The sequence below is a fragment of the Companilactobacillus pabuli genome (assembly GCF_014058425.1).
Taxonomy (GTDB): Bacteria; Bacillota; Bacilli; order Lactobacillales; family Lactobacillaceae; genus Companilactobacillus; species Companilactobacillus pabuli.
This window is the reverse complement of the sequence record NZ_CP049366.1, coordinates 1,960,829-2,191,514: the sequence shown is the minus strand read 5'-3', so window position 1 is coordinate 2,191,514 and position 230,686 is coordinate 1,960,829. Positions and strand designations below refer to the sequence as shown.

At 35.3% G+C, this 230,686-nt stretch carries 224 protein-coding genes, 1 tRNA gene and 1 pseudogene (1 of these 226 only partly in view); 149 read left to right on the top strand and 77 right to left on the bottom strand.

Annotated features, from left to right (window positions below; genetic code table 11):
• From G6534_RS10670 to G6534_RS10645, 6 genes are all read left to right on the top strand, one after another.
• Positions 1-170 carry the final stretch of an ABC transporter permease gene (locus G6534_RS10670; RefSeq protein WP_059074780.1) on the top strand. The gene continues 616 nt to the left of window position 1, outside the view, so the window shows 170 of its 786 coding nt (coding positions 617-786); the start codon falls outside the window, past its left edge; the stop codon is at positions 168-170.
• Between the two features lie 10 nt (positions 171-180).
• Positions 181-1,182: an ABC transporter ATP-binding protein gene (locus G6534_RS10665; RefSeq protein ID WP_182082820.1), complete on the top strand. Its 1,002-nt coding sequence runs from the start codon at positions 181-183 to the stop codon at positions 1,180-1,182.
• Between the two features lie 17 nt (positions 1,183-1,199).
• Positions 1,200-2,261 (top strand): ABC transporter substrate-binding protein, encoded by a 1,062-nt coding sequence (locus G6534_RS10660; protein ID WP_182082819.1) that lies wholly within the window; start codon positions 1,200-1,202, stop codon positions 2,259-2,261.
• A gap of 16 nt (positions 2,262-2,277) precedes the next feature.
• A complete protein-coding gene (locus G6534_RS10655) occupies positions 2,278-3,954 on the top strand; it encodes an adenine deaminase C-terminal domain-containing protein (RefSeq protein ID WP_182082818.1) in 1,677 nt (558 codons plus the stop codon).
• A gap of 397 nt (positions 3,955-4,351) precedes the next feature.
• Positions 4,352-5,263, top strand: a complete 912-nt coding sequence (locus G6534_RS10650; RefSeq protein ID WP_182082817.1) for a Gfo/Idh/MocA family protein — start codon at positions 4,352-4,354, stop codon at positions 5,261-5,263.
• A gap of 328 nt (positions 5,264-5,591) precedes the next feature.
• Positions 5,592-6,785 carry a chloride channel protein gene (locus G6534_RS10645; protein ID WP_182082816.1) on the top strand — a complete coding sequence of 398 codons (1,194 nt, stop codon included), beginning with the start codon at positions 5,592-5,594 and terminating at the stop codon, positions 6,783-6,785.
• Positions 6,786-6,842: 57 nt separating this feature from the next.
• Here the strand turns inward: G6534_RS10645 and G6534_RS10640 are convergent, their stop codons facing one another.
• From G6534_RS10640 to lacA, 3 genes are all read right to left on the bottom strand, one after another.
• Entirely contained in the window at positions 6,843-7,433 is a 591-nt protein-coding gene (locus tag G6534_RS10640; protein WP_182082815.1) for a helix-turn-helix domain-containing protein, read from the bottom strand.
• Between the two features lie 145 nt (positions 7,434-7,578).
• A complete protein-coding gene (locus G6534_RS10635; RefSeq protein WP_059074790.1) occupies positions 7,579-8,052 on the bottom strand; it encodes an RpiB/LacA/LacB family sugar-phosphate isomerase in 474 nt (157 codons plus the stop codon).
• A 122-nt stretch (positions 8,053-8,174) separates the two neighbouring features.
• Entirely contained in the window at positions 8,175-8,603 is a 429-nt protein-coding gene (lacA, locus tag G6534_RS10630) for a galactose-6-phosphate isomerase subunit LacA (RefSeq protein WP_057813448.1), read from the bottom strand.
• A 184-nt stretch (positions 8,604-8,787) separates the two neighbouring features.
• Between lacA and G6534_RS10625 the strand changes: the two genes are divergently transcribed.
• Positions 8,788-9,261, top strand: a complete 474-nt coding sequence (locus G6534_RS10625; RefSeq protein ID WP_059074788.1) for an RrF2 family transcriptional regulator — start codon at positions 8,788-8,790, stop codon at positions 9,259-9,261.
• A gap of 884 nt (positions 9,262-10,145) precedes the next feature.
• Here G6534_RS10625 and G6534_RS10620 read toward each other — a convergent pair.
• Positions 10,146-11,519: an amino acid permease gene (locus G6534_RS10620; RefSeq protein ID WP_182082814.1), complete on the bottom strand. Its 1,374-nt coding sequence runs from the start codon at positions 11,517-11,519 to the stop codon at positions 10,146-10,148.
• 153 nt (positions 11,520-11,672) lie between these two features.
• On the opposite strand from G6534_RS10620, the gene G6534_RS10615 reads away from it, so the two are divergent.
• Complete coding sequence (locus G6534_RS10615) at positions 11,673-13,373, top strand: 1-deoxy-D-xylulose-5-phosphate synthase (RefSeq protein WP_182082813.1); 1,701 nt, start codon at positions 11,673-11,675, stop codon at positions 13,371-13,373.
• 131 nt (positions 13,374-13,504) lie between these two features.
• Here the strand turns inward: G6534_RS10615 and nagB are convergent, their stop codons facing one another.
• Entirely contained in the window at positions 13,505-14,209 is a 705-nt protein-coding gene (gene nagB / locus G6534_RS10610) for a glucosamine-6-phosphate deaminase (RefSeq protein ID WP_059074689.1), read from the bottom strand.
• Between the two features lie 179 nt (positions 14,210-14,388).
• Between nagB and G6534_RS10605 the strand changes: the two genes are divergently transcribed.
• Both G6534_RS10605 and G6534_RS10600 read left to right on the top strand, forming a co-directional pair.
• Complete coding sequence (locus G6534_RS10605; RefSeq protein WP_182082812.1) at positions 14,389-15,249, top strand: alpha/beta fold hydrolase; 861 nt, start codon at positions 14,389-14,391, stop codon at positions 15,247-15,249.
• A 99-nt stretch (positions 15,250-15,348) separates the two neighbouring features.
• Complete coding sequence (locus G6534_RS10600; protein ID WP_182082811.1) at positions 15,349-16,164, top strand: hypothetical protein; 816 nt, start codon at positions 15,349-15,351, stop codon at positions 16,162-16,164.
• A 25-nt stretch (positions 16,165-16,189) separates the two neighbouring features.
• Here G6534_RS10600 and G6534_RS10595 read toward each other — a convergent pair whose 3' ends face one another.
• Positions 16,190-16,699 (bottom strand): hypothetical protein, encoded by a 510-nt coding sequence (locus G6534_RS10595; protein WP_182082810.1) that lies wholly within the window; start codon positions 16,697-16,699, stop codon positions 16,190-16,192.
• 149 nt (positions 16,700-16,848) lie between these two features.
• Here G6534_RS10595 and G6534_RS10590 point away from each other — a divergent pair, with 149 nt between their 5' ends.
• Positions 16,849-17,403, top strand: coding sequence for a cysteine hydrolase family protein (locus G6534_RS10590; RefSeq protein ID WP_059074685.1), 555 nt, complete (start codon positions 16,849-16,851; stop codon positions 17,401-17,403).
• Between the two features lie 24 nt (positions 17,404-17,427).
• Here G6534_RS10590 and G6534_RS10585 read toward each other — a convergent pair whose 3' ends face one another.
• Positions 17,428-19,443: a KUP/HAK/KT family potassium transporter gene (locus G6534_RS10585; protein WP_182082809.1), complete on the bottom strand. Its 2,016-nt coding sequence runs from the start codon at positions 19,441-19,443 to the stop codon at positions 17,428-17,430.
• A gap of 184 nt (positions 19,444-19,627) precedes the next feature.
• On the opposite strand from G6534_RS10585, the gene G6534_RS10580 reads away from it, so the two are divergent.
• Complete coding sequence (locus tag G6534_RS10580; RefSeq protein WP_182082808.1) at positions 19,628-20,803, top strand: ammonium transporter; 1,176 nt, start codon at positions 19,628-19,630, stop codon at positions 20,801-20,803.
• 117 nt (positions 20,804-20,920) lie between these two features.
• On the opposite strand, the gene G6534_RS10575 is transcribed toward G6534_RS10580, so the two are convergent.
• The 4 genes from G6534_RS10575 to G6534_RS10560 all read right to left on the bottom strand — a co-directional run bounded on the left by G6534_RS10575 (position 20,921) and on the right by G6534_RS10560 (position 24,738).
• Positions 20,921-21,619: a DUF1003 domain-containing protein gene (locus tag G6534_RS10575; RefSeq protein ID WP_238788896.1), complete on the bottom strand. Its 699-nt coding sequence runs from the start codon at positions 21,617-21,619 to the stop codon at positions 20,921-20,923.
• A 102-nt stretch (positions 21,620-21,721) separates the two neighbouring features.
• Complete coding sequence (locus G6534_RS10570; RefSeq protein WP_059074682.1) at positions 21,722-22,909, bottom strand: NAD(P)/FAD-dependent oxidoreductase; 1,188 nt, start codon at positions 22,907-22,909, stop codon at positions 21,722-21,724.
• A gap of 83 nt (positions 22,910-22,992) precedes the next feature.
• A complete protein-coding gene (locus G6534_RS10565; protein WP_059074681.1) occupies positions 22,993-24,141 on the bottom strand; it encodes a cation:proton antiporter in 1,149 nt (382 codons plus the stop codon).
• 9 nt (positions 24,142-24,150) lie between these two features.
• Positions 24,151-24,738, bottom strand: a complete 588-nt coding sequence (locus G6534_RS10560; protein WP_182082807.1) for a TetR/AcrR family transcriptional regulator — start codon at positions 24,736-24,738, stop codon at positions 24,151-24,153.
• A 238-nt stretch (positions 24,739-24,976) separates the two neighbouring features.
• Here G6534_RS10560 and G6534_RS10555 point away from each other — a divergent pair, with 238 nt between their 5' ends.
• Complete coding sequence (locus G6534_RS10555; protein ID WP_182082569.1) at positions 24,977-26,230, top strand: ISL3 family transposase; 1,254 nt, start codon at positions 24,977-24,979, stop codon at positions 26,228-26,230.
• An 85-nt stretch (positions 26,231-26,315) separates the two neighbouring features.
• On the opposite strand, the gene G6534_RS10550 is transcribed toward G6534_RS10555, so the two are convergent.
• Complete coding sequence (locus G6534_RS10550; RefSeq protein WP_010017958.1) at positions 26,316-27,248, bottom strand: glycosyltransferase family 2 protein; 933 nt, start codon at positions 27,246-27,248, stop codon at positions 26,316-26,318.
• A gap of 62 nt (positions 27,249-27,310) precedes the next feature.
• A complete protein-coding gene (locus tag G6534_RS10545) occupies positions 27,311-29,221 on the bottom strand; it encodes a coiled-coil domain-containing protein (RefSeq protein WP_182082806.1) in 1,911 nt (636 codons plus the stop codon).
• Between the two features lie 125 nt (positions 29,222-29,346).
• On the opposite strand from G6534_RS10545, the gene G6534_RS10540 reads away from it, so the two are divergent.
• The gene (locus G6534_RS10540) at positions 29,347-30,552 is read left to right on the top strand and encodes an acetate/propionate family kinase (protein WP_182082805.1); all 1,206 of its coding nucleotides are present in this window, start codon (positions 29,347-29,349) and stop codon (positions 30,550-30,552) included.
• On the opposite strand, the gene G6534_RS10535 is transcribed toward G6534_RS10540, so the two are convergent.
• Entirely contained in the window at positions 30,542-31,453 is a 912-nt protein-coding gene (locus tag G6534_RS10535) for a 1,4-dihydroxy-2-naphthoate polyprenyltransferase (RefSeq protein ID WP_182082804.1), read from the bottom strand. The genes G6534_RS10540 and G6534_RS10535 overlap by 11 nt on opposite strands.
• A gap of 85 nt (positions 31,454-31,538) precedes the next feature.
• Between G6534_RS10535 and G6534_RS10530 the strand changes: the two genes are divergently transcribed.
• On the top strand, positions 31,539-32,510 hold the full coding sequence (locus G6534_RS10530) for a polyprenyl synthetase family protein (protein WP_182082803.1): 972 nt from the start codon (positions 31,539-31,541) through the stop codon (positions 32,508-32,510).
• A 48-nt stretch (positions 32,511-32,558) separates the two neighbouring features.
• On the opposite strand, the gene cydC is transcribed toward G6534_RS10530, so the two are convergent.
• Genes cydC through G6534_RS10510 form a run of 4 tightly spaced genes read right to left on the bottom strand, consistent with a single transcriptional unit; the run spans position 32,559 to position 38,480 of the window.
• A complete protein-coding gene (gene cydC / locus G6534_RS10525; protein WP_059074676.1) occupies positions 32,559-34,298 on the bottom strand; it encodes a thiol reductant ABC exporter subunit CydC in 1,740 nt (579 codons plus the stop codon).
• Positions 34,295-36,028, bottom strand: coding sequence for a thiol reductant ABC exporter subunit CydD (gene cydD, locus G6534_RS10520; protein ID WP_182082802.1), 1,734 nt, complete (start codon positions 36,026-36,028; stop codon positions 34,295-34,297). Before cydD ends, cydC begins: the two co-directional genes overlap by 4 nt.
• Positions 36,028-37,041, bottom strand: a complete 1,014-nt coding sequence (gene cydB, locus G6534_RS10515; RefSeq protein ID WP_182082801.1) for a cytochrome d ubiquinol oxidase subunit II — start codon at positions 37,039-37,041, stop codon at positions 36,028-36,030. Before cydB ends, cydD begins: the two co-directional genes overlap by 1 nt.
• Positions 37,038-38,480 (bottom strand): cytochrome ubiquinol oxidase subunit I, encoded by a 1,443-nt coding sequence (locus G6534_RS10510; protein WP_059074673.1) that lies wholly within the window; start codon positions 38,478-38,480, stop codon positions 37,038-37,040. Before G6534_RS10510 ends, cydB begins: the two co-directional genes overlap by 4 nt.
• A 417-nt stretch (positions 38,481-38,897) precedes the next feature.
• Between G6534_RS10510 and G6534_RS10505 the strand changes: the two genes are divergently transcribed.
• Entirely contained in the window at positions 38,898-39,419 is a 522-nt protein-coding gene (locus tag G6534_RS10505; protein ID WP_182082800.1) for a helix-turn-helix transcriptional regulator, read from the top strand.
• Between the two features lie 36 nt (positions 39,420-39,455).
• On the opposite strand, the gene G6534_RS10500 is transcribed toward G6534_RS10505, so the two are convergent.
• Both G6534_RS10500 and thiD read right to left on the bottom strand, forming a co-directional pair.
• The gene (locus G6534_RS10500; protein WP_182082799.1) at positions 39,456-40,508 is read right to left on the bottom strand and encodes a hypothetical protein; all 1,053 of its coding nucleotides are present in this window, start codon (positions 40,506-40,508) and stop codon (positions 39,456-39,458) included.
• 28 nt (positions 40,509-40,536) lie between these two features.
• The gene (gene thiD / locus G6534_RS10495; RefSeq protein ID WP_059074691.1) at positions 40,537-41,349 is read right to left on the bottom strand and encodes a bifunctional hydroxymethylpyrimidine kinase/phosphomethylpyrimidine kinase; all 813 of its coding nucleotides are present in this window, start codon (positions 41,347-41,349) and stop codon (positions 40,537-40,539) included.
• 132 nt (positions 41,350-41,481) lie between these two features.
• On the opposite strand from thiD, the gene G6534_RS10490 reads away from it, so the two are divergent.
• Entirely contained in the window at positions 41,482-42,240 is a 759-nt protein-coding gene (locus tag G6534_RS10490) for a MerR family transcriptional regulator (protein ID WP_182082798.1), read from the top strand.
• A 37-nt stretch (positions 42,241-42,277) separates the two neighbouring features.
• Here the strand turns inward: G6534_RS10490 and G6534_RS10485 are convergent, their stop codons facing one another.
• Positions 42,278-42,994, bottom strand: a complete 717-nt coding sequence (locus G6534_RS10485) for a DUF975 family protein (RefSeq protein WP_182082797.1) — start codon at positions 42,992-42,994, stop codon at positions 42,278-42,280.
• Between the two features lie 125 nt (positions 42,995-43,119).
• On the opposite strand from G6534_RS10485, the gene proC reads away from it, so the two are divergent.
• The 3 genes from proC (at position 43,120) to G6534_RS10470 (ending at position 45,847) form a co-directional block, all read left to right on the top strand.
• Positions 43,120-43,890, top strand: a complete 771-nt coding sequence (gene proC, locus G6534_RS10480; RefSeq protein ID WP_182082796.1) for a pyrroline-5-carboxylate reductase — start codon at positions 43,120-43,122, stop codon at positions 43,888-43,890.
• A gap of 101 nt (positions 43,891-43,991) precedes the next feature.
• Positions 43,992-44,588: an ECF transporter S component gene (locus tag G6534_RS10475; protein WP_162897883.1), complete on the top strand. Its 597-nt coding sequence runs from the start codon at positions 43,992-43,994 to the stop codon at positions 44,586-44,588.
• A 77-nt stretch (positions 44,589-44,665) separates the two neighbouring features.
• A complete protein-coding gene (locus G6534_RS10470; RefSeq protein ID WP_182082795.1) occupies positions 44,666-45,847 on the top strand; it encodes an acetate/propionate family kinase in 1,182 nt (393 codons plus the stop codon).
• 30 nt (positions 45,848-45,877) lie between these two features.
• Here G6534_RS10470 and G6534_RS10465 read toward each other — a convergent pair whose 3' ends face one another.
• Positions 45,878-46,552, bottom strand: coding sequence for a type 1 glutamine amidotransferase (locus G6534_RS10465; RefSeq protein WP_182082794.1), 675 nt, complete (start codon positions 46,550-46,552; stop codon positions 45,878-45,880).
• Between the two features lie 54 nt (positions 46,553-46,606).
• Here G6534_RS10465 and G6534_RS10460 point away from each other — a divergent pair, with 54 nt between their 5' ends.
• Positions 46,607-47,929, top strand: a complete 1,323-nt coding sequence (locus G6534_RS10460; protein WP_182082793.1) for a C1 family peptidase — start codon at positions 46,607-46,609, stop codon at positions 47,927-47,929.
• A gap of 43 nt (positions 47,930-47,972) precedes the next feature.
• Here the strand turns inward: G6534_RS10460 and G6534_RS10455 are convergent, their stop codons facing one another.
• Positions 47,973-48,632 (bottom strand): EAL domain-containing protein, encoded by a 660-nt coding sequence (locus G6534_RS10455; protein ID WP_182082792.1) that lies wholly within the window; start codon positions 48,630-48,632, stop codon positions 47,973-47,975.
• Between the two features lie 224 nt (positions 48,633-48,856).
• Here G6534_RS10455 and G6534_RS10450 point away from each other — a divergent pair, with 224 nt between their 5' ends.
• On the top strand, positions 48,857-49,309 hold the full coding sequence (locus tag G6534_RS10450) for a CopY/TcrY family copper transport repressor (protein ID WP_182082791.1): 453 nt from the start codon (positions 48,857-48,859) through the stop codon (positions 49,307-49,309).
• A 151-nt stretch (positions 49,310-49,460) separates the two neighbouring features.
• Here the strand turns inward: G6534_RS10450 and G6534_RS10445 are convergent, their stop codons facing one another.
• Positions 49,461-49,892: a GNAT family N-acetyltransferase gene (locus G6534_RS10445; RefSeq protein WP_182082790.1), complete on the bottom strand. Its 432-nt coding sequence runs from the start codon at positions 49,890-49,892 to the stop codon at positions 49,461-49,463.
• 160 nt (positions 49,893-50,052) lie between these two features.
• Between G6534_RS10445 and rsmG the strand changes: the two genes are divergently transcribed.
• The 10 genes from rsmG to G6534_RS12320 all read left to right on the top strand — a co-directional run bounded on the left by rsmG (position 50,053) and on the right by G6534_RS12320 (position 57,309).
• Positions 50,053-50,778: a 16S rRNA (guanine(527)-N(7))-methyltransferase RsmG gene (rsmG, locus tag G6534_RS10440; RefSeq protein WP_182082789.1), complete on the top strand. Its 726-nt coding sequence runs from the start codon at positions 50,053-50,055 to the stop codon at positions 50,776-50,778.
• Between the two features lie 117 nt (positions 50,779-50,895).
• A complete protein-coding gene (locus G6534_RS10435) occupies positions 50,896-51,672 on the top strand; it encodes a ParA family protein (protein ID WP_059074658.1) in 777 nt (258 codons plus the stop codon).
• The gene (locus tag G6534_RS10430; protein WP_010017990.1) at positions 51,653-52,522 is read left to right on the top strand and encodes a ParB/RepB/Spo0J family partition protein; all 870 of its coding nucleotides are present in this window, start codon (positions 51,653-51,655) and stop codon (positions 52,520-52,522) included. The genes G6534_RS10435 and G6534_RS10430 overlap by 20 nt, the downstream gene beginning before the upstream one ends.
• Before the next feature lie 9 nt (positions 52,523-52,531).
• Positions 52,532-52,795 (top strand): DUF951 domain-containing protein, encoded by a 264-nt coding sequence (locus tag G6534_RS10425; protein ID WP_010017993.1) that lies wholly within the window; start codon positions 52,532-52,534, stop codon positions 52,793-52,795.
• 3 nt (positions 52,796-52,798) lie between these two features.
• Complete coding sequence (gene ychF / locus G6534_RS10420; RefSeq protein ID WP_182082788.1) at positions 52,799-53,902, top strand: redox-regulated ATPase YchF; 1,104 nt, start codon at positions 52,799-52,801, stop codon at positions 53,900-53,902.
• Between the two features lie 14 nt (positions 53,903-53,916).
• Positions 53,917-54,663 carry a DUF1129 family protein gene (locus G6534_RS10415; RefSeq protein ID WP_182082787.1) on the top strand — a complete coding sequence of 249 codons (747 nt, stop codon included), beginning with the start codon at positions 53,917-53,919 and terminating at the stop codon, positions 54,661-54,663.
• Positions 54,664-54,794: 131 nt separating this feature from the next.
• A complete protein-coding gene (locus G6534_RS10410) occupies positions 54,795-55,451 on the top strand; it encodes an ArsR/SmtB family transcription factor (protein WP_182082786.1) in 657 nt (218 codons plus the stop codon).
• A gap of 117 nt (positions 55,452-55,568) precedes the next feature.
• Complete coding sequence (gene trxB, locus G6534_RS10405) at positions 55,569-56,510, top strand: thioredoxin-disulfide reductase (RefSeq protein WP_182082785.1); 942 nt, start codon at positions 55,569-55,571, stop codon at positions 56,508-56,510.
• A gap of 14 nt (positions 56,511-56,524) precedes the next feature.
• A complete protein-coding gene (locus tag G6534_RS10400) occupies positions 56,525-57,175 on the top strand; it encodes a DsbA family oxidoreductase (protein WP_182082784.1) in 651 nt (216 codons plus the stop codon).
• Positions 57,175-57,309 (top strand): hypothetical protein, encoded by a 135-nt coding sequence (locus G6534_RS12320; protein ID WP_275266783.1) that lies wholly within the window; start codon positions 57,175-57,177, stop codon positions 57,307-57,309. Before G6534_RS10400 ends, G6534_RS12320 begins: the two co-directional genes overlap by 1 nt.
• Before the next feature lie 43 nt (positions 57,310-57,352).
• On the opposite strand, the gene G6534_RS10395 is transcribed toward G6534_RS12320, so the two are convergent.
• Positions 57,353-57,550 carry a hypothetical protein gene (locus tag G6534_RS10395; protein ID WP_059075241.1) on the bottom strand — a complete coding sequence of 66 codons (198 nt, stop codon included), beginning with the start codon at positions 57,548-57,550 and terminating at the stop codon, positions 57,353-57,355.
• Positions 57,551-57,654: 104 nt separating this feature from the next.
• On the opposite strand from G6534_RS10395, the gene G6534_RS10390 reads away from it, so the two are divergent.
• From G6534_RS10390 to G6534_RS10345, 10 genes are all read left to right on the top strand, one after another.
• A complete protein-coding gene (locus G6534_RS10390) occupies positions 57,655-58,341 on the top strand; it encodes a response regulator transcription factor (RefSeq protein WP_010018006.1) in 687 nt (228 codons plus the stop codon).
• A 2-nt stretch (positions 58,342-58,343) separates the two neighbouring features.
• Positions 58,344-59,441, top strand: coding sequence for a sensor histidine kinase (locus G6534_RS10385; RefSeq protein ID WP_182082783.1), 1,098 nt, complete (start codon positions 58,344-58,346; stop codon positions 59,439-59,441).
• A 16-nt stretch (positions 59,442-59,457) separates the two neighbouring features.
• Complete coding sequence (locus tag G6534_RS10380; protein WP_182082782.1) at positions 59,458-60,696, top strand: D-alanyl-D-alanine carboxypeptidase family protein; 1,239 nt, start codon at positions 59,458-59,460, stop codon at positions 60,694-60,696.
• 12 nt (positions 60,697-60,708) lie between these two features.
• Complete coding sequence (locus G6534_RS10375; RefSeq protein WP_182082781.1) at positions 60,709-62,238, top strand: UDP-N-acetylmuramoyl-L-alanyl-D-glutamate--2,6-diaminopimelate ligase; 1,530 nt, start codon at positions 60,709-60,711, stop codon at positions 62,236-62,238.
• Positions 62,239-62,241: 3 nt separating this feature from the next.
• Positions 62,242-62,979, top strand: coding sequence for an aspartate/glutamate racemase family protein (locus tag G6534_RS10370; protein WP_182082780.1), 738 nt, complete (start codon positions 62,242-62,244; stop codon positions 62,977-62,979).
• A gap of 71 nt (positions 62,980-63,050) precedes the next feature.
• Entirely contained in the window at positions 63,051-63,608 is a 558-nt protein-coding gene (locus tag G6534_RS10365) for a hypothetical protein (RefSeq protein ID WP_182082779.1), read from the top strand.
• 536 nt (positions 63,609-64,144) lie between these two features.
• Positions 64,145-65,023, top strand: coding sequence for a metal ABC transporter solute-binding protein, Zn/Mn family (locus G6534_RS10360; protein ID WP_182082778.1), 879 nt, complete (start codon positions 64,145-64,147; stop codon positions 65,021-65,023).
• A 2-nt stretch (positions 65,024-65,025) separates the two neighbouring features.
• Positions 65,026-65,691: a metal ABC transporter ATP-binding protein gene (locus G6534_RS10355; RefSeq protein ID WP_182082777.1), complete on the top strand. Its 666-nt coding sequence runs from the start codon at positions 65,026-65,028 to the stop codon at positions 65,689-65,691.
• A gap of 1 nt (position 65,692) precedes the next feature.
• Positions 65,693-66,490, top strand: coding sequence for a metal ABC transporter permease (locus tag G6534_RS10350; RefSeq protein ID WP_059073954.1), 798 nt, complete (start codon positions 65,693-65,695; stop codon positions 66,488-66,490).
• A 12-nt stretch (positions 66,491-66,502) separates the two neighbouring features.
• Positions 66,503-66,913: a GtrA family protein gene (locus G6534_RS10345; RefSeq protein WP_010018018.1), complete on the top strand. Its 411-nt coding sequence runs from the start codon at positions 66,503-66,505 to the stop codon at positions 66,911-66,913.
• A gap of 77 nt (positions 66,914-66,990) precedes the next feature.
• Here the strand turns inward: G6534_RS10345 and scrK are convergent, their stop codons facing one another.
• The 4 genes from scrK to G6534_RS10325 form a co-directional block, all read right to left on the bottom strand.
• On the bottom strand, positions 66,991-67,872 hold the full coding sequence (gene scrK / locus G6534_RS10340) for a fructokinase ScrK (protein ID WP_059073955.1): 882 nt from the start codon (positions 67,870-67,872) through the stop codon (positions 66,991-66,993).
• Between the two features lie 183 nt (positions 67,873-68,055).
• Entirely contained in the window at positions 68,056-69,666 is a 1,611-nt protein-coding gene (locus G6534_RS10335; protein WP_182082776.1) for a putative polysaccharide biosynthesis protein, read from the bottom strand.
• A gap of 24 nt (positions 69,667-69,690) precedes the next feature.
• A complete protein-coding gene (locus tag G6534_RS10330) occupies positions 69,691-70,062 on the bottom strand; it encodes a DUF1304 domain-containing protein (protein WP_182082775.1) in 372 nt (123 codons plus the stop codon).
• A gap of 100 nt (positions 70,063-70,162) precedes the next feature.
• On the bottom strand, positions 70,163-70,474 hold the full coding sequence (locus G6534_RS10325; protein WP_059073958.1) for a nucleoside triphosphate pyrophosphohydrolase: 312 nt from the start codon (positions 70,472-70,474) through the stop codon (positions 70,163-70,165).
• A 505-nt stretch (positions 70,475-70,979) separates the two neighbouring features.
• Between G6534_RS10325 and G6534_RS10320 the strand changes: the two genes are divergently transcribed.
• Entirely contained in the window at positions 70,980-71,333 is a 354-nt protein-coding gene (locus G6534_RS10320) for a hypothetical protein (RefSeq protein ID WP_182082774.1), read from the top strand.
• Positions 71,334-71,464: 131 nt separating this feature from the next.
• Positions 71,465-72,943 (top strand): IMP dehydrogenase, encoded by a 1,479-nt coding sequence (guaB, locus tag G6534_RS10315; RefSeq protein ID WP_182082773.1) that lies wholly within the window; start codon positions 71,465-71,467, stop codon positions 72,941-72,943.
• A gap of 72 nt (positions 72,944-73,015) precedes the next feature.
• Here the strand turns inward: guaB and G6534_RS10310 are convergent, their stop codons facing one another.
• Positions 73,016-74,401, bottom strand: coding sequence for an amino acid permease (locus tag G6534_RS10310; RefSeq protein WP_182082772.1), 1,386 nt, complete (start codon positions 74,399-74,401; stop codon positions 73,016-73,018).
• 170 nt (positions 74,402-74,571) lie between these two features.
• On the opposite strand from G6534_RS10310, the gene G6534_RS10305 reads away from it, so the two are divergent.
• Positions 74,572-75,735, top strand: a complete 1,164-nt coding sequence (locus tag G6534_RS10305) for a MalY/PatB family protein (RefSeq protein WP_182082771.1) — start codon at positions 74,572-74,574, stop codon at positions 75,733-75,735.
• A 57-nt stretch (positions 75,736-75,792) separates the two neighbouring features.
• Here the strand turns inward: G6534_RS10305 and G6534_RS10300 are convergent, their stop codons facing one another.
• Positions 75,793-76,731 (bottom strand): AEC family transporter, encoded by a 939-nt coding sequence (locus tag G6534_RS10300; protein ID WP_059073962.1) that lies wholly within the window; start codon positions 76,729-76,731, stop codon positions 75,793-75,795.
• Between the two features lie 198 nt (positions 76,732-76,929).
• Here G6534_RS10300 and G6534_RS10295 point away from each other — a divergent pair, with 198 nt between their 5' ends.
• Positions 76,930-78,348 (top strand): NAD-dependent succinate-semialdehyde dehydrogenase, encoded by a 1,419-nt coding sequence (locus tag G6534_RS10295; RefSeq protein WP_182082770.1) that lies wholly within the window; start codon positions 76,930-76,932, stop codon positions 78,346-78,348.
• Positions 78,349-78,423: 75 nt separating this feature from the next.
• Entirely contained in the window at positions 78,424-79,071 is a 648-nt protein-coding gene (locus G6534_RS10290) for a nitroreductase family protein (protein ID WP_059073964.1), read from the top strand.
• A gap of 301 nt (positions 79,072-79,372) precedes the next feature.
• Here G6534_RS10290 and G6534_RS10285 read toward each other — a convergent pair whose 3' ends face one another.
• Positions 79,373-80,782 (bottom strand): amino acid permease, encoded by a 1,410-nt coding sequence (locus tag G6534_RS10285; protein ID WP_182082769.1) that lies wholly within the window; start codon positions 80,780-80,782, stop codon positions 79,373-79,375.
• 334 nt (positions 80,783-81,116) lie between these two features.
• Between G6534_RS10285 and G6534_RS10280 the strand changes: the two genes are divergently transcribed.
• The 12 genes from G6534_RS10280 (at position 81,117) to G6534_RS10225 (ending at position 94,387) form a co-directional block, all read left to right on the top strand.
• Positions 81,117-82,016 (top strand): helix-turn-helix domain-containing protein, encoded by a 900-nt coding sequence (locus G6534_RS10280; RefSeq protein ID WP_182082768.1) that lies wholly within the window; start codon positions 81,117-81,119, stop codon positions 82,014-82,016.
• Positions 82,009-82,515 carry a prolyl-tRNA synthetase associated domain-containing protein gene (locus G6534_RS10275; protein WP_182082767.1) on the top strand — a complete coding sequence of 169 codons (507 nt, stop codon included), beginning with the start codon at positions 82,009-82,011 and terminating at the stop codon, positions 82,513-82,515. Before G6534_RS10280 ends, G6534_RS10275 begins: the two co-directional genes overlap by 8 nt.
• An 81-nt stretch (positions 82,516-82,596) precedes the next feature.
• Complete coding sequence (gene sufC, locus G6534_RS10270) at positions 82,597-83,388, top strand: Fe-S cluster assembly ATPase SufC (RefSeq protein WP_182082766.1); 792 nt, start codon at positions 82,597-82,599, stop codon at positions 83,386-83,388.
• A gap of 9 nt (positions 83,389-83,397) precedes the next feature.
• The gene (sufD, locus tag G6534_RS10265; RefSeq protein ID WP_182082765.1) at positions 83,398-84,567 is read left to right on the top strand and encodes a Fe-S cluster assembly protein SufD; all 1,170 of its coding nucleotides are present in this window, start codon (positions 83,398-83,400) and stop codon (positions 84,565-84,567) included.
• Positions 84,539-85,768 carry an aminotransferase class V-fold PLP-dependent enzyme gene (locus tag G6534_RS10260; protein WP_182082764.1) on the top strand — a complete coding sequence of 410 codons (1,230 nt, stop codon included), beginning with the start codon at positions 84,539-84,541 and terminating at the stop codon, positions 85,766-85,768. Before sufD ends, G6534_RS10260 begins: the two co-directional genes overlap by 29 nt.
• Entirely contained in the window at positions 85,765-86,211 is a 447-nt protein-coding gene (sufU, locus tag G6534_RS10255) for a Fe-S cluster assembly sulfur transfer protein SufU (RefSeq protein WP_182082763.1), read from the top strand. Before G6534_RS10260 ends, sufU begins: the two co-directional genes overlap by 4 nt.
• Positions 86,204-87,595 (top strand): Fe-S cluster assembly protein SufB, encoded by a 1,392-nt coding sequence (gene sufB, locus G6534_RS10250; RefSeq protein ID WP_059073972.1) that lies wholly within the window; start codon positions 86,204-86,206, stop codon positions 87,593-87,595. The genes sufU and sufB overlap by 8 nt, the downstream gene beginning before the upstream one ends.
• Positions 87,596-87,600: 5 nt before the next feature.
• Positions 87,601-87,930 (top strand): metal-sulfur cluster assembly factor, encoded by a 330-nt coding sequence (locus G6534_RS10245; RefSeq protein WP_059073973.1) that lies wholly within the window; start codon positions 87,601-87,603, stop codon positions 87,928-87,930.
• Positions 87,931-88,005: 75 nt separating this feature from the next.
• Positions 88,006-89,157, top strand: a complete 1,152-nt coding sequence (locus G6534_RS12225) for an SLAP domain-containing protein (protein WP_238788895.1) — start codon at positions 88,006-88,008, stop codon at positions 89,155-89,157.
• Between the two features lie 173 nt (positions 89,158-89,330).
• A complete protein-coding gene (locus tag G6534_RS10235) occupies positions 89,331-90,005 on the top strand; it encodes an HAD family hydrolase (protein WP_182082762.1) in 675 nt (224 codons plus the stop codon).
• 294 nt (positions 90,006-90,299) lie between these two features.
• The gene (locus tag G6534_RS10230) at positions 90,300-91,997 is read left to right on the top strand and encodes a hypothetical protein (protein WP_182082761.1); all 1,698 of its coding nucleotides are present in this window, start codon (positions 90,300-90,302) and stop codon (positions 91,995-91,997) included.
• 272 nt (positions 91,998-92,269) lie between these two features.
• On the top strand, positions 92,270-94,387 hold the full coding sequence (locus tag G6534_RS10225; protein ID WP_182082760.1) for an SLAP domain-containing protein: 2,118 nt from the start codon (positions 92,270-92,272) through the stop codon (positions 94,385-94,387).
• 76 nt (positions 94,388-94,463) lie between these two features.
• Here G6534_RS10225 and G6534_RS10220 read toward each other — a convergent pair whose 3' ends face one another.
• From G6534_RS10220 to trpX, 3 genes are read right to left on the bottom strand one after another with little or no spacing between them, the layout of a single operon-like run.
• Positions 94,464-95,213, bottom strand: coding sequence for an ABC transporter ATP-binding protein (locus G6534_RS10220; protein WP_119317003.1), 750 nt, complete (start codon positions 95,211-95,213; stop codon positions 94,464-94,466).
• On the bottom strand, positions 95,210-96,100 hold the full coding sequence (locus G6534_RS10215) for an ABC transporter permease (RefSeq protein ID WP_010018050.1): 891 nt from the start codon (positions 96,098-96,100) through the stop codon (positions 95,210-95,212). The genes G6534_RS10220 and G6534_RS10215 overlap by 4 nt, the downstream gene beginning before the upstream one ends.
• Positions 96,097-97,104: a tryptophan ABC transporter substrate-binding protein gene (gene trpX, locus G6534_RS10210; protein ID WP_182082759.1), complete on the bottom strand. Its 1,008-nt coding sequence runs from the start codon at positions 97,102-97,104 to the stop codon at positions 96,097-96,099. The genes G6534_RS10215 and trpX overlap by 4 nt, the downstream gene beginning before the upstream one ends.
• 378 nt (positions 97,105-97,482) lie before the next feature.
• Between trpX and G6534_RS10205 the strand changes: the two genes are divergently transcribed.
• From G6534_RS10205 to G6534_RS10185, 5 genes are all read left to right on the top strand, one after another.
• Entirely contained in the window at positions 97,483-98,553 is a 1,071-nt protein-coding gene (locus tag G6534_RS10205) for a YibE/F family protein (protein WP_182082758.1), read from the top strand.
• Complete coding sequence (locus tag G6534_RS10200) at positions 98,554-99,303, top strand: YibE/F family protein (protein ID WP_182082757.1); 750 nt, start codon at positions 98,554-98,556, stop codon at positions 99,301-99,303.
• A 74-nt stretch (positions 99,304-99,377) separates the two neighbouring features.
• Positions 99,378-101,051 (top strand): glycoside hydrolase family 13 protein, encoded by a 1,674-nt coding sequence (locus G6534_RS10195; RefSeq protein ID WP_182082756.1) that lies wholly within the window; start codon positions 99,378-99,380, stop codon positions 101,049-101,051.
• A gap of 248 nt (positions 101,052-101,299) precedes the next feature.
• Complete coding sequence (locus G6534_RS10190) at positions 101,300-102,952, top strand: ArnT family glycosyltransferase (protein ID WP_182082755.1); 1,653 nt, start codon at positions 101,300-101,302, stop codon at positions 102,950-102,952.
• A gap of 174 nt (positions 102,953-103,126) precedes the next feature.
• Positions 103,127-104,005 carry an ROK family protein gene (locus tag G6534_RS10185; RefSeq protein ID WP_182082754.1) on the top strand — a complete coding sequence of 293 codons (879 nt, stop codon included), beginning with the start codon at positions 103,127-103,129 and terminating at the stop codon, positions 104,003-104,005.
• A 58-nt stretch (positions 104,006-104,063) separates the two neighbouring features.
• Here the strand turns inward: G6534_RS10185 and G6534_RS10180 are convergent, their stop codons facing one another.
• Positions 104,064-104,690 (bottom strand): NAD(P)H-dependent oxidoreductase, encoded by a 627-nt coding sequence (locus G6534_RS10180; protein WP_182082753.1) that lies wholly within the window; start codon positions 104,688-104,690, stop codon positions 104,064-104,066.
• Between the two features lie 112 nt (positions 104,691-104,802).
• Positions 104,803-105,723 carry an aldo/keto reductase gene (locus tag G6534_RS10175; RefSeq protein ID WP_170073922.1) on the bottom strand — a complete coding sequence of 307 codons (921 nt, stop codon included), beginning with the start codon at positions 105,721-105,723 and terminating at the stop codon, positions 104,803-104,805.
• 297 nt (positions 105,724-106,020) lie between these two features.
• Here G6534_RS10175 and G6534_RS10170 point away from each other — a divergent pair, with 297 nt between their 5' ends.
• The 31 genes from G6534_RS10170 (at position 106,021) to G6534_RS10020 (ending at position 134,043) form a co-directional block, all read left to right on the top strand.
• Positions 106,021-106,749 carry a GntR family transcriptional regulator gene (locus G6534_RS10170; RefSeq protein WP_182082752.1) on the top strand — a complete coding sequence of 243 codons (729 nt, stop codon included), beginning with the start codon at positions 106,021-106,023 and terminating at the stop codon, positions 106,747-106,749.
• Positions 106,749-107,438 carry a GntR family transcriptional regulator gene (locus G6534_RS10165; RefSeq protein WP_182082751.1) on the top strand — a complete coding sequence of 230 codons (690 nt, stop codon included), beginning with the start codon at positions 106,749-106,751 and terminating at the stop codon, positions 107,436-107,438. The genes G6534_RS10170 and G6534_RS10165 overlap by 1 nt, the downstream gene beginning before the upstream one ends.
• Before the next feature lie 13 nt (positions 107,439-107,451).
• Positions 107,452-107,916 (top strand): PTS sugar transporter subunit IIB, encoded by a 465-nt coding sequence (locus G6534_RS10160; protein WP_182082750.1) that lies wholly within the window; start codon positions 107,452-107,454, stop codon positions 107,914-107,916.
• 30 nt (positions 107,917-107,946) lie between these two features.
• On the top strand, positions 107,947-108,786 hold the full coding sequence (locus tag G6534_RS10155) for a PTS mannose/fructose/sorbose/N-acetylgalactosamine transporter subunit IIC (RefSeq protein ID WP_182082749.1): 840 nt from the start codon (positions 107,947-107,949) through the stop codon (positions 108,784-108,786).
• Positions 108,767-109,588 (top strand): PTS system mannose/fructose/sorbose family transporter subunit IID, encoded by an 822-nt coding sequence (locus tag G6534_RS10150; protein WP_182082748.1) that lies wholly within the window; start codon positions 108,767-108,769, stop codon positions 109,586-109,588. The genes G6534_RS10155 and G6534_RS10150 overlap by 20 nt, the downstream gene beginning before the upstream one ends.
• A gap of 16 nt (positions 109,589-109,604) precedes the next feature.
• Positions 109,605-110,669, top strand: coding sequence for an SIS domain-containing protein (locus tag G6534_RS10145; RefSeq protein ID WP_182082747.1), 1,065 nt, complete (start codon positions 109,605-109,607; stop codon positions 110,667-110,669).
• Positions 110,670-110,695: 26 nt separating this feature from the next.
• Complete coding sequence (locus G6534_RS10140; protein ID WP_182082746.1) at positions 110,696-111,691, top strand: SIS domain-containing protein; 996 nt, start codon at positions 110,696-110,698, stop codon at positions 111,689-111,691.
• A 16-nt stretch (positions 111,692-111,707) separates the two neighbouring features.
• The gene (locus G6534_RS10135; RefSeq protein ID WP_182082745.1) at positions 111,708-112,130 is read left to right on the top strand and encodes a PTS sugar transporter subunit IIA; all 423 of its coding nucleotides are present in this window, start codon (positions 111,708-111,710) and stop codon (positions 112,128-112,130) included.
• A gap of 180 nt (positions 112,131-112,310) precedes the next feature.
• On the top strand, positions 112,311-113,003 hold the full coding sequence (locus G6534_RS10130; protein ID WP_182082744.1) for a GntR family transcriptional regulator: 693 nt from the start codon (positions 112,311-112,313) through the stop codon (positions 113,001-113,003).
• Positions 113,004-113,047: 44 nt separating this feature from the next.
• The gene (locus G6534_RS10125) at positions 113,048-113,518 is read left to right on the top strand and encodes a PTS sugar transporter subunit IIB (RefSeq protein ID WP_182082743.1); all 471 of its coding nucleotides are present in this window, start codon (positions 113,048-113,050) and stop codon (positions 113,516-113,518) included.
• A 21-nt stretch (positions 113,519-113,539) separates the two neighbouring features.
• Positions 113,540-114,313, top strand: coding sequence for a PTS mannose/fructose/sorbose/N-acetylgalactosamine transporter subunit IIC (locus G6534_RS10120; protein WP_238788894.1), 774 nt, complete (start codon positions 113,540-113,542; stop codon positions 114,311-114,313).
• The gene (locus G6534_RS10115; protein WP_238788893.1) at positions 114,303-115,130 is read left to right on the top strand and encodes a PTS system mannose/fructose/sorbose family transporter subunit IID; all 828 of its coding nucleotides are present in this window, start codon (positions 114,303-114,305) and stop codon (positions 115,128-115,130) included. The genes G6534_RS10120 and G6534_RS10115 overlap by 11 nt, the downstream gene beginning before the upstream one ends.
• Positions 115,131-115,158: 28 nt before the next feature.
• Positions 115,159-116,172, top strand: coding sequence for an SIS domain-containing protein (locus tag G6534_RS10110; RefSeq protein WP_182082741.1), 1,014 nt, complete (start codon positions 115,159-115,161; stop codon positions 116,170-116,172).
• 251 nt (positions 116,173-116,423) lie between these two features.
• Positions 116,424-117,650, top strand: a complete 1,227-nt coding sequence (agaB, locus tag G6534_RS10105) for a PTS galactosamine transporter subunit IIB (protein WP_238788927.1) — start codon at positions 116,424-116,426, stop codon at positions 117,648-117,650.
• Between the two features lie 37 nt (positions 117,651-117,687).
• The gene (gene agaC, locus G6534_RS10100) at positions 117,688-118,494 is read left to right on the top strand and encodes a PTS galactosamine transporter subunit IIC (RefSeq protein WP_182082739.1); all 807 of its coding nucleotides are present in this window, start codon (positions 117,688-117,690) and stop codon (positions 118,492-118,494) included.
• On the top strand, positions 118,484-119,284 hold the full coding sequence (gene agaD / locus G6534_RS10095) for a PTS galactosamine transporter subunit IID (protein WP_182082738.1): 801 nt from the start codon (positions 118,484-118,486) through the stop codon (positions 119,282-119,284). The genes agaC and agaD overlap by 11 nt, the downstream gene beginning before the upstream one ends.
• A gap of 11 nt (positions 119,285-119,295) precedes the next feature.
• Positions 119,296-119,721 (top strand): PTS sugar transporter subunit IIA, encoded by a 426-nt coding sequence (locus G6534_RS10090; protein WP_182082737.1) that lies wholly within the window; start codon positions 119,296-119,298, stop codon positions 119,719-119,721.
• 143 nt (positions 119,722-119,864) lie between these two features.
• On the top strand, positions 119,865-120,356 hold the full coding sequence (locus tag G6534_RS10085; RefSeq protein WP_182082736.1) for a PTS sugar transporter subunit IIB: 492 nt from the start codon (positions 119,865-119,867) through the stop codon (positions 120,354-120,356).
• Positions 120,357-120,376: 20 nt separating this feature from the next.
• Positions 120,377-121,177, top strand: coding sequence for a PTS mannose/fructose/sorbose/N-acetylgalactosamine transporter subunit IIC (locus G6534_RS10080; RefSeq protein ID WP_182082735.1), 801 nt, complete (start codon positions 120,377-120,379; stop codon positions 121,175-121,177).
• Positions 121,167-122,024 (top strand): PTS system mannose/fructose/sorbose family transporter subunit IID, encoded by an 858-nt coding sequence (locus G6534_RS10075; protein WP_182082734.1) that lies wholly within the window; start codon positions 121,167-121,169, stop codon positions 122,022-122,024. Before G6534_RS10080 ends, G6534_RS10075 begins: the two co-directional genes overlap by 11 nt.
• Positions 122,025-122,044: 20 nt before the next feature.
• Positions 122,045-122,461 carry a PTS sugar transporter subunit IIA gene (locus tag G6534_RS10070; protein WP_182082733.1) on the top strand — a complete coding sequence of 139 codons (417 nt, stop codon included), beginning with the start codon at positions 122,045-122,047 and terminating at the stop codon, positions 122,459-122,461.
• Between the two features lies 1 nt (position 122,462).
• Positions 122,463-124,661 carry a glycoside hydrolase family 31 protein gene (locus G6534_RS10065; RefSeq protein WP_182082732.1) on the top strand — a complete coding sequence of 733 codons (2,199 nt, stop codon included), beginning with the start codon at positions 122,463-122,465 and terminating at the stop codon, positions 124,659-124,661.
• Positions 124,662-124,671: 10 nt separating this feature from the next.
• Entirely contained in the window at positions 124,672-125,667 is a 996-nt protein-coding gene (locus G6534_RS10060; protein ID WP_182082731.1) for a LacI family DNA-binding transcriptional regulator, read from the top strand.
• A gap of 189 nt (positions 125,668-125,856) precedes the next feature.
• The gene (locus G6534_RS10055) at positions 125,857-126,861 is read left to right on the top strand and encodes a LacI family DNA-binding transcriptional regulator (protein ID WP_182082730.1); all 1,005 of its coding nucleotides are present in this window, start codon (positions 125,857-125,859) and stop codon (positions 126,859-126,861) included.
• A gap of 54 nt (positions 126,862-126,915) precedes the next feature.
• Positions 126,916-127,383: a PTS sugar transporter subunit IIB gene (locus tag G6534_RS10050; protein ID WP_182082729.1), complete on the top strand. Its 468-nt coding sequence runs from the start codon at positions 126,916-126,918 to the stop codon at positions 127,381-127,383.
• Positions 127,384-127,399: 16 nt separating this feature from the next.
• Positions 127,400-128,200, top strand: coding sequence for a PTS mannose/fructose/sorbose/N-acetylgalactosamine transporter subunit IIC (locus G6534_RS10045; RefSeq protein ID WP_182082728.1), 801 nt, complete (start codon positions 127,400-127,402; stop codon positions 128,198-128,200).
• Complete coding sequence (locus G6534_RS10040; protein WP_182082727.1) at positions 128,193-129,002, top strand: PTS system mannose/fructose/sorbose family transporter subunit IID; 810 nt, start codon at positions 128,193-128,195, stop codon at positions 129,000-129,002. The genes G6534_RS10045 and G6534_RS10040 overlap by 8 nt, the downstream gene beginning before the upstream one ends.
• A 10-nt stretch (positions 129,003-129,012) precedes the next feature.
• Positions 129,013-129,429, top strand: a complete 417-nt coding sequence (locus G6534_RS10035) for a PTS sugar transporter subunit IIA (RefSeq protein ID WP_182082726.1) — start codon at positions 129,013-129,015, stop codon at positions 129,427-129,429.
• Positions 129,419-131,122, top strand: coding sequence for a glycoside hydrolase family 13 protein (locus tag G6534_RS10030; protein ID WP_182082725.1), 1,704 nt, complete (start codon positions 129,419-129,421; stop codon positions 131,120-131,122). Before G6534_RS10035 ends, G6534_RS10030 begins: the two co-directional genes overlap by 11 nt.
• Positions 131,123-131,655: 533 nt before the next feature.
• Positions 131,656-132,564: an ROK family protein gene (locus tag G6534_RS10025; protein WP_182082724.1), complete on the top strand. Its 909-nt coding sequence runs from the start codon at positions 131,656-131,658 to the stop codon at positions 132,562-132,564.
• A 42-nt stretch (positions 132,565-132,606) separates the two neighbouring features.
• Positions 132,607-134,043, top strand: coding sequence for a glycoside hydrolase family 1 protein (locus G6534_RS10020; RefSeq protein WP_182082723.1), 1,437 nt, complete (start codon positions 132,607-132,609; stop codon positions 134,041-134,043).
• A gap of 50 nt (positions 134,044-134,093) precedes the next feature.
• On the opposite strand, the gene G6534_RS10015 is transcribed toward G6534_RS10020, so the two are convergent.
• Both G6534_RS10015 and deoC read right to left on the bottom strand, forming a co-directional pair.
• Entirely contained in the window at positions 134,094-134,813 is a 720-nt protein-coding gene (locus G6534_RS10015; protein WP_182082722.1) for a GntR family transcriptional regulator, read from the bottom strand.
• Between the two features lie 19 nt (positions 134,814-134,832).
• The gene (gene deoC, locus G6534_RS10010) at positions 134,833-135,567 is read right to left on the bottom strand and encodes a deoxyribose-phosphate aldolase (protein ID WP_182083296.1); all 735 of its coding nucleotides are present in this window, start codon (positions 135,565-135,567) and stop codon (positions 134,833-134,835) included.
• 192 nt (positions 135,568-135,759) lie between these two features.
• On the opposite strand from deoC, the gene G6534_RS10005 reads away from it, so the two are divergent.
• From G6534_RS10005 to G6534_RS09975, 7 genes are all read left to right on the top strand, one after another.
• Positions 135,760-136,455 (top strand): GntR family transcriptional regulator, encoded by a 696-nt coding sequence (locus G6534_RS10005; RefSeq protein WP_182082721.1) that lies wholly within the window; start codon positions 135,760-135,762, stop codon positions 136,453-136,455.
• A 73-nt stretch (positions 136,456-136,528) separates the two neighbouring features.
• On the top strand, positions 136,529-137,806 hold the full coding sequence (locus tag G6534_RS10000) for a PTS sugar transporter subunit IIC (protein WP_182082720.1): 1,278 nt from the start codon (positions 136,529-136,531) through the stop codon (positions 137,804-137,806).
• Between the two features lie 272 nt (positions 137,807-138,078).
• Entirely contained in the window at positions 138,079-139,167 is a 1,089-nt protein-coding gene (locus G6534_RS09995; protein WP_182082719.1) for a DUF871 domain-containing protein, read from the top strand.
• A gap of 2 nt (positions 139,168-139,169) precedes the next feature.
• Positions 139,170-140,297 (top strand): amidohydrolase/deacetylase family metallohydrolase, encoded by a 1,128-nt coding sequence (locus tag G6534_RS09990; protein ID WP_182082718.1) that lies wholly within the window; start codon positions 139,170-139,172, stop codon positions 140,295-140,297.
• Positions 140,284-141,381: a DgaE family pyridoxal phosphate-dependent ammonia lyase gene (locus G6534_RS09985; RefSeq protein ID WP_059074008.1), complete on the top strand. Its 1,098-nt coding sequence runs from the start codon at positions 140,284-140,286 to the stop codon at positions 141,379-141,381. Before G6534_RS09990 ends, G6534_RS09985 begins: the two co-directional genes overlap by 14 nt.
• A gap of 1 nt (position 141,382) precedes the next feature.
• On the top strand, positions 141,383-142,114 hold the full coding sequence (dagF, locus tag G6534_RS09980; protein WP_182082717.1) for a 2-dehydro-3-deoxy-phosphogluconate aldolase: 732 nt from the start codon (positions 141,383-141,385) through the stop codon (positions 142,112-142,114).
• Positions 142,115-142,125: 11 nt separating this feature from the next.
• Complete coding sequence (locus G6534_RS09975) at positions 142,126-143,118, top strand: sugar kinase (RefSeq protein ID WP_182082716.1); 993 nt, start codon at positions 142,126-142,128, stop codon at positions 143,116-143,118.
• 46 nt (positions 143,119-143,164) lie between these two features.
• On the opposite strand, the gene G6534_RS09970 is transcribed toward G6534_RS09975, so the two are convergent.
• Together G6534_RS09970 and G6534_RS09965 are read right to left on the bottom strand one after the other, a co-directional pair.
• The gene (locus G6534_RS09970; RefSeq protein WP_182082715.1) at positions 143,165-144,943 is read right to left on the bottom strand and encodes a glycerophosphoryl diester phosphodiesterase membrane domain-containing protein; all 1,779 of its coding nucleotides are present in this window, start codon (positions 144,941-144,943) and stop codon (positions 143,165-143,167) included.
• Positions 144,944-145,018: 75 nt separating this feature from the next.
• Positions 145,019-145,306, bottom strand: a complete 288-nt coding sequence (locus tag G6534_RS09965; RefSeq protein WP_182082714.1) for a hypothetical protein — start codon at positions 145,304-145,306, stop codon at positions 145,019-145,021.
• Between the two features lie 274 nt (positions 145,307-145,580).
• Between G6534_RS09965 and G6534_RS09960 the strand changes: the two genes are divergently transcribed.
• The 12 genes from G6534_RS09960 to G6534_RS09905 all read left to right on the top strand — a co-directional run bounded on the left by G6534_RS09960 (position 145,581) and on the right by G6534_RS09905 (position 155,399).
• Positions 145,581-147,200 carry a PTS transporter subunit EIIC gene (locus G6534_RS09960; protein ID WP_182082713.1) on the top strand — a complete coding sequence of 540 codons (1,620 nt, stop codon included), beginning with the start codon at positions 145,581-145,583 and terminating at the stop codon, positions 147,198-147,200.
• A gap of 3 nt (positions 147,201-147,203) precedes the next feature.
• Positions 147,204-147,689, top strand: coding sequence for a PTS sugar transporter subunit IIA (locus tag G6534_RS09955; protein WP_182082712.1), 486 nt, complete (start codon positions 147,204-147,206; stop codon positions 147,687-147,689).
• Between the two features lie 53 nt (positions 147,690-147,742).
• A complete protein-coding gene (locus tag G6534_RS09950) occupies positions 147,743-148,423 on the top strand; it encodes an IS3 family transposase (protein WP_182082711.1) in 681 nt (226 codons plus the stop codon).
• A gap of 42 nt (positions 148,424-148,465) precedes the next feature.
• Positions 148,466-149,233 (top strand): DeoR/GlpR family DNA-binding transcription regulator, encoded by a 768-nt coding sequence (locus tag G6534_RS09945; protein ID WP_059074017.1) that lies wholly within the window; start codon positions 148,466-148,468, stop codon positions 149,231-149,233.
• Positions 149,234-149,323: 90 nt separating this feature from the next.
• Positions 149,324-149,953: a pentapeptide repeat-containing protein gene (locus G6534_RS09940; protein WP_182082710.1), complete on the top strand. Its 630-nt coding sequence runs from the start codon at positions 149,324-149,326 to the stop codon at positions 149,951-149,953.
• A gap of 98 nt (positions 149,954-150,051) precedes the next feature.
• On the top strand, positions 150,052-150,504 hold the full coding sequence (locus G6534_RS09935) for a LytTR family DNA-binding domain-containing protein (protein WP_182082709.1): 453 nt from the start codon (positions 150,052-150,054) through the stop codon (positions 150,502-150,504).
• Between the two features lie 2 nt (positions 150,505-150,506).
• Entirely contained in the window at positions 150,507-151,244 is a 738-nt protein-coding gene (locus G6534_RS09930) for a LiaF transmembrane domain-containing protein (protein ID WP_182082708.1), read from the top strand.
• Positions 151,245-151,427: 183 nt separating this feature from the next.
• Positions 151,428-151,877, top strand: a complete 450-nt coding sequence (locus tag G6534_RS09925; RefSeq protein ID WP_182082707.1) for a hypothetical protein — start codon at positions 151,428-151,430, stop codon at positions 151,875-151,877.
• 10 nt (positions 151,878-151,887) lie between these two features.
• Positions 151,888-152,673 (top strand): N-formylglutamate amidohydrolase, encoded by a 786-nt coding sequence (locus G6534_RS09920; RefSeq protein ID WP_182082706.1) that lies wholly within the window; start codon positions 151,888-151,890, stop codon positions 152,671-152,673.
• A 136-nt stretch (positions 152,674-152,809) separates the two neighbouring features.
• The gene (locus G6534_RS09915) at positions 152,810-153,181 is read left to right on the top strand and encodes a cupredoxin domain-containing protein (protein WP_182082705.1); all 372 of its coding nucleotides are present in this window, start codon (positions 152,810-152,812) and stop codon (positions 153,179-153,181) included.
• 20 nt (positions 153,182-153,201) lie between these two features.
• The gene (locus tag G6534_RS09910) at positions 153,202-153,474 is read left to right on the top strand and encodes a cupredoxin domain-containing protein (RefSeq protein ID WP_057814960.1); all 273 of its coding nucleotides are present in this window, start codon (positions 153,202-153,204) and stop codon (positions 153,472-153,474) included.
• On the top strand, positions 153,474-155,399 hold the full coding sequence (locus G6534_RS09905) for a copper-translocating P-type ATPase (protein ID WP_182082704.1): 1,926 nt from the start codon (positions 153,474-153,476) through the stop codon (positions 155,397-155,399). The genes G6534_RS09910 and G6534_RS09905 overlap by 1 nt, the downstream gene beginning before the upstream one ends.
• Before the next feature lie 47 nt (positions 155,400-155,446).
• Here G6534_RS09905 and G6534_RS09900 read toward each other — a convergent pair whose 3' ends face one another.
• Both G6534_RS09900 and G6534_RS09895 read right to left on the bottom strand, forming a co-directional pair.
• Complete coding sequence (locus G6534_RS09900) at positions 155,447-155,947, bottom strand: GtrA family protein (protein WP_059074023.1); 501 nt, start codon at positions 155,945-155,947, stop codon at positions 155,447-155,449.
• A gap of 530 nt (positions 155,948-156,477) precedes the next feature.
• Positions 156,478-157,836, bottom strand: a pseudogene (locus G6534_RS09895) (amino acid permease).
• 156 nt (positions 157,837-157,992) lie between these two features.
• Between G6534_RS09895 and mmuM the strand changes: the two are divergent.
• The 3 genes from mmuM to G6534_RS09880 all read left to right on the top strand — a co-directional run bounded on the left by mmuM (position 157,993) and on the right by G6534_RS09880 (position 161,592).
• The gene (mmuM, locus tag G6534_RS09890; RefSeq protein ID WP_182082703.1) at positions 157,993-158,937 is read left to right on the top strand and encodes a homocysteine S-methyltransferase; all 945 of its coding nucleotides are present in this window, start codon (positions 157,993-157,995) and stop codon (positions 158,935-158,937) included.
• Positions 158,938-159,153: 216 nt separating this feature from the next.
• Positions 159,154-160,728: a cation:proton antiporter gene (locus G6534_RS09885; RefSeq protein ID WP_059074470.1), complete on the top strand. Its 1,575-nt coding sequence runs from the start codon at positions 159,154-159,156 to the stop codon at positions 160,726-160,728.
• A gap of 120 nt (positions 160,729-160,848) precedes the next feature.
• Positions 160,849-161,592, top strand: a complete 744-nt coding sequence (locus tag G6534_RS09880; RefSeq protein WP_182082702.1) for an SLAP domain-containing protein — start codon at positions 160,849-160,851, stop codon at positions 161,590-161,592.
• Between the two features lie 40 nt (positions 161,593-161,632).
• On the opposite strand, the gene G6534_RS09875 is transcribed toward G6534_RS09880, so the two are convergent.
• Entirely contained in the window at positions 161,633-161,908 is a 276-nt protein-coding gene (locus G6534_RS09875; RefSeq protein ID WP_182082701.1) for a hypothetical protein, read from the bottom strand.
• A gap of 167 nt (positions 161,909-162,075) precedes the next feature.
• On the opposite strand from G6534_RS09875, the gene G6534_RS09870 reads away from it, so the two are divergent.
• On the top strand, positions 162,076-162,618 hold the full coding sequence (locus tag G6534_RS09870) for a 5-formyltetrahydrofolate cyclo-ligase (protein ID WP_059074467.1): 543 nt from the start codon (positions 162,076-162,078) through the stop codon (positions 162,616-162,618).
• A 97-nt stretch (positions 162,619-162,715) separates the two neighbouring features.
• On the opposite strand, the gene G6534_RS09865 is transcribed toward G6534_RS09870, so the two are convergent.
• Both G6534_RS09865 and G6534_RS09860 read right to left on the bottom strand, forming a co-directional pair.
• Positions 162,716-165,145, bottom strand: coding sequence for a hypothetical protein (locus tag G6534_RS09865; RefSeq protein WP_182082700.1), 2,430 nt, complete (start codon positions 165,143-165,145; stop codon positions 162,716-162,718).
• 371 nt (positions 165,146-165,516) lie between these two features.
• A tRNA-Lys gene (locus G6534_RS09860) sits at positions 165,517-165,589 on the bottom strand.
• 177 nt (positions 165,590-165,766) lie between these two features.
• Between G6534_RS09860 and yycF the strand changes: the two genes are divergently transcribed.
• The 6 genes from yycF to G6534_RS09830 all read left to right on the top strand — a co-directional run bounded on the left by yycF (position 165,767) and on the right by G6534_RS09830 (position 172,851).
• Positions 165,767-166,468 carry a response regulator YycF gene (gene yycF, locus G6534_RS09855; protein WP_010018149.1) on the top strand — a complete coding sequence of 234 codons (702 nt, stop codon included), beginning with the start codon at positions 165,767-165,769 and terminating at the stop codon, positions 166,466-166,468.
• Positions 166,469-166,571: 103 nt separating this feature from the next.
• Positions 166,572-168,467: a cell wall metabolism sensor histidine kinase WalK gene (walK, locus tag G6534_RS09850; RefSeq protein ID WP_059074465.1), complete on the top strand. Its 1,896-nt coding sequence runs from the start codon at positions 166,572-166,574 to the stop codon at positions 168,465-168,467.
• Complete coding sequence (locus G6534_RS09845) at positions 168,457-169,770, top strand: YycH family regulatory protein (protein ID WP_059074464.1); 1,314 nt, start codon at positions 168,457-168,459, stop codon at positions 169,768-169,770. Before walK ends, G6534_RS09845 begins: the two co-directional genes overlap by 11 nt.
• On the top strand, positions 169,771-170,586 hold the full coding sequence (locus G6534_RS09840; protein WP_059074463.1) for a two-component system regulatory protein YycI: 816 nt from the start codon (positions 169,771-169,773) through the stop codon (positions 170,584-170,586).
• Positions 170,558-171,382, top strand: a complete 825-nt coding sequence (locus G6534_RS09835) for an MBL fold metallo-hydrolase (protein WP_162897849.1) — start codon at positions 170,558-170,560, stop codon at positions 171,380-171,382. Before G6534_RS09840 ends, G6534_RS09835 begins: the two co-directional genes overlap by 29 nt.
• Before the next feature lie 89 nt (positions 171,383-171,471).
• Complete coding sequence (locus G6534_RS09830; RefSeq protein ID WP_369833239.1) at positions 171,472-172,851, top strand: S1C family serine protease; 1,380 nt, start codon at positions 171,472-171,474, stop codon at positions 172,849-172,851.
• A gap of 67 nt (positions 172,852-172,918) precedes the next feature.
• On the opposite strand, the gene G6534_RS09825 is transcribed toward G6534_RS09830, so the two are convergent.
• Together G6534_RS09825 and G6534_RS09820 are read right to left on the bottom strand one after the other, a co-directional pair.
• Positions 172,919-173,770, bottom strand: coding sequence for an IS3 family transposase (locus tag G6534_RS09825; protein ID WP_182083254.1), 852 nt, complete (start codon positions 173,768-173,770; stop codon positions 172,919-172,921).
• Positions 173,767-174,297 carry a helix-turn-helix domain-containing protein gene (locus G6534_RS09820; RefSeq protein ID WP_182082699.1) on the bottom strand — a complete coding sequence of 177 codons (531 nt, stop codon included), beginning with the start codon at positions 174,295-174,297 and terminating at the stop codon, positions 173,767-173,769. Before G6534_RS09820 ends, G6534_RS09825 begins: the two co-directional genes overlap by 4 nt.
• A 486-nt stretch (positions 174,298-174,783) precedes the next feature.
• On the opposite strand from G6534_RS09820, the gene rlmH reads away from it, so the two are divergent.
• Entirely contained in the window at positions 174,784-175,263 is a 480-nt protein-coding gene (gene rlmH / locus G6534_RS09815) for a 23S rRNA (pseudouridine(1915)-N(3))-methyltransferase RlmH (RefSeq protein WP_182082698.1), read from the top strand.
• 36 nt (positions 175,264-175,299) lie between these two features.
• On the opposite strand, the gene G6534_RS09810 is transcribed toward rlmH, so the two are convergent.
• Positions 175,300-176,271, bottom strand: coding sequence for a helix-turn-helix transcriptional regulator (locus tag G6534_RS09810; protein WP_182082697.1), 972 nt, complete (start codon positions 176,269-176,271; stop codon positions 175,300-175,302).
• 172 nt (positions 176,272-176,443) lie between these two features.
• On the opposite strand from G6534_RS09810, the gene G6534_RS09805 reads away from it, so the two are divergent.
• The 5 genes from G6534_RS09805 to G6534_RS09785 all read left to right on the top strand — a co-directional run bounded on the left by G6534_RS09805 (position 176,444) and on the right by G6534_RS09785 (position 182,121).
• On the top strand, positions 176,444-177,745 hold the full coding sequence (locus G6534_RS09805) for an SLAP domain-containing protein (RefSeq protein WP_182082696.1): 1,302 nt from the start codon (positions 176,444-176,446) through the stop codon (positions 177,743-177,745).
• Positions 177,746-177,950: 205 nt separating this feature from the next.
• On the top strand, positions 177,951-178,973 hold the full coding sequence (gene argC, locus G6534_RS09800; protein ID WP_182082695.1) for an N-acetyl-gamma-glutamyl-phosphate reductase: 1,023 nt from the start codon (positions 177,951-177,953) through the stop codon (positions 178,971-178,973).
• Between the two features lie 17 nt (positions 178,974-178,990).
• Positions 178,991-180,214 carry a bifunctional glutamate N-acetyltransferase/amino-acid acetyltransferase ArgJ gene (argJ, locus tag G6534_RS09795; protein ID WP_182082694.1) on the top strand — a complete coding sequence of 408 codons (1,224 nt, stop codon included), beginning with the start codon at positions 178,991-178,993 and terminating at the stop codon, positions 180,212-180,214.
• Between the two features lie 16 nt (positions 180,215-180,230).
• Complete coding sequence (argB, locus tag G6534_RS09790; protein ID WP_182082693.1) at positions 180,231-180,974, top strand: acetylglutamate kinase; 744 nt, start codon at positions 180,231-180,233, stop codon at positions 180,972-180,974.
• Between the two features lie 19 nt (positions 180,975-180,993).
• A complete protein-coding gene (locus G6534_RS09785) occupies positions 180,994-182,121 on the top strand; it encodes an acetylornithine transaminase (protein WP_182082692.1) in 1,128 nt (375 codons plus the stop codon).
• Positions 182,122-182,174: 53 nt separating this feature from the next.
• Here G6534_RS09785 and G6534_RS09780 read toward each other — a convergent pair whose 3' ends face one another.
• Complete coding sequence (locus G6534_RS09780; protein ID WP_182082691.1) at positions 182,175-182,684, bottom strand: TetR/AcrR family transcriptional regulator; 510 nt, start codon at positions 182,682-182,684, stop codon at positions 182,175-182,177.
• A 148-nt stretch (positions 182,685-182,832) separates the two neighbouring features.
• On the opposite strand from G6534_RS09780, the gene G6534_RS09775 reads away from it, so the two are divergent.
• Positions 182,833-183,318, top strand: coding sequence for a hypothetical protein (locus tag G6534_RS09775; RefSeq protein WP_059074452.1), 486 nt, complete (start codon positions 182,833-182,835; stop codon positions 183,316-183,318).
• Between the two features lie 36 nt (positions 183,319-183,354).
• Here the strand turns inward: G6534_RS09775 and G6534_RS09770 are convergent, their stop codons facing one another.
• From G6534_RS09770 to G6534_RS09755, 4 genes are all read right to left on the bottom strand, one after another.
• A complete protein-coding gene (locus G6534_RS09770) occupies positions 183,355-184,506 on the bottom strand; it encodes an MFS transporter (protein ID WP_182082690.1) in 1,152 nt (383 codons plus the stop codon).
• 86 nt (positions 184,507-184,592) lie between these two features.
• Positions 184,593-185,504, bottom strand: a complete 912-nt coding sequence (locus G6534_RS09765) for a PLP-dependent cysteine synthase family protein (RefSeq protein ID WP_182082689.1) — start codon at positions 185,502-185,504, stop codon at positions 184,593-184,595.
• A 234-nt stretch (positions 185,505-185,738) separates the two neighbouring features.
• Positions 185,739-186,680, bottom strand: a complete 942-nt coding sequence (locus G6534_RS09760; protein WP_059074449.1) for a nucleoside hydrolase — start codon at positions 186,678-186,680, stop codon at positions 185,739-185,741.
• 12 nt (positions 186,681-186,692) lie between these two features.
• Positions 186,693-187,115, bottom strand: coding sequence for a MarR family winged helix-turn-helix transcriptional regulator (locus G6534_RS09755; RefSeq protein ID WP_182082688.1), 423 nt, complete (start codon positions 187,113-187,115; stop codon positions 186,693-186,695).
• Positions 187,116-187,330: 215 nt separating this feature from the next.
• Between G6534_RS09755 and G6534_RS09750 the strand changes: the two genes are divergently transcribed.
• The 4 genes from G6534_RS09750 to G6534_RS12315 all read left to right on the top strand — a co-directional run bounded on the left by G6534_RS09750 (position 187,331) and on the right by G6534_RS12315 (position 191,257).
• Positions 187,331-187,975 carry an SDR family oxidoreductase gene (locus G6534_RS09750; protein ID WP_182082687.1) on the top strand — a complete coding sequence of 215 codons (645 nt, stop codon included), beginning with the start codon at positions 187,331-187,333 and terminating at the stop codon, positions 187,973-187,975.
• An 86-nt stretch (positions 187,976-188,061) separates the two neighbouring features.
• Positions 188,062-188,991, top strand: coding sequence for a DUF7916 family protein (locus G6534_RS09745; protein WP_182082686.1), 930 nt, complete (start codon positions 188,062-188,064; stop codon positions 188,989-188,991).
• A 483-nt stretch (positions 188,992-189,474) separates the two neighbouring features.
• On the top strand, positions 189,475-190,938 hold the full coding sequence (locus tag G6534_RS09740) for an MFS transporter (protein WP_182082685.1): 1,464 nt from the start codon (positions 189,475-189,477) through the stop codon (positions 190,936-190,938).
• Between the two features lie 184 nt (positions 190,939-191,122).
• A complete protein-coding gene (locus G6534_RS12315) occupies positions 191,123-191,257 on the top strand; it encodes a hypothetical protein (protein WP_255311455.1) in 135 nt (44 codons plus the stop codon).
• 44 nt (positions 191,258-191,301) lie between these two features.
• Here the strand turns inward: G6534_RS12315 and G6534_RS09735 are convergent, their stop codons facing one another.
• The 11 genes from G6534_RS09735 to G6534_RS09685 all read right to left on the bottom strand — a co-directional run bounded on the left by G6534_RS09735 (position 191,302) and on the right by G6534_RS09685 (position 205,645).
• Positions 191,302-192,438 carry a GGDEF domain-containing protein gene (locus G6534_RS09735; RefSeq protein ID WP_182082684.1) on the bottom strand — a complete coding sequence of 379 codons (1,137 nt, stop codon included), beginning with the start codon at positions 192,436-192,438 and terminating at the stop codon, positions 191,302-191,304.
• Between the two features lie 116 nt (positions 192,439-192,554).
• The gene (locus G6534_RS09730) at positions 192,555-193,895 is read right to left on the bottom strand and encodes a DHA2 family efflux MFS transporter permease subunit (protein WP_182083294.1); all 1,341 of its coding nucleotides are present in this window, start codon (positions 193,893-193,895) and stop codon (positions 192,555-192,557) included.
• A 100-nt stretch (positions 193,896-193,995) separates the two neighbouring features.
• Positions 193,996-194,379: a YxeA family protein gene (locus tag G6534_RS09725; protein ID WP_182082683.1), complete on the bottom strand. Its 384-nt coding sequence runs from the start codon at positions 194,377-194,379 to the stop codon at positions 193,996-193,998.
• A 227-nt stretch (positions 194,380-194,606) separates the two neighbouring features.
• A complete protein-coding gene (locus G6534_RS09720; RefSeq protein ID WP_182082682.1) occupies positions 194,607-195,734 on the bottom strand; it encodes a 5-methyltetrahydropteroyltriglutamate--homocysteine S-methyltransferase in 1,128 nt (375 codons plus the stop codon).
• A 508-nt stretch (positions 195,735-196,242) separates the two neighbouring features.
• A complete protein-coding gene (locus G6534_RS09715; protein ID WP_182082681.1) occupies positions 196,243-198,741 on the bottom strand; it encodes a hypothetical protein in 2,499 nt (832 codons plus the stop codon).
• 201 nt (positions 198,742-198,942) lie between these two features.
• Positions 198,943-199,950 (bottom strand): D-2-hydroxyacid dehydrogenase, encoded by a 1,008-nt coding sequence (locus tag G6534_RS09710; protein ID WP_182082680.1) that lies wholly within the window; start codon positions 199,948-199,950, stop codon positions 198,943-198,945.
• 105 nt (positions 199,951-200,055) lie between these two features.
• On the bottom strand, positions 200,056-201,063 hold the full coding sequence (locus tag G6534_RS09705) for a D-2-hydroxyacid dehydrogenase (protein ID WP_182082679.1): 1,008 nt from the start codon (positions 201,061-201,063) through the stop codon (positions 200,056-200,058).
• A gap of 114 nt (positions 201,064-201,177) precedes the next feature.
• Positions 201,178-202,170: a ketopantoate reductase family protein gene (locus tag G6534_RS09700; RefSeq protein ID WP_182082678.1), complete on the bottom strand. Its 993-nt coding sequence runs from the start codon at positions 202,168-202,170 to the stop codon at positions 201,178-201,180.
• A gap of 383 nt (positions 202,171-202,553) precedes the next feature.
• Entirely contained in the window at positions 202,554-203,471 is a 918-nt protein-coding gene (locus G6534_RS09695) for a DMT family transporter (RefSeq protein ID WP_182082677.1), read from the bottom strand.
• 183 nt (positions 203,472-203,654) lie between these two features.
• Positions 203,655-204,125: a transcription elongation factor GreA gene (gene greA, locus G6534_RS09690; RefSeq protein ID WP_182082676.1), complete on the bottom strand. Its 471-nt coding sequence runs from the start codon at positions 204,123-204,125 to the stop codon at positions 203,655-203,657.
• Positions 204,126-204,208: 83 nt separating this feature from the next.
• On the bottom strand, positions 204,209-205,645 hold the full coding sequence (locus G6534_RS09685) for a C69 family dipeptidase (RefSeq protein ID WP_182082675.1): 1,437 nt from the start codon (positions 205,643-205,645) through the stop codon (positions 204,209-204,211).
• 124 nt (positions 205,646-205,769) lie between these two features.
• On the opposite strand from G6534_RS09685, the gene G6534_RS09680 reads away from it, so the two are divergent.
• The 3 genes from G6534_RS09680 to G6534_RS09670 all read left to right on the top strand — a co-directional run bounded on the left by G6534_RS09680 (position 205,770) and on the right by G6534_RS09670 (position 209,166).
• Positions 205,770-207,062 (top strand): nucleobase:cation symporter-2 family protein, encoded by a 1,293-nt coding sequence (locus G6534_RS09680; protein ID WP_182082674.1) that lies wholly within the window; start codon positions 205,770-205,772, stop codon positions 207,060-207,062.
• Between the two features lie 404 nt (positions 207,063-207,466).
• Positions 207,467-208,243 carry a hypothetical protein gene (locus tag G6534_RS09675; RefSeq protein WP_059074432.1) on the top strand — a complete coding sequence of 259 codons (777 nt, stop codon included), beginning with the start codon at positions 207,467-207,469 and terminating at the stop codon, positions 208,241-208,243.
• 134 nt (positions 208,244-208,377) lie between these two features.
• Positions 208,378-209,166 carry a hypothetical protein gene (locus G6534_RS09670; RefSeq protein ID WP_182082673.1) on the top strand — a complete coding sequence of 263 codons (789 nt, stop codon included), beginning with the start codon at positions 208,378-208,380 and terminating at the stop codon, positions 209,164-209,166.
• A gap of 79 nt (positions 209,167-209,245) precedes the next feature.
• Here the strand turns inward: G6534_RS09670 and G6534_RS09665 are convergent, their stop codons facing one another.
• On the bottom strand, positions 209,246-210,130 hold the full coding sequence (locus G6534_RS09665) for an aldo/keto reductase (RefSeq protein ID WP_059074430.1): 885 nt from the start codon (positions 210,128-210,130) through the stop codon (positions 209,246-209,248).
• 140 nt (positions 210,131-210,270) lie between these two features.
• Here G6534_RS09665 and G6534_RS09660 point away from each other — a divergent pair, with 140 nt between their 5' ends.
• Positions 210,271-212,145 carry a fructose-bisphosphatase class III gene (locus tag G6534_RS09660; protein ID WP_182082672.1) on the top strand — a complete coding sequence of 625 codons (1,875 nt, stop codon included), beginning with the start codon at positions 210,271-210,273 and terminating at the stop codon, positions 212,143-212,145.
• Positions 212,146-212,229: 84 nt separating this feature from the next.
• Here the strand turns inward: G6534_RS09660 and G6534_RS09655 are convergent, their stop codons facing one another.
• Positions 212,230-213,399, bottom strand: a complete 1,170-nt coding sequence (locus G6534_RS09655) for an RNA-guided endonuclease TnpB family protein (protein ID WP_182082671.1) — start codon at positions 213,397-213,399, stop codon at positions 212,230-212,232.
• Positions 213,400-213,632: 233 nt separating this feature from the next.
• Between G6534_RS09655 and G6534_RS12310 the strand changes: the two genes are divergently transcribed.
• Positions 213,633-213,764 (top strand): hypothetical protein, encoded by a 132-nt coding sequence (locus tag G6534_RS12310; protein ID WP_275266778.1) that lies wholly within the window; start codon positions 213,633-213,635, stop codon positions 213,762-213,764.
• A 108-nt stretch (positions 213,765-213,872) separates the two neighbouring features.
• On the opposite strand, the gene G6534_RS09650 is transcribed toward G6534_RS12310, so the two are convergent.
• Positions 213,873-215,222, bottom strand: a complete 1,350-nt coding sequence (locus G6534_RS09650) for a uracil-xanthine permease family protein (protein ID WP_182082670.1) — start codon at positions 215,220-215,222, stop codon at positions 213,873-213,875.
• A gap of 204 nt (positions 215,223-215,426) precedes the next feature.
• Here G6534_RS09650 and G6534_RS09645 point away from each other — a divergent pair, with 204 nt between their 5' ends.
• The 3 genes from G6534_RS09645 (at position 215,427) to G6534_RS09635 (ending at position 217,943) form a co-directional block, all read left to right on the top strand.
• Positions 215,427-216,035, top strand: coding sequence for a histidine phosphatase family protein (locus G6534_RS09645; protein WP_182082669.1), 609 nt, complete (start codon positions 215,427-215,429; stop codon positions 216,033-216,035).
• A 10-nt stretch (positions 216,036-216,045) separates the two neighbouring features.
• Complete coding sequence (gene ubiE / locus G6534_RS09640) at positions 216,046-216,750, top strand: bifunctional demethylmenaquinone methyltransferase/2-methoxy-6-polyprenyl-1,4-benzoquinol methylase UbiE (protein WP_182082668.1); 705 nt, start codon at positions 216,046-216,048, stop codon at positions 216,748-216,750.
• A 239-nt stretch (positions 216,751-216,989) separates the two neighbouring features.
• The gene (locus G6534_RS09635) at positions 216,990-217,943 is read left to right on the top strand and encodes a LacI family DNA-binding transcriptional regulator (protein WP_182082667.1); all 954 of its coding nucleotides are present in this window, start codon (positions 216,990-216,992) and stop codon (positions 217,941-217,943) included.
• A gap of 787 nt (positions 217,944-218,730) precedes the next feature.
• On the opposite strand, the gene G6534_RS09630 is transcribed toward G6534_RS09635, so the two are convergent.
• Positions 218,731-219,168, bottom strand: a complete 438-nt coding sequence (locus tag G6534_RS09630; RefSeq protein WP_059074943.1) for an Hsp20/alpha crystallin family protein — start codon at positions 219,166-219,168, stop codon at positions 218,731-218,733.
• A gap of 169 nt (positions 219,169-219,337) precedes the next feature.
• On the opposite strand from G6534_RS09630, the gene G6534_RS09625 reads away from it, so the two are divergent.
• The 4 genes from G6534_RS09625 to G6534_RS09610 all read left to right on the top strand — a co-directional run bounded on the left by G6534_RS09625 (position 219,338) and on the right by G6534_RS09610 (position 223,661).
• Positions 219,338-219,697, top strand: coding sequence for a DUF488 domain-containing protein (locus G6534_RS09625; RefSeq protein ID WP_182082666.1), 360 nt, complete (start codon positions 219,338-219,340; stop codon positions 219,695-219,697).
• Between the two features lie 27 nt (positions 219,698-219,724).
• Positions 219,725-220,567 carry a helix-turn-helix transcriptional regulator gene (locus G6534_RS09620; RefSeq protein ID WP_238788892.1) on the top strand — a complete coding sequence of 281 codons (843 nt, stop codon included), beginning with the start codon at positions 219,725-219,727 and terminating at the stop codon, positions 220,565-220,567.
• Between the two features lie 130 nt (positions 220,568-220,697).
• Positions 220,698-222,104 (top strand): APC family permease, encoded by a 1,407-nt coding sequence (locus tag G6534_RS09615; protein ID WP_182082665.1) that lies wholly within the window; start codon positions 220,698-220,700, stop codon positions 222,102-222,104.
• 153 nt (positions 222,105-222,257) lie between these two features.
• Complete coding sequence (locus G6534_RS09610; RefSeq protein ID WP_182082664.1) at positions 222,258-223,661, top strand: APC family permease; 1,404 nt, start codon at positions 222,258-222,260, stop codon at positions 223,659-223,661.
• Between the two features lie 14 nt (positions 223,662-223,675).
• Here G6534_RS09610 and G6534_RS09605 read toward each other — a convergent pair whose 3' ends face one another.
• The 3 genes from G6534_RS09605 to G6534_RS09595 all read right to left on the bottom strand — a co-directional run bounded on the left by G6534_RS09605 (position 223,676) and on the right by G6534_RS09595 (position 226,558).
• On the bottom strand, positions 223,676-224,446 hold the full coding sequence (locus G6534_RS09605) for a TerC family protein (protein ID WP_119317111.1): 771 nt from the start codon (positions 224,444-224,446) through the stop codon (positions 223,676-223,678).
• A 268-nt stretch (positions 224,447-224,714) separates the two neighbouring features.
• Positions 224,715-224,861: a prevent-host-death family antitoxin gene (locus tag G6534_RS09600; RefSeq protein WP_182082663.1), complete on the bottom strand. Its 147-nt coding sequence runs from the start codon at positions 224,859-224,861 to the stop codon at positions 224,715-224,717.
• A gap of 332 nt (positions 224,862-225,193) precedes the next feature.
• Complete coding sequence (locus G6534_RS09595) at positions 225,194-226,558, bottom strand: Nramp family divalent metal transporter (RefSeq protein ID WP_182082662.1); 1,365 nt, start codon at positions 226,556-226,558, stop codon at positions 225,194-225,196.
• Positions 226,559-226,877: 319 nt separating this feature from the next.
• On the opposite strand from G6534_RS09595, the gene G6534_RS09590 reads away from it, so the two are divergent.
• On the top strand, positions 226,878-227,345 hold the full coding sequence (locus G6534_RS09590; protein ID WP_182082661.1) for a hypothetical protein: 468 nt from the start codon (positions 226,878-226,880) through the stop codon (positions 227,343-227,345).
• A 99-nt stretch (positions 227,346-227,444) separates the two neighbouring features.
• On the opposite strand, the gene G6534_RS09585 is transcribed toward G6534_RS09590, so the two are convergent.
• The 4 genes from G6534_RS09585 to G6534_RS09570 all read right to left on the bottom strand — a co-directional run bounded on the left by G6534_RS09585 (position 227,445) and on the right by G6534_RS09570 (position 228,985).
• On the bottom strand, positions 227,445-227,741 hold the full coding sequence (locus G6534_RS09585) for a bacteriocin immunity protein (protein ID WP_182082660.1): 297 nt from the start codon (positions 227,739-227,741) through the stop codon (positions 227,445-227,447).
• 41 nt (positions 227,742-227,782) lie between these two features.
• On the bottom strand, positions 227,783-228,118 hold the full coding sequence (locus tag G6534_RS09580) for a hypothetical protein (RefSeq protein WP_182082659.1): 336 nt from the start codon (positions 228,116-228,118) through the stop codon (positions 227,783-227,785).
• 20 nt (positions 228,119-228,138) lie between these two features.
• Positions 228,139-228,489, bottom strand: coding sequence for a bacteriocin immunity protein (locus G6534_RS09575; protein ID WP_182082658.1), 351 nt, complete (start codon positions 228,487-228,489; stop codon positions 228,139-228,141).
• A gap of 202 nt (positions 228,490-228,691) precedes the next feature.
• Complete coding sequence (locus G6534_RS09570; protein ID WP_182082657.1) at positions 228,692-228,985, bottom strand: hypothetical protein; 294 nt, start codon at positions 228,983-228,985, stop codon at positions 228,692-228,694.
• Positions 228,986-229,229: 244 nt separating this feature from the next.
• On the opposite strand from G6534_RS09570, the gene G6534_RS09565 reads away from it, so the two are divergent.
• Complete coding sequence (locus G6534_RS09565; protein WP_182082656.1) at positions 229,230-229,550, top strand: bacteriocin immunity family protein; 321 nt, start codon at positions 229,230-229,232, stop codon at positions 229,548-229,550.
• A gap of 23 nt (positions 229,551-229,573) precedes the next feature.
• Here the strand turns inward: G6534_RS09565 and G6534_RS09560 are convergent, their stop codons facing one another.
• On the bottom strand, positions 229,574-230,356 hold the full coding sequence (locus G6534_RS09560) for a response regulator transcription factor (RefSeq protein WP_182082655.1): 783 nt from the start codon (positions 230,354-230,356) through the stop codon (positions 229,574-229,576).
• Positions 230,357-230,686: the final 330 nt, after the last annotated feature.

Below are 230,686 nucleotides of genomic sequence, written 5' to 3'. Positions count from 1 at the left end.
CGTTATTCATGAATGGACCATCGTTGAACATGTTACCAACATCCATTTTGAATTATTTGGAAAACAATTATGATCCAACTGTATCAGCGGTGTCAGTTATTTTGATGCTCATCACAGCTGCTTTGATGATGATTGCTGAGAAGTATTTGGGATTAAACAAACTAACTTAGGAGACATATTTTGGCACAAATAAAAATAGAGAATCTAACTCTTTCATATCAAAAAAATAAACAAATACTAAAAGATTTGTCGCTGGAAATTAATAATGGTGAATTGTTATCGATTTTGGGACCTAGTGGTTGCGGGAAAACAACCATGTTGAGGCTGATATCAGGATTGTTGCCAATTCAAGGTGGTTCTATTAAAGTCGCCGGAAACGATATTTCCAAAGTACCAGTTTACAAGCGAAATTTCGGAATGGTTTTCCAAAGTTATGCCTTGTTTCCTCATATGACAATTTTTCAAAACGTGGCCTTTGGATTAAAGCGTAAGAAACTATCTAAAGAAGTAATTTCAGAAAAAACTTTGAATATTTTGAAAACGACTGGCTTGATAGATTTGAAAGATAGGATGCCGAGTGAATTATCTGGTGGGCAGCAACAAAGAGTTTCGTTAGCTCGTGCTTTAGCCATTAATCCAGATGTTTTATTGTTGGATGAACCTTTGAGTAATCTGGATGCTAAGTTACGAATAGAAATGCGTGAAGAGATTAGTCGTTTACAAAAAAAGATGAAAATGACAACGATTTTTGTAACCCATGATCAAGAAGAATGCTTTGCCATTTCAGATCGTGTAGCAGTAATGAATAAAGGTAAAATCGAACAACTTGATACACCTGAACGAATCTATCAACATCCAAAGACACGTTTTGTGGCTGAATTTATTGGTTATGATAACTTTATTTCTAAAGATTGGGCTACAGAACATGGTTGGAGTTATAACGATACAAATTCGGGTAAGTATCTAACAATCAGACCTGAGAATATCAAAGTAGGTACGGGAAACAATACTTTAACGGGCAAGATTACGGCTCGTAACTTTTTGGGCGATTGTTATCAATATATCGTTGAAACAGAATTAGGTCGGATGAAAGTTGACACTGACAATAAGGATTATCAAATAGGTTCTGAACTAACTTTATATTTTGATAAACAATCATTAATTGAATTAGAGGATAAATAAAATAAATAGGTGGAAATATGAAAAAAATTGCAAAGATTTTAACTATCGTTACAACGCTCTTGATTGCACTGACAGTTGCCGGATGCGGTAAGACTGCCAATAAACAATTAACTGTTTCAACTTTTGGTTTAGCAACTAAACAAATGACTAGAGATGTTTTCAATCCATTTGCTAAAGCCAACGATTTAACAGTTAAGAGTCAGTTTGGGGACAGTTCTTCAAGATTTACACAAATTTCACACAATCCAAATTCTGGCGTTGATGTTATTGAATTAGCTCAAAATAATGCCGTTGCAGGTAGTAACAAGAATTTATTTAAGAAACTTGATTTTAGTAAAATTAAGAACTTTAAATATCTTTCAAAAGATCAACAAAAATTAGCTAAGGAAACTAATAGTGTTCCTTATACAGTTAATAGTATTGGGATTATTTACAATCCTAAAAAGATTGGCAAAATCACTTCCTGGGATCAACTTTGGGATAAGAAATTAGAAGGTAAGATTGCTATTCCTGATATTGCAACAACTTTTGGTCCAGCTATGGTTTATATCGCTAATCAACATGCTCAAAACCTTCAAGCAAGTTCTAGCTTTGTAGACAACGGCAAAGTTGATGAAAAGCAAGCCTTCGCACAATTAAAAGCTTTGAAACCTAATGTAGTAAAGACTTATGCTAAATCTTCTGATCTAGCTAACATGTTCAAATCTGGTGAAATCGACGCTGCAGTTGTGGGTGATTTTGCTGTTGGAATGATCAAAAATGCTGCTCCTGACGTTGAATATATGGTTCCAGAATCAGGTACATACGCTAATTACGATACAGTTTCAATTTTGAAGAATAGTAAAAATGAAGATGCTGCTTATAAATATATTGATTACCGCATTAGCAAGGCTTCACAAAGTAAAGTTGCTGAATCAAATTCATTAAATAATGCTCCAGTTAATTCATCGGTAACATTAAAAGACCCACAATATATGACTTATGGCGACACTGCTAAACGTGCTAAGATGATTGATTTTAATTACGTTAACAAAGAATTACCATCATGGATCAAGCAATGGAATCAAACTATGAACTAAAAAAGGAAGTTGAAAAATGCAAGTAGACACGTTGATTGAAAATGGACTAGTTTTTAATACTTTTTCACAAAAGTTTGAAAGAAAAGACATTGCTATTGAAAACGGGAAAATTTTAATGGTTGGAGTCGATTTACAATTTGAAACCAAAAAAATTGTTGATGCTCATAATCGTTATATTATTCCGGGATTGATCGATTCGCATATGCATATTGAAAGTTCTATGACTGATCCTGCTCATTTTGGAAATGAAGCCGTTAAATTTGGAACAACGACGGTCATCGCCGATGCACATGAGATTTCAAATGTGGCTGGAATCAAAGGTTTAAAAGATTTCATGGCTCAAAAGAGTATTATTGATGTCTTTTATGCACTACCTTCTTCAGTTCCTTCAACTAGAACCGAAATGGAAACTACTGGTGGCGTGATCGGACTAAAAGAGACAGAAGAATTGCTTAAAGATCCTAGAATTGTTTGTCTAGGTGAAGCGATGAATTTCAAAGGCATCGTTTCTCAGCCTGAATCTTTGATTAGACAAATTATTAAGCTGTGTAAGGAACTTAGACCGACAATGCCGCTGGAAGGACACTGTCCTCAATATTCGGGCTTAGACCTAGCTAAATTTGCTGCCAGTGGAATTACATCTGATCATACGTATCAAACACCAGCTAGTATCGTCGAACGGATCAATAATGGGATGTTCATTCAATTTCAGAAGAAATCAATGTCAAAAGAAAATATGCAGACGATCATTGATCATAACTTCTACGAATATGCTGCTTTTGTAACTGACGACGTGATGGCCGATGACTTAGTCAATGGACATTTGAATGTTATTGTTAAGGAAGCTATCGATATGGGAATGCCAGCTGAAAAAGCTATTTACATGGCAACTTATACGCCGGCCAGAAGAATGTCCTTGAATGACCGTGGTGCAATTGCTCCTGGTAGAGTGGCTGATTTAATCTTTTTGGATGACCCTCAGCAATTTAATATTCAAGAAGTTTATAAATCTGGCCAATTAAGTTCTGGCATAACGCCGTTACAACCGGATTTTCCAGCGTCATTGAAGAATTCAGTTAAGGTTAAAAAAATAACGACGGCTGATTTAGAATTATCAAGTGACAAAACTAGTATTTTGGCTAACGTAATTGAAATAAATCAACAAGGAACCTTTACCAAACATGTTCAAGAAAGATTAGCAGTTAAGAACGGTCTAGTAGATTGGCAAAGTGCTGGTTTATCACTATTGATGGTTCAGGAACGTTATGGCAAAAATGGTAATATCAGTTTTGCATTGGTAAAAAATGCTTTGAATAAGTCAGGCGCAATTGGTACTACTTGGGCTCACGATCATCACAATTTGATGGTTATGGGAACTGATTTGGAATCAATGGTCGTGGCACAACACGAATTGGTGGATGAACAAGGTGGCTACGTTGTAGTAAACCAGGGCCAAATAGTTGCGAATGCGCCATTAAATATTGGTGGAATCATTAGTTCAAAACCGGTAGCTGAATTAGCAGAAGAGATTAAACAAGTACGTACAGAAATGCAAAATTTGGGATATCACAATTTCAATGAAATAATGTCTTTCTCGACTATTTCACTGCTAGTTTCTCCAGAACTAAAAATTTCTGATGTAGGGATGTTTGATGTTAAATCACAACGAAAAGTCCCACTCTTTGAAGCTTAAATTAGACAAAAAATAAAACTCTATTGGAATGTGTTTTCCATTCTTTTAGAGTTTTTATTTTTAAATACTGTTTATCAAATGATAAATAAGAAATGACAGGCGTTATAACGCATAAAAAGGGATAACAACGACGTGATTAGTTTCGTGTTTAATAAGTGTTTGACAGATTATATGAAATGATGGAATACAATTATCGGATGATAATTAAAAGTGTAACGACGTTATGATCAATGATGACTTTAAAATAATGCCGATATGGATTCATTTAATTGATTTGAATTCGAAGAAACTGTCATTGGTGGTAAAATTGTTTCAATAGGTATTTCGAAAACGATTACAAATGATCCTTTGGATTTGTTCGGAAGATATCTCAAGAAATATTTTTAGAGGTGATAGTATGGAAAAAATTGGAGTCATTGGTCTAGGGAATATTGCACAAAAAGCTTATTTACCAGTTATGGCTACATTACAAGATAAATTTGAGTGGCATTTAACCACCAGAAATGAGCAAAAGGGTCAAATGCTGGAAACTAAGTATGGTTTCAAGCATTTCCATCAAACGCTTGAAGAATTGATTGCTGAGAAACCATTGGCGGTTTTTGTACATACACCAACTAAGACACATTATGAAATCATTAAACAACTACTAAATAATGATATTAATGTGTATGTTGATAAACCGATTTCTGAAGACTTAGCTCAAGTTGAAGAATTGTATAAATTAGCTGAAACTAAAGGTTTGATGCTAACTTGTGGATTTAATCGTCGTTTTGCACCATTTGATCAAAAATTGAAACAAATTACTGATAAACGAACGATTGTTTCAGAAAAAATACGGGAGGATTCACCCCAACCAGCACCATTTGCTATTTTTGATTTGATGATTCATTCGGTAGATACGGCTCTTTACTTGATGGATGAAAAAATCAAACAAGTGAATAACTTTGTAGTAACTAATGACGAAGGTGATTTGGAACAAGGATATATCACAATTGAAGGGCAAAAGAGCCACGTTCAAGTAATTACGAATATGGTCGGTGGTAGCAACTTAGAATTATCAACTGTTCAGGGAACAAAGATGCGCCAAACGGTAACGAACTTGAATCTTTTAGAAACCTTCCAAACGGGGATGACGACACAAACTTCACGTCCAGATTGGGAAGAGACTTTAGTTACAAGAGGTTTTGATCCAATTATTCGTGCCTTTCTAAAAGCTGTGAGTGAACACTTAGATAATCCAGTAAGCCCAGAGTCGTCTATTTTAAGTCATAAATTATGTTTTGATTTGGTGAAATCCTTACAAAATTAAGTGACTCAATATCTTGGGGTAGAACTGAATTTTACTACAAGATGTTCCATGTGGAACAAATTGCAATAAAAGCTTGCTACAACACAATTTAAGACTTTTGAAACTTGAAAACGGATACGATTCTTTCGGTAAGGGGTAACTAGATGTAGTTTAGAAAACAATTGACTTGTACTAGTAAAACATGTCATACTACTGACGGTGCCAAACCTAGATAAGGGAATTTGGTTGGCGCATTAGCGTTTGGAAAATCGATGCACCTTATCACGAAGACTTCACATTTTATGTGGAGTTTTTTTTATAATTTTATAAATTTTTAAAAGGCGTACAAATGACAAAAAGAATAGCATTAGTTAGTTATGGATTGATTTTGAGTGCTGTGATCGGTGTGATTGCAGCTTTGTTTTTAATTATTGAAAATTTATTATCAGAATTAGTTTGGATGACAAGCAATCAATTACTACAAATATTGTTGGTAGTAATTGGTGGTTTTATTTTGTATTTTCTTTTGAAACGATGGCCGAATCTTCCCAAAACAGCGCATGATTCAATTGCAGAATTAAAGGCCAATCAGACGATTGATTATCAAGATGTTTTCGTCAATTTATTGATTACTTTGGTTATTTTGACCTTTGGAGCAGGTGTTGGACCGGAAGCTGCTTTGTTAAGTGCCATTATTTCGCTATCAATTTGGCAAGCTGACAATTTACGGTATTTATATTTTCATTATGATGAATTAAAACAGCTTCAAATTAGTGAACGCATGAAACGTTTGTTTAATCCTTTTGCATATCGACAAAAATATGACCAAAAAATAGCCCTCAAGGCTACTAAAGTCGTCAGACAGAAGAAATTATTGTATGGAATTTTTGCCCTCAATGGTGTTATTAGTTTCGGATTATTATTGCATCAAACTGATCAACCATCATTTGTGACAAAGCTGGGTCAAACTAATTGGAATCTAAAACAAATTTGGATTGTGCCAGTATTGGTGATTTTCGGAATGATTTTTGCTCGAGTTTGCAAGTGGATATATCGTTTTTTTAATGAACGAATGTCTAAGATTTCTTTGTCCTTATCGATGAATGTGGCGGTAGGAGTTTTGGGAATTATAGTCATTGTATTGTTAGAACCAGAGTTACTGTTTTCAGGCCAACATAGTTTGCATTTATTGGTAGGTGACTGGTCGCAAAAAACGGTTTTATTTTTGATGGGGATGGCAATTTTAAAATTGATTTTCCTTGCTTGGTGTTTAAATTTCAATTGGCGTGGAGGAGATATTTTTCCGTTAACTTTTGCGGCAATGACTTTAGGCTTTGCGGTAGCTCAATTGCTACCAAGTTTTGATAAATTGCTGATTGTAGCGGTAGTAGCTACGACATTTTTGTCAGAAATGGTTTCACCAATCATTGGCGGAATTTTCTTGATATTTTTCTTTCCGATTCAGCTATGGGTAATTATCTTAGTGGTGGCTGGATTACTATATGTAATTGATAAAAAAGTTGCTTCTGTACAACAAAAATAAACAAATAAGAACTGACAGAATTCATTTTAAAATTTTATCTAGGTCTTATTTATTTTGCTAATTTTTGAATTTTTTCACTATCATAATTACTAAAAGACCAGCAAATATTCCGATGAAAAAACCAGAGAATTTGTATTGCCCAACAAAGTAAAATGTTACAGACGCAATCAAAGATAAGACTGTTAAGAAAATTAATAATTTAAAGTGGCTAGATTGGTTGTCAGTTTTTATTTCAATCTTATTTCTAAAGTGCGCAAGAATAATCATGGCGGTAATATTCAAAAGTCCCATTATGAAAATAATTACGCTAACTAATGCTGTTAATTTGATAATATCGAACAGACTCAACATGAGAAAACCTAGGAATATGATATCAATTGCCGTCAAAATCCAAATGATGGGTCTAATGCTTTTCAAAATCTCTTGTTTTTTTAAATATTCGGTCATGCCAATATCCTCCTTGAGAAGTTGATCTAATGAGACTTGGTAATAGTCACTCAAACGAATTAGACTACCAATATCGGGATAGCTGTGTTCAGTTTCCCAACTAGAAATAGTTTGTCTAGAAACGTTCAAGTCTTGTGCTACTTTTTCTTGAGTAAATTTACGTTGTAGTCGTTCTTGTTTTAAATGATTGCCAAATTTCATCGTTATCTCCTCTTTTCAAATTTGATATTAAACTCATAGTTGCCGAAAACCTAGCAAAGATTCTAAGCATAGTAAATAACAAAGAAAATACCCTCAAAGTTAGAGCAACTTTGAGGGTAAAATTCAAATATAATTAATTTTTTAATTAGTCGTGATAAATGCCTTGAGCCCATTTCTTGTTTTCACTGTCAAAGAAATTAGGGTTGTCAGTTTGATCAGGATTTGGTGTAGCAATCTTGTTGATTCTATCAATCAAATCTTTATTGTGATCGTCTGGCTTGTACTTAGCATTTAAGTAATAATCAACGATATCGAAAACAAAATCACGTCCTAAAACAATTCCGGCGAAGGCCAAAACGTTAGCGTTCAATTGTTCCTTAGCGTAAACAGCTTGAGCAATATTACCAACGATTGCAGCACGGATACCGTCATTTTTATCTGCAGCAGTACCAATACCGATACCAGTACCACAAAGAACGATAGCACAGTCAGCACGGCCATCATTTACAGCATCAGCGGCACGTTTACCGTAAATTGGGTAGTGAGTTCTTGTATGATCATAAGTTCCGACATCTAAAACTCGATAGCCTTCAGACTTCAAGTGGTCAGAAATCAACATCTTCAAATCAGTTACAATGTGGTCATTAGCTAAAGCAACAATAGTGTGCTTATCAATTTTTGGATCAACGTACTCAGGTTGAGCTCTATCTTCATCATAGTCATATTTATCAGTAGCCATAATTAAATCATCTCCTCAAGCATATTTAGACGTACTTGGTGTCTACCAGCAGCATAATCAGTCTTTAAGTAACGATTAATAATTGATAAAGCCAATTGTGGTCCGACAATTCCAGAACCAATGGCAATTGCTTTGGCACCGTTATGTAAAGCTGTCATGTGTCCAGTACGCTCTTCTTCAACGTTGGCTGTAACCATACCTTTAACTTTATCGGAAGCCATGGTACTACCAACACCATAAGCGTCAAACATAATTGCTTTTTTAATACCGCTTTCAAGAACCTTATGAGTAACGGCCAATGAAGATTCAATAAAGTCCTTAGCAGGAGTAGGTGTAAGATCGATTACATCGTAACCTTGCTTAGTTAAATTATTCTTAACGAATTCTTTTAGTTCAAATCCGTCTTTATCAGAACCTAAAACTACTTGCATATTTACTTCCTCTTTTCCACGAACTATTATTGGTATGTGAATTAGAAGTGTTCATTTGTCTCCTCAGAAGCACTTTCTAATCAACATGTTAGATGATAAAATTAAGACAAATGTTTAATCAAATCATTTGGGGACATCATGTATCCCTAATGACGATAATAGTTTTATGAAGAAGGTGTGTCAAGTGAAAATATCATCGGGTTGGGAACAGTCCATTTATGTTTTGTTAATCTTATCTCGGCTACCAAAGGGTAAGCATATCAACTCTTTGGCACTAAGCGAACGACTTCATGTATCACACTCGTATTTGAAAAAGACAATTAAATCACTAGTAAAGGAAGGATTAGTAAAATCGTCTCCTGGTAAGTTAGGTGGTTTTTCTTTGGCAATACCACTTGATGAAATTGATTTTTACAAAGTCTTTATGGCTATCGAAGGTCGAGAAAAAGTTTTTGCTAGTCAACACTTGCTGGTTCAATTTTTAAATAAAGACAAGCCTAAGCTGGAGCCTTGTGCAGTTAGTTCAGCAATGGATAATATTGAAAATACTTTAAAAACAACAATGAATAGTATTACTTTAAATACGATGATGAAGCAAATTCAAGAGAATTATGATATTGATGATTTGGATGAATGGATTAAGACCGTTGCTAAATAATGGTTCTTTCTTAAGTTAGGCTACCGTTAGATGTCGTCGTCCGTTCCGCTTTGTGGACGTTGGAACGTATTGGGTACAACTTGAAGCTAATTCCAGATCTCCAAGCTTGGACTTTTACTAAGCGATAAATCGGTTCTTACTAAAAGTTGGTTAGTGTTAATTGCCGTCTTCCACACAAGCCCTGTGATTGGCTGGAACGCTGCCGGCACTATTTTGAGCTTTTGCATGGCCCCAAAGACGCAAAATCTCAAAACTAGGCCTTACTGTAAGTGCTAAAGCACTAACAGTAATTTGGCGGCTGAGCCATCACAGGGCTTGTGCTCCAGACTAGATCCTAGTTCTATTATTCATTTTGTTTAATTCAAAAAATAAACTTACATACAACTAATATATTGAAAATGGAACTTCTCTGCATTTTTATATAACCAAACTATGATAAGAACCTATAAATCGCTAAGTAAAATTTCAGTACTGAGCATCCACAAAGCTGCCACTACCGACTAAATAACGACATTTATTATTTATTTCAAGTAATTCAAATTAAAAAAATAGCATCTATTCAGATATAGTCGATCAACGGCTACCATTATCTGAATAGATGCTTATTTGTTTGGTTCTATAAAAATTGAAAATCACTATTTAGTCCGGAATAGCAAAGAAAATTGGCTCAGTAGTGAAGTTATTCTTAGCAACTTGTTGCTTAGAATAAGGCCGAGCTTGAAGACTTTGCCCGGTTTTGGTCTTAGCAAAGGCTCCAAGTCGTGCCCACTACGTTCCAGCCAAATTTTCTTTGCTATGGAGGACGGAATCCTAAAAGAAAGAATAAAATTAATACAAATTAGTGAAATCTTTTTATAAATTTAATCGTTATAACGATACAATAATTAATTGACCTTTTTGTATCCGTAAGCGAAATAGACAATTATTCCAATCACAAACCAAGCGATAAAGGTAATCCAAGAATTGATGCTGACTTGAGTCATCAATAAAACACAAAGAATAACTGAAATGATTGGTAGCCAAGGATAAAAAGGAACTTTGAATTCACTATCAGGAACGTCTTTACGATGACGTAATTTGATAATGCCTGAAGCTACGAACGTGAAGGAAACTAAAGTTCCAATATTAACTAAACTAGTGAGTTCGTTAAGTGATATGAAACCACCCAATAAAACCGCCAAGATAGTAATCGTATTGAGAGATAAAATGGGCATTTTAGCTTTTTTATCGATTTTACCGAATGCTTCTGGAATCATTTTGTCACGGCCCAAAGCGTAAATTAGACGCGAACCACCGTAAACAGTGTTGAGCATCATAGTAAACATCCCTGCTAAAGCTCCGATAGTGATCAAGAAGGCTAATTTACCTAATTTGACATAATTTAAAGCAAATACCACGGGGTCAGCGTAATTTAGTGATTTGTAATTGACCATTCCTGTCAAAACAAAGGATAAAAGAACGTACAAGAATGCACAGACGGCCAATGAAACCATGATGCTGATAGGGATGTTTTTTTGAGGATTTTTGACTTCCGGTGCTGATGACGGAATGACATCAAATCCCAAATAAGCAAAGAAAACTAAGGCCGCTCCTTTGACAACACCGAAACCTCCCATTGGGAAATAGGGGTGATAATTAGCTGGCTTAATATAAAACAAACCTACACCGATGAAAGTTAAGACAACGGCAATTTTGACGAAAACCATAACGGTATTCATTCTTGTTGAGGCTTGAATACCACGACGTAAAAGGAAATAAATCAAGAGTAGAACGATTATTGCTGGTAAGTTAATAAAACTACCGTGACTAGGATCAAACGGTCCAACAAGGCTTTTGGGAAGGATAATGCCAAAGCTATTGAACAGACTGACAAAGTAAGCTGAAAATCCTGAAGAGACAGCAGATACTCCTAAAATATATTCTAAACATAAAGCCCAACCGATTAGCCAACCAGGGAATTGACCAAAGATAATACTGCCATATGAGTAAGTACTACCAGCTACTGGAAAAGTGGAAGATAATTCCGCAAAACACATTGCTGTCAAAATACAGACGACCGCGGCCAAAATAAAGGAAATCGTAATTCCCGGTCCAGCAGTTCCATAAGCAACGATACCGGGTAGAATGAAGATTCCCGTTCCGATGATAGCTCCAATTCCCATGGAAATCAGATTATTACGCGTTAAAACTTTTTCAAATTGAGCATCGCCAGCTACGAATTGTTTGTAGTCGGCTTTCTTAAATAATTTTTCTTTCATAATTCATAAATACCACCTAAAAAATTAACACAACTGTACTAGGTTACTTGTCGGTAAGATATTTTGTCAATAAACTTCGATTTATTTCTTGACCTAAAGTTAGGTTTAGGTCCTAAAATTAATTTATCGATATTTAGAGAAACGAGGAAACTAATGGAAACACCAATTTTAAATACAATCAATAAACCAACTGATTTAAAAACATTATCACTTGAACAACTAACACAATTGGCTACTGAAATACGTTACGTACTGTTAAATAAAGTTAGTCAAACTGGGGGACACGTCGGACCAAACTTAGGTGTGGTGGAATTGACGATTGCCTTCCATACAATTTTTAATTCACCAATCGATAAAGTTGTCTGGGATGTTTCACACCAGTCCTATACGCATAAGATTTTGACTGGTAGAAAGCAAGCTTGGCTTGATAAGAAACATTTTGATGATGTCAGTGGCTATACTGAACCAGAGGAAAGTCCTCACGACTTTTTCAACATTGGACATACTTCGACATCGATTGCTCTAGCAACTGGAATGGCTAGTGCCAGAGATTTAGAAGGTAAAACTGGTAACGTTATGGCGGTCATTGGTGATGGTTCACTTTCAGGTGGCTTAGCTTTAGAAGGATTGAATATTGCTTCAACTTTGAAATCTAACTTGATAATCTTAGTCAATGATAATGGAATGGCAATTGCTGAAAATCATGGTGGACTTTACGAAGGACTCAAGGAATTGCGCGAAACAAATGGTCAAAGCTCTCACAATATCTTTAAAGCTATGGGGTTTGATTATCGTTACGTTGAAAAGGGTAACGACCTTGAAACGATGTTAAAAGTATTTAGAGAGATTAAAGACATCGATCATCCCATCGTTTTACACGTTCACACGGAAAAGGGACATGGTTATCAACCAGCTGTTGACCATAAAGAAGCTTTTCACTGGCACGTACCATTTGATTTAGCTACTGGAAAAACTTTGCACCCAGTGACTGGTGAAACGTACACCGATGTAATTCACAATCAACTTGAAAAAGAGTTTACGGCAGGTACACCAATCACGGCTATTACAGCTGCTATTCCTGGAATGTATGATTTGAAACGCTTTGGCAGAAAGCATCCTAAGAATTATTTTGATGTTGGTATTGCTGAACAAGAGTCGATTACTTTAGCTGCTGGTCAAGCTAAGATGGGATTACGCCCAATTGCCTTTGAATCGGGGACCTTTTTACAAAGAGCTTATGATCAATTGTCACATGATTTAGGTATCAACAAATTGCCAGTTACGATCATGGTTTCTGGAGGTAGTATCAGTGCTGGAGATCCAACTCATCAAGGAATCTTTGATTTAGCAATGTTGAGTAATATTCCTGGATTAACTTATTTAGCTCCAACGACTAAAGAAGAATTGCAAGCTATGATGCATTACGCTTTGCATCAAAATAATGGTCCAGTTGCTATCAGAGTTCCAAGTAATGACGTTCATTCAGCACCATTAACTGATTTTGATGCTCATAAGATGAATGTCTTACATAAGGGACAGAAGGTTGCAATTTTAGGTGTCGGCAGTTTGTTGCCTTTAGCTGAAGAAGTTCAACAACAGCTTGACTTTGACGGTACGGTAATTGACCCACGAGATGTTTCAGAATTGGACGAAAAGACTTTGACCGACTTGGAAAAAGATCATCAACTAGTAGTTACTCTGGAAGAGGCTAGTTTAAGCGGTGGCTTTGGTGAAAAAGTAAGTCGTTTCTATGGCAATACCAAGATACGGACTTTAAATTTTGGTGCTGCTAAACGATTCAATGATCATGAAACTACGTCTGAATTGTGGCATGAATTTAAATTGACACCATAACAAATCGTTACAGAAATTAAAGCTAACTTATAAAGATAGACAAAAAGTATTGATAACTGTTATCAATACTTTTTTTGTGAAAAAAAATAGCCCTAAATTAATTAGGACTATCGTTGAATTTAATTTATCAATTATTTAAGTTTTGATGCAGCAGCTTCATCAACGATGATTGTTACATCCGGGTGGTTTTGTAGAGCACTTGCTGGGCAGTCTTCAGTAACAGGACCGTCGACAGTAGCAGCAATAGCGTCAGCCTTGTTTTCGCCGTAAGCTAGAAGAACGATCTTCTTAGCTTTCATGATTGAACCGATACCCATTGAGTAAGCAAAACGTGGAACATCTTTTTCGTCATCAAAGAAACGAGTGTTAGCTTCGATTGTTGATTCTGTCAAACCAACTTTTCTAGTCTTACCATCAAATGGTGAACCTGGTTCGTTGAAACCGATGTGACCATTTCTACCGATACCAAGAATTTGAAGGTCAATAGGGTTGTCTTCGATAATCTTGTCGTAAGCCTTTGTAGCAGCTTCTGCGTCAGGATTTGAACCATCAGGAACATATGAATTCTTAAAAGGTTTCTTGCTGAATAGGTGTTCATTCATGAAGTAGTGGTAACTTTGTTCATTATCAGCTTCAAGACCAACATATTCATCCAAGTTAACAGATGTCATATTTGAAAAATCGATGTCACTGTTTGTCATTTCGTTGTAAAGTGTAATTGGGCTACTACCTGTTGCTAATCCCAAAACTTTAGCACCATTTTCGATATCAGCTTTAACTAAGTTAAAAGCTTCTTTTCCACCCATTTGTTGATCTTTTACTTTAATTATGTTCATCTTATTAATCTCCCATCTCTATCTTTCTGGTCTAGTCCAATCTAATTCATTTTTAGTAAATTGTCAATAAAATAGTGTCATTAAATAAAAATAAATTAAAAATTTCTAGAATCAATGCAAAATCTTCACAAGTTAGGTATATTTTTTAATAAGAGAAAAAACTAAAGAGGCAGAAAAATTTGGAAAAAATATTATCTACATCTGAGGGCAGTGTAAACACAAATCTAATTAGAGGCATCAATACTAAGAGTATTATCGTTCTAGTACCCGGTCTTGGTGGTTCCCTTGAGTATTTCAACTCAATTATTCCCTATCTAAAAGACAAATATACCGTTGTAGCGCTTGATCTATTAGGTCAAGGTAAGTCAACTAAGGCTAAAAATGATCACTATACAATCGATGCAGAAGCTTGGAACATGTTAGAATCGATTGCTAGATTAAAGATTACTGATAAATTAGTTATCTTTGGCTATGGTGTTGGTGGTTTAGTTGCCGTAAATATGGCAGAATTGCGCGGATTTACGATTTCTAAGTTAGTCCTATTAAATACACCCGCTAACGACAAGTACGCTGACATGGACGCTCATTCGTCTGTAGCAAGTATTCCCTTATTAGGAAAACTTGCTAAGTCGCCAGTAAAATCTGCTTTGTATTTTGACAAAGATTTTGATCGCAGCAGTTTGGACAATCCTAAGATCGTTGACGAAGCGGCTAATTTGGTTGATCACAAAACAGCTAAATACTTACAAAAAATGCCAATGGATTATTTGGAAGAAAAAGCTTTGAATAAGCGTTTGCGTGCTGTTAAAATTCCGACTCTAGCTATGTTTGGCGAAGGGGACCAAATTTTAACAGAAAACGGTATTAAGGATGCTAAGGCTTCAATCGGTCGTGTACCTGATTTACAAATAGAAGATATCAAGGGTGCCGGTCATTTGGCTATGATGGAGAAACCTCAAGAAATTGCCCAAAAGATTATCACATTTGATGAAACAACAACTAAGAAAAAAGAAGAAGAGAGCGAGAACGACGCTGATTAATTTTTTAATCCTAGATGATGAGTCTGGGATTTTTTTGTATCTTATTTTTTGTCCCAAATTAAGGATTAAGTGATATTGTCTAAGTATGGAGGGTGCATTATGAAACTAAGATACTTACTGGCAATGTTGTTAGCTTTTATCGGCATTTTATATTCGACACAAGATGTACAAGCAGACGGCCTTGGTGGACCTAATACAGGCGACTATGTTTATGAAAACAAAGAATTCATTACTAATGCTCAATATGATCAACTCGATGCGATGAACGATGATATTTACACTGGTGTTCACCCACAAAAGTTATACATTTTAATTTTTGACGATTCGACTGATATCAACGAATTTGTACAAATAACTGGTGCTGAGGTTCATTCCCGTGATGCATCCTCTAATGTTATTGGCAACATTGGCACTAACATAGGATATCTCTTGTATGGTAGAGAAAAATATATCGATATGCGTTTAGATAATGACGATATCGATAATGAAAGTAATTATTTAATTTTAGATTTAACAGATAAAAAGGTCTTTTTCAGTGCGTCTGAACAAGCTGATCGTTATGTGACCGATTTAATGTTTTGGAAACTGAGAAGAGGATTGGCAAATGATTTCAGATCCGATGATGAAGATACTCAAATAAATGCTTTGTTTGAATTGACCAAGCGTTTGGAGCCTAAGTTACAAGACGTAGCTCAGAGTTCTAAAAAATTAAAATCCAAAAGAATTGCAGATTTAAAACGAGTAAGAAATAGAATTTTATCCGTGCTAGGGACAATAGTTATCATCCTTGTTGTTTATCTAATTTGGAAATACATGCACAATCATCCCGGCAGTGGGTCAGATTTAGGTAATAGTGATTACGACGCTGGTTTTGACGAAGGCTACTACATGGGTAGAAATGATCCCTTTATGTAAAAAAAACGACCAATTTGGTCGTTTTTTATTTTGTGCTAACTAGTTTGATTAAATTGCGATTCTTTTGCGAACTGGCTACAGGAACGAAAGATTTACCATCTTTGTAGACGAATTGTATAACGTCGTAATTGTTATCTAATTTCTTATCCTGATTAGCCACGATATTTTGTAAAGCACGGATGTAATCTTTTTGGTCGTCAGTTGCTTGATTGTTTTGGACCGCTTCAAACGAAGCCTTTAAGTACTTTTGAGTTTGTTTGTCAGTTAACCGAACGACGATGACAGTGTGAGGATGCTTACTAGTGTCATCGTTGATGTTATGGTCTTCTTTAATCGTAACGACTTTGCCATTTTGATTGAATTTGTGATCAAGATTTTTTCTGATTGCTTTATATTCGGTCGTTGGTGCTTTAGTAGCAGTTTGTTTAGTAGTTTTAAAGGTGAAAATGGATAAGACAGTTGCGAAAATTAATACGGCAACCAATGAAATAATTAAATATTTTTTATTGATAGGTTCACGATATTTTCTATGCATGATTTAACGCCCCTAGCCTCTAATTAGAGTGATTATAACACACGTTTGAATGTAAATTTTTTTTACAAAGAGTTGGATAAATTGACTTCTGAACACTTCTTTTGAATAATTTTGATATAACTAAATACTTAGAAGAAAGTAGGAAAATTATGTCTACACATCAAGCATTACTGATTATCGACTATACGAATGATTTTGTAGCTGATGATGGGGCTTTGACTTGTAAAGAGCCAGGTCAGGCAATTGAATCCAAGATCTTCGATTTAGCAGAAAGAATGTATCAAAATAATGATTTTGTCTGGTTTCCAACCGACGTTCATAAACCAAATGACCCATATCATCCAGAAACAAAGCTTTTCCCACCTCATAACGTTCGCGGAACTTGGGGTCGAGAATTATACGGTAGTCTAAAAGATTGGTATGACGAGCATAACGATGACGAACAAGTTAAACTGTTTGATAAGACCCGTTATAGCGCCTTTGCCGGAACTGACCTTGACATTAGATTACGTGAAAGAAAGGTAGATACATTGCATTTAGTTGGCGTTTGTACTGATATTTGCGTATTACATACGGCAGTTGACGCGTACAATTTAAACTACAATATTATCGTTCATGAAAATGCTGTAGCATCGTTTAATCAGGCTGGACACGAATGGGCTTTAGGACATTTCAAAAACAGCTTAGGTGCCCAAGTATTGTAAAAAAGAGACCATTTGGTCTCTTTTTTATTTGATGTTATGACGGATCTCTTTTTCGGTTAAGTATTGGTCAGTGTGATTACCTAAGAATAATGGGACCTTTTCTTCAACCACATCACTAAATTCCAAACCATACCAAAGAGCTGGAGGAACCGTGATATTTTGAAGTAAGAGTCGACCACCGATTAGCATTCTGTCAAGCCCACTCATATAAACTTGGGCTCCAAGATCTTGAAATTGTTGATTTTGGATGACGAATTTGAAGGAACCAACACGACGATTGGGCATCATTGAATAGGTTGGCGCTTGTTGGTCGATGATATTTTTATCCAATAAGCTGTTGATTATTTGGCGAATGTAGATATTGACGTGTTGTGATTTCTTGAAACCAAGATTCAACGTAACATTGACAACGTTTCTCGTATTCATCATGTCGACTGAATAGGTGCATTCATAAGGAGCGGCAGTTTGATTGACAGTAATGAACCAATAGACTTTTGCCCGTTTAGGATCTTGGTCTAGGATTGAATAAATAATTGAACGTTTGATGGAATAATCTTTGCCTAATTTTGTCATATAAACGAGATTTGTGGCATAAGTTGGAATGGAAGAGTCTTGACTGAGTTTCTCTAATTGAGGGATGAAATCGAGCAGATTGACGTTCTCACTCTCAGACATATGAGCATCACGACGTTTATTACCGAAGTACCAAATGACCATGATTGCTAGAATTGCCATCGTTATGATGACTGTAACGTATCCGCCGTGAACAAATTTGACCAAACTGGAAATTAAGAATAATCCTTCGATAGCGAAGAAAACGACTAAGAAAATATTGGCACCAAGAGGATGTTTTTTCATAATTAGAAATTGGTGCAAGAGTAAAGTCGTCATTAACATTGTCAAAGTGATTGCCAAACCGTAGGCTGCTTCCATGTGTTCTGAAGTGCCAAAGCCCCAGACAATGCTGATAGTAATAGCACAAAGTAACCAGTTAACTGATTCAATATAGAGTTGGCTTTGAACTTTACCAGGAAATTTAACTTTAAGACGAGGTAATATTTTTAAACCGATAGCTTCTTGAACTAAGGTATAAGAACCAGTTATTAAAGCTTGTGAGGCGATGATAGCAGCTAATGTAGCAATTATAATGGCAAAAATTTTGAAGTCGCTAGGTAACATTTCATAAAAAGGATTGATTCCAGAAATATGATTGTATTGTTTATTCTGAAAATTAGCGATGACCCAAGCTGCTTGTCCTAAGTAGTTCAACATCAACATGGTATAAACGAAAGGCCAAGTAGCGTAAATGTTATGTTTTCCAACTTGACCCATGTCAGAATACAAAGCTTCAGCACCGGTTGTAGCCAAAAATACGCTACCAAGGATGAATATCCCAACTTTATTTACAGGACTGAATAAAACTTTAATAGCATAAATGGGTGAAAGAGCTTTGAGGACACTTGGATCACCTAACAGATTGAATAATCCAGCCAATCCGATAAAACTGAACCAAATAAGCATAATGGGACCAAAAGAACGACCAATTTTTTCAGTACCGAACTTTTGAATAATAAAAATGGTTAACAAAATTATCGTTACAATGATTAAAACGGTCGATTGTTTGTTAGAAAAAATAAAATTGCCAAATTGTTGTCCTTTGACGCCTTCCATAGCTGAGGTAACGGTAACAGCAGGCGTCAAAGTACCATCAGCTAATAAAGCGGAACCTCCAATTAAAGCAGGGATGATCAACCATTTCTTCGTTTTGACTAGAGCATAAAGTGCAAAAATCCCTCCTTCATTGTTGTTATCAGCTTTCATAGCAATTAAAACGTATTTTAATGTAGTAATTAACATCAATGTCCAAAATATCAATGAAACACTACCCAAAATGTATTCTGGTTTAGTATCAGCCATCGTGCCAGCGTCATTGATAATGGCATTCATAACGTAAAGTGGCGAGGTACCAATATCGCCATAAACGATACCCAGAGTAATCAACATACCCAAGGTAGACAGTGATGACATTCTTTTATTCATGATGTGCTCCTTCAAAATTCATCATATATGTTTATACAAGTTATATTATAGTTTTTTTATAACTATTTAAAAATTATTATGATTTTGTCATTTTTTAGTAATTCTTTTTGTTATACATGAAATAAAAAACGTAATACAATACTGAAAATAAATAATTAATTTCAGTGAAAAGAATGTGATGTCTATGAGTGTAGTATTCATGATACTTTCAACTATGTTAGTTTGGATAATGGTGCCTGGTATTGCCATTTTTTACAGTGGCTTTGTACCACATAGAGATGTGACCCGAATTTTATTCGACAGTTTCTTGATGTTTGGATTAGCGGGATTATTGTGGATCATCGTTGGATTTTCGGCTTCTTTTGAAGGAGATAATTTAGGGTTAATAGGTAATTTTAGTCATCTCTTTTTGAGAGGAATAGACTTATCGTCTACTTTTGGTCAGACGGGATTACCGACTGCAATATATTTACTTTTTCAAATGATGTTTGCAATTTTGACACCAGCACTATTTTTAGGAGCGATGGCTAGTCGTGTAAAAATCAGATTCGTCATTCTGTTTGTTTTATTGTGGTCACTTTTGATTTATTATCCATTAGCTCACATCGTTTGGTCGAGCAGTGGTTTTCTAGCCAAGTTAGGTGTATTGGATTTTGCGGGAGGAACAGTCATTCACATTAATGCTGGTATTACAGCGTTAATTTTGGCAATTACTTTACGTGGACCATATCAATATAAGCAGCAAGTTAAAGGTAATCCCGTGTTGATATTGTTAGGCACGGTCCTTTTGTGGATCGGCTGGTATGGGTTCAATGCTGGAAGTGCTCTGAAAGTTAATTTTCAAGCTATCAATGCGTTCTTTACGACTACGGTAGCGGCTTGCAGTGCTCTAATTACTTGGATATTTTTGGAAAGAATGTATAAAGGCAAAGTTACTTTAAGTGGCATTTGTACAGGAAGCATTTGTGGTTTAGTTGGAATTACTCCGGGTACTGGATATGTGACGGTTTTAGGATCGTTTTTAATTGGAATAATTTCGGCCATTAGTAGTTTTTATTTTATGAATTTCTTGAAATATCAATTGCATCTAAATGATTATCTAGATATTTTTGGATGTCATGGCGTCAGTGGGATAATTGGTTCAATTTGTGTTGGCTTATTCGCAACTAAATCGGTCAATGAAAACGTCGTTACGAACGGTCTGTTTTATGGTGGTGGATTTAAATTATTAGGTTTGCAACTATTCGGCGTTATATTCACGATTGCTTTTGTAGCAGTGCTGGGTGTAGTAATTGTAACGGTGTTGAAAAAGGCTTTGAAAGATGATATTGGAATCAGATCAGAAATTAAATTAGCTTAAATTAAAAAAGGCCCTACTAAAATGTATTAAATTTAGTAGGGCTTTTTGTCATGTTTAATTCCGATGAGGATGTCTAGTATTACGTTCTTTTTTAGGTTTATTTTCAGCTCGTAACGATTATATCTCATTTTCAATTTCACTGAGAACTTCAATTTGCATCTTTTGAATGTCCAAAATATGAGGCCATTGAACTTCGTTTAGTTGATCGATTTTTTCATGTAGAATACGGATTTCCATTTCTGATTTAGTGTTAGTTTTGTAGTCATTTTCAGAATCAAAACGATCACGTTCAGCTTGACGATTTTGACTCATCATGATGATTGGTGCTTGAATAGCCGCTACGCAACTGAGAAATAGGTTTAATAAAATAAATGGATAGGGGTCAAAATTCACTCCGAAAAGATGCATAACGTTGATGGTCATCCAAACTATCAAAATGACAGTAAAAGCAATGATAAAGCCCCAACTACCACCGAACTTGGCTACCGCATCGGCTAGCTTTTGACCTCTGGTACGTTTGCCATAGACGGTATCGTTGATATTTTTGATAACATAAGTTTCTTTGGCCAATTCCTTTTTGAGTTTATCGCTCATTTTGTGGTCTATTTCCAAGTCATTATCGATAACATCTTGCATTTTGGAAATACGTAACTTTTGTAGATCCTTTAAACAAATAAACGATGATTCCTTAGCGTAACTGTTGGTATGAATGACTTGTTCTTTTAATAAATCACTGAGATCCCTTAAAAAGAGACCCTCCGTGATGGTGAAACGATTGCCACAAATTGCACAGATTTGATTCTTTTTAATTGCCATAATTAACACCCCTTGGAGTTATTCAGTGTCAGTATATTATTGAGATGTTTGTAAAGCAAAAAAGAGCCCTCTAATGAGAGGACTCTTAAATATTTTTATAGATTAAATAGTACCTTTCTTAATAGCTGTCTTGATACCAGCAATTTCCATGATTCCACGATCAGCAGACAAGTGCTTGAGTAGGGAAGCAAATGGTCCCTTGAACTTCAAATTCTTGTCAGTGATTTCAGCAATACCATGGTTTTGACCAAGAGATGCGACTGTTCCCATTGAGTGGTAGATAAATGGTTTCAAGTCTTTGCCATTCAATGCGGCCGCAATATTAAAGGCAGCGCCGCTACCTTCAGCAGTTGCTAGTTGACCAGTTGTTGGGTAAGGACGTTCTTGACCCTTAGGAATAATAGCTGAATCATCACCGATAAAGTAAGCTTCAGGATGTGCTTCAAGATTTAGAAATTCGGTTGTCATGACACGATTTCTTCTTGCATCGATACCAGAGTCTTTGATGACGTCTGAACCACTGACACCAACGGTCCAAATGATAGTACTTCCTTCAACGCTCTTTTCAGTATCTCCATCCATATAAACAACGGATTTAGGTTCAATTTTCTTAATTTTAGCGCCTGTGAGCAATTTAATTCCATTCTTATCCAAATAGTCGACAGCGTAAGTTGCAAGGTTCTCATCGAACATTGGAAGGATTCTCGTAGCCATCTCCAAGCAAGTTACTTTAATTTCGGGTACTTCATATTTAGCCTTTAGGATTTTAACTGTATCAACTAATTCACCAAGAATTTCAACACCAGTAAATCCAGCACCACAAACGATGATATTCAAGTCGGCTGGATCATTTGATTTCTTATAGTTAGCAATATTTTGATTGATAGTCTTATAGATATTTTGGGCAGTTTCAAGATCTTGAAGAATCAAGGCATTTTCGCTAGCGCCCTCTAGTCCGAAGTCCTCAGAACGGAAACCTAATGAAACAACGATGTAATCATAGGTAATGTCCTCGTGGTCAGAGAATTCGACTGTTTTGTTATCTAAATCAAGTTTTGAAACAGTTGCCTTGATAAAGTTAACGTTTGAAGGTAGAACAGAACGAACATCAAAGCTAACTGCATCAGCACGATTAGTTCCTGCTGCAATAGTATGCAAAGCAGTCTTTTCAACGTGTTTTTCATTTTTATCAATTAAATCAATTTGTGTTCCCGCTGGGGTACTCTTAGCCAAGTCACGAGCGGCTCTCAAGCCACCATATCCAGCGCCTAGTACTAAAATATGTGCCATAATTACCTTTCTCCTTCTATTTTGAAATTAAAACGTTTACCTAATTATTATATATCGTTCCAGGCAATAGGAGAAACCATTTGCTATAAAGGATTTTTACTAATTGAGTGTTTCAAAAAGAATGGAGCTATGATAGTGATCAAAATGACACTGATAATGACAGTAGAATAATATTCCTCGGATAATAAGTGAACGCTGTAACCAACTTGGGCAACGATCAAAGCCATTTCCCCACGAGAAATCATTCCTGAACCGATGACGTAAGAGTCTTTCAAATCAAATCCAGAAATTTTGGCACCGAAACCAGCACCGAATAATTTTCCGATAATACCAGTAACGGTAAAAATAACAATCAACCAAAAATCACGTAAGAAGTTATCAAATTCAAGATTAAGTCCAATACTAATAAAGAAAATTGGAATAAAGACGGCATAACCAATCATTTCAATATTCTGATTGACTTTAGGGTTGTAATCTTTGGCATTGGAAACGGCGATACCAGCAATGAAAGCTCCCAAAACAGAATCTAATTGTACTTTGTCAGCCAAATAAGCCATGACGAAACAAATTACCAAAGCAAAAATAGTCGGAGCATGAGTTGCTTCTAAATATTCAGATAATTTCATTAAATCTGGGATGATCCATTTATAAAAGACGATGACAAGAATAGCAAAGACTAACCAAAGTCCTAATAATGTTAGGATTTTTTTGGCTGAGAAATCGCCAGTTAAAGTTCCTGACATAACACTCAAAATAGAGATAGCCAAAATATCATCAGCGACTGCAGCACCTAAGATAACCGTTCCGGAAGTACTGGAAAGATAGTTCAAACTCTTCAAAACTTCAACCGAAATGGAAACGGAAGTGGCGGCGAAGACAACTGACATGAAGATACTTTCTTTGAGGTTGATGCCAAAAATCAAGGCGGTAGCTAGAGTTAAAGCGACTGGTAAGATGACACCAAAGATAGCAACGTTGATACTAGGTAACAAGTGCTTTCTGAGTAGTTTCAAATCACTCTCAAGACCAGCTAAAAACATCAGCAAAATAACTCCGATGTCAGCGAATAATTCTACTTCGTGCGTCGGTTTGACAATATTAAGGACACCTTTTCCCAAGATAACTCCTAGAATAAGCTGTCCGACGACTGCTGGGATATTGATTTTATTAAAGATATGACTAACAACTAGTGTTAGAAAAAGCATTAAAGCTAAAAGGGTTAAAAATTCCATGGCATACTCCTATTTTTTCGTGATGCCATTGATGAAAATATTGATAACCGTTTTAAGATTAGCAATATTACGCTTCCTTTTAGCATCGTTATATTCAATGTAAGGGAGTAACATTGTTAAAAAAGTTCCAACTTGAACTGGAATAGCTAGGTCAGAACGTAGTTCCTCTTTGTGAGATTGGAAAACGTTGAATAAGACTTTATAATATCCACCGTCCCAGTTCTGCATGATTTCTTTACGCTCTTCAGGGGTAAAGAAGGTTTCGATATCGTTTCGCATAATGAAATAATTTATTTTGAAATTACCAATCATAAATTGTGAGATTTTTAAAAGTAACTCTTCGAAAGGCAAATCTTGATTCTCTTTATATTCTTCTAGCAAACTATCGCTAAAACCACTGACAACATGCTCGAGTGCTTTGATATAAAGAACTTTTTTATTCTTGTAATAGTGATACATATTAGGTTGTGTGATGTTTAATTCCTGAGCAATCTTGCGTGTTGAAGTAGCTTGATAACCTTGTGAAAGAAACATTTCTGCAGCAACTTTTAAAATCGCACTCTTAGTGTTTTCGGCTTGTTGATCCCGTACGTTCATAATATCGTCCGTCCCTTGTTCTATTCCTATACATTATATATTAATATAACTCGTTTATCACAAGATAAGAAAAAAGCAGGATGTTTATCGAATTGCTCCGATAATATCGGTTCTAAACTTTCTGGTATTGATGAACAATCAATACCAGTTTTTTTTATACTCTTTGAAATAAAAAAAGAACATCACTGTTCTCGTGTTAAGATTTAAGCGACCAAACCAAATCAAACAGGAGTGAACAATGGTGTCCCAAGACAATTCTATACTATGTGCGCTAGACATAAAAGACAATAATATAAAAAATGTTTCAGTAAAAGATTCCAAAATAAAAAAACATGGTGTTATAAAACACATCAAAGTGGTGAATGCTGAACTATCTTATTCTTTACATAGGTGCCCTCAATGTGGAATGAATACACTAGTTAAAAATGGTAAAAGAACCACTAATGCAAGATTAGCTAGCTTTAATGGTATCGAGTACCACCTAGTACTAAGAAAGCAACGATTCCTGTGTAGGAACTGTGGAAGCACCTGCGGTGCCCACAGTGATCTATTGATAAAAAATCATACTATGACCAAACAGATTAAGAATAGAATCTTTTCCATGGCTAAAGAATCATTTACTCTGTCATCAATAGCTAAAGTCATCGGTATTTCAGCCAATACTGTAAGTAGGATTTTATATAGTAATACCAAAATTCCTAATAGATGTGCGCATTTGCCAGAAAATCTTTGTTTTGATGAGTTTAGATCCGTAAAAAATATTTTTACATTTATCGCCATCGATGCGGATACGCATCGGTTGGTCGAATTGATACATGACAGACTGTCTAAAACAATAACTGAACACTTTATAAATAATTACAGCTTATCGGAACGACAAGCCGTAAAAACCGTATCAATCGACTTAAATGCCAACTATCAATTAGTCGTTCATCGTATATTCCCCAATGCTCGCATTGTCGTAGATAGATTTCATATAGTTCAACTTTGTAGTAGAGCCTTGGATCAAGTACGTATCAATTCTTTAAAAAAATTGCCTGATAAAAAATCTCGTATATATAAAGCGATGAAATCTGATTGGCGTCTATATCATCTTCCAGAGGAAGATGTAGACGATACTCATATAAAATTTATTGTCGGCATAAATGAATTTACGACTATTCAAAATGTCATCGATATAGCTACTGATGAAATACCAATTTTCAAGGAAGCTTATGGTACTTATCAGAGTATTCAAAGATCAATAAGATATCATGACATAAATCTACTTCAAGAAACTACTTCTGGATATAAAAGAAATGGGACTGCAATGGATACAGCCATTACAACGTTACGAAAAAACATAAATTATGTGAAAAATAGTTGCTTATTGCCATATTCCAATGGTCCTCTAGAGGGCACCATTGGAAAGATAAAGAAACTAAAAAGAAATTCTTATGGCTTTAGAAATCTTGAACACTTTATTAAAAGAATAAGACTGATTTGTGCATAGAAAAAGAGCATCCTCGATGAGGATGCTCAATGAGCTCAAAATCATTCATCAATACGATTTGACAAAGAGCCATAATATCCTGCTGTTATTTTTTATCTTTAACGATATAGATAGGGCGCTTTTTAACTTCCAAGAAAATTTTGCCGATATATTCACCTAAAATACCGATACTGAGAAGTTGAATTCCACCAATGAATAAAATAATTGAGACCATTGAGGCCCAGCCACCAACGCTACTTAGTGGATAGATTAATTTCCGAATAAAGACTGCAATGATGCCGATAACTGAAACGATTGAGAAGAAGGTTCCCATCCAAGTGGCAAACATCAAAGGTCCTTCAGAGAAATCAACGATACCAGTGATAGCGTATTTGAATAATTTCCAGAAGTTCCAAGAAGTTGAACCAGCTGAACGTTCACGATTTTTGTAAGGTAAGTATTTAGTCTTGAAGCCGACCCAACTAAAGATACCCTTGGAGAAACGGTTGTATTCAGTCATTGACTTGATAGCTTCGACCATTTGACGAGTCATCAAACGATAGTCTCTAGCTCCAGGGATGATTTTTGTTTGGGACATTTTATTGATAACCTTGTAAAAGCCATCAGAGAAGAAAGAAATTATCTTATTTTCACCTTCGCGGTCCATTCTAGCTGTTCCGACACAGTCATATTCACCATCTTCTAGTAAATCAAACATTTCGGGCAACATTTCTGGTGGGTCTTGAAGATCGACATCCATAACGGCGATATAATCACCAGTTACTTCGTTTAATCCAGCATATAAAGCTGATTCTTTACCGAAGTTACGTGAGAAGGAAATGAAGTGAACCTCGTCGCTATGGGCTTTTTGTAAATCTTTTAAGATTGAGTAAGTTCGATCCTTTGATCCATCATCGATAAACCAATATTCCAGCTTGAATTTATTAGTTTGTTCCTTGAGCTTGGTCATGGCGTCATAATAAATATTAATGGTTTCTTGTTCGTTAAAACACGGAACGATAACAGATATAGTTTTCATAGTCTTTTTCACTTTCGCAGAAATTATAAAAAAACACCCATTAATGAGCGTTTAAAAATAAATTATATTTTTAATGATTCGGGAAGAGACAACATACCATTGCTTGATGTATTAATAACACTAACACTAATATCACGGTTTGTCTTATTCTCGATTTCGTGGAGATCATCGTCTGTTTGTACGAAGATATCCTTGATATCATTATGTTTATCAAGTAAATCAATCACAGCATCGATATTTTTGACAACATCTTGAAGCAGACGAATTGTATTATCGCTTGAAATGCTATTGACGCTCATAATTAGTTGATAAAGCAAATCAGAATTGTTACCAACAAAAACAGCATTTTCAGTATTTGGAGTAATGTTCTTCAACCACCAAGTGATCAATTCGGATTTTTCGTTAAAGTCGTGTTCCAACAAACCATTCTTATCGAATAATTGGAAACTTACGGCTTGATTCTTTTCAAAGATAACTGTCAAAACGATTGAACCATCGGTACGATAGAAGTTTTGTTCTGAAAGTTCCTTGTTTTTGTTAAAGTTTTGAGTAGATGATAGTTGACCATCACCGTTATAAATATTAGTTTTAACAACTTGATCATTCTTGTAGTAATTAATACGATCAATTAATTTGTCAAAGTATTCAACAGTCATTAGCAGTGTTTGTTTTTGGTCATAAATGAAAGTATCTTGAGATTCAACGTCAGTTCTTGTTACCCAATCAGTATTTTCAGGAATTGCGACTTTTTTGTCAGTCGGATTAGAACTAGTTTGAAGTTGATCGAAGATATTAACGACATTAGGAATAGGTAAGTGACTAGCTTTGGCCTTAGCATCAATAATGTCATGGATATGATTGTTGTAGAAAGTAGAAACAACCGTAACGGGCTTTTGTAATTTAGTTTCTAGATAATCAACCATTCCGAATAAATCATTTTTAGCTGTGTCAGATTCGAAGTCATCAGCAGCTACGTAGTATTCCTTATCTTTATCCAAGTAAACGTCACGTACTAAATAGGCTGAATGGAAGACATCCTTGATGTATTTAGTAATGTAGTCAATATTATTGTTGACTTCAGTTAGTTCACCATCAATTTTTTGATGTTCTTCATCTAGACTTTGAAGATGACGTTCCAAACCACCGATAGTTTCAACACGGTAATTGTGATCACTCTTCATTTTGTCATCAATTTCATTGGCCTTTTGCTTGAGATCATTGATCTTAGTATTAACTTGGCTAATGTTATCGTTTAAATCGTCTGCTTGACCATTTAATTGTGTAATAGTTTCTTGGGCACTATTTATTTGACCCTTAAGGTCTTTTCTTTCATCATAGAGAGTATTGATAGAGTTCTTTTGCTTCTCCATCAAAACCATCATTTTTTGTAAGTCTTTTTCTTCTTTGATGGAATCAGACATGTCAGTTTCAGATTGCTCATTCTTAGCTAAGTCGCTTTGCAATGACTCTAACTTGGCAGTCTTAGTATTGATTTCTGAATTGAGATCATTTAGTTCTGATTGAAGCTTTTGAAGATTTTCTTCTTGTTCTTTACGATCAGCGTTTACGCTAGCAAGATGTTCTTTGGCAGCATCATCGTTTTGAGCCTTCGTATTGGCTAGTTTTTCATTTGATTCTTTTTCATCACGCTTGAGAGTTTTTAGATATTTGTCTAAGGTAGCTTTTTTAGCTTCAAATTCATCTTTTTCGGTGAAAAGATTAGTTTTGAGGTCATTTCTCAACTTAGCATATTGATGTGAGAGATCGTTCATTTGTTCTTCGATATTGATACGTTTATCATGAACTGACACAGGAAGATTTTCTTCTTTCTTCTCAGGCTCAGCTACTGGTGTAGGGGCCTTTGGTTCAGTACTTTGATCAGGATTTTCGTCCTTTTTAGGAGACTCGGGAGCAGGATTTTGAGGTTGCTCTGGTTTCTCATCAATTTTGCGTAACATGTCTAAAAATTTCACGAATGAATTCCCCCATAAAAAGACTTATAATAGTTACTAAAGAGTAGCATTTTTTTATATTAGTGTAAAGTCTGGTATAAAGCTATTTAAAGAGTAAACCTAGACCAAAAAAGGAGAGTTTTTGTATGAAGATTATGGCTATAAATGCAGGTAGTTCAACTTTGAAGTGGAAACTTTTTGAAATGCCTGAAAAAATAACAATTGCTTCAGGTATGATTGACCGTCTGGGCAGTCCTAAAGCTATCTTTAAATTGAAGTATAACGGTAAAAAAGTTGAAGAAGAAAAAGCTATCGAATCTAATGATGTCGCCGTATTAGCAGTTCTTGATGCTTTAAAAGATATGGATATTATCCAAAGATACGAAGATATTGTAGCCTTTGGTCATCGTGTGGTTGCTGGAGGGGAAGAATTTAAAAAGTCAGCCATCGTGACCGATGAAAACTTGCAAAAGATTATAGATTTGTCAGAATATGCTCCATTACACAACAAAATAGAAGCTTATTACATTGATGTTTTTAAGAAATTGGTTCCTAGGGCAATTCAAGTAGCTGTTTTTGATACCTCATTCTTCGTTGATATTCCTGCAATGAATTATCTTTACAGTATCGATATGGATGACTATAAGAAGTATCATGCCCGTCGTTATGGTGCTCATGGAACTAGTCACCGTTATATCGCTCAACGTTTGGATAAAATTGTCGATGGTGGTATTCAGGATAAAAATGCTATCATCCTCCATCTAGGTAGTGGTGCTTCTATTAGTGCTATCAAACATGGTAAAGCTTTTGATATTTCGATGGGCTTTACACCACTGGCTGGTATCATGATGAGTTCTAGAAGTGGTGACATTGATTTCTCAATTTTGCCATACTTGATGAGAAAACTAGGTTTGACTGACATCAATGATATGATCGATATCTTGAATCACAAGTCAGGTTTGCTTGGTATCTCTGGTATTTCACCAGATATGCGTGATATTGAAGCTAATGAAGATACTAATCAACGTGCTAAATTAGCTTTGGAAATGTATCGTAATCGAATTTTGAAGTTTGTCGGTTCTTATATTGCTGAAATGGGTGGAGTAGACGTGATAGCCTTTACCGCTGGAGTCGGTGAAAATTCTAGTGAAGTTCGTGAAGATATTATGAGTGGTTTAGAATTTATGGGCTTGAAGATCGATGATGAGAACAATCATGTTAGAGGTAAAGAAATCAAAATCACCACTGATGATTCCAAGATTGCTGCTTATACGATCCCAACAAATGAAGAATTAATGATTGCACAAGATACATATGACTTTGCTAAATTGTTGGATGGATTTAAAGCTTAAAAATAACGCCTAAAATAAAGGTAACTGTTTGTGTCAAAGTTATCAGCAAGAGATTTTTGATAATCAAAGGGAAAGTCTTCTTTTTGATAGGATTATTGCTGAAAGCTTTGGCATTTTTATATACTATCGGAATAATTAAGAAAGTTAAGAGCATTAATTTTGGTAATAATCCGAGTAAAACAGAACAGAATAATGCTAAGTAACCTAGGACATAGAGCCATTTTAGAATGAAAATTGAATTGTTTTTGCCAAGATAATAGACCAGAGTTTTTCTGCCTAATCCGATATCTTCTTTTTGGTCGGCAATGTTGTTAGCCAATAAAAGATTAGAAATAGCAAAGACGGTCAAAAGTGAAGATAGCAAAGCATCACCGTAGAATTTAAAGTTTAAATCTACGAGTGGATTGTTGACGACGTTAATATAGATAGCAATCAAGTAAATTACATATCCCATCGTAAAACCAGAGAAGAATTCTCCTAAAGGTCCACGATTAATAGGAAAAGGTCCGCCAGCGTAACAGAAGCCGACTGCGAATGAAAATAGTCCTAAGTAAAGTAAGGGCAATCCAGTCCGGTAAACGATGAAGAGGCCAATGATAGCCGCTATAACGGTGAAAGAAAAATCAAGCCAACCGACTAAATGGATGTTTAGATTATGAACACCAATGACATTAGTCTTTTGACGGAAGTCGTCACCAGTGGCATTTTTGTAATCCCAGTAATTGTCATTGATATCGACGGCCATATTGAATAAGAACATAGCAATGAAAAATAAGACCAAATCAAGAGCGTTAATTGAGTGCCAGTGATAATATGAATACAACGTCCCCATCAGAAATGGGAAGACGCTAGCCGTTTTGGCTTTGATTTCAACTAGTTCGAAAAAAACAGATGGTTTCAACAGAATCAGTCCTTTGGATTTGATAGGTTCTATTATAGAATTATTTTAGATTACAACAAAGTAATACAGGGGTATGAGAAATTATATGGCGAACTCAATTTGGAAAAGTTACCCTAAATTAGGGGAAAAATTGGATCTAACGACTGATTTTATTCACCAAGAAGTTAAGATTCAAAATCTAGATATTAGTAAAATGATTGTCGATTTAACCTCAGGCGGGAAGATGTTACGTCCGGCATTTTTCTTGCTGTTCAGTGATTTTGGCACTACTAAGAAAACGACGCAAGAGTTGATTCCTTTAGCGGCATCAATAGAAATCTTGCACGTAGCAACTTTGATTCACGATGATGTGATCGATGATTCGCCGTTGCGCCGTAGTCGTCCTACAATTCACACTAAGTACGGACGGAGAAATGCAATTTACGCTGGAGATTATTTATTTACACTTTATTTTGAATTAATTTCAAAAAACTTGCAGCACAACACAGATATTTTGTTGAATGCCCTGAGTATGAAGAAGATTCTGGTCGGAGAGTTGGATCAAATGTTGATCAACTTTAATGTTGAGGCCACTACCGATATGTATTTTAAAGAAATTTCAGGAAAAACAGCTGAATTATTCAGTCTCAGTGCCAAAATGGGAGCCATTTTTAGTAATAGTAGTCAGGAAATCGTTGAACGTTGTCAAAATATCGGTCATGATATCGGTATGGCTTTTCAAATTATTGATGACATATTGGATTTCAGTTCGACTTCTCAAACTGGAAAACCAGTTCATGAAGATTTGAAAAATGGTGTCTATTCGTTACCTTATATTTTGGGATTAGAAGCTAAGAATCAAAAATTGATTACCATTTTATCGAAGAATCATTTAGACGATGCAGATGACCGAATGGCGATGCAAATAGTATTAGATGATGGTTATTTAGACCAAGCTAAGCAGATTGCTCGTAAGTTTACAGATCGAGCTGTTGTAGAAATTGAAAAATTACCAAAGAATCATAATCAAGTTATTTTAAAAAATGTCGTCAAAAAATTAATTAATCGAATCAAATAAAAAGGATATGCCGCTTGGCATATCCTTTTTATTGTATCGTTATAACGTTTATAATCCTTGATCCATTTGATAGAGCTCCTTGAAATGTTCATTTGATTGATAAAGGTCTTTAGGTGCACCTTGCATTTCAATTTCTTCACTGTTCATGAAAACTACTTTGTCAACGTGATTAACTCCTTGTAAGTGATGAGTTACCCAAATGATAGTTTTGTCTTTCAAGACGGAGAAGAAGGTCTCTAATAAATCATTTTCTGTGATAGGGTCAAGTCCAACCGTAGGTTCATCTAGTAAAACGATGGGAGCATCTTGCAATAGGATTCTAGCTAAAGCAATTCTTTCTTGTTCACCACCAGAGAATCTGGAGCCATTTTCACCAACTAAGGTGTTATATTTGTCAGGCAATGATTCCACTAGATCTTTTAAACCAACACGTTCTAAGGCTTGCTTGACTTCAATGTCAGATTTCCCTTCATTTCCCAATCTAACATTGTTCATCAAAGTAGTATTGAAAAGAAATGGTTTTTGATTCAATACGGAAAAGAGTTTTTGACGATGTTCTTGAATTTGAGCAATATCATAATCGTTGATTTTAATTTCTCCAGCAGTCGGAGTAAGATCTCCTAAAATCAATTGCAAAATAGTTGTTTTACCAATACCACTAGGACCCAATAAAGCTAACTTTTCTCCTTTATGAATAGTTTGCGAGAAATTCTTAATTAAAATTGGTGAGTCAGTATCGTATTCAAAAGATACGTTGTTTAAAGTTAAACTCTCAAAATCGTTTGGCGCTAAATCAACTTGTGTAGGTAAATCGTTTTTTACAGGTTGAATAGTGTTTAAACGTTGAATTGAATCCTTATAAAGTGGCCATTCTTCAAATCCTTGACTAACAGGGATGATGGCATCTGAAAGTGGAAAGATGGCTAAAACTACCGCAGAAACGAAGTTAGCTTGTTCTTGACCATTAGTCATAGTTAAATTAGTAAAAATCAAAAAGCAAATTGCCAAGGCGGCGAAAATTAATTGTAAGCCAAAATCACGATTGCGACGGAAGGCTTTTGATTTTAATTTTGATTGGTCGAGATTATGGATGTTTTCTGAAGTTAAATTATTAAAATCATCTTTACGGCCAGAAATAACCCAATCGTCGACACCTAAAATATTATCGGTCAATTGAATATAGAGATCACTTTTGACCTCTTTTTGATAGGCTCGACGAGCACTTTCAATGGAGACTGAAAATAGTGGTACTAAAAAGACTTCAATGAAGAGCAATAAGAAGACAAAGAATCCAAAGGCTGGATTGAAGATTCCTAAAGCAAGAGAGCCGATGATGGTCAATAAATAGCCAATAACGGCTGGAAAAATAGTTCTTAAGTAAAGGTTTTGTAGGTGAGAGATATCTTCTGATAGCAAGCCCATGATATCCCCAGTTTTGTGATGTTCATTGAAAAATGAGGCGTCGCTTTCTAGTGTTTTGTACAAACGAGTTCTCAAGTCAGATGTAACGCGTAAAACCCAGTTGTGACTCTTTAGTCGTTCAACGTATTTGAAGACTGGACGACCGATACCAAAAGCTCTCGTCAAAAGAATGGGAACGTAAATCAAGAGAATGTTGACTGGATGCGTAGCGGCTTTATCAATTGTATAACCAGAAGTAAACATCAAAGCTCCAGCACAAAATGATGTTAATAAACCTAGTGTCAAGGCAGTGATCAACAAGCCCTTATATTGTTTGATATATGGTTTGACCCAAGTATCATGCTTGAATGTTTTGAAGAAATTCATAGTTGATCACCCCGCATATTCTTGATTAATTTTGTGAAAGCACCGTTATGGTTTTGAAGCTGTTCAGGCGTACCTTGTTCAACAATAGTGCCATTATCCATAACGATGACATAATCCATTTCTTTGATCCAGTGCAATCTATGGGTCGCGAAGATAACTAAATGATTTTGAAATAGTTTTTCCATTGGTTTCTTCAAAGCGTACTCAGTTTCGATATCCAGATGAGCTGTTGGTTCATCAAAAATCAAGACGTGACGGTCATCAGCTAAGAAAGCCCGAGCTAACATGATACGCTGTTGCTGACCACCAGAGATTCCACGACCACCTTCACCGATTTTTGTTTGATATCCGTCAGTTAAAGTATCGATGAAATCTTGTAAGCCAGCTTGTTTGGCAGCAATTTTAATTTCCTCTAATGAGGCTTTAGGACGATAAAAGGCGATGTTTTCAGCAATCGAACCAGCAAATAAATAAGGTGACTGTGGTAAGAAAGTAAGTTTCTTTTGCCAATTTTCCTGTTTAAAGTTAGGGACTTTTTGTTGATTGATTTGAATATCGGCCTTATCAGGAACTAGGAAGCCACCAATTGTTCTAATCAGGGTTGTTTTACCAGAACCAGATTTACCGATAACACCGATTTTTTGATAGCCTTGCAATTTTAAGTCATTGATATCGAGACTGACTGCATCATCACCGACGCCTTGATAAGTAAATTGTAAGTTATTGATCGTAACGGCGGAGTCTTTATCCCAAGTGAAATCCTTTAGTTGATTGGCTTCTTTAGTGTCTGGACGTTCTAAAATTTCAAAAATGGAATTCAAAGCATTCTTACCATTTAAGGTAGCGTGATAGTCGTTAGAGAAATCTCTCAAAGGTAAAAAGTACTCTGGAGCCAAAATTAAAGTAACTAAGGCAGGGAAGAGTGGAAAACTGTTGTTAATGAGCCCTAAACCTAGGAAGACGGCCAAAATTGCGATTCCTAATGTGGTTAGCCAATCGAGTGCAAAAGTCGATAAGATGGCAATTCTGAGCGTATTCATTGTTCTTCTACGATACTCATCACTGACGGTATAGATATTTTTAGCATAGCGCTTACTTAGACCTAACATTTTTAATGTTGGTAGGCCACGTAAGGCATCTAAGAAGTGATTAGAAAGAATCGTATATTGCTTGTATTGGGCATCCGCCTTAGCTTGAGCAGCAAGACCTAAGATGATCATAAATAAAATAACTAGTGGCACAATAATGGTCAAAGTTATTCCAGAAGCGATATTTTGTGTGTAAATGTAAATCAATAACACTGGTGGAATAATCGACATGTTCATCAATTTAGTGAAAATCAATTTGAAATAGTTTTCGACTAAGTCGATGCCGTCTAGAGAAGAAGTGACCAAATTACCGGTTCCTTCTTCAGAAATCATCTCAGGACCAGCATTGTAGACTTTGTCTAATAAACGTCCACGAATATCTTCAGACGTTTTACTGGCAAATTTTTCGACGATTTTAGTATTAATTAGATTGAATAAATGTCGTAAGACAAAAGAAGCTGCAAATAAAAGCATCGGATTGATGATGGCTTGCAGTGGTTTTTGTTCCCACGAATTTACGAGTGCTTCTGCTAAATACTTACCTTGGAATAAAACAACAAATGCTTGCAAGAGAGTTAATCCTGCAAGCATTAGAAGAAGTTTTTTTGTTCCAGGTAAGCGAAATAAACGCTTATCTATCATTAGTATTTCACCGTATTCTCTCTTGGATTTATTCTCTTTGTGAATAGAGAGTATGACCAAATGAAGTAAATGGCTACAATTGGTACCAAGATACATGCGACAATCGTCATAATCGTCAAAGTATATGGTGAATTAGCAGCATCTTTGATCAAAATACTGTGTGCTGGGTTAGTAGCAATCATAACACGTGGAAATAGTCCGTTGAACAATAAAACGATGACCATACTTAGTGCTAAACCACTACCAGCAAAGCTCCATCCCTCTCTGTTCTTTAGGACTCCATAGTAACCTAATAAGGAGAACAAAACAATCAGCAGAGTAATGATGAGAGATGAGAAGAATCTCTTAGTAAAGAAGTCAGTTTGCAAGAATACTAAAACGGCAAAGACTACTTCACCAAGGAACAAAATTGGATAAAGGATTTGATTCAATTTGCGAGCACGATCACGCATTGGTCCTTCAATTCTTAAGCGAATAAAGTTCAAACCATGGACTAGTGAAAGTAAAACTCCGGCAACTCCTCCGACGATTGATAGTAAGTTAACAACATCAAAGAAAGCAGGGAAAGCATTACCTGAAGCATCCATTGGTACGCCTTGAACCATACTCAACAAAATCATACAAAGGAAGAATGGTGGGATGATACTACCGGCAAAAAATGCCCACATCCAAAGATTCTTACCTGTTCTAGTTTCAGCATGTTTGTGGAATTCAAAGGAAACTCCACGAAGAATTAAGCCAACTAAAACTAACAAGAACAAAATGTAATAACCAGAGAACAATGATGCATACCACATTGGTAAGGAAGCAAACATTGCACCACCGGCTGTAACGAGCCATGTTTCATTACCGTCCCAGTGAGGGCCGATTGTTGACATAATGGCAGTTCTTTCTGCATCGTCTTTAGCAAGAAATCTGGTTGCCATTCCGACACCAAAGTCGAAACCTTCAAGAAATAGGAAGATGGCAAAAAGAAGTCCAATTAGAATAAACCACAATGTACTGAGTGTCATTGTCCGAAGGCCTCCTTTGCAAATGGATCGACGTTTTGTTTGGAGTCAGCCTCTTCAAAGTATGGACCGTGATGAAGTGTTTGTCTGCAGTACCAAACCATAACGCCACCCAATAGAGTAAAGAGCAAGAAGTAAATAATATTACTGAATAGTAGACTAGCAACTGTTGAAGTAGGTGAAACAGCTTGAGCAATTGTAAATAGTCCGTAAACGATCCAAGGATAGCGACCAAATTCAGTAATGAACCAACCGGCAGAATTACCAATAAATGGAAGCCAAATACTGATACCTAAAACCACTAACATCCACTTGTGACTTTCGATGGTATCTTTCTTCTTTCTAGAGAAGATTAAGCCAACTAGAGCAATCAACATAACCAAAGCGTCAATTCCAGTCATTACTCTAAAGCTCCAGAATAAAGTCTTAGGTGGAACGTAGTAATTCATATCTTTTCCGAATTTCTTATCATATGTAGCGTGTAATTCCTTGTTAATGGTATTCATACCCTTAACTGAACCGCTAAGTTTGTGATATGCCAAAATACTTAGAACACCAGGAACTTCAATCTTACCGCTGGCCTTGTGATCCTTAGCATCAATTAATTCAACAATCGTCCAAGGAGCAGGGTCTTTAGTATCTTCGTAGATACCTTCGGTTGCAGCAAATTTCATTGGTTGATCTTTGATAATTTGTTGTGTTTGCAAATCTCCGGCACCAGCTGAAGCAATGGCGAAAATCAAACTTGCCCAAAGTCCGAAACGTAGGGAAGTTTTGAAGAAGTGATTCTCGTTTTTCTTTTTACGTAACAATCCCCAAGCACTCATACCAGCAATAACTACGGCGGCAGTCATGAAGGCAGCCAAGATAACGTGTGGGAAGACCTTCCATAATTGAGGATTAGCGACAACGGCGCCAAAGTCAGTCAATTGAATTCTTCCAGTTGTATTGTTGATTTTGAAACCTGTAGGATGTTGCATGAAACTATTGGCAGCTAAAATCCAAATAGCGGAAAGCATTGTACCAATTGAAGTCATCCAAATCATAAAGGCATGGACACCTGGTTTGAAACGATCCCAAGTGAACATCCAAATCCCGATAAAGACGGATTCAATGAAGAATGCTAATAAAGCTTCAATAGCAAGTGGAGCACCGAATACATCACCCATGAAACGTGAGTATTCAGACCAATTCATACCGAATTGGAATTCTTGAATAATACCTGTAACGATACCAACGGCAAAACTCAAAAGGAAAATTTTTCCCCAGAATTTAGCCATATCTAGGTAAACTTTGTCTTTTTTAACGGCATAGATAGTTTCCATGATAGCGACTAAAAATCCCATTCCAATTGAAAAAGGAACGAAGAAGAAATGGAAGACGGTCGTCATTGCAAATTGGAAACGTGCCAAAGAGACAATACTTAAACCAACACCAAGCATGGTCAATAACCTCCTTAAAAACATAAATTTAAACCCAATATATGAATTTATCATATGATTAATTACTTGCTTAATCAATAAATTTGACTTAAAAAAGCGGTCACAAGCTTGATATAACTGAATTGCATAAGATTTCACAAAATAAAAAATATTATGAATAACAATTAATTAATCATCAATACATAAAATGATAATTCTATATTACCTATACCTAAAATATACCGCTTTCAGAATTGTCTGCCTGTCAGATTTGAAAAAGAAAATTTACAAAAGGTAAGTGGTATCTTTAATCTAGGAATAAACTAATTATAACGCCGTTATAGTCATAAAAATAAGCAATTAGAAAGGGATTGGATGGTTAATTTACCCTGGATCTAATATAAATAAACTAAGCGATGTGAAAGTGAGCGATAAAAAATGGAATTGAATCAGGTTTTGAGAAAGAAACGTCAAGAATATCATTTGACGCAAGAACAGTTGGCAGAGAGATTGTACGTTTCATCAAAAACTGTCTCTAATTGGGAGACTGGTAAGACTTTCCCCGATATCAATAGTCTGATTCGTTTATCAAAGCTCTATCACATTTCTTTAGATAATTTATTAGTGGAGGGATCTGATATTGTGAGAGATATTGATAGAAAAACGCGCTTGATGACTTTGAAAAGGTACATGTGGCTGCCTAGTATTTTAAATTTGATTTTGATATTGATTGTTTCGCAGCAGAAATTTTTAGGACGACTATCGACAGTTAGTACAGTTTTGATTTTGATAAGTATTGCCTTGAATTCGGGAATATTGATTTATTTCAATCGAGAAGTTAAACAAGAAGAACAGACGGCCGAGGTTTCAATCCGACCTAATAAACAAGTGCAAGGATTTTTACTATTCGTTGTCCTGTTTGTTGGTTCGATGATAGTAGGATATTTGTTGAAAAAATAAAAGGACAAACGCATTCGCGTTTGTCCTTTTTGAGCTTTAATGTCTACTGCTACGACTTCTAGTACCAAGATTATTGTTTTGTTGTGGCACACCTAAACGAGGATTGCCATTGTTTGGATTGAGTTGTTGATTATTTTGATTACCAAAGTTTGGCTGATTCATATTTTGATTCTGGTTGTTAGGTGCGTAATTTTGGTTTTGACCGTAGTTTTGATTATTGTAATTTGAATTTGGATTATATGACTGATTGTTGAATTGCCCTTGATTGCCGTTGCCAAATTGATTATTTGGTTGTTGGTAATTGCCACGAGGGTTAGGGCGATTCATATTATTATTCATATTCATATTGCCGTTCATGTTGTTATTATTACCATTCATTGGCTGATTGAATTGTTGATTATTATAGCCACCATTTTGGTTATTGAATTGGTTTGAACGGTTATTGTTGTAATTCCCATTATTAGGGAATTGTTGTTGATTCATATTATTTGGAACTTGGTTAGGATTGAACTGTTGATTGTATCCTTGATTATTGTTACCAAATTGATTTTGGTTATTATTTTGATAAGGATTATAACCGTAGTTTGCTTGATTAAAATTGTTAGGTTGATTAAATTGCCCATTTGGTTGATTTTGATTATAAAATTGACCAAAGTTTTGGTTTTGATTGTCGAACTGGTTTTGATTATTGTCCGGTTCGTCTTCAGGTTCCTCATCAGAAATTGGATGAATTATCATGTCAACGATGACGATAATCAAGTCAATTGCACCAATGATGATACCAACCCAAGCCCAAATCTTTAAGAAACCAGCTCCAGGCATGTTGGCGTTAAATAAGCCCATCAAACCACCGAGGATTAGGATGACAAATCCGACAATATCAGGAACGATACTGTATGTTCGGTTGGTCAAAATATAAATTGCGGCTGAAATGATGTAAGTGATTGCCATCAAAATTCCGGCAGCACCACCGATAGCCCCAGTACCGACTAAAGCGGCGATGAAGCCTTCAAATCCAGCTTTGATCATTAATACAATTGATAGTATAAGCAATAAAATCCCGGCAGAAATTTTTGTTATTCTTACCATAGTTAACCTCCAATTTTACTTACCAATACTATTGTATATCATCCTTTACAAAATGGTTAATAGGTCCATATTTATGTCCTACAGCGATTTCATGTTTAATAGCATTATAAGTAAATGTTTTTGCAGTCTTAATGGCATCTTCCATACTTTGACCCTTTGCTAATTCAGCCACGATACATGATGACAAGGTATCACCAGTACCATTGATGTGTTCTGTTTTGACATAAGGTTCAGAGATCCAGAATGATTGGCCATCTTCTAGTAGAACATAATCTTCAACTTCATCAATCGAGTCGTCGCTATGTTCACCCTTTATCATAATATTTTTTGGACCTAATTTGCGTAATTTATGCGCAGCCTTAATAATTTCTTCTTTATTTTCTAATTCAAGACCAGATAACTTCTTAGCTTCGTAGAAATTTGGTGTAATTAAATCAGCTAATGGGAATAATTCGTCAATTAAAGTTTGGTAAGCTTCTGTTTCCAAAAGCATTGCCCCATGCTTAGTGATGATAACTGGATCTAAGACGAAATATCCAAAAGGTTTATCCTTGATAGCTTCAGTAACTGTGTGAATAATTTCTGAATCAGACAACATACCAGTTTTAAAAGCTGAAACTTTGAAATCATCTTTGATATCTTTGATTTGATTTTCAATAAAACTAACTGGCATATTTACACTGTCGTGAATTCCATATGAATTTCCAGCAACAGCAGCAGTGAGAACAGACATTCCGTAAACACCACGAGCCATAAATGTTTTGAGATCTGCTTGAGCGCCGGCACTTCCATCAGAGTCAGAACCTGCGATAGTTAAAACTTGTGTAAATTCATTCAATATAGTCACCCACCTAATTATTGTTAATCCCTATCTTAACAGGAAAGGTGAAAAAAGTGGTCGATTTTTATCATAATTTACTTGACCTTCACGTAACGTCAACCGATAAAATTCAATTTGTTAGGAGAGATATTTATGAAATATACAATTAAAAAGTTAGCTGAAATGACCGGTATTACAACACGTACCTTGCGATATTACGATGATATAAATTTGTTGAAACCGAGTGAAGTTAATGAAAATAATTACCGAATTTATGATGAAAAAAATGTAAATAAATTGCAGCAAATTTTATTTTATCGGTCGCTGAACTTTCCGTTGCAGGAGATTAAGAAGATTATGGATGATCCAAATTTTTCGAGAATAGATGCCTTGAAACAGCAACAACAGTTGTTATTACAAGAACAAGAAAAGATAAAAACTCTGCTAACAAATATTGATTTGACTATCAAAGATTATCAAGGAGAGATTGAAATGACAGATACAGAAAAATTTGCCGCTTTTAAAAAGACAAAAATTTCAGAAAATGAAACTAAATATGGCGCTGAAATTCGTCAAAAATACGGTTCAAAAACGATTGAGCAATCCAATCAAAAATATTCCAAATTGAGCGAGGTAGAGTTCCAACAAATGCAGGCCGTAGAAAAGACCTTGATTGAAGATTTAGTGGCCTTGAAAAAGAAACCAGATTTGGATTCACAGTTAGCTCAAAAAATTTATCAAGAACATAAGCAATGGCTTGAATACACTTGGCCTAGTTATACCAAAGAAGCACATCGAGGTTTGGTTGATATGTATATCAGTGATGCTAGATTTGGAGATTACTACAATCAAAAGGCCCAAACGCCAGTTGTCCAATTATTGCATGATGTAGTTTACGAATATACTAAGTGAAATTAGTCGTTATAACGATATAAAAAAGCGATGCAGTCTATTGTAAGACCGCATCGCTTTTTTCGACTAAATCTTTGTAGAAGTTAGCCATAGTTAGTTTGTAATATGGATAGATCCAGATGAAACCAACGCCTAATGTTAAGAAGCCAAGTAGCCACCAACCGATAAAACTAAGTTGAAGGACGAAGTAACGCCATTTATTACCGACCATTAATTGGCGACTTTTGGTGATGTAGTCAGTTAGTTTGTAGTTATTAGCAAGACCACGGTCATTCAAATCTTTGTAAACGAAGTAAGTTTGTGAATAAGCCATATATTTAATAATCCCGGGAATGACTAATAGGATGGTCCAAAGCGTCAAGAAGATATAGGAAATGATATAAATTAGCATTAGTTTCCACCAATCGGGACTTCTGAAATAAGTAAAGTTACTTTTGATTGGAGCAAAGTCTAGTTTTGGATCTTCCAACCAATCTAATCCTCTAAAACTGGCAGATAAAGTAATCACTAGAAAAATTAAACTAACCACTAAACTGATAATTCCAGAATTGGCAGTCATTCTAACCAGTTGGTCAAAATTCACCGTTGCAGTATCGTAATTAATTTTGATTTTTTCATTGAAATTGCTGTACTCATTAGTAAACCAAAAGACTATGGATGGAATTAAAAATAGTAAGACACCCTTAGACCAGTTTCCCTTGAGTAGTGATTTAACTTCGGATTTTAACTGAAATCTTGTTCGATATGTCTTCATAAAGAACCCCCCCTCTATTTGAAGATATTTGAATTACTCTTTATTATAAATAAAGACCATAATTACGTCTATTTTGCTGTAAGATATAATGAATAAAAGAAGTTCTTTATAAAGGAGTCGATCGCATGATTGGATTTATTGGTGCTGGAAGTATTGGTGGAGCCGTTATAACGGGTTTGATCAAAAATGGTTTTGATGAAGATAAGATTGTCGTAAAGGGTGGACGTTCTAATCGAACAAAGCTTTTATGTGACCAACTTGGTTTTCAAATGGTTAAGAAGGTAAAACAGTTAGCTGATGCGGACGTGATTTTCATTGCCGTCGGTGCAACTGCGTTGGATAATGTTTTGAGTGAACTAAAAGAAATCGTTACTGGCAAATTAGTCGTTGCCTTTACTGGTAGTGCATCAGTGACTCATTTGAAACAAGCTTTAGGTAGTGATGCTAAGGTTGCCCATGCCATTCCTAATACACCAGTTAAAGTTGGCGCTGGTTTTACAGGAATTACTTATTCAAGTGACTTTACTGATGATGATAAGAAGAAAGTTGCTTCAATTATGGGCTACACGGGACAACTTGTTGAAGTGCCCGAAGATCAACTAGGAATTCTAGGAACAGTAGCCGGTTGTTCACCAGCTTTCTTGGATGTCTTTATTGAAGCTTTGAGCGATGCAGGTGTAAAACACGGCTTGAATCGTCAACTTTCTTATGATGCTGCTATTGGTATGGCTATCGGAGCCGCTAAGTTAGCTAAGCAATCAGAATTGAATGTTTCTGCCTTGAAAGACGAAGTAACTTCTCCAGGTGGTTCAACTATTCGTGGAGTGGCTGCCTTAGAAGAACATGGCTTCAGAAACGCCGTTATCAAGGCTGTCGATGCTGCTGAAAATGAATAAATTCTAGAAATAAAATCAGACATTTTGTTTGGTTTTATTTTTTTTGTTCTTTCCCCGATAATCGAGTAAACTTAAGAAAATATAATTATTTGGGGGAGAGTATTTTGCAAAGAAGAAAGGCTTATAAGACAGCAATCTTGGGCATATTGATTGCTATCATCTTAGTTCAGTCGATGGTTCCAATGTTGGGGTACATTCCGACCGGATTCGTCAATATTACGATTATTCATATCACTGTTATCGTAGCAGCGATTGTGTTAGGACCAAAGGATGGTGCGATTGTCGGTTTAGTGTGGGGCATTGGAACGATAATTCGAGCATTCACTAGTCCAACATCAATCATTGATACAACGGTCTTTACTAATCCAGTCGTAGCGGTTTTACCTAGAATCGCCGTTGGATTGTTGGCTGGCTGGATTTATTTATGGTTCAGAAATCATACTCAGAAAAAAGTTCTGGGAATGGCAATAGCTTCAGCAGTCGGATCATTGACTAACACGGTATTAGTATTGGGACTAATGCGTGTTATGTATGCCAGTACTATGGCACAGGCTTATGCGACACAAACAGATTTGTTGAATAAATTGTTATTAGTTATTGTGGGAACAAATGGGGTTCCAGAGATGATTGTGGCGATTATTTTAGCACCAGCCATTTCGACAGCAATTTTGAAGACGAACAAGTTCTTAGACAATTAAGTTAATTTGTTGTAAAAAGTTAAAAATACCAGCATGTTTTCTGAAAATTAGGTATGCTAGTAGCAGGAGTGTGAATTATGCAAAAAACATTAATCATTAATGCCGGTAGTTCATCATTAAAGTGGAAATTATTTGAAATGCCATCCGAAGTGATTTTAGCTAGTGGCTTAGTAGAACGAATTAGTATGCCAGGATCAATTTTTACGATTAAATACGGTGACCATCAAAAATTTGAAAAGACAGTCGATAATTTGAGTCAAGAAGCTGCCGCTAAGATGGTTTTTGACGAAATGCAAAATCTGAAAATTATCAATGAACTTTCAGAAATTACTGCAGTAGCTCATCGTGTCGTAGCGGGTGGACAAGTCTTCAAGTCTGCTGTAGAAGTAACACCTGAAGTATTGAAGAAGATCAAAGAACTTAGCAATTTCGCACCATTGCACAATCCCATGGAAGCTAAAGGGATTGAAACAATGGCTAAGACTTTGCCTAACGTTGTGCAATATGCAGTCTTTGATAGTAAATTCTTTACTGATTTGCCAGAAAAGAATGCGATTTATAGCTTGCCATATGAATTGACACAAAAATACCAAATCCGTCGTTATGGCGAACATGGTATTTCACATACTTATTTAACTAAACGTGCTGCAGAATTGTTGAATAAGCCTAAAAGTGAACTAGATTTAGTAACAATGCACCTAGGTAGTGGAGCATCACTCGCTGCAGTTAAAAACGGTAAGGCTTTTGATACATCAATGGGCTTCACGCCACTAACTGGTGTCACAATGGGAACTCGTGCCGGTGATTTGGATCCAGCCTTAGTACCTTATTTGATGCAAGAATTAAAAGCTGACGATCCAAATGAGATTATGATGATGTTGAATCAAAAATCTGGTTTACTCGGAATTTCAGGAATCTCACCAGATATGCGTGAAATTAAGGCTAAGGAACAAACTGATCCACGTGCTAAATTAGCGGTAGATGTTTTTATTAATCGTATTGTTAAATATGCAGGAAGTTTCTTAACAGAATTAAATGGGGCTGATGCTTTAGTATTTGCTGGTGGAATTGGTGAACATAATGATGATTTGCGTCAAGAAATCATTGATGAGTTAGCTATTTTCAATGTGAAGTTGGATAAGGATTTGAATAAAGCTGGTCATGAAGGCTTGATCAGTAGTCCTGATTCAGCTATTAAAGTTTTGTTGATTCCAACTGATGAAGAACTAGAAATGGTTCGTCAAGTCGCAGAATTGTAAAAAAAAACACAACTCAATGTTGTGTTTTTTTTACTTACTAGTTTCAGCTAAGCGTTTCTTGTGAGCTGCAATAATCTTGTCAGCAATAGCACGAGCAACGTTTTCATTCTTCAAAATAGGACCATGAGAATAACTACCTATAACGTTCTTATAACGCATACCTTCTTGTTTGTCATCAGGGTTGTTACCGTAGCCTTCAACCATTTGACCAAATGGTTTTAACTTACTCTTGTCGTCAAAATAAGTTCGACCACTGTGGTTTTCGAAAGCTTTAACAGTGCCCCATTCAGTCTTGTATTCAGTATCGCCAATCATACGACTATCAGCTTTAAAGACAGTATGGAAAGGCAAAATATCAAGACAAGGGATAGTTTTGCCACTGCTAGTTTCATAATATTTACCTAGGAATTGATAGCCACCACAGATACAGAGCATGGGATTGTCGTCATCGATGTATTCCTTGATAGTTTCACGATGTCTCTTAAGATCAGTTGAAACGACAGATTGTTCAAAATCTTGGCCACCACCGAAGAAGAGAAAATCATAATCAAAGGCGTTAAATTTCATACCGAGGCTGATATTGTCAACTTGAGTGTCGTAGCCTTTTTCTTTGAGAAGAAAGCTAAGAATTTTAACATCACCGCTATCTCCATAGGTGTTCATTAAATCTTCGTATAAATAAGCAATTTTAATAGGTTCAGACATAATTTATCTCCAAATAGTATGAATATTGTAATATTAATAAATGAGGTGATTGAATTGACAAAAGAAATCAATAAAAAGATTTTAGCAGATTTTAATGAGAACTTAAATCAAGATGCAACTAATAATGTGCTTAAAAACGCTGTAGCGCAAGTAGGGATTTATCAAGCTAGTGAAAATCCTAACGCCAAGACGTTATTAAATCCATCATTTAACGTTACAGTTGATACCGGAAAAGTATCTAATCAAAAGCATTCTGGTCGTTGTTGGCTATTCGCAGCCTTGAATACCTTGAGAACAGAATTTGCTCAAAAGAATAATTTAAAAGACTTTGAATTGTCACAGAACTATCTTTCATTTTATGATCGTCTAGAAAAGGCTAATTATTTCTATCAAAACATTTTAGAAACAGCTGATTTACCTGTAGATGATCGAAAAGTTAATACATTGTTCAGTTCCCCTAGTGGCGATGGTGGTTACTGGGTTTATGCTGCTAATTTGATTCAAAAATACGGTGTGGTTCCTAACTACGTAATGCCAGAAACTCAAGCTTCTGATAATACGACTGAATTCAACGCTGTTTTGAATAAAATGTTGCGCAAGAATGGTATCGAATTGCGTCAAATGGTTCAAGATAAGACAGATCAAAGTAAAATTGATCAACGTGTTGAAGAGATGCTTTCTGAAGTTTATAAAGTTTGTGTTTACTCATTTGGGATGCCACCAAAGGAATTTGAGTTGTCACTCCATACGGATAATGACAAGTTGATTGAAGAGACGAGTATCACACCAAAAGATTTCTTAAAGCGTTACTTTACGATGAATTTGGATGACTACGTTATTGTAGAAAATTCACCACAGAAGAGTAAGAAATATCATCAAGCTTACACGATTGCTGAATCTGGTAACATCGTTGGCGGTCGTATTGATAAATTCTTGAATTTGCCAATTGAACGCTTGGAAGAATTAACGATTGAACAATTAAAGGGTAATGATCCCGTTTGGTTTGGAAATGACGTTTCTGAAGAATCCGATCGTAAAAAGGGTTATTTGTTAGGTGATTTATATCAATACGATAAATTGTTCAATATCGACTCCGAAATTGAAAAGGGACTTCGTTTGGATTATAAACAAGCTCAAGTTTCACACGCTATGACCATTACTGGGGTCAACTTAGTTAACGGACAAGCTAATCGCTACAAAGTTGAAAATTCTTGGGGTAGTGACAATGGTGAAAATGGCTACTACATGATGGACAAGAAGTGGTTTGAAGATTATGTCTACGAAGTAATTATCAATAAGAAATATTTAATAGCCACTGAATTATCCGAATACAATCAAGATCCTATTGAATTACCAGCTTGGGATTCTTTAGCCTAAAATAAAAGACCGATTAACTTCTTATAAGCTAATAGGTCTTTTTTTAAGGCATTGAAGGCTTGCCATAAAGGTAACCTTGTTGAATCTCAATGCCGTATTTTTTAGCGAGAATTTGGTCTGTGTGGTCCTCTACGCCTTCTAATACCATATCTAAACAGTACTTTCTAGCTTGACGGACCCAAAAAGATAGGTATTCAGGAATTTTGTCAGCATTACCACTCATGCGAAGATTTTGCATCGCAAACTTAATTCGATCGACGTAGGGCAATGAATGTTTAATATTATCAAAAGTATTAGAGCCCGTTCCGACATCGTCAATGACTAAAGCAATATCATATTGATGCAATATCAAGCTGTATTCTTTTACCTTGACTAATGGCATAGCATCAGTGAATTCAATCGTTAAAGAAACTGGGTCGATTCGCTTTTTTAAAGCAATAATTGCTCCCAGAGTAAGTGGATCATTAGCTTGTTCCTTATTCAAATTAAATGATAAGGATCTGTGCTTATTGTTTTGTTTAGCTAAAATATGTGCAGTCTTCTCAACTAAGCAGACTTGTTTTTCAATTGAAAGTTCTGTGAAATCTTCTGGTAAATGCCAATTGCCATTGTCTTCTTTACGTAAAAGGACTTCATATCCAACAAGGGTATCTGTACTCTTATTAACTTGTGGTTGAACAAAAAAACTATACTTCGTAGGCATTTTCCCTCCCATCCTAAAATTCTCTTGTACTTTGAGTATTTTATTCCATTTTTTAATTTATAGCAATTAAACGGGCTATTAATATAGGAATAATAAATATTCCTATAAGAATAATGTAGCAACGTTACAAAAATAGTTTACTCGTAGAAATCTCTGATGAAAACAAACTATAAAAATCGATAAGTAATGTTATATAATGTTCTCATTAAGAGAGGACGTTTTTAATGGATACTGTTGCAAAAAAAGAACAGAAGAAAGTTGAAATTTCTTCAGCCGAATGGCAAATCATGCGCATTGTCTGGACTTTGAAACATGTGACTAGTTCGGAAATCATCAATTTGATGCAAAAGAAACAGACTTGGTCTGATTCTACAATCAAAACTTTAATTACACGGTTGACTAAAAAGGAATTTCTTAGTCGTAAAAAAGAACAGGGCCGCTATATTTATTCTTCAACAGTGGCTGAACAAGATACGATGAATGAATATGCCAATAGTTTATTCAATGATTTTTGTGCCCATAAGGCAGGATCAGTTTTGAATGAATTGATTGATTCTTTGGAAATCAGTCAGGCAGACATTGCCAAACTGGAAAAAACTTTAAAAGAAAAAGAAAAAACTGCTCCAGAACACGTGCACTGCGATTGTTTGCCAGACGGTTGCGATGATATGTGCTAAAATTAAGTTCCTTGGCAGGGGCGTAGGCTGAACTCAGAAATTGAGTTTGGCCTATTTTTCTTTGCCTTTTTGTTAAATGATTAACAGTGATAATTTAGCAAATGAATATGTATGTAAAATATAAAAAATGTAAATCTTTGGTAAATGTTTTTTAAAAATTAAGAAGCATATCTAAGTGAGGGATGTTGTCTTCTAAATACACATCAGAAATTGCTTTAAAACCGAATTGTTCATAAAATTTTTGTAGATAAGCTTGAGCTTGAATTTGAATTGGTTGTTTAGGGAATCTTTGTTTGATCTCATCAATTGTTGCCGCAACGATTTTTTCTCCCAAGCCATTTTTACGAAATTCTTTGACAACTAGAACACGTCCAAAAGTAATGTGATCGCCTTTATCAATAATTCTCGTATAAGCCTTTAATTGCCCATCTTCAATCAGACAAACGTGTAAGTCGTCATAATCATCATCGTCGACTTCTTGATAAGGACAATTTTGTTCAACAACGAAAACTTTGACACGTTCTTTCAAAATATCAATCAATTCTTTTGGTGTTAATTCATTAGTATGCTTGACGGTAATCATATGGATTCCTCCTGCGGTTTTTACTGATAATAATACAATTATATTGTTTTGTATGTTAAAAATTCTCGGAAAAACTCTTTTTTCTAACATTGAATTAAAGGCCACAATAATATAGGATAAAAGGGTGTGAAACATGTGTTTCACGAGTGGAGGTATGTCAATGAAACCGGAAGAATTTTTTGAATCCTTGGCAAAACAAGGGATTGAGTTAAGTGAAACTCAAAAAGATCAATTTGCAATTTACTTTAGGGAATTGGTTGAAACTAATAAAGTTATGAACTTAACTTCAATTACCGATGAAGATCAAGTTTATTTGAAACATTTTTACGATTCGATTGAATTAGGCTTCGTCGATAAAAAGATTTTGAGTGATGAATTAACACTTTGCGACGTTGGGTCAGGTGCAGGTTTTCCATCTTTGCCTTTGAAGATCGTTAATCCTAAACTTAAAATTACTATCGTTGATTCATTGAATAAGCGAATTAAATTTTTAGATAGTTTGGTTAATAAATTAAGTCTAGAAGATGTAAATTTAGTTCATGGTCGTGCTGAAGAAGTCGGCAAGAATGCTCAATTTAGGGAACAATTTGACGTTGTAACGGCTCGTGCAGTCGCTGCTATGAACGTTCTGACAGAATTTTGTTTACCACTAGTTAAGCTTGGTGGACAATTCGTCGCTATGAAGTCTGAAAAAGCTCCTGAAGAAGTCAAAGCAGCAAAATTTGCAATCGAGACTTTGGGTGGAGAAATCAAACAACAAACTTCAGTTGAATTACCAAATGATGCAGGAATCCGTAATTTTATTTTTGTAGGCAAAGTTAATAAAACACCGAAGAAATATCCAAGAAAACCAGGAACACCTGCTAAAAAACCACTTGTGAAATAATTAGACAGTATAAATGAATACTGTAAAAATGATAAGATTATATAGATATGGCAAAAGTGAACCATAAGTAAATATTTTGGGAGACCGTTATAACGGCTCTAAAGATAGGGGAATAAAATGGCACGAAAAATATCTGTTGCAAATCAAAAAGGTGGTGTTGGGAAAACTACTACCACCATTAATTTGGGAGCATGTTTAACCGATTTGGGTCAAAGAGTATTGATTGTTGATACTGACCCTCAAGGTAATGCTACCAGCGGTTTAGGTATTAAAAAGGCTAACGTTGAAAAAGATGTCTATGATGTTTTAGTAAACGAATATCCGTTGAAAAAGACGATTATTCATACTAAGCATCCAAAGCTAGATATCGTTCCAGCAACGATCCAACTAGCCGGTGCAGAAATGGAATTGACGACAATGATGGCTCGTGAAACACGTTTACGTGCGGGAATCGAAGAAGTCGACAATGATTACGATATTATTTTGATCGATTGTCCACCTTCATTAGGTCAACTATCTACTAATGCCTTTACGGCGAGCGATTCAATTATTATTCCAGTTCAAAGTGAGTATTATGCATTGGAAGGATTGAGTCAATTGCTAAATACCATTCGTTTGGTTCAAAAACATTTCAATACTAACTTAGCCATTGAAGGCGTCTTGATCACAATGTTAGATGCCAGAACTAATTTAGGTGCTCAAGTAGTTGATGAAGTGAAATCATACTTTGGAGATTCAGTTTACAAATCAATCGTTCCTAGAAACACACGGCTAGCGGAAGCACCTAGTTACGGTTTACCAATCGTCGACTTTGACGACAAGTCAAGAGGTGCTAAAGCTTATCGTGAACTTGCCGAGGAGGTGTTAAAGCGTAATGGCATCAAGCAAAAATAAAAAAGGCTTAGGAAGAGGAATTGATGCTATCTTTTCTGAATTCGAAGCTATTGATGAAAATAGTGAAACCGTCGTTGACCTTTCTATCGATGATATTCGTCCTAATCCATATCAACCTAGAAAAACTTTCGACCAAAATGCTTTAAACGAGTTAGCACACTCAATTGAACAAAACGGTGTCTTTCAACCAATTATCGTTCGTGAAAGTGTTAATGGTTTTGAAATCATTGCTGGGGAGAGACGTTTCCGTGCAAGTAAAATTGCTAAGAAGACTACTATTCCAGCTATCGTTCGTCCATTAAGCGAATCAGGGATGATGGAAATTGCTGTTTTGGAAAACCTTCAGCGTGAAGATTTAACGCCACTTGAAGAAGCAGACGCCTATCAAACTTTGATTACGAAATTGAATTTGACCCAAGAGCAAGTTTCTCAAAGATTAGGCAAGTCTCGTCCTTATATTGCCAACTACTTGCGACTATTGAATTTGCCCGAAGCTACTAAGAAATTAGTTCAAAGCGGTAAGTTATCAATGGGCCAAGCTAGAACTTTGTTGAGCTTAAAGGACCAAGACCAAATCGATCGTCTAGCTAAACGTGCTGTAGAAGAAGATTTGACTGTTCGTCAACTTGAACAATTGGCTACTGAATCTAAGCACAACAGCAAAAAGAAGAAGAAAGCTGTTCAAAAATCTCCTTTCATTAGAGCAACTGAAGAAAAATTAGTTGAAAGATTTGATACACCGGTTGCTGTGAAAGAGACTAGAAGCGGCCATGGAAAATTAGAAATTGATTTCTCGAATACGGATGATTTAAATCGTATTTTAGACATATTAGGAATCCATTTAGATTAGAGGAATTGTATGTTTAAACTTGGAGATATTATCACAATGAAAAAACCTCACGCTTGTGGGGAAAATCGCTGGGAAGTTATCCGTTTAGGTGCGGATATTAAAGTTAAATGCTTAGGCTGTGGTCACATCGTGATGATTCCACGGGCTGAATTCAAGAAGAAATTCAAGAAAGTTTTAACACAAGCTGACCAAGTGAAAACAGAAAATGAAGAACATTATTTGAAAAAATCTCAATTAATGCCACCAAACTTTATTAAAAGAAATGAGGAATAAATAATGGCTCTAACTGCCGGAATTGTCGGACTACCAAACGTTGGTAAGTCAACTTTATTTAATGCTATTACAAAAGCTGGTGCGGAGATGGCTAACTATCCTTTCGCCACAATCGACCCTAACGTGGGTATGGTTGAAGTGCCAGATAGCCGTCTAGCAAGAATCGATTCATTGATTCCCGCTAAAAAAGTTATTCATACTACTTTTGAATTTACTGATATCGCTGGTATCGTTAAAGGTGCTAGTAAGGGTGAAGGACTTGGTAACAAGTTCTTGGAAAATATCAGACAAGTTGACGCCATTGTTCATGTCGTTCGTGCGTTCGATGATGACGATATCACAAGTGTTACTGGTAAAGTTGACCCACTAGATGATATTGAAACTATTAATTTGGAATTAAGTATTGCTGATCTTGACAGTATAAACAAGCGTTACACTCGTGTTGAAAAAGCTGCTAAGAGTGCCAAGGATAAAGAAGCTCAAGCTGAGTTGTCAGTTCTTGAAAAGATCAAGCCAGTTCTTGAAGAAGGTGGCGCTGTTAGATCAATCGACTTTGACGAAGATGAACAAAAAATCGTTAAGGGATTATTCTTACTAACTTCAAAACCTGTTTTGTACGTAGCTAACATCGCTGAAGAAGATATGGCTGATCCTGAAAGTTCTAAGTATTACAAAGTCGTTGAAGATTACGCTAAGAAAGACAACGCTCAAGTAATCGGAGTTTCAGCTAGAACTGAAGAAGAAATTGCCGAATTAGATGACGATGAAAGAAAAGAATTCCTTGAAGCTGAAGGTGTTACAGAGTCAGGTCTTGATAAGCTTATCAAAGCTAGTTACAAGCTATTAGGACTTAGAACTTTCTTCACTGCTGGTGGTAAAGAAACTCGTGCTTGGACTTTCCACGAAGGTATGAAAGCACCACAAGTTGCCGGAATTATTCACTCTGATTTTGAACGTGGATTTATCCGTGCTGAAGTTATGTCATTTAGTGATTTGGATGAATTAGGTAGTGAAAAAGCCGTCAAGGAAGCCGGCAAATTACGTGTTGAAGGTAAGGATTACGAAGTTCAAGATGGAGACATCATCGAATTCCGCTTTAACGTCTAACCAGGGGGACAAAAATGTCAGAGGATTTAAGAGAAAAGAATAAGCAAGCTTCTGAAAAGCAAAAAGTTGCTTCAGCTAAGAATGAAAGAAAAGAAGAAATTAAAGCGGAAATCTATAATGCTAGTGCAGATGATTTGCGTAAAAAATTGAGTAATAAAAATGCTGAATATATTTTTAAACTCAATAAATATTTGATGGAAGATGGTTTCAAAGAAGACGAAGCTAAAGAAGCTATCGATAAATTGCTTCCAGAAATCGTTGATAATCAAATCAAAGGGATTCCAGCTAACCAACTTTATGGTCCAGTAACTCAAAGAGCTAAAGATATTGTTCATCCAACTAAGAAGCCTAAAGTGACACCATTCTGGGCTTCATGGATCGACACATCATTATTATTCTTTGCTCTATTTGGCGTTTTGTACGGAATCGTTGCTTTGACAACAAAGAAACCTGATCCAAATAATCAAACAGGTATCATTACTTTGATTGTCTTATCTGCTATGTGGGGTGCATTGTTAACATGGTTCAACAACCAAATGAAACGTCCTAAGTCAGAACGTCCCGGTTGGGGAATTACGATTGGATATTTGGTCGTTGGTTTAGCCTTCATGTTTATTTTCTTGGCAGCCATGACTGCTGTACCTACATCAATTAACCCAGCTCTTAATGCAATTGGATACTTCATTGCTGCAGTAGTAGCTTACGGAGTTCGTTTCTTCTTCCGTCGCACTATGGGTATTCATGATCGTTCATTCGTATAAAAGTTACCTAAAAAAACTTCAGTGTAGACTGAAGTTTTTTTTGTAGTAGTTAATTGACAAAAACAAAATTTCCATTAGAATTAAAGCATTCAATCAATTAGTTAAATAGTATGCTTGAAAGGTGGTATTTTATGAATCAAGCAGCAGATGAATATAAGAACAGTCTTTATTCTGAATTGAGCAAGATAGGTAAAGGCTTGTCGAGTGATAAGCGATTAGAGATTTTAGATTTGTTGTCGCAGAGTCCCAAAACCGTAGAATCATTGGCTAGACAGTCAGGTATGAGCATCGCTAATACATCTAGGCATTTGAAAACGTTGCGTGATGCTAATTTAGTTATCAATATTAAAAAGGGTAACTTTGTAGTTTACCAGTTAGCCTCTAAACAAGTAGAACAACTATTTTATCTATTGCGTGATGTTGGTGAAAGTCAGTTATTAGCTATGAAACAGATTCAACAAAGCTTCGACATTACAGAACAAGTTAAGACTTTAGATTTATCAACAGCTATCAAGTTGTTGAGTCGAGATGACGTGCAGTTATTGGATGTTAGACCAGAAGACGAGTTTCAAGCGGGACATATTAAAGGGGCTATCAACATTCCAATGGATCAATTGTCAGAACAAGTTGAAAAAATAGATCCAAAAAAAGATGTGATCGTCTATTGCCGTGGTCACTTGTGTGCTTTGACGAATCAGGCTACTAGATTATTAAATGAGCAAGGTCGTCACGCTTATAGTTTAAATGAAAGTTATTACGATTGGCGCGAGTTTGTCGCTCAACAATAAACATCACTTATAGAAGTGGTGTTTTTTTGTTGCTTTTGGATTGACAAAAGAAAAAGTCATGTTAATATTTAACTATTCAATTAATTAGTTGAATAGATTTGGGCAGGAGGGAAGAAAATGTCTCAAAATTATGATGTCATCGTAATCGGTGCTGGTCCTAGTGGAATGACTGCTGCTTTATATGCTTCAAGAGCCAATTTAAAAGTAGCAATGCTTGATCGGGGGATTTATGGTGGTCAGATGAACAATACGGCCGAGATTGAAAATTATCCTGGCTTTGAAAATGTTTTAGGACCAGATTTGTCAGAAAAAATGTATAAGAGTTCGCAACAATTTGGAGTTGAATTTTTGTACGGAGATGTAGAAAAACTAGAAGTTGACGGTGAGGGTCTTAAACATCTTTATACAGACAATGGTGAATTAACGGCGATGGCAGTTATTATTGCGACCGGTTCACAACCTAGAAAACTAGGTATTACTGGTGAAGAAGAATTTAGTGGTCGAGGCGTTTCCTACTGTGCAGTCTGTGATGGAGCTTTTTACAAGAATAAAAATGTAACAGTTGTCGGTGGTGGAAATTCTGCTATTGAAGAAGGCTTATATTTGGCTAATGTAACTGATGACGTCAATGTAGTTCATCGTCGTGATCAATTACGAGCTGAGAAGTTATTGCAAAATAGGGCTTTTAAAAATGATAAGATGAACTTTACTTGGAACAGTCAAGTTACTGAAATTGTCGGTGATGATAGAAAAGTTACCGGGGTGAAGGTTCACAATAAAGAAACCAATGAAGACAGAATTGTCCCAACTGAGGGAGTATTCATTTATGTCGGAACAGAACCAATGACGAAAGCCTTTAGAAATTTGGGTATCACTGATGAAAAAGGTTGGATTAAAACTGATGAGGATATGAAAACTAATATCGCTGGAGTTTACGCCGTTGGAGATGTAAGACAAAAACATTTGCGTCAAATTACTACTGCTGTAGGTGATGGTGGAATTGCAGCTCAAGAAGCATTCAACTATTTGGAAAGTTTAAAAGACGTAGCTACAGATTAAAGGAGAAATAAATTATGGAAATTAAATATTGGTCAGATATCGCATGCCCATTTTGTTACATCGGTTCAACGAGAATGAAAAAGGCTTTAAAAGAAATGAATATTTATGATGAAACACCCTTGGAATTCAAATCGTTTCAACTAGATCCAACTCTACCTAAAACTACTAAGGAAAATATGCTTGATCATTTTTCTAAGGGTCATGGGATGACAAAACAACAAGCTAAGGCACAAATTGAACAAATTTCGCAAATGGGTGCAAGTGATGGATTGAAGGTCGATTTGCTAAATGCTATTCCTACTAATACTGAAGATGCTCATCGATTGATCAAATTAGCTGATTCTAAAAATGATGAGGCGCTAACAGAAAGAGTAATCGATGCTTTTTACCAAGTTTACTTTAGTAATGGTGAATCTATTGCTGATCATGACGTGTTAACTAAAGCAGCTACTGAAGCTGGATTAGATGGACAAGAGGTTAGTTCAGTTTTAAGTGACAATAAATATCTAAAAGAAGTTCGTGCTGATGAAATAGAAGCTCAACAATTAGGCATTCATGCAGCACCATTCTTTGTTATTAACAACAAGTATGGCATCTCTGGAGCACAACCTTACGAAGTTATGCTTGATGCTTTAAAGAAAATTGAAACAGGAGCAGTGAAATAATGGATAAAGACGAGAAGAAAACTCCAGTATTTGAAACTTTAGGCAGTGACGAGAGTGCAGTCTGTGGACCAGATGGCTGCAATATTCAAGCACATCGAGATAAAGAGAAAAATCAAGACAAGAAAACGAAATAGTAATAATGGCCTTGCTGGAAAATACCAACAAGGCCATTATTTGTTATTTAACTCTGAAAAACTGTACTAGACCGTACAATCCATATCCCCCAGCAGCAGCTTGCAAAATCGTCATGATCAAACCAACTTTACTCAAATCGATATTTCGGTCAAAGTGGATTTCATATTGAACAAAAGCGATAATTGCAATCGAAAAAATTATGATCAATAAGAACTTCATTCTCTTTTTTAAGTATTCCATGGAAGCTCACTTTCTTAGTGTGATTAGTAATCTAGTTACATCTTATTGTATAATACTAACTAGTTGTAGACTTGTAAATATATGTACGCTTGAGAGGTTTAAAAATGAAAATCTTAGTGGTTGATGATGATAAAGAAATTGTAGAGCTACTCAGCATTTATATTAAAAATGAAGGTTATGAACCTATTGCAGCTAATTCTGGACAAGAAGCTTTGGACCAATTGGCAGCACACAGTGACATTGCCTTGATGGTTCTGGATATTATGATGCCTGGTATTGATGGAATTGAAGTCGTTAAGCGAGTTCGGAAAGATTCGCAAATTCCGATTATTATTGTTTCAGCAAAAACGACCGATATGGATAAGATACAAGGTCTTATTACTGGTGCGGACGATTATGTCACGAAACCATTCAATCCTTTGGAAATTATGGCTAGAATTCGTTCATTATTGCGTCGTAGCAATCAACAAGCAACCAAAAATGTACCTGATAAACTAGAAGTTGGACCAATTACCATTTATAAGGATTCGCATGAAGTCGTTACAGATTCTGGACAAAAAGTTCAATTAACGGCTCTAGAGTTTGGGGTACTTTACTTATTAGCAAGTCACCCTAATCGAGTCTTTTCTGCCGATGAAATTTTTGAACGTGTTTGGAAACAAGAAAGCGTTGTTTCTGCCAAAACAGTTATGGTTCACGTCAGTCACTTGCGGGACAAACTAGAAGAAGCTACAAATGGTGAAAAAGTTATCGAAACCGTTTGGGGCGTCGGCTATAAAGTGGAGGTTTGATTTTGAATAAACGAATCAAACTGAATGCAAAAGAAAAAGGTGTCCTCCTTTTTGAAGGAATAGGCACCTTTCTTTTATTTCAGATAATAAATGCAATCATAATTGGTAGTCTTGGTAAAAATAATTTCGTACTGAATTTACAAAATAATTGGTCATTGTTGACGAATAAACTTTGGGCCATTATCGTAGTTTTAATTATGGAAATAGCTTTGACTGCAGCTATTGTTTTGAGTACTTTCCATAAGATGGAGCTTGAACAAATCAAACAAATTTTGCACAAAGCGGCTATTGATGACCAGACTAAACAAGTCCAAACAAAGGTTAATCCTAGTTTACAAGGTATTATTGAGAGCTTTAATTTATTGATTTTAAATATGGATCAACATGCTGAAGAACAACGTCAATCTGAAAAGAGTAAAGATGAATTGATCAGTAATGTCAGTCACGATATTAGAACGCCATTGACTTCGGTAATTGGTTATTTGGGATTGATTGAAGGTAAGAATTTCAATGATCTGAATCAAATTTTAAAATACACGCATATTGCTTATAAAAAGTCGTTAGAGATGCAAAATCTTGTCAATTCACTCTTTGAATTTGCCAATGTTCAACATGCAACGAGTCGTTTGAAGATGACTAAATTCGATATGGCTCAAATGTTAGATCAGCTGTCAGCTGACTTTGAATTAGAAGCTAACAAACGAGGGATGGAAATTATCGTTAATTCCACGCCTGATAAAATCATGATGCAAGGTGATACCGAAAAATTAGGCCGAGTCTTTAATAATTTGATCATGAATGCTTTAAAGTACGGAAAAGGTGCGACACATATTTGGCTAAATGCTGAACAAAAAGAACAAGAAGTGGTCGTTACAGTTGCTAACAATGGCCAACCAATCCCTAAAGACTCTTTGAAACACGTTTTTGATCGTTTTTATCGAGTGGAAGATTCTCGTTCTAAGAAGACTGGTGGTACTGGACTCGGTTTAGCAATTGCTCAAAGCATGGTTCAACTACACGGTGGTACAATAGCAGTTACTTCCGATAAGGAAAAGACCGCATTCGTTAGTCATTTTCCAATTTCGAAATCGAAAGATTGATTTGAGAGGTTTATTTATGAAAGGTTTCGCAAAGAAATTCATGTTGGTAATGTCAGTTTTTATTTTGACGTTACCAATTTTTACATCAGAGGCTACTGCCGCAACGTTTACTCAACCAGAACTAGAATTGAATGCTAGTGCCGGAATGATTTTTGATGAGAACAGTGGACAAATTGTCTATTCTAAGAATCCAGCAGAGAAATTAGCCATAGGTTCAATTACTAAGATTGTTACGTTGTATTTAGTAACTAAAGCTATCAAAGACGGTAAAATTTCCGAATCAGATTTAGTAACGCCAACACAAGAAGAAGCCGATATGACACAAGATAATGAGTTGACTAATGTCCGGTTGGATGCAGATAAGTCTTATTCAGTTAAAGATCTTTACAATGCAGCCTGGATAGTTTCTTCCAATTCGGCCGCTATGATGTTAGCTGGAAAAGTTGCTGGGACTCAGGCTAAATTTGTCAAAATGATGCGTAAAACGGTAAAAAATTGGGGTATCAAAGATGCCGAATTATACAATGCTTCTGGTTTGAACAATTCCGATTTGAAGACTGACATGTATATTGGACCAACTGATGGCGAAAATAAACTGTCTGCCAATGATATCGGTGTTATCGTTAAGCACGTTTTGGATCAATATCCAGAAATCCTTCAGACAACTTCAAAAACAAAATTATCATTCCCAATTGATAACGAAATTAAAACGTATGATACTTTGAATTTTCTATTAAAAGGTCAGCGCGACTATCAAGAGGGCTATGAATTTGACGGCTTAAAGACTGGTACGACTGAGCAAGCTGGTGAATCCTTCGTGGGAACTTTGCCAATGGATAATACAAGATTAGTAACAATCGTCTTGAATGCCCAAGGTGAAGACAATGATAACGATAAACGTTTCCGCTCTACTCAAAAATTAGTGCACTACGTAAAAGATAATTTTGAACGCAAAGAAGTTATCCAAAAAGATAAAAGTATAAAAATAAATAACAAAAAATATAAAACTTATGAACCTGTTTATGTTTGGTTGCCTAAAAACTCTAATATTGAAAATTTACGTTATACTGTAAGTAGTGACGACTTAGGTTTTACTGCAATCCACAATAAACAAACGGTAAAATTGATTGCCACGAACACTAACAGTGGTTATCTTCCGTTTAAAAAGGCAGATGTTAGAAAAAAGATACATAAGGAGACAAACCAGAAATCTTGGTGGGATCAAATCGTAGAATTTTTTAACCATTTATTTTAGGAGTGTGAAAGAATGAGTTTGAAAATAAGTAAAGCTATAGAGATTTTGAAGAAACATGATTTACTGGTTTCTAGTTCAGTTAGTGACGATAGTCTTGAAGTAACTAATATTAGTTACAATTCTAAAGAAGACCAAACCAATGGAATCTTCTTCTGTAAAGGAAATAAGTTCAAGGCTGAATACTTAGATCAAGCCATTAAGAATGGTGCCAAAATTTATGTTTCAGAAAAAGAGTACAACAAAGATATCGATCGTCTAATTGTTAAGAGTGCTTCAAAGGCTTTGGCTCTATTGAGTTCAGAGTACTTCGGCAATCCTCAAAACGACCTCTTCATTGTTGCATTCACAGGAACTAAGGGTAAGACAACAACATCATACTTTACATATGATATTTTGAAGAATGCTTATCCTAAACAAGTTGGTCTATTTTCAACTGTTGATCGTATTGTGGGACCAGGTCCAAAAGATGAATTTAAGTCAGATTTAACGACTCCAGAATCATTGGATCTTTTCCACGATATGAGAACTTGCGTTGACAACGGTATTAAATATCTTGTCATGGAAGTATCATCACAAGCTTATAAGAAGAATCGAGTTTATGGATTGAAATTCGATATAGGTGGATTTTTGAATATCACTCCCGACCATATCGGACCTAATGAACATCCAACTTATGCTGACTACTTAAATTGCAAGAAACAATTAATGGTCAACTCCAAAGTAAATATCATTAATCGTCAAACTAACGATTACGATACAGTCTATGCGGCTGCCAAAGAGACTAGCCCAGACAAAGATATTTATCGCTTTGCTAAAAATGAAGTTGGTGATACTGATTTCAGTATTCGCAACAAAGAATCTAATTTGAATGATTCAGTCTTTACTTATACTGCTGAAAGTGACAAGGCTGAAGATTTACAAGAACATGGTGAATATACTTATCAACTAGGTTTAGTTGGTGATTTCAACGAATTGAATGCAGGAGCTGCTATTACAGCTGCTAAGATTATGGGCGTTGACAACGAGGTAATCGCCGATAGTCTAAAAAAAGCATTCGTCCCGGGGAGAATGGAACACATTAATACCAAGTCTCACGGGACCATCTTTGTAGATTATGCGCACAACTACGCTAGTATGAATGCTTTATTAAGCTTTTTAAGACGCGAGTATCCAAGTTCAAAGATTAAGGTTGTTGTTGGTGGCACCGGTGATAAAGGAGTTTCCAGAAGAGCTGGATTTGCTCAAGTTTTGACTGAATCAGCTGATGAAGCAATTTTAACGACAGATGACCCTGGATTTGAGGATCCAGCAGACATTTGCAAACAAATTGATGAAAAAATAGATCATACTAAGGTCAAAGTTAAGACAATCCTAGATCGTCCTAGCGCTATCAAAGATATGATTGAACACAGTTCTGGCGATGACATTGTTGTTTTAGCTGCTAAAGGGAATGACCCTTATCAAAAAATTAAAGGGGTCGATGTACCTTATGCAAGCGATCCAGTAGTCGCTAAGAAAATTTTGAATGACATTGAGGGTTAGAACATGAAAAAATTCTTTACAGTAATCGGTGGTATGGGTAGTTTAGCCACTGAAAGTTATGTGCATTTGTTGAATGAAAAAACACCTACTAAAAAAGATCAAGATTACTTAGATTATATTTTAGTCAATCATTCAACCGTTCCTGATCGGACAGCACATATCCTTGATCACAGTAAACCTAGCTTTTTGCCTCCATTAGCTGAGGACATTAAGCAACAAAGTTTGTTGAAGCCGGAATTCATGGTAATTATTTGTAATACTGCTCATTATTACTATAAAGAATTGCAAGCTGTTACTGATATTCCAATTATTCATATGCCACATATGGCTATCAGCATGATTGAAAAAAAATACCCTAAAGCTAAAAAAGTTGGCTTGATTGCTACTAAAGGTACGATTGCCGATCATGTTTACGAAAATGAAATTAAAGATGCTGGTTACGAATACAGTCTTGGTGACCAGTCAGTGCAAGATGAAGTTGAAAGTTTGATTTACGATGATATTAAAGTTAAAGGAGCGGTCAACGCACCTAAATTTCATCATATCTTACAGACTATGCATGATAAATTTGATTGTGATGTAATTGTATTGGGTTGTACTGAATTATCTTTGGCCCAAGAAAAGGCGCCTGATCATCCTTATCAAGTTATTGATAGTCAAGAAGTTATCGTTGATAAATCAATTGAATTCGGCGAAAAAATCCGTCGTGGTGAAAAAATCGATTTTGATAAGATTTATTAATGTTTCACGAGAAACATTGCTTACCTTTTTATACGTTCGCTATAATGGCAAATGTATAAGGAGGTATTTTTATGTTTAAGAGATTATCTATCGTAACATTGGCTTTATCTGGTCTTTTATTAGCCGGCTGTACTAGTCAACAATCAACTGACTTGAAGAGCAATAAAGGCGATAAGACTGAACAAACACCAAGCAATACTCCCCAAAAATCGACTAAATCAAATAAAACTACGAAATCAACAAAAGCAACTGATGAGACAAGTTCACCAGAAAAAGAAGATACTAGTAATGGGTCTGATTCCAATCAAACACAAAGCAACCAAAATCAGCAGGATCAGACGACTAATCAAACAACGACTGACCAGACTCAAAATCAAACTGACAGTCAACAAACCCAAGATCAAACTCAACAATCGGTTAATTTAACAACTGCACAAGAAGCGGTTGAATTTTTGGCTGATAAGTTAAGTTCGACTTACGACAAATCAACGACTCAATACGTTGCTAATGGCAAAGTCACTTGGGATGATGTTACAGGTTATCAAATTAATATTTATAGCAAGAATTCCGATTCACCAGCAGGCAGTTATTTAGTTCCAACTAACGGCCAATACTTCCAAATCTGGTAATCGCACTAACTTGCCTTTAGAATAATAATTAGTTATATTCTTAAGAGGTCGGTTCAAAACTTATGTTTTGTTCGGGCCTCTATTTTAGTGGGATAATTGTTGGATAGAGGGATGCCGTCGTCCGTTCTGCTTTGTGGACGCTGGAACGTACTGGGCACAACTTTAAGCCAATTCCAAAATCGGGAACTGTCTTAAAGCTTGGCCTTTCACTAAGCGATAAATCGTTAAGTGAAATTTCAGTACTGAGCATCCACAAAGCTGCCACTACCGACTAGATAACGTCTTTTATTTGTTACTTCAGTGATAAAAAAATAGAACCACTATCTAGTCCGGAATAGCAAAGAAAATTGGCTCAGTAGTGAAATTATTCTTAGCAACTTGTTGCTTAGAATAAGGCCGAGTTTTGAGATTTTGCGCACTTGGTTTATGCAAAAGCTCAAAATCGTGCCCACTACGTTCCAGCCAAATTTTCTTTGCTATGGAGGACGGAATCTTAACGGTAATTCAACTTAAAAAAGAATTATAGGGGAAAATGAATGCGAAAAAGAAATGTACTATTATTAGTTTTGTTTTCGCTACTAATATTTGTAGGTGGGTGTGGTCATAAAACTACATCTGATAAAAAAATTATTACGACAACTGTCAATACATACACGGAACCATTGAAGAGTGTCGTCGGGGATAAATATCATGTGGAATCGATTATTAAGTCGGTCAACGTTGATCCACATAGTTTTTCGCCATCTAGCAATGATGCTAAGCAAGTCGCTGATTCACGGTTAATCGTTGCCAGTGGATTAGGCTATGATGATTGGGTCGAAAAAATCGTCACGGCTAATAGTCAGGATAAAAACCTGATTGATTTTTCTCGAGATGTTTTGCATAAGCAAGATGGTGACAATGAACACGTCTGGTTCGGAGTTAAAAATGTGCAAAAACTCAGTCAAGCAGTGGCTCAACATATGAGTCAGGTCGATCCGAAAAATAAAGCTTACTATCAAGCTAACTTTAAGAAATATAAATTAAAATTAGATGGCTTAGTCAAAAGAGAGGCCAAGTTAAAACAACAAACCGCTGGTAAGAAGGCCTATGTGACTGAACCATTGCCATATTATTTGTTGAAGGATTTAGGAATAAGTATTGCTAATCCTCACTTTGCTAAAGCAGTCGAAGAAGATACCGACCCATCAATTGAGGATATCAAGAATATGGAAGACGGTTTGAGACATCATAAAGTGAGTTTTTTAGTTGTTAACAAACAAGTTACTAGTGGTATTATCACTAAAATGACTAATTTAGCTAAAAAAAATAAAGTTCCAATTATTTATTTCACCGAAACTTTACCGAGTGATTTAGGATATTATGAGTGGATGAATGGCAATCTATCTCAAATCGAAAGGATAGTGAAGGAATAACTGTGATTGAAGCAAAGAATTTAACTAAACGTTTTGGCAAGCAACTAGTTTTTAAAGATGTTGATTTTACCATTAACGATGGAGATTTCATCAGTTTGATTGGTCCTAACGGTTCGGGTAAAACGACGTTAGTTAGAATCATGATGGGACTTGAGAAGAAGACTAGTGGCGAATTGAAAATTAACCACAAACATATCGGTTATGTGCCTCAATTCAGAAATATCGATTTGGATTATCCTTTAAATATTGAGCAGTTCGTCCGTTTAAATTTGAAATTTACACTCAGTCCCAAACAACGTAAAGCTGATAATGAATTGATCAAAACAATTTTGACCAAGACCAAGTTGACTCATTTAAAAGATCGTCCATTAGGATTAGCTTCTGGTGGTGAAAAACAAAAAGCCTATTTGGCACAAGCTTTATTGAATGATCCAAAAATTTTGATTTTGGATGAATCAACAGCCAGTCTAGACGTTGAAGTGAAGATGCAATTGATGGATTTAGTTGCTGAATTAAATCAAAAATATAACCTAACGGTAATCTTTATCACTCATGATTATGAATTGACGAAGAAATATACAACTAGAGCGTTATTCTTTGAAGACAAGACTCTTAAAGAAGTTAAGGTCAGCGACGTTTCTGAAGATATGTTCGAGATGGGGAGTTAAAATGTTTGAATATGAATTTATGCGTGAAGCCTTTATTGCCAGCACTTTTATCGCTATAACGGCTGGATTAGTTGGGGTCTTCGTCGTATCAAGAAATATGTCATTTCTGTCGCATACCTTGTCAGAAATTGGTTTTGCTGGGGCTTCATTTGGAATCCTCGTTGGCATTTCACCATTAGCCGGAATGATTTTGTTTACTTTGGTCAGTTCGATTGCTGTCGGTAGTTTGAGTAGCGAATCTTCAAGACGTGAAGCATCAATCAGTGCGATTTCGTCATTATTTATTGGTTTAGGAATTTTATTTTTATCGTTATCATCGGAATCGAGTAGTTATGCGACGAATATCTTGTTTGGTAGTATCGTCGGAATCAGTTCCAAAGAGGTTCAGCAATTGATGATTTTGGCATTATTTGTCATTTTTGTCTTTATTATTTTCTATAAACCGCTCGCTTTTGACTCATTTGACCATATTGGGGCTCGTGCGGCCGGTTTAAAGACTCGATTACTTTCGATAGCCTTTTTAGTAACTTTGGCTCTCAGCGTTAGTATCGGCGCCCAAATTGTTGGGTCGTTATTAGTCTTTGTTTTATTGACTCTGCCAGGAGCAACGGCTAAATATGTTGTTCATACGGTACCTAAATTGATTATGGTGTCGGTAGGTTTGTCGTTAGCAGGAGTTTGGTTGGGCTTATATTTAGCATTCGTAACCAATTGGCCAGTAACATTCTTTATTTCTGGCTTTGAAGTGATTGCTTATTTCTTAGGACTAAGCTATAAAAATTGGAAATTAAACCATTAAGGATATGTATAAATGATAAAAGAATTGTGGAGTAAATATAAAGATGCGATTCCCTATTTATTTTTCGGAGTCTTAACAACCGTAGTAAATTATGTAGCCTTTGCTTTATTGTGGCGCGTTTTGAATATGAATTCTCAAATTGCAAATGCAATTGCCTATGTGATTTCAGTTCTATTTGCTTATGTCACGAATAAGTTATGGGTCTTTAATTCTCATACCAAGACTTGGAAAGCCTTCTTCCAAGAAATGGGATCATTCTTCTTGTTCAGAGGTGGATCTTGGGTGTTTGACCAAGGTACGATGTTTATCGGAATGGTTTTACTACACGGCAATGGCTTTATCGTAAAAATTATTGCCAATGTTGTAGTTGTTTTACTGAACTATATTTTTAGTAAGTTTATTATTTTTAGAAAAAGAAATTAAGACGTATTTTTCAAGAAATATATTATAGAAAATAAAAAAATTCTCACTAGAATTAATCTAGTGAGAATTTTTGATTTCTAATCTTGGAAAGCATTTAATTCACGAATAGCCAAGGCGAAATCACCTAGTGTAGCTGAACCATTGTTCTTAACTACTGGCATTGTGATGTATTTGTCTAATTCTGGAACTTCAACATAGTCATTGAGTAATTCCTTAAATTGAACACGAACTTTGTCTAAGAATGTTTCACTGACAACACCGCCACCGAAGACGATCTTGTCGGGACGAAGAATCAAGGTAACTTGAATAGCAGCTTGAGCAACGTAGTAGGCCATGATATCCCAAACATGGTCAGTCAATGGAACGTCCTTACCAGGTTTACCTAAACGAGCATCAAATGTTGGTCCGGCAACCAAACCTTCAAGACAGTCACCGTGGAATGGGCAAATTCCCTTGAAATCTAGGTCATCAGGGTGACGTTTTAAGAAAGTGTGACCCATTTCAGGATGACCGACATTACCGATAAATTTACCATCAGCAATTGCACCAGCTCCCACACCAGTACCGATTGTGTAGTAAACCAATGAATTGATCTTTTCGTTAGATAGAGTTGACATTACGTATTCGCCATAAGCTGAACCGTTAACGTCAGTTGTCCAAAACATTGGTACATTTAATTCTTTCTTCAAGGCACCGACAAAATCAGTATCTTTCCAACCTGGCTTAGGTGTTGAAGTGATGTAACCATATTTTGGTGAATTCTTACGTTGTTCGATTGGTCCAAATGAAGCAATACCGAGAGCTTCGATATCGAATTGTTTGAAATAATCGATTGTTTTTCTTAATGTTTCCTCAGGTGTTGTTGTTGGGAAATGAACACTATCCTTGATACGGTAGTCTTCGTCACCAACAGCACAAACAAATTTTGTTCCGCCTGCTTCAATACTTCCTACTAGCAAAATAAATATCTCCTTGGCAATTAATAGTAATCGTTTGCAATAAGTAATACAATACTATTTTTTATTTTTGACGTCAAATAAGATTGTTTATTGATAAAAAATTATTAATAAATAAAAAAGGTATTGTTAGAACGTTGCAATGTTTGCAGTTGTTCTAACAATATCTTTTGTAATAATTTTAGATTAATAAATCTTAGTATCACGAATATCTTTTAGAATACTCAATGATCCATCTTTATAAGCTAAGAAGCCATAAACGGCTACACCGATCAAACCACAGATAATGATGACAATGATGGCACCAATCTTAGTAGCGTCAGAAATTACTTTGACGATAAAGAAATTAGCTATGGCAACTACAAGTAACATCACAACTCCATCAAGAAGAATTCGGAACAATTTCTTACCCAATTCTTTATTGACGATTTGGAATTGCTTGTTGATTAGTCTGAAAGCAAAGTATGACATCAGAATGAAGGCAATAGCAGTAGCAGTAACCGGTCCATAAACTCCTAAACTAACTGTTAGTGGTACTTGTAAAATCATCTTAATAATGTAAGCAAATGCTAAGTAGACTAATGACTTTCTAACATGATGTGTAACTTGGAGAATGTTTTCCAAAATCATGAACAAACAATAGAAGAAAGCTTCAACACAAGAAACGATCAAGACTTTAGAACCGAGGATGCTTTGGTCATAGAAGACGAAAACAGTCCATAGTTGACGACTGATAGCCATCATTCCAAAAGTAGCAGGCAAAATAATGAAGAACGTGAATTGAACGATATTTTGCATTAATTTTTGAACAGTTTTTAGACCAGTTTTACGAGTGATCATAGCGGATAACGCTGGTATAACGGAGGCTGAAACAGAAATTGCCAAGGAAACTAGCACCATAATCAATTTGTTGGCTTGGAATCCAAACATCGCATACAAGTCATCGATTGTCTTTTGGCTGGCGTGTAAGATCAATTCGTAAATCCAAGTAAAAGTCGTTTGGTCGAACAATTGTAAAACGGTCATAATTGTATCAACTAATAAGAATGGAATAGCTGAACGCAACATTGAACTGAAACTGATTTCTGGACCATTTTCTTTAACGTCATCACTAGGTTTAATGTCAGGAATAGTGACTGTTTTTCTAACCCGAACACGAATCCACAAGAGGAATATGTAAGCTAAGGTTGCCCCAATGAATGAAGCCAAAGTCGATTGGTTAACGGCTGCCATATAGCTACCTTTTTGCAATATCATGATTGTGTAAGTTGCATAAAGCATGTAAGCTACACGAGCAATTTGTTCGATAACTTGTGAAAAGGCTGAATAAGAAATAAAGGCATATCCTTGAATGTAACCACGCAAAATTCCAAGAGCTGGAATAATTAGCATTGCGATACTCAAATATTTAATTGGCGTTACAACACGCATATCGCCGGCAGCCAGAACAATTGCCACATATTTAGCTCCGAAGAACATAATGAATGCTAAAACGATTCCGACTAGGGACATATAAATTGTATATTTTTTGAAGAGCTTCTCACTTTGGTCAAAGCGACCCAAAGCATTGTGAGCGGCAACTTCTTTTGAAATAGCCGAAGGAATTCCAGCTGTAGCAATGATCAAGAAAAGGTTATAAATATTGTAAACTTTCCCATACAAAGCGTTCGCTGCACCAACAGCTACCGGGCCAATCCAAAGATTCCAAGGAATGATATAGACGACCGAAAGTATTCTTGAAAGAATCCCACTGATAGAAATCCAGAGAGAACTCTTGAGTAATGAATCTTTTTTCATTTTGTTTTCCATTCTGTATAAAAATTACTTATAAAAAATAGCTACTAAAACTAAAGCTATTAAAGCTGGTAAACCTTGTAAAAATAATATTTTCTTTGTGGCTGTAAAAGCGCCATAAATAGCGACGCCGATAACGTAGAGCAACATCAAAATAAGAATGGTTCTTAAAACTGCTCCAGTAAAGAATAAGATCATCAATAACATTAAAACGCCAAATAGGCCGTTATAAATACCCTGATTAGCTAAAGCTATTTTAGCATGTGAATCTTTAACGAATTCGACAGGCATATCGAAAGCATTGGCTTGAACTTCAGGCTTGGCAAACATTTCAATGCCGGCAATGCCGATATGCTCCAAAGCCACCAATGCGACTATAAATAAAGTTAAAATTTGCATTTTTTCTTCTTCCTATTAATGGTATAGAACTATATTATACTGTTTTTCAACGTTGTACAAATCGTATTTAAACAATAAAAAAAGAAGAACCATAAGTACTTTACGATTCTTCATTGTTGTTTATCATAACAAATTTTTGCGAAAAATTACCCTTTTGATTGATTTTCGCTTGGCGCAAACTGTCCATTTCTTCATAATTTATTGAAGCATCAGTCAAAATAGCACGAATAACTTCTTCAAGATCCCCTAATTCTTCAACAAGATTGGCGCGCGATTGAGCGTTTTGGACTTCTTTAGCTTCTTCAACGATTTTATGTCGCAAAGATAGACGATAATCTTCATTGGAAAGAACTTCAAATTCGGCATTATCGGCGAGAATGTCCGGTATTTTATCTCTAACTAATTTCTTCATAAATAAAAATCTCCCTATAACATTTGAGTTCTTTCTTAGATTAGATTGGTGTTTCCGTCCTCCATAGCAAAGAAAATTTGGCTGGAACGTAGTGGGCACGACTTGGAGCCTTTGCTAAGCCCAAAACCGGGCAAAGTCTTCAAGCTCGGCCTTATTCTAAGCAACAAGTTGCTAAGAATAATTTCACTACTGAGCCAATTTTCTTTGCTATTCCGGACTAGATAGTGGGTATATTTTTTTAATCACTGGAGTAACAAATACGAGACGTTATCTAGTCGGGAGTGACAGCTTTGTGAATGCCCAGTATATTCCAGCGTCCACAAAGCTTCACTTACGATGGTAATTTATCAATTTAAATTAAAGAAAGAACTATATTTGTTTGTAAAAAATCTTACCATGAAGATACGAAACCGCCAAATCAAAAGTCATAAGCGCATTGATTGATAATAATAATATTGTCATGATATCATTTATTTAAATAAAAATATAAAAAGTGTTGATTATTATGAGTCTATCAAATGTATTAGTAACAGAGATATATGGCGGGGTACTATTATTTGTTATAGCGGGTATTATTATTGTGTTATTCATAAATGATTTTATTCGTAAAAGGATGGTCTTTGCTTGTGAAGCGGCGTTACGTGATCAAGAGAAGATTTCACAAATTTCAGTCGATAATGAAACGGCTGAATATTTGAGACGAAATAATAATCATGAGCTACATCGAATCGATGAAATGATTTCTAAAAAAGACGATATAATTCGATATAAATTGTGTCTCAAAAAAAGAAGTTTTGATTTTTATTTGAGAAAACAGAATTTATGGAATTATAAAGTTATTGCGATAAAAATGTATTAAAAGGCTTGTCGTTATGACGATAAGTCTTTTTTTCTTTCACAAACTTTGATTGACTATAATAAAAAAATCGGCTACCATGTTTATAAATTTTATCTACTAATAGGTAAAAACAAATACTTAGGAGGAAAATCATGTCGGCATGGGATACAAAATTTGATAAAAAGGGATTCACGTTTGATGACGTCTTACTAATTCCAGCGGAGAGTCACGTTTTACCAAACGAAGTAGATTTATCAGTTCAATTGGCTAAGAATATTAAATTAAACACTCCAATTTTGAGTGCAAGTATGGATACAGTTACCGAAGCACCAATGGCCATCGCAATGGCACGTCAAGGTGGATTAGGTGTTATTCACAAGAATATGAGTATTGAACAACAAGCTGACGAGGTTTCAAAAGTTAAGCGCTCAGAAAATGGTGTCATTATTGACCCAATTTACTTAACTGCAGATGACGAGGTTGCTCAAGCAGAAAAGTTAATGAGTACTTATCGTATCAGCGGTGTGCCAATCGTTAACAACACCAATGATCTAAAATTAGTTGGTATTATTACTAACAGAGATTTACGTTTCATTACTGACTATTCTGTAAAAATCGGAACAGTTATGACTAGTGAAGAATTAGTTACTGCACCAGTTGGTACTTCTCTAAAAGAAGCAGAACAAATTCTTCAAAAACATCGTATTGAAAAACTTCCTTTGATCGATAAAAACGGTCGTTTGGGTGGTTTAGTAACAATTAAAGATATTGAAAAAGTTAAAGAATTTCCTAACGCTGCCAAAGATAAGTATGGTCGTTTGTTAGTTGCGGCAGCTGTTGGTGTAACTAGTGATACTTTTGAATGTGCTGAAGCTCTTTTAAATGCTGGTGCTGATGCAATTATTATCGATACAGCTCACGGTCATTCAGCTGGTGTTCTTAGAAAAATCGGTGAAATCAGAGCTAAGTTCCCAGAAGCTACTTTGATTGCTGGTAACGTCGCTACCGCTGAAGGTACTAAAGCTCTTTACGATGCTGGTGTTGATGTTGTTAAAGTTGGTATCGGACCTGGTTCAATTTGTACAACTAGAATCGTTGCCGGTGTTGGTGTTCCTCAATTAACTGCTGTTTATGATGCTGCTAGTGTAGCTCATGAATATGGCAAGACAATTATCGCCGATGGTGGTATCAAGTATTCAGGTGATATCGTTAAAGCTCTAGCTGGTGGTGGTAACGCCGTTATGCTTGGTTCAATGTTAGCTGGTACTGATGAAGCACCTGGTGACTTTGAAATTTATCAAGGTCGTCGTTTCAAGACTTATCGTGGAATGGGTAGTTTAGCTGCCATGTCCCATGGTTCATCTGATCGTTACTTCCAAAGTGGTGTAAATGAAGCTAACAAGTTAGTTCCAGAAGGTATCGAAGGTCGTGTCGCTGCCAAAGGTGCTGTTGGCGATGTAATTTATCAACTACTTGGTGGATTGCGTTCAGGTATGGGCTATGTTGGTGCTCACAACTTGAAGGAATTACAAGATGCACAATTTATTCAAATTTCTAACGCTGGATTGAGAGAATCACATCCACATGACGTTACAATTACTAAAGAAGCTCCTAACTATTCAGTTAAATAATTACTTCAGAAAAATAATAGAGGGTATTACTAGAATTGCAGTATATTGCAATCTAGTAATACCCTCTTTTTTTTATTTTTCATTACTATGTCTAAAACTATAACCAAAGTAAATTACTAAACCAACCGCAGTCCAGATGGCGTACATTTTCCACGTGAAACTTTGCAATTGGGTCATTAAATAGACACAAGCGGCAAAGGAGATCAATGGAAAGACGGGATAGAAGGGTACTCGAAAGGCTGGCTTTAAACCTTTGGTGTTTTTACTGTGACGCAAGAAGATGACACCGACTGATGTAACTGAGAAAGCTAGTAATGTTCCGATGTTGACTAATTCGGTGATTTTATCGATGGGAACAACGGCAGCTACGGTTGCGGCAACTAATCCTACCAAGAAAGTACTACTTACAGGAACACCTTGTTTGCTCAAATGATTGAATTTTTTAGGTAATAAGCCATCACGACTTAATGAAAAAATCAGACGTGTTCCACCATAGATAACTACTAGTAATACGGTTGTCATACCCATGATGGCACCTAGTGAAACGATTCCGGAAATCCAATTTAAGTTTAATAAGTTCAAAGCGTGAGAAACTGGATCGGCGACATTTAACTGTTTGTAATTAACGGCACCAACTAGAACTAATGATACTAAACTATATAGGATAGCGACGATTAATAGTGAAGCGATGATTCCAATTGGCATATTGCGTTTAGGATTTTTAACTTCTTCACTCGCAGAGGACACGACATCAAATCCTAAGAAGGCATAGAAAGCAACTGCGGCCCCACGGCCAATCCCACCAACTCCAAAAGGAAGAAATGGATTGTAATTCTTAGGTTTTACATAAAAGACCGTTACGGCTACGAACAACAGAATAACGAAGATTTTGACGTAAACCATGATCGTGTTGACTTTCATCGATTCATTCAAACCTTGTAGTAAAAGAACAGTCGCGATTAAAACGATGATAAAGGCAATCAGGTCAAATCTTCCACCGGTATTTCCAGCAGTTCCAGGAGCTGACTGTAAGGCTTTGGGAAGATTGATACCAAATCCTGCCAAAAGGTTTCTGAAATAAGCTGACCAACTGACAGCAGTAGAAGAGGCCGCAAATAAGTATTCAGAAATTAGGGACCAACCAACGATCCAAGCGATAATTTCACCGTAAACGGAATAAGAGTAAGTATAGGCACTACCAGCTAGAGGAATTGTAGATGAAAATTCGGAATAACAAAAGGCAGCACCGATACAAACTAAAGCTGCCAATAAATACGTTAAGATGACCCCAGGTCCAGCATAGTTGGCGGCAATAATTCCGGGTGTGATAAAGATACCAGACCCTACAATGACACCAACCCCCATGATAATGAGGTCTTTGGCACCAAGAGTTCGATTTAGAGTTTGCTCATGTAATAAATCATTGACGATATCTTTTTTCCGAAAGAGTGAAGACATAGATTGAGACACTTCCTAAACATTTAGTAGTATCATTATGACATTTTGAAAGTTAAAATTACAGTATTTTATCTAATTTGATTACAAAATATTTAATCAAGCCCGTGAGCTTTCGATATTTTTCGAAATAATGATACTATTTGGTTAACGAATAAGAAGGGGTGGAATTAATGCAATTTAATTTTGATAAAATCAATGATCGTCGCAACGCTAATTCTAGTAAGTGGCAGGTGAAGGAACACGAATTACCAATGTGGGTCGCTGATATGGATATTCAAACAGCGCCAGCTATCATCGAAGCAATGCACAAGGATGCTGATCGTGGGATTTTTGGTTATCAATACGTCCCTGATGAATACTATCAAGCTGTGGCTAGTTGGTACAAAGAAGAACACAATTTTGAACCAGATTTAGATTGGTTGGTCTTTAGTAACGGCGTTATGCCTAGCATTGGATCAATTTTGCGTCATTTGACTGATTTAGGCGACAATGTTTTGTTACAAGAACCTAATTACAATTCGTTTTTTAACGCAATTACTAGCAATGGTCGTCATATCGTCAACAGTGAATTGGATTATCAATATGGCAAGTACAGTATTAATTGGAAAGATTTGGAAAAGAAGCTATCTGATCCACAAACTACAGCTATGATTGTTTGCAATCCTCATAATCCTGCTGGAATTATTTGGGATAGAGAGACTTTGACAAGAATCGGCAAACTGGCTAATAAATATGATGTCTTAATTATTTCTGATGAAATTCACGGTGACGTTACAATGCCAGGTTATGATTATGTACCATTTGCTTCCTTGGATGAAGAAGTTACTCAAAACAGTATTTCGTTAGTATCTCCAAGTAAGACTTTCAATTTGGCAATTTTACACGCTGCTACCTTGTTCATACCTAATGCTAAATTACGTCAAAAAGTTGAGCATGCAATCTCAGTTGACGGAATCAGTAGTCCTGGTATTATGTCGATGGATGCCTCAATTGCAGCTTACACAGAAGGTCATGAATGGTTGACAGAACTTCGCCAATACATTCAAAAGAACCGTGAGTACGTTGAAGATTTTGCTAAGAAAAATATTCCTGATATTAAAGTATTACCAGCTCAAGCAACTTATCTAGCTTGGATCGACTGCTCGAAGTTAACTGACAAGTCAGATGAATTTAATCAATTCTTACGCGATAAGACTGGTTTATATTTGGCCGAAGGAACGAAATATCGTGGCAATGGTAATCAATTCTTGCGGATGAATTTGGCTACTCCAAAGAGTAATGTTGAAGATGCCATGCAACGTTTAGCAAAGGGAATCACTGAATATAAAGCTTAAAATAAAAATCCTCGTTAGATTGTAATTTTTCTTACAACCTAGCGAGGATCATTTTTTTTACTTAATAATTGTCATAATAATTGGCACAACAATCAAACTCAATAGAGTGGTCTCTGTAACCATGATTGCAGCATAATCAGAATCGGCGTGATAAAGATTTGCAACAACTGGGGCATTAGTCATTACAGGCATTGCTGCTTGAACGATAAAGACTTGTTTCATTAATGGAGTTGCTGGAATAAATAGGAATAAACCAGCCATCAACAAGGGAGCACAGAGAAATCTTCCAAAGAGAATAGCCAGATTGTCTTTGTGGAAAGAAACATTTTTGAGTCCAGCGTTATAAATAGAAATACCAATGAAAATCATTGATAGAGGAATTGTTAAACCACCCAAATATTGAAAGTCAGACATTAAGAATTTTGGTAATTGAATGTGGAGCATTACTAGAATCAATCCGATAATAAATCCTAATAGTGGTGGTGAGAAGACTTTTTTCAACGTTGTCTTGAGTTTGAAGTGACCTTTAATCTCGCCATCCATTTGAATCAAATAGGTCCCAAGAGTCCAGAAGAACGTTGTATTGGCCATATAATAAACCAAAACATAAGGTAAACTCTTTTCCCCAAATAAAGCCATATTGACAGGTAAACCTACAAAGACTGTGTTGGAATTGAAAAACATCGAACTGAAAAGTCCTTTATGTTTAGGGTCGATTTTTAATACTTTGATCAAAATAATCGAAATGAAAATCAAGATAGTCATTGATAAAACTGGCACGCCCAAGTCAGGCAAGAGTTTTATCAATTTTTTGGCCGTAAAATCTTTAGTAATAGTTGAAATCATATATGCAGGCAAAGCTACTTGAGTAACGATTTTAGCGATTAGACGAGTTGACTTATCATCAAACCAGCCTAATGCACTTAAGCCATAGCCGACGGCAATCAAACCGATAATTATTAAGATTCCAGATATACTAGAAAAAAAGACACCCATATATAAAACACCCTTCATTAAATATTAAAATCAATCTTACACTTTTTTGACAAAATATGAAAAAACTTGTTTGATTTTCATTAAATTGATAATTGGTACTAACCAAATAGGAAAGTGGTAAGTCCAAATTCTTGAAATCCCTTTCAATTTGATTAAAATAATAACCATAAGAAAATTTGCCGCAGGAGGAATTTATTTATGGCATATAAAACAGTTAATCCATATAACAACGAATTAGTGAAAACTTATCCTGACGCAACCGCTGAAGAAATCGAGGAAGCTTTGGCAAATGGACATGCGTTATACAAGAAGTGGCGCGATGAACCCGTTACAAGTCGTGCTGCTATCTTACATAAAATCGCTGATTTATTGAGAGAACATGAAGATGAACTAGCTAAAATCGCTACGATCGATATGGGAAAACTTTACAATGAATCAAAGGGTGAAGTAGAGTTGTGTGCCATCATTGCCGACTATTTCGCTGACAATGGAGCCGATTTGTTAAAACCTACACCAATTAATAGCCGTAACACCGGTGATGCTCAAGTATATCATCAAGCAACTGGTGTTTTGATGATGGTTGAACCTTGGAATTTTCCTTACTATCAAATTATGCGTGTGTTTGCACCTAACTTTATGGTCGGAAATCCAATGCTTCTAAAACACGCTTCGAATACCCCAGCTTCAGCTGCTGCTTTTGAGAAAATTGTTAATGAGGCTGGTGCACCAAAAGGGACATTCAAGAATCTCTTTGCTAGTTACGATCAAGTAAGTGACATTATCGCTGACCCTCGTGTTCAAGGAGTAGCTTTAACAGGATCGAAACGTGGTGGACAATCGGTTGCTCAAACTGCCGGTAAGTATCTTAAGAAGAACTCGATGGAGTTAGGTGGTTCAGATGCCTTTGTTGTCTTATCTGATGCAGATGTTGATAAGGCTGTTGATTTAGCATGGCGTGTCAGAATTTACAATGCTGGACAAGTATGTACTTCTGACAAGCGTTTCATCGTCGCTGACAACTTATACGATGAATTCTTGGAGAAACTAAAAGCTAACTTCTCTAAATTAGTTCCAGGTGACCCAATGGATCCTAAGACAACTTTGGCTCCAATGAATTCCAAACGTGCTAAGGAAAAGCTTCAAGGACAAATTGATAAAGCCGTTGAAAATGGTGCAAAAGTTTATTATGGTAACCAACCAATTGATCTTCCTGGTCAATTCATTCAACCAACAATTTTGACTAATGTTGAAAAAGATAATCCTGAATTTTACGATGAATTCTTCGGTCCAGTTGCTCAAGTCTTCAAAGTTCACTCTGATCAAGAAGCTATCGATTTAGCTAATGATTCTGAATTAGGACTAGGTGGTATCGTTGTATCAGCTGATCCTCAACACGGTAAGTCAGTTGCTGAAAAGATTGAAACAGGTATGGTCTTCGTCAACTCATTCTTAGTATCATTGCCAGAATTACCATTCGGTGGTGTCAAAGGTTCCGGTTATGGACGTGAATTGAGTAACCTTGGTCTAAACGCCTTTACTAATGAAAAATTAATCGTTACAGCTCAAGAACCAGATTGGAATAATCCAGCTGGTGGTTTGGCTGTCTTTAAAGATTAGAACTTTGTGAATACATTTACATAAACACCTCTCAGCGGTAAAATTATCGTATAAAATGTTGAGGGGTGTTTTTGTATGGATGAAACAAGAAATATGGTAAACAATGATTTTAAAGACATTATGTTAAATCGTCATTCGTATCGTAAATTCAAGACAGACGTTAAAATTTCTCGTGAAGAGATTAACGAAATGTTAGAAGAAGCTCTTTCAGCTCCTTCAGCATGTAACTTGCAATCATGGCATTTTGTTGTTTGTGATGATGAGGAAGGTAAGAAGAAAGCTCGTTCAGTTATGATGCCATTTAATTACCCACAAACCGATACTTGTTCTGCTTTGATTTTTGTTTTAGGAGATACACAATCCCACTACAAGTACCGTGATGTTTGGAATAAAGCTTGTGAAAATGGTCAAATCAGTCCTGAAGAACGTGACAAAGTATTCAAGACTTTCTTACCATTGTATGAACACGCTGATAGAAGTTTCTTGGAAAAGGATGCTACGATCGATGGCTCAATGGCTGCAATGCAATTGATGCTAATTGCTCGTGCTCATGGATATGAAGCTAATCCAATGTCAGGTTACTATTTCGACAAAGTTGCTCCAGCTTTGGGACTAGATGGTGACCGTTACATTCCAATCACCTCAATTGCTATTGGTAAGCCAGATGGTGATTATACTAAGTCAGTTCGTTATAACGTTAATGAAGTTACTGATTTTATTTAAAAAGATCTTTAGTTAAACTAAACATGCCGTCGTCCGCAAAATCCCTGTGATTGGCTGGAACGCTGCCGACACAACTTGGAGCCTTTGCTAAGCCCAAATACGGGCAAAGTCTTCAAGATTGGTCTTATTCTAAGCAACAAGTTGCTAAGAATAATTTGGCGGCTGAGCCATCACAGGGATTTTGCTCCCGACTAGAAATTTATTTTTTATTTGAATAACCAGTTCCTTGTATTATAAAAGCCCTGATAGAAATCAATTAAATGAATTCTATTAGGGCCTTTATTTAGTTTTAGAGTATTTTTTAATCTAATTCTTCATCTTCAACGTCTTCTTTAACACTGACTTTAGCAGGTTTTCTTTCTTTAACGAAGTAGATAATTGTCATAACTACTAAGAAGGCGACACCGACTAGTAGGGAAACTGTAGTTTCGGGATTCAAGAACATGAAGACTAAGATAACTAATAATGAAGCAATAGCTAAATAATTACTGATTGGATAAAGTGGCATCTTGAACGGATGTTTATCCATTTTATCCTTGTTGATGTGTCTAAATCTCAATTCACTAATTAGAATAACGAACCAAGGAACCATACCTGGTAAAACACTAGAACTATAAACAATAACAAAGATGTTACTTGATGTGTGTAGTAATGCAGGTAATGCGTAGTTCAAAATTAAACCAATTAAGATACCAGTTGAGATAGCTAGAACAGGGATGTAAGGTACATTGTGCTTTGATAATTTAACGAATGACTTAGGCAAGTGTTTTTCCAAACCTAACGTATAAAGCATTCGACTGGAACTGAAGATACCAGAGTTACATCCAGACATAGCAGCTGTTAGCATAACAAAGTTGATAATTTCAGCTGCAAATGTGATACCAACTTTAGCAAATGTTTCTACGAAAGGTGAACCGATAGTACCCAATTTGTTCCAAGGATAAATTGAGACGATAACGAAAATAGCACCAATATAGAAAATTAAAATTCTACCAACGATAGAGCGAATAGCTTTAACGATATTTTCTTGAGGATTTTCAGCTTCACCGGCTGTAATACCGATAACTTCGATTCCTTGATATGAAGCGACAACAATTGATAGAGCAAAGATAAATCCTTTCAAACCACCTGTGAAAAAGCCACCGTGAGTCCAAAGGTTACTGATACCAACGGGATGTCCGCCATTACCAACACCGAAGACGATAACGAAGAATCCTAAGATGATCATCATAATAATTGTCAAAACCTTAATCAAAGCAAACCAGAATTCCAATTCACCATAAGCTTTAACAGAAGTTAAATTAGCCACACAGAGCGTTACAACGACAACTATTCCGGCAATCCATTTTGGCATCGTGGGGAACCAAAATTCCAAATAAGTTCCAACGGCGATAACTTCACTAATACCAACGACTAAGTATTGGAAAACATTACTCCAAGCTGTTAAATATCCGACGACGGGATGTATGTATTCGGTAGCGTATTTGGCAAATGAACCTGTTGAAGGATCAACGTAAAGCATCTCACCAAGCGCTCGCATTACCATATAAAGAATCAATCCAGCTAAAGCATAAGCCAACAAGACTGAAGGACCGGTCCATTTAATGGTGGAAGCAGAACCCATGAATAGTCCAACCCCGATGGTCCCACCTAGAGCAATCATTTGCATTTGTCTTGAAGATAAACTTCGGCTTAAATTTTCTTTAGCCATATTAGTTCCCACCCTTTTGTGTTCATCAAATGTGAACAACTGTATTTAAATCATGGAATATATAATAACTCACTCTTACTGAAATGTCATATTTTTTTTCATATTTGTCTGAAAAATCTTTGTAAGCGATTATAGATATTAAAATATTCTATATTTTTTTATATAAATTGAACCAATATAAATGTAGTTATATATGTTTACAAAGCAACCTATAAATTAGATAATTGATTGTAATAGTAGGATATTTTTTGGACGAAAAAATGCGGGATGTTAGTGTTTTGATAATGTCCCGCATCAGTTATCTACCGTGCGAGAAATGAATGAGGAAATAAATATGGATATTAATATTTTTATCGAACGTAGAAAAGAATTAAAAATGTCACAAGTTAAGCTCTGTCAAGGGATTTGTACACAATCAACGCTCAGTAAATTTGAAAATAATGGTCGAGTACCGTCCTTAGCAATTCTCAATAAATTATGCGAACGACTTGGATTATCGGTGGACGATCTTTACAAAAATTCGAGTGCATCAACTACTCACATGCGAACAGTTTTGAATCGTATTGAAAGCGATTTAATGATGGAAGACTATGCCAAAGTTTCTGAGGCTTTAAAGGACTTAAATGTCGATGATGTTAATAATAATGAATTAAAAATGCAATTTTATTACCAAAAAGGATTATTCATAACTTTAACAAACGGTAAATTTGAAGAGCTTTTTTACAATTTTTCACAAATTTTGGACAATTTGGACGAAGAACATCACACGATTTATTCTTACTTATCATATGTAGGTATGGGAATTTTTTATTCACGCATTAATAAAATGGAGCAAGCTGAGTTTTATTTTGATAAAGTTTTGGATTATATTAATGTACACAAAGATCAAACTTTCCAGAAAAATGGGTTAAACGTTTATTTACGAATTCTAACGATTGTTTTCTATACGGCTGATTTTTTGATTGTTAAAAACAAGTTTGAAAATAGCTTGGAATTGGTAAAACGTGGCATCAAGTTATGTTCTGAACAACATATTACTTACTATTTACCAAGATTGAAATTGTTAGAGGCTAAAATTGCGATTAATACAAACCAACCAGCAACAGATGTCAAAGACTTATTAACGGATGCGATGGCTTTTGCTAAAATTAATCATAATGAAGTAGTGGAATTGAGAATCAACGCTTTGCGCAAACAATATCAAGATATGAAGGGTAATGATGATTATGAGTAGGGGTTCAGAACAAGCCTATAAAGATTTGGCAGGAAAACTCAATCAGTTAGATATTAAATATAAAGTAGTTGACCATCCAGCAGCTGAAACGACTGAGCAAGCTGACAATTATATTGCCGGTTTAGAGGGCGTTAGAACTAAGACGATGTTTTTAAAAGATAAGAAGAAACATTTCTATTTAGTGATTATGGATGATAAAAAACGGATGGATTTCAAGAATTTCCAAGGACTTACAGGGACAAAACGTATATCGATGGCACATGACCACGATATTGAGGAGCAATTGGGTCTGGAAGCGGGGATTGTTTCACCGTTTGGCATTATTAATAATACGGCTCATAATATAAAGTTGTATTTTGATAAAGAAATGCTGGATAGTGAAGAGATCCTGACTTTCCATCCAAATGTTAATACGCACACGATTTTCTTAACCGCCAGTGATTTGATGAAATTCATCGATGCTTGTGGGTTTGAGTATGAAATCTTAGATTTGGAATAAAAAACGTTCATTTGTTAATTGAACGTTTTTTTATTTTTTTCATATTATAATATTGTTATCGAAAGTATTTGGAGGGCTACAATGGCAACACTTGAAGTAAAAAATCTTCACGTTGAAGTGGAAGATGAAGAGACTAAGAATAAAAAAGAGATTCTCAAAGGTGTCAACTTGCTGATGAATACAGGTGAGATTCATGCCATCATGGGACCTAATGGTACAGGTAAATCAACATTATCGCAGACTATTATGGGTCAAAAAAACTACCACGTTACTAAAGGCGATATCCTTTTGAACGGTGAAAGTATTTTGGATATGCCAGTCGATCAACGTGCTCGAAAAGGATTATTTTTGGCGATGCAATATCCTGCTGAGATTCAAGGTGTTACTAATGCTGAATTTTTGAGAGCAGCCATCAATTCTAGACGTCCAGCAGATGACAAAATTTCTGTAATGGATTTTTTGAAAGAACTCGACAAGAATTTGGAATTGTTAGACATGAGTCAAGCTATGACAGAACGTTATTTGAATGAAGGCTTTTCTGGTGGCGAAAAGAAACGTAATGAGATTTTACAATTATTGATGATCAAACCTAGTTTTGCTTTATTAGATGAAATCGACTCAGGACTTGATATCGATGCTTTAAAAGTTGTTTCTAAAGGTGTTAATTCAATGCGCGGGGATAACTTTGGTGCTTTGATTATCACTCATTATCAAAGACTTTTGAATTACATCAAACCAGACGTGGTCCACGTAATGATGGACGGAAGAATTGTCAAAACTGGTTCGGCTGATCTTGCGCAAAAACTAGAAGATGAGGGTTATGCTGGCTTGCGAGATGAATTAGGAATCAAGGCTAATCTAGCCGACGACTAAGGGGATATTATGACATTAGAAAATCTGACAATTAATGAACCTGATTGGTTCGTTCAAAAAAGACTGACGGCATTAAATTCAATTGAGAAATTACCGTTGCCAACAATACAACGTTTTGATTTTCATAATTGGCAACTAACACCGCCATCTGAAACGATTATTAAGATAAAAGTAGCATCACAAGACAATTATATTTTGATGGATTTGTTTGAGGCCCTAAATGAATACCCTGACTTAGTTCAGAAGTATTTGTACACCGTAATTAAAGCAGATGAAAACAAGTTGTCGGCTTATAATACAGCCTATGTAAATCATGGTGTTTTCTTGTATGTTCCTAAAGATACGGTCGTAGAAAAACCAATCGAATTAGAATTTCAACAAGATTCTAGTCAGCCATTTGTTTCTCATGTTTTGGTCGTAGCGGGTGAAAACTCAAAATTCTCATTGATTCAAAAGACTACTACCAAAGGTGATCAAGTAAGTGTTGCTAATTGTGTTGTAGAAATCAAAGCTTTAGATAACAGTGAAGTGAAGTACGCAGCAGTTGATGAACTCGGTCAAAATGTAACGTCGTACTTAAGTCGCCGAGCGGATGTTGGTCGGGATGCTTACGTTGACTGGTCGATTGGTTTGATGAATGAGGGAAATACTGTCGCTGATTTTGACACTGATTTAAAGGGTACTGGTGCTCATTCAGAAATTAAAGTTGTCGATATTACTGCTGGAAAACAACTTGAAGGGGTCAATACTCGTGTTACTAATTATGGTAAGAAAACTATTGGTAATATCAATCAACGTGGGGTGATTACTGACCATTCACGATTGATTTTTAACGGTATCGGCCACATTATCAAAGGCGCTTCAGGAGCTAATGCTGAACAACAAAATCGTGTCTTAATGATGTCGAGCCACGCTCATGGAGATGCCAATCCAATTTTATTGATAGATGAAAATGATGTTTTGGCAGGCCATGCCGCTAGTGTAGGTCAAGTCGATCAAAATCAGCTCTATTATTTGATGAGCCGTGGATTGGATAAGAAAACTGCTCAACGGATGGTTATTCGTGGGTTCTTAGGTGACGTGTTAGTTTCTATCCCATCTAAAGCAATCAGAGAACAATTGGTACAAACGATTGAAAGGAAGTTGGCAAATGGACAAGCAGTTTCAGAAAATTCGTGATGATTTTCCAATCTTAAAGCAGCGAATAAATAATGAACCATTAGTTTATCTGGACAGTGCTGCCACTTCTCAAAAACCGCAAACAGTTATCGATACTGTCACAAATTATTACCAAACTATCAATGCTAATGCGCATCGCAGCGTTTATACATTAGGACAACGAGCAACTGATGAATATGAATCAGCTCGTAAGAAAGTTCAGCATTTTATCAATGCTCAATCTAGCAAAGAAATTATTTTTACTAAAGGGACGACCGATAGTTTGAATTTAGTTGCTAGTACTTATGGCGAAGCAAATATTCAAGCAGGTGATGAAATAGTTATCACTTATATGGAACACCATAGTAATTTGATTCCTTGGCAACAACTCGCTATCAGAAAACATGCCGTTTTGAAATATATTGAATTGACTGATGATGGTCAATTGGATATGAACGATGCTCTGAATAAAATCACAGATAAAACTAAAATTGTTGCCGTAGCTCATGCAAGTAACGTCTTGGGTGTGACTAATGATATTAAAAAATTAGCGCAAATCACGCATTCTCATAACGCCGTTATAGTAGTTGACGGTGCTCAAGCAGTTCCACATCAACCAGTCGACGTACAAAAATTAGATGCTGACTTCTATGCCTTTTCAGGACATAAGATGTTGAGCCCAATGGGAATCGGTGTTTTGTATGGCAAAAAAGAATTGTTAGAACAAACTTCACCATACCAATTTGGCGGTGAGATGATCAATTCAGTGGACAAATTCGATAGTACTTGGAGTGAACTACCTTGGAAATTCGAGGCTGGAACGCAAAATGTCAGTGGCGCAATTGGATTAGGCAAAGCTATCGATTATTTGAATAATTTAGGAATGGAAAATATCGCCGAATATGAACAGGAATTAGTTGATTATGCGTTGCCTAAATTATTGAGCATCGAAGGATTAACAGTTTACGGACCACATGATTCCAAAAATCATAACGCCGTTATCTCATTTAATCTTAATGATTTACATCCACATGATGTGGCAACGGCTTTTGATATGGATGGAGTAGCTGTCAGAGCGGGACATCATTGTGCCCAACCGTTGATGAAATATTTGGGAGTCGTGGCAACCGTTCGTGCCAGTCTTTATTTTTACAATACTAAAGCTGATGTTGATAAATTATTACAAGCAATCACTGATACAAAGGAGTTCTTCAGAGTATGAGTTTAATGGGATTGAACAATCTATATCGTGAAGTTATCTTGGATCATTCACAAAATCCACATCATAAGCATGCTTTACCACAAGCAACGTCTAAGACTACTTTGAAAAATCCAACTTGTGGCGATGTAATCAATTTGGAATTAGAAATTAAAGATGACAAGATCATTGATGCAGGATTTAGTGGCGAAGGTTGTACTATCAGTCAAGCATCTGCCAGCATGATGACCGATGCTATAATTGATAAAACCACCACGCAAGGACTAGAAATGGCCCACATCTTTTCTGATATGGTCATGGGTAAAAAGCATTCTGATTCAGATTTAAAGAAGTTGGGTGATGCCGCAATCTTATCAAGTGTCATGCAGTTTCCAGCCCGGATTAAGTGTGCCACATTGAGCTGGTGGGCTTTAAGAAAATCATTAGGAGAAGAAGTCGATGATTGATTTAGAAAATTCAGAATACGAATACGGTTTTCACGATGATGTAAAGCCTAAATTTAGTACTGGACGCGGTTTGACAGAAGAAACAGTCCGCAAAATTTCAGCCGAGAAAAACGAACCACAATGGATGTTGGATTATCGTTTAAAGTCTTACAAAACCTATCAAAAATTGGCGATGCCTAATTTCGGCCCAGATCTGTCAGACTTAGATTTAGAAAATATGTTGTATTATCAAAAAATGACCGATAGAAAATATCGTGACTGGGATGACGTGCCGGATAAGATGAAGGAAACCTTTGACCGTTTAGGTGTTCCTGAAGCTGAACGCAAATACTTAGCCGGATCTTCAGCTCAATATGAATCGGAAGTCGTTTATCATAATATGCGCAATGAATTTGAAAAGTTAGGAATTTTGTTCACCGACACGGATACGGCGTTACAAGAGTATCCAGAACTTTTCAAAAAATGGTTTGGTAAATTAGTTAAACCTACTGATAACAAATTTGCGGCTTTGAATGGAGCAGTTTGGTCTGGTGGATCGTTCATTTATGTTCCTAAAGGCGTGAGATGTGATATTCCAATCCAATCCTATTTCAGATTAAATGCCGAAAACTCGGGGCAATTTGAGCGGACCTTAATTATCGTCGATGAAGGTGCCAAAGTCGATTACGTCGAAGGTTGTACTGCACCGAATTATTCTTCTGATAGTTTGCATGCTGCAGTAGTTGAGGTTAACGTTTTGCGAGATGCATATTGTCGTTATACAACGATTCAAAATTGGTCTGACAACGTTTATAGTTTGGAAACTAAACGGGCTGCCGCTTCGGAAAACGCCACGATGGAATGGGTCGACGGTAACCTTGGTTCCAAAGTTACAATGAAATACCCAAGTGTTTACTTGAATGGTGAAAATGCTCGAGGAACGATGTTGTCAATTGCGGTGGCCAGTAACGGAATTCATCAAGATTCTGGTGCTCGCATGATTCATAATGCCAAAAACACTTCTAGTTCAATCGTTTCTAAATCAATCGCTCAAACTGGTGGATCAGTGGACTATCGAGGTACAGTTAGATTTGGCAAACATTCTGATGGCTCGAAAGCCCACGTTGAATGCGACACGATTATCATGGACGATCAATCTTCATCGGATACGATTCCTTACAATGAAATTGATAATGCCAATGTTTCGATGGAACATGAAGCTCGAGTATCAAAGATTTCTGAAGAACAACTTTATTACTTAATGAGCCGAGGAATTTCCGAAGAAAAAGCTACCGAGATGATTGTTATGGGCTTTGTTGAACCATTTACGAAGAAACTACCTATGGAATACGCGGTTGAATTGAATCGTTTGATTAGTTATGAAATGGAAGGGTCAATTGGTTAAAGAATATGACAGAAGATAAGACCAAAAAAGACCTAGTTATGGATGCCTTAGAGAAGGTGATTGATCCTGAACTAGGAATTGATATTGTTAATTTAGGTTTGATTTATGAAGTAGAAATTGAAAATGAAACTGATGCCGTTATAACGATGACCTTGACCACAATGGGCTGTCCTCTCAGCGACATGTTGCATGATACGATTACCGCAGCTGTCAAGTCGGTCGAAGGTATCAAAAATTGTGAAATCGAGTTAGTATGGTATCCAATCTGGGATATTTCTAAAATGAGTCGCTATGCCCGGGTAGCATTGGGAATTCCAGAAGGTTTTGGCCAGTAAAAAAATCATTAACTTGAAACAAATGTTTAACTAAACTAATATTTACATGAACAAATAGGATACGGAGGGTTTATTGTGAAAAAAGCTACATCATTATTATTGAGTGGATTACTAGTATCAGGTATGGTACTAGGCACAGTTAGTGCTCCTGTTACAACTGTTAACGCTGAAGGAACTGCTTCAACTACAGCAGAGAATGAAGCTACGAATTTGATTAAATTTACTGATGTCAATGGCAATGCTATTAAAGATCTTCCTGCCACATCAGTGAAAGCTAGTGTTGGTGCAAAAATCAACATGCCAGACGGTTATTCACTATATCCGGGACTTGATCAAGAGGCAGTTGTCAAAGCTGACGGAACTACACAAACTTTTAAGGTTGTGAAGACAGATCAAATCACTAATGTCACAATCAACTACGTCGATGAGGCAACCAAAACTCAAGTAGGAGAAACTAGTGTTGATGCCGTGATTGGACAAACTTTGTCGATCCCTAAGCCAGATATCACAGGTTATGTTTTGAGTGATGCTGATGCTAGTGTTGAGATTGCAAAAGATGCTACATACAGCATTAATGTAACTAAAGAAATCAGCAACACAATAATCTTTAAGACTGCTGACAACGAACAAGTAGGAACAGCTACTATTTCTGGCAAAAAAGTTGGTGAAACTGTCGATGTTACTTCACAACTTCCAAAGGGTTACGCTACTAAAGATGCTACAGTAGCTTTGCAAGCCAATGGTAATACCCAAATCGTGACCGTTAATAAAGCTGATAATGGAGTAACACCATTCAAGAGCGTTGTAACGACTAATACCGATTCAGAATACACACCACTATATACAAAGACTGGTGCTTTAGCTAACCGTGCACTTCGCGGAGGAACTGATTGGCAAACTAACAACAAAATGACTTTGGATGGAGTAGATTATTATCAAGTATCAACTACTGAATGGGTCAAAGCTTCTGATGTATCAGTTAAATCGACCGGTAATAATACTAATACAGAAGCAGATGCTGTCGGTGCAGAAAAATCTGATGTAAATAAAGTAACTACAAAGAATGTCAATATCACACCACTTTATACAAGAGATGGTCAAACTATTTCAAATCGTGGTTTAGGTAGGAATTCAGCTTGGGCTACTGATTTGATGAAGACAATCAATGGAGCCAAGATGTATCGTGTAGCTACTAATGAATGGGTTAAAGCTTCTGATATTAAATAATTGAAAATTTCGACCATGGATCAAATCGATTCATGGTTTTTTGTTGGAAAAATTATTCAAAAAATGAAATGTTTATCTTATTTTAAAATAGATTTCTTATTTTGAAGTTAACTTGTTGGAAAAACCTCGACGTGAGACAATTTGTTTAAAAGCGCTTGCATGGGAGGATACTTATGATTGATACAATGATTTTTGATTTCAACGGTACGATGATTTTCGACGGTTTGATTCAAAAGAGAGCTTGGGGAAAATTTTTAGAAGTCGAGTTCAATCGCAAATTGACCAGTCAAGATTATCAATTGCACATTGCTGGAATTAATAATCGTAATACTTTTGAGTATTATTTGGGCAGAAGTATTTCAGGTGCTGAATTAACTCAATTGTCAGATAAAAAAGAGAATATTTATCGAGAAATTTGTTTGAATACTCCCGATGAATTCCAATTAGTATCAGGATTAGCTGATTTTTTGGACTGGTGTGAGAGTAATGATATTAAGCTGAACATCGCAACGGCTTCGGAATATTCTAATGTAGAGTTTTTCTTCGAGCAGTTGCAATTGGGACGTTGGTTTGATTTAAGCAAAGTTGCTTTCAATGACGGTCAAATCAAGGGTAAACCAGCACCTGATATCTTCTTGAAAGCTATCGAAAACGTTGATGGTAAAGTAAGTAATAGTGCTATTTTTGAAGATTCGGTTTCAGGTATTCAAGCAGCTAATACAGCTCAAGCGGGTAAAGTAGTTCTGGTCGAAGATCCAAAATTGGAAAAAGTAAATCTTCCTGAGAATTTGCGAATTGATAAATTAATTCGAAATTATTCAGGTATTAATAAATTCTTCCAAGAATAACCAAAATAAAATTAGTAAAGAAAATTTACAATTATCAAAAAGAAAACACAAATCATAATTGGTTTGTGTTTTTTTTATTAGGGATATATTAGAAATTGTCGGTTACATAATGAAATTCTTATATTAATATAAAATATTTCAGTGCAAAAATAATAAATAGATTGTTGCTAAATTAATATTTATAGTAACTAAATTTAAATATTGCTTTTTTTAATTGCTAGAAAAATCTGGATATATTACATTAGCTTTACCTTATTGGATATTAAGGAAAATTACTTTTCGGAGGGAAAAATTATGAAGTTAGCTAAGACAGTGATCGTATCTGGATTATTATTTTCTAGTGTTTTAGGAAGTGTGAATGTTGGCAGTATTACTGCTATGGCGGCAGAAAATGCTCAAACAAGTGCAAGAGCATTAGGACCAGCAGGTTTACCAAAATCGGGTATTACTGAATTGACACCACCTGAAATTATTACGCCAGATGAACAAGAACAACAAAGTCATGAACCGCAATTGACGGCTCCGGACATTGTTTCAGTTGGAAAACCTGGTGATACTAACGATAATAAGCCAGCCGCATCAACAACGAAGTCGGTACAACTTAAGTTTATTGACAAAGATGCACATAAAACTTTAGAAAATAAGACAAAAACTATTGAGGTGCCAAACGCACAGAAATCAACTACTGTTACTAAAGATATGCTTCCAGATGGTTATCAATTTGAGAATGACGTGAAGCAAATGAGTTTTAGAATTAATAGTAGTAAAGATGGTCAAAATGTAATTTATGTTGCTATAGTGAAAAAAAGCAATAATGTTGCAACTCAGAAGAATGTAACAGTTAAATTTGTCGACAGTAAAACCAATAAAGTAGTTACATCTGGTGTACAAATTTTTCCAATTGATAATGCTGCTAAAACCATCACTATTAATAGTAAAGATGTACCTAGTGACTACAAATTAATTAATGGTAAAGATAAGATTACATTGGAAATTAATAGCGATAATAGTGTTCAAATTAAAGTAGAACCAAAAAAAGCTGTGACTCCAACAAATAAGAATGTACAAATTCAATTTATTGATAAGGCAACGGGTAAAGCTATCGATAAAAGTTCAAAAACGATTCAAGTATCAAATAATACGAAGAATGTAACTATCAAAAAAGATATGTTACCAACAGAATACAAACTGGAAAGTGATTTAGATCAGATTACTTTGAGAATCAATAATGAAGATAGTAAAAATACTGTTTACGTTAGAGTAGTGAAAATTGGTAGTGAAGTAGTAACTAAAAAGAATGTAACGGTTAAGTTCATTAACGCTAAAACAGGAAAATCAATTCCATCTGGTGTACGAACTTTCCAAGTAAACAAAGCAGATAAAACCATCACTATTGGTGATAAAAACTTACCAAATGGTTACAAATTAGCTAACGGAAAAAATGAAATTAAGTTGGATATTAATAAGGATGGTAGTGTTCAAGTAAAAGTTGAGTCAACAAAGGTTGTTTCAACACCAGCGCCTACTCCAAGTAAACCAGGGAAACCAGCTGCTAAGCCATCAAAGCGTCCATCAGGTGCGCGTTACACAATCCAAAGAGTTCGTATCACATTCGTTGATCAAAACTCAAAGGATTTAGTAGGCTACAAGCAAGTAACAGGAAAAGCCTCATTCTCAACTAAGATTGAAGCTCCTAAAGGTTATTCGTTCACAAATGCAAAAGATGCCACAATTAAGTTTGATAAAAAGGGTAACAAGGATATCAAGGTCTTTGTTAAGAAGATGACTAGTGTACCTGTTAAACATGAAGGCATTGTTACAACAACTAACGGTTCATACAAGCGTCTATATACTCTTGAAGGTAAAATGATTACAAATCGTGCTTTGGGCGTTAACTCAAAATGGTACACAGATCAATACGCAACAGTAAATGGTGAAAAAATGTACCGAGTAGCCACAAACGAGTGGGTTAAAGCAAGCGATGTTAAATAATTAAAATAGTTCTGAAATCACAAAAATGAAAGGTCATTCCGTGAGGATTGATCTTTTTGTTTATATATAAATGATAACTTATAGATTAATTTCGAATTACAATAATTATAAATTCATATATTTATTGATATAGCAATGAATTTTAAATATTTTGATTTATTTGTTGTTTTATTTTAGGTAAATATAATATATTAGTTTTATCTTATTATAAGAATGCGTTATACCTGTAAATTCAAAAATATAATAAGAAATTTTTATATCAGGGGATGTTTATGAAAAAGAGTGTTTTAGTAACTAGTATTTTATTCTCAACTATGATGTTCGGTGGGCAATATATATCGGTTAATGCTGCTACTGTATCGAATGAGCAAGAGACTAAAGAGAATTCTAAAGTTTATAACAATATCGTTTTAATAACTCAAAAGGGAGAACATGTTGCTATAAATATCGAAGGAGAAGTCGGCAAGAAATACAATTTATATGACTTAATCCCACACGGATACGAAATTAAAGGTGACAAATATATTAATATTATTTCTGATGTTGAAAAAATTAGATATGTTAATGTTGAGGCGTTGTATGTAGAGAATATCTTAAATTTTGTGGATAGATGGGGAGATGGTCTTTTAGGAACTTGGATTGCTAAAGGATATACTGGTGATGAGGTTATAATACCTGATAATGTGATTCCTAAGGGTTATTCTTTAATTTGGGGTAATAAATATACCTTGAGTGGAGACAATACTAACTATGACATTAGTATCAGTCGAAAAGCGATTCATGAAGAAAGTGTAGCGGTTATTTTTAATTTTTATGACGAAAATAATAATTTTGTAGAAAAACAAACAACGTATAGTGAAGTTGGAAGTAAAGTCTATGTTCCTGAACCAGACAATTACAAATTAGCAAAAAATCAACCACTGTATGTAATAGCAAAGGAATCGGGAAATACTTTCAATATTAAGTTAATCAAAGATATTCATAATGTGAAATTATCTTTTAAAGATGAAAATGGTATTAATATTTTTAATAAAGATATTGAGAGCGATTTTGATCCAAATTATCCAATTATAAATGTAGAAAATCTTTTGGGACAAGAGACAAGTTATAATAACGAATACATTCTCGATGACAATCAACCGAATGAAATTAATGTTACTTCGGGTGGACATTATATAGTAAAAGTAAAACACCAATATAGAAATATAATCGAGTTTGTTGATTTAAAGGGAAATAGTATTGGATATACAGAAGAAGTTCGAGGTTCAAAAAACCAAGAAATAACTGTATCGCCAAAAAAAGGTTTTTCAATTATAGGAAATAATAAAATCACAATTCATGACGTGGATAAATATGTTCATAGAATAGTTTTAAAGGGGGAAAAAACTAACTTTAAAATTCAATTCAAAGTTCATAATGATGGTGGGCCAGTGGAAAGTATTGGAGATCTAATGGATTATGTTGGTATTACTGGTGAAAAAGTAACGGAGGAGATAGTCCCTGAAGGGTATGCATTATCTTATGATCAATACTTAAGTAGTGAAAGTGGAGTACTGTGGATTTGGATAGTAAAAAAAGTTCATACGACTATAAACTTTGTTGATGCATTAGGTAGAGTCGTAAGTAGTCAAAAAGAATATACAGGCAAGGGTGCAGATATTAATTTAAATATCCCTAAGGGCTACAAGTTAGTTAATATTCCTAACAATACTATTACGGCGGCTAAAAACGATTCTGTGCGTAACATCCTAGTAGTCCCGGCCAACGGAGTAGATCTACCAGAAGATCCAACCAAAGTAACAGCACAAATTAACCTTATCAATCAAAACAGCAATAAAACAATTCATAGTTATATTGCTCAAGGTAAACATGGTCAAAAAGTGGATATTCAATTACCTGATGGATATGAACTTGCTAAGGGTTCATCGAAATCAATTGTTTTAGACAAATCAAAAAAATCTTTCAATATTTATGTAATTGAAAAATCTCCAGTAACATCACAAACAGCACACTTATCTACAGTTCAAACAAAACAAACAACAAGTCTATTCGACAAGAACGGAAAGCAACTTCGCAATCGTGCGCTTGCCTTCAATACTGGTTGGAAGACTGATCAAAAACTAGTTTTAAACGGTGTAACTTACTATCGAGTGGGTAATAACGAATATGTAAAAGCAAGTGACATCGTAGAATATGAAGCAATTAACAAGGTCGTAAATACTACTTCAGGTTCCGCAAAATATTTATATGATATTAACGGTAAGAAGAGTAGCTTGAGAGCTCTAGCATCTGGCAGTGCTTGGTTCTCTGATAAAGTAGCTACAATCAATGGTGAAAAAATGTACCGAGTAGCTACAAACGAATGGGTTAAAGCAAGCGACGTTCTTTAATCACAATTCAGCAATTTTTGGCAAAATAAGCATTAAAAAAGGCGATACTATGGCAGGTATCGTCTTTTTGCTGTGGCTAAAAGTATTGCAACAAGTCGCTTTCAGTCAATTTATCTTTTTCGGTCTTATCCAAATCGAGGATGATTTCACCTTTTTTCAAGACAATCAAGCGATTACCGTATTTCATGGCATCAGATAAGTCATGGGTGATCATCATACAAGTCAATTCTTTTTCCAAAATAATCTTGTTAGTTAATTCCATTAAATCCTTGCTAGTTTGAGGATCAAGTGCGGCGGTATGCTCATCCAATAATAATAATTCTGGGCGTTGAATGATTGCCATCAAGAAACTCAATGTCTGTCTTTGACCACCGGATAATTTTTCAGTGAAAGTATTCAAACGATTGTCCAAAGTAGGCAAGTTAGAAATTAATTTTTGAAATTCAGGCATATTTTCTTTTAATTTACGTAATCTTAAACGTCTAGGTAAACCACGGCGTTTGGCGAGCAACAAGTTTTCAGCAACTGTCATTCGAGGGGCTGTTCCGGATTTTGGATCCTGATAAACACGGCTGATGTGACGGCTCCTTTTGGCTAGATTTTCACCAGTAATGTCGTCACCGTTGAGAAGAATTTGGCCGGAAGTTAATTTGTTTGTTCCAGTGATAGCATCTAGTAAGGTTGATTTACCGGCACCGTTAGTTCCTAAAACGACTAAGAAATCTTTGGGATTGATAGTTAAATTGATGTCGTTGAGAATATTGAGATTATCGTCGTCATTATAAATAGTTTTGACGGCATGTTTAATTTCTAGTAATGGTTTCATTTAGTTTTAACCCCATTTCTCATAGTTTTTAAGAATTGTGCGCGAATCGTTGGTAGTGCTAGACATAGTGCCAAGATGATAGCTGAGATCAATTTCAAATCGTTGGTATTGAAGCCTAGTTGTAGAACAATCATTAAAATCAAACGATAGACGATACTACCAATAACAATAGTAATTAGACGAATACTTAGTGGAACATCGGGATAAATTACTTCACCGATAATAATGGCAGATAGGCCGATAACGATGACACCGATACCCATGTTGACGTCCGCAAAACCGTTTTGTTGAGCAATCAAGCCACCCGTTATAGCGACGATTCCGTTAGAAACCATCAAACCGATGAACTTCATAACAGTGGTATTGATACCAAGGGATGCGGCCATTGTTTCGTTATCACCAGTAGCGATGACAGCTTGACCTTTTTCTGTGTTTAAGAAAATGATCAACAAGAAGATGATAATAGCAATGATGATGATACCTAAGATGATGCCGTTGAAATTAGTAGGTAATTTATCTAAACCAAATTGATTGAAGATATTAGTAGATTTAGTTAATGACATGTTAGCTTTACCCAAAATTCTCAAATTGATGGAATAAAGTGCAGTCATTGTTAAGATACCAGCTAATAGGATAGGAACGTTTAACTTGGCGTAGAGAAAAGCTGTCGCAAAACCAGCTAAACATCCGAAGATAAAAGCAATTAAAAGTGAGTACAAAGTTGAGTGACCACTTTGAATTAGACTAACGGCTGTCACGGCACCTAATGGGAAACTTCCTTCAACAGTCATATCGGGAAAGTCGAGGATTCTAAAGGTGATGAATAATCCGATAGCCATGATGGACCAGATGAAACCTTGACTGATAGTAGAGACGATTAGATTCATTTGATTATTTGTCCTTTCTTTTGAGCTTGTTTGATGAGTGAATCAGAGAATTGAATATTGAGTTTCTTAGCCATCTTTTCGTTGAGCATTAAGTGACCTTTTTTCATGAAAGTAACAGGAGTTGTAGCGGGATCTTCTTTGTGTTCAAGGATTCTAACAACGTATTTACCAGTTTCTTCACCAAGTTCGTATTGACTCAAACCAACTGTTGCTAGTCCGCCATCTTTGACCATGGTTGTAGCAGCTGGAAAAACGGCGATATTTTGTTTAGTAGCGATAGAAGATAGTAGTTTCATACCAGAAGCGACGGTATTGTCAGTTGGAATGTAGATTGTTTGAACACTTTCGGCCAAAGCAGTTCCGACTTGTTGAATGTCGTTGACGGAATTGATACTAGAAACCTTGACGTTAAAGCCTTTTTTCTTAGCGAGCTTTTGCATCTTCTTCATCTGACTAGTTGCAGATGCATCGCTAGATGTATAAATAATACCTATAGTTTTGAGATTAGGAATAACTTGTTTCATCAATTCTAGTTGAGCTTCAAGTGGTGCTTGATCAGAAACACCGGTGATATTTTTGCCCGGTTTATTGTTGTTAGTGATGATACCGGCGCCTTCAGGATCAGTGACAGCTCCCATGACGATGGGAATCTTTGAAGTGGCATTCTTGAGCGATTGAACTGATGGAGTGGCGATACCAACCGCTACATCGACGTTATCTTGGACGAATTGTTTACTGATAGTCCGTAAATTACTTTGATCGTTTTGGGCGTTTTGGAATTCAATTTTGATATTCTTGCCATTGACGTAACCATTTTTCTTCAAAGTATCATTGATTCCCTTATTGATTTGATCCAAAGCCGGATGCGACATCAACTGTAAGATACCAACTTTAGGGATGGCATTTTGTTTCTGTGTATCAGCTCTCCCCGTGTAAAAATATGCAAAAATCAAGAACATTGCTAGTGCTATAAGTGTTACGTAAAGTCTTCTCGTATGTTTCATCGTAAATTCCCCCGAATGAAAAAGACAACCCCAGAATTTTGTGGGATTGTCTTTAAAAATAAAATACCCACATGGCTAAATTGTTAAAACTTATCCATGCGGGCTTAAAATTTCATAGTTTAATAGGCCGACACGGATTCAATCCACTTCAGACTGAATCCATCTCGGACCAATCTGAATTATCGGCTTTGCCAACGAACGTTTACGATGTTTAGAGAGTTAAATGATTTCATAATATATTCTCCTAACAAATTTGATGTCTCAAATATATTTCAATAATCACGGATTGTCAACCACAAATTATTAATACGAAAATTATTAACTTTTTTCTGAAAAAACATATAATGTAGACATCGGCAGAAATGCGAGGAATTTTTTATGAAAAAAAATATTCGGATGCTCTTATTAGTTGGACTATTAGTCATCTTGGCAACGGTCTTTACTCATTTCGACAGTTTTTTGTACAAAAATCCAGTTATGAAAGTACAAGAAGTTCAGATTTTACATAAGAGTACGTCAACCGATCAATATAAAAACACCGATACGCAAATTACTCAACGTGTCAGTGGAACTTTATTGAATCGTAAACATGAAAAAGTAACTTTTAGAAATACGTATTACAAATCACAGTTGATCGATACGAAATATACAAAGGGTCAACAAGTGATATTAACTAGATCAGGAAAAAATTATACGCCGCAAAATATTAAACGTGATACTAGTATTGTCTTTACTGTTGGGCTAGTAGTTTTCTTGTTATTCTGTATGAAATTCGACCGTAAACGATTGTTCATCAGTGTTTTGATCAATGCCGTAATTTACTATGGCTTTATTCAAATTATTATTAAAACTCACGATAGTATCTTATTGCCATTAACCGTTATAACGGCTTTGCTGATATCTGCAACGGCGTTATTAGTGATTTTAGGACCGAGCTATCAAGCATTAATGGCTTACTCAAGTACTGTTTTATCAACGACAGTGGCAATCTTGTTGAGTGTCTTTGTTTTGGGATTATCCAATTATAGTGGAATCCATCTGGAATTGACTGATTTTGAATTACAGCCATATTTAGGTGTCTTTTTATCACAAGTTATCTTCAGTGTCTTAGGTGTCATTTTGGATGAGACGATGGATATTTCTTCTTCGTTGATTGAAATGAAAAAAGAAGTTACAGACATTGCTGAAAATAAGCTGTTTAAATCTGGCATCAATATTGGTAAGGAATTGATTGGACCGTTAATCAATATTTTGTTATTTATCGTGATTGCTGAAGATTTAAATGTGGTCTTACTGTATTTGAGCAATGGAAACTCGGTTGGTTATACGTTGAACATGACTTTGAGTTTAGGAATTACTCAATTGTTGATCAGTGCAATTGGGATTGTTTTGACTGTACCAATGACAAGTTTTATTGCTAGTCGAATAATTACAAGGAAGGTGAAATAAATGTTGTATCTATTTTTGACCTTCGTTGTTTTATTATTAATCGTCATGGGAACACGAGGTTTGACCTTATTATTTGGATTAGGAATCAATGTCGTATCAGTCTTAGCTTTGTTGATATTGATTGCTGATGGATTCAATATTTTAATTACTACCGGCATTATCGCCATGGTTATTTTGGTTGTAGCGATTTATATGAACGTTGATAATGGGAAAACTGCCAGCACGGCTTTTAAAACGTCATTATTGATAATGGTAGTAATTTTGTTAATTACAGTACCTTTGGAATTTTGGGCTAATGCGCAAGGTTTAGCAGCAGAAAATCAGGATGAATTGGAATCCTTCTCGCTAGCAGCGGGGATATCGTATCCACAATTAGCCATTTCTATTATTGTGATCAACAGTTTGGGAGTTATCTCAGAAACTAGTGTTGCTATAACGAGTGGGTTGAACGAAATTGTCGAAAATAAACCGACTTTAACACCAACAGAAATCTTTAATGATGGTTTTTCCGTTGGTAATAGGATTTTGAATACGCAGACTAATACCTTGCTGTTCAATTTCTTCTCATCCACGTTCCCACTATTTTTTGTAATTCACTCATTAGGCTATGGTGTGGGTGAAATCGTAAATGATAAGTTGGTAGTGGCAGAGGTGTTGACTACTTTAATTTGTACGATTGGTGTTATTTTGACGGTGCCAATTACTTCTTATTTAGTTTATCGGGGATCGAAAAAAGTTACCGCTAACTAAAATTTTGTAACCGTTGTCAATTATTGAATTTACTTTTAGAATGAAGTTAATGCACTAAGAGGGGGAATTCAAAAATGGTAAAAAGTGATTGGTGGAAGAAATCAGTCGTTTATCAAGTTTATCCAAGAAGTTACCAAGATAGTAATAATGATGGTATTGGTGATTTACCTGGTTTGACTAGTCGTTTAGCTTATATTAAGAATTTGGGTGCTGATGTTATTTGGCTGAATCCAATTTATAAGTCACCGGATAAAGATAACGGTTATGATATTAGCGATTATCGCAGCATTCAACCTGAATATGGAACTATGGATGATTTCAACCAAATGCTTCAAAGAGCACACAGTCTAGGTTTGAAAATCATGATGGATCTAGTTGTAAATCATACATCCGACCAAAATAAGTGGTTCCAAGAGAGTAAAAAGTCAAAAGATAATCCATATCGTGATTATTATGTTTGGCGTGATCCAGTAGATGGACATGAACCTAATAACTGGGGTTCATATTTCAATGGTTCTACTTGGAAATTCGATGAAACTACTGGACAATATTACTTACATTTGTTTGCTGAAGGACAACCTGATTTGAATTGGGAAAATCCTAAAGTCCGTGATGAAGTTTGGAATGTCATGCGTTTTTGGCTCGATAAGGGTGTTGATGGTTTTAGAATGGATGTCATTAATTTGATTTCTAAACCACAAGGACTACCTGATGGACAAAAAGCTCCTGATGAAAAATACGCTGATGTTGGAAAAGTAGTTGCTGACGGACCACGTTTGAATGAATTCTTACAGGAAATGAATCAAAAAGTCTTATCAAAATATGACGTTATGACGGTTGGTGAAATGCCTGATTCAACGCCAGAAGATGCTATTAAATATACTGGTTTGGATTCACATGAACTGAATATGGTCTTTCAATTTGATCACGTAACATTGTCTGGAAATCCTGATAAACGTTTGGGTAAATGGTATGACGAACCAATTAAATTAGTTGATTTGAAGAAGTCATTGAGTACTTGGGAAACAAAACTTAATGGCAAAGGTTGGAACAGCTTGTATTGGAACAATCACGATCAACCAAGAGCAGTTTCCAGATTCGCTACCGATGATCCTAAGTATCGTGTTAAAGCTGCTAAAATGTTAGGAACAACTTTACACATGATGCAAGGAACTCCTTATGTATATGAGGGTGAAGAGTTGGGAATGACAAATGTTCATTATTCAAAGCTTTCTCAATTTGAAGATGTAGAATCTTTGAATGCTTATCATGAATTTGTAGATGATGAAAAGATTGTTGATAAGGATTCAATGCTAAAATATTTGTCTTATAAGTCGAGAGACAATGCCAGAACGCCAATGCAATGGGATAAAACTAAGAATGCTGGTTTCACCAGTGGAAATCCTTGGTTTGATTTGAATCCTAATTATCAAACAATCAATGCTAGGGACCAAATTGAAGATCCAGATTCTGTCTTTAGTTATTACAAGAAGTTAATTGAATTACGTCATAAGAGTGATTTGATTATTTATGGTGATTATGAATTGTTAGATCCAGATGACGAAGAAATGTTTGCTTATAAGCGTCGTTATAACGATGAGACATTATTAGTTATGAGTAACTTTACCGATAAAGAGATTACCCGTGATTATGATCAAAAAGATGGTCAGTTATTGATTGGTAATTACGATGATGACGAAAATATGAATTTGAGACCTTATGAATCAAAGGTATATTTATTTAGATAATAAGATTTGAGATGTGATAGATTGATGTCACATCTTTTTTTTATATTGGGAAATAGTATTCAGTACATCAGAAGTTTGCTTGTAAAATATTTATAACAGTCCTAGAATTTTAATGTGTGAATTATTGAATATGATATATATTTTCGTTACGGGGAACAAAACATATCAAAATAAAGCATGGCAATCCAATAAATTACCATGCTTTGTTAGTGTGTCATATGAAATAAATAATTGTATGGGGATTACTTATGAAGTATTTGAAAAAAATGGGGGAGAATCGCTATCTTTTAATAATTTTAGCGATATCAATAGTATTTTTAGGTTTTTTCTTGTATAAAATCGGCAGTATTCCAGGTCTTTTTATAGATGAAACCAATTATATGAATGAGGTCATCAGTGAAACCAAGTTTTCAACTGATATAAATGGATTACATGATCCAGTTTATTTTGGTAGTGTCTGGGGTCAAGGCCAGTCAGTTTTATATTCTTGGATTGTACTACCAGTGGTTAAGCTGTTTGGTTTTACAACAACAATATTTAGATTACCAATGGCTATTTTGACTTTTGTGACTATTCTAAGTTTTTCAATCGTTTTATACACTAGTCAAAAAGATAAATTGTTGGCTGTTTGCGTTTTAATCACTATGTTGACTTCACCCTGGATATTTATTTCTGGTAGATGGGTCTTAGATGCTAATATTGCTCCTGTGTTTGTTGCCTTGAGTTTGATTACTTTATTTTTGGCAATTAATGACAACCAAAAAAATATTTCTCTATTAGTTTGGATAGTAGTTTCAGGAATATTATTAGGATTATCGGCATATGGGTATATTGCCGCGTGGATTTATTTACCGATCTTAGTGATGTTACTGACGGGAATGATTTTGATTAAAAGATGGTTGCCTATAAAGCTTTTAGTAACATGGTTGATTATTATTTTAATAATGGCCATACCATTAATTGTTTTTGCTTATCGAGTAAATGTTCAACATATTAATCATATTTCTAAATTTTTATTCTTTGAATATCCCTATTTAAGAGCCAATCGAACGAGTTCGTTAGTTGATATGAGCAATGGAGTCATAACTGGGATAAAGCAGAATATGTTAATTGGTGCTCAGCAATTCTTTTTAGGAACAGATAATTTAACACAAAATAGTGTGGCTCCTTTTGGAGTGATTTCTATTCCAACATTATTATTAGGATTTTTTGGTTTCTTTATAAGGACACCTAATTTGAGCAAAAAGGCTAAAATCATGCGGACCATTAGCTTAATTGGATTGGTTAGTTTTATTCCTTGCATGATGGTAATTAAAGCTAACTATAATCATTGGAATTTATTATGGATGCCTATGTTGGCTTTAGTAGGTTTCGGACTGTTTTCTGTCATAAGTGCTTTGAAAGTTCGTTTGAGAAATCCGATGCTTTCATACGTTATTCTCTTCTTACCGATAGCCTTTTTGACAGTATTTGTAGGCAAAGCCTATTTTGGATTTGATGGTAGTAAGAATTTTTTTAATAATTTCAATGGATCTTATGAGGAAACTCGGGAAATTGATTCAATGATGAGCAAAAAATATCCTAAATCTAGATTGTATATGACGGATATGAGTAGCAATTTTGCAGTTTTTCGTTTAGTAAGAAATCCTATTAGCAGTACGGAATATGTTGTTGAAAAAGGCCCTGAATTGGAAAGTAAAAGAAATGAAGTAGGAATTGGGCCAGAAACTCAGTATGATTATTTGAGAGATTATTCAAGAATCGCTGAGGCAAAATCCGGTGATATTGCAATGGTCTTTGTGGGTGATGAAAATTATAATCTTACTAAAGATAAACATTGGCATGTTTTGAAGAAAGATAAATTCAACCATCATGATGTTTGCCTTGTTCAAAAAGTATAAAAAACAGTTATTTTAAAGGTTATAAAATTTACCCAAAGGTTAAAATTTTTATTTAGGTTACTTGTAGTTGCTTGAGTTCGAGCGGTGAAAGGTAGTCTATTTTTTTGTAAATTGACTTCAAATGTATATACTTTTATACTGAAAGCGTTAACAAAAGAGTGGGGGCTAGATAAAATGAGTGATTTAGGTTTAATTGACATCGGTGGTACATCTATAAAATTAGCTGTTATGAAAAATCAAAAATTGGAGAAATTACCTTCAATTCCTACTCCGAAGACTTTAGAGGAATTTTATTCTGACTTAAATGAAAATGTAGCAAAAATGAAATCAGAATATCAAATTAAAGGTGTAGGAATTAGTTCTCCAGGTGCGGTTAATAAGAAAACTGGTGTGGTAGAAGGGGCTTCAGCCATTCCTTATATCCATAATTTTAAAATCCAACAAGCTTTGTCAGATAAATTTGGATTACCTGTAAGTATGGAAAATAATGCTAATTGCGCAGCGTTGGCAGAGTTAGATTCTGGTGCTGGAAAGGGTGTTTCTAGTCTTTTATTCTTGATCATTGGAACTGGCGTTGGCGGCTCAGTTATTGTTAATCATCAAATTTGGCATGGCGCACACTTATTTGGTGGCGAATTTGGATACACGTTGGTCGATGATAAAAATATACTCAGTAATTTAGCTACCTCAGTTGGCGTGGCTAAAAGATATAACGAATCCTCTCAACCCAAAACTAACTATTCTGGTAAAGAGGTCTTTAATTTAGCGGATCAAGGCGATGTTCGAGCACAAAAAGAGGTCCAAACCATGTATTCTTCGCTTGCCAAAGGGATTTACAATTTGCAGTATAGTTTCGATCCTGAACTCATTGTTTTAGGTGGTGCCGTATCTAATAACCCACATTTGATTCCTGAAGTTAATAAAGAAATTGAAAAGATTCGTCAAATTGTTAAAATTGCTTCCGTCAAACCTAAAATAGTTCCTTGTGAATATACGGATGAAGCTAATTTGCGTGGATCCTATGTTGATTTTTGCCAAACTTATCATCAATGAAAGTACGAAATAAAAAGAAGCTGCGATTTTTGAATCGCAACTTCTTTTTTGTACATTTTTAAAAATTTTGACCAGCAATTTTAGCTTCATCATAGGCATCGTCTAATATTTCAATGGTATTCATCGGATCAACATCCATACCTTCGGCGAAGACACTAGAATAGTCATCAATACCAATGACATGTAGCATCATTTTGAGATATTCATCAGCTAAATCTTTAATTTGTGGATCATCGATCGAAACGTTTTTATGATATCTGTTACCACTAGCTTGCAAGTGAATTGCTTTTTTATCATGTAGTTTGTTCAGTGAGCCATGCAAAGTATCGTGAGAAGCCATTATCATGTCAATGTAACTTTTCATTTCGGCAGGGATGAAGAGATTGTACATTGGATTAACGAAAACGTATTTGTCAGCGTGATTAAACTCATCAATCCACATCTGACGGGCGTCATTGAAGCGCTTTTCATCGACATCTAAATCACATTTAGCTAATTTCTTGTTATAAATTGAAACGGCAAATTTGTTTAATGGATAAGGCATATATTCAGAAACGTTGTGAACTACGACTTCGTCATTAGGGTTAGCTTCTTGGTACGCATTGATAAAATGTTTGTATAATTCGTGCGTTGAAGATCCCTTTTCGGTCAAAGGATGGGCATAAATTACGAGTACTTTTGGCATAGGAAGTTCCTCTTTTTTAATAATTTATTTACATTATAAACCAAAAGAAGGCAGTTCTTTCAAAAATTAGAAATGAAAGAACTGCCTTTTTGTTATGACAAATTTTTAAAATTTATGGTAAATCATTACCTGCTGCGAAGTAAACGTCGTACCACTCTTGCTTAGTAAGGTCTACGTCTCCACCTTTGGCACTATCAGCGATATGCTCTGGATTCATAGTACCGATAATAACTTGAATGTCGGCAGGATGTCTAAGAATCCAAGCTGCGGCAATGGCATTTTTACTTACGCCATATTTGTCAGCGAGTTTTTGGAGAACTTTGTTCAATTCTGGGAACTTGTCGTTGTTAATGAAAGTACCAGCAAACATGCCATATTGGAATGGTGACCAGGCTTGAATTGTAACGCCCATACGTCTAGAAAATTCAAGAATACCGCCATCATGGTTGATAGAACGAGTATCAGTCATGTTAGTGTGCATGCCAAAGTCAATCATACCAGTATGCATAATGCTGAATTGAAGTTGATTAATCATTAAACGTTGGTCGACCGCTTCCTGAACGAGTAAATATTGTTGAGGATTAAAGTTAGAAACACCAAAGTGACGGACTTTACCTGATTTTTGCAATTCATCAAATGCTTCAGCGACTTCTTCAGGTTCCATCAATGGGTCTGGACGGTGCAAAAGGAATGAATCAAGATAATCGACACCTAAACGTTCTAGTGAACCATCAACAGCATCAATCAAATGTTGTTTTGTGAAATCATATCTCTTACCAGAAACGATACCACCTTTTGATTGAATGAATAGTTGATCACGATTTACACCGCTTTGCTTGAGTGCTTGACCGAAGATTTTTTCGGAATCTCCACCACCATAGATGTCAGCTGAGTCAATAAAATTAATGCCACTATCATAAGCTGTATCGATAGCCTTAGCAGCTTGATCCACAGTCAAACTGTTCATACGCATGATACCAAGTGCAATAGCTGAAGCTTGCCAGTTACTTTCACCAATATAACGTTGTTTCATTTATTTTTGCCTCCAATATTTAAATATCACCTTAATTATTGAGGGTTTGGTGGGGGATGTCAATTGGTTTGTTTGCGGTTACATTGTGTATATATGGTATGTTCCAAACGTTAAAAATAAATAAAAAAACACATCATCATGTATTGACAGCATTTATGTATGCGTTTACAATAATTGTGGTATCAAAAAGAGCTAACATGTATCTTATTGGTGCTAAGGAATGCTTATATATCGGCCGATATATTTTATTTTGAGTATAACAAATAAAAAAAAGCACCCAGAAACAGGGGTAAAATAATGGAATATAAAGATATTTCTTCTGTAAGAAAAGTAGAGGAAGATCTTTTACTTTTAATGAGAGATAGAACAGAGTTCTCATCAGAAAGGAAAATATCTGATGAATTGGGAGTAAGTCGTTCTGTTATAAGGTCAGCTATTCATCGTTTAGAAAGTAATAATGAACTGATTAGAGTTGATGGAAAATTAAGGGCAAATAAAACAATATCAATTAATATGCTTGGTTCCGGGTCTATGAGTGAAGAATTACAAATGGATAATCAGGATGTAGAAGTAGTTCAGCTTTCTAGAGGTTTAGTTAATTATCCGAGCACAAAAATCAAAAGATTTTTTGATGGAAAAAAAGGATCAAAATTAATAAGGATAGAACGAATACGTAAAAATGAAGGTGTACCTATTTCATATGAAATTGCTTACGTCAATAATTCTTGTTTTCCTAAACTTTTAAGTAGTGATTTTGAAAAAGGTTCCCTATACAAAACCTTAGAGAAATATTATTCAGTAAAGGTTGCTTATGGACGAGAAGAAATTTCATGTGTTAAAGCAGATGAAAAAAAATCTCAAATTTTAGGGATACCTTTAGATTTTCCATTGTTTAAAGTATCGAGTTATAACTTTGATGCCGATGATAATCCTATTGAACATACAGACCAATTTTTATCAGGAAGTAAATTTCAATATATTCTTCACGCTACCAATATTTTTGATTATAAGGAGGATTTAGATTGATGACCTTATTCGATAAAATAGCAAACGAATTATCTGAAAAAATTACAAATGGTAAATATTTGTCTGGAGAAGAGATTCCTAATGAAGTAGAACTTCAAAAAATGTATGACGTGAGCAGAACGACTGTCCGAAAAGCTATAGATCAGTTGGTGGATGACGGTTTAGTCATACGTAAGAGAGGGGTTGGATTATTTGTAGCACCATCAATGTCAAATCAAAATATTTTAGAAATGACAGGTGTTATGAAATCAGAGGATGTTCAAATAAATAAACAGCAAGTAAAAGAAAGCTTTTTAAGAAAAGCTGGTCCTTATTTTGCCGATGAGTTAAAGATTAAAAAATCAGATTTGGTTTATTATATTGTCTTTTTACAACTTGATAAGGATGGAATCACAAAAGAAATTTTAGTTCTTCCATTAAGTAATTATCCAAACTTTAAAGTATCTAGTATTAAGGTTCTTTCAATAATGGAGAGTATGAACACTGGATTACAAAGTGTTAGTGATTTAGATCAGATTCTTCGCTTGATTAAAGCGGATCATGAATTAGCAAAGCAACTTGAAATTGATCAAAAGGAACCTGTTTTTAAGATATATAATAAGTTTCTTAATAATAATGAAGAACCAATTGGATTAGAGTATCGATATAAATCCGCAATGAGTACTAAATATGTTGTGGACTTTGATTAGGAGGATATTAATAATGATTGAGTTATTAAGAGTAGATCATAGATTACTTCATGGGCAGGTTGCCGTTGCTTGGTTTGGTTCAGTTGGAGCTAATACAATTTTGGTGGCAAATGACTCTGTAGCAAATGATGAATTTAGAAAATCGGCTATTAGATTAGCTAAACCAGAAAATGCGAAACTAGTAATGAAATCAATTGACGACAGTATTAAAGCAATTAATTCAGGAATCACAGATAAGTATAAGATGTTAGTCGTTGTTGAATCAGTAGCAGACGCAAAGAAACTTATTGAGGGAACAAATAATGTCGTTAAAAGTTTGAATCTTGGAGGAACAAAACCTCGTGAAGGTACAAAAAATTATTCAAAGACGATCAATTTAACTGATGATGAAGTAAGCGCTTTAAAAAAGCTTAAAAATGAAGGAACTGATGTTTATATTCAACAAGTTCCTAGTGAAAGTAGACAAGAATTTAATTAATAAAAATTTATGTAGAGCAGGGTGAAAAATATGAACATGTATTTAACCGCTATTATATTGGCATTAATTGCTATGTTAGCTAATGGTGAATATTTTCTTGGTTCATCTATGCTTTCTCGTCCGTTAGTTACTTGTACACTAACTGGACTAGTAATGGGGAATATTACAGAAGGTATTATTATTGGTGCATCTTTGGAATTGGCCTTTGTAGGATCATTCTCAATTGGTGCTTCTATTCCTCCAGAAATTATTTCTGGTAGTGTACTTGGTACGGCATTTGCAATTGGTGCGGGAAAAAGTACAGCTGTAGCGTTGACATTGGGTATTCCAATTGCATCACTTGTGTTAATTGTAAAGAATATTTGCTTTATCACTATTCTTCCTTATTTTGTTCATAAAGCAGATAGTTATGCCAAAGCCGGTGATGAGCGAGGCGTTGGGAAGATGAATCTATTAGGTGGATTTTTCTCAGTTAATTTACCAATTGGATTGGTTGTTGGTCTTTCATATATGTTTGGTAGTGCAGCTGTAAAATCATTACTTGCTGTAATTCCAAAATTTGTTATTGATGGATTAGGTATTGCCACGGGATTACTTCCAGCATTTGGTTTTGCAATGTTGATGAAAATTATGATTAATAAGAAAAACGTTACATTCTTTATCCTTGGTTTTGCATTGGCAGTTTATATGAAAGTTCCTGTAACGGGTGTTGCAATCTTTGGTGCATGTCTTGCATTGATCTTAACAGGTTACTCAGCATTTAAAGGTAATAAAGTAGTTGAAGAATCAGCTAAAGAAGGTAATAAAGAAAAATCGACTTCAGATGATTCCAATGATGGAGGTATAGATTATGAAAATGAAGAGTTCTAAGGTTCTGACTAAAAAGGATCTTATGTCAACATTCTGGCGCTCATTCACAATGGAATGGGCTTGGAATTATGAACGACAAATGAACCTAGGTTATGCATATTCAATGGGTCCAGCATTGAAAAAACTTTATGGAAATAATAAATCTAAAATGTCAGCCGCATTGAAACGCCATCTTGAATTTTTCAATGTAACCCCATGGTTAAGTACGTTTCCATTAGGTATTTCTATAGCAATGGAAGAACAAAATGCTTTAAGTGATGATTTCGATGAAGACTCGATCAATGCTATTAAGGTTTCTTTAATGGGTCCACTTAGTGGATTAGGTGATTCGTTCTTTTGGGGAACGTTAAGAGTTATTGCAACTGGAATTGGTACTTCGTTAGCTATGCATGGAAATATTTTAGGTCCAATTCTATTCTTACTAGTATTTAACATTCCGGCTATTTTAGCTAGATATTATGGCTTATTTATCGGTTATAACATTGGTACTTCGTTTATTGAAAAGGTACAAAAGACTGGACTTATGGATAAGTTATCTTATGGCGCTTCAGTCTTAGGACTAGCTGTAGTTGGAGCCATGGTTGCTACGATGGTTACGGTAAAAATGCCGCTAAAAATCGGTACTGGTACTGATGCAACCACACTTCAAGGAATTATTGATGGTATTGTTCCAAAAATTCTTCCTTTATTGTTTACATTCTTTGTTTATTGGTTAGATAAGAAAGGCTGGAAAGCACAGTATATTCTATTGCTAATTGCCGCCATTGGTATTTTAGGAGCCTGGACAGGTATTTTGGGTTAAGGAAAGAAGGTTATTTATGAAAAGTATCAAGGATTATGTAAGCCTAGAACAGGAATTTTATAGTAATGTTCTAAAAAATAAAGATGAACTATATGATAGTCAATTTAATGAAGAAATACTGAAAGGTATTTCAAACATCGTTATTTTTGCAACTGGATCAAGTTCAAATGCTGCATACAGTGCTTTACCATTCATGAGTAAAACGACAGGCTTACCGATTTATATTGAGGAGCCATCTATTGCAGCAAATTATTTGTTAAATTTTAATGATGACACTTTGTATCTTGCTATTACACAGGGTGGTCATAGTTATTCCATTATTAATTTAGTGGAAAAATTTGAAAAAAATGGAAAGAAAATTTTTACGCTAACTAGTGATGATAGTAGTCCGGCCTATGAAGTTAGCGATAATGTTCTATCAATGGGAATGCCAATTGAAGAGATGCCGTATGTTAGTGCAGGCTATAGCGTTACTATCTTAGATTTGTTCTTGATTTCAATGAGAATAGGGAATATATTAGGAAATTTATCTGATAGAGAGGAAAGTGACTTTCTTGCTGATATATCTGGAATTATCAATAAAATTCCAGATATTATAGATAGGTCAAATAAATGGATTGAAGATAATATTAACATATTTCAAGATGCTAAGAGACTTGTATGGATTGGGTATGGTTCTACATATGGAGTTTCACGAGAAGGCGAAACAAAAATCACTGAAACAGTTGGTATTAGTTCCTGGGGCAAAGAACTAGAAGAATATATGCATGGTCCATATTTAGGACTCCATGAGGATGATTTGATAATCTTTATAGATCCAAATGGAACTCTTGAAGATCGTGTAGATAGACTGCATGAATTTTTAGAACTACATGTCGATAATGTTTATGTTATTAATTCAGTAAATAAAAAACATGAAAAAGACTTAGATCTAAATGTAACTTGCAATGAATTGTTAGCATCATTATACATGACTATACCTGTGCATTTATTGTCGTTTGAGCTTTCTCAACGTAAGGGAAATGATTTGGAAAAGTCAGCATATCCAGAATTCGATAAGATAACGAAATCAAAAATTTAATTATTATACTAGGAGAATTTATTATTATGAGAAAATTTGATGAACAACATGAATTAGATAGTATGAATGGAGCTTTGAAGTTAAGAGGAGAAATTAACAAGATTATCGATAAGATCAATTCTGAAGGATATTCAAATGTAGCCTGGTTGGGTCAAGGTGGAACATATGCGTCTGCTATGCAGGCTGTTATTCATATGAAGGAAAAATCATCGATTGAAACTTTTGTTCAAAATGCTGCAGAGTATGATGTAACAGGTAATAAGCGTATTACTGATAAAACATTAGTTATTATTTCATCTGTTTCTGGAACTACTGAAGAAGTTGTAAAAGCTATTAAAAAAGTAAATGAAGTTGGATCAACTGTTTTAGGATTCATTGATAAGGCAGGTTCTCCTTTGGCAAAATTATGTACACATGTCATTACTTATCCTGAGAATGAACAATTGAAATTCTTTATGGTTGGAGATCGTCTAATGAATCTTGCAGGTGAATTCCCAGACTATGATGAATTCTATAAAGAAATGGATGAACATTTTGCCGAAGACATCGTTGAGGTAGCTAAGAAATCTGATTCTTTTGGTAAAGAATTCGCTGAAAAGCACCATGATGATGATATACACTATTTTGTCGGTGCAGGTAATCAATGGGGTGCTACATATTCATATGCTATGTGTTATTGGGAAGAACAACATTGGTTAAAAACTAAGTCAATTGAAGCTGCTGAATTTTTCCATGGAATGTTTGAAATCGTAACTAGAGATACACCAGTAACAGTTTATGTGGGAGAAGATTCTCAAAGAGCATTGAGTGAGCGCGTTGCAAAATTCTTACCTGAAATTTGTGGAAATTATACTATTATTGATACAAAAGATTATGAATTAAAGGGAATCTCTGAAAAATATCGTGGAGAAGTTTCACCATTTGTATTCCATCAAATTAATAATAGAATTGATGCTTACATTGAACATATCAATCGTCATCCAATGGATATCCGCCGTTATTATCGTCAATTGCCATATTAGAATGGGAGGATAATGTATGATACCTATTTTAGTTATTACACATGGAGAATCGGCATCAAAGTTGGTTGAAACCGCAGAAATGATTACGGGAAAACAGGATGAATGTCAAACCGTTAAGTTTGTTATGGGAGAGTCTTTGGACAAGTTAAAGGACGATATAGTAGATCACATTAATAAATTTGAGAACACTAGTGATATGCTATGTTTAGCAGATTTAAAGGGAGGCACTCCATTTAATGTTTTGGTTGAATTAACCAAGAAATATCCAAAAATGGATATTATAACTGGAGTTAATGTGCCTATGCTTATGGAAACGTTTATACAAAGAACTATTGGCATTTCAAAAGAGAATCTTATCCGTAAGGCTATAGATGCTGGTCATAAGGGAATCTATAGATATGAACATGTACTGTCCAAAAAAGATGATGAAGAGTTTTAAAAATAGATATAAAGATAGTCAAAAAGAGGTCATGAACTGCAGAATCTCGTTTTGATTATCTTTTTTTTTGTAAAAATAGTGATTTTTTTGTAAAAATCGTTGACAAAGGTAGCGCTTACAATTACCCTAGTAATTGAAGATGATTACTTGAGTAGTCAAGTTGAAAGATAGGTTAATAAAATGCAAATTAATAGAAAAAATACTCGTAAAAATATTAGGGCACAAATAGTTGCAGATATACAAAATGAAATATATAAAAATGGATCTATCGGGGACAAACTACCATCTGAATCTGAGTATTCAAAGATATACGGTGTGGCTAGATCAACAGTTCAAAAAGCTTTGAGCGATTTAGAAAATTTACAATTAATAGAAAGAATCCAAGGGAAGGGTAGTTTTATCAAGTATAATCAACCCAAAATTGACATTATAAATTATAAAGGATTTTCTGATTTTGCATCACAAATTGATAATAACCCCATCACTAAAACATTAGAAAAGACTGTTACTAATAATCATCTATACTTGAAGAGACTTAGAGGAATAAAAAATAGCGAGGAGATGATATGGCTTACGTTAGATGAATCTGAATTGGATTTATCACAATATCCAGGGTTAGATAAGTATGATTTTGAAGATAATTCATTATATGAAGTTTTAAGAAAAAAATATTCTGTTTTTCCATCGAAGGCTGATATTTCAGCTAATGCAATAATTAGCAATAAAAATATTTCAAATTTATTTAATGCTAAGGAAGGAATCCCTTTGTTACAAATGGAAGGTGATATATATGATTCAAATGATATTGTTGTTGAACATGTCATAGTTACATACGGTGAACAAGCTAATTTTAAATTTGTTGTAGGAATATAACAGAAAATATGAATAATTTATATAGAGATTAGGAGATGAAATAAATGATTGAAATGTTGAGAGTCGATCATAGATTGCTTCATGGACAAGTTGCTTTTTCGTGGACATCTACTTTGGGTGCTGATTGTATTTTGATAGCTAATGATACCGCTGCTACTAATGAATTAAAAAAAACTGCCATGAGATTAGCAAAACCGAATGGCGTTAAATTGGTAATAAAGACAGTACCAGATTCTATTAAGGCCTTAAATAAAGGAGTTACGGATAAATATAAGTTATTCATTGTAGTTTCAAATATAAACGATGCAAAGGAAATAGTGGAAAACTATCAAGGAGTTAAAAGTATTAATATCGGTGGAACCTCACCAGCCGATGATAAAACTAATATCACAAAAACAATTGCTGTAACGTCTAAAGAAAAGGAGGTGATGCGAAAATTAATTAATAATGGAGTAGATATTTATATACAAATGGTTCCAAGTAATTCAAAAGTTAGTGTAGAGAAGCTACTTTAGAAATTTGAAAGGGTGTTTGGAATGATATTAAAAGCGTTTTTACTCGCGTGTGTTGCATTTATTGGAAAATTAGATTTAGCAACGGGTACTAACCAAATTCAACGGCCAATCATCTTGGGTCCCATTGTAGGATTGATAATGGGAAATTTGAGTATGGGTGTCACAATTGGTGCTACATTGGAATTAGCATTTTTAGGCTCCTATTCTGTAGGTGCATTTATTCCACCCGATGTAATCGTTGGAGGAGTTCTAGGAACAGCTTTTGCAATTCAAACCGGAAAAGGTCCTGCAGTTGCGTTTACAATGGCATTTCCTATCGCCTTGTTAGCTTTGATATTTGATAATGTCATTTTTGCTTTAGTAAGACCAATGTTAGGTAAAATGGCAGATAAGTATGCTGCTAAAGGGAACGCAAAAGCTGTAAATACGGTTCATATGATTGCTGGATTTATAATGTGTGCCATGTTAGCAATTATTGTATTTGTTGGATATCTCCTTGGAGGATCTCAAATTAAAATGTTTGTTAATGCAATACCAAAACCAATTATTAATGGTTTGACTATTGCTACAGGGCTTTTACCAGGTATTGGATTTGCAATGCTGGCACAAATGATTATGAATAAAAAGATCTTGCCATTCTTCTTCTTAGGCTTTTTACTATCAGCTTACTTCAAAGTACCTGTTATTGGAATTGCTCTTTTGGGATTGATTCTTGTAACGGTACTTGTACGGTTTATGAATAATGAGAAAACTGTTAAAACCGAGACTAAAGGAGAGGATGATAATGAATTCTAATGAAAGAATGTTGAATAAAAAGGATCTTCGAAAAATGTTTTGGAGATCGTTACCAATGGAATTTTCGTGGCATTATGAACGACAAATGCATATGGGATTTGAATATATGATTTCTTCAGGTCTACAGAAGATATATAAAGATGATCCTGAAGGATTGAAAAAATCTTTAGTTAGAAATCTTGAATTTTTCAATTGCACAGCTCATGTAACACCGTTTATCGGTGGTGTCACATTGGCTATGGAAGAGGAAAATGAAAAGACAGATGATTTCGATGTTTCTTCTATAAGTGCTGTTAAAGCGGCCCTTATGGGGCCACTAAGTGGTTTAGGTGATTCAATTATTTTAGGAACATTGCGTGTTCTTGCTGTTGGCATTGGTGCATCTATTGCTATAAAAGGAAATATATTAGGATCTATATTATTTTTCCTAATATTCAATATACCTACATTCATTTTGAGATATTACACAGCAATGAAGGGATATGAATTAGGCGCTAATTATATTACTAAAATCCAAAAATCAGGGGCAATGGAAATGTTTATGTTAGCGGCAGGAATACTAGGAGTAATGGTTATTGGTGGTATGATAAATAATCTAGTAGTTGCTACAACGGCATTAAAAATTGGTACAGGTAGTGGAGCTACTAAAATACAAGATGTGTTGGATGACATCTTACCCGGAATGTTGCCATTAGGTTTTACTGGAATCTATTATTATCTTTTATCTAAGAAGATAAATGTTATCTGGCTAATCATAGGAACAGCAGTTTTTGGAATTATATGTGCTGAATTCGGTATTCTTAAAGTTAATGGTTAAATAAAATATATTAAGGAGATTTTATAACATGCTAAAATTTGATGAAGATAAATATAGAAATGATTTAACGGCTCAAGTAAATGCAATTGCTGATGGAAAAAAAATTGCCGATGAAATAACAAAACAAGGGTACGATAATATTTTCTTTGTTGGTGTTGGTGGTACATATGCAATGATGATGAATTTTGTTACACTGGCAAAACAATATACAAAGATTCCTGTATATCTTGAGCAAGCAGGTGAATTAGTATTAGTTGATAATCCACATTTAACTAAAAACTCATTAGTAATTACGGGATCAAAGTCTGGGGATACTAAAGAAATTGTTAATGCTGAAAAGTGGCTAAAAGAAAAAGGGATCAGAATTGCAGCAATGGTTATGAGCAAAGAGTCAGCTGTTGGAGAATTATGCGATTGGCGTATTCCATTACAAGTATTTAAAGGCGTCGAATTTGAATATTTAAGTATGTATGGTATTTTTTATGGACTACTTGCGGATAATGGAGACTTTCCAAGATTTGATGAATTTTATGATCAAATTAAATCAAATATGGTAGAGGGAATCATTAATACCCAAAAGAATTTTGATAATAGAGCAGAAGAAATAGCAAAAAAGTATTACAATACCGATTATCAAATGTGGATCGGTGGTGGAGAACTTTGGGGAGAAGTTTATTTATACACAATGTGTATTCTAGAAGAAATGCAATGGTTAAAGACTAAGGCCGTAACCTCTGCAGAGTTTTTCCACGGTACTTTGGAATTAGTAGATAAGGATCTTCCAGTATTTTTAGTAAAAAGCGTTGGTAAGTATAGACCATTGGATGAACGTGTTGAAGCTTTCTTGAAAAAAGAAAATAATAATCTAACAGTATTTGATATTAATGATTATATGATTAAGGGGTTTGACAAAGAATTTCAACCAATTATCTCACCAATTATTTCTACTATAATTTTAAATGGAAGATTATCTAAACATCTAGAATCACATTCTGGCCATGATTTGGATATGCGTCGTTATTATCGTCAATTTAAGTACTGATAAAAAAGCCAAATACCGAAGTATTTGACCTAAATGCATGACAAGATATATTTGCAAGAATCAACAATTAGCGGTTGTTGGTTCTTTTTTATTGTCATAATGACATGATTATAGTATGAATTTTAAATATAAGTCAAATATTTAGTGTGATAATAAAGTGAATTCTATATCAAAGTTAATGAAAGCGTTGACATAACACTATAGGCCGATTTATAATAAAGCCATGGTTGTTATATTGATATGACAAGTTGGTGAAAGTATTGAAAAAACAGCCATTTTGGCAGTATGAGCAAATAAGTGCAGATTTAATACGCAAAATAGAAACTGATCAATTACCAGTTGATTCTAAGTTGCCGTCGGAAAAAACTCTATGTGATGAGTATGGTGTTAGTAGAATTACCATAAGAAAAGCATTGGCAGAGCTGGAAGAAAGAAAATACATTGTTAAGAAACAAGGTAGAGGTAGTTTTGTAGAATCTTCTAATCCAGATGATTTAGGAATTGGTTATGTAGATACTCCCAGTGTTCAATTAAAGCGTCATGATCATGATGTGAAAATTAAGCTGGAGGAATTTAGTATTCTGGCATTTGGAGAAGAACAAAAAATCAGAGAATTGATGGGTCTCACAGATTCAGAGTATCTGTATAGAATAAAGCAAATTTATTTATCAGATAGGGTTCCTTTGATTAACAGAATTACCTACTTGTCTTTTAAGGATTTTCCAATGATAAAAGCTAGTGAGATTGAAAATCGTGAATTAATGCCTATGCTGATTCAAAAATACAGTTTAGATCCAACATTTTTATCACATGAAATTAATACTAGCGTGGATGATCATTCTCCGAGGATGATAGTTCTACCAAACTTTTCCCGTAGAAATACATACGTAGAAGCAACGACACAAGGATTTAACGATGAAGGTAATGTTGATTATTTGAGTACTGCAGTTGCTCCATCTGCATCAAAAGTATTCTTTTTAGAAAACGAGGGGGAAACAAATATGTCGGAACCACATATTTTATTAACAAGAATCGATAATCGTTTGGTTCATGGACAAGTTGGTGTCACATGGACAAAAACATTAGGGGCTAATTTAATTTTAGTTGCTAATGATGAAGCTGCAGATGATGTGCTTCAACAAAAATTGATGAAGAGTACAGCTGATTCTTCGGGTGCACAAATCAGATTCTTTACATTAGAGAAAACAATTAAGATTATTGGTAAAGCTGCTGATCGTCAAAAGATTTTTATCGTCGTTAAAACACCGGCCGATGCTCTAGCATTGGTCGAGGGTGGAGTTCCAATCAAAGAAGTAAATGTTGGTAATATGCACTTTGCACCTGGTAAAGAAGAAGTAACTAAGAAAGTGTACGTCGATGATGCTGATAAAAAAGATTTGATGAAATTAGTAGACGCAGGGGTAAATGTTTATATTGAAGATGTACCTGGGGATCACAAAACACAAGTAAACTTCTAATATCATGATTATTAAATATATATAAGGGGGAACCAACATGGCTATCACATTAGCTCAAGGACTGGGCTTAGCTATCTTTGCCGTTATAGCTGGGCTGGATTCATGGCTCGAAGTTCTGTACATATTTAGACCTATTATTAGTTGTACTATAGCTGGATTAATACTTGGGGATTTGCGTTTAGGTATTATTGCAGGTGGATTGACTGAATTAGCTTTTGCCGGATTGACACCTGCGGGCGGAACTCAGCCACCAAACCCAGCAGTATGTGGGATTATGACTGTAGTTATTGCCCATACTACAAATGTAGCTCCAGCTACTGCAATTGGCTTATCATTGCCATTTGCTATGTTAATGCAATATATTTTATTGATGTTTTACTCAATCTTTTCAGTATTTATGCCAGTAATGGATAAGGCTGCAAAAGAAGCAGATACTAAGAAATTTGGATCAATTCCATATTTAATTATGACTATTGTATGTATTTCATTCTTTGTAGTCATTTTCTTATCAGCATATGCTGCACAAGCTCCTATGGCTGCTTTAGTTAAAGCAATGCCAGCTTGGTTAATTCATGGTTTTGAATTAGCTGGTGGAGCACTACCTGCTGTTGGTTTTGCAATGTTACTAAAAGTTCTACTACGTGTAGAATATGTCCCATATCTATTATTAGGATTCGTTGTTGCATGTTTCATTAACTTCTCAAATGTTTTACCTGCCGCAATTATTGGTATTGTATTTGCTATGATCGAATTCTTCCGTGATAAGAAGAACAAGAAGTTACAAGATCAAATTGATGAAATGAAAGAAAACGGTGTAAGTGGAGGTGAAGAAGATGGCATCTAAAGAAGAAAAGAAAACTCAAGATGGAAAATTGAATAGTCATGATATAACTATGCTAGGATTACGTTCTTCATTCTTACAATCAGCATTTTCTTATGAACGTATGCAAGCCGGTGGTTGGGCTTGGTCACAAGTTCCAACTTGGAAGAAAATTTTTGGCGATGACAAAAAAGCTCTTTCAGAAGCAATGCAAGATAACATGGAATTTATCAATACTTCACCACCACTAGTACCAATCCTTATGGGACTATTAACTAGTTTGGAAGAAAAAAGAGTTAATAGACAAACAATCCGAGGACTAAAGAATGGCTTATTTGGTCCTATGGCCGGTATCGGTGATGCCATATATTGGTTCACATTAATGCCAATTGTTGGTGGTATTGCGGCTTCCTTTGCATCAAAGGGAAATATTTTAGGACCGATTATCTTCTTCTTAGTATACTTAGGAATTTTCCTATGTAGAATTCCATTTGCTCATTTAGGGTATAACTTAGGTGTAAAGGCAATTGATGTTATTCAAGATAACTCTGAGATTATTGCTAGAGTTGCTACAATTATGGGTCTAACCGTAATTGGTGCATTGATTAGTTCCTACGTATCACTTTCTCTAAAAGTTAAAATTGGATCAGTTTCTCTACAAAAGGACTTCTTGGATAAGATTTTTCCAAATATCTTACCGTTAGCATTTACTTTCTTCTTGTACTGGCTACTTAAGAAAAAGGTATCTCCAATTGTATTGATTGCTGTAGTATTTGTACTTTGTATTCTATGTTCCTTCTTAGGAATTATGTAGGAGGTTAGTTTATGTCACAATATAAAACAATAGTGGCTGGTCATGGTATGTTTGCCAATGGCTTTGAAGGTGCTATTAAGCTTTTAGCTGGAAAACAACTTAATATGAAATTTATTGATTTTAAAGAGAGTATGAGTGAAACTGATCTTAGAGATGAATTCTTAAAATCAATTAATGATGAAGAACCAGTACTATTCTTTACTGATTTAATTGGGGGCACACCATATAAAGAAGCGGCTAAAATAGCTTATAAATATGATAATGTTAAAGTCGTTTCCGGATGTAATTTGGCCTCATTACTTGAAACTACCTTTAATACGTATGATTCTTTAGATGATTATGCTAAGGATTTGATTAAAGTAACAAAGAATAGCGTAGAATTATTTACGTTAGATGATGAACCTACTGAAGATGATGATTTCTCAGATGGAATTTAAGTAAAAAAGTAAGAGTGATTAACGAGTCAAATCGTTAATCACTTTTTTTATTAAAAAATATTCATTGACAAGTTGGAACGTTCCAACTAGAATGTATTTGATATAGAAAGCGTTTTCAAAAAAGAATGTGGAGGAATTTATGTATGACAGTAATTGATGCACGAGTAGATCAACGATTAATTCATGGAATTGTTGTTAATCAATGGAACTCAAAATTAAATCCCAAAAGATTTATGGTCATCGATGATGTGGTGAGTCACCAACCAGAAATAAAAGATTCAATGAGATTATCTAAACCAGCTGGCACTGGAATGAGTATTATTGATACTGAAAAAGCTATTAAGAATTTTAGTAATGGAAATTACGATGCACAAAAGGTATTTGTAATTGTAAAAGAGCCTGAAACATTGATCAGACTTATGGATAATGGTGTAGAAATTCCTGGAGTTAACTTAGGTATTGTGTTTGCCGAAGATGGTAGAACAAATATAAGTAAGTTTGTTTCTCTTAATCAAAAGGAGGTTGACGACTTAAAAGAAATTGAATCTAGGGGAGTGCCGATTAGGATTCAATATGTTCCTGAGAATTCATCAATCAGTTTTGACAAAGCAATTGCTAATCATGAATTTAAGTAAAGTGTATAGGAGAGAATAATATGTCTATTGAAATTATTCAGAATATTTTAATTGTATTATTGGCGGGTTACGTTACTCTTGATAATTTGGGGATAACTATTGTTAATTATTGGGCCGTAACAACGGGTATGATTGCTGGGTTTATTATGGGTGATCTTAAAACTGGTTTACTTATAGGTGGAACGTTCCAACTTATGTCTTTAGGGGTTGCTGGTCTAGGTGGTGCTTCAGTACCTGATTATGGGTTAGCAGCTTTGGTAGGAACATTCTTAGCAGCTAGAACTGGTTCAGGCCTTTCAGCTGCGATTGCTGTTGGATTACCTGTTGGATTATTGGCAATCAATTTTGATGTTTTAGTTAAAATTTTAAATAACTTTGTTGCTCATAGAATGCAAACTTATGCTCATAGACACGAATTTGAAAAGATGCGTATGATTGGTTTACTTGGTCCTGTTATGTTTGCTTTGAAAAATATTCTTATTATGACGATCATTGTTTCGGTTGGTCCCAAAGCGGTTAGTTCGATTCTAGCTGTCATTCCTAAGTGGGTTACAAATGGATTAAATATTGCTGGTGGAATGTTACCTGTTTTGGGTATTGCATTGTTGATGCATTATATGCCGGTTAAAAAGTATATATGGGCCGTATTTATTGGTTTTGTCTTTAGTGCATATCTAAAATTACCTATTATTGGGATTTCAATTCTTGGAGCCGCTGCTTCTATTATTGTTTATAAGGTTGGCTTGAAGAACTCCGAAGCAAAAGCTGCTGTAACACAAGATAATGTAAAGGAAACAGGGGACGACGATTATGACGAATAAAACTACTAATAATATTCAAAAAAATACTACTCCACAAAAGAATGAAATCACTAAAAAAGATCGTCACCATGCTATTTTAAGATGGATGTTTATGGGCTCTGCCTTATTTAATTATGAAACTCAACAAGCCACTTCTGTGGTCTGGTCAATGTCAAAATTATTAAGAAAGATTTATCCAGATGATGACGAATATGTTGAAGCTTTGGATAATCATTTTAAATATTTTAATACAACAACAGCAATGGCTAATATCATTCTTGGTGCAACCACTGCTATGGAAGAAAAAGATGGAATTAAGTCAAAAGATGCTGTACAAGCTTTAAAGACCTCCTTAATGGGTCCATTTGCTGGAATTGGCGATACAGTTATTTGGGTTTTACTGCCAACTGTAATGGGTTCTATCTCAGGATATATGGCCATTAATGGAAATCCTTTAGGTGCTTTGGCTTGGATTTTGATAGGTGCATTAATTTTCTGGATTAGAATTAAGCTTTTCGATCTTGGATATAGTTCAGGGGTCAAATTGGTAACGGAATTTGGTGATAAATTATCGTTATTTACGGACGCAATTTCAGTTCTAGGACTAATGGTTGTGGGTACATTAGCAGCTACGGTGGTTAAGGTTTATACTCCACTAACATTTATGACTGGAAAAGTTAAGTTATCTGTTCAAAGTGGAATTTTTGATAATATTATGCCGGCACTTTTACCTGTGTGTTTGACTTATCTAGTATACAAGATGTTAAATTCGAAGTTCTGGACACCAACTAAAATTATTGTTGCGCTAATTGTATTATCATTAGTGGGCTCCTTCACAGGCATTCTTGGTGTTATGCCAACTAAATAAAACATGAGGTTTTTATACAAATGAAAAGAAATATTATTATTGCATCACATAATCATATGGCATCAGGGTTAGATAGCACATTAAATTTTATTGCGGGTAAACAAGATAACGTTCAGGTATTAGACGCTTACATTGATGATAGTCCGATTGAGAAGAAAGTAGAAAAATTATTTGCAAATATAGAAGATGATACGGAAACTATCGTGTTTACAGATATGCTTGCTGGTTCTGTAAATCAGAAGTTCTTTCCCTATAGAAATAGAAAACATACGCATATAATTACGGGAATGAATTTACCAGTAGTTTTGTCCTTTGCACTGGAAAGCACTGCTGATTATATTACTGTAGGTAGGATACATGAAATAATCAATGAATCTCGTAATGCATTGCAATACGTTAATGAATTTCAAATCACTGACGATGGGGAGGACGAATAATATGAATAGAATTGTAAAAGGAGATACTTATCGTTTTACAGTGATCACTAATTCATTAATCAGAATTGAAGAAGATTCAACAGGAGAATTTGAAGATAGACCTACACAAACGGTCATAAACAGAGACTTTTCTAATCCTGATGTAAAAGTGATTTTTGATAATAATGAACATAAAGTAGAAATTATTACTGAATCTTTCCATTTGTATTACAACGGAGGGAAATTATCTCCAGAAACACTTTATATAGATGCTTTGAAGGCACATTCGTTTTATCAAAATAGATGGTACTTTGGTTCGGATAATGATCAAAGACATCAAAATCTGAAAGGGACTACTAGAACATTAGATCGTGCAGACGGTGAGGTTCCTCTTGAAGATGGCATTATGTCGAAAGATGGTTATAGTTATCTCGATGATTCAAAATCATTTATATATATAAATGACTCTGATTCTTTCATAAGTCGTTCTAATTCTGTTGTTGATGGATATTTCTTCTGTTATGGAAGAGATTATCAGGCAACATTAACTGATTTTTATAATTTGACTGGACCAACACCTCTAATTCCTCGATTTGCATTGGGTAACTGGTGGAGTAGATTTTATCCTTATACTCAGGATGGATATCAAAAATTGATGGAAAAGTTTGATGATAAAAAGATACCGATTGGTATTTCTGTTATTGATACAGATTGGCATAAGACTGATATTCCTAGAAAGTATGGTTCTGGATGGACAGGTTATTCTTGGAATAAGGAGCTTTTTCCAGATCATAAAAAACTCCTGAATTGGTTACATGAAGATAATAAAAAGATAGCATTGAATGTTCATCCAGCATCTGGAATTAGAGCTTACGAAGATTCATACAAAGATGTAGCAAAGACAATGGGATTAAATACCAAAGCCGAAGAGCCAGCTTCTTTCAATCTTGAAAATCCAAAATTTAAAAAAGCTTATTTTGATGATGTTCATCATAAAATGGAAGATGATGGTGTTGATTTTTGGTGGATTGATTGGCAACAAGGTGTTGCACGAACGGATAAGAGGATGGATCCTCTTTGGTTATTAAATCATTATCATTTCAATGATAATAATTTGCGAAATCATGGAGATGGATTAATTCTTAGCCGATATGCGGGTCCAGGTTCACATCGTTATCCATTAGGGTTCTCTGGCGATACTGTCATTTCATGGGGGTCACTAAACTTTCAGCCTTACTTTACATCAACAGCTGCTAATATCGGATATACTTGGTGGAGTCATGATATTGGTGGTCATATGCGTGGTAGCTTTGATGCCGAGTTAGCAACAAGATGGTTGCAATTTGGAGTGTTTAGCCCTATTAATAGACTTCATTCATCTAATAATGACTTTGCTGGTAAAGAACCGTGGAACTATAAATTAGAATTTGAAAAAGCACAGGAGAAGTTTCTAAGATTAAGAGCTGAATTGATACCATATATTGATACTGCAAATTATCAAACTCATTCTAATGGCATACCAATTGTTAAACCGGTATATTATAATTATCCTAATAATAAAGAAGCATATTCTGTGAAGAATGAATACTATTTTGGTTCTGAAATGATTGTTTCCCCAATCACACGGCCTCATGACGATAAGACACAATATGCATATAGCAATACCTGGCTTCCTAATGGTAACTGGATTGATTATTTCAGCAATTTGCCGTACAAAGGAAACACTTCTATTAAAACTTATCGTGATAATGATCAAGTTCCCGTTTTCGTTAAACGAGGGAGTCTGATTGTTGAAAATAAAGATTATATGAACAATAAAGATTTACCTAAAGTGATTACCGTTGAAGTATTTAGCGGGGCTGACGGTGAGTATAATATGATTGAGCATATTGGAGATAAGGTTTCTAAGACGAGATTTAATTGGGATGACGAGAAAAAAGAATTAAGTTGGAACAAGGATGATTCAGAAAGCATTGTTCCTGTTAATAGAGAAATAAAAACAATCATTCATTCATATACAGAAAAAGATGTTATTGCCGAAATGAAGCTGAGGCTCCAAAGATCATACATTGAAATGGATTTGAAGCAAAAACTATATAATGCATTTAGTTCTCCAGATTATGAATATGCTAAATTTATTAATTTATTAAATACGTTGGAGGATGAAAATATACACGATAGTCTAAGCGAATTGGCTTACATCAGGGAGTCGTATATTTAAGAATTGTAATATGAAAAAACCAACAATGAATGATGTTGCTAAAGCGGCAGGCGTAGGACGCGGTACCGTTTCTAACTATATAAATGGTTTAAATGTTAGATCTGAAACTAAGAAGAGAATACAATTAGCAATCGATGATTTAGGATATATTCCCAATTTACAGGCTAGGGAACTTAAAACATCTAAAAATTCTACAGTAGTACTTATTGTTCCGACTAGTTGGACACCGTTCTTTTCTGAATTAGTCTATAAAATGCAAATAGAATTAAATAGTCATGGATATAAAATGATTTTAACTAATTCTCAGAATGATTCGGAAGAGGAAGAGGAAATATTAAAAATGGCCTCTCTAAATCAAGTTTCTGGGGTTATAACGATGTCATATTCAGATGTTTATAATTTTTTAAACATTGATAAACGACTTAATTTAGTTTCTATTGAAAGATATGTATCTGAAAATGTACCGCTAATAACTAGTGATAACTATGCTGGTGGACAATTGGCCGCAAAAAAACTAATTGAGATGGGATCAAAGAGATTTTTACTTTTGAGACGAGAGGTTACACATCATAATGCAACTGATGTCAGAACTCAAGGGTTTAAAGATTACATTACTAGTAAGCATTACCCGTTAGATATATTTGAGGCTACATTACAGCCTTCTTATAGAGAAGAGTATTCGGAGTATCTAAAGTCGCATTATTCTAACGGAGTTTTTCCATTTGATGGGATTTTTGCTGTTACTGATGAGTATGGTCAGATTGCACAACAGGCATTAGCAAAGTTAGATATAAATCTTTTAAAGAAGGTTCATATTGTTGGATTTGATGGGTCTAGAATCTCAAGAGATAGTCCTCTGATGATTTCATCCATAAGGCAACCTGTCGATGAAATAGTGAAAGAATCCGTTGCTGTTCTATTAAAAAAAAATAATGGAATGCCCATTCAAAAGAATTATAAAAAAGTTCTCCCAGTTACCTTTGTCGATACAAAAAACAACTTTTAGAAAATAGTGTTGGTATCCATTTTTTCATAAAACAGTTTGAAACTTCTGTTGTTATTAACAATAGAGGCTTCGGGCTGTTTTATTTTTATGTCTTTGTGAAATCGTTACCAAAAATTAGTTGACATTTCAAAATAAGGCTCTTATTATATGTTTATGGAAACGATTTCACAGAAAGGAGGTAGTGTAACATTGGCAACAATTTCAGATGTAGCTAGACTAGCTGGTTTATCTGTCTCAACAGTTTCAAGAGTCATAAATAAAAGTCCTCATGTTTCTGATAAGAAGAGAGAAGCTGTAGAGTCGGCAATGAATGAATTGGGATATGTACCATTACCAGCGGCTCGACAATTACGTGGATCAAGAACTAATACTATGGCAGTTACAATACCTAGAATTGTTAATCCGTTCTTTTCATATTTAGTTGATGCGATTGAGCAAGAATTAGATGAAGCAGGTTATAGTACTTTGATTGTCCAAACATTTGGACGAGCGGAAGAAGAACTAACAGCATTAAATCTATTAAAAAATCAGCAAGTAGATGGAGTAATTCTTTGTTCTTTGGAGAATGATTGGTCTGTGATAAATGGTTATTGTAAATATGGCAAGATAGTTTTGGTTAATGAGTATTTGAAAGATGTTGATGTGCCAATCATTAGAGGTGATCAATATGATGGATTTTATACAGCAACCAATTTCTTGTTTGATAATGGCTATAAGAAAATTGCATATGCAACTGGTCGTAAGACCATAACTATTATGAAAAAAGAATCTAATTTTGATGCTGATCGTTTTGCGGGATTTCAGAGTTCTCTAAGTGATCACAATTTAGGATTCAATTATGATTGGTTATTTACTAATGCACATACAGCTGAGGATGGCAAAGAAATATTTAAAAAGATAATGACCTTGAAAAATAAGCCTGATGTTGTCATAGCTGGTAGTGATGAAGTGGCGATGGGAATCTCACAAGAAGCCGAGAAGCAGGGAATAAAAGTTCCTGAGCAGTTAGGAGTTCTTGGGGTGGATGATCAACCTGCTTCAGCCAATTTACGTATACCTCTTACAACCATTAAACAGCCAGTTGATGAAATGGGACGCAAAGCTGCCAGAGCAATGCTAGGTTTGATTAATGGCGAGGAAGTTTCCAAAATGCAAATTTGTAAATTAAAAGTAATAAAAAGAGCATCTGCTTAGTGCTCTTTTTAAATAAATTTATTTGGTATCGATACCAAAATGGAGGAATTTATTATGACAGTAGTATTAGCAAGAATAGATCAACGTTTAATTCATGGATTGATTGTAAATCAATGGGCTCAAGCTCTTAAAGTAAAGCGCTTCATGGTTGTTGATGATGAAATTAGTAAGAATGAATCAATTAAAGCAAGTATGAGAATGTCAAAACCTGCTGGCACAGGGATGTCCATTATTGATACTCAAAAGGCTATTACTAATTTTACGGCCGGTAAGTACGATGCACAAAGAGTTTTCGTTTTAGTAAAAGAACCAGAAACACTTATTAAATTAATTGAAGGTGGGGTTGATATTCCCAAAGTAGATTTAGGAATTATTTTCAATGAAGATGGTCGTAAACCTGTCTCTAAGTTTGTTGCCTTAAATGATAAAGAACGTAAAGACTTACAAACAATTCAATCTAAAGATATTCCATTAGTTATTCAATATGTTCCAACAGATAACGAGGAATCTTTCAAAGCTTAAAGGAGATTATTAAATCATGTCAGGAATAAATATTATTCAAGATATACTTATTGTTATTTTAGCGGCATATATGACTATTGATCAAAATGGTTTAGTAATTATGTCATGGTTCCCAGTTATTGTCGGAACTATTACCGGAATTATTATGGGTGATTTGACAACTGCATTGACAATTGCCGGAACATTCCAATTGATGATGTTAGGGGTAGCAGCCTTAGGTGGTGCATCAGCTCCTAATTATGGATTAGCAACGATCGTCGGAATTTTTGTTGCTGTAAGAACAGGCACTGGTATTAAATCAGCTATTGCGGTTGGATTACCAGTTGGATTGTTAGCTATTCAATTAGAAGTTGTTGCAAGAATTATTGTTAACTTTCTTGCCCATAGAATGCAAACCGATGTAAAGAATCATGATTTCAAGAAAATGCAACATGAAGCATGGTGGGGACCAGCATTGTTCAGTTTACAAACTGGTTTGCCAGCTATCTTGATTGTTTTCTTTGGCCCAGATGTAGTTAAATTTATTCTTCATGTCGTTCCAACTTGGGTAACAGATGGATTAACGGTTGCTGGTGGAATGTTACCAGTAGTCGGTGTTGGTATGTTGTTAAGATACATGCCAGTTAAGAAGTTTCTCAGTTATATCATTGTCGGCTTCGTATTAGCTGCATATTTGAAAGTAGGAGTTTTAGGTGTGGCTTTAATCGGATTTGCCGCAGCTTACTGGTACTTTATCAGTGAATCTAAGAAATTAGCGTCAGCAGGGACAGCATCTGCTGAAACAAATGAAGATGAAGGAGACGATTACGATGAGTGATGAAAAAATTAAATTAACTAAAAAAGATCGTCGTCGTGCCGCAGTTCGTTATAACTTTATGGCATGTAATATTTTTAATTATGAATCACAAATGGGACCAGCTGTTGCTTGGTCATTAGCTCCAGCCTTGAGAAAAATTTATCCCAATGATGATGAATATCAAATGGCTCTTGAGAATCACTTTAATTACTACAATTCAACCACAGTTATGTCATCTTTGATTTTAGGTGCTTCATTAGCTATGGAAGAACGTGACGGTATTGGTGCCAAGGATGCAGTTCAATCATTGAAAACTAGTTTGATGGGACCTTTAGCAGGTGTCGGAGATACATTAGTTTGGGTTTTGTGGCCAACCATCATGGGATCAATTTCTGGATACATGGCTTTACAAGGAAATCCTTTAGGGGCAGTTGTTTGGTTCATTGCTAATATTGCCTTTTGGTTTGTGAAGCTAAAGATGTTTGATGTCGGATTTACATCAGGTACAAAATTAATTACTTCATTAGGTGAAAGATTAAATATCTTTACAGAATCAGCTTCAATTGTTGGATTAAGTGTTGTGGGAGCACTTGTAGCCACAGTTGTTAAAATTTCAATGCCCGTTGTATTCCAATTTGGAAAAGTTAAGTTGAATTTACAAACGGGAGTATTTGATAAAATCATGCCTGCATTGCTTCCAGCATTGCTGACGTTGTTAATTTACAAATTGTTGGGTAGTAAGAAATGGACACCAACTCGAATCATTCTTTTGGTTATTGCAATTTCATTAGTAGGTACATTCTTTGGAATCTTCAAAGCATAAGGGGTAGAAAATGAAACGAAAAATTATTTTAGCATCACATCATAAATTAGCCACTGGTTTGGCAGATACGTTAAATTTTATTTCAAATAACGCCGCTGATGTTACTGATTTGGCAGCATATATGGATAATATTCCGGTAGATCAACAAGTAGAAAAATTGATGGGGACTATTTCTGATGATACCGAAGTGATCGTTTTGACGGATATGTTAGCAGGTAGTGTTAATCAACAATTCTTTAAGTATAGAGAGCGTCCTCATACACATATCATCAGTGGAATGAATTTGCCATTGGCTTTAGCTATTGCTCTGGAACCCGCGGATAAGGAAATAACTTCTGAACGTATGGAAGAACTAGTTAAACAAGCAAAAGAAGCCATTGTCTATGTTAATGAAATGACAGTGGAGGCTGATGATGATGACGAATAATATTGAATGGTGGCGTGATAGCGTCGTTTATCAAGTCTATCCAAAAAGTTTTAATGATAGTAATGATGATGGTATAGGTGATATTCCTGGAATTATTGAAAAATTAGATTATTTACAAAAACTTGGAGTAGATGTAATTTGGTTAAATCCAATTTATAAATCTCCACAAGTTGATAATGGATATGATATAAGCAATTATCGAGAAATATATTCTAAATTTGGAACGATGGATGATTTTGAAAAATTACTTTCGGAAACTCATAAAAGACATATGAGATTGATCTTGGATTTAGTTGTCAATCATACATCAGATCAACATCCTTGGTTTAAAGAAGCTAAGAAGAGCAAAGAAAATCCATATCATGATTATTACATTTGGAAAGATGGAGATGGCAAAAAATTACCTAATAATTGGGGTTCTTCATTTGGTGGTCCAACCTGGGAATATATTGATAAATTAGGTCAATATTATCTACACTTGTTCGCTAAACAACAACCTGATTTGAATTGGGAAAATCCTAAGGTACGTCAAGATGTGTATGATATCATGCGTTTTTGGTTAAATAAAGGTGTCGATGGATTTAGAATGGATGTAATTAGTTTATTGTCTAAGGATCCATCATATCCAGATGGCCCTGTAATTCAAAACAAAGCCTATGGCAGTTACTATAAGGGGGCAGCTAATGGTCCTAAAATTCATGATTACTTGCAAGAAATGAATAAAGAAGTTTTAAGTAAATATGATATTGTTACAGTGGGAGAGACTCCACATACAGGAATAGAAGATGCTGTTAAATATACTGATTCAAAGCGTCATGAATTAAATATGGTATTCCACTTTGATCATATGCACTTGGATTACGATGAAAATGGGAAATTCTCAACTAAACGTTTCAAATTATCTGAATTAAAAGAGGTATTTACTAGATGGCAAGAAGGCATGGCTCAACATGATGGTTGGAACAGTTTGTACTGGAGTAACCATGATCAAGCTCGCCCGGTTACACGCTTTGGAGCTGACGATACTAAATGGCGTATACAATCAGCAAAAATGTTAGGAACTATCTTACATATGCAGCAAGGAACACCTTTCATTTTTGAAGGTGAAGAAATAGGGATGACAAATACCAAATTTGGTTCTATCGATGATTATAACGATATTGAAACTAAAGACATTTATCATGATTTCATTAATAATAAAAAATTAGGTTACGATTATACAATGAAGTCTATCTATTTAAAATCACGTGATAATGCTCGTACGCCAATGCAATGGACTGATGGAGAAAACGCGGGTTTCACTGGTGGAACTCCATGGATGAAGTTAAATCCAAATTATAAGGAAATAAATGTTCAAAATGCCTTAGGTGATTCTAACTCTGTATTTTACTACTACAAGAAGTTGATTGAATTAAGACATGAATTACCAATAATCACAACTGGAAAATATGTCTTGCTAGATAAGGATAACGAATCAACATATTCTTATTTACGTAAAACAGATAACGAGGTTTTATATGTAAATGGTAATTTTACTGCTGACAATCAAGTCGTTGAAATTCCTAAAACATTAAAGGGTAAAGAAGGTCAAGTTGTTATTAGTAACTTTGACAGTAAAGCTACTAATGATGACAAGATAGAATTACCACCATATGGTGCAGTTGTATATTTGTACAAATTAAAAAAGGAATAAAAAATAAGGTCCAGAAATCATTACGACTTCTGGACCTTATTTTCATATATTAGTAAAGAAACATCTTTGAAATTAGAATTAGACTGGATTTTAAAAGAAAATCATATCGTTTAGGCAATTCAATGGATGAATTGACGACAGAGTCCTTTTGGACTAGTAATCCCACTAAGATGATTTTAAAGGTGTTGTTATTCCAGTAGACTTATTTCCGAAATGGCCGAAGAAAATTTATTAAAGAGAAATCAAATGTTCCTTTAATCAGTAATGAATTGGCTGATATTTCATGTCAATTAGATTCTAATATGGATAAAATTATTGAAAATAAATCGATTAAAATTGACGGTTCAAAGAATAAATGTCTTAGACGAAAATTAAAGCATTATAATCGTTTACTTAAGAATGACTTTATTTCCAGATTTTTATACACTAATAAACGTATATTAAATGTATTGTTAAAATTCAATTTAAATATCTCTAAGAGTTCACCGCTTCCAAGCAAAAACCAACCAAAATTGAAAGGAACAAACAAATAAATGACAAAAAAGTACTTTTCCATTGATATAGGTGGAACTAATATAAAATACGGAATTATCGATGATCAAGGCGAGTTAGTCTTCCATAAGAATGTAAAAACACCTGATAACAAAGATGATTTTTTGAATTTGATTAAATCAATTATTCAAGAAAATCTTTCTGACATTCAGGGTGTTGGCATCAGTGTTCCGGGCAAAGTAAACGTCCAAACGGGAACTGTTTTTTATGGGGGCGCCTTACCATTCTTAGATAAAGTTAGTTTCAAAGATGAATTGGAGGGTACTTTTCAAATTCCCGTCGCGGTTGAAAATGATGCTAAATCAGGAGCGTCAGCTGAACTTTGGCTAGGCTCTTTGAAGGACGTTAACAATGGTGCCATTATCACTTTAGGAACTGGTGTTGGTGGTGGAATCGTTCTAAATCATCAGCTATTGCATGGTTCACATTATCAAGCTGGGGAACTAAGTTACATGAGTTTAGGTACTGATACTAGCAAAATGTCTAATTTAGTAGGGCTCTCTGGTTCGGCAGTTCATATGATAGAAGAATGTGCTAAAGTTTTGAATTTAACTGATGAACATGATGGCGTAGCGGTCTTTGATGCGATAAACAATGGTAATCAACAGGTTACAAAAATTTTCTCCAATTACTGTGACGTTATAGCGACAGTTATTTTGAATATTCAAAGTGTTGTAGATTTGGAGACTATTGCTATCAGTGGTGGAATCAGTGCCCAACCAATCGTTGTTGAAGAGATAAATAAAGCTTATTTACGCTTGTTAGATCCTAATCCTTTGTTAAAGGCACAGATAGAAATTCCTAATATCATTCAGGCTCATTTCAAGAGTGATGCTAATTTATATGGAGCGGTATACAATTTACTTTTGCAAACGGATTCACTAAAATAATATAATATATTTGTATATTATATAAAAAGGACGGATTTATTTATGACAAACTTTCCCAAAAACTTTCTCTGGGGTGGCGCTACTGCTGCTAACCAACTAGAGGGTGGCTACAAAGAAGATGGTCGTGGACTATCAATCGCGGATGCCTTACCTGGTGGAAAAGATCGTTTTAGTATCGTGCAAAGTCCTGACTTTGACTGGACTATTGATGAGACTAAATATACATATCCTAACCACTTAGGAATTGACTATTATCACCATTTCAAAGAAGATATTAAGTTATTTTCTGAAATGGGCTTCAAATGTTATCGTTTCTCTATTGCCTGGTCACGTATTTTCCCAAATGGCGATGAATTAGAACCTAATGAAGCTGGTTTGAAATTTTATGATCAAGTAATCGATGAATGTTTGAAATACAACATCGAGCCAGTAATTACAATTTCTCACTACGAATTGCCATTGAATCTAGCTAAAAATTATGGTGGCTGGAAGAATAAGAAATTAATTACTTTCTTCGAGAGATTTGCCCGCGTTGTTCTAACTCGTTACTACAAGAAAGTTAAGTATTGGATGACTTTCAACGAAATCAACAGTGCTGCTCACTTCCCAGTTATGGGTCAAGGTTTGGTTCCATCAAACGGTGGTAACGAAAAGAAAAATGTCTTCCAAGCATGGCACAATCAATTCGTTTCTAGTTCTAAAGCCGTTCAAATCGGTCATGAATTAGATAAGAATCTTCAAATTGGTTGCATGATTCTTTACGCTACAACTTACAGTTATGATGCAAATCCTGCTAACCAACTCGCCACTGTACAACAAAATCAAGACTTCAACTTCTTCTGCGCTGACGTTCAAGTTCGTGGTCAATATCCTAGTTATACCAAGAGATTATTGGCAGAATATGGCTTAACAGTCGATGATTTGGACAGAACTGATGAAGAATTAGCTTTGATCAAGAAGTATCCAGTGGATTACATTGGTTTCAGTTACTACATGTCATCAGCTGTTGAAGTAACTAAGGAAGACAACGATACAGTTTCTGGTAATCTTCTCGGTGGAGTTAAAAATCCATTCTTGAAAGCTAGTGATTGGGGTTGGCAAATCGATCCAACTGGTTTGAGAATTGCTTTGAACCAATTATATGATCGTTATCAAAAGCCACTCTTCATTGTAGAAAATGGTCTAGGTGCTCATGATGATCCTGATAAAGATCACTATGTTGAAGATGATTATCGCATCGACTATCTAAAAGAACATATCAAGGCGATGGCCGGTGCTATCGATGATGGTGTTGACTTGATGGGTTATACTCCTTGGGGCTGCATCGATTTAGTCAGTGCTTCAACTGGTGAAATGTCAAAACGTTACGGTTTCATCTACGTTGATCTTGATGACAATGGTGAGGGAACACTCAAACGTTATCCAAAGAAGTCATTCTATTGGTACAAAGATGTAATTAGTAATAATGGTTTGAAATAGATTTAAAAAAGGCTCAGAAATCTAAATGGTTTCTGGGCCTTTTTGTGTAACTAGCGATCGATATAAATTTCAAATGAATTATTATCTCCGCGATATTTAGCGATAGAATATTCAGCTTTTATGTCATTCTCTGTAGTACCAACAGTATGGAAATAAAAAAGTGGATCATTAATATCAACGTTTAATAAATCAGCCGTAGTTTCATCAGCTTTTAAAACTTCTAATTTCCGTTTAACGTGCACTATCCGACAGTCGTGTGAATCTAAAGTATCGTATAGTGAAACTTTGTTGAAATCATATTTATTTAAAGATGGAAAAATATTATAAGGGATGTAGCTGGTTACCAAAACAACGGGTTGCGTATCAGCGTATCGTAATCTGACCAACTTGTAGACGGAATCGCTTGAATTTATATTTAATGCCGCGGAGACTTCTGGAGTTGGTAGTTCCTTTTGGAAAAATAAAACGCGCGTTTGAGGAGTGAAGCCTTTGCTTTTGACTTCGTTGTTAAAACTCTTAATGGTATGTGTGAATTCTTGAGAAATCTTATTTTGCTTAACAATCGTTCCTCTACGTTTCCGTTTTTCTAGCAGTCCCTTGTTAACTAGTGTCTGAATTGCTTGACGAACAGTGGGGCGACTAACGTGATAAATCTCCATTAGTTCTATTTCCTTAGGAATCAACGTATCGGGTTTATAAAAACCAGCTTTTATTTTATTTAGTAAGTCATCTTCAATAATTTTGTATTTCGGTAAATTTCCACTGTCCATCTTTAACTCCTATGAATAATTATTTCAAATTTTTCTTATAATCTCTGTCAATCTTGATAACGTCAACGTTGTCTTTTTCCATGCGGTCTTTGAGAGCATTGATGATTTTGACACCACTACTTGTACCGATTCTATCAGCACCGGCCGCAATCATGGCCAAAAAGTCATCGGAATTTCTGATTCCACCGGCAGCTTTGACGGATACTTCATCACCAACGACAGATTTCATCAATTTAACGTCTTCAATTTTGGCTCCACTAGGACCAAATCCAGTTGAAGTTTTAATAAAATCAGGTTTAACTTTTTTAGCAATTTCAGCTAATTTCTTGATTTCATCATTTGTGAGATAAGTGTTTTCAAAAATAACTTTGATCAAAACTGATTTACTGTGGCAAAGGTCAACGATTTGTTGCATTTCATCCTTTACATAATCAAAATTGCCATTTTTAACTTCAGTCAAATTAACAACGTAATCAATCTCATTAGCACCATTTTTTAGAGCATCTTTGATATCAAACAATTTGGATTCAACGGTTGTTTGTCCTAAAGGAAAACTAATAGCAGCACCTGTATCAATATCGGTTCCCTTTAATTGTTCAGAACATATTTTGGATTGTACTTGGTTAATAGCAACCATTCTAAAGTCGTATTTTTTAGCTTCATTACATAATTTTACCATGTCTTCATTAGAAGCATAGGCATGTAAGTTAGTGTGATCAATCATTCTTGCTAAGTCATTTAAAGTGTATTCCAATTCCATAATAATACCTCCAGATAATATGTAATTACATAATTAATTATATTAGTACATATAACTATGTCAATGATATCTGGGAAGATAAAGTTTAAACTTGTCATCCGCTTACATAAATGATAACTTTTATTAGCATAAGAAATACTATAATGAATGTATAAATTAATTAAAGCATCTGGGGGAAATACACTAATGGTCGTTGAGATTTTATACCAAAAAGTAGCTGATGATATCAAAAAGAATATCCTATCAGGTATGTATGAGGTTGGTAGCTTGATTCCAACTGAAAATGAATTAGAACAAAAATATGATGTTAGTAAAATCACGGTTCGTAAAGCCGTTGAGAAATTAGTAGCAGAAGGATATTTAAAGAAGAAGAGTGGCATTGGCACACGTGTTATTAGCAATAATCTCTTTAATAAATTATCGAAAGCTAGATCTTATTCTTCAATCGTCAATGAGTCGGATAATTTAACTAAACAAATTCTAAAAGCTGATGTTTTATCTCTTGAAGATACGCCACTTAAAAATGAATTAACGGATAGAAATATTGTTTATATTGAACGCTTATATTTGTTGAATAATAAACCTTTTATCATTGTTAATCATTATTTACCAAATATTGACGTTACTGATGAATTGAAAAATTTGAAAAATCAATCACTGTATAAGTTTTTGCGTGATAATGGGCAGGAAATCAGTAGTTTTAGTGATGAGTTCAGTGCTATCAACATTGATGAAACTGACAAAAAAATCCTTCAAAAACAGGACAATTTAGCTTTGAAGCGTATTAGACGTGGTTTTGATAATAAAGGAAAATTAATTGAGTATACTGAATCTATTTATGACAGTAATAAAATGCCATACAAAATTGAATATGAGATTTAAATAATCTTTATTTAAGCGTTTACATTATAACATTATAATGTTATTATATTTGCGAAAAAGGAGGAGGTACTAAATGGATAACTTTATTAATTTTTTGAATGTTAAAATCGTGCCAGTCGCGAACAAAATGGGTGCACAACGACACATGATGGCAATCAGAAAGGGTATCATTTCAACGCTACCACTAACGATTGTTGGTTCGTTCTTCACGATCATCAATAACATCCCGATCGAAGCAGTCGCTAAAATGTTGGAACCATACAAAGATATTCTGGATATTCCATTCCGTTATACGGTTGGGATTTTAGCACTCTATGCAGCTTTTGGAATTGCTTCATCATTAGCCGATTATTATAAATTGGACAAATTGACTAATGGAACCTTAGCTGTATTGGCTTTTCTAATTTCTGCCGCAGCCCCAATTCAAGTGACAGACAATGTCAAAGGGGTAATTGATGCTGGACGTTATATCAATATTGCCAATCTTTCGGCTTCATCACTATTTGCTTCAATTGTGACTGGACTTTTGACAGTTGAAATTTATCGTTTCTTCAAAGAAAAAAATATCACTATCAAAATGCCAGCCGGTGTTCCACCAGAAGTTTCAAATTCCTTCGTAGCTCTATTTCCAGCAGCATTTATCTTGCTATTTTTCTGGTTTATTAGATACGTTTTGAACTTCAATATTTCTACTTTCTTGACAACGATTTTGATGCCACTGAAAGGAGTCTTAGTTGGTAATAGCCTCTTTGGTGGTTTACTAACGATTCTCTTGATTACTGGTTTTTGGACTTTGGGAATTCACGGGGCAGCAATTTTGGCACCAATTACTAGACCATTTTGGGAAATGTCAATTGCTCAAAACATGGGTGAATTCACTAACGGTACTAGTGCACACCAACTTTCAACAATTTTTACAGAACAATTCTTACAATGGTTCCTTTGGATCGGTGGTGCCGGTGGTACTTTAGCATTAGTTGTTTTGTTCATGTTTTCTAAATCAGCTTATCTAAAAGATTTAGGAAAATTATCATTCTTACCAGGATTGTTCAATATCAATGAACCAATTATCTTCGGTGCCCCAATTGTTATGAACCCAATCTTAGGTATTCCATTTATTTTAGGACCTTTAGTGACCGGGACGCTGTCATACGTTCTGACGATAACTGGAGTCGTGCCGATGATGATGGCTCGTTTACCATTTACAGTTCCTAGTCCATTAGGTGCTTTTGTCAGTACCGACTGGAGTATTCCAGCCTTGATTTTAGTATTCGTCAATTTCTTAATCGATTTGGCAATTTACTATCCATTCTTTAAAGTCTTTGAAAAACAACAATTGGAAAAAGAATAGGGTGATGAGATGATCGTGTTTCTACTATTATTTATCTACTTTATTACTTGCGAGATTTTGGTTCAAAAAGGATTCGTACCTAAATTTCTCAAAGGATTAAAAGCAGGAAAATTAATTTTAATTTCATCGCTAATAATCTTTTTGACAGCGGTTGTGAGTTTCTTTTTTAAACCAGCAGTTATTCTCGTAATTTTAAGTACCATCTATTTATCAATCAATATTTCAGAGTATTACTTGCGAGAGTTTAAAAAAATGGAAAGAGGTAAGAAGATATGACCAAAAGGTCTTTAGGTATCTCACTTTATCCAGATCACAGTAATTTGGATGATGATAAGCGTTATTTAGTTCAAGCTAATCGTTATGGTTTCACGAGGATCTTTATGAGTATGTTGGAAGTTTCTGAAGGTAAAGAAAAAGTTGCCAAAAAATTCAGCGATTTAATTAGCTTTGCAAAAGATCTAGGCTTTTCAACTACTTTGGATATTGCACCAAATATCTTTGATCAATTAGGGATTTCCTATGATGATTTGGATTTCTTCTCTGAATTAGGAGCCGATGCAATCAGATTGGATCAAGGATTCGACGGACAAAAAGAGGCACTTTTATCTTACAATCCTCAGGCTTTGAATATTGAATTAAATATGAGTAATGACGTTGCTTATTTAGACAATATCCTCAGCTATTCAGCTAACCAACCATTCATTTATGGATGTCACAATTTTTATCCTCAACGAGGTACTGGTCTACCACTAGATTTCTTTATCAGTGCTTCAAAGCGTTTCAAAAAACATGGTATTGAAACAGCAGCCTTTATCACATCACAAGTTGGCAAGATTGGTCCTTGGGATATCAACGACGGGTTACCAACTTTGGAGATGCACCGTGATTTACCAATTGAAGTTCAAGCTAAGCATTTATTCGCAACTAATTTGATTGATTGCGTCATTATTGGTAATGCTTATGCATCTGAAGATGAGTTGAAAAAGCTCAGTGAAATCAATCGTTATCAATTAGTTTTCAATGTTGAATTATCAGATGATATTAATCAAGTTGAACGGGAGATTTTACTAGACAACCAACACGTTAGACGTGGTGACATCACTGACTTAGTGATTCGTTCGACTGAGGTTAGAAAGAAGTATAAGAATAACGATAATCCTGTCAGCCAATCCTCCCATGATTTCAAACGTGGCGACATCGTTATTGGTAATGATAATTTTGGTAAGTACAAGAATGAATTACAAGTTGTGCTACAAGATCACACAGATGAACGTAAAAATAAAGTTGCTCAAATTTCTCAATCTGAATTATTCCTGCTAGATTACGTCGGACCTTGGGATAAGTTCAAGTTTAGGAGGTAAATGTGACTAGTCTTTACATCAAAAATGGCCAAGACATTAGTGGTTTTCCTTTGGAAATATTGATTGAGGATCAAAAAATTGCTCAAATCGGCCCTAAATTGGATGTTATAGCAGCTGATGAGGAAATTGATTTACACAATGATTCTTATGTTAGTGCCGGTTGGATTGACGATCACGTTCACTGCTATGAAAAATTGTCACTTTATTATGATGATCCCGATAAAGTCGGCTATTTAACTGGAGTTACGACAGTGATTGATGCTGGTTCCACTGGTGCTGACAATATTGAAGATTTCTATCAGATTACTCGTCAAAAAAAGACTAATGTTTTTGCAATGATCAATATTTCTAAAACGGGTATTTTAGCTCAAAATGAGTTGGCAGATATGTCTAAAGTTGAATATGTGCCACTTCAAAGGATGATTAATCAATATCCTGAATTTATCGTGGGCATCAAGGCTCGAATTAGCAAATCAGTTGTAGTCGACAATGGAATTAAGCCACTAATTAAAGCCAAAATGTTCCAAAAATTATTAACGCAACATTTGCCACTGATGGTCCATGTTGGAACTAATCCACCAACGTTGTCAGAAATAATGGATGTTTTAGAGAAAGGCGATATTATTACTCATTGTTTCAATGGTAAAGACAACGGTATTTTGAATTCAGATGGACAAGTAAAAGAATTCGTTAAAAAGGCTTTGTCAAAAGGAATTATTTTTGATATTGGACATGGTTCCGAGAGTTTTAATGTCAAAACAGCTCAGCAAGCTACCACAGAAAATGTCTTTGCTCAAAGTCTTAGCACCGATATTTATCATCACAACCGTGAGCATGGTCCTGTATATAACATGGCAACTTGTATTGAGAAGATGCTTTATCTAGGTTTTGATTTGAAACAAGTAATTCCAATGATCACAACAGTTCCAGCTCACAATTTCAATTTGGATAAAGGTGAATTATTAGTCGGCAAGGATGCTGATTTAACAATTTTTAATGTCAAAAATGAACCAAAAGATTTAGTCGATTCAGATGGCAATAAATTTCAAACTAACACTGTTGTAGAGCCAATTTACAGTATCATCGGCGGTCAAAGTTATGCGATAGGAGAAAACAATGGATCTATATGATAAATACAAATTAAAACGCGTTATCAATGCAGACGGCAAAATGACGATTTTAGGTGTTTCAAAAGTTTCAGATGAAGTAGTGAATGCTCAAAAATTGGGTGCACAAAACTTCTTTGAAATGTCAGATCTTTTAGTTAAAACGGGTGAGTATTTAGCTCGATTAGTTGGTAGTGAAGATGCTCTAGTAGTCAACTCTGCTTCAGCTGGAATTGCCGAGTCTCTTGCGGGAATTATCGGTCAAGGCAGCCAATATCATGTTTACCATCCTTATACCGACCGCATTACTAAACGAGAAGTAATTTTGCCAATGGGTCACGATGTTGACTACGGAACACCAGTGGATGTGATGATTTCTGTTGCGGGTGGAAAAATGGTTCCAGCTGGTTACAGCAATATGTGTAAGCCAGAACATTTAGAAATGCAGATTACTGACCAAACAGCCGCCATTTTATACATCAAGAGCCACCATACGGTGCAAAAAAGCATGTTGACGATACCAGAAGCAATTGAAGTTGCTCATCGTCATAGTTTGCCATTAGTTTTGGATGCTGCTGCCGAAGAAGACTTGTTGAAATACATCAAAATGGGTGCTGATATTGTAATTTATAGTGGTGCCAAAGCAATTGAAGGACCTGCCTCTGGGGTGATTTTCGGTAAAAGTGAATATATCAAGTGGGCTCGTATGCAAGGATTCGGTATTGGTCGGGCCATGAAGATTGGTAAGGAAAATATTATTGGATTAACAGCCGCAATTGCCAAATATTTGAAAGATGGTTCAGAGTCTGGCGAATCGATGATTGAAAGACTCAAGCCATTCGTTGACAATCTAGCTCAAATCCCCAATATGGATGTCAAAATCGTTCAAGATGGTGCTGGTCGTGAAATATACCGTGCTGAAGTGAAGCCAACTGGCAATTTATCGGCTAAAGAAATTTGTGATCAGTTACGAAATGGTGAAATAGCTATTTATGCACGTGAATATCGAGTGAATGAAGGCATTATTGAATTTGATATTCGGGCTGTTAATGAAGTAGAAATGTATCAAATCGTTTCAAGATTAAAAGAAATCGTTGGAGGAAATTAAGATGAGTTTAAGACCAAATTATTTGGAGAATGGAATTTGTTTGAATGTCTTAGCTAATTCAGTTCAAAATGCTAAGGACTGTTATGAAGCCGCTGAAGGTCATGTAGTATTAGGAGTTTTGACTAAGAACTATCCAACTGATGAAGCTGCTATTGCTGATATGAAAGAATATCAAAAAGCTATCGACAATGCTGTTTCTGTCGGTTTAGGTGCAGGTGATCCTAATCAAAGTAGTATGGTAGTCAGAGTTTCAAAGGCTATCCAACCACAACACGTTAATCAAGTGTTCACAGGTGTAGGTGCCAGTCGTCAAGCTCTTGGACAAAATGAGACCATTATCAATGGACTAGTTTCTCCAACTGGTAAAGTCGGTTTCGTCAATTTGGCAACTGGTCCTTTGAGTAGTCAAACAGCTCCAACTGAAGTAAACATTGAAACAGCCATCGCATTACTCAAAGATATGGGTGGTTCTTCCATCAAATTTTTCCCAATGAAAGGTTTAACTCACAAAGAAGAATACGAAGCTGTTGCTAAAGCTTGTGCTGAAAATGATTTTGACCTCGAACCAACTGGTGGAATTGATCTAAATAACTTTGAAGAAATCGTCCAAATTGCTGTAGACGCTGGTGTTAAACGTATCATTCCTCATGTTTACAGCTCAATCATCGATGAAAATGGTGATACTAGACCAGAAGACGTTGCTAAGTTATATCAAATAATCAAAAGATTTTAGAGGTTTTTCAGATGAATATTTTAGCCTTTGGCGAAGTTATGTTACGTTATACCGTCAATGATCATAAAATGCTCGAACAAACTGACGACATGACGGTCACAACTGTGGGGACGGGCGTTAATTTGTTGAGTAGTTTGGCCCATTTTGACTACGACACATCAATTTTAACTGTATTACCAGATAATCCTGTTGGAAAAAAGGCGGCAGCTGATTTACGGAAACTTGGTATTTCTGATCGAAAGATTATTTATCAAGGTCATAATATTGGCAGCTTCTTCGTTGAATTGGGGTTTGGACCACGACCTCAACGAGTAACTTATCAGGACCGTCTGTCTAGTGCTTTTAGTAAGAGTAAAGTTGAGGATTACGATTTCGAAAAAGCTTTGACAGGTGTGGATATTGTTCATATTTGCGGCATCACTCTGAGTTTGACTGATCAAACACGAAAAGCCGCCAAAAAATTAGCTCAAGTAGCTCAATCAAGAAATAAAATCGTCTGTTTTGATTTTAATTATCGGATGAGCTTAAATTCGGATATTGATCACGAAACAATGAAGAAACGATACCAAGAAATTTTGCCATACGTCGATATCGTCTTTGGTAGTAAGAGGGATTTAACGGATTTGTTGGATTACCAAATTGACGATGAAACTGAGTTGTACAAAAAATTCTGTATCGAATATCAAATCAATTTCTTTGCCGGTAGTCGTCGTAGTATTGTAGATGGTGAGAAGTATTTTGAGGGCTTCTTGTTCCATCATGACAAAATCTATCGCTCCAGTAAGCATAAATTAAATATCATCGATCGAATCGGTAGCGGGGATGCTTTTGCTAGTGGAATAATCTGTGGACTGTTAGAAAAATGGACTTTCGAAGATATCCTGAAATTTGCCGTCGCAAATTCAGTTTTGGCCCAAGCATCGATGAATGATACACCGATTTTTACTAAAGAAGATGTCTTTGGTTATATTGATAGTGATGGGTCGAATGACTTGATTAGATAAAAAAGCAGTTTTCTCTGATAATTTAAAAGAGAAAACTGCTTTTTTATCATTCGAATGGATCTTGCATTTGTGTTACGTAAACTGTCATTCGTTCAGAATAACTAGAATCTTTAAACAAATCGGCAATTTCTTCATGCAAATCACTGAGATTATCAGTAATCACACCGTCAGCACCCATAAAAATCATTCGATCCATATCGGAAGTATCGTTAACAGTCCAAGCGAAAACCTTCTTTTGTTGAATGTGTGCTTGGTCAATGAAGGAATCGTTTAGAGTCGTGTATTCCATCGTGAATGCATTGGAATTAGTGTAAGGAACCCCAAAGAGGTTGAATGGTAAGACGTAACTAGTTTGAATCTTAGGCAAAAGCCGTTTGGTATCTTCGATGTATTGATAATCCAAAGAATGTACCATTGCTTTGTTTTCTTGCAACTTCTTACCATATTTTTTGGCAAAGAGACTGACAAAATCGGACTTATTACCAGAAACATCTTTTAATTCGACTAATAGTTTTTGATGTAATTTTGTGGCAGTTGCTAAATAGTTATCAAAGCTTGCAATGTGAATAGTTTTACCATTTTCGTGAACTTGAATCTTAGTTAATTCATTTAAGGTTAGTTGACTCGGAGTTTTATTGATTCCAGCCAAACCTTTGAGTGTGTTGTCATGGTAAACGACAAACTTGTGGTCCTTAGTTTCCTGAATATCCATTTCAATGTAATCAGGTTTTTCTTTGGCAGTGGCTTTAAGTGATTCGATAGTGTTTTGAACACCGTTGCCATCGTCAACACCTCGATGAGAAATGGTCAAAGGTGGTTCTAGTAACCAGTTGTTGAAGTAGGTAATGTCGTAAGTAACAAAACTGACGACAACAGCTGTTCCTAAGATGCCCCAGAACCATTTGTGATAGCGGTGATTACGTTTAGGATAAAAGTAATTCGTATGTGTATCACTCAGGATAATCAAAATGGCCATCCCAGAAGCATAAATTCCCGTAATGTAATTGATTAGTTGAATAGCGGTCATATTGACGACAGCCATTGGAAAATCAAGAACTTTTAATGCACCAACGTGATCAATCAAGTATTGGAAAGCAATTAAGATACTTGTTGAAACGGTGATGAAGATGGCGACCACAGCTAACAAAATCAAAAAGATTCCTAAATAATAAAATTCCTGATGTCTAGTTTTGTTCCAACTGTGATGAATTGAAGTTTTGATAGATTTATTTTCGAAAATCATTGAAGGAAGTACTAAAATCCAACGAATTCCAACGTATAAAACTATTAAATAAGCGACAATCAACAATAATCCTAATGGTAAATGTTCTTGAAATAGCCAATCGAGAATGAATTGGGGAATCTTGACTTTACTTAAAAGAGTTGAAGATAATCCCAAACTGCCAAAGGGTGTGATAATCAAAAAATATAATAGAAAGAATCCAAAAGCTTTGAAAGGTAATCCAAAGAGATTCTTACTGACACTCTTGAGATAGTCCCACCAACTCAGATTGGCGTGTGATTTGATAGCTTGAAAGCTGACTAGTAATAAAGTGAATTGCGCGAAAACCAATAATAATAGTAGAAACAGGACTAATATTAGTCCAATTACCACTAATGGTTTATGCGTAATCAGTTCTAAAGCGTTAGTGTATGAAACATAGTTGACGTTACCCAAAAAATTGATGCCGTTAGCTAAAAAGCTCAAAACGGGAATCAAGATAAAATGAATAATCAACTGAATTAAAATGATGATTTGACTGTATTTCCAAAAATAACGCCAAAAATTGCTATTTTGACGTCGGAATTCTGCTAGTATCCCCATAATTTTCCCCCTGTTTTCTACTACTAATCATACAATAATAATTCTGAAAACGAGGGCAAAAATTAAGTTTTGTGATTAGGCCATGATTTCAGTCATTAGGTGTTCCTTTAAATAATCAAATTCACCATAACCACTGTATAGGAAGGAATAAGTTTTACTATCAAAGTTAAATGAGATCCGGTTCCAACCATAATAAGTGTCTTCTTTGATGTTAGTGATTTCTTTGATAGGAATATTTTGAGTTGATGTACCTAACATCCCTTTAATTGGTCTAATTGAAAGGATGCCTTTAGAAAATGAAAAATTAGAATATCCATATGAAACTTTTTCTTCTGAATCAATAATTTCAACGTAAGCAAACATAATTTTCATCCACCTTTCTGATTTCAAAGTCAGTATAAGCTGTCGAACGCGTTCCATAGCAAGGGCTAAGTGACGGTATTTTGAAATACGTATTTGCCCGCATTAAGCGCTGACTTTCAAACAGCAAATGCTGAAAAACACTGATGTCATTTTCTGAAATCATCAATTTTTGAAAACGTTTGGCATAAACGATGCTATGATTGCAAATGTTAATTAACGAAAGGCATGCCAAAAATGGTTACTAGTGACCGTCTTATATAAAGAGGGTTTTGTTATGTCAAAAAATAAAGGTGGAAGTAAAGCCTTTGCCGCATTGCAAAATGTTGGTAAAACGTTCATGCTTCCGATTGCTTTATTGCCTGTTGCCGGACTCTTTCTAGGGGTCGGAGCTTCATTTACAGGTGAATCATTTATCAAAATGTATCATTTAGAGGCGATTCTGGGACAAGGAACATTTTTGAATCGACTACTAACAATTTTCAATGATTGTGGAAGTGTCATTTTTAATAATTTAGGTCTTTTATTCGCTGTTTCAGTTGCTTTAGGTTTAGCAAAAAGTAAAAAAGGTGTTGCAGCATTGTCAGCCTTAGTTGGTTACTTTATGATGTACGCCACGATGACCAGTGCTATCGTCAATTTTGGGGAGTTACCAAAATTAAAGAAAATCGGTGGCTTGTTGACAGATATGCTTGGCTTCACTAATACCATGAATACTGGAGTTTTCGGTGGTATTTTTATCGGTTTGATCTGTGTTTGGTTACACAATAAGTACTATCGTATCAAGTTCCCCGATGCTATTTCATTCTTTGGTGGAACTCACTTTAGTCCTATCGCTGGTGCTTTAGCTGGTATCTTTGGCGGATTTTTCATGGCTTGGTTTTGGCCATATATCGCCATGGGAATTGCTGGATTAGGTACTTTAATTGGTAAATCAGGTTACATTGGAACATTCTTCTATGCTTATGTTTATAGAGCTTTGATTCCATTTGGTTTGCACCACGTTTTCTATTTACCATTTTGGCAAACTGCTGTTGGTGGTACTGCTCACATTGCAGGTCAAACAGTTGTTGGTGCTCAAAACATCGTCTTTGCTCAATTGGGTGCTGGAACGAAAATTTCTTGGGAAGCAGCAAGATACTTTGCTTTTGAATTTCCAGTTATGATCGGTGGTTTCCCAGCTGCTGCCTTAGCTATGTATCACTGTGCTAAAAAGAGTAAGCGTAAGGATGTCAAAGGATTGTTACTATCATCATCACTAACATCTATTTTGACAGGTATTACTGAACCACTTGAATTTACTATTTTGTTTGCATCACCATTCTTGTTCTGGGCTATTCACTGTGTCTTGTTCGCCTTTTCCGCAGTCTTCGTTTCCTTGTTGAAGATTGGTGTCGGATTCACATTCTCTGGTGGCCTATTAGATATGATTTTGTACGGTATTTTGCCTGGCCAAGCTAGAACAAATTGGATAGCCTTAGTACCATTGATTTTGTTCTACTTTGCTTTGTATTACTTTGTCTTCAAATTTGCGATTACGAAGTTCAATCTAAAGACTCCTGGTCGTGAAGATGATGAAGAAGAATCTACACTTCACACTAAAGCAGATTATGTTGAAGAAAAGAAAGCTCAAGGTAGCGATAACACAAATGCTGATGGAATTCCCGCTATGATTGTTGATGGATTAGGTGGTAAAGACAATATCAGTACATTGGAAGCTTGCGCTACTAGATTGAGAGTTAGTGTTAAAGATCCCGAAATAGTTAAGAAGAATCTGTTGAAATCAACTGGTGCTGTCGGAACGGTTGTCCATGGTAATGGCGTCCAAGTTATTTATGGAACTAAAGTTTCGACGATTGGTCCAGAAGTTGAAGACTATCTAGGAATTGAGGGTTAATAAATGAGTTTATTTAATTTTAATAAGAAAAAAGATTTCTATGCACCTGTTTCAGGAAAATTAATTGATTTAAAAGATGTTAATGATGTTGTTTTTTCTAGCGGTGCAATGGGAGAAGGCTACGGAGTAATCCCTGTTGACGGTAATATTTATAGTCCTGTTGAGGGAGAAGTTAGTCAACTATTTCCCACAAAACACGCTGTCGGCTTGAAATTTGGCAAAATGGAAGTTTTGGTTCACATCGGAATTGATACTGTTGATTTGAAAGGTGACCCCTTTGAAACAATGGTCAAAGTTGGTGATAAAGTTGATCATGAGACAATCTTAGTCAAAGCTGATTTTGATAAAATCAAGGCTGCTAAAAAAGATACCACGACGATGGTTTTGATAACTAATTCTAAAGATATTTTGAAGGAATATAGTTCGTTGACTAGTTTTGATAGCCATGTCGACCATGATAGTAAAGTCGCTGAAGTAAAAGAAAAGTAGTTGGTTTTTGAAGTGATCCTCCCGTAGTCAGATTGATTATAGGAGGTTTTACTTTGACTAAATTTAATTTTGAAACAAAATTAGAAATCGTAAAAAAATATCTAACTGGAACTAATGTCTCAGATTTGCAACAAGAATATGGTATAGCTAATCATTTTAGCATTTTCAATTGGACTGATCGTTACAAGAAATTTGGTGCCAAGGGTTTAAAAGTTAGGCGGCCTGGTTATGAGTACGATGGTAATTTCAAATTGGCTGTCTTGAAGTGGAAGAAAGAAAATCAAGCTACTTATTCACAGACGGCTTTGCATTTTGATATTAGTAATCCAGGGACGATTGCCAATTGGAAGAAAATTTTAGATGAATCAGGAAGTGCTTCTTTATTTGGACGCCACAATCTTCAAAATTCTCAAGAAAAAACAATTATCGATAGATTAGAACAAGAAAATCAAAATTTGCGCATCGAGATAGCGTACTTGAAAAATTTACTCCCTAATGTTGATAATACGAACGTTTATTTTGCAGAAAAGAAGCAATGTGATGAACAATTATTAGATATAATTAAAGACATAAAGAAGCAATATAATAGTTATGGGTATCGTAGTGTCACTAAGGAACTGCAACAAAGAGGCTATTCGGTCAATCACAAACGAGTCTTGCGAATCATGAATGAAAATAATTTGACCTGTAAAACGAAAAAACATAATTTGACTATTAGTGATGGATTACTTTAATGAAACTGACTACTAGTTTTTACTGTGAGAGGAAAGATGCTTATGATTCCAAAGGAAAAAAGAGAAGCAATTATTTTAGAGAAATTAAAAGATACAAATTGGTTATCAACCAAACAGATTGCTGACCATTTTGAAATCGCCTTTGATACAGCTAGACGCGATATTTTACATTTAACGGCTACTGGTCAAGCAATTCGAGTTCATGGTGGAATCATGGCAGCTCAAAAAAATGAAATACCAGAATTTCTCAATCGTAAGCGAATTTTGTCACCGGTCAAAACTCAGATGGCCAAGATTGCAGCATCATATATTTTGCCGGGAAGATTGTATTTTATCGGTGCTTCGACCACGTTAGTTCAAGTCTGTGATTTGTTAGGTCAAATTGATACGACGATTGTGACTCATGGAATTGACAACGCCGAACATCTGATGGAGAATTCTTTGCCAAAGGTTGAGTTATTAGGTGGCATTGTTGATCGAGTGAACCGTTACACTTCATCATTGGATACGTTGGTTCGTTTGAATGATTATATTTTCGATGCTGCTTTTATCGGTGCTTCACGAATTACCGACGAAGGTGACATTACTGTAATGGGAAAAGCTGACGCCGCTATTTTGAAGAAAGCTGTCCAAAGAAGTAAAAAAATCATTTTAGTAACGCAAAATTATAAATTCACCACTAAAAAAACATCGCCTTACGTTGTGGCTAATTGCCAAGATGTTGATGTTTTGATAACTGATGAAGAGTTGGATGAAAAGTATAAGAAGTATTTTAGAAAGAGCAATGTTTACCGAGTTATTGGTGAATAAAGAAAGCTAAGACTGATTCCGTTTAAGAAATTTGGTCTTAGTTTTTATTTTTTTGTTATTATCTTATTAATAAGCAAGTTGGAGGACGTTATGAACCAACCAAAAATTGATGAAGATTATCTAACGAAAGGTTCTTTTTTGGATATTTACAATGAAGAAGATTATTTTTTGAGCAACTATTTGATTAAGGATGAATTAGTAGAGAAACAGACAATCTCTCATCCGATGATTGAACAGACTTTATTTCAACATGTGACCTTTAGTGAGTGCGATTTTGATAAGAGTGACTTGACTGATATTATTTTTAAAAACTGTGACCTCTCAAATTGTCATTTCACTGATTCCAGTTTGTTTCGAGTTAAATTTCAGAACTGTAAAATGCTAGGAACTGATTTCAATGGTTCTTACTTCAATAATATTCAGTTCGACAATTGTATTTTAGATTTGGCTAATTTGAATCAATTAACTTGTAAAGTAGTTAATTTTGGCAGTAGTAGTTTGAAAGATGTCAGCTTTAGTGACAACAAACTAAGTAAAGTTATTTTTTACAATTGTGATCTCAACGAAATGATTGTGATGAATACCAAATTAAAAGGCATTGACTGGAGTAATTGTCGTTTCGAGACGATTGAAGTGGACCAAAATTATTTGCGGGGATTGAAATTGAATCGTGAACAGGCTGCCTTTTTTGCTCAGAATTTTTTAGGAGTGAAGATATAATAAACCACTTAATAGTATATTTTGACCACTCAAGCAAATGCCCTATACACTGACAGTAAAAAATGGTGTAATACTTCTAACGAAAGGGTTTGTTGGATGTGAAAATAAAGTTAGATATTTCATCAAAGTATCAAGAAAAAGAAATCATTATTCGAGCTAACAAAAAGGATGAAGAAGTAGCTGAAATATTACGCAATCTTCAAAATATTGATACTAAATTGCACAATATCAATGGTTATTTGGATAATACGGTCTATTCTTTGTCGACACAAGATATTTTATTTTTTGAGACTAATGATCGAAATGTCTATGCTCACACCAAAGACAACGCCTTTTTGATCCATTATCGGTTGTACGAGTTAGAGGAAAATTTGCCGGATAATTTCTTACGAGTTTCTAAGTCATCAATTTTAAATGTTGATGAGGTGAAATCTTTAACTCAATCCGTTATGGGAAATTTAATTCAGTTTCGCGATAGTTATAAACAGATGTATGCTTCTCGGCGCTTTCTAAAAAAATTAAAGCTGAAATTGAATCAAAGGAAGGTCTAATTATGAGAAATAGAATCTTTTGGGGTTTGTTTTTACTGCTGAGTGCTGTCTTATTGATTGCCAGTCAGTTACATTTGATCACATATACATTTAATTTTTGGACAATTGCCGCAACGATATTCTTGGTATTCTTTTTAATCAAAAGTTTAGTTTACTTTTCTGTTTCAGGGACAGTTTTTACGTTAGCGTTTTTGGCAATTTTATACGCTAAACCGCTTGGAATTGCGGCTCTATCTGCTTGGACAATTTTGGGTGCCGCTTTATTGATAAGTATTGGATTGTCAGTGATATTGAATCCGTTGTTAGCTAAACATCGTCCTTGGATGCGTTATAAAAGCCAAGTAAAGTGGGAAAAAAAACCATTTGGTAGTTATTATGAATACAACGATGACATGAAAACTGTTGATAGTCCTGATGTAGATGTTTTTGTAAAAATGGGCAATAGTGTAAGATACGTCCGTTCGAATGACTTTCATACAGCCAATGTTCAAGCCAATTTGGGGAGTGCAAAAGTTTATTTTGATCATGTGACCGTTAATGATACAGCGACTATCAAAGTGAACGTATCATTAGGCAATATTGAGTTATTTATTCCACGTGACTGGAATGTTGTTAAAGGAATCAATAATAATATGGGAAATATTTCAGAAGCTGGTGTGCAAAATATCTCTTCTGATAGTCCTACCGTCACAATAACGGGATTGGTTTCAATGGGAAATTTGAAAATACAGTATATATAGAAATAGAGCTGCCATTTGGTAGCTCTATTTTCGTAAAACGGCAAAATATTAAAATAGGATAAGGAAAATGAAGTTCTATTTCCACAAAACGCTAAAATATTAAAATAGGATAATGAATAATATTGGTTGCGTCCTATTGGATATTTACTTAAAATTTAAAACAAGAATTCGGAGGGGCTAAAAATGGGTGAAATTCACGATTTACACTGCACTAAATGTGGTTATGGAATCAAAGCTAATACAGGTATCGGTATGCTGTACTCTCCAGAAAATGTTTTTAAAGATAAACAGTTTTTGCTGGATTTAGTTGATAATCCAAAGATTGTTGATCAAACAATGGATTTATTAACAAAAGGCTATGAAATAAATGAAAATTATGGTCATGCAATTTATGCTTGTCCCAACGATTTTTATTTATTCGATAAATTTTACTTTCAGTTAAATGGCTCAAGTAAATTTGAATCACAATATCCTTGTCCATACTGCCAAATCACTTTAAAACGACTAACTTTTGCTAAAGGAAATCCTGGATCAACCAGATTACAGTTTGTTGAAGAAACAGAGAAATATTGGCATTGTCCCAAATGTGGCAATGATGAGTTGAACGAGATGGCTTTTGGAAACTGGGATTAGAGGAGGAGATATGGAAAATTTTACTGTCTACAATGGAGAAGTTGACGAATTACCAATTGTTATTGATTTACCACACAGCGGAACGTTTATTCCTGAAGACATCAAATCAAAAATGGTGCCAGAGTTAGTTTGTCCTAATGTTGATTGGTTTCTACCAGAGCTTTATGATTTTTTGCCACAGAGTGGATTCACAGTACTTCAAAATAATCTTCATCGTTACATTACTGATCCTAATCGTGATTTGTCGATGACCAATGTAACTGGTGATTATCGTTACGAAATAGTTTATAGCCAGACGACTTTTGGGAAGCAAATTTATCAGACTAAGTTGACTGCTGAAGAAATTGAACAACGAATTGATCAATATTATCGACCATATCACGCTAAGTTGCAGGAATTAATTGATCATAAATTAGAAAAATTTGGAAAAGTCTATTTATTTGATTTGCATAGCTTTGCTGAATATCCACATGAAGATGTTGTTTTAGGTAATCATTTTGATACTACTTCGAGTGTAGATTTTAGAGAATTTTTAACCAAACAATTCAATCAAAAAGGTTACACTGTTTCGAATAATCATCCCTTTTCTGGGGGATTCATCACACCATATTATGGAGAAAATAAGCGAGTTGAATCAATTCAAATTGAGTTAGCTTATCATATGTATATCGAAAACCGATATTTTGGTGAGGAAGAATTATCTGGAGTGGATGTAGGAACCTTTACTACAGCTAAAAACAGTTTGCAGAGTATATTTATGGAAGTTTTGAATTATATTTTGTCAGAAAAAAAGTAGTATCTATTTAGAGATTTCACACTAAATAGATACTACTTTTTTAATTTTTCAGTTTATCTAGTTGACAAATGTAAACTCAAAGATTAATATAATAACCGTAGATTACAAATGTAAACAAGCAAGAGGGAAAAGGATAATGACAAAGATATTAGTTTTAATCGTAGGTTTAGCAATTATTGGCTTCATTCTTTGGTGGTTCTTCGGCAATCACGAAGTTGCCAGCCAAACAGCAGATATCGCTGATAACAAGCAGAGTGTTGATGTAGAGGTTAGCGGTGGTTATTCACCAGAAGTCATCACTTTGAAGAAGGGTGTTCCGGCAACGTTGAATTTCACTAGAAAAGATGCTTCCAGTTGTTTGGATCGAGTAGTCTTTTCCGATTTCGGAATTAATAAGGAACTACCACAAAATCAAAAAGAAGCTATCAACATCGATACTTCTAAATCCGGTGAATTTCAATGGGCTTGCGGTATGGATATGTTCCACGGCAAATTAATTATTAAATAGTAAATAAGGAGATAACAATTATGGCTGAGAAGGTACAAAAAGTTAACGTTACAGTAGCAGGCGGTTATTCACCAGAAGTAGTCAACTTGAAGAAGGGTGTTCCTGCTGAAATTTCATTTACGAGAACGAACGCTCAAGGATGTTTAGACGTCGTTCACTCAAAAGATTTAGATTTTGAAAAACAACTACCACTTAATGAAACCCAAACAGTTACAGTCGATACTGACAAGAGTGGCGAATATACATTTAGTTGCGGTATGGATATGTTCAAAGGAAAGGTCGTGATTTCATAATGACAATTACAAAGAGATTTTGGATCGCGTTGGTATTTTCTATTCCAATGTTGATTGGGATGATTTTGATGCCTTTTGGAATCATGGTTCCGGGCAGTGAATGGATTCAATTCGTTTTAACAACTATCGTTATGGCAGTCGCCGCTAGACCTTTCATTCAAAGTGCGTGGGCTTCATTTAAAAAGCACCATTCAAACATGGATACGTTGGTAGCGATTGGTACAGCCGTAGCTTATGTTTACAGTATTTATGCTATGTTTACTGGTCAAGCAGTCTTCTTTGAAAGTGCAGCTTTTGTAATAACTTTCGTCTTGTTAGGTCAAGTATTTGAAGAAAGAATGCGTAACAATGCTTCTAATGCCATTGAAAAATTAGTCGACTTACAAGCTAAAGAAGCTGAAGTCATGCGTGATGGCAAATTAGTTAAGATTCCTTTGGACCAAGTGGTTGAAGGTGATTTGATCAGAGTTAAACCCGGTCAAAAAATTGCCGTTGATGGTGTGATCACTGAAGGTAGTTCAACAGTTGATGAATCAATGGTTACCGGTGAAAGTATGCCTGTTACTAAGAAAACTGGTGACAAGGTTATCGGTTCAACTATCAACAGCAACGGGACCTTCATGTTCAAAGCCGAAAAAGTCGGTAGTGACACAATGCTTTCTCAAATTGTTGAATTGGTTAAAAAAGCTCAAAATAGTCACGCTCCAATTCAAAATTTAACCGATAAAGTTTCAGAAATTTTCGTACCCGCAGTTTTGATTTTATCCATTTTAACGTTCTTAGTTTGGTACGTCTTCTTAGGAGCTACGATTGCTAAGGCTTTAATCTTCGCAGTTTCTGTAGTAGTTATCGCCTGTCCTTGTGCTCTAGGTTTGGCCACACCAACAGCTTTGATGGTTGGAACTGGTCGTGGTGCCAAAATGGGTATTTTGATCAAGAATGGTGAAGTTCTTGAAGAAGTTAACGATGTAAAGACCGTTGTTATGGATAAAACTGGTACTATCACAAATGGTAAACCAGAAGTTACTGATATCATTGGTAACGAAAAGCAAGTTTTGTCAATTGCCGCTAGTTTGGAAGAATCATCTGAACATCCCCTAGCTACAGCCATTATGGACAAAGCTAAGGTTGAAAACGTTCAAGCTAATACTGCCACTGATTTTTCAGCTGTAGAAGGTAAGGGTGTTACAGCCTTGGTTGATAACCAAAAAGCCTTTGTTGGTAACGATAAGATGTTATCTGATGTAAAAATTGATTCAGAATTACAAGATAAAATGGTTCAACTTCAAAACGAAGCTAAAACAGTTGTTTTCGTTGGAGTTGATGATAAGATTATTGGTTTAATTGCCATTCAAGATGCTCCAAAGGCTACTTCTAAAGAGGCTATTGCCACTTTGAAAGCTCGTGGATTGAGAACGGTAATGTTGACTGGTGATAATCAACGAGTTGCCGAAGCAATTGCTAAAGAAGTAGGTATCGACGAAGTTATAGCTGACGTTTTGCCAGGTGACAAAGCTGATCACGTTCAAGCACTACAAAAAGATGGTAAAGTTGCTTTCGTTGGTGACGGAATCAATGATGCCCCAGCTTTGACAATGGCTGATGTCGGAATCGCCATGGGTTCAGGTACAGATATTGCTATTGAATCTGGTGGTATCGTCTTGATGAAGAATGACCTACGTGACGTCGCTAAAGCTCTAGAATTGAGCCGTAAGACTTTCAATCGTATCAAGTTGAATCTCTTCTGGGCCTTCATTTACAACGTCTTAGGAATTCCAGTCGCTGCAGGCTTGTTCTTCGCAGTAGGCTTGAGTTTGAGCCCTGAATTAGCAGGTCTAGCAATGGCCTTCAGTTCATTGTCAGTTGTAACTAGTTCTGTATTATTGAACAAGAGTAAGATTGAACCTAAAGTTGCATTAAATTAAAAAAACTTCAACAATGTTTATTACAAAACGTTGTTGAAGTTTTTTGTTTAATGTCTGTTTTTAAAAATAAAGAACTTAGATAGTACGTAATTTCCAACGATAGCTAAAAATTGTCCGACTAGTTTAGAACCAGTTCCGTTGGCGCTGAGGACAGAAATACCAATCCAAAGTGTCGCTGTTTCAATTAAGAACGTTAAAATTCTAGTTGCATAAAAGGCCAACATTTCTTGAAAAGCGGAGTTAGATTTGTGATGGAAGACGATAACACGGTCGACCCAAAATCCGACTTGTACTCCCAAGAACCAAGCGATAATATTAGCGACTTGATAGTTCATATGGATAGTATGGTACAAAATATAGAAGGTTCCGAAATTGACAACGACTGAAAGTAATCCCCACAGTAAGTATCTAACTAATTGCTTACTGTTACTTTCTAATGGTTCAGTTTCCGTTGAGAAGACTGTACCAGCATCATTAATACCCTCTTCGACATCATCAATAATCTTTTTTGTTGGAGTTTCTTGATCCAATTTAGTTTTCTTATTCATAAATATCTATTCTCCCAGATTGGGTTCTTTTTGAATTTTGGTCGGTATAGGATTCCGTCCTCCATAGCAACGCAAATTTGGCTGGAACGTAGTGGGCACGATTTTGAGCTTTTGCATAAGTCAAGTGCGCAAAATCTCAAAACTCGGCCTTATTCTAAGCAACAAGTTGCTAAGAATAATTTCACTACTGAGCCAATTTGCGTTGCTATTCCGGACTAGATAGTGGTTCTATCTTTTATCACTGAAGTAACAAATAAAAGACGTTATCTAGTCGGGAGTGACAGCTTTGTGGATGCTCAGTACTGAAATTTCACTTAGCGATTCATCGCTTAGTGAAAGGCCAAGCTTTAAGACAGTTCCCGGTTTTGGAATTGGCTTAAAGTTGTGCCCAGTACGTTCCAGCGTCCACAAAGCCGAACGGACGACGGCAAGGTTAATACCACCTTAATTTAAAAAGTCCAAATTTTACATATACTTATATATTAAACCTTTTTCCAGTAACTTAGACAATTTTGGTGACTATTGAAGTTTTAATTATCATTTACAACTCGACGTTTTTTCAAATATTCCTTACCGTAATAAACGCCATAACAAAGAATTAAGAAAGGAATCATGTAGAAGAGAGCTGATCTTTGGTTGGGGTCAAAGACAATCAAGACACAGGATAACAGACTCATGATAAAGGCAGCCCAAGGGACGACTGGATACCAAGGTGTCTTGAATTTTAATTCACTTAATTTGTGACCATCTTTGAGAAATTGTTTACGGAAATTGATTTCAGACAAGGCGATTGCCATCCAAACGATAACTACCGCTAGACCAGAAATTGAAACGAGGACTAAATAAACTGTTGAAGCCGCAACAACACTAGAAACTAAAGCCAAAATTCCACCGAGCATACTCAAACAAAGAGCTAACATCGGAACGTTTCGGGAGTTAGTTTTGGCATATTTGATAGGAATCATCCCTTCGTGAGCTAATGACCAGAGCATTCTCGTTGAAGCATACAGTCCTGAATTAGCGGCGGACAAAATCGCTGTAAGAACAACGAAATTCATCAAATCTCCGGCAAATGGCAAGCCGATACTGTTGAAGACTAAAACGAATGGACTTTGACTGACACCAGCTTTTTGCCAAGGAATCAAAGCTGACATGACAACGATACTACCGATAAAGAAAATTACTAAACGCAATAAGGTAGTGTGAATGGCTCTAGGAATATTTTTGCCAGGATCTTTAGTTTCACCAGCTGTCACACCAATTAATTCTGTTCCTGAGAAGGCAAAGTTAACAGTTAACATAGTTGTGAAAACGGCTTTGAATCCACGAGGGAATAGTCCATCTTTGACTAGATTCGTGAATAATGGGGCATGAGTTGTCCCTTTGATAGGTATAATTCCAAAAATAGCTAAGAAGCCGACGATAATAAATAAAACAATGGCGATAACTTTGATACTGGAGAACCAAAATTCTGTTTCGGCGAAGAATTTGACTGACAGGGCATTAGAAATAAAAATTACTGCCATGAATAAAGCACTCCACAGTCAAGTAGGAGACCTTGGGAACCATTGTTGCATGATTAATCCGGCAGCGGTGAATTCTGATCCTAAAGCAACTGTCCAAGTTAACCAATACAAAATTGCGACTGTAAAACCAGTTCCGGGTCCAATATATCTGTCAGCGTAGACATGAAAAGAACCGGTTTCCGGCATGGCAACTGATAATTCACCTAAACAGAGCATGACTAAATAGACGACGATAGCACCAATTCCGTAGGCTAAAATTGTTCCAATCGGACCTGCTTCGTGAATCGTATAACCAGAGCTCAAAAATAGTCCAGTTCCAATGACGCCACCAAGAGAAATCATAAACAGGTGACGTGACTCCATGTTTCGTTTTAGTTTAATGTGGGTATTTTCTTCATTTTCCAAGAGTAATCACCTTGTATAAAAGTTTAAATTAGAATAAAATTAAAAAAGTTTAATTTTTATAATAGACTAGATTATTTTCAATATCAAGTTGATAAAAGCCATGGAGGAATGAACATGAGTGATTTAATTGCTAAAAATTTAAAAAATAGAACTGGATTAGTCGTTGATGGAGCCATGGCAACCGAATTAGAAAAACATGGTGTCAAAGCAGATAGTGACTTGTGGTCAGCCACGGCAATGATTGAAAAGCCAGAAGCTATCACTGCGGTTCACAAGAGCTATTTTGAAAAAGGTGCTGATTTTGCGACAACGAACACGTATCAAGCTAATGTTGGCAAGTTTATGGAATTAGGTTTGAGTGAAAATGATAGTAAGAATCTAATCATTCAAGCAGTTGACCTGGCTAAAAAGGCTAGAGACCAATACTTTGATTCATTAACTGAAGCGAAACGTGCTCAAAAAGTATATCCTTTAATAGCTGGTAGCGTTGGGCCTTACGGAGCTTACTTAGCTGATGGAAGTGAATATACCGGTGACTATAATTTGACGAAAGCAGAATATCAAGATTTTCATTTACAACGAATGGAATTGTTAGATCAAGCTGGAGTAGATTTGTTTGCTTTCGAGACCCAACCTAATTTTGATGAGACCGTAGCTTTAATTGATCTATTACAAAATAAATTTAAAAAACAACAAGCTTGGTTAAGTTTTAGTATTCAAGATAGTGAAACTCTTTGTGATGGAACCTCTTTGTATGAGGCGGTAAAGTATTTTGAAGATGTTGACCAAATTTCCGCAATTGGAGTTAATTGTACGAATTTGGAAAATATACAAGATGTTGTGCGTAATATTAATCAAGTAACGGATAAACCGATTATTGTATATCCTAATAATGGTGATATTTATGATCCAGAAACAAAAACTTGGCAAAAGAATCCTCAAGCTGACACCTTCACTGACCTTGTGCCAGAGTGGATTGAAGCTGGGGCAAAATTGATTGGCGGTTGTTGTCGGACTACTCCTGAAGACATCAAACAAATCGCTGATTATTTAGTATGATTTTTTTGAATACCATATATAGTGATAGTTACTCATAAAAACACAAGATGTTCCATGTGAAACATTTACGTGCCAAATATCTGAAAAATAAAAAAAGATTCATCTTCTTTTGTATTGATTAAACGAGAGGATGAATCTTTTTTGTTATGCGTATCGAAAGGCTTTTAAAACTTAATATGCTATATTTATTTTGGAAAAATAGATAGGGGAACAATCATGGGATTAATGATATCGAGTTTCGTACTAGTTTTAGCAGCTATCATCAGTATTTTCCTAGGACAGTTATTTACCAAAATATCGGTGAGTTATATCAGTATGATAATTGGTGGAATCATTGCTTTTATGCCATTTATCAATGGTCAAATCGACAACTTTAATTCGGAAATATTTATTGGCTTAGTCGTAGCACCATTATTATTCTTTGAAGGGCAAGCGACACGGTTGAATTTAGTGGAAAAAGAAGTTAAACATATTATCCAGACGGCAGTCATTCTAGTTGTTTTATGTTTGGTAATTGCTGGCTTCGGTGTTTGGAAGATAGCTGGTATTAGTTTGCCATTGGCTTTTATCTTAGCTGCTATTAGTACGCCGACTGACGCTACCGCAATGGAATCTGTGACTAATGGGTTGAAGATTCCAAAAGATGAAGGGATTTTTTTAAAAATGGAATCGTTATTCAATGATGCTTCGGGAATTATTTTGTTGAATATGACGATTCTTTGGTATGTTAATGGTTATATCAATTATGGACAGACCGTGGTTGATTTCTTGATTTCAGCTGTTGGTGGGATTGTCTTTGGTTCTTTGGCTGCTTGGATGGTGGTGCTATTTCGTCAAATCTTGTTGCGGTCGTCCTTTAACTCTTTGAACGCCCAAAGCCTACTATATTTAATTACACCATTTGTTCTCTATTATTTAGCAGAAGAGTTACACGTTTCGGGTATCATTGCAGTTGTTTGTGCCGGATTAGTTCATAATGCCGAAGCACAACGGAGTAAGTTATTGAATGCACCACAAGTTCATATGGGATATGATTTAGTTTCGATGGTTACTGAAACACTTAATAGCATAATTTTTATCATTTTGGGATTCATGTTTGTCAAAATTATTAGTCAGGAAAAATTTTCTAATAATTCTTTTAATTGGTTGTTGATAGGTGTCACGATTTATTTAATAAGTGTTTTTACGAGATACGTCTATGGCCGATTACGTCTAAAGTTTAATAACAGATCAGCTTGGATTTTTTCATTAGGTGGAGTTCATGGTGCTGTAACGTTAGCTTTAGCATATACTTTGGCAGAATTTCATGTGAATAGGGCCGATTTTAATTTAGTATTGATGTCAGAAAGTGTTTTGATCATCTTGAGCTTAGTAGTGCCTACAATTACATTCAAATTTATTCTAGATAAGGATGTGGATGATGAAGATATAGCTCAAGAAATGGGTGAAATTAGAATCAATATGGTCCGAAAAGCTATCGATGCTGTTAATAAGATGTATTTGCCAGATAATGTTAAAGATTCAGTCATTTTTGATTTGATGGCTCAGAAACAGAAGACTCGAACAAAAGATTTTGTTAAGCAATGGATAAGGGTAGTACGGCATCCAGAATTTACTGGAGCGGAAAAAGAATTGGAAATGCGAGCCTTTATGAATGCTTTAGCTCAAGAACGGGAATATTTGGATATGATTTCGCAAAGTGAAGTTAAATATCAAGATTATGTTTTTGAATTATATAAAGAAGTTTTATTAGCTGAGACCTTAGTAATAGGGCCGACAGTTTCGGAGTAATTATTCTGTACTAGATGGCTATTCTTAATTTGATATCAATTCATCAATAGGATTTATTATGTAACTGATGATAGAGGTTAATAAATCTATCGGAATTGTTTTTTGATCGAGGTTACATTTATGAAAAAAATGAATAAGATTTTTTTATACGCATCGGTATTAATATTAACTTCAGGCATTGCGGCCGTTCCTACTGTGGCAAAAGCTGATATCAATTATGGTTTGACTAGCGTTGGGACAGCCATTGTTAAAACCAAAGATAATGCTCAATTGTACAATGATAGTGGCCAACCATTAGGTCGTTTTTTGCCCGCCGGTTCGGAATGGAAAACTAGTTTAGAGAACACCCTAGATAGTGGATCCTATTATGGTGTTGGTGCTCATGAATTTCTCAAGAGTTCGGACGTTGATTTCGAATCTTTGGATGGAAAAACAAGTTATTCAGAAGGACAAATCAGTTCCGGAAATTATGATGGAATTGAAGTAACTTCAGTCTCTGGAGCCCCATTGTATGACGAGAGTGGCAATCCATTAGGTAGAAGTTTACCTGAGGGCAGTAATTGGAAAGTAGATCTGCAAGATAATAATGCTAAAGGTACCTTTTATCGTGTAGCTACAGGTGAATATGTCAGTGCGGTAGATGTTCGCCCATATCAAAATTCACCAGTTTATTCTGAAAGTGAAATTGTCACAACACCAAGTGGAGCTCCTACACGTCTATATGATGAAAATGGACAATTGATAGGTGACCGTGCCTTAGCTCCAAATACTAGTTGGTATACGGATGAATTTACCGATATTGGTGGTGTCGGTTATTATCGTGTAGCTACAAATGAATATGTAATAGCGACCGAAGTTAAATGAAAATCCATAAATAAAAAACGAGCCCTGTTGAAGTGTAAGCTTACACTCTAACGGGACTCATTTTTGTTCTAGTACCAACTTTTACCTTCTCATAGTCGTGACGATTAATAACAAAAGTCAAAATATCATTTTCATCGGGAATACCTGTTGATTCGAGAGTATGATAGCCTTTCATTCCAGCAAAGGAAATGTTGTAGCTGTCTTTTTCATTAGGGATGTGAGATAAATTGTGTAATTTGACTGAGATTTGATTATTTAGGAAGTCGAGATTTTTGTTTTCGATGACAACACCGTTTGTTTTTTTAGAAAAAATCATTTGGAATCCTCCATTTTTTTTGATTAATTAATTGTTAAATTAATAATAGCTAAATTAATTGAATATAAAATAAATTTTGTTTGAATATTTTGAGAAGAAATCTACATAATATGTTTTGGTATCAATTTGGATTACAATGATATAGCAAAAAAGTTACGGAGGGGATTATTATCGATAAGAAAGCCTTGCGCCAACAACAAATTAAAAGATTGAGTGAGAATCAAGCTCAAACTAAAACTGAGGGATTAGAATTATTAAAAAAATTGATTGAATTGCCAGAGTGGAAAAATGCTCAATCAATCGCTACAACAGTCAGCAGTCCTATGGAAGTGCCTACAACACCAATCATACAAGCTGCCCAAGAAGCCGGTAAGAAAGTATATTTACCAAAAACAATGCCACATCGTCAAATGGCTTTTTTACCATTTACTAGTAGCGATGACTTAGTTGTCAGTAAGTTTGGGATTCCCGAACCAGAATATAATGAAGAGTTAGTCAATCAAACACCAGATTTGGTGCTTGTTCCAGGTTTAGCTTTTGCCAAAGACACCAATTATCGTGTTGGCTTTGGTGGTGGATATTATGATCGTTTCTTAGCAAAATATCCTGGAAAAACTGTAACTTTAGTTCCTTCAACGATGCTTTTCGAAACAGCTGATTGGGAAATTGATAAGTATGATATTAAGATTCAGAAATTGATTTTAGTTTAGAATTACTCGTTATATTAAATAGTTAATGAAAAAGAAAAAGCCAAGATTGTAAAATCAATCTTGGCTTTTTTGAAGGAGGTAAAATGCTTTATATAAATTAAGCCTTTTTAGTTTGACGTTTCTTGCCAAATGCAAATCCGGCAACGGTAGCCATCATTGAAACAATCATAGTACCAATAATTTGAAGCTTACTATCTTTAGCATTACCAGTTTGTGGGAATTGAGCAGCAACTTTACTTTGTGAAGTAGAAGTTGGAGTGTATCCAGTTAAAACACCACTAGCATTGTTTTGATTAGCAGCAACTGTGTAAATAGGATTATTTGAGGTCTTATTTTCATTAGCAGTTGTATTGGCAATAGTATTCGTAGCTTTGTTACTTGTTGAAATGACACTATTGTTGTTATTAGTATTTGTAAGGGTGCTTGTAGCAGGATCATTTTGTTGAGTAGTGCTATCGGTAGATTTATCATTGCCAGTTAATTCAGAAGCATTGGGGATTTCATTAGGCGAAACTACAGGATCATCTTCGGTAATATCGTCAGGGACTTCGTTTGGTGAAACAACGGGATTGTCTTCTGTGATATCGTCAGGGATTTCGTTAGGTGAGACTACTGGTGTATCGGGATCACTTGGGTCAGTAGTAGGATCAGTTGTGTTTGTGTTTGATCCATTGTTACCAGTAATTGATGTGTTCCCGGAATTATTAGTTGATGGATTTTTAGCGGGGTTAACAGTTACAGTAGCTGTTTTAGAAATAGTGTAGTTACCATCTTGCATTAGGTAAGTAACTTGGAAACTACCAGCTTTGATAGCTTTACCGTCTTTATCCAAAACTCCATCAGGGTCGGAGATCTTGGTTGTTACGTGGTTAGCATCCTTAGTGTCACTGGATAAATCTTTTGTTGTAGCTGGTGTAGCTTTATCTTGTGGAGTAGTGATAGTAGCTAAACTACTTTCGGCGTTCCATGAATCACCAACGTTCATTGTACTATCTTTGGTGTCTAGTAGGTGTCTTAAAGTGATATAAACATATGGTGCAGTTTTAGATGTATCAGTATCAGTTGCATTTGGATTAGGTGTTATAGTGACTGTATTTTTACTTGAAGTACTATAAACGTAATTACTTGTACCAATTGAACCATCAGAATTCATTAATAGTGAATATCCTTTGTCATTAACGGCCTTAGCAACTTTTTCTAGAGCTTGATCATTAACTATAATGGTACTACCAGAATATAAGTTAGATTCAGTTGAATCGGTTATTGCATCATCGAAGTTTTGATATGAGACGTCGCCCTTTTCAATAGTTGGCATAACATTTTGGATATCAGAATCAACGCCTTCATATTTAACATTTGATTGTTGTTCTGTGACGGCACCTAATTGTCCTTTAACGTCAGATAGTTTATTGGCAATTCTGAAACTAGTAGTTCTACTTGTTTGATTATCGAAATCAGGAAGGAATTTGCTTATGAGTTCATCGAAAGAGTTTCCCATATCTGAAACACCAATTTTAGATACATTAGAGTTGTTAGGATCATTAGAAACTACTTTCAAAGGAATTTTAACTGTATAAGTGGTATTAGCAGGCATGAAATTGATTTTAGAATTATCGTTTCTATCGAAATAATAAGTAATTTTAATACCGGTAATTTTTGAAACATCAAAATTTGAACCAAGTTCATCTAAATAGTTAAAAGTCAAAGAATTTGAGTCACTGATATTATTTAATGTATAAGAAATGTCAGTAGTTTCTGGTAAACCAGCATTTTTTAGCAAAGCTGTTTGCCATTCTTCTGCGTTAGTAGCTGTACTTTTGTCAATTACAATGTTAGCGGCAGTGTTTGAATTAGCAAAATATGCTGGTAAATAGAAAGTTGGAAAAGCAGCAGATTGTTTAGTATTCTCAGCTTCGGGGACTTCATCAGTGTATGTATATACGGCCGAAAGCTTATTTGCATCATTATTTTCAATAATTGTTTGACCATGGTAATCTTGAGTACCCATGGTCTCAGCAGTTCCATTATCATTACTTACTTCAATATGTCCTTGGACTTGTACCTTATGAGTATCGTCAAAGCTTGGATCTTCTTCTTCCACTGTCTTAGTTGAATTAGGATCATTAACAACTACTGGAGCGGCGGTTTCTTCATCCGTGTCTTTTGCTTTAATATCTTCTGTATTATTACCATTTGTTTTATCAGTTGTAATATCAGTAGCTGGATCAGTTGAATCGTCAGAATTTGAGTCATCTTTATTAGTATCAGTAGTACCAGTATTTAAATTATTTTCATTAGCATCGGTTGAACCAGAAGTTGAATCACCAGATGCGTTTAATGAGCTAGGAGTAGATGATTCTGATGAAGTAGGGTTGGCAACAGCACCAGTATCAGTACTACTATCTTGACCATCTACAGCAGCTTGAACATTCATGACTGAGCTTAATTGTGCTCCTAATGTAGCAACACAAATTGCTGTAACTAATAACTTCTTATTTGTTTTGTGTGTACTCATTTTCTTCATCATAATTAGTAACCCCTTTCATCTCTACAGCTACATAATAGTTCGATACTAAATGTATATACTTTCAAGATTAGAAAGAAATTTTTATAAAAAATGAAACTGTCCTTTATATCGAAACATAAAAAAAGGCATCGATTCCAATTAAAAAGGAGTCGATGTCATCTTAGGATATAGGCAATAAACTAATTTTTTTGTGTATTAATCGAAAAATGTTAGAATAATCACTCAGGTCGTAAGAGTGTCAATTCTCACAAATTTGCTTCTATTATTAAATACAACTAACATTGTATATAGGTAGCAATTTTTTAAAGAAACTGAAAAAGCAGTTATATCAAGGATAATTCCTTAACATAACTGCTTAAGCGATAAACTTATGGGTGGTCGGGGGATCGAACCCCGGACCCACGGATTAAGAGTCCGTTGCTCTGCCAGCTGAGCTAACCACCCATGTGTCTTGTGTTGATTGCTTATCTCTCTCAACCAACGAGATATATAATACCATAGGCTCAAAATTAATAGCAAGTACTTTTTTAAAAAAAGTTCAAAAAAATTAAGTTGCCTTTATGGTGACTTTGTTTTAATGAAAAATAACTAGTATAATATTCACGTCAAGGAGATAAATATATGGCTAAAAAAATTCTAGTAGTAGATGATGAAAAACCAATTTCCGATATTGTTAAATATAATTTGGAAAATGAAGGCTACGAAGTCATAACTGCTTTTGATGGACAAGAAGCATTGGACAAAGTTGAAGAGGATGATCCCGATTTAATTTTGCTAGATTTGATGCTTCCAGTTATTGATGGTCTTGAAGTAGCTAGAACTATCAGAAAAACTAAAGATACTCCAATTATTATGTTGACGGCTAAAGATACCGAAATTGATAAGGTTATTGGCCTAGAACTTGGGGCAGATGATTATGTCACTAAACCTTTCTCCAATCGAGAATTAGTTGCCCGTGTTAAAGCTCGTTTAAGAACTCAAACACACGCACATAGCGAAGAGGCAAAGAGTAGTGAGATTAAAATTGGTGATTTAACCATTCTCCCCGATGCATATACCGTAACGAAAAATGGTAAAGAAATTGAATTAACACACCGTGAATTCGAATTGTTGCATTATTTGGCACAACACATTGGTCAAGTAATGAAACGTGAACACTTGCTTCAAACAGTTTGGGGCTACGATTACTTCGGTGATGTTAGAACCGTTGACGTTACTGTTAGACGTTTGCGTGAAAAAATCGAAAATAATCCTAGTCAACCAGAATGGCTAATGACTAGACGTGGTGTAGGGTATTATCTAAGAGACCCTGATGCCGAATAAAAATTAAAAAACTGATTCGTTTTTATAAGAAGCGAGTCAGTTTTTTTGTTATCCTCATAGCTGTATAATGTAATTAAGTCTGTATTGTTTAGGTGGAAATATATTGAAAAATAGATTTGTCTTTTTACATTCGATCAACTTTAAAATCGGATTATCGTTTATTTTAATTTTGATAGTCACAATTGAAATCATTGGGGCTTATTTTGTGCGTCAGTTAGAGGATCAAAATGTTTCAAATTTTGAAAACTCGGTTGTCGTTCCTGCTTATACGCTCAATCAGATTTCAGAAAATTTGACTGACAATGATCAACATACTCGTGAAAATATCGGGAATGCGATTCAAGATTATACACGTGTCAGCACGGATATTACCGACGTGCAGGTAGTTGACCGTTCTGGAATCATTGTTGGGGCCAAGGATTCTGAAGGTAATAATATTATCGGGACACAGACTTTAAAGGATAATATCAAGCAAAGTATTAAGACTGATAAAAAGATTACGCAAATTTACTATGAAAAAGATACGGGAAGTTCCTATGAATCAATTGAACCAGTTACTTCGCCGGATAATAGTACCGTTGTCGGTGCTATTTATGTTCGTGCGTCAATGGAGTCAGTTTATACAGGCATTAATAATATTATTTTGATTTTCCTAACTGCTTCCTTAGTAGCTGGATTATTAGGAGCTGTGATTGCTATTTTCATTTCTCGTGCAATTACCCGTCCAATTGATGAAATGAAGCAACAGGCCGTCAGAATGGCTGAGGGGGACTATTCTGGTCAAGTTCGTGTTTATTCTCCCGATGAATTAGGACAACTAGCTATGGCGGTCAATGATTTGTCTGTCAAAGTTGAAGAAGCAACTGAAAATTCGGAGTCTGAGCGAAGGCGATTGGATAGTGTCCTTACGCAGATGTCTGATGGGGTTATTGCGACGAACCGTTTAGGAAATATAACGGTCATTAATGAAATGGCTCAGGAATTTTTGGATAAAGATGAAGACGCGGCTATTGGTCAACCATTAGTCGAAGTTTTAGGTATTTCTGATCAAACTAGTTTTGACGATTTATTAGAAAATCCAGATCCGATGGTTATCGAAACTAATGATAATAGTGAAGATTACGAGACTGGCGATGATAATTCGTTGATTTTAAACGCTGATTTCTCATTGATTCAAAGAAACAGTGGCTTTATCAGTGGTATGGTTTGTGTTCTACATGATGTCACTGAACAACAAAAGATCGATAGTGAACGTCGTCAATTCGTTTCTAACGTTTCACACGAATTGAGAACGCCATTGACTAGTATCAGTAGTTACATCGATGCTTTGAATAATGGTGCTTGGAAAGATCAAAAGCTCGCTCCACAATTCTTAGGCGTTACGGCTGAAGAAACTGACCGGATGATTCGAATGATTAAAGATCTTTTGAGTTTGTCGAGAATGGATCAAGGTCGTTCGAAGCTTGAAAAAGAATTAGTCAACTTTAATGAATTTTTCTCATATATTTTGGATCGATTTGATATGATGTTGAAAAAGGAAAAAGCTGATGCCAAAGAAGACGATACTAAAGTCGTTAAAAATTATCGGATTAAACGAATCTTTACTAGCAAGGATTTGTGGGTCGAAATTGATACCGATAAAATGACTCAAGTAATCGACAATATCATGAATAATGCTATTAAGTATTCACCAGATGGTGGCGTGATTACTTGTCGTTTGTTGGAAACTAATAAGCACATCATTATTAGTATTTCTGATGAAGGTCTAGGTATCCCTAGAAAAGATATTAAAAAAGTCTTCGATCGTTTCTATCGTGTTGATAAGGCGCGTTCTAGAAAGCAGGGTGGTACCGGATTGGGACTATCTATTTCTAAAGAAATCGTTGAACAGCACAAAGGAAGAATTTGGGTAAATAGTGCTGAAGGTAAGGGATCAACTTTCTACATCTCCTTGCCATTTGACCCTAACGAAACAGGAGGAGAATGGGATGAAATTTAGCCGTTTAATTGTCCAAGTGTTATTAGTTATTGCCGTAATTACTAGTATTGTCCTATCCTTCTTTATTTGGACCAATACTGCTCGTTATCAACGCGGGCGAAATATCGACGTAACTGACGCTGAGTCGAATAAAAATGAAATACCAATGAATCAAGTCATCAGTCCAACATCAGTCATGTGGCACGATGAGGACGATCAACACTTGATTTATAACAGTAATGAAAATATTTCTTTAAGTATTCAAAAAATAATGCAAGATTGGAAAATCGGTAGTCCTAAGTTAGTAACAAAGAAAGATGGAGCTTACTATCAAAAAGTTATTCAAGCTAAAAATACGATTCAAATGGTTTATCCAACCGCTATAACGGCCAACGTTTTGGGATATTTGTTGAACAATGACAGTCTCAAAGATGAGAATGGCAAACAATTTAATCGTATTTTGATTAATTTGAAAGATAAAAAAGACCAAAATATTTATTTAGCCAATGATAATAATTATGCCGTCTACAAGGCTAAAGTAAGAAATGCTTCGGCATCGCCAATCACGAAGCTTGTTAAAAAGGCCAATATTAATTTGAAGATTAGATTGGATATCATGAAACATGGCGTCTTTACTTCATATACCAATCCCATCAAATTACAGTCATATTCATATGTAGTTAATGGTAAAAAAGACGGAGAATATACGACAGCCTTGTTCGATTCGAATACTAGTGGCTTAGTAACTACCGAAGACAATGGAGTTTATAGCTATAACTATGGTGAGTCAAAGCGTTTGGTTTCGGATCATAATACCGATGAGTTGACGTTCTCTGATTACACGGATACCTCTGTACCAAAGAATCAACTAGCTTTCTTGCAACGTGGTTATCAGAAGGTCATTAATTTACAGGATTCAATTTCTAACTTGCGTTTGTATGATGCAAATTGGAAAAACAGGGATTTGACCTTTAGAGAATATGTTGAAGGCTTCCCAATCTTTAAGAAGAGCCAATTTGGTTCGATTGAAATTAAATTCAGTCGTCAAGGGAGCACTGAACATTTTGTTAATACGGTCTTAGAAGTTCCGGTTCCTTCTAATCAATCACCAACTAAATTGAAATCCACGAATGATATTTTTAAGGGAATTCAAAAAGCCGGCTTTTCTCTAAATGATATTGAAGGCTTGGAAGTTGGTTATCAGTGGGAAACAGAGGCTGATAATGAGAAAGTCGTTGACTTGAAACCAACGTATTACATCAAGATTGATGGTCACTGGAAAGCTTATGAGGATTGGACAAATCAAACTGCGGAGGAAGAGTAAATGGATTTTAAAAGAATTGAAGTTATATTCTTAATAGTATTTTTCTCGTTAGATATCTTTTTATTCTTGTCTTTTCGCAATAGTCAACAATTGGTTAGCAGTACGAGCAATAATACTTCCACAGTCGCTGAAATGCGTAAGCGTAATATAAGTTTTGGCAGTTTGGATTCGAAGAGTGGCTATGCTTATTATTTGGGCTCACAACCTAATGATGATTTGGAAGAAAATTCCAACAAACTCCAAGATCAAAAAGTAGAGTACGAGGAAGTAAACCATACTTTATCAAGTACTTTAGACAGCCCTATTTCAGTAACTTCAAGTAATCGTAAGAAGATTATGGATAAGTTTATCAAGAAAGAAAGCAACGTCTTGTACGGCAAAAATTATAAGTATGCACCACAGTTATCAACCCATTCACAAATGGTTTATGTTGCTACTAGCAATTTAGGGGATACTTACGATAAAACAGATCAGCTTATCTTTACAATTTCTAACGGTGAAGTGTTAGGTTATACTCAGACGTATATTAGATCGATGATAATTTTGCACGAAAGACAATCGATCAAGAGTGAAAAAGATGTTATTACGAACCTTTACGCTAATTCGGAGATTCCCAATAATTCGAAAATTGCTTATGCTAATTTAGCTTATACGAAATTATTGGAGGCCAAAGGTAGTACGATTTATATACCAGTTTGGTTCGTGACGATTAAGAATAAAGATAGTAAAGTTTCAACTACCAAGAGGGTTAATGCCTTCACTGGTAATATAATCAAGAGTTCAACAAATGGAGATAGTAGTTACAATGCCCAATGATGATAGTTTAAAAATCAGTGTTCTGGCTAGCAGCAGCTCTGGAAACGCCACTTATATTGAAACGCCCAAGCACCGTGTGTTAGTCGATGCTGGTCTGTCAGGAATCAAGATCAAGCGTGCCATGGAAAGTATCGGAAAAGATATCAATACTGTTGATTCACTGTTCGTGACCCATGAACATACTGACCATATCAAAGGAGTTGGGGTCTTAGCTAGACGCTATAATCTCAATGTTTATGCCAATCAAAAGACTTGGGAAGCGATGTTGCCTAAAATAGGTAAAATTTCTGAAGATGAAATCAACGTCTTTAATCACAACAAGGTTTTGTCGTTAGATGATTTGGATGTTGAGAGCTTTTCAGTTTCTCATGATGCTGTTGATCCGCAATTTTATAAGTTTTATCACAATGGTAAAGAGTTCGTTATTTTGACTGATACAGGATATGTTTCCGAGCGAGTGCAAAAAACGATTGAGAATGCGGACGGTTATTTAATGGAATGCAATCACGATGTTGAAATGTTGCGTGAAGGGATGTATCCATGGCCTTTGAAACAACGCATCTTGAGTGAAAAAGGCCATTTATCTAATGAAGATGGCGCACATACTTTGATGGATGTTATTGGCAATAACACCAAGCAAATTTTCTTAGGGCATTTGAGTCATGAGAATAATACTAAGGCTGTTGCCAGAACAGAAGTTACTCAAGTTTTGGAGGATCATGATTTTGGCGTTGGTCATGATTTTAAGATTCATGATACCGACCCAGCCGTGGCCGATCCTCTGATTGCTTTGTAAAATAAACATTTTAGTCATAAGACGTTCATAGTTTTTTCATAATTCAACGATATATTAGAATTAATAAATGTGTGGGGAAGTGAAATTGTATGAATAATGATAATCAAGACAAACCTGAATCAAGAGTAAATGATAAGAAACGTGGGAATAACAATAATAATAATCAATCCCATAACTCATTACTCAAGATGGGAATCGTTGCCTTTATTTCAGCCGCTTTAGGTGTGGTTGTTGCCTTTGCCGGTTTTACATACTTTGGTAACAACAGTTCTGATACCGCCTCAGTTGGAAATACTGCCGGCACAACGCAAGTAAGCAATACGAAGGTAAATACATCTAGTTCGATGTCTGGAGCTTATAAGAAGGTCAATGGCGCCGTTGTTTCAGTTATTAATCTTCAAAAGCAAAAGGAACAATCTAGTGACGGAGATATTTCATCAATTTTTGGTGATTTGTTTGGTGACAGTGGATCATCATCTGACAGTACCCAAGGTCAAACTGATGATAATAGCAGTAGCGATAGCGATTCTAACTCAAATTCAGATTCTTCAGATTCAAGTTCCAATAGTAATTTACAAGAATACAGCGAAGGTTCTGGTGTAATTTATGCTAAACAAAATGGCAAAGGCTACATCGTAACGAATAACCACGTTGTTTCTGGTTCTGATTCATTGGAAGTTATTTTGGAAGATGGAACTAAAGTTTCTGCTAAATTAGTTGGTACTGATGCTACAACCGATCTGGCCGTTCTAGAAATTGATGGTAGTAAGGTACCTGCCACAGCTTCATTTGGTAATTCCGATAACGTATCGCCAGGGGATCCAGTAATCGCCATTGGTTCTCCATTAGGTAGTGAATATGCCACAACCGTTACTCAAGGTATTATTTCTGCTACAAATAGAACTGTGACAACTCAAGACCAAAATACTGGTCAAGCTACTGGTGAAGCAACCGTCTTACAAACAGATGCCGCTATCAATCCCGGTAATTCTGGTGGTCCATTAGTTAACGCTGCTGGTCAAATTGTCGGTATCAATTCGATGAAATTAGCTTCAAATACTGATGGTACTTCTGTTGAAGGTATGGGCTTTGCTATTCCAAGTAACGAAGTAGTTAAGATCATCAATCAGTTGGTTGCTAATGGTAAAGTTGAAAGACCATCACTTGGTATTAGAGTCTTGGATCTTGATCAAATTACAGATTCATCACAATCAAGTTTGAAGTTGCCTGACGATGTAACTAAAGGTGTTGTAGTTTACAGCACAACTTCAGGATCAGTTGCTAAAGCTGCTGGTATGAAGAAATACGATGTTATCGTTAAACTTGGCGACAAGAAGGTAACATCAGTTGCAGACTTGCATACAGCCTTATATTCACATTCAGTCGGTGACACGGTTAATATTCAATACTATCGTAATGGTAAGTTGAATACAGCTAAGGTTCACTTGACGAAACAAACGAGTGAATAAAATGAGTAATAAATTAAAAGATCTAATCTGTGAAGTGCAATAAAAAAGTTAGACATTTTTATAAGTTTTAAGAAATCATGGATTGTTCCCTGTATTCAACAGGAGACAATCCTTTTCTTTTTAAAGAAATTCGGTCATTGTTATACCAAGTAATATATTCATCAACTAATTGCTTTAACTGATCTAAATCAAGAATGTTATACCTGTAAAGGCACTCTCTTTTGAGCAGATTAAAGAAGCTCTCGATAGGGGCATTATCGTGACAATTACCTTTACGAGACATGCTTTGCTTAATATTCATTTCTTTTAATATGTCTCTGTAGTACTTTAATTGATAATGCCATCCCTGATCTGAATGGAGGATTGGATTTAATGATGGATCTATATTTTGTTTCAATTTATCAAGTGTATCTTTAATCATTAATTCGTTTGGACTTGAACTTACTGAATAAGATAATATTTCTCCGCTGGCTTGGTCCAAGACAGCGGAAATATAGCCCCATTTTCCTTTTTGCAAGCGTACTTGAGTCACATCTGTATGTAGTACTTTTAATGGCTCTGTTTCCTTAAACTCTTGTTTTAAGATATTGGGAGCTTTCTTTCCAATATTACCTTTAAAGGAACTATAACCAGATGTATGACGCGAATAAATAGTTACTTTCAAATTTAATTTACCCATTAACCGACGTACGGTATCTGGAGAGTTTTTAAATCCGGCCTTGAGGGATCGCTTCCAGATTCTACGATAACCGTAGGTTGAGTTTGAATCATAATAAGTCTGTGTGATGAATTCCTTCAATTGGGCATATTTATCTGGCTTTTTGACTTTATTGAGACGTTCATAATATGTAGATCTTGGTAAATTTATTTTGTTTAATAGTTCAGTAAGTTTGTATTTATTAGTTAACGATTCAACTATTTTTGCTTTCTCGAGCTGTGATTGTTTTCTCTCAAGGCCTTTAGTGCTTTTAAAATATCACGATCCATTTCTGTATCATGTAATTTTGACTTTAAATCAAGTATTTCTTGTTTATATTTTTCTTCTTTTGAAGAACTTAAATGAGTTTTTTTCTTTCTTTTCGCCATTAGCGGGCGTCTCCCTCTGGGACGCCGCCTCAATCCCACAACACCATGATGATTATATATATAAATCCAAGAACTAACTTGACTAGGTGATATTTTAAAATGAATTGCGGTATCAAGACGACTGATCTCGTGTAATTTATAATATTCTATCACGGATAACTTAAAGTCTTGAGAATATTCTTTATGAGATCTTTTATTCTTTAAAGAGCTCAATCCATTAGCTTCGGCTTCGTGTACCCAATTATAAATAGGGGATTTACTCGGTATCCCATATTTTTTAGCTAAACTAAGTATCGATATTTGTCCTTCTAAATATTCATTTACCAATTTTACTTTAAATTCTGAAGAGTATTTGGTCATAAAAAAAGTGCTCCTAAAGTTGTTAGATTATGTCTAACAATTTTAGAGCACTTCATCTGATGATTAGGTCTTTTTTTGTTAGACGTTGTTTGGCATGAAAGTGTAGTGAATCATAAATTGGTAGTTTCACGATTTTTCTTGAACATTTATGAATATTTTTGAAATTTATTTCGACTTTTCAGAAAACTAATAATTAGTAGTTATCCACAAGTGATTAAAAATTGTGAATAAGTAGCTAAAAAGCCATTGAAATCACGGCATAAAAGTTTTCCACAGGGTTACCCACAGCTGTGGATAAAATTCTAATCTAAAGTATACGTTATGTATATAATTCCTATAATACTGGGAATAATAATTGTTACACAAAATTAGACAAACTTTATTTTTTTGTGCACAGTGGAATAGTCATGATAATTCGGTATTTTAAATAAATTTGGCAATAAAGGGATATTTTCGTATTATAAGGAGTAAGGAGATTTTTTTACTATGAATATTAAAATGGTTACGGTCGGGAAGCTAAAAGAGAAGTACTTTAAAGCCGGTATTGCTGAATATGCCAAGCGTTTGGGGGCTTTTTGCAAATTTCAAATAGTTGAGTGCCAAGATGAAAAAGCACCTGAAAGTTTGAGCGAAGCCCAAGATCTTAAAGTGAAACAAATTGAAGGAGAACGAATATTAAGCAAAATCAAAAACAAGGAATTTGTCATTTTGCTTGATTTGAGAGGTAAGGAGCTTACTTCTGAAGAGCTTGCCAAAAAAATTGATGACTTGTCCACTTATGGAACTTCGGATATTACTTTTGTTATCGGTGGATCATTAGGTGTCAGTCCAGAAGTTGTTAAAAGAGCGGATATGAGTATCTGTTTTGGTAAATTTACCTTGCCACATCAGTTGATGCGTTTAGTTTTAACTGAACAAATTTATCGTTCATTTATGATTATCAATCATCGAACTTATCACAAGTAAAAATTACGAAAAAAACAGCCATTTTTGGCTGTTTTTTTACTCTAAATATCTTTCATATCCTTCACGCAAAGTATCGCGAATATCGTCAGCGATAGATTTAGGAGATAGGACACGTAGAATAGTCGTTTCACCTAATAACCACAGTTTTATTCCATCCGAATAATTAACTTCGATTTCCAAAACTTTAACCGAAAATGGAAAACGATTTGGTTTATCAATGGTCTTAATAACTTTACAACTAGGAAAGATATCTTTGATGTATTCCATATAACCATAATATTCAAATTGAATGCGGGTCTTTTTACCTTGATAGCCGAAGGCCTCATAACGTGTTTCCTGACCATGATCGTGGTATTTGCTGTGATCGATTGGTAATTTGAAGTGGATTGGTTCAATATTATCCATCCAATCGATTCGAAAAGTGCGATATTCGTGTGTATCTTTGACTAAGCCGATTAAAAAGAAGTAAAGGTTATCAAAAAAGGTGTGAATCGGCAGCATTTCAATCGTTTCAATATTAGGGATTTCCGAAGGGTAACGGTCGGTATAAACGAAACGAATCTTTTGTTTGTGGTAAATGTATTGTTCTAGTTGACCCATTTTTTCGATTCGAAAACTTTCGTCGGTCAAATAATTATCAGTGATGCGTTCAGTCATAACGGATTCACTGACGACATCACGTTCTTCTAGTGTTAACATGTCTAACATTTTATTAGTCAATCGTGGTAATTCAGTACTATTTAGCGAGCGGCTCGCAATTAATATTTTAATTAATATTAATACTTGATTTTGATCTAATAAATATTTTTGTTCAATAGAATAAGCTCGACCAATTTTCTTTAACTGGAAATATTTATTGAGAACAGCACTTTTATCAAAGGCAACTTTGATTTCTTTAATTGCTCGTTGAGCGGTTCGAATAGTGATTTCTTGTTTTGCAGCGATGTCTTTGGTTTGGCATTTCTCATTTTCCAACAGTTGTAAAAATACTTCGATTGATAAATTCATTTTTGACCCCCTGAAAAATAGAGTATCATAATTGTTTAAAAATGGTATTCGTTTTTTGGGGTTTGATTTGTAAAGTTTTGGTAATGATTCTGGAAATAGATTGTTTTAAAAATTGATAATTCATAGAATAGAATTGTAATAAGAAGAGAGTCTATAAATGGAGATAGGGAAAATGAAGAATAGAACTAGAAAAGTTATCGCAGCTTCGGCTATAGCTATTATGTTAGCTCCAGCAGCACTCAGTGCTCTACCACAAAATGTTGATGCTGCAGCTGTCGGAACTGTTTCAGTTACCACACCAGTTTATGACGCAAACGGAAAAGCTACCGGACAAACTTTACCAAGCGGTAGTAGTTGGCAATTAGGTCAACAAGTTACTATTAACGGTGTTGCCCATTATCAAGTCGCAACTAACGAATACATTCCGGCTTCTGTAGTTAGAAATGTTACTGGTTCGGCCAATTCAGTTGATACAACTCAAACACAAGATCGTTGGGTGACAGATAATCCTGATGCCGGTAAGATTGCGACAGCTAAAACTACTTTAAATGTCGTTGATGTCTATGGAAATACTACTGGTGCTACTTTACCAGCTGGCAGTCAATGGAAGATCGGTAATGTATTACATGCTAACAAGATGATTTATTATCAAGTCAGCACCAATCAATATATCAATGCTCAAGATATAACGGTTACTGGACAAACTACCACAAATACAAATAGTGACCCTTATATCACCACTGATGCTCAATATGGTAAGACAGTAACTATCACTAATACTGCTAATATTGTTGACAGTAATGGAAATACTACTGGAATGACATTACCTGTTGGTAGCAAGTGGAGAATTGCCGATTTGTTATTTGTTAATGGCAAAAACTACTATCAAGTAGCCACTAACGAATGGATTCAAGATACCGACTTTACAATTTCTGGACCAGCTACTGGTTACAACGGTAGTTACATTACTGATGTACCAAATGTTGGTGGATCTGTTGGTGTAACAGCTACTAATGCTCCAGTAGTTAATGGTAGTGGAACTCCAACCGGTGCTACTTTACCAAAGGGCACTCAATGGAAATTAGGTTCAAAGATGTTGCATTATGACAAGCAAACATTCTATCAAGTCGCTACAGATGAATATGTTTCAGTCGCATACATGAATCTAGTTGACCAAACTTCAACTACAACAAATACTAATTCATCAGTTCCTACACCAAGTAATGGTTTGATTGGTACAGCTAATAAACAAATTAGAACTTACAATACAGCTACTAACGCTTATGATTTAACGTTACCTGCCGGATCAGCTTGGAAGATTTCTAAGTTGGTCGTTAACAAGTACGGTTCATATTGGGGTCAAGTTGCTACTAACCAATGGGTTTGGATCACTGACGTAACTTTGAATAGCGGTCTTAACTTGAAAGCAAACTCATATTACGAACCAGAATTTGCTACAAGCATTAATAAATAATTAAAAAACATCCTTCAATCTTTTAAAAATTGAAGGATGTTTTTTTGCCTAAATTTAGCCAATGAAAGCGATTTATAAAAGGACTGTCTAATTAGAATAATAATAACTTTATTAGAAAAACACTTGTATTTTTTAATCTTCAAGAGTATTCTAGCTATTAATTTCTACCGAGTAGAAAAAACTAGATTCAGAAAGGATGATAAGTATGAATGTTGGTCTTGTCGGTGTCACCGGCTATAGTGGCAGTGTTTTGTATGAATTACTGTTACGGCATCCCAATGTTGATAAAGTCAATTTATATGGGCATTCCCAAAAAGTAGCACAACCATTAGAAGAGGTTTTACCACAACTACGACGACGAGATAACATTTTACCTTATGATTCTGCTGATATCATGAAGAATAATGACATGGTGTTTTTCGCCACTTCAGCTGGAGTAACAACGAAATTGGCCCAACCATTTATCGAAAACGATTTTCCGGTAATTGATTTAGCAGGTGATTTCCGACTCAAAGCTGATGTCTATGAGAAGTGGTACAAAAAGCCCGCTCCTAAGAGTGAATATCTCACTAAAGCACATTATGGATTAGCTGATTTTACTAGTTCTAAGGGTTCTAAATATATTGCCAATCCTGGCTGCTACGCCACTGCAACGATTTTGGCCTTGGCTCCACTAGTTAAGTATCATCTAATCGATCCATCTTCAATCGTCGTGGATGCCAAATCTGGTACTTCCGGCGCTGGTAAGAAATTGAGTCAATCAACTCATTTCAGCCAAACAAATGAAAATCTGCAACTGTATAAGGTAAATCAACACCAACACATTCCTGAAATTGTTCAAGAATTACAAAAATGGGACAAAGAGCTACCTTATATTCAGTTCACAACAACACTTTTACCACTGACACGTGGAATTATGGCCAGTTGCTATGCAAAGGCTAAGTCAGATGTAACTGAAGAGAAGGTTCAAGAAGCTTTTTCCCAGACTTATTCAGATGACACCTTTGTAAATGCTACTGAAGGAATTTTTCCCAATCTTAAACAAGTGATTGGAACTAACTTCTGTGACATAGGTTATCAACTAAACCCTGTTACCCATCAAATCGTAATAGTCAGTGTAATTGATAACCTCCTGAAAGGTGCAGCTGGACAAGCAATTCAAAACTTTAACCAAATGTTTGAATTTCAACCAGATGCAGGATTGGATTTAATTCCAATTCTACCTTAAATTAGGAGGATTTTTTTATGCAATCATTTTTAGAAGAAACAAAAACTTATCAAGAAGTACCTTTTACTTGGCCTAAGGGTTATAAAGCTGACGGTGTTCACGTGGGATTGCGCAAAAATCCTAACAAAAAAGATATGGGCTGGTTGTACTCAGAAGTACCTGCTCAAGCTGCTGGAACTTATACAACCAACCAATTCCAAGCTGCTCCAACTAAGTTGACGAAGCAAACTATCAATCAAGATCATCTCTTGCAAGGTATGGTTATGAATACAGCCGTTGCTAATTCTGTTACTGGCAAACAAGGAATGATCGATGCCAAAAAAATGCAAAAATTAGCAGCTGACAAGATGGGAATTGATTCAAGTTTAGTCGGCGTTGCTTCAACTGGTGTGATTGGTGAAAATTTGCCAATGGATTTGATTCAAAAAGGAGTCTCACAATTAGAGCTACTCGACAACGATTTAGTTACCGAAGCAATTTTGACGACTGACACACATCCTAAGACCATTACTACTCAAATTGAAATTGATGGTAAAACTGTTACTATTAGTGGATTTTGTAAAGGTTCAGGAATGATTCATCCTAAAATGGCAACAATGCTAGGTTTCGTTGTTACTGATGCCAAGATTACTGACGGACAATTGCAACCAATTCTTAGCCAACAAGTTGATAAGACTTTCAATCAAATTACCGTTGATGGCGATACTTCAACTAATGACATGGTTGTCACGCTTGCTAACGGACTGGCTGACAACACACCGATTTCTATGGATGATGGTGCTAATTTTGAAAAATTTACGGACGCCTATAACGCCGTTTTAACTAAATTAGCTCAAGATATTGCTGAAGATGGTGAAGGATCAACTAAGTTAGTTGAAGTTAACGTTGAACATGCTGCCACTCATAATGATGCTCAAAAGGTTGCCAAAGCTATCGTTGGTTCTAATTTAGTCAAAGCAGCGATTTTTGGTGAAGATGCTAATTGGGGCCGTATCATTGCTGCTATTGGTCAGACTGATGCCGTAGTTGATATTGAGCACACGAGTGTTTGGTTGAATGATTTACCTTTGGTAGATAACAGTCACAGTGCTGATTTTGATGAAAATGTCATGAAAAATGCTTTAACTGACAAAAAGATTACCGTTTTGGTCGATTTGAATTCTGGAACTGCTACAGGGCAGGCTTGGGGTTGCGATTTAACTTACAATTACGTCCGTATCAATGCCACATACAGAAGCTAAAATACGAGGTAAAAAGATGAAGAAGATAATCGTAGTAAAGATAGGTGGTAACGCTAGTAATAAGTTACCGTCGACATTTTTTAAGCAAATTCAAACTTGGTGGCATGAAGGTAAGCAAGTTTTGATTATTCACGGTGGTGGACCACAAATTTCCAAATGGAGTGACAAATTACATTTAGATGTTGAAAAAATCAATGGTGTAAGAGTAACTGATCCGGAAACTTTAGATGTTACTAAAGCTGTCTTATTAGGACTGGTCCAACCAAAATTATGTCAAAGCATAGCGGATTTTGGGTTACCCGTAATAGGTTTGAATGCTAGTGATAATCATTTGCTAGAAGGAAAGTATTTAAATCAGTCTGAATATGGTGAAGTAGGAAAAATCACAAAAATCAATATTGCTTGGCTTTTACAAGAAATGCAAAATAAAATCGGTGTTTTAGCGCCACTTGCACAAACTCAAACTGGAAATTGGTTAAATGTAAATGCTGATACGGCTGCAGCTACGATTGCTAGTCAATTGAATGCAGAGTCATTAGTGTTATTAACCGACGTTCCTGGTGTTTTGAAATCTGGAGAAGTGGTACCTGAATTGACCGAAACATTTGCCGATGAATTGTTTCAGCAACATATTATTAAATCAGGGATGATGCCTAAGATCAAAGCATCGTTTTCTGCTTTAAAAAATGGCGTTCATCAGACTTTTATTACAAATGACTTAGGACGACCTGGAACACAGTTCCAATACGTAGAAAAATAATAATTTGGAGGAAAGATTAATGGAACATGTATTCCCAACATACGCACGTTTTCCATTTGATTTGGTAAAAGGAGACGACGTTTATTTAACCGATAATCACGATAATAAATATTTAGATTTTACTAGTGGTATTGGTGTTTGTAGTTTCGGTTATAGTAATGAAATTATTCAAGAAAATGTTCAGGCACAATTGCAAAAGGTTTGGCATATTTCTAATTTATACGAGAGCCAAATTCAAGACGATGTAGCAGGTCTTTTATGTAATGATGACCAATTAGCTTTCTTTTGCAACTCTGGGACTGAGGCTAATGAGGCAGCTTTCAAATTGGCACGTAAATATACTGGCAAATCAACGGTTTTGGCTTTTAATAATGGCTTTCATGGCCGTACTTATGGATCAATGTCATTGACTGGAAATCCAGATATTCAACAAGGTTTTGCTCCTCTAGTACCTGATGTATTATTTGCTGACTATAACGATAACAAAGCGTTAGAATTGATTGACAATAATCTAGCAGCCGTTATTTTAGAAGTCATTCAAGGTGAAGGTGGCGTTTTTGTAGCTGATAAAAAGTGGCTAACCGATATTCAACAAGTTTGTCATGATAACGGCGTTTTGCTGATTGTTGATGAAGTTCAAACCGGAATTGGTCGGACAGGGACAAAATTTGCCTTTGAACAATTTGGATTGAAACCTGATATTATTACTTCTGCCAAAGCTCTAGGTAATGGGATGCCAATTGGAGCAATGATTGGGAAAAAGAAGTTAGCAATTGCTTTTGGACCAGGAAGTCATGGAACTACTTTTGGTGGCAATAAAATTGCTATGGCTGCCGCTAAAGGAGTCCTAGAACAATTAACACCAGAATTCTTGGATTCAGTTCAGAAGAAATCAGAACACCTTTGGGATAAATTGAATACTGAAATCAAGCCTTTGGCTAAAGTAACTGCTGTGACTGGCTTAGGTTTCATGATTGGTATTCACTTGGACGAAAGTGTGCCGGTTAATGATGTGATCATTCAATTGCACGAAAAAGGGTTATTGACGCTTTCGGCTAAGCACAATACTTTGAGATTGTTGCCACCATTAGTGATGAGTGAAGAAAAATTAGATGAAGGACTTGAAATTATTAAGTCAGTATTATAAAAAAAATGTTCTTAACGTTATTAGATTGTATCTAGTAATGTTAGGAACATTTTTTATTTTGATGAAATAAATTTAGAGAATAAATTCATTGATATTTTAGACATTTCTGAAACTGAAACATTCATGTCTTGATCAAACCAATATTTAATCAGACCTGAAAACCCATAAAATAGAAAATACCATTCTGAAGAGGAAAAATTATTTCCAAATGCATGATTAGTTGCGTTAAATATTGGTGAATTTAGTCTTTTCAAAAGTCCCTTTTTCTTTAAAAGCATAAAAGAATCTTTGTGTTCATAAAGTTTAGAAAAAACTAAAGTGAATTTTTGATCCATAGATAGGTCATCAGAGGAAAAGGATTTTAATATTTCAGTCGTTATTTCTTGAAAAAATTGATCGACAATATCATAAATATCGTGATAATTACGATAAAAAGTAGAACGATTTATATTACATTCTTTACAAATTTCAGATACAGTAACTTTATCTATATCTCGTTTTTTTAAAAGTGAGAAAAAAGTTTGATTGATAATTTTTCGAGTATATCTTCTTCTAATATCCATAGATAGTTGTCCCTTTTATGCATCAGATTTAGAAATATGTTGTTGAAAACAACACGGCATACTAATTGTTGATTGTTTATTGAATATATATATCATATACTTTCAAACATTGTCTATGAAACATTGTTGCAAAAATAGGAGAAAATATATGAATTTTACTAGCTTATCACTCCCATTCTATCAATTAATTGTGGGAGCTGTTATTTATATTTGTTATTTAGGATTCGTCATGTTTGGCGGTCTTCGTAAAAAAAAAATTAAACCAATCCATTTCATCTTGATGGTAATTATATTATTTTGGGCATTAACTAAAACTTACAGTGGATTAGGTTCATTTTGGAGTAACGTAGATCTAATTGTTGTGCTTATCATAGCCGTAGCTAAAGGTATTACGTTAGGAAATAAAAAGCAAGTTAAGATGATTAATGATAATTATTATATTTGGCATGAAAAAGAGTATATCTTGTTATGGTCAGCTTTCTTTATTGGAAAAATACTATTTACATTGGTATTAAGTATTTTGTTTAAGGTTAATATACCTATATGGCACATGGTTGCATACTTCTTTGTTTATTTCACAGTAAGAACTCTTATAATTATAAAATTGTATCCTGAAGCTTTTAAAAGAAAATAAAAAATGAGTTTGGAATTTTTATCCAAACTCATTTTTTTATGCCAACAATTTTTTGTTTGACCAATAAACTAAAACAATCAAAGGCAAGGTAATCATCATCATTGGGTAGAACCACGAAATTGGCAAGAAATCACTGATCAAACCACCAGTAATTGGACCTAATGACATTCCTAAGTCGACACCGATATAGAAGGTACTGTTAGCAATTCCATGTTCGTGAGGTGAAACTACCATCAAAGCTTTAGCTTGGCAAATTGAGAACATTAAACCATAGCCGACAGCTAAACCTAGGGTACTGATAATAAGGAAGAACCAATTGGTTAAATGTGTTAAACCAAACAGTCCAACTAAGTTTCCAATTAAACTGATTTTGATAAAGGTTTTGAAAGGAACTCTATCAAAGAGGTCGCGCATTGATAATCGTAAAACTAACAAAATAACTGCATAAATTGGGAAGAATATTCCTGCTGAGACAGAGAAATGTCTTTGAGCAATATAACTAACTAAGTAAGTTTGAGTGGCAAAATATGGTAATGAAAACAGCAACAAGATTATTGCAATTGGCACTACTTTAGGTTGAACGATTTGGAGATGTTTTTTGGTTGTAGGCTTAGCGGATTTTGTTGGTAAACCACGATTGCTGACAAATTGAATAATTATTATCAGTAATAGACTACAGAAAGCAGCTAACCAAAATGATGATTGATGACTGACGTGTTTGTATAGGGAAATACTAATAGCAGGACCGCAGGCCATTCCTAAAGCATTGGCTAAACCGTAAATTCCCATACCAGCACCAACACGGTTAGTTGGTAGTAAATCGGCAATCCAAGTCGACATACAAACGGAACAAAGTGTGTAACCTAGTCCGTTGATGATTCTCAAAGCAGTAATAATGACCAAATTAGTAGTTAAACCATAGCCAAGATTAGCTAGTAGTAAAAAAGAAGCACCAATCATAGTTAATTTGTATTTGGAAATTCGATCAGTTAGATTACCAGCAATTGGTCGTAACAATAGTGAAGTGATGTTCATAATACCGGCAATTAAACCAGCAATAGCACTAGTAGCACCAATGTTCTGTGTGAATTCAGCAATAATTGGTGTAATAAGCATCGAGGACATCATATAGAAGAAACTAGCAATTAAGACTAGCGTGACATTCGGGGTGTATAGTTTTGTTTTCATAAAAATCCATCGCTTTCAAAATATATAACCTATAAACTATACAACCATGAATCACTTTTTGTAAAACTTGTTTTAATTTTCAGAAATTAATCATAGATACCTTTACTCAAGTATCTCTCGCTAGAATCTGGAAAAATTGTCACGATATTGGAGTTGTCAGGTAAGCTTTCCGCAACTCGTAAAGCAGCAGCTAATGCTGCACCACTAGAACTACCGGCAAAGACGCCCTGATTTTTAGCTAACCATTTAACGTAATAGAATGCGATGTCGTCACTGATAGTCTCAACGGAGTCAATATTTATGGAATTAAAAAATGGTGGAACGAATTCTACGCCAATACCTTCGATTCGATGATCATGTTCGACACCACCATTTAAAATTGAGCCCTCTGGTTCAACAGTAATAGCTTGCATGTCGGGATATTTTTCTTGTAGTGCCTGCGTGACGCCGACAAAAGTACCACCACTACCGGAACCGGCAACTAAGGCAGTCACGTTAATACCTTTTAAATCGGCAATAATTTCGGGACCAAGTGTTTTGTAATAAGCTTCGGGATTAGCAGGATTTCTGAATTGTAGGGGTACATAGGAATTTTCTATTTCCGAAGCTAATTCTTGAGCTTTTTTGATAGCACCAGTAATTCCTTGTGAGCTAGGTGTATGAATAATTTGAGCGCCTAAAGCCTTCATTAGGATTTGTTTTTCTTGACTGAATTTTTCAGGGACGACCAACTTAACTGGGAGATGATATTTTTGAGCTGCTAGTGCTACACCAATACCTGTATTACCAGCAGTTGGTTCAATAATTGTAGTATTTTTGGTGATTTTACCCTTTTTAAGGCCATCTTCAATTAAATTAACGCCTAGTCTGTCTTTGACTGAGCCGCCAGGATTGAACATTTCTAATTTGGCATAGATATTGACGTCATTAGGTGCTGTTATATCCAATTTTAATAAGGGTGTATTGCCGATTGTTTGATAAATATTGTTCACTAACATTTTTCCATCTCCAAAAGAGTATACAAAAAGGGTGCAGACGATTAAATCTGCACCCTTTGCACTCTGATTTTTAGTTTTACTTTAGGATCTAAAAGTAGACACGCAAATCAGTGGGTTGCAAAAGATGCAATCCACAACAACAACTATTCAAATTGAATTGATTTACGTTAATCATGTTTAGTCCTCCGTTAAAATTATGATTAGAGAATAGATTAAAAAAATTTAATTGTCAAATTATTTTTTGTCGTAACTAGCGATTGAATCAAAGATAAACTTAACGAAGGCTTCGCGGTCAACGTCTTCAAGAACTTTGATACTGTTCTTCTTTTCTGAGTCAACACGACGGTCTGGGTAAGTCATACCACGATATTGGTCGTTAGTTAATGAAACATCCATTGAATAGTTAGTGCTCTTTGTAAATAGTTCTGGGGCAATCAAACTAATAACGGCACAAGCATCGTGGATTGGAATTTTAGTCATACCGATTGAGCTTTCGTGACCGGCATAAATATCAAGAATTGAACTGGCCATAACGCCGACATGTCCAAGGTCTTTGATCTTTGAAATTTCATCCATTGTCACATAGGCTTTGTTTTCAGTTAGGTTTAAGCCAGATAGAGTAATTGGCAAACCAGAATTGAAGACGATATCCATAGCTTCAGGATCTACGTAAGCATTGAATTCAGCAGCTAAAGTGATATTACCTTGAAGAGTTGAACCACCCATGATGTAAATGTGTTCAATGTTTTCTTTAACATCTGGGAAAGTCTTCAAAAGCAATGCTACATTAGTCAATGGGGCTGTAGCAACAAGATTGATTTTTTCATCACTGTTGATGATCTTGTCATACATGTATGTAACGGCGTTATGACTCTTAATAGGATAGTCAAGACTGTTTTCTGGGAAGTCGTATCCATCCATACCAGTCTTACCGTGAACGTGGCTAGCTGTTTGGATTTCTTTAACTAGTGGAGTAGCTTGACCAGCTGCTAGTTCAGCGTGAGAACCTAAAAATGTCAATAACTTTTGAGCGTTTTGAGTAACGTAGTCTAGTTGAACGTTACCACCAACGGTAGTTACACCAATCAAATCAGCCTTTTCGGGATGTGCAAGTAAAACTGTTAGAGCAATCGCATCGTCAATACCAGGATCACAATCCATAATTACTTTTGTCATTAAATCCTTACCTCACTTTTTTAATTTTTGGGGGATTTTTTTCAAGGCGTGCACGAAACTGTGTCTTTCCAAAGTACCTAAAGTTGAAAGAATCATTTGGTCATTTTGATCCATAAAATTCTCGATAGAATCTTGCATAGCTTTAGATTTATCGGACAAAACAATTCGTTTTAAGCGTGAGTCATTTTGAACAGTGCGGCGCAATATTAAGTCGTTTTTTTCCATTGTTTTCAAAATATTAGTCGCCGTGGAGCGTCGAATGTTAAATTCTTGTTCGATATTCTTTTGATAAATATGTTCTTGATGATTGTTAGACAAATAGTGAATTATTTGTACTTGAGTTCCAGTTAGACCATATTTGTGAGCAAAGGAATTAATCTCTCGAGAAATTTCATTCGATGCAACCTTAAGTAAATGAGCCACATCACCCGTCATAAAACATCCTCCTTAGAGCTTTGTGTTACGGAATAATTATAACATCATGTAATAGTTTCTGAGAGCCAGCTTGTAGATTAGTTCACAAAAATTTACTTATTGTCATTTTATTTTATATTTTATAAAAATTGTTTGGATTACGAGAAACATTCTTTGTATTAATTGAAAAACTCTCCTATATTGAATTATAGAAACTAACATAGGGGGAAAAATTAATGGCTAAAGTTTTAATTTTAGGTGCTAACGGAAAGATTGCCCGCTTAGCAGAACATATTTTTGTTGATACAACAGATACAGACTTAAAGTTGTATCTCAGACACGCTGAACGTTTGAGAGATTTTGCAGATTCTCATACTTTAGCTGAAGCTGTCGAAGGTGATGCCACCGATACAAATAATCTAGCTGATGCTATGAAAGACGTTGATATGGTATATGCTAATTTAGCTGGCGATAATATCGAAACTCAAGCACGTGCTGTTGTTGAAGCAATGCATGCAGAAAAGAAGACACGCCTAGTTTGGATTTCAACATTAGGTATTTATGATGAAGTACCCGGAAAATTTGGTGAATGGAATAAGAAAGTTTTAGGCGATTACATCACTAACTATGCTGCAGCTGCCAAAGTTATCGAAGATTCAGATTTGGATTACACGATTATTCGTCCAGCTTGGTTAACCGACAAACCAGAAGTTGATTACGAAGTTACTCAAAAGGGTGATTCATTCAAAGGTACTGAAGTTTCAAGAAGATCAATTGCTCAAATCGTAGTTGATATTGCCCAAGATCCTGACAAATATAGCCGTGAATCAATTGGTGTTAATAAACCTAATACTGATGGTGACAAACCAGCTTGGTATTAATTAATTTAGAAGCGTCGTTATAAAGCGAAGCTTCTTTTTTTGTGCTAAAGTTTAATTTGAAATCGGTTGCAAGAAGGAGAAAATAAATGGTTAAAAGATTAATTAGTGCTAATTCTAGTGAAATGTTAAAGATGAATGGAAAAGAACTAAAACAAAGTATCAAAGCTAGCGAAGGTCGAGTTGTTTTGAGCGAAAATGTTGTTGTCCATGAACCCTTGGATGGTATTACGACTTCAGAAATGGCCGCAGCTTTTGGAGCAGATATGATTTTGTTGAATGTTTTTGATGTTTTCAATCCTTTAATTTTGGGACTTTATGAAGGAGAAGGAACACTTGCCACAGCCAAAGTTCATAACGATGGTAAAACGATTAAAAAACTGCGAAAACTAGTTGGTCGGCCAATTGGTGTAAACCTTGAACCAGTTGATCCTAATGCTGATATGTTGGAAGACCGTTTAGAAATTCCAGAAGGACGAATGGCTAGCGAAAGAACACTACAAGAGGCTGAAAAATTAGGCTTTAATTTCGTTGTTTTGACAGGAAATCCGGGTACTGGGGTTACGAATGAGCAAATTGCTAAAAATATTGTTACTGCTAAAAAGGTTTTCTCAGGGTTAGTAATTGCTGGGAAGATGCATGGTGCTGGAGTTGATGAAGCGGTAGTTAGTGAAAAAGCCGTTGAGCAATTTCTCGAAGCAGGTGCAGATGTAATTTTGGTTCCAGCAGTAGGGACTGTTCCTGGTTTTGATGAAACTGAATTGAAGAAAATCGTAAAATTAGTTCATCAATCAGGAGCTTTAGTGATGAGTACGATCGGTACAAGTCAGGAGGGTTCAGGCAGCAGCTTTATTCAAGATATTGCTATCAGGAATAAGATTTGTGGCGTGGATATTCAGCATATAGGTGATGCAGCTTGGGGTATTCAATCACCAATTGAAAACATCTTTGCTCTAAGTAAAGCAATACGTGGTGAACGTCACGCAATTGTGAGAATGTCACGTTCAATCAATCGATAATTCAACATTTATTAATCGTTATAACGTTATTTTACAAATAGAATCAGAATACTCATTTGGAAAAATATTTTCGCTTACAATGAAAACTTATTTTTGCTAATGATGACTCAAATCTTAAATAAAAACTATTAATGATCAAGAAGAATTGAGCTGTTTAAATATAAAAGTAGTCTTTCCATAATCAATTTGGTATATAAATTAAATGTAAACGCTACCTTTTATATATCCTGTAGAGACGGCAATATATGACATTTTGTATATTATTTTGCCTAATAAAGTGGAAGACAAATTTTTGAAATTTTAATTAAATATATTTAGAAATACTCAAACAAATTTATATAAAATATTAAGTTAGTCAGGCAATTAGTATTGAGAAAATTAATTAAATCAAGTTGAAAAAGCTAAAAAAATTTCAGAAAAAACTTACCAAATCAATTTTTTTCTGGTATATTAACCTACTGTTGTAACAAAACGGAGGTAAATATGAGTAAAACTCAAAGAATTAATACAAAACCTCTTCATCCGTTACTCGCATTGATGGGTGTTCTGATCGGTGGATTCGTTGGTATGTTCAGTGAAACATCACTAAACATCGCTCTTCCATCTATTATGAAAGCTTTTAATATTGAAACAGGTACTGCACAATGGTTAGTTACTGGTTATATGCTAGTAATTGCGATTGTCTTGCCACTTTCAAGTTTATTGACTAAACACTTCTCAACTAGGGGATTAGTTAGATTTGGACTTTGGGATTTCATCATTGGTTCAGTTGTTTCAGCTATTGCCGTTAGTTTCCCAATGCTTTTAGTCGGTAGAATGATTCAAGGTATCGCTACTGGTATCATTTTGCCATTAATGTTCTCAATTGCTATGAGAATATTTCCACCTAATAAATTGGGTGGAGCTCTTGGTATGGCAGCATTAGTTATTATGTTTGCGCCAGCCATCGGACCTACAATTTCTGGTATTATTTTAGGCGCTTTGTCATGGAGATTCATTTTCTGGTCATTCATCATCTTCTTGTTGATTGGATGGGCCATCATGGAAAAGAATCTAACAAACGTCTTTGAAGTTACAAAACCAAAAGTTGATTGGCTAGCAATTATTCTTTCAACAATTAGTTTTGGTTTGATCGTCTTTGGTATTAGCTTCTTAAGTTCAAACATGGCAGTCGCCTTGATTGCTCTAGTAATTGGTTTGATTTTCTTAGTCGTTTATATCAGACAACAACTTCATGCAAATGTTCCAACTTTGGACTTTACAGTTCTAAAGAAACCTGAATTCGTTACTGGTTCTGTTCTAGTAATGATCAACTTTGGTATCACACTTTCAGCAATGTACCTATTGCCAATGTATCTTCAAAATGGTTTAGGTGTCGCCGTTGCTTTGACAGGTATTATTATGTTGCCAGGTGGAGTCATTAACGCGGTTGTTTCATTTGGTGCTGGTCGTGCTTACGATAAAATTGGTGCTAAGATGATGTCACGTCTTGGCTTCTTGATTTCAATCATTGGTTCAGCAATGTTCTTATTCAGTAATCAAAACAGTTCTATTGGTTACATCATTGCAGCCCACATTGTTTTGATGATTGGTGTTCCACTAGCTATGTCACCATCACAAACTTATGGTTTAAATTCACTAGATGCCTATCAATCAGCTGATGGTTCAGCTATTATCAATACTTTCCAACAAGTTATTGGTGCGGTTGCTACAGGTATCGCCACAATTCTTTTGAGCACTGGTCAAAGTACTTACTTTGCAAATGGTGGACATTCTGCAAAATTAGCATTTACTAATGGCGCTCACTACGGATTTGTGTTTACATTAATATTAGCTGTTTTTGGATTCTTATTGGCATTCCGTGTGCACAATAAGGCTAAAGAAACAGTAAGTTCCAAACAAGCAGAAACTTCTCCTGAAAAAGGCGAAAATACTGTAACTGAATAGACTAGTCGCAAAGTTTTTCAGTAAAAAACAATTGATACAAAAAAGAACTGATCAAGATGGTAATTGATTAGTTTTTTTTATGCCATGAATGTAAATTTGAGGTTGAAAAATATAACCGATTCTCTTATAATAATAGGGTTAATAAAATAAGTTAAATGTAATAACGGGAAGGAGGGTTTTTTAGATGTCACAAAATACACATAAAGGTATGACTGGCCACCGCCGTCCTGTAAACCAAAAAAATGGTGCAGAAAAACGCGCTAACACACAAGCTGTTCTTGACTTCTTGAAGAGCCGTGAAACAAAAGAATCAAAATAATTAGTAATAAATAAGAGCTGACGGAAAATCCGTTAGCTCTTTTTTTATACGGTTGTAATTTTATTACGGCCATTTTGTTTTGAATGATATAAAGCTTTATCGACACGTGAATAAAAATCAGTTATTGAAACATCGTGAGGACTAATTTCTGAAACTCCAAATGAAGCAGTGATGTTAATGTCGTTTTCTTTGAGGTGTATTGTTGTTGAATTGATAGCTGAGAAGATCTTGTTAACAATATCAGTCGTTTCTTCAACCTTGTAGTTAGGAAAAATGACGTTAAATTCTTCACCGCCAGTTCGGTATAACTTAATTTTAGGATCACTTTGTTTGAGTACTTTTTGAACGATTTGAACGACTTCTTTTAAAACCGCATCACCAGCTAAATGACCATAAGTATCATTGATATTCTTGAAGTGATCGATATCAAACATCATCATGGTAAATTTGGTATTAGGTTGATTGTCCTCTTTGAAGATGGCTCGAAGATCAATGTCAAAAGCATCGTAATTAAAGGCATGTGTGAGCCGATCATGGGTAGCATCTCTGAATAAAGAGGCTCTTGATTCTAGGTCAGAGAACAAGACAGCAATGTATCCAATCGTAAATAATTCCATAACGAATAATGAAGTTAGTTGATGAATAAACATAGGATTACTGATGTTAAATTTAATTTTGGCAAAAAACCAATAAAGAGATCCAAAGATGACACTAGCGATTAAATATTTGAAGAATGGAAACTTGTTTTTGGTGTGATTTTTAATATAGTTCAAAGCTTGATAAAAGACGATCAGATCAAATGATAGACACCAAGATTCCCAACTCGTTAGCGCTGAATTTAAAACCATGAATGCTAACAATATCAAAGGGAAGAAATAGTAATAATAGTGTTTGTTGGCACTGAGAATCACTGTATAGAAAATAACTGAAATTAATTCAAAATTAATATAGATCCAAGAATGCTGTACGTTTGTAGCCGTTATTTCCATATAAAACAGAAGCGACATGATGTAAATGACTCCCAAAGCAGCTCTTAAAGAATAGGAATCATAATGAACCGCCATCTTATTGAGAAGAACTTTGATACCGGAGAATAATACTTGGAAAACTAAAAAGGCTCCTAGGATATAAAATAGACTCGGTAATAACGAAGACACGTCTAGAAATGAACTAGTTAACAAATATTAATTCCTCCTCTTTATGATATATAACAATTATAATTGTATTTACATAGAAAATTAACAGTCAAACCAAACAAAATATCCTATAAAGAGGCGAACTCTTTATAGGATATTTCTTAGTCCAAAGTTTCAGAACGATGTAATTTAAATGTCAAAATAAAGGCTACAATCAAGAATCCCAAACAAGCTAGGAATCCTGCTTGTATACCAACGGATTGATTGACTGTACTGCCAGTAATGATTTTGTCGGCCATTGTGATAACGGCAATGATAATCGCTGTTCCAAAGGAAGCGGCAATTTGTCTGAGTGTATTGAAAGTTGCTACACCATCGGACAAATATTTCTTAGGTAAGGCACTCAAGGCTTGAGTTTGAATAGGAATCAAGATCAAGACTAAACCTAACTGACGAATCATTTGCCCTAACGTTAACATTAAAACTGATGCATTAACATCGATTACAGCCTGCATAAAGGTACCAAAACAGTCAATTAAAACACCAGTAACAACGATACGTCTAATGGGATATTTATCGAATAGACGGCCACTGACGGGTGACATGAAACCAGTTAAAACGGCACCTGGTAATAAGGCCAAACCAGAAATTAACGGACTCTTGTGTAAAATATTCTGAATCATCAATGGTAGTAAAATCGTATTTCCGTACATAGTCAAAACAATTAACATATTGATGGTTGTAGCGACTGAGAATTGTGAATGTTTAAAAATTTCAAAATTAATAATGGGACTATCAGCTTTATTTTCCATAATTGAGAAAATAACAATTAGTATTAAACCGATGGCTGTGAATCCTAAAACGTTGAAAGATAGAAATTGAGATTGACCAATGTTTGAAAAGCCAGTTAAAAGGAAGAGTAATCCTAAACTGATCGTAATCAAACTTGGAACGTCGAATTTGGGATTTTCACTCGTTTCAACTTGTGGTAGTTGAAAAATTGATAACAGTACGACCGCAATGATAAATGGCAAAATCAAAATGAATAAGTATTGCCAAGGGAAGTACTGTAAAATCACACCTGACAAGGTTGGACCGATAATAGGAGAGAAATTAAAGGCTAAGCCAATAATCCCCATAACGGCTCCTTGTTTGTCTCTAGTAGTGTATTGCATCGCTAGGACGTTAACTAAAGGCATCATCATTCCAGTTCCGATAGCTTGAATCATACGACCGATGATAACTAGCATAAAGGTGTTAGCAATTGCCCCAAGGATTGTTCCGACTAAGAATATTGAACTAAAGGCAATAAATAGATGCCGGAAAGAGAATTTCTTAATAAAATAGGCACTCGTTGGAATCATAATTGCGTTGACCAACGTGTAGCCATTCGTCAACCACTGTACAGTAGAAGAGTTGACATTAAAGACGCGCATAAAAGTAGGTAGAGCTGTGTTCATCAAAGTAGAGCACAAAACACCGAAGAAGGTCCCGAAGACCATGATAAATAGTGATTTCTTAATTTGTTTTGACAATTTAGTGCTCCTAATCTAAAAGTAGTAACTTATTTATTCTAGTTATTTAGATTGGGCTGGTCAAACGCTATTTATTTAATTTTTCGTAAACATTATGTGGAATATTTTGTTCAAAGGCTTCTTGATACGTGATGACATAAGTACCCTTAGTGGTTAATTTCAAATAGTGACCTTGTTTTAATTTACCCATACCAGTGAACTTAATGGGATGTTCTTGACCCTTTTGATCATAACTAGGTAAAGTGTAATTGTAATTACCATAACCATCTTCGTCAACTGCTTTGGCATTATCGATTTTGACGTAACGTGGTTCTTCTTTAACCAAAATATTAAATTGGTTGAATGCTTGACCAGCTGCACTCGTATTATCTTTGAGACCCACACAGGCCCCTAAATATCCAATTACTAATAGAAAAATACCCAACAAAAAAACTCTTAAAAAACTTCTCATTTGAATTACCTCCTGAAAAGTATCTTAAGAGTTTTTTGTTTTTTAGGACATTTGATTCACTTACATTATTCTTACAGATCTGTAAGCTTACCACCAATCGAAGTTAAGGGTGTAGTCTACAATCTTGTTGAATAATTTGGCAATTAATTCCATCATAGTCAAACACCTCCAGTAACTATTCTTTCTACCTATATTATAGTTGCTTATGAAAGCGTTATCAATAATTATTAACCCCAGATTTCATCTTGAATTGATTTGACGAGTTTTAATTTAGCCCATTCTTGATCTTCGGTCAAAACGTTGCCTTCTTCAGTAGATGCGAAGCCACATTGAGTTGATAACCAGAGGCGGTCTAGTGGCAAATATTGACTAGCTTCTTTGATACGATCGATAATGTCTTGACGATTTTCTAGTTCACCAGATTTAGTAGTCAAAAGTCCGAGAACAACTTTCTTGTCGCCAGAAACTTTAGCTAGAGGTTCAAAGCCACCAGCACGTTTTGAGTCGTATTCGAGGAAGTAAGTGTCGACATTTTCTTTAGCAAAGAGTGTGTCAGCGACGGGACCATAACCACCGGAGAAAGCAAAATCTGAATGATAGTTACCACGACAGACGTGTGTGTTGATAGTTAAATCTTCAGGCAAGTTTTCGATAGCTTTGTTGTTAAGGTTCAACAAGATATCTTGAATACCGGAGTTAGCATAAGCTTGTCCGTCTGGAGTTGAAAGAAATTTGTCATCTAAGAACAAGCCCCATGAACAGTCGTCTAATTGGATTACTCGAGCACCTTCATCGTAAAAGGCCAAGATAGCCTCGTGATAAGCTTGTTCGATATCTGAATAAAGGTCTTCGATGTTAGGATAAAATTCTTTGATCTTATCGTCGTTAGTTCCACGAATGAGTTCGATATAAAGTTGTGATGGAGCGGGGATAGTTTGTTTAGGTTCGATATCCAAGTTGTCAGTCAATGATTTCAAATAATCGAAATGTTTGATGAATGGGTGAGTATCTTTATTAAATTTGATTTTTCCAGAAAGGATAGCTGTGTCGTCACGAGTTTCTTCATGAGCAAAATGATAACCTTCGCCGTAATGAATGTGATCGATACCTTCAAAGCCCCAGAAGAAGTCAAGATGCCAATAAGAACGGCGGAATTCACCATCAGTAGCGTAATCTAAGCCAACTTTGACTTCTTTGTCGACTAAGTCCTTTATTGCCTTATCTTCAACGGATGTAAGTTCTGCTTGAGAGATTTTTTTGTTGTTGAAATCCTTACGTGCTTGTTTTAATTCTTCCGGTCTAAGAAAACTTCCTACATGTTGGAATCCGATTTTATTTGCTGTTTTTACTGTCATATTTATTTTCCTCCTGAAATTGCTTATTTAATTTTTAGTTGGTGGTAGTGAAAAGAGTTAGGAGTTTAAAAATACAAGGAATACGGAAGCTAAGGCTTCCCCATAACTGTCTCTAAGTGGCATAGCCACAAAGAGACAGTAAAAAAAATCGCCCCTACAAAACAGACCTAAATCTGAATTGTAGGGACGATTTCCCGTGATACCACCCTAATTTATACTTTGCTTACACAAAATACCTCAACGACACTAACATGTCCGGGATGATATCGCATCCTTGCGTACCTTTGGCTTGCACCTAGGTAAGACTCCAAGCTCATCTTCAGTTAAACTTTCGTTCCGCCTTTTCACCATCTAGCGGTCACTCTTCAAACTACTCGACAACTTACTCTTCTCTTCAACGTCTAATAAAATTAAACAAGTTTTAATTAATTGATTGGTGATTAATCTACACCTTGATTTTTAGTTTGTCAAATATGTTTTAAAAAAAGCTTATCGTTATAACGATAATTTAGGAGTTCTTAACTATGTCACTGGCCGTCCAAGTCAAGGTACCAGTGTATTTTCCCATTTTAGAATTTCCACTTTGTTTTAGTAAAATTCCTGAATTGTTATTCCATTTTTGAGAAATATCATCAACTTTTATTGGATCGTGACTAGTTTGGTCATCAGTTACGAAAGTTGGAGCATCGGTTAGTGGATGAATAGAATTTTGTTGATCAATAAAAACTGGTGAACCATTAAAAAATTCTTCGCCATTTTTTAGAGGAGTGGTGGAGACACTTAAAGACCAAGGCTCACGAAAACTAGTTATTTCTAGAATAAAGTTAGTTTTACGATGCAGAATTTTATTAGTATCGAAAATATTAGTGTCGGAAAATTCAATGTTTTTTGAAGTTCTAATTTGCAAGATTTTATTTTGTAAGACATGTACGGTGAAGGTCTGCGGAGATGTGGAGATATTGTCTTTATCAGTGACAAAAACCGTAACGGGAACGTCAGTCTGACTAGGAAAGAGCGACCAGAAATCAACTTTTGAAGCATCATTATCGATTAATTCACGTAGGTCAATCGTATTTTCTGAAGTATCAGAATTAGAATTGGATGGTAACTCTTTCGTAAAAATATGACTGCCTACTTTGAATGTGTACTTGATTTTATCTGAATCATAGAAATCGTGTTTGTCGCTGTAAGTTAATTCAGGATTGATATCGAGTGTGGCATTCTCTTGTTTGAATAATAAATTTTTATCTGTCAGTGGTTTCAAAGACATCGACCAAGTAGGATTATATTTGATAATAAAACTAGGTGTTTCAGTAGAACTGATATTGGTATCACCGACGAACTTTGCTGGTTGTTTAATAATATCTAAATCTTTCCCCGTTGTATTATTAACAGTTCCATTGAGCGTGATTTTAGCAGTGCTGTCATTTGTATTGAGGGGAGAACGCAAGGTGTACGAAATATACGTTTTATCAGTTGCTAAAGAGCTTGCAGGGATGCCTTCAATCATGCCATTAGCGTAAGTGATGGTTCCAATGTTGTCTTGAGCATCGGGAGTTAGTTTGAAGTGCTCCGGTAAATTAAAATGTGCTTTGATGTTGTTCCAGTCGGCATTTCCTTTGTCATAATTCAATTGATAGTTAAGGGCTACTTTGTCACCACCTAAGACTGTTTTATCGGTCGAATCCTCAGTGATAGTTTTGTTTAGATTTTGATCAAAGATTGAACTGGTGGCGTGGGCTTCTACTAGAGATGGAATGGATTCAAAATCGACTAATTTGCTAGCTACAATTCTAGTTTCTTTTGGACTTGGTTTGTCACTATTCGCACCGGTAAAACCCCATAATACGGTATGTTGGCCACTAGCCAAGTGAAAAATATCAGTATTAACGTCTACTGAGTGTGAAATACTTTTGTTGAATTGACCACCGGTATTTACTGGATTCAACGTACCATCTTTATCTTTGTCATTAAAATAATAAGTGGCTTTACCGATTGTGCTGCCAGCTTTTGGAGGAGTCCAAGTAAAAGTCATATGATGCCAATCAACGTTTTGATTATGTGAATCAGTACCGTCAATTAAGGAAGCCGTGGTGTTTTCCGTATGAAATAATGAGTAAGTTTTTGTAAAAGGACTATAAGTATCACTATTGGATGTTCCAGTGACTAAATTTGTTAAATGATAGGAGTTGGGATTGGATGGAAAAGTAAAAGAAATGTGACCGAATTGTCCGGAATAAGCCCCTAATAAGGTGTTGTCTGGGAAATCACTCGGTGCAGCAATACTAGTATCTACGGTATCAAACGCATTTAATGAGTAATCTGCATGTTGATAGACTATGAATGGATATCTCCAAATACTACCAGTCGAATAGGTTTGAAAGGCTGTTGGAGCATCTCCTTGTGAATTAGTCACATCGTTTTTTTGCGTATCAAATTCAATCGCTAAACTATTTTGAATAGCGCTTTTAGCAATTGTAGTGGGATCGTCAAATTTTGTAGTATAGTAGTCAATTAAGCCAGAACCATTGGCTTGTGTTTTCGTAGACCGGTCGTATCCGTCAACACCTAAAGCTTGTCCTCCTGCACCTAATGCAGCTTGTTTTCGACTATCATTTTGTAAAACTAGGGCCATCCCTTGTCCGTTAAAAACATCTGATCCTTGGTCAGATCCGAAATATAACCAGGCTGAAATTGTTTGAGGATAGCGCAAATCAATATAATTTTTAATATCATCGCGCCCCCATAATGCACCATAAGTAGAATAACCATCGGCTAAATCTAGGATGTAATTATTTTTTATTGAAGCAGAATTAGTCTTGAAAGGATTATGTTCTCCATAAGGAGATGGTTGAGTAACAGGATAGAAGTATTTATCGATATCAATTCCTTCAGGTGCAGAAGCGATAGCACTGTTAGTATCCGCCGAGCTAGTAGAATAATCGTTTGAAACATAAATGAGACCTATAAGAATAGTTAAAATGAAAAATAAAACGTATTTTCTCATTACAAACAACACTTCCTTTAAAAGAATTCTCAAAAAGGCGATGTATATACGATATGAGTATAGTCCATTTGTACACATTTAAACTATTAATGAGTATTATTTATGTAATTTAAATATAAATAAAATAGTGATTAAATGTATTATTTATAGAATTAAATTTGTTGTATAAAAAAACACACCCTTTAGGATGTGCTTGCGAATCTATTTATTAGTATCAACGATGTTGTCAGGCTTCAAACCTTCAATTAATGATTTGTTAGAATCAAATGAGGTTGTGATCATATTGTGAATGGCTGTTTCTGTATAGAAGGCACTGTGTGGAGTAACGATAACATTCAAACGTTTAGCTAAATTTCTAATTTTTTCGTTAGGGATGTTGTCGATGCTAGACCATTTCTTACCAAAAACGGAATTCTCATTATCGATAACGTCTAGCCCGGCTCCGGCAACTTTACCACTGTCTAAACCTTTAATTAAGGCATCAGTATCAACCAACTCTCCACGGGCGCAGTTGATAATGTAGACACCATCTTTCATTTGTTCGATAGCCTTATCGTTGATCATATATTTGTTGCTGTCGAATAATGGTACGTGCAAAGTGATAATGTCAGCTTGCTTGTACAATTCTTCCAATGTATCAACGTATAAACCTTGTTTTTCAATTTCAGGATTGTGGTAAACATCATAAGCGACAATCTTGCAACCAAATCCCTTTAGAATTTGCATAACAACGCGACCGATGTGACCAGTACCGATGACACCAACTGTTTGTTCACGGTATTCTTTACCAATTGTAGGTGCCCAAGTAAAGTTGCCGTCTTCAATTTTTTGAGCAAATTCAGGAGTACGACGGAGCAATCTTCCCATTAATAGCACTGCGTGTTCAGCAATGGCATTAGGTGAGTAAACTGGTACGTTTGTCAAAGTAAAACCAAAATCGTTAAGATCTTGGAAATTGAAGTTATCAAATCCAACGTTACGGATAGAAATATATTTGATGCCTAAATTGTGAAGTACTTCAAGTGCCTCTCTTGTATAATCAGCGGTTTGAAGAGTAACTACACCGTCAGCACCTTCAGCCATACGAGCTGAGTCAGCAGTCAGCATGTTGTTAGTGAAGCCCACTTCGACATCTGGGTTTGCTTGTTCCCATTTTTTCAAAGATGGTTCTTCATCTTCACGAATTCCATAAGCAAATATTTTCATCAAAAAATCCTCCTTTAAGCTATACACTAATTAAAGCAGAATTTATAATTTGGTTCAAAAAATAACCAGTCAAAATGTGTTAAACACTTTGACTGGTTATTGGTATTTTTAGTCCTCTGAAATATCGACGGGGAATTTCGGAGTTTGATTATTTAGCATTTTAAGATTGTCATTCAAAGAATCAAAGACCATATTATGAACAGCTGTAGTTGTGTAGAAGGCTGTATGTGGAGTTATGATAACATTTTTGCGGTTAAGTAGAGCTTGGAATTGAGGATCTTTGACGTCTTCAATCTTGTCGAATTTCTTTTGGAAGACATCATTTTCACTTTCCAAAACATCCAAACCGGCACCGCCAACTTTGCCACTGTCTAAGGCTTCAATCAAGGCATCAGTATCAACCAAGCCGCCACGAGCAGCATTGATAAAGATAACACCATCCTTCATTTTAGCAAAAGCTGCCTTGTCGATCATGTGAACATCACGTTTTGCCAAAGGTGTATGTAGCGTTATAATGTCAGCTTTTTCCAAAACCTTATCCAAAGAATCAACGTAGATTCCTAAATTTTCTAGGTATGGATCAGGTTTAATATCATATGCAACTACTTTAGCACCGAAGGCGAGCATCAATCTGGCAACGACTGAACCGATGTGACCAGTTCCTACAATACCAACAGTTTTACCATTGATTTCCTCCCCGATTGTAGGGAACCAGCGGAAGTCAGCATTATTGAACTTCTCGTCGAATTCAGGCACACGTCTTAACAAACGTAGCATCAAACTAGTTGTGTGTTCAGCGATGGCGTTAGGTGAGTAAACGGGAACACTCGTCAATGAAAATCCGAAATCACGGAGGTCCTTGAAATCAAAGCCGTCCAAACCAACGTTACGAACTGAGATTTTACTAATGCCAAAGTCGTGTAACTTTTGCAAGGCCAAGCGAGTATAGGGTTGTGTTTGCAACATTACAACGCCGTTATAACCCTTTGCCAAATCAACTGTCTCTTCAGTAACAATTTTGTTGGTATAGTCGATTTCAACATCTGGATTAGCGTTTTCCCATTCCTTTAGGTAAACTGCCTCGTCTGGTCGAACTCCGTATAGAAAAATTTTCATAGCGATCCCTCTTTCATATAATTAGAAAATATATATTAAATTAGTAAAATTCTAATAATTTAATTGTTATTAAGTTTAACGCAAATTCTGACAAATGAAAGGGGAAATTTTAAATTATTTAGATAATTCTAGGTTTTGAACCTTCTTTTCGAGTGCTTCAACGTCAAAATCTCTTGAGAATTCGGCTAGATGAACTAAATTACGCAAGAAGTCATGAGTTTTAGCTTCGTAGTGATATTTCAAGCCTAAGTCATAAATGTAGCCGTTGATGTAGTCAACTTCAGTGTTACGACCTTTGGACATATCTTGATACATTGAAGGGTAGTGCAAAGGATTGCTGACGCTACTTACGAATTGAACGGACTCCCATTCTTCTTCGCGAGTATTGAGCAGGGTAATTCCCGCACGCTCGCAAACGTCGAAAGCTTCGTCAATCAACTGACGACTGAGCTTCTCTGCTACTGGTGATTGAATGAATTCACCCATTTGAATTTCAAACATCGTACAAAGTGTATTGACAACTGAATTGAAAATAACTTTTGCCATCAAAGTTCCCATGAAATTGGTCGTTAAGTTAGGATTAAGATTAGCTTGTGTGAACTCATCTTGAATTTTCTTAGTCATTTTGTCCGGTTTTTCGGTTTCATTTGCCATGTTCATACTACCAGCACCTTTAGCACCGATGAAATCAACATCACCAGGGCCATTCAAGACTGTACCAATCAAAGCTGTGGCACCAATGACGTTTTGTTTGTCGAAATATTGATTCAACTTGTCAATGTGTCCCATACCGTTCATTGGTGAAACCACATATTGAGATGGTTTAAAGGCATGTGCCGTTCGTTTCAAAGCATCAGCCAATTGCATTTGTTTAGTGAAAACGACCCAAACATCAGGGTCACCAGTGTATTCTTCGGGGGAGTAAATATTGACGGGCACCAAGTGCTTATTCTTGTGATCACGTGAAACGAAAACACCGTTTTGCTCACGAATCTTGTCAATTTGCGGTTGCCAAATTTCGACAAAATCGACATCGAATCCAGCTTCCTGTAGAAGAACTCCATAACGCAAACCCATAGCACCTGCACCTAATACTGCATATTTCATAAATACCGCCTCCAAAATTTTTTGTGACTGTATTATTAGACGAATATTAGAGAATGTCAAACTAAAATTAATCATTTTTAATTAATTTACGGTGCATTTTTTGAATGCATTATATAGTGTGTTTTATCAACAAAAATTATTAAAATAAAAAATATTATTTAAGCAATTGACAATTGATTGAACAAATATTATTCTAAATACAATTTAATTTTATTCTAATTTGAAAAGAGGCCTTCGCTATGTATACTATTTTGATTATTGTCGTCGTGATTATTTTGCAGATCAACTTGGGTCAAGCGTTGCCTCTGGTGAAAAACTAAGGGACACAAAAAGGGCCGCCAAGTTGATCTATTTCGACTTGGCGGCCCTTTTTTATTTAAATATTATTCTGTATCATAACGATTCAAGACGTAGATTGCTAATACAACAATAACTGCACCAATAATTTCGGGTAGGTTTACAGCATAGTGTAGGAAAATCACACTCAAAACTAGAGTTGTGAATGGTTGTACAGCATCAGTGATACTAATGATTGCGGCCGTTGTGTATTTAGTACTCAAGACCATCAACAAGAATGCGGAGACGGTTCCTAACAAGATAACTGTCCCAATTCCTAGAATACTAGCAGTACTCATCTTAGGTGGATTGACCCAGATAGGACTGAAGAAATTAGAGATAATTCCTGCAATCAACATACCCCAACCGGTAATCAGAATTCCGTGATATTTAGCGATAAGGGATTGTGGAATAACAACGTATAGAGCGGCTGTAATACCACTCCCAATTCCCCAAAGTACTGAAACCATTGGAATTGATAAGTGACCAAGATCACCACGAGTAATCATTAAGACTACACCGATCAATGCCAAAACAAAGGAGATGACATCAACACGAGAAGTCTTCTTTTTCGTGAAAAGAATCAAACCAATCATAATGAATAGTGGTGATAGATACTGCAAAATGGTTGCAGTAGAAGAATTACCGGTTTTAATGGCATGGAAGAAGGTGAACATATTAGCTAACAAACCGAAAACGGCAAATGAAACTAACGTCAAAAGATCTTTCCAATTCTTAAAAACAGCAAAGAACTCTTTGCTTGGTAAAACAATTAAGCCAACGGCTAATAAAATAATTCCGGCTACGGTAGTTCTAGTTGCGATGAACCACATAGCTGGGATGTTCAAATTCTTAGCAACGACTTGCAAGACAGTTCCGGATACACCCCAAAGAGCAGACGCACAAAATGCTAACCAAAATCCTCGGTTAAGAGTTTTCTTGGCCAGTTTTTTCCCTTCGTCCATGAAAAAATTCCTCCTAAAAAAAGCTAATAGCAATATTATACCTGTGAATAAACGATTTTGACTATTGTTTTTTTTATATCATGACGTTTGGCACGTAAAGGTATGGAGAAATTTGTTGCTATTAGGGAATTCATTCAAAATGGTATATACCTTATTTATTTTATAGTGATAGCGTTGACTTAATTATTCCAATGAAATTTTGATGATTTTTACATCATATGATCCTTCAGGGGCACTGACTGAAACTGTGTCGCCGACCTGATGATTTTCCAAAGCTTTCCCAATTGGTGAGGCAAAGGAGATTTTGTTTTGGGTTAAATTAGCTTCTTGTTTTCCTACCAATTGATAAGTAACTTGGTCGTGATCATCCAAAAATTCAATCGTCACGAATTTACCGATATCTAAGAGGTCGTTGTCAGCAGGCAAAACTACATCAGCGTATTGTAACTGTTTGTGTAAATAACGTAGACGGCTCTCAAGGTGTCCTAAATCACGTTTGGCACTAGAGTATTCGGTGTTTTCAGAACGGTCGCCTAAGGCAGCAGCGGCAGCGAGAATTTTGATTTTTTCGGGTCGGCTGGCTTTTAAATCTTTTATTTCTTGTTCGATAGCTTTGTAGCCAGCAGGTGTCATTTTATTAAAAGTTGGTTCCATTTTTAAAACCTCGATTTAGTTGTTTTAAATCCAATGTAACACAAAAAAGGCACCTTCCAAAGAAGATACCTTTTAGTAATTGATTATAGATTTGCATCCATATTAAATGTAAGTTTTGAAAGATTGATTCCCTTAGTATAAAGTTCACCAAAGAATTTGTGAGTCTTTTCTTGCATTTGTTTAACAACTTTTTGGTTACGGTCAGTTAAGAATTCAACTAATTCGTCGCCAGAGTAGTTAGCAGCCAATTTATCAGTTTCAGCTACAGCTTCACGTAGTTCTTGACGAATTTCTGTTAGGTAGTCGATATCGTCTTGAATGAATTCTGTGTAGTTTGATTCAACTAGAACTGACAAAGCTTTATACATCCAATATGCATCCTTGAAGTTGAATTCAAGTGAAGCATCATTATATGAAGGATCTGTTTCGTTCATATTAGTATAGAAAGGAATGTATGGTGTAAATGTTGGGTAACCGATACATAGCCACATGATAGCAGCGTATTCTTCAGGAACGTCATTTCTGATTTGAAGAACGTGTGAGTTTTGAGTTCTGTTCAAACCGATTGGACGGTAACGGTGTTTGTCATCTTCACTAGCATATGGGCTGAATGGATCAAATGGTGTTTCGTTATAGTGTGAACCTAAAACGTATTCGATATCATCAACGGAAATCTTGTGATCTGTCTTCATGATGAAAGGTAATTCACCATCTTCTGGATCTTGTTGGATTTCTGGGTTGAAGTACTTTTGACCAAACCAAACACGTGGTGTGTTGTAGTGGCGGTCTTTAAGGTTGTCTGTACCGAAGATGTGTCTGAAGTTCCAGCCAGTTTTGTCAGTGTTCAAGTGGTTCTTTTCAACAAATTCTTGAATTCCTTCTGACCACATGAATTCGTCAGAGTTATTGAAATCTACTTGTTGAATTGAAACACGGTTAGCACAAACAGCATAACTGTCATCAGGAATTCTTTGGGCTACCCAGTGGTGACCAGTAACGATTTCCATGTACCAAACGTCATCTTTATCACTGAATAGAACAGAGTTACCAGCAGGTGAACCGAATTTCTTGATCAATTCACCAGTACGTTGTACAGCACCCTTGGCTGAGTCAACATAAGGTAGGACCATACGAACGATAACATCTTCGTCCATACCATCTTTAACTAATGGGTCAAAAGCTAAGGCACGTTCGTTACCATAAGTACTTTCTGTGGCAGACATAGCAACGTTCTTACCATTAATACCACTTTCGTCGTAGTAACCAAACTTCTTGTAGTCAACGTTTGGAACGGCAGGCCATTTGTAGCCATTTTCAGGAACTTCTGATTCAAAGCCATTTAACCATGACTTAACCTTGCGTCCTTTTTTGCCGTTTACGGCAGGGTTCAATACGAAGCTATGTGGAGCTACCGCAAAGAAAGTGTCGTCGTTTCTAGCAATCATTGTTGATCCATCTAAACTGGCGTTTTTACCAACTAAAATAGTGGTACAAGCGTCATCCAAATGATTTTTCTTCATCTTTTCGAATTCCTCCTATTTGTACTGGTTACATTCTATCATATAAATGTAAGCAGTATCTTCAAACTTATTCATATTGTAATCACGAATATATGGTATAATTTTGATAAATTAGGAGGGTGTAATGGATATAAACACGAACGATAAGGAAGAATCATTCCTTAAAAATCTGTTATTAGGCTTTCAACATTTGTTAGCAATGTATTCTGGAGATATTTTGATTCCAATTTTAATTGGTGCTTCACTAGGATTCAGTGCTAAAGAAATGACTTATCTAATTTCAGTTGATATTTTTATGTGTGGGGTTGCTACACTCTTACAGATTAAACGAACACCATTGACGGGTATTGGTTTGCCAGTTGTTTTGGGTTCAGCTGTCGAATATGTAACGCCGTTACAAAACATTGGGCATCACTTTGGAATTGCCTATATGTATGGTGCCATCATCGCTGCTGGGGTTTTCATCATGTTGATTTCCAAGTTATTCGCTAACTTGAAAGACTTCTTCCCAACAGTAGTTACTGGTTCTTTGATTACTTTGATTGGATTTACTTTGATTCCCGTAGCTTTCCAAAATATTGGTGGCGGAAACGTCGATGCCAAAGATTTTGGTAGCTCGACGAATTTGATTCTAGGATTTGCAACAGCCTTGATTATTGTGATCGTAAGTATTTGGGGTCGCGGTTTTATCAAGCAAATCGCTGTTTTGATTGGTATCGTTGCAGGTTACTTACTTGGAATTGGAATGGGAGAAATTGGTTTTAAGACTGTGGGTACTGCTCATTGGTTCCAAATCCCTCAACCATTTTACTTTGCAACACCTAAGTTTGAATGGTCATCAATCGTAGTTATGCTTTTAGCTGCTTTGACTTGTATGATTGAATCAACTGGTGTTTACTACGCATTGGCAGAATTGACTGGTGATGATTTGGACAAGAATGACTTGCAAAGAGGTTACGCCTCAGAAGGTTTAGCTGCTATCTTGGGTGGTATTTTTAATACGTTCCCATACTCGACCTTCTCACAAAATGTGGCGGTCGTTCAATTATCAGGAATTAAGAAGAATAAACCAGTTTATTTCTCAGCCTTCCTATTAATTATTTTAGGTTTGATCCCTAAGGTTGGTGCGGTAGCTGAATTGATTCCTAATGCCGTCTTGGGTGGTGCCATGTTGATTATGTTTGGTACCGTAGGTATTGAAGGAATTAAGATGCTATCACGTGTTGAAATGAACAACAATAATATCATGATTATGGCAGTTTCAATCAGTTTAGGCTTAGGTGTAACAGTTCAACCAACGTTATTGCACTTCTTGCCATCAACTGTTCAAACTATTTTGAATAATGGTTTAGTAGTCGGAAGTTTTTCAGCAATTATTTTGAATTTATTGCTAAATCCGAACAAAAAGACGAATTAGCAAGTTTTGAAACTTTCAAAGCATAAGCAAAGTTTAGTCATATTTTCATCACATTTGGTACGTATACTTGTCGATAAATAAGATAAGTATACGTATTTTTTTTAGGATTCTTTCTGAATTAGTTAATGTAGGATTCCGTCCTCCATAGCAAAGAAAATTTGGCGAAAACGTTGTGGGCACGATTTTGAGCTTTTGCATAAACCAAGTGCGCAAAATCTCAAAACTCGACCTTATTCTAAGCAACAAGTTGCTAAGAATAATTTCACTACTGAGCCAATTTTCTTTGCTATTCCGGACTAGATAGTAGTTCTATTTTTAGTTTTTCAATCACTTACAAGAAATGATAAATAACATTATCTAGTTAATTTAAGAAAGAACCTTTTTTAGCCAAAGGAGTGAAAAATATGAATGAATATAAATATATAAGCATTGTTATTAATAAGTTTGATCTGCCATTTGAAGTAAAATTAGCCACTTTGGATGAAGGAGCGATTAATAAAGAATTAGTTGATGAGACTATTGATAAAATTTCTGAAAATGTCCAACAATATGATAGCCTGTTTTCATTAGAGAACCATGATTCGTTATTGTCACGTTTCCAAGATGGAGAAGAGACAGCTTTGATGACTTCAAAGACTTTTCGTGAAGTTTATGAACAGACGATTACCGCTGAACAAATGACCCATCATTACTTTAGTTCTTACTTTAATGGAAAGTATGATCCAATCGGTTTGTTGAATGGTTGGATGATTGATCAAATTTTTAACCGGTATCTACTATCGCTATTGAGTGACGAAGGTATCGATGGTGTATCACTACGTTGTGGTGAGGATGTCCGGTTAGCCAGTCGTCCTAATATTGATTTTAGATGGCGTATCGCAATCAAAGACCCTAAGAACCTCAACATCTTGTTAGCAACGTATTTTTTGAAGAATGGAGCTGTTTCAACTGCTAATGAATTGCATAGTTTACGGAATGAAAAGAGCAACGTTGAACAGGTAACTATTGTTGGCAATAGTGCTGTGGATGCTAATATTTGGTCATCAGCTGGATTGTCGGCCGGGATAAAGTTCTCTGAGTTCATCACTAAGTACCATTTGACAGGGATGATAGTTGATAAGTATGCGGGCTTAGAAAACTTCCGCGATGGCTTTTCTGATAAGATTCCTTTACGGAAATGAACTGTATAACGTCGTTATATGGTTCTTTTTTTATTTAAAAATTCTATCTTTGGTCATAAATAATTCATATCTCATTTTTATAATTTTATATATAGTCAAAGAAGATTTGACGCTTGATATAAATGAGGTACGTTATGAAAATCAAAAAATACTTTTTCCCTAATATGATAATTAATCAAATGAATGAACAATTTAAACTTGAAATAGCAACAACTAAAAATAATCAGATCCTAATGGAACAAATGAAAGCAGCTCGTCAAAATGTTGAGCAATTTTTAATTGAGATTAATCAACGATTTTCTCCGTTTGCTTATGATTCCTTAGTTTCGAGATTTCAACGAGGAGATAAGACACCGTTACAAGAGTCAAGTGACTTTGCGATGATTTATAATTCAACGGTTTTAGCAGAGCAAATGACAGAAGGAATTTATACGCCATACTTTGCTGGTAAATATGATCCTAATACTTTGGTGCAGGCATGGGCGCTAGAACAAGCCTTCAATAAATATGTAACGCCGTTATTAGAAAATTCTGATATCGAAGGAATTTGGTTGAGTAATGATAAACAAATTAAAGTTGCCACTAAGCCAGAATCTGATTTTAAATGGGCAATTGATATCAATGACTCTACCAAAGAAGAGCCGCTGACAACTTATTACTTGCAAAATGGTGTTATTGCGATGTCTGAGAACGATTTTGAGTCAGTCCACATGAATCTTAGTGATATCAAACAAACGATTGTCATCGGTCAAAATATTGTTGAAGCAAGCGTTTGGGCAGAAGTTGGTCTTTTAACAACTATTTCCAAGTTTGTAGGTTTCGTAGAAGCTTATGATCTATCTGGTTTAGTAATAGACAAAGAAGAGATGCCATTAACCTTTAGCAATGGAGCAATAGAAACTAATGAAAAGAAAATATCTTAATATCAAAAAAGGAACCTCACAATGTAGATTTTCTACATTGTGAGGTTCCTTATTTTTGTCTTATTAAAATGAGATTACTTTAGTCGTCCCATTGTTCAACTTCATCTTTGTAACCATCAGGGTTGCCACTCCAGAAGAAGCCACCATACCAGAGACTTCTCTTGTCTGTGTCAAAACCGTTGATTTCTTTCATGTCGGCATCACTTAGTTCAAAGTCGTAAACATCGGAGTTTTGAACGATTCTTTCCTCGTGAACTGACTTAGGAATAGTAATAATGCCATTTTGTAAGTCCCAACGTAAAATAACTTGAGCGACTGACTTGTTATATTTGTCAGCAATCTTCTTAAGTCTAGGATCACCTAGAACTGAACCACCGCCAAGTGGAGACCATGCTTCAAGATGAATGTTATTTTCATCACAGAAATTCTTGATATCAACTTCTTGGCAAAGTGGGTGATATTCCATTTGGTTAACTGCTGGTTTGATTGAGCAGTGTTGAAGAATATCCTTTAATCTTTCAATATTGAAGTTAGAAACACCAATAGCACGGGCTTTGCCTTCTTTATAAATGGTTTCCAAAGCACGCCATGTTTCTAGGTAAGTTCCATCAACTGGCCAGTGAATCAAGAGTAGATCTACATAATCAGTTTGTAGTCTCTTTAATTGACCTTCGAAGTTGTCGAGTGTTGATTGATAACCTTGGTCACCGTTGAAGATCTTAGTTGTTAAGAAAATATCTTCACGCTTGAGACCGTTGTCTGCAAAACCTTTTTGTAATCCTTCGCCCACACCAGCTTCATTACCATATTGTTTAGCAGTATCAATTGCTTTATAGCCGTGTTTTAATGCCCATTGGACAGCTTGGGAAGCACCAGAATTGTTGACTTTCCAAACACCCATACCTAATTGGGGCATTTTAACACCATTATTCAAAGTTACAGTAGAATCTAATTTTAAATTCATGTCTAACTAACCTCCTATAACTATAATTTTAACTCAAATATTAGTTTGATACTTGGAAATAAACTGTGCATTTGGTATAGTTCAATTGTATACGCTATCATAAACATGATTGATATATTGCGGGAGAAGGTTTTTTCTAAATGGAAGAAAAATTCACGGATATTAATGAAGTAAAGACGAAAATCATCAATTTAGCAGCGACTCTGAATTTACCTAAGGGGACAGAAGCGTTTATTAGTGATGTTCATGGCAACTACGATAAATATTTGAATATCATTCGTAGTGGTGCCGGCAACATTAGTCGTAAGGTTGGAGAATTGTTTAACGGTCGTTTGACAGTTCCTAATCAACAGAAATTGGTCTGCTTAATTTATTATCCTGAAGATATTTTGAAAAAAATCACCCCCGATTTGAAAGGCAATGATTTAGAGCAATGGTATATGGATACGACAAATCAGATGATTGAAGTTTTACGTTACGTTGCTGAAAAGTATCCCCAAAATATAATCGATCAATCGCTTGATACGAAATTTTTGGATATTTCTGAAGAGTTAGTTTTTGGCGATTTAAGAGCTGAAGACAAGCGTCAGTACTATCGTGAGATGGTTAAGCAGTTAGTTAAATTAGGTTTAGCGGATGAATTTATAATTTCTCTTTGTCATGCTATTCAGAAACTGGCAATTGAACGGATTCATATTGTTGGTGATTTGTATGATCGTGGTCCTCATCCTGATAAAGTTATTGATCATTTGACTGAAACGTGGCAAAATTTTGACTTCGAATGGGGCAACCATGATGTTTTGTGGCTAGGAAGTATGGCTGGTTCGAAGCTGTGCATGATGAATTTAATTAGGATCAGTGCCCGTTATCACAATTTGAAATTGTTGGAAGATGTCTATGGAATTGATCTGACTTCGATGGTTAAATTTGCGACAAATCGTTACATGCCTTTGCCAAATTTTGAACCAAAAGTAGCTTGGGCAGGAATGACTGATGAGGAGAAGAATGTCGATAATTGTATTCAACAAGCTGCGGCTATAATTCAATTTAAGCTTGAGGGACAAGCAATCAAACGCCGTCCAGAATTTGAAATGGATGACCGCTTATTATTAGATAAATTGAGTTTAGATAAACGAACTATAACGATTGATGGCAAAGACTATCCAATTGAGAACGGCTGTTTCCAAACGGTTAATCCGGCTTCTCCATATCAAATTACTAATAGTGAACGTGTAGTTTTGATAGATTTAATAAATCAATTCATTCAATCAAATAAATTAAATGAAGATATGTGGTTCTTAGCCGATAATGGTGGAATGTATCTTGAACATAATGATAATTTGCTGTTTCATGGGTGTATTCCAGTAGACCAAAAAGGTAATTTATCTTCTATTGCCATCGATGGAAAAGCTTATGCAGGAAAAGAACTTTTAGATTATAGCGAGTATATTGTCAAAGATGCTATGAGACATCCGACAACGGCTGACTGTTTTAATTCAGATTTTATTTGGTACCTCTGGGAAGGGAAAAAGTCGCCATTATTTGGTAAAGATAAAATGACGACTTTTGAACATTATTTTATTAATGACAAAGAGGCTCAAAGAGAAACACCTAATCCATTCTTTGATTTATGTGATGAAGAATGGTTTGCTAACAGGATTTTGAGGGAATTTGAACTAAGTACTCGCGGTCATATCGTCAATGGTCACACGCCGGCTGACGAAAATGCTAATCCTGTAATGGCTGATAAAAAGGTCATTGTAGTCAATGGGATGTTCGATGCTAAACGAAGCTCAAAGATTGGTGGTCATACCTTGTTATACGATTCCTATGGGATGCGTTTGGAAACTTTGAAACCTTTCGCTAACAAAAATAAATCGATTGCTGAAATGTCAGACGTCGTGATGGATAAAGAAATTGTTGAACACTCTTCGGAACGTCGAACAATAAAAGATACTGATTATGGGAAGAGTATCCAAAAGCAAATAAAGTATTTACGTAAATTTATTAAGTGAACTACATCGGCACTAAAGTACCGAGCTTCTAGGAACATTCCATACTTGCCAACTAGTATCTCAACCAGTCGGTAGAGGCTAGAACTATTTTACTAAGGCTTGTTCCAAGCCATTGTTCAATATATTTTTACTTGCATTGATATCACGATCATGATGAATACCACAACTAGGACAATCCCATTCTCTAATACTTAACTTGTGTTTACCATCATCGTACCCACAGTTAGAACAGATTTGACTAGTCTTGAATGGATTAACAACCAGAAGTTTCTTACCGTACCATTCACATTTGTATTCAAGCATCAATCTTAATGCTCTCCATGATTGATTAGCGATGGCACGTGATAGTTTATGATTACCAAGAAGATTTTTGGTTTTCAAATCTTCAATAACAATCAAATCATTATTCTCAACTAATTCACGAGTTATCTTATGGAGATAGTCTTTTCTTTGATTAGCTATCTTCTCACTATATTTAGCTACCATAAGTTTAGCTTTCATATAGTTTGAGTATTGTTCTAAAGGTTTTGGATCAATCAATCCAAATTTCTTTTTATACTGGATATCTTTTAGAGCTTGCGTACGTCGTCTGGCTAATCGTTTTTCCCAATAGTGTTTCTTTTTAGCAAGTTTCTTATCAAATCGGATTGTCTTATATTTACTTCCGTCTGAACAGATTACTAGGTCACAAACGCCCATATCAAGGCCGACAGACTTGTTTGTCTTTGGTAATTGAGTAATATCTTCATCAACCGTAAGAATGGCGTAATATTTGTTAGTTGATGATTTACGAATAGTTACGTACTTGATTACACTAGGGATAGCTTTTTTGTTCTTATACTTCATTACTCCAAGTTTAGGTAATTTAACGTAAGAATCATCGATAATTTCTATGTTTCTATTAACAAATTTAGATTGATAGCTTTGTTTTGGGAACTTCTTACTTTTGAATCGTGGGAATTTACGTTTTTTACTAAAGAATCCCTTGTACGCTTCAAATAAGTCTTTATTAGAAACTTGTAAACTAGTACTTTCAGCTTTCTTTAGCCAAGAGTGTTCTTTTTTGAAAGTTGTTAAAATATAGTTCAAATCAAATGCTTTCAAAGATTTTAAATCTGGATTATTTTCATGGCGTTTGATCATCATATCTAACATATTATTCCAAACAAAACGATTAGCGCCAAAGTTGTATTCAATAAGTTCCTTTTGGTAATCATCTGGATAGATATGTAATTTAATACCCTTTAAGACCATATGAACCCCCTCCTATGATTTTGTATTGTAATTATATCACGTTAGGGGAACATATGTTTGCTGAAACACCTAAAATTGCATAATTCATTGATTCATCACGGCAATAAATTACCGTGTTTTCTCAATTGGCGATTTTTATAAAAAAGCGACTTATATCTTAAAAATAGATTTTTCTTAAGTTAGGTTGGTGATATGATTCCGTCCTCCATAACAAAGCAAATTTGGCTGGAACGATGTGGACACGACTTGGAGCCTTTGCTAAGCCCAAACCCGGGCAAAGTCTTCAAGCTCGGTCTTATTCTAAGCAACAAGTTGCTAAGAATAATTTCACATCTGAGCCAATTTGCTTTGTTATTCCGGACTAGATAGTGTTTTTATTTCTTATATCAATAAATTAAAAGCATCTACTTAGATAAAGTGTGCAGCATGTGATACGCACTTTATCTAAAGTAGATGCTTTTTAGTAACCAGAATTAAGCATTTCCTTTTGCTTTTTGATCCCTTTTCCAGTCATCTTTGTCATCGTCCCAATGTTCTGACAAGGCGTGTTTTGGTAAAATCAAGTTCAAAATAATACCAACAACTGTAGCTACACCAACACCAGTAAATTGGAAACTGCCGATTTGTAGATAAGCATTACCGATACCGATAACTAGGATAACTGAGGCAATCATCAAATTACGTTTTTCGTTGAAGTCGACTTTGTTATCAACTAGGATTCTCAAACCACTGGATGAAATAACTCCGAATAATACGAAACTGATACCACCGATAACTGGTCCAGGGATTGTTTGAATCAAGGCACTCAATTTACCAATGAATCCAAACAGAGCAGCGAAGACAGCGGCTCCGATAACAACGTAAACACTGAAAATCTTATTAACAGCCATAACACCAATGTTTTCACCATATGATGTTACAGGAGGACCACCTAGAAAGGCGGCAACGATTGAGGCTGTACCATCACCAGCTAGAGTTTTATGAAGACCGGGATCTTTGAAGAAGTCACGACCAGTCAATTCGTCTAGCACCATGATGTGTCCCAAGTGCTCTGCCATCGTTACGAAGGCGATTGGTGCAAAACTCAAGATAGCACCCCAATAAATTTTCTTAGGCATGTAGTTAGCAAACATAACATCAAAAGCTGGTAATTTGAACCAAGGTGTAGAAATAACTTTTGAAAAATCAACGATACCTAAGGCAACGGCTAAAATATAACCACCGACGATACCTAAAAGAATAGCAATATTACTCCAAAATCCTCTCAAAACCATGTTCAAAATAACAGTTAAGAATAAAGTGAACATAGCGACACCAAAGTAAGTTAAATCGTAGTGAGAACCGTTCATCATGGCATTGTTAGCGGCACTTCCGGCAACTGACATACCAATGACGATAACGATTGGTCCAACGACGATAGGTGGTAAAGCTTTGTCGATCCAATCAGAACCAATGAAGCCGACGACCAATGAAACAATCAAGTAAACCATACCAACGGCAATGGTACCTTGGGCGACGCCGGCATAACCAACTGTCTTCATCAAGGAAACCATCGGCACAATGAATGAGAAACTAGAACTCATGTAAGCTGGAATCTTACGATGAGTGATTAAAATATGAATAATTGTTCCAACACCAGAACTAAAAAGAGCAATACTAGGATCTAGTCCAACTAGTAACGGTACCAAAACGGTGGCACCAAACATTGAGAATAAGTGCTGTAAAGATAAAAAGGCCCAGCTGCCTAGTGGTGGTTTTTCGTAGACGTCTAAGACTGCGTCTGGGTTGCGGTACTGCTGATCATTTGTAGCCAAAAGAAACATCTCCCCTAAGTGTATTTTTGCAAAAAAATAGCCCTCTATCCCGTGTATGCGAAATAAAAGACTGAACGTGTTTCCTTATTAGCCTCACGGGACCAATATTTAAAGGACTATATTTGATTGCTTTCACTATAATTGAGTTGCAAAGCAAAGTCAATAATGAAATACTAAAAGAAGTATTTTAAGCGCTACCAAGAAGGAGATATTATGGTCGAATTATACATTGTAAGACATGGAGAAACAGATACTAATTATGAAAATCGTATCAATGGGATGTCTACTGATAAACCCTTAAATGCCAACGGAATTAAGCAAGTTGAAACTTTAGAGAAAAATATCGATATTAATGATTTTGACGAAATTTATTCAAGTCCTTTAAAACGTGCAGCTCAAACCGCTGAAATTTTGAATCAAGGCGTTCACGAAGTTAAATTAGATAAACGTCTTTGTGAAGGTGATTATGGTTCATGGGACGGTGTTAAAGCAAGTGAATTGGAACCTAAGTATCCTGATGCGTTTGATGAAAACCACTATTTAGCACCAAAATATGCCGACTATGCCGAAAATTGTGAACCATTTGAACACGTTTATAAGCGAGTTGATGATTTTTTGAATGATATGGCTAAAAAAGGCGACGAGAAAATCATGGTCGTTTGTCATGGATTCGTTAGTCGTGCCATCATGAAAGAAATTACCGGAATCGAAGATATTTCGCAAATTATCCAACCAGCTAATGCCGGAGTTTCCAAATACATGATTTCCAACAGTGGCAAACGCTACCTCATGTACTATGGACGTGCTAATAATCTTGATTAAGAGGTAAATTATGAGCCTGACTAATAAAGTTCCTCAAAAAGATGTTCAAAAGACTTTCAATAATATAGCTGGCAACTATGACAAACTAAATTCCATTATGAGTTTAGGAACCCATCAAAAATGGCGTAAAATCGCTACAGCAAAGATTGATAATGGACCAGACATGATTCTTGATCTTTGTTGTGGGACAGCCGATTGGACGATTATGTTGGCTCGAAAATATCCACATGCCAAAGTCATTGGATTAGATTTTAGTTCTGAAATGTTAAAGATTGCCCAAACAAAAGTTGCGGCTTCGAATTTAACTAATATTGAATTAATGTCAGGCAATGCGATGGATTTGAATTTTTCTGATAAGCATTTTGATGTGGTAACGATTGGTTTTGGCTTGCGTAATGTACCAGATGCCAATCAAGTGTTGAGTGAAATCTTTCGTATTTTAAAACCTAAGGGGCAATTGATTTGTTTGGAAGCTTTTAAAGTTCAAACACCAGTCATCAAATTAGGTTGGGAAATGTATTTCAATCACTTGATGCCCATGATGGGAAAAATCTTTGCCAAAAGTAAGCCGGAATATCAATATTTGGACGACTCAGTTAATAAGTTCGTTAGTATTAAACAACTAGCTCAAATGATGCAAGATGCGGGCTTTGACGATATTGAAGTCACAAATTTAATGTTGAAGGCTGCCGCAATTCATTCCGCAAGAAAATAGGCACGAAAAAAGAACACCCGGGGAAGGTGTTCTTTTAATTTTTAGGGGATTAAATATATATGTTATAGGGGGGATGAGATGAGATTTCGTATCTCTCATCTACAATTAATACTATACTTAATAAGTGTGAACCAAATATTTTGAAAATGTGAAGAAAATGTGAAGATTAGCTTTTTCATGAAAAAGGCTACATTTATCATGATGTAGCAAGCTAACAATCCAAATCAGGAGTGATCTTTATGTCAAATATTAGAGATGTCGCCAAACTTTCCAAGCACTCGGTCTCGACAGTTTCTCGAGTTATCAATGATCGAGATTATGTTGCTGCCAAAACTAGGGCCGAAATCATTGATGCAATGGAAAAATTAGATTATCATCCTAACGATGTTGCCCGTGCTTTAAGTACTGGTCAAACGCACACCGTTGGAGTTGTTTTGCCGTATATTAGTATTCCATATTTTCAAAAATTAGTCGCTGCTATCACTCGAGTGGCTTTCAAGGAAGATTATCAAGTAATTTTATTGCCATCGGATTATAACGAAGAAAATGAAATCAAATACTTGGAGATGCTAAAGCATCATGCTTTTGATGGAATTATTTTTACTTCCCGAGCTATCTCATTTGAAAAAATTCTCGAATACAAACAGTATGGACCTATCACTTGTTGTGAAGATACCTTCGATTACCCAATTTCTTGCGCTTATACGAATCGGGGCCAGTCATTTATTGATGTTTTCGAAGTGTTGCAGCAACATAATTTTGACCATATCGGCGTTACGGTCAGTCGTAAAGAATCTTCAAGCCAGTCGACCAAATTAATTAAACACGCTTATCGTCAAGTTTTTGATAAGAAAATCGATCAAGACCACGTTTACAATAAAGCTAAAGATTTTAAAGGTGGTAATCTCGGTGCTCAATATTTACTAGAGAAAGATCCTGATTTACAGGTGATTTTTGCTAATAGTGACCAAGTTGCAGCCGGGGTAATTCAACAATTGATCAAAATGAAGAAGAAAATCCCAGTTATCGGTCAGGAAGATTTGGATTACAGCCGTTTGATGGATTTTTCTACGGTTGATCACAAATTGACTGAAATTGGCGAATATGCTTTTTGGTCTATCTTTGAAAAAGACGTTGTGAAGAAGATGATTCCATCAGAATTGATTTTACGTGGAACATTAAATGAAGAATAGGTAAGCAAAAAGGGCATCCTTAATCAGAAAAGGATGCCCTTTTTAGGGGATTTATTTTGTTATAGGGGGGAAGATAAAAGTATAGTCATCTTTTATCAGTTTTTCGTTTGTTACAGGCTTATCAGAAAATAGTTTTAATATTTTTTATTACGTAAAACTTGGATAGCCCTGTTTATAGATAAGTCTTTTTAAATTTTATAAATTCTTAAGTCCTTTTGCAGTATTTTAATACTACATCCCATGAGAGTAGAAAAATTCCACTCTGCATATATCAGTATAGCTTATTTTGTGTATAACTACTACTAGCAGATACCTAAAATACGTAAAAAAACACCTCGGGGAAAGGTGTTTTTTAAATTAGGGGATTAAATATATATATGTTATAGGGGGTGAGAAAAGGGATTTATTACATCTCTCATCTACAATTTATATAGTACTTTATTAATATGAAAAATGTATTTATAAAATGTGAAGAAACTGTGAAGGTGCAATTGTGTCTTTTATTATATAAAAAATAAAAACACTATCTAGTCCGGAATAGCAAAGAAAATTGGCTCAGTAGTGAAATTATTCTTAGCAACTTGTTGCTTAGAATAAGGCCGAGTTTTGAGATTTTGCGCCCTTGGTTCATGCAAAAGCTCAAAATCGTGCCCACTACGTTCCAGCCAAATTTTCTTTGCTATGGAGGACGGCAAGAATCAACAAAAAAAAGCCCGACCATACCGAACAAAATGCAGTAAGTCGGACTTCTCTGAAAAGTCGAAGTTAAATTGATATTTTTAAATTATTAGTCAATATCAATGTGATGTCCTGATTCAACCTTCTTTTCTAGCTTTGGAAGGTTAACTTCTAGAACACCCTTGTCATAAGTAGCTTTGATACTCTTTGAATCAACTGCTGGCAAGTGATATTGTCTCATGTAACGGCCACTTGAACGTTCGCTCATAATCATATCACCGTTCTTATCATTGTGGTCGTTGAAGCTATCACGATGACCACTAATTGTTAGTACATCATTTTCATAATTAATGTCGATATCCTTCTTGTTAAAATCAGGCATATCTACATGAACCTCGTAATCTTTATCAGTTTCTTTAATATCAGTCTTTAATGTTGAATCTTCTGGGAAATTGTTGTCAAATATGGATGGAAAATTGTTCATCCAAGAATCATTGTTGAACCAATTTCTCATTAAATTGTTACGATCCATAATTTCATTTGTCATACTGTGTTACTTCCTTTCCCTTCATTACAAATACATTGTAAGACCCTTTTGGGTGGAAGTTCAAGAATTTAGCACTCTTAATTGTCGAGTGATAAAATTGGCAAAAGATCCATAAATAATAAATAATTTTATGTGATATAATTAACATGAAAAAAAGAGGGTTAGTTAAATGACTAAACTAATTTTGAAACGTATTTACGACAAGGAATTACCAGAAGGCTATCGAGTCTTAGTTGATCGTCTATGGCCACGTGGAATGTCTAAGGTCAGAGCCAAACTTGATCTTTGGGCAAAACAAATTGCCCCGTCAGCGGAATTGAGAAAATGGTTTGGACACGATCCTGAAAAATATACTGAATTCAAGAAGAAATACTTGGAAGAAATTAATCAGAATCCTTATACGCCTGAATTCTTAACGGAAATTAAGTCCGCTTTGCAAGAACAAGATGTTTTGATTTTATACAGTGCTAAAGACGAAGAACACAATGATGCGGTAGTCCTCATGGAATATCTAAATAAAACCATTTAAATATTGTAAATGAGGTTGGCTAACGAAATGGAAGAGTTCGATTTACAGTCTTTATTATCTAGTAACGAGAAATTAATAATTCGCCTGCTGCAGGCATATGCCCAAACTAATGATATAGCAGTCTTTGTTTTGGGAAATGATGACCATTTGCGAGCAGGTATTTTTGGCGTACTTTCAGAAAGCGCTTCCTTGACGCAAAAGGATAAAAAAGCAGATTTGTCAAAATTAAGTATTCATAAATGTAAATATCATATGGAATATGCTGATGCACCAATTCGTATTTCTCAATTGAATCAACGGGTTGGAAAAATTTGTGTAGCCAAGGATACTACTGAAGTCAGCCCTAAAAGACTAGATTTGATGCGTAGATTGAATGACCAAGTGATTTATTTGCGTTCAATGATTGAGGGAATAGCCAAGCTTATTATTGAAAACCGTGGTATTGATGACTTTATTATCAAATACGCATTAGATGTTAATGAAACTATTGATGATTTAGACGATAGTGACGGCAAAGCCTTGCAACAAATTAAGACAATGTCAACGTCAAATGCTTCCATTATTTCCGCAATAGAGTATATTGATAGTAATTTAGATAAAAGATTAACGTTGGATCAAGTTTCGAGTAAAGTTTATTTATCAGATTATTATTTTAGTAAATTGTTTAAGCGAGAGACGGGATTGAGTTTTTCAGTTTACTTGAATGCACGTAAGATTCAAAAAGCGATGCTCTTATTAAAGGAATCTGACAAGAGTATCAATGATATTTCCGATGCTTTAGGTTTCACTAGATTGAGTTATTTTAGTCAAACCTTTAAGAAATATACTGGGGTAGCACCAACGAAATATCGTACCGAGGGTAATAATTAGAATAATTATTAAAAAAAATTGAGGTAATCTTCTGAAATACAAGAGAAGATTGCCTTTTTTTATTAAAAATATTGTAGTAAGATTTAAACTTAGTGTAATTCATTTTACGCAAATTAAGGGGTAAATTTTCATGAAAAATGTCTTTAAAAAGGAATCAGTGGCGACTTATTTAAAAGCTGATTCTAGACTTACCAAGACTCTCGGTGCAAGAGATTTATTATCACTCGGTATCGGAGCAGTTATTGGTACAGGTATCTTTATTTTGCCGGGACATGAAGCAGCGTTACATGCTGGACCGGCAGTTACAGTTGCGTTTTTGATTGCGGCAATTGTTTCCGGATTTGTCGGGATGGCGTATGCAGAATTTTCATCAGCTATGCCTGTAGCTGGCTCGGCTTATTCGTTTGGAGCGGTCATTTATGGTGAAATTATTGGTTGGATTCTTGGCTGGGCTTTGATTTTGGAGTATTTTTTAACGGTTTCTGCTGAAGCAGTTGGCTTTGCTTCGTATTTCAACAACAATATCTTAGGAGCCTTTGGAGTTCACATGCCAAAGTTCTTAGCAGCTGGACCTTTAGAAGGTGGAGTTATTAATATTTCAGCGACGTTGATTGTTTTGTTGATAGCGTTCATTATCTTGCAAGGTGCAAGTTTGTCTAAGAAAGTTGAAAACGTGGCGGTATTGATTAAAGTAGCGATTATTATTTTATTCATTATCGTTGGTGCTTTTTATATCAATACTAAGAATTATGTACCATTCTATCCTAAACAGTTCCACACTGAACCATTTGGAATGGGTGGAATTTCCACTGCTACAGCGACCGTCTTCTTTGCCTTCGTTGGTTTCGATGCTTTAGCGGCTAATTCTGCAGAAACTGTCAATCCCAAAAAAGATGTCGTTCGTGGGGTTTTAGGTACCGTGGTCGTGGCGGTAATTTTGTACGTTGGCTTCTCTTTTGTCTTAACCGGAGTGGTCAACTATAAACAGTTAAACGTCGATGATCCGGCTGCCTATGCTTTGAAAGTAGTTCATTTGGACACTTGGAATAAATTGATCACCATTGGTGCTTTAGTGGGAATTTTCACGTCATTATTAACGATGTTCTTTGGTGGCTCACGTTTAGTTTATGCCTTGGGACGTGATGGTTTGTTGCCAGAGAAGATGGGCGAAGTTGATGAAAAATTCTCTGTGCCTAGAAATGCGGTTTTATTGGCAATGGTTGTTCAAGCCTTCTTTGCTGGATTAGTACCATTGACGGAGTTGACTTCCTTGATCAATGCTGGAACTTTGTTGGCCTTTGTTTTCATTTCGTTTGGAATAATCCCCTTGCGGAAAAGAAAAGATATTCCCAATGATGGATTTAAAATGCCATGGTATCCAGTCTTACCAATCTTGGCCGGACTTGCCAGTATTTATTTCCTATTCATGTTGCCAACGATTTCTAAAATCAGTGTGGGTCTTTGGATCACCATTGGAATCATTGTCTATTTCGTTTACGGATTAAAACACTCAAAATTACAAAGTAAATCACATTAATTAGAAGATAACCGATAGAAGCTTATTCTATCGGTTATTTTTTAAAAGTAAAAATTAGAAAAGTGCACTTTTTATTAGAAAAACTCTTTTTTTAACAAAAATATTGTAGTAGACTTTTTACTTAATTAGTTGCTTTCGAGAGGAAGAATTTTTGTGAAGGATATTTTTAAAAAACAATCAGTAGATAATTATTTAAAAGTAGATGCTAGACTGACCAAAAGTTTAACAGCGAAAGACTTATTAGCCTTAGGAATTGGGGCTATCATCGGAACTGGTATTTTTATTTTGCCAGGACATGAAGCTGCTTTACATGCGGGACCAGCGGTGGCTGTTGCGTTCTTGATTTCCGGTATCGTAGCTGGAGTAGTAGGGATGGCTTATGCAGAATTTGCGGCTGCCATGCCAGTAGCTGGATCAGCGTATTCGTATGGTTCAGTTATTTATGGTGAAGGAATTGGTTGGATTCTCGGTTGGGCCTTGATTTTGGAATACTTCTTGTCGGTATCTGCCCAATCAGTCGGATTTGCATCGTATTTTAACAACAATATCCTCGGGGTTTTCGGAATTCATCTGCCTAAATTTTTATCCGCAGGTCCACTAGAAGGTGGGGGCATCAATCTCTCGGCAGTTTTGATAGTTTTGATAATTGCTTTTGTAATTGCTCACGGAACTAGTCTCTCGAAAAAAGTTGAAAATGTTGCAGTCGTCATCAAAGTCACGATTATTGTTTTGTTTATTTTGGTTGGAGCTTTGTACATCAAAACTAAAAATTACGTTCCATTCTATCCACAAGAATTTCGTACTTCTCCTTTTGGATTAGGTGGTTTATCAACCTCTGCAGCGACAGTCTTCTTTGCCTTCATCGGATTTGATGCTTTGGCTTCTAATTCAGCGGAAACTATCAATCCCAAAAAAGATGTTGCTAAAGGAATCCTAGGTACAGTCTTTATTGCCATTATTTTGTACGTGGCATTCTCGTTAGTTTTGACCGGAATCGTTAACTATAAACAACTAAACGTTGATGATCCGGCGGCCTACGCGTTGAAAGTTATTCATCTAAACACTTGGAATAAACTGATTACCATTGGGGCTTTGGTCGGAATCTTTACCGCCTTAGTGACTCTGTTCTTCGGTGGTTCCAGATTAGTTTATGCTCTAGGACGTGACGGCTTATTGCCAAGCAAGATGGGTGAAGTCGATATGAAATACGCCGTGCCAAAGAATGCGATTATTGTCGCTACAGTCGTACAAGCTTTCTTTGCTGGTTTAGTGCCATTGACTGAATTGACCTCGTTGATCAATGCTGGAACTTTATTGGCTTTTACTTTCATATCATTTGGAATTATTCCCTTGCGCCATCGTAAAGATATCCCTAACAAAGATGGTTATAAGATGCCACTTTATCCAGTTTTGCCAGTTCTAGCCGGATTAGCTAGTTTGTACTTCTTGATAATGTTGCCAAAGCTATCAAAAATTACCGTAGTTATTTGGCTGATAATTGGAGTAATAGTGTACTTTACTTATGGTTTGAAACATTCTAAATTGCAAAAAAAATAGCCTCCAATTGGAAGCTATTTTTTCTTGCTCTTAGGAGCTTTTTGATTGTTGATCATGTGAATTATCAAGGTAACAATGATGGCACCAATTAAGACACCGACGAAGAGTAAGTTGGGAACTTCAATGTCGATAGCAGGAATTGAAAGGAACAACTTGATAGAAATAAATAAAATCAAGAAGTAAGCCATACCGTTCAATTCAGGAATCTTACTCATCAAGCCCATAATTAATTCAGCGATACCTCTCATGGCTAAAATACCAATCATACCACCGATTAAGACGATAACGGGATTACTAGAAATGGCTAGTGAGGCTAAAACAGAATCGATTGAGAAGACGATATCCATCAATTCAATTGAGATAACGACTTGCCAGAATCTAGAAATGTGAAGATGTTTTTCAAGTTTATTTTCTTTTTTAGGTTCTGTCGGAGACTTAACTTTCTTTTTGTTAGTGAAGAAGAAGTGCTTTAAGAACAAATAAAATAGGTAAGCGGCACCGAAAACTTTGATCCACCAGAAGTTAATTAAGTAGACACCGACACCGATAACTAAGAATCTAAAAATGTAGGCACCGAATAATCCGTAGAAAAGGGATTTTTCTTGTTCAACTTTATTCGGCAGCGATTGAGTTTGGGCGGCTAAAACTACCGCATTATCAACGGATAAGATACATTCCATCACTACTAGTGAGAGGATAATTAACCAATCTTCACCTGATTCGATCACAGTTGCCCAGTTGTGAAGGTCGAAGAATGGGCCGTACATATTAACTAGTGCATTCAATCAATATTCCTTGCTTTCATTATTGTTTTTGTTGTGTAAAGCATACCAGATATTTACTGTAAATAACAAATTAATAATTGGGGGGGATTGCGTAAGGATGCCGTCGTCCGCAAAATCCCTGTGATTGGCTGGAGAATGTCGACACCACTTTGAACTACTGCATAAACCAAGTGCGCAGCATTTCAAAGCTGGGTCTTATTCTAAGCGATAAATCGCTAAGAATAATTTGCCGGCTGAGCCATCACAGGAATTTTGCTCCCGACTAGATTCAACTTTTACTTTTTTCACTATCTTTTGGTTTAAAGCTATTCCAGTAGTCATCAGTAGGTTTGACAATGGGATCATCAGGCAAAATATGCATTTCGATTAATTTATCATGGATGACTGCATAGTCTAGTGAGGTTTTCTTTGGCATAGAAAGACTCCTTTCTCGTTCAAGTGACTATGTTGTATTGCTAGCTATATTATAACTATAAATATAAATAAAAAGGTCCTAACAGAACTCAATGAAATGAATTCTACTAGGATCTCTGTATTTTTTTGAAGTAATTAAAAAAAGAACTAAAAATTACTATCTAGTCGGTAGTGAGAGCTCTGGGAAATGCTCAGCCGCCAGATTCTACTTGGCAACTTGTTGCTTAGTAGAAGGCCAATCTTGGAAACAATTCCCGATTTTGGAATTGGTTTCAAGTTGTGCCGGCAGCGTTCCAGCGTTTCCCAGAGCCGAACGGACGACGGCAGTAAAAACTAAGCTGCAGGTACGAATGTAGTGTAGATCAACCAAATATTTAGAATAGTCAATACTACAGCGATGAAGTAACCGATGTACTCGATTAGTTTGTTATTAGCGAATTCGCCCATCAATTCTTTGTTACTTGTAAATTTGATCAATGGGAAAATTGAGAATGGTAAAGCGACACTCAAGAATACTTGTGAGAATGTCAAAAGTGATTCGATTTTTGCTTCGTTACCGTTATAAATAATAGCAAAAGTAATAACTGGGATGATTGACATCAAACGAGTAATTACACGTCTTGCCCAAAGTTTCATCTTCATGTGGACGAAACCTTCCATAACGATTTGACCAGACAAAGTACCAGTAATAGTTGAGTTTTGACCTGATGCCAATAGGGCAATCGCGAACAAAATACTCAAGACAGGACTAGCAACGGCACCGGCAACTTTTGGATCTTGCAAGGCATTGAACAAGTCAACGAAACGTCCAAGGTCACTGTTTGTACCATAGAACAAAGCAGCACCTAGAAGTAATAGTAAAGTATTAACGATGAAAGCCAAAGTTAATTGAATATTTGAATCCCAAGTTGAGAAACGAACGGCTTGATGAACACTCTTAGGGTCTTCACGGTCGTATTTTCTCGCTTGTGAAATTGAAGAATGCAAGTACAAATTATGTGGCATAACTGTCGCACCAACGATACCAAGAGAAATGTAAAGCATACTTTGATTTTGTAGAATTTGTGGGTCGGGAACGAATCCGACTACCATTTGTCCCATATCTGGACGTGCCAAGATAACTTCGTATAGGAAAACGAATAGAATAACCATAATCAAGGCTGCAACGATAGCTTCGATCTTTCTAAAGCCAAGTTTCATCAAGACTAATAGAAGTAAAACATCGAATGCGGTAATGATAACACCCCAGAGTACAGGTATGTTGAAAAGCAATTTCAGCGCGATAGCCGAACCAATAATTTCAGCGATATCAGTCGCCATAATAGCTAATTCAGTGATGATCCAAAGAATAAAACCACCAACTTTAGAAGTTCTATCTCTAGTTAATTGAGCCAAATCTCTTCCGGTCACAATGCCTAGTTTAGCCGCCATGTATTGCAAAAGCATCGCAATCAAACTAGAAATCAAGATAACAGATAGTAATTTGTACTTAAATTGAGCACCACCAGCAATAGATGTTACCCAGTTACCTGGATCCATATAACCCACGGCAACCAAGGCACCAGGACCACTGTATGCTAATAGGGTTTTAAAGAAACCCGCATCAGTTGGAACCTCAACGGTGTCATTAATTTCTTCCAAGGAAGGGCCGTTAGCATAATGAATTAGGCTTTCGTGTTTTTTATTTTTTTCACTCAAGCGTATATCCCCCTTTTTCAATCTCAAGATATAATATCATGTTAGAGAACAACATTAAAGGGTCTAAATAAAATAATTAAGTATCCCTAAAAATAATCGTCAAAAAGCCGTCATAATTGCATTTTTTTGATAATATAGCATGAATATTTTTATGCCAGACGGTTCTTTTTAACAAATAAATCAATGCAAATGATTACATTTTTCTGAAACTATCAATTCATCTTCATGTATTTAATGACTGAGTACGATACAATATAAGTGATAGATTTTGAAAATAAAATATACTTGATTATAATTACTAGAAAAGGGATAAATTTAAATGAGTGTAATACTACTAATAGTTGATGTGATCTTTTTCGTCGGTGCTGTTTTCAATGTTTATTGGCAGTCACAGATTGAAATTAGATCAATTTATAAAATTTCATCATTGATCTTCGCAGCCTTTATCGGTGCATGGTTACTAGTTTCACCAACTGGTCAATTATCTTACATCATCATGGTTGCCTTGTTCATGTTGTTGAATATTATGAATGGTGTCGGTGGAGTCGGAGAAAAGAAAATTGTTCTCAACGGCTTTTATTCAGGTGTGCTCGATTATACTTCCGTCGTTCACGTAACTTTGATTCCAATTGAGATTCAAGGTCGCAAACCTAAAGTAGCAGTGATTTTCAATACAAAAAGACCCCAACAAGTGGAAATGAACTTTAATATTTCCTATAAAGAAATGCAAAAGTATCTTGATAAGAAGTTGTCTAATGAAGTTTCTGTGGAAGTTGGACAAATATAGAAATAGAAGAAAACTCTAAAATTAAAAATGACGTTTATTCAGAAATCTTAATTCACTTTGATTTAGTGGATTGGGTAATCTGAATGGACGTCATTTATTTTAGTAACCGTATCGTATATTTGATAATTGAGTTAATTGTTGTAATTTAGCTTGTTGATCTTTGGTTAATGGAATTTTATTTTTATGAAGTGTGTTAGAAATTGATATATTCATTCGACTTAAAATGAAGGGAACCGCAGATTCTCTTTTTTCTAGTTCATTTTTGAATTCAATTAATACCTCTTGTAAAGGTTGTCTGTTGGCATCGACGTTTAAGCTATTTAGTAGGTCATCAATGATAGAAATTGCTGCATCGCCACGGTCTTTGCCACCAGCAAACCAAGATAGTTTACCCACTGGTTTTGTCATCTCCTTACAATTTATGAAATGATTTTTTGTTAAGGATACTTAATAGTACTTCCAAACTTTAGAGGGATAAATCCATATTGGTAGTATTTATCCAATATTTTTGTATCAACCTTTTTTAATTTTGAATCTACAAAATGAAACAGATTACGATATTCAAGTGGTAATCCGGAAATGCGATTTTTTAGATTCAACGATGGATCAGCTTGTAATAATGATTTTCTCAGTTCAAACATAATTTTATTGCTATCTTCACCATCATTTAATTCTTTGTGAAGATGCGATAATTCTTTTTTGGTTTCATTATATTTTGGGTTTGTTACTTGTTGATAAGCTATTTCTATCATATTAGAAAGTTCTTCACGCATGTTATTCGTATTTTCCCCCCCTATAGTCGATTAAAGAAATCAGATTTGGTGTTGAAACTTGAATAATAGAGCCCAGTATTACCGGATTTTTGGGCGATTACGGCAATCTTATCAATCAATTGTTCTTGATCTTTTGGGAAATAGATTTTTCCTGCAGGTCCCATACTATAAATAAAAGTTGTCAGTTTGCTGAGTAATCTTTCAGGATATTTATTATTGTCGATTGTTTTATTTACTTGAACTAGAACATCAGAAATATCTCTTAATTCCAACTTTTGTTGAAAATCGTCTCTATTAATAATCAAATCATTTAATGAACTAATAAGTGATTTTGCTTCTTTGATTTCGTTTTCTCTGTCAATTTTTTTCATCAGTATTCTCCCTCGCTAAATGTAATGAATCTCCACTACTTAATTTTAAGAGGATTTAAAATAATTTGAAAAGAATGTCATGAATGATGTCAAAGGAAGTCCTGAAATAATAGTCAAGAAGATGATATATATTTAAATCATTTTGTGTCGTCTTAAGGTTTGTTTATGCAAAAGGAGGACTTGGATGCAATTTTATTCATAATTAAAGACCCATTCCGAAGAAAAAGTCGTTTCCTAAGTTTTTCAAAGCAGACATTTTGTGCCACAGTTTTGATTCAGTATCGTTAAGGATAACATTTTCAGAGGTTCTTAACATTGAAGCCTTAGTAAGAAAGTAAAGAAATGCACCAGTGAATGCTTTTCCATCTTTTTTCTTCAGTTCTGTTAAAGTAATTTCGACATAGTTACAGGTTTCAGTATTAGGATGATATTTCTTTAGGGCAGTACTTAAGTTAGTAACGGCATTGATGATTTTTGTTTTATTTTCGTCTTTCATAATTGCTACCTCCAAGAGATTATTTGAATGGTTATAGTATATTAATTTAAACATAATTGAATAGATGGTAAGTGAAAATATCCTGAATGGCAGTTCTTATAGTCTTGGAGATAGAGAAATGTAATTTTTAATCAACAAGGTGTTGGTTGCCTGTTTTAGAGATATTATTTTTGTCCATAGTCTGATAACTAGTATACTTTTAGGTGTCATCTTAGATTTATATTTAAGCTTGGAAGTGAGTTAATTGAAAAATAATAAGTTGTTTGATTTGATAGACGCTTCGTACAATGAGAATCTTTCAGACCAACCTGTGGAATACAAAAAATGTCTTTTAGAAAGTGCAAAAGAGCTAGCAAAAGGTAAAAATGAAATTCAGATTTGTGTGAAGATATATAAAAGTTATCATGATAATTTCATGGTTCCCATGACGTTACCTAGGAAGAATAGGATGCTCTATCAGTACATAAAAGATAGATTAAATGATCCTACACAAAAAGAATTACGAGATTTAAATATAGGATATGGACTAAGTGCTACTCATTTTACTTTTGGCCCTTTAAATTAATTGCAAAATTAGCTTTAAATCGCTTAGTGTTGAAGGATTTTTTTGATTTCAGATTTAAGTTTTCTTGATTTACCTATCGGGAACTTTTTGGCTGAATCATTTTTGAATGTAATGAGTCTAGTAGTGAAGTTGGCATTTCTGATATTGTTAGGATTTATTAGGCATGATCTGTTGAGCTTCAAAAGAAAAGGGTACTCTTTTTCTAAATCACTTATTTTGTTGTAAAACTCATAATTGCCATTGATTGTTTCTAACGTTAATCGATGGGGAACACTTGAAGTTTCGATGAGGACAATTTCAGATTGATCAAAGTTGTATATCTGATTACCGATTTCAAAAGTGAAATTGGAATTTTCTTTTTCCATGGTTTTGTTTGTTATATTTTCTGCATATTTTAGAGCATCGTATAAATTATCCCGATAATTTTCAATGCTTTGATCTTTTTTGATGAAGTCTATAGCCCCGACTTTGTTTTTGAGAATAATTGGGGCCATTTCATCGTGAGTTGTAGTAAAAATAATATTTGCCTGGACATCCATTTTCCTTATTTTTTTGGCTAAATCAATTCCATTTATACTTGTATCTAAATCAATTCCATTTATACTTGTATCTAAATCAATATCTAGAAAATAAATCCCATGAGATGATGGCTTTTCAGATAAGTAATCAATTACTTCATCGGGGTTTAGAGCAGCTAGTTTCAGTTCTAAAGGATCGTCATGAAACATAATATAATTCTCTAGTATTATTTTGATATTCTTAAGTTGAGTTGGGTTGCCCTCGTATACAATCATTGGATAACTCATAGTGATCTCCTAATCTTTAGTAAGGACAATTTGAATATGAAATTTTTGTCCGTATGATAGTTAACAAACAAATTTGGGTATTTGTTGTTTATACTTTGAATATTTACCGTATTCTTTTTATAGGTAAAAATATAAAAAACAGGTTTGCTAGCAAATAAGTGTTAACAAGCCTGTTTTTTTTACATATGACGATTACTATTGACTTGTTTCTCATCTTTTTGCGTTAAAGCCGTGTAAATAGCACCTAAGCCTAATACAAAACATATGATGTCTAATAATCCAGTTATTGAAAAAAGTTGATCATGATGAAATAATCCGAATGTCTCGTAT

Excerpts from the sequence above, each read along its gene's own strand:
- G6534_RS09940 (WP_182082710.1), top strand. The coding sequence starts at position 149,324 with ATGAACCAACCAAAAATTGATGAAGATTATCTAACGAAAGGTTCTTTT.
- nagB (WP_059074689.1), bottom strand. The coding sequence starts at position 14,209 with ATGAACATAATTAAAGTAAAAGATCAACAAATGGGTGGAAAAGAAGCT.
- G6534_RS10490 (WP_182082798.1), top strand. The coding sequence starts at position 41,482 with ATGAAATATACAATTAAAAAGTTAGCTGAAATGACCGGTATTACAACA.
- G6534_RS10645 (WP_182082816.1), top strand. The coding sequence starts at position 5,592 with ATGACAAAAAGAATAGCATTAGTTAGTTATGGATTGATTTTGAGTGCT.
- G6534_RS10400 (WP_182082784.1), top strand. The coding sequence starts at position 56,525 with ATGGAAATTAAATATTGGTCAGATATCGCATGCCCATTTTGTTACATC.
- G6534_RS10335 (WP_182082776.1), bottom strand. The coding sequence starts at position 69,666 with ATGAAAAAAGATTCATTACTCAAGAGTTCTCTCTGGATTTCTATCAGT.
- sufU (WP_182082763.1), top strand. The coding sequence starts at position 85,765 with ATGAGTTTAATGGGATTGAACAATCTATATCGTGAAGTTATCTTGGAT.
- G6534_RS10005 (WP_182082721.1), top strand. The coding sequence starts at position 135,760 with ATGGTCGTTGAGATTTTATACCAAAAAGTAGCTGATGATATCAAAAAG.
- G6534_RS09745 (WP_182082686.1), top strand. The coding sequence starts at position 188,062 with ATGGTTAAAAGATTAATTAGTGCTAATTCTAGTGAAATGTTAAAGATG.
- G6534_RS09885 (WP_059074470.1), top strand. The coding sequence starts at position 159,154 with ATGGGATTAATGATATCGAGTTTCGTACTAGTTTTAGCAGCTATCATC.
- G6534_RS10600 (WP_182082811.1), top strand. The coding sequence starts at position 15,349 with ATGAAACTAAGATACTTACTGGCAATGTTGTTAGCTTTTATCGGCATT.
- G6534_RS10320 (WP_182082774.1), top strand. The coding sequence starts at position 70,980 with ATGAGTCTATCAAATGTATTAGTAACAGAGATATATGGCGGGGTACTA.
- G6534_RS10450 (WP_182082791.1), top strand. The coding sequence starts at position 48,857 with ATGGATACTGTTGCAAAAAAAGAACAGAAGAAAGTTGAAATTTCTTCA.
- G6534_RS10530 (WP_182082803.1), top strand. The coding sequence starts at position 31,539 with ATGGCGAACTCAATTTGGAAAAGTTACCCTAAATTAGGGGAAAAATTG.
- G6534_RS10035 (WP_182082726.1), top strand. The coding sequence starts at position 129,013 with ATGAAACGAAAAATTATTTTAGCATCACATCATAAATTAGCCACTGGT.
- G6534_RS09650 (WP_182082670.1), bottom strand. The coding sequence starts at position 215,222 with ATGTTTCTTTTGGCTACAAATGATCAGCAGTACCGCAACCCAGACGCA.
- G6534_RS10395 (WP_059075241.1), bottom strand. The coding sequence starts at position 57,550 with ATGGAATACTTAAAAAAGAGAATGAAGTTCTTATTGATCATAATTTTT.
- G6534_RS09770 (WP_182082690.1), bottom strand. The coding sequence starts at position 184,506 with ATGAAAACAAAACTATACACCCCGAATGTCACGCTAGTCTTAATTGCT.
- G6534_RS10155 (WP_182082749.1), top strand. The coding sequence starts at position 107,947 with ATGAACATGTATTTAACCGCTATTATATTGGCATTAATTGCTATGTTA.
- G6534_RS10465 (WP_182082794.1), bottom strand. The coding sequence starts at position 46,552 with ATGTCTGAACCTATTAAAATTGCTTATTTATACGAAGATTTAATGAAC.
- G6534_RS09590 (WP_182082661.1), top strand. The coding sequence starts at position 226,878 with ATGAGTGTAATACTACTAATAGTTGATGTGATCTTTTTCGTCGGTGCT.
- G6534_RS09655 (WP_182082671.1), bottom strand. The coding sequence starts at position 213,399 with ATGGTCTTAAAGGGTATTAAATTACATATCTATCCAGATGATTACCAA.
- G6534_RS09620 (WP_238788892.1), top strand. The coding sequence starts at position 219,725 with ATGGAAGAGTTCGATTTACAGTCTTTATTATCTAGTAACGAGAAATTA.
- G6534_RS09875 (WP_182082701.1), bottom strand. The coding sequence starts at position 161,908 with ATGATTTTTTCTAAAAAAACAAACGGTGTTGTCATCGAAAACAAAAAT.
- G6534_RS10090 (WP_182082737.1), top strand. The coding sequence starts at position 119,296 with ATGTCACAATATAAAACAATAGTGGCTGGTCATGGTATGTTTGCCAAT.
- G6534_RS09625 (WP_182082666.1), top strand. The coding sequence starts at position 219,338 with ATGACTAAACTAATTTTGAAACGTATTTACGACAAGGAATTACCAGAA.
- G6534_RS10330 (WP_182082775.1), bottom strand. The coding sequence starts at position 70,062 with ATGCAAATTTTAACTTTATTTATAGTCGCATTGGTGGCTTTGGAGCAT.
- G6534_RS09635 (WP_182082667.1), top strand. The coding sequence starts at position 216,990 with ATGTCAAATATTAGAGATGTCGCCAAACTTTCCAAGCACTCGGTCTCG.
- G6534_RS10510 (WP_059074673.1), bottom strand. The coding sequence starts at position 38,480 with ATGCTTGGTGTTGGTTTAAGTATTGTCTCTTTGGCACGTTTCCAATTT.
- G6534_RS10550 (WP_010017958.1), bottom strand. The coding sequence starts at position 27,248 with ATGAAAACTATATCTGTTATCGTTCCGTGTTTTAACGAACAAGAAACC.
- G6534_RS10390 (WP_010018006.1), top strand. The coding sequence starts at position 57,655 with ATGAAAATCTTAGTGGTTGATGATGATAAAGAAATTGTAGAGCTACTC.
- cydD (WP_182082802.1), bottom strand. The coding sequence starts at position 36,028 with ATGATAGATAAGCGTTTATTTCGCTTACCTGGAACAAAAAAACTTCTT.
- G6534_RS10040 (WP_182082727.1), top strand. The coding sequence starts at position 128,193 with ATGAGTGATGAAAAAATTAAATTAACTAAAAAAGATCGTCGTCGTGCC.
- trpX (WP_182082759.1), bottom strand. The coding sequence starts at position 97,104 with ATGAAACATACGAGAAGACTTTACGTAACACTTATAGCACTAGCAATG.
- G6534_RS09915 (WP_182082705.1), top strand. The coding sequence starts at position 152,810 with ATGACAAAGATATTAGTTTTAATCGTAGGTTTAGCAATTATTGGCTTC.
- G6534_RS09945 (WP_059074017.1), top strand. The coding sequence starts at position 148,466 with ATGATTCCAAAGGAAAAAAGAGAAGCAATTATTTTAGAGAAATTAAAA.
- G6534_RS10425 (WP_010017993.1), top strand. The coding sequence starts at position 52,532 with ATGTTTAAACTTGGAGATATTATCACAATGAAAAAACCTCACGCTTGT.
- G6534_RS10175 (WP_170073922.1), bottom strand. The coding sequence starts at position 105,723 with ATGAAACAACGTTATATTGGTGAAAGTAACTGGCAAGCTTCAGCTATT.
- G6534_RS10050 (WP_182082729.1), top strand. The coding sequence starts at position 126,916 with ATGACAGTAGTATTAGCAAGAATAGATCAACGTTTAATTCATGGATTG.
- G6534_RS09680 (WP_182082674.1), top strand. The coding sequence starts at position 205,770 with ATGGATATAAACACGAACGATAAGGAAGAATCATTCCTTAAAAATCTG.
- G6534_RS09645 (WP_182082669.1), top strand. The coding sequence starts at position 215,427 with ATGGTCGAATTATACATTGTAAGACATGGAGAAACAGATACTAATTAT.
- G6534_RS09975 (WP_182082716.1), top strand. The coding sequence starts at position 142,126 with ATGAATATTTTAGCCTTTGGCGAAGTTATGTTACGTTATACCGTCAAT.
- G6534_RS09960 (WP_182082713.1), top strand. The coding sequence starts at position 145,581 with ATGTCAAAAAATAAAGGTGGAAGTAAAGCCTTTGCCGCATTGCAAAAT.
- G6534_RS10285 (WP_182082769.1), bottom strand. The coding sequence starts at position 80,782 with ATGGCTAAAGAAAATTTAAGCCGAAGTTTATCTTCAAGACAAATGCAA.
- sufD (WP_182082765.1), top strand. The coding sequence starts at position 83,398 with ATGACATTAGAAAATCTGACAATTAATGAACCTGATTGGTTCGTTCAA.
- G6534_RS10365 (WP_182082779.1), top strand. The coding sequence starts at position 63,051 with ATGTTTAAGAGATTATCTATCGTAACATTGGCTTTATCTGGTCTTTTA.
- G6534_RS10235 (WP_182082762.1), top strand. The coding sequence starts at position 89,331 with ATGATTGATACAATGATTTTTGATTTCAACGGTACGATGATTTTCGAC.
- G6534_RS10565 (WP_059074681.1), bottom strand. The coding sequence starts at position 24,141 with ATGGAATTTTTAACCCTTTTAGCTTTAATGCTTTTTCTAACACTAGTT.
- G6534_RS09920 (WP_182082706.1), top strand. The coding sequence starts at position 151,888 with ATGGAAAATTTTACTGTCTACAATGGAGAAGTTGACGAATTACCAATT.
- G6534_RS10150 (WP_182082748.1), top strand. The coding sequence starts at position 108,767 with ATGAAAATGAAGAGTTCTAAGGTTCTGACTAAAAAGGATCTTATGTCA.
- G6534_RS09750 (WP_182082687.1), top strand. The coding sequence starts at position 187,331 with ATGGCTAAAGTTTTAATTTTAGGTGCTAACGGAAAGATTGCCCGCTTA.
- G6534_RS09725 (WP_182082683.1), bottom strand. The coding sequence starts at position 194,379 with ATGAGAAGTTTTTTAAGAGTTTTTTTGTTGGGTATTTTTCTATTAGTA.
- greA (WP_182082676.1), bottom strand. The coding sequence starts at position 204,125 with ATGGAACCAACTTTTAATAAAATGACACCTGCTGGCTACAAAGCTATC.
- G6534_RS10360 (WP_182082778.1), top strand. The coding sequence starts at position 64,145 with ATGCGAAAAAGAAATGTACTATTATTAGTTTTGTTTTCGCTACTAATA.
- G6534_RS09810 (WP_182082697.1), bottom strand. The coding sequence starts at position 176,271 with ATGAATTTATCAATCGAAGTATTTTTACAACTGTTGGAAAATGAGAAA.
- G6534_RS09700 (WP_182082678.1), bottom strand. The coding sequence starts at position 202,170 with ATGAAATATGCAGTATTAGGTGCAGGTGCTATGGGTTTGCGTTATGGA.
- G6534_RS10650 (WP_182082817.1), top strand. The coding sequence starts at position 4,352 with ATGGAAAAAATTGGAGTCATTGGTCTAGGGAATATTGCACAAAAAGCT.
- G6534_RS10085 (WP_182082736.1), top strand. The coding sequence starts at position 119,865 with ATGACAGTAATTGATGCACGAGTAGATCAACGATTAATTCATGGAATT.
- G6534_RS10620 (WP_182082814.1), bottom strand. The coding sequence starts at position 11,519 with ATGAAAGAAAAATTATTTAAGAAAGCCGACTACAAACAATTCGTAGCT.
- G6534_RS10370 (WP_182082780.1), top strand. The coding sequence starts at position 62,242 with ATGAAAAAATTCTTTACAGTAATCGGTGGTATGGGTAGTTTAGCCACT.
- G6534_RS10015 (WP_182082722.1), bottom strand. The coding sequence starts at position 134,813 with ATGGACAGTGGAAATTTACCGAAATACAAAATTATTGAAGATGACTTA.
- G6534_RS10310 (WP_182082772.1), bottom strand. The coding sequence starts at position 74,401 with ATGTCTTCACTCTTTCGGAAAAAAGATATCGTCAATGATTTATTACAT.
- agaD (WP_182082738.1), top strand. The coding sequence starts at position 118,484 with ATGGCATCTAAAGAAGAAAAGAAAACTCAAGATGGAAAATTGAATAGT.
- G6534_RS09955 (WP_182082712.1), top strand. The coding sequence starts at position 147,204 with ATGAGTTTATTTAATTTTAATAAGAAAAAAGATTTCTATGCACCTGTT.
- G6534_RS10350 (WP_059073954.1), top strand. The coding sequence starts at position 65,693 with ATGTTTGAATATGAATTTATGCGTGAAGCCTTTATTGCCAGCACTTTT.
- G6534_RS10595 (WP_182082810.1), bottom strand. The coding sequence starts at position 16,699 with ATGCATAGAAAATATCGTGAACCTATCAATAAAAAATATTTAATTATT.
- G6534_RS09665 (WP_059074430.1), bottom strand. The coding sequence starts at position 210,130 with ATGAATTTAAAATTAGATTCTACTGTAACTTTGAATAATGGTGTTAAA.
- G6534_RS09840 (WP_059074463.1), top strand. The coding sequence starts at position 169,771 with ATGGATTTTAAAAGAATTGAAGTTATATTCTTAATAGTATTTTTCTCG.
- G6534_RS09730 (WP_182083294.1), bottom strand. The coding sequence starts at position 193,895 with ATGGTCTTCGGGACCTTCTTCGGTGTTTTGTGCTCTACTTTGATGAAC.
- G6534_RS10305 (WP_182082771.1), top strand. The coding sequence starts at position 74,572 with ATGCAATTTAATTTTGATAAAATCAATGATCGTCGCAACGCTAATTCT.
- G6534_RS10220 (WP_119317003.1), bottom strand. The coding sequence starts at position 95,213 with ATGAAACCATTACTAGAAATTAAACATGCCGTCAAAACTATTTATAAT.
- G6534_RS10555 (WP_182082569.1), top strand. The coding sequence starts at position 24,977 with ATGGTGTCCCAAGACAATTCTATACTATGTGCGCTAGACATAAAAGAC.
- G6534_RS10280 (WP_182082768.1), top strand. The coding sequence starts at position 81,117 with ATGGATATTAATATTTTTATCGAACGTAGAAAAGAATTAAAAATGTCA.
- G6534_RS09615 (WP_182082665.1), top strand. The coding sequence starts at position 220,698 with ATGAAAAATGTCTTTAAAAAGGAATCAGTGGCGACTTATTTAAAAGCT.
- G6534_RS10615 (WP_182082813.1), top strand. The coding sequence starts at position 11,673 with ATGGAAACACCAATTTTAAATACAATCAATAAACCAACTGATTTAAAA.
- G6534_RS12315 (WP_255311455.1), top strand. The coding sequence starts at position 191,123 with ATGTCACAAAATACACATAAAGGTATGACTGGCCACCGCCGTCCTGTA.
- G6534_RS09575 (WP_182082658.1), bottom strand. The coding sequence starts at position 228,489 with ATGAAAAAAATTGACAGAGAAAACGAAATCAAAGAAGCAAAATCACTT.
- G6534_RS09720 (WP_182082682.1), bottom strand. The coding sequence starts at position 195,734 with ATGACAGTAAAAACAGCAAATAAAATCGGATTCCAACATGTAGGAAGT.
- G6534_RS10505 (WP_182082800.1), top strand. The coding sequence starts at position 38,898 with ATGGAATTGAATCAGGTTTTGAGAAAGAAACGTCAAGAATATCATTTG.
- G6534_RS10295 (WP_182082770.1), top strand. The coding sequence starts at position 76,930 with ATGGCATATAAAACAGTTAATCCATATAACAACGAATTAGTGAAAACT.
- G6534_RS10275 (WP_182082767.1), top strand. The coding sequence starts at position 82,009 with ATGAGTAGGGGTTCAGAACAAGCCTATAAAGATTTGGCAGGAAAACTC.
- G6534_RS10590 (WP_059074685.1), top strand. The coding sequence starts at position 16,849 with ATGTCTACACATCAAGCATTACTGATTATCGACTATACGAATGATTTT.
- G6534_RS10000 (WP_182082720.1), top strand. The coding sequence starts at position 136,529 with ATGGATAACTTTATTAATTTTTTGAATGTTAAAATCGTGCCAGTCGCG.
- sufC (WP_182082766.1), top strand. The coding sequence starts at position 82,597 with ATGGCAACACTTGAAGTAAAAAATCTTCACGTTGAAGTGGAAGATGAA.
- G6534_RS09805 (WP_182082696.1), top strand. The coding sequence starts at position 176,444 with ATGAAGAATAGAACTAGAAAAGTTATCGCAGCTTCGGCTATAGCTATT.
- G6534_RS09775 (WP_059074452.1), top strand. The coding sequence starts at position 182,833 with ATGAATTTTACTAGCTTATCACTCCCATTCTATCAATTAATTGTGGGA.
- G6534_RS10580 (WP_182082808.1), top strand. The coding sequence starts at position 19,628 with ATGAGTGTAGTATTCATGATACTTTCAACTATGTTAGTTTGGATAATG.
- G6534_RS09880 (WP_182082702.1), top strand. The coding sequence starts at position 160,849 with ATGAAAAAAATGAATAAGATTTTTTTATACGCATCGGTATTAATATTA.
- G6534_RS09965 (WP_182082714.1), bottom strand. The coding sequence starts at position 145,306 with ATGTTTGCTTACGTTGAAATTATTGATTCAGAAGAAAAAGTTTCATAT.
- G6534_RS10540 (WP_182082805.1), top strand. The coding sequence starts at position 29,347 with ATGAAGATTATGGCTATAAATGCAGGTAGTTCAACTTTGAAGTGGAAA.
- G6534_RS10455 (WP_182082792.1), bottom strand. The coding sequence starts at position 48,632 with ATGCCTACGAAGTATAGTTTTTTTGTTCAACCACAAGTTAATAAGAGT.
- G6534_RS10470 (WP_182082795.1), top strand. The coding sequence starts at position 44,666 with ATGCAAAAAACATTAATCATTAATGCCGGTAGTTCATCATTAAAGTGG.
- G6534_RS10160 (WP_182082750.1), top strand. The coding sequence starts at position 107,452 with ATGATTGAGTTATTAAGAGTAGATCATAGATTACTTCATGGGCAGGTT.
- lacA (WP_057813448.1), bottom strand. The coding sequence starts at position 8,603 with ATGCAAGTAGTTTTAGGTTCTGATAAAGACGGATTTGAACTAAAAGAA.
- G6534_RS10445 (WP_182082790.1), bottom strand. The coding sequence starts at position 49,892 with ATGATTACCGTCAAGCATACTAATGAATTAACACCAAAAGAATTGATT.
- G6534_RS09995 (WP_182082719.1), top strand. The coding sequence starts at position 138,079 with ATGACCAAAAGGTCTTTAGGTATCTCACTTTATCCAGATCACAGTAAT.
- G6534_RS10560 (WP_182082807.1), bottom strand. The coding sequence starts at position 24,738 with ATGAACGTACGGGATCAACAAGCCGAAAACACTAAGAGTGCGATTTTA.
- G6534_RS10375 (WP_182082781.1), top strand. The coding sequence starts at position 60,709 with ATGAGTTTGAAAATAAGTAAAGCTATAGAGATTTTGAAGAAACATGAT.
- G6534_RS10435 (WP_059074658.1), top strand. The coding sequence starts at position 50,896 with ATGGCACGAAAAATATCTGTTGCAAATCAAAAAGGTGGTGTTGGGAAA.
- G6534_RS09740 (WP_182082685.1), top strand. The coding sequence starts at position 189,475 with ATGAGTAAAACTCAAAGAATTAATACAAAACCTCTTCATCCGTTACTC.
- G6534_RS10500 (WP_182082799.1), bottom strand. The coding sequence starts at position 40,508 with ATGGTAAGAATAACAAAAATTTCTGCCGGGATTTTATTGCTTATACTA.
- rsmG (WP_182082789.1), top strand. The coding sequence starts at position 50,053 with ATGAAACCGGAAGAATTTTTTGAATCCTTGGCAAAACAAGGGATTGAG.
- G6534_RS10180 (WP_182082753.1), bottom strand. The coding sequence starts at position 104,690 with ATGCCAAAAGTACTCGTAATTTATGCCCATCCTTTGACCGAAAAGGGA.
- G6534_RS09715 (WP_182082681.1), bottom strand. The coding sequence starts at position 198,741 with ATGAGAAAATACGTTTTATTTTTCATTTTAACTATTCTTATAGGTCTC.
- G6534_RS10145 (WP_182082747.1), top strand. The coding sequence starts at position 109,605 with ATGAAAAGTATCAAGGATTATGTAAGCCTAGAACAGGAATTTTATAGT.
- G6534_RS10290 (WP_059073964.1), top strand. The coding sequence starts at position 78,424 with ATGGATGAAACAAGAAATATGGTAAACAATGATTTTAAAGACATTATG.
- G6534_RS10190 (WP_182082755.1), top strand. The coding sequence starts at position 101,300 with ATGAAGTATTTGAAAAAAATGGGGGAGAATCGCTATCTTTTAATAATT.
- G6534_RS09835 (WP_162897849.1), top strand. The coding sequence starts at position 170,558 with ATGGAGATAGTAGTTACAATGCCCAATGATGATAGTTTAAAAATCAGT.
- G6534_RS09905 (WP_182082704.1), top strand. The coding sequence starts at position 153,474 with ATGACAATTACAAAGAGATTTTGGATCGCGTTGGTATTTTCTATTCCA.
- G6534_RS10300 (WP_059073962.1), bottom strand. The coding sequence starts at position 76,731 with ATGGGTGTCTTTTTTTCTAGTATATCTGGAATCTTAATAATTATCGGT.
- G6534_RS10165 (WP_182082751.1), top strand. The coding sequence starts at position 106,749 with ATGACCTTATTCGATAAAATAGCAAACGAATTATCTGAAAAAATTACA.
- G6534_RS10070 (WP_182082733.1), top strand. The coding sequence starts at position 122,045 with ATGAAAAGAAATATTATTATTGCATCACATAATCATATGGCATCAGGG.
- rlmH (WP_182082698.1), top strand. The coding sequence starts at position 174,784 with ATGAATATTAAAATGGTTACGGTCGGGAAGCTAAAAGAGAAGTACTTT.
- G6534_RS10030 (WP_182082725.1), top strand. The coding sequence starts at position 129,419 with ATGACGAATAATATTGAATGGTGGCGTGATAGCGTCGTTTATCAAGTC.
- G6534_RS09765 (WP_182082689.1), bottom strand. The coding sequence starts at position 185,504 with ATGTTAGTGAACAATATTTATCAAACAATCGGCAATACACCCTTATTA.
- ychF (WP_182082788.1), top strand. The coding sequence starts at position 52,799 with ATGGCTCTAACTGCCGGAATTGTCGGACTACCAAACGTTGGTAAGTCA.
- G6534_RS10345 (WP_010018018.1), top strand. The coding sequence starts at position 66,503 with ATGATAAAAGAATTGTGGAGTAAATATAAAGATGCGATTCCCTATTTA.
- G6534_RS10195 (WP_182082756.1), top strand. The coding sequence starts at position 99,378 with ATGGTAAAAAGTGATTGGTGGAAGAAATCAGTCGTTTATCAAGTTTAT.
- G6534_RS10140 (WP_182082746.1), top strand. The coding sequence starts at position 110,696 with ATGAGAAAATTTGATGAACAACATGAATTAGATAGTATGAATGGAGCT.
- proC (WP_182082796.1), top strand. The coding sequence starts at position 43,120 with ATGATTGGATTTATTGGTGCTGGAAGTATTGGTGGAGCCGTTATAACG.
- G6534_RS10325 (WP_059073958.1), bottom strand. The coding sequence starts at position 70,474 with ATGAAGAAATTAGTTAGAGATAAAATACCGGACATTCTCGCCGATAAT.
- G6534_RS09705 (WP_182082679.1), bottom strand. The coding sequence starts at position 201,063 with ATGAAAATTTTTCTATACGGAGTTCGACCAGACGAGGCAGTTTACCTA.
- G6534_RS09755 (WP_182082688.1), bottom strand. The coding sequence starts at position 187,115 with ATGACGGGTGATGTGGCTCATTTACTTAAGGTTGCATCGAATGAAATT.
- G6534_RS10065 (WP_182082732.1), top strand. The coding sequence starts at position 122,463 with ATGAATAGAATTGTAAAAGGAGATACTTATCGTTTTACAGTGATCACT.
- G6534_RS10415 (WP_182082787.1), top strand. The coding sequence starts at position 53,917 with ATGTCAGAGGATTTAAGAGAAAAGAATAAGCAAGCTTCTGAAAAGCAA.
- cydB (WP_182082801.1), bottom strand. The coding sequence starts at position 37,041 with ATGACACTCAGTACATTGTGGTTTATTCTAATTGGACTTCTTTTTGCC.
- G6534_RS09670 (WP_182082673.1), top strand. The coding sequence starts at position 208,378 with ATGAAAATCAAAAAATACTTTTTCCCTAATATGATAATTAATCAAATG.
- yycF (WP_010018149.1), top strand. The coding sequence starts at position 165,767 with ATGGCTAAAAAAATTCTAGTAGTAGATGATGAAAAACCAATTTCCGAT.
- G6534_RS09845 (WP_059074464.1), top strand. The coding sequence starts at position 168,457 with ATGAAATTTAGCCGTTTAATTGTCCAAGTGTTATTAGTTATTGCCGTA.
- dagF (WP_182082717.1), top strand. The coding sequence starts at position 141,383 with ATGAGTTTAAGACCAAATTATTTGGAGAATGGAATTTGTTTGAATGTC.
- G6534_RS12310 (WP_275266778.1), top strand. The coding sequence starts at position 213,633 with ATGTGGACACGACTTGGAGCCTTTGCTAAGCCCAAACCCGGGCAAAGT.
- G6534_RS10080 (WP_182082735.1), top strand. The coding sequence starts at position 120,377 with ATGTCTATTGAAATTATTCAGAATATTTTAATTGTATTATTGGCGGGT.
- G6534_RS10205 (WP_182082758.1), top strand. The coding sequence starts at position 97,483 with ATGAAAAAAAATATTCGGATGCTCTTATTAGTTGGACTATTAGTCATC.
- G6534_RS09560 (WP_182082655.1), bottom strand. The coding sequence starts at position 230,356 with ATGAGTTATCCAATGATTGTATACGAGGGCAACCCAACTCAACTTAAG.
- G6534_RS09675 (WP_059074432.1), top strand. The coding sequence starts at position 207,467 with ATGAATGAATATAAATATATAAGCATTGTTATTAATAAGTTTGATCTG.
- argC (WP_182082695.1), top strand. The coding sequence starts at position 177,951 with ATGAATGTTGGTCTTGTCGGTGTCACCGGCTATAGTGGCAGTGTTTTG.
- G6534_RS09930 (WP_182082708.1), top strand. The coding sequence starts at position 150,507 with ATGAGAAATAGAATCTTTTGGGGTTTGTTTTTACTGCTGAGTGCTGTC.
- G6534_RS09925 (WP_182082707.1), top strand. The coding sequence starts at position 151,428 with ATGGGTGAAATTCACGATTTACACTGCACTAAATGTGGTTATGGAATC.
- G6534_RS10575 (WP_238788896.1), bottom strand. The coding sequence starts at position 21,619 with ATGGCAATTAAAAAGAATCAAATCTGTGCAATTTGTGGCAATCGTTTC.
- G6534_RS10430 (WP_010017990.1), top strand. The coding sequence starts at position 51,653 with ATGGCATCAAGCAAAAATAAAAAAGGCTTAGGAAGAGGAATTGATGCT.
- agaC (WP_182082739.1), top strand. The coding sequence starts at position 117,688 with ATGGCTATCACATTAGCTCAAGGACTGGGCTTAGCTATCTTTGCCGTT.
- G6534_RS10635 (WP_059074790.1), bottom strand. The coding sequence starts at position 8,052 with ATGTTGATTTCTGACCACTTGAAGTCTGAAGGCTATCGAGTTTTAGAT.
- G6534_RS10260 (WP_182082764.1), top strand. The coding sequence starts at position 84,539 with ATGGACAAGCAGTTTCAGAAAATTCGTGATGATTTTCCAATCTTAAAG.
- G6534_RS10060 (WP_182082731.1), top strand. The coding sequence starts at position 124,672 with ATGAAAAAACCAACAATGAATGATGTTGCTAAAGCGGCAGGCGTAGGA.
- ubiE (WP_182082668.1), top strand. The coding sequence starts at position 216,046 with ATGAGCCTGACTAATAAAGTTCCTCAAAAAGATGTTCAAAAGACTTTC.
- G6534_RS09580 (WP_182082659.1), bottom strand. The coding sequence starts at position 228,118 with ATGCGTGAAGAACTTTCTAATATGATAGAAATAGCTTATCAACAAGTA.
- G6534_RS10660 (WP_182082819.1), top strand. The coding sequence starts at position 1,200 with ATGAAAAAAATTGCAAAGATTTTAACTATCGTTACAACGCTCTTGATT.
- G6534_RS10170 (WP_182082752.1), top strand. The coding sequence starts at position 106,021 with ATGGAATATAAAGATATTTCTTCTGTAAGAAAAGTAGAGGAAGATCTT.
- sufB (WP_059073972.1), top strand. The coding sequence starts at position 86,204 with ATGATTGATTTAGAAAATTCAGAATACGAATACGGTTTTCACGATGAT.
- G6534_RS10655 (WP_182082818.1), top strand. The coding sequence starts at position 2,278 with ATGCAAGTAGACACGTTGATTGAAAATGGACTAGTTTTTAATACTTTT.
- G6534_RS10045 (WP_182082728.1), top strand. The coding sequence starts at position 127,400 with ATGTCAGGAATAAATATTATTCAAGATATACTTATTGTTATTTTAGCG.
- G6534_RS10410 (WP_182082786.1), top strand. The coding sequence starts at position 54,795 with ATGAATCAAGCAGCAGATGAATATAAGAACAGTCTTTATTCTGAATTG.
- G6534_RS10585 (WP_182082809.1), bottom strand. The coding sequence starts at position 19,443 with ATGAATAAAAGAATGTCATCACTGTCTACCTTGGGTATGTTGATTACT.
- G6534_RS10380 (WP_182082782.1), top strand. The coding sequence starts at position 59,458 with ATGAAAGGTTTCGCAAAGAAATTCATGTTGGTAATGTCAGTTTTTATT.
- G6534_RS09985 (WP_059074008.1), top strand. The coding sequence starts at position 140,284 with ATGGATCTATATGATAAATACAAATTAAAACGCGTTATCAATGCAGAC.
- argJ (WP_182082694.1), top strand. The coding sequence starts at position 178,991 with ATGCAATCATTTTTAGAAGAAACAAAAACTTATCAAGAAGTACCTTTT.
- G6534_RS09830 (WP_369833239.1), top strand. The coding sequence starts at position 171,472 with ATGAATAATGATAATCAAGACAAACCTGAATCAAGAGTAAATGATAAG.
- G6534_RS10215 (WP_010018050.1), bottom strand. The coding sequence starts at position 96,100 with ATGAATCTAATCGTCTCTACTATCAGTCAAGGTTTCATCTGGTCCATC.
- G6534_RS09820 (WP_182082699.1), bottom strand. The coding sequence starts at position 174,297 with ATGACCAAATACTCTTCAGAATTTAAAGTAAAATTGGTAAATGAATAT.
- G6534_RS12320 (WP_275266783.1), top strand. The coding sequence starts at position 57,175 with ATGGATAAAGACGAGAAGAAAACTCCAGTATTTGAAACTTTAGGCAGT.
- G6534_RS10185 (WP_182082754.1), top strand. The coding sequence starts at position 103,127 with ATGAGTGATTTAGGTTTAATTGACATCGGTGGTACATCTATAAAATTA.
- trxB (WP_182082785.1), top strand. The coding sequence starts at position 55,569 with ATGTCTCAAAATTATGATGTCATCGTAATCGGTGCTGGTCCTAGTGGA.
- G6534_RS10115 (WP_238788893.1), top strand. The coding sequence starts at position 114,303 with ATGAATTCTAATGAAAGAATGTTGAATAAAAAGGATCTTCGAAAAATG.
- G6534_RS10020 (WP_182082723.1), top strand. The coding sequence starts at position 132,607 with ATGACAAACTTTCCCAAAAACTTTCTCTGGGGTGGCGCTACTGCTGCT.
- G6534_RS10485 (WP_182082797.1), bottom strand. The coding sequence starts at position 42,994 with ATGAAGACATATCGAACAAGATTTCAGTTAAAATCCGAAGTTAAATCA.
- G6534_RS09865 (WP_182082700.1), bottom strand. The coding sequence starts at position 165,145 with ATGATGAAGAAAATGAGTACACACAAAACAAATAAGAAGTTATTAGTT.
- G6534_RS10135 (WP_182082745.1), top strand. The coding sequence starts at position 111,708 with ATGATACCTATTTTAGTTATTACACATGGAGAATCGGCATCAAAGTTG.
- G6534_RS09785 (WP_182082692.1), top strand. The coding sequence starts at position 180,994 with ATGGAACATGTATTCCCAACATACGCACGTTTTCCATTTGATTTGGTA.
- G6534_RS09970 (WP_182082715.1), bottom strand. The coding sequence starts at position 144,943 with ATGGGGATACTAGCAGAATTCCGACGTCAAAATAGCAATTTTTGGCGT.
- G6534_RS10225 (WP_182082760.1), top strand. The coding sequence starts at position 92,270 with ATGAAAAAGAGTGTTTTAGTAACTAGTATTTTATTCTCAACTATGATG.
- guaB (WP_182082773.1), top strand. The coding sequence starts at position 71,465 with ATGTCGGCATGGGATACAAAATTTGATAAAAAGGGATTCACGTTTGAT.
- G6534_RS09695 (WP_182082677.1), bottom strand. The coding sequence starts at position 203,471 with ATGGACGAAGGGAAAAAACTGGCCAAGAAAACTCTTAACCGAGGATTT.
- G6534_RS09900 (WP_059074023.1), bottom strand. The coding sequence starts at position 155,947 with ATGAATAAGAAAACTAAATTGGATCAAGAAACTCCAACAAAAAAGATT.
- mmuM (WP_182082703.1), top strand. The coding sequence starts at position 157,993 with ATGAGTGATTTAATTGCTAAAAATTTAAAAAATAGAACTGGATTAGTC.
- G6534_RS10075 (WP_182082734.1), top strand. The coding sequence starts at position 121,167 with ATGACGAATAAAACTACTAATAATATTCAAAAAAATACTACTCCACAA.
- G6534_RS10025 (WP_182082724.1), top strand. The coding sequence starts at position 131,656 with ATGACAAAAAAGTACTTTTCCATTGATATAGGTGGAACTAATATAAAA.
- G6534_RS09910 (WP_057814960.1), top strand. The coding sequence starts at position 153,202 with ATGGCTGAGAAGGTACAAAAAGTTAACGTTACAGTAGCAGGCGGTTAT.
- G6534_RS10245 (WP_059073973.1), top strand. The coding sequence starts at position 87,601 with ATGACAGAAGATAAGACCAAAAAAGACCTAGTTATGGATGCCTTAGAG.
- G6534_RS10120 (WP_238788894.1), top strand. The coding sequence starts at position 113,540 with ATGATATTAAAAGCGTTTTTACTCGCGTGTGTTGCATTTATTGGAAAA.
- G6534_RS10125 (WP_182082743.1), top strand. The coding sequence starts at position 113,048 with ATGATTGAAATGTTGAGAGTCGATCATAGATTGCTTCATGGACAAGTT.
- G6534_RS09630 (WP_059074943.1), bottom strand. The coding sequence starts at position 219,168 with ATGACAAATGAAATTATGGATCGTAACAATTTAATGAGAAATTGGTTC.
- G6534_RS10640 (WP_182082815.1), bottom strand. The coding sequence starts at position 7,433 with ATGAAATTTGGCAATCATTTAAAACAAGAACGACTACAACGTAAATTT.
- G6534_RS10200 (WP_182082757.1), top strand. The coding sequence starts at position 98,554 with ATGTTGTATCTATTTTTGACCTTCGTTGTTTTATTATTAATCGTCATG.
- cydC (WP_059074676.1), bottom strand. The coding sequence starts at position 34,298 with ATGAATTTCTTCAAAACATTCAAGCATGATACTTGGGTCAAACCATAT.
- G6534_RS09600 (WP_182082663.1), bottom strand. The coding sequence starts at position 224,861 with ATGCCAAAGAAAACCTCACTAGACTATGCAGTCATCCATGATAAATTA.
- G6534_RS09660 (WP_182082672.1), top strand. The coding sequence starts at position 210,271 with ATGGAAGAAAAATTCACGGATATTAATGAAGTAAAGACGAAAATCATC.
- G6534_RS10130 (WP_182082744.1), top strand. The coding sequence starts at position 112,311 with ATGCAAATTAATAGAAAAAATACTCGTAAAAATATTAGGGCACAAATA.
- G6534_RS09780 (WP_182082691.1), bottom strand. The coding sequence starts at position 182,684 with ATGGATATTAGAAGAAGATATACTCGAAAAATTATCAATCAAACTTTT.
- argB (WP_182082693.1), top strand. The coding sequence starts at position 180,231 with ATGAAGAAGATAATCGTAGTAAAGATAGGTGGTAACGCTAGTAATAAG.
- G6534_RS09570 (WP_182082657.1), bottom strand. The coding sequence starts at position 228,985 with ATGAAAGACGAAAATAAAACAAAAATCATCAATGCCGTTACTAACTTA.
- G6534_RS09760 (WP_059074449.1), bottom strand. The coding sequence starts at position 186,680 with ATGACAAAAGTAATTATGGATTGTGATCCTGGTATTGACGATGCGATT.
- G6534_RS10570 (WP_059074682.1), bottom strand. The coding sequence starts at position 22,909 with ATGGCACATATTTTAGTACTAGGCGCTGGATATGGTGGCTTGAGAGCC.
- G6534_RS10110 (WP_182082741.1), top strand. The coding sequence starts at position 115,159 with ATGCTAAAATTTGATGAAGATAAATATAGAAATGATTTAACGGCTCAA.
- G6534_RS09685 (WP_182082675.1), bottom strand. The coding sequence starts at position 205,645 with ATGAAGAAAAATCATTTGGATGACGCTTGTACCACTATTTTAGTTGGT.
- G6534_RS10230 (WP_182082761.1), top strand. The coding sequence starts at position 90,300 with ATGAAGTTAGCTAAGACAGTGATCGTATCTGGATTATTATTTTCTAGT.